At 72.1% G+C, this 229138-nt stretch carries 212 protein-coding genes and 3 pseudogenes (1 of these 215 only partly in view); 126 read left to right on the forward strand and 89 right to left on the reverse strand.

Features of this window, described 5'->3' with window-relative positions:
* The 8 genes from AY578_RS21050 to lxmK form a co-directional block, all read right to left on the reverse strand.
* Positions 1-452: hypothetical protein (locus AY578_RS21050; protein ID WP_258903958.1), on the reverse strand; the 452-nt coding region annotated here is incomplete at its 3' end.
* A complete protein-coding gene (locus AY578_RS21055; RefSeq protein WP_215048015.1) occupies positions 449-1063 on the reverse strand; it encodes a flavoprotein in 615 nt (204 codons plus the stop codon). The genes AY578_RS21050 and AY578_RS21055, both read right to left, overlap by 4 nt.
* Positions 1056-2039: an LLM class flavin-dependent oxidoreductase gene (locus AY578_RS21060; RefSeq protein WP_136238408.1), complete on the reverse strand. Its 984-nt coding sequence runs from the start codon at positions 2037-2039 to the stop codon at positions 1056-1058. Before AY578_RS21060 ends, AY578_RS21055 begins: the two co-directional genes overlap by 8 nt.
* The gene (locus AY578_RS21065; RefSeq protein ID WP_136238409.1) at positions 2036-2911 is read right to left on the reverse strand and encodes an ABC transporter permease; all 876 of its coding nucleotides are present in this window, start codon (positions 2909-2911) and stop codon (positions 2036-2038) included. The genes AY578_RS21060 and AY578_RS21065 overlap by 4 nt, the downstream gene beginning before the upstream one ends.
* A 2-nt stretch (positions 2912-2913) precedes the next feature.
* Positions 2914-3726 carry an ABC transporter ATP-binding protein gene (locus AY578_RS21070; protein WP_136238410.1) on the reverse strand — a complete coding sequence of 271 codons (813 nt, stop codon included), beginning with the start codon at positions 3724-3726 and terminating at the stop codon, positions 2914-2916.
* Positions 3727-3876: 150 nt separating this feature from the next.
* On the reverse strand, positions 3877-4215 hold the full coding sequence (locus AY578_RS21075; protein WP_136238411.1) for a helix-turn-helix domain-containing protein: 339 nt from the start codon (positions 4213-4215) through the stop codon (positions 3877-3879).
* A 2-nt stretch (positions 4216-4217) separates the two neighbouring features.
* Complete coding sequence (locus AY578_RS21080) at positions 4218-5237, reverse strand: T3SS effector HopA1 family protein (protein WP_136238412.1); 1020 nt, start codon at positions 5235-5237, stop codon at positions 4218-4220.
* A complete protein-coding gene (gene lxmK, locus AY578_RS21085; RefSeq protein ID WP_136238413.1) occupies positions 5234-6358 on the reverse strand; it encodes a class V lanthionine synthetase subunit LxmK in 1125 nt (374 codons plus the stop codon). The genes AY578_RS21080 and lxmK overlap by 4 nt, the downstream gene beginning before the upstream one ends.
* A gap of 358 nt (positions 6359-6716) precedes the next feature.
* Between lxmK and AY578_RS21090 the strand changes: the two genes are divergently transcribed.
* The gene (locus tag AY578_RS21090) at positions 6717-7376 is read left to right on the forward strand and encodes a response regulator transcription factor (RefSeq protein ID WP_136238414.1); all 660 of its coding nucleotides are present in this window, start codon (positions 6717-6719) and stop codon (positions 7374-7376) included.
* A 54-nt stretch (positions 7377-7430) separates the two neighbouring features.
* Here the strand turns inward: AY578_RS21090 and AY578_RS21095 are convergent, their stop codons facing one another.
* The 3 genes from AY578_RS21095 to trhA form a co-directional block, all read right to left on the reverse strand.
* Positions 7431-8162 (reverse strand): Mut7-C RNAse domain-containing protein, encoded by a 732-nt coding sequence (locus AY578_RS21095; RefSeq protein ID WP_136238415.1) that lies wholly within the window; start codon positions 8160-8162, stop codon positions 7431-7433.
* A gap of 47 nt (positions 8163-8209) precedes the next feature.
* Positions 8210-8842, reverse strand: coding sequence for a TetR/AcrR family transcriptional regulator (locus AY578_RS21100; protein ID WP_136238416.1), 633 nt, complete (start codon positions 8840-8842; stop codon positions 8210-8212).
* Positions 8843-8938: 96 nt separating this feature from the next.
* Positions 8939-9652 (reverse strand): PAQR family membrane homeostasis protein TrhA, encoded by a 714-nt coding sequence (gene trhA, locus AY578_RS21105; RefSeq protein ID WP_136238417.1) that lies wholly within the window; start codon positions 9650-9652, stop codon positions 8939-8941.
* A gap of 327 nt (positions 9653-9979) precedes the next feature.
* Here trhA and AY578_RS21110 point away from each other — a divergent pair, with 327 nt between their 5' ends.
* A complete protein-coding gene (locus AY578_RS21110; RefSeq protein WP_136238418.1) occupies positions 9980-11800 on the forward strand; it encodes a phosphoenolpyruvate carboxykinase (GTP) in 1821 nt (606 codons plus the stop codon).
* A 293-nt stretch (positions 11801-12093) separates the two neighbouring features.
* Here the strand turns inward: AY578_RS21110 and AY578_RS21115 are convergent, their stop codons facing one another.
* From AY578_RS21115 to AY578_RS21140, 6 genes are all read right to left on the reverse strand, one after another.
* On the reverse strand, positions 12094-12432 hold the full coding sequence (locus AY578_RS21115; RefSeq protein WP_033272245.1) for a type II toxin-antitoxin system RelB family anti-toxin: 339 nt from the start codon (positions 12430-12432) through the stop codon (positions 12094-12096).
* Complete coding sequence (locus AY578_RS21120) at positions 12429-12812, reverse strand: type II toxin-antitoxin system RelE/ParE family toxin (protein ID WP_215189438.1); 384 nt, start codon at positions 12810-12812, stop codon at positions 12429-12431. The genes AY578_RS21115 and AY578_RS21120 overlap by 4 nt, the downstream gene beginning before the upstream one ends.
* 60 nt (positions 12813-12872) lie before the next feature.
* Positions 12873-14495, reverse strand: a complete 1623-nt coding sequence (locus AY578_RS21125; RefSeq protein ID WP_258903993.1) for a VWA domain-containing protein — start codon at positions 14493-14495, stop codon at positions 12873-12875.
* Between the two features lie 7 nt (positions 14496-14502).
* A complete protein-coding gene (locus AY578_RS21130) occupies positions 14503-15702 on the reverse strand; it encodes an AAA family ATPase (protein ID WP_258904000.1) in 1200 nt (399 codons plus the stop codon).
* A 41-nt stretch (positions 15703-15743) separates the two neighbouring features.
* Complete coding sequence (locus AY578_RS21135; protein WP_028959642.1) at positions 15744-16367, reverse strand: DUF6058 family natural product biosynthesis protein; 624 nt, start codon at positions 16365-16367, stop codon at positions 15744-15746.
* 99 nt (positions 16368-16466) lie between these two features.
* Complete coding sequence (locus AY578_RS21140; protein WP_136238421.1) at positions 16467-17093, reverse strand: TetR/AcrR family transcriptional regulator; 627 nt, start codon at positions 17091-17093, stop codon at positions 16467-16469.
* 80 nt (positions 17094-17173) lie between these two features.
* Here AY578_RS21140 and AY578_RS21145 point away from each other — a divergent pair, with 80 nt between their 5' ends.
* A complete protein-coding gene (locus AY578_RS21145; protein WP_136238422.1) occupies positions 17174-18139 on the forward strand; it encodes a zinc-binding dehydrogenase in 966 nt (321 codons plus the stop codon).
* 91 nt (positions 18140-18230) lie between these two features.
* Here AY578_RS21145 and AY578_RS21150 read toward each other — a convergent pair whose 3' ends face one another.
* Positions 18231-18656 carry an SCO4983 family protein gene (locus AY578_RS21150; protein ID WP_028959644.1) on the reverse strand — a complete coding sequence of 142 codons (426 nt, stop codon included), beginning with the start codon at positions 18654-18656 and terminating at the stop codon, positions 18231-18233.
* Positions 18657-18760: 104 nt separating this feature from the next.
* Entirely contained in the window at positions 18761-19972 is a 1212-nt protein-coding gene (locus AY578_RS21155; protein WP_136238434.1) for a pyridoxal phosphate-dependent aminotransferase, read from the reverse strand.
* A 389-nt stretch (positions 19973-20361) separates the two neighbouring features.
* On the opposite strand from AY578_RS21155, the gene AY578_RS21160 reads away from it, so the two are divergent.
* Positions 20362-21297, forward strand: a complete 936-nt coding sequence (locus AY578_RS21160) for a S1 family peptidase (RefSeq protein ID WP_019522391.1) — start codon at positions 20362-20364, stop codon at positions 21295-21297.
* Between the two features lie 21 nt (positions 21298-21318).
* On the opposite strand, the gene AY578_RS21165 is transcribed toward AY578_RS21160, so the two are convergent.
* Positions 21319-22929 carry an N-acyl-D-amino-acid deacylase family protein gene (locus AY578_RS21165; RefSeq protein ID WP_258904025.1) on the reverse strand — a complete coding sequence of 537 codons (1611 nt, stop codon included), beginning with the start codon at positions 22927-22929 and terminating at the stop codon, positions 21319-21321.
* A gap of 11 nt (positions 22930-22940) precedes the next feature.
* Entirely contained in the window at positions 22941-24206 is a 1266-nt protein-coding gene (locus tag AY578_RS21170; RefSeq protein ID WP_258904027.1) for an amino acid deaminase, read from the reverse strand.
* A 133-nt stretch (positions 24207-24339) separates the two neighbouring features.
* Here AY578_RS21170 and AY578_RS21175 point away from each other — a divergent pair, with 133 nt between their 5' ends.
* The 6 genes from AY578_RS21175 to AY578_RS21200 all read left to right on the forward strand — a co-directional run bounded on the left by AY578_RS21175 (position 24340) and on the right by AY578_RS21200 (position 30400).
* Entirely contained in the window at positions 24340-25413 is a 1074-nt protein-coding gene (locus AY578_RS21175) for a sugar kinase (protein WP_258904029.1), read from the forward strand.
* Positions 25410-26168 (forward strand): IclR family transcriptional regulator, encoded by a 759-nt coding sequence (locus tag AY578_RS21180; protein ID WP_019522387.1) that lies wholly within the window; start codon positions 25410-25412, stop codon positions 26166-26168. The genes AY578_RS21175 and AY578_RS21180 overlap by 4 nt, the downstream gene beginning before the upstream one ends.
* Before the next feature lie 13 nt (positions 26169-26181).
* Positions 26182-26592: a RidA family protein gene (locus tag AY578_RS21185; protein ID WP_019522386.1), complete on the forward strand. Its 411-nt coding sequence runs from the start codon at positions 26182-26184 to the stop codon at positions 26590-26592.
* A gap of 141 nt (positions 26593-26733) precedes the next feature.
* Complete coding sequence (locus AY578_RS21190) at positions 26734-28221, forward strand: GntP family permease (protein WP_019522385.1); 1488 nt, start codon at positions 26734-26736, stop codon at positions 28219-28221.
* A gap of 101 nt (positions 28222-28322) precedes the next feature.
* On the forward strand, positions 28323-28934 hold the full coding sequence (locus AY578_RS21195; RefSeq protein ID WP_136238437.1) for a hypothetical protein: 612 nt from the start codon (positions 28323-28325) through the stop codon (positions 28932-28934).
* 143 nt (positions 28935-29077) lie between these two features.
* A complete protein-coding gene (locus AY578_RS21200; protein ID WP_019522383.1) occupies positions 29078-30400 on the forward strand; it encodes an Nramp family divalent metal transporter in 1323 nt (440 codons plus the stop codon).
* 18 nt (positions 30401-30418) lie between these two features.
* Here AY578_RS21200 and AY578_RS21205 read toward each other — a convergent pair whose 3' ends face one another.
* Both AY578_RS21205 and AY578_RS21210 read right to left on the reverse strand, forming a co-directional pair.
* Positions 30419-31684, reverse strand: a complete 1266-nt coding sequence (locus tag AY578_RS21205; RefSeq protein WP_258904043.1) for a hypothetical protein — start codon at positions 31682-31684, stop codon at positions 30419-30421.
* 74 nt (positions 31685-31758) lie between these two features.
* Positions 31759-32268 (reverse strand): SigE family RNA polymerase sigma factor, encoded by a 510-nt coding sequence (locus AY578_RS21210; protein ID WP_019522381.1) that lies wholly within the window; start codon positions 32266-32268, stop codon positions 31759-31761.
* A 45-nt stretch (positions 32269-32313) separates the two neighbouring features.
* On the opposite strand from AY578_RS21210, the gene AY578_RS21215 reads away from it, so the two are divergent.
* The gene (locus tag AY578_RS21215; RefSeq protein ID WP_161107498.1) at positions 32314-32733 is read left to right on the forward strand and encodes a DUF1877 family protein; all 420 of its coding nucleotides are present in this window, start codon (positions 32314-32316) and stop codon (positions 32731-32733) included.
* Positions 32734-32774: 41 nt separating this feature from the next.
* Here the strand turns inward: AY578_RS21215 and AY578_RS21220 are convergent, their stop codons facing one another.
* Positions 32775-34484, reverse strand: coding sequence for a chitinase (locus AY578_RS21220; protein ID WP_258904053.1), 1710 nt, complete (start codon positions 34482-34484; stop codon positions 32775-32777).
* Positions 34485-34936: 452 nt separating this feature from the next.
* On the opposite strand from AY578_RS21220, the gene AY578_RS21225 reads away from it, so the two are divergent.
* The 14 genes and pseudogenes from AY578_RS21225 (at position 34937) to AY578_RS21290 (ending at position 46271) form a co-directional block, all read left to right on the forward strand.
* A complete protein-coding gene (locus tag AY578_RS21225) occupies positions 34937-35755 on the forward strand; it encodes a hypothetical protein (RefSeq protein WP_202414896.1) in 819 nt (272 codons plus the stop codon).
* A gap of 70 nt (positions 35756-35825) precedes the next feature.
* On the forward strand, positions 35826-36530 hold the full coding sequence (gene cpaB / locus AY578_RS21230; protein ID WP_019522377.1) for a Flp pilus assembly protein CpaB: 705 nt from the start codon (positions 35826-35828) through the stop codon (positions 36528-36530).
* 9 nt (positions 36531-36539) lie between these two features.
* Positions 36540-37790, forward strand: a complete 1251-nt coding sequence (locus tag AY578_RS21235) for a CpaE/TadZ family protein (RefSeq protein WP_019522376.1) — start codon at positions 36540-36542, stop codon at positions 37788-37790.
* Positions 37787-38191, forward strand: coding sequence for a TadE/TadG family type IV pilus assembly protein (locus AY578_RS21240; RefSeq protein ID WP_019522375.1), 405 nt, complete (start codon positions 37787-37789; stop codon positions 38189-38191). Before AY578_RS21235 ends, AY578_RS21240 begins: the two co-directional genes overlap by 4 nt.
* 1 nt (position 38192) lies before the next feature.
* Positions 38193-38558 carry a TadE/TadG family type IV pilus assembly protein gene (locus AY578_RS21245; RefSeq protein ID WP_019522374.1) on the forward strand — a complete coding sequence of 122 codons (366 nt, stop codon included), beginning with the start codon at positions 38193-38195 and terminating at the stop codon, positions 38556-38558.
* Positions 38559-38603: 45 nt separating this feature from the next.
* A pseudogene (locus tag AY578_RS21250) lies at positions 38604-39940 on the forward strand (CpaF family protein).
* Positions 39941-39951: 11 nt separating this feature from the next.
* Complete coding sequence (locus AY578_RS21255) at positions 39952-40896, forward strand: type II secretion system F family protein (protein WP_019522372.1); 945 nt, start codon at positions 39952-39954, stop codon at positions 40894-40896.
* 21 nt (positions 40897-40917) lie between these two features.
* Positions 40918-41805, forward strand: a complete 888-nt coding sequence (locus AY578_RS21260) for a DUF5936 domain-containing protein (protein ID WP_019522371.1) — start codon at positions 40918-40920, stop codon at positions 41803-41805.
* Between the two features lie 16 nt (positions 41806-41821).
* Positions 41822-43270 (forward strand): sensor histidine kinase, encoded by a 1449-nt coding sequence (locus tag AY578_RS21265; protein ID WP_258904090.1) that lies wholly within the window; start codon positions 41822-41824, stop codon positions 43268-43270.
* Entirely contained in the window at positions 43260-44063 is an 804-nt protein-coding gene (locus AY578_RS21270) for a response regulator (RefSeq protein WP_258904092.1), read from the forward strand. Before AY578_RS21265 ends, AY578_RS21270 begins: the two co-directional genes overlap by 11 nt.
* A gap of 150 nt (positions 44064-44213) precedes the next feature.
* Complete coding sequence (locus AY578_RS21275) at positions 44214-44411, forward strand: Flp family type IVb pilin (protein WP_037641340.1); 198 nt, start codon at positions 44214-44216, stop codon at positions 44409-44411.
* Complete coding sequence (locus AY578_RS21280; RefSeq protein WP_215049170.1) at positions 44408-45034, forward strand: pilus assembly protein TadG-related protein; 627 nt, start codon at positions 44408-44410, stop codon at positions 45032-45034. Before AY578_RS21275 ends, AY578_RS21280 begins: the two co-directional genes overlap by 4 nt.
* Before the next feature lie 33 nt (positions 45035-45067).
* The gene (locus AY578_RS21285) at positions 45068-45649 is read left to right on the forward strand and encodes a hypothetical protein (protein ID WP_215049165.1); all 582 of its coding nucleotides are present in this window, start codon (positions 45068-45070) and stop codon (positions 45647-45649) included.
* Positions 45650-45656: 7 nt separating this feature from the next.
* A complete protein-coding gene (locus tag AY578_RS21290; RefSeq protein ID WP_019522365.1) occupies positions 45657-46271 on the forward strand; it encodes an OmpA family protein in 615 nt (204 codons plus the stop codon).
* Positions 46272-46277: 6 nt separating this feature from the next.
* Here AY578_RS21290 and AY578_RS21295 read toward each other — a convergent pair whose 3' ends face one another.
* Positions 46278-46667: a DUF192 domain-containing protein gene (locus tag AY578_RS21295; RefSeq protein ID WP_136238446.1), complete on the reverse strand. Its 390-nt coding sequence runs from the start codon at positions 46665-46667 to the stop codon at positions 46278-46280.
* A 73-nt stretch (positions 46668-46740) separates the two neighbouring features.
* Between AY578_RS21295 and AY578_RS21300 the strand changes: the two genes are divergently transcribed.
* The 11 genes from AY578_RS21300 (at position 46741) to AY578_RS21350 (ending at position 58372) form a co-directional block, all read left to right on the forward strand.
* Positions 46741-47382 carry a hypothetical protein gene (locus AY578_RS21300; RefSeq protein ID WP_136238447.1) on the forward strand — a complete coding sequence of 214 codons (642 nt, stop codon included), beginning with the start codon at positions 46741-46743 and terminating at the stop codon, positions 47380-47382.
* 34 nt (positions 47383-47416) lie between these two features.
* Positions 47417-48061 (forward strand): hypothetical protein, encoded by a 645-nt coding sequence (locus tag AY578_RS21305; RefSeq protein ID WP_028959415.1) that lies wholly within the window; start codon positions 47417-47419, stop codon positions 48059-48061.
* A 126-nt stretch (positions 48062-48187) separates the two neighbouring features.
* Complete coding sequence (locus AY578_RS21310) at positions 48188-48847, forward strand: hypothetical protein (protein ID WP_028959414.1); 660 nt, start codon at positions 48188-48190, stop codon at positions 48845-48847.
* Between the two features lie 68 nt (positions 48848-48915).
* Entirely contained in the window at positions 48916-49872 is a 957-nt protein-coding gene (locus tag AY578_RS21315; RefSeq protein WP_052183252.1) for a hypothetical protein, read from the forward strand.
* Between the two features lie 72 nt (positions 49873-49944).
* Positions 49945-50823, forward strand: coding sequence for an LLM class flavin-dependent oxidoreductase (locus AY578_RS21320; RefSeq protein WP_037953214.1), 879 nt, complete (start codon positions 49945-49947; stop codon positions 50821-50823).
* A 54-nt stretch (positions 50824-50877) separates the two neighbouring features.
* Positions 50878-51720, forward strand: coding sequence for a class I SAM-dependent methyltransferase (locus AY578_RS21325; protein ID WP_136238448.1), 843 nt, complete (start codon positions 50878-50880; stop codon positions 51718-51720).
* Between the two features lie 936 nt (positions 51721-52656).
* Positions 52657-53031 carry a hypothetical protein gene (locus tag AY578_RS21330; protein ID WP_136238449.1) on the forward strand — a complete coding sequence of 125 codons (375 nt, stop codon included), beginning with the start codon at positions 52657-52659 and terminating at the stop codon, positions 53029-53031.
* A 172-nt stretch (positions 53032-53203) separates the two neighbouring features.
* A complete protein-coding gene (locus AY578_RS21335; RefSeq protein ID WP_019522358.1) occupies positions 53204-53977 on the forward strand; it encodes an isoprenyl transferase in 774 nt (257 codons plus the stop codon).
* A gap of 418 nt (positions 53978-54395) precedes the next feature.
* Positions 54396-55721 (forward strand): RNA 5'-3' helicase PhoH2, encoded by a 1326-nt coding sequence (locus AY578_RS21340; RefSeq protein ID WP_019522356.1) that lies wholly within the window; start codon positions 54396-54398, stop codon positions 55719-55721.
* Positions 55722-56141: 420 nt separating this feature from the next.
* Positions 56142-56840, forward strand: coding sequence for an aggregation-promoting factor C-terminal-like domain-containing protein (locus AY578_RS21345; RefSeq protein WP_019522355.1), 699 nt, complete (start codon positions 56142-56144; stop codon positions 56838-56840).
* 146 nt (positions 56841-56986) lie between these two features.
* A complete protein-coding gene (locus AY578_RS21350) occupies positions 56987-58372 on the forward strand; it encodes an AI-2E family transporter (RefSeq protein ID WP_019522354.1) in 1386 nt (461 codons plus the stop codon).
* Between the two features lie 76 nt (positions 58373-58448).
* On the opposite strand, the gene AY578_RS21355 is transcribed toward AY578_RS21350, so the two are convergent.
* Both AY578_RS21355 and AY578_RS21360 read right to left on the reverse strand, forming a co-directional pair.
* On the reverse strand, positions 58449-58982 hold the full coding sequence (locus AY578_RS21355) for an alkyl hydroperoxide reductase (protein ID WP_019522353.1): 534 nt from the start codon (positions 58980-58982) through the stop codon (positions 58449-58451).
* Between the two features lie 6 nt (positions 58983-58988).
* On the reverse strand, positions 58989-59543 hold the full coding sequence (locus AY578_RS21360) for a peroxiredoxin (RefSeq protein WP_019522352.1): 555 nt from the start codon (positions 59541-59543) through the stop codon (positions 58989-58991).
* A 133-nt stretch (positions 59544-59676) separates the two neighbouring features.
* Between AY578_RS21360 and AY578_RS21365 the strand changes: the two genes are divergently transcribed.
* A complete protein-coding gene (locus AY578_RS21365; protein ID WP_168713425.1) occupies positions 59677-60687 on the forward strand; it encodes a LysR substrate-binding domain-containing protein in 1011 nt (336 codons plus the stop codon).
* Here AY578_RS21365 and AY578_RS21370 read toward each other — a convergent pair.
* From AY578_RS21370 to AY578_RS21390, 5 genes are all read right to left on the reverse strand, one after another.
* Positions 60632-62980, reverse strand: a complete 2349-nt coding sequence (locus AY578_RS21370; RefSeq protein ID WP_258904132.1) for an ABC transporter permease — start codon at positions 62978-62980, stop codon at positions 60632-60634. The two genes, AY578_RS21365 and AY578_RS21370, sit on opposite strands and share 56 nt — an antisense overlap.
* Positions 62977-63672, reverse strand: coding sequence for an ABC transporter ATP-binding protein (locus tag AY578_RS21375; RefSeq protein ID WP_019522349.1), 696 nt, complete (start codon positions 63670-63672; stop codon positions 62977-62979). The genes AY578_RS21370 and AY578_RS21375 overlap by 4 nt, the downstream gene beginning before the upstream one ends.
* Positions 63669-64193, reverse strand: coding sequence for a PadR family transcriptional regulator (locus AY578_RS21380; RefSeq protein ID WP_026243437.1), 525 nt, complete (start codon positions 64191-64193; stop codon positions 63669-63671). Before AY578_RS21380 ends, AY578_RS21375 begins: the two co-directional genes overlap by 4 nt.
* Positions 64194-64349: 156 nt before the next feature.
* Positions 64350-64613, reverse strand: a complete 264-nt coding sequence (locus AY578_RS21385) for a type II toxin-antitoxin system antitoxin (RefSeq protein WP_019522347.1) — start codon at positions 64611-64613, stop codon at positions 64350-64352.
* Positions 64610-65545, reverse strand: coding sequence for an SPFH domain-containing protein (locus tag AY578_RS21390; RefSeq protein ID WP_019522346.1), 936 nt, complete (start codon positions 65543-65545; stop codon positions 64610-64612). The genes AY578_RS21385 and AY578_RS21390 overlap by 4 nt, the downstream gene beginning before the upstream one ends.
* Before the next feature lie 275 nt (positions 65546-65820).
* Here AY578_RS21390 and AY578_RS21395 point away from each other — a divergent pair, with 275 nt between their 5' ends.
* Positions 65821-68103, forward strand: coding sequence for a transglycosylase domain-containing protein (locus tag AY578_RS21395; protein ID WP_215049122.1), 2283 nt, complete (start codon positions 65821-65823; stop codon positions 68101-68103).
* Positions 68104-68203: 100 nt separating this feature from the next.
* Here the strand turns inward: AY578_RS21395 and AY578_RS21400 are convergent, their stop codons facing one another.
* From AY578_RS21400 to AY578_RS21420, 5 genes are all read right to left on the reverse strand, one after another.
* Entirely contained in the window at positions 68204-70312 is a 2109-nt protein-coding gene (locus tag AY578_RS21400; protein WP_168713426.1) for a SpoIIE family protein phosphatase, read from the reverse strand.
* Between the two features lie 274 nt (positions 70313-70586).
* Positions 70587-71279, reverse strand: a complete 693-nt coding sequence (fomD, locus tag AY578_RS21405) for a cytidylyl-2-hydroxypropylphosphonate hydrolase (protein ID WP_136238453.1) — start codon at positions 71277-71279, stop codon at positions 70587-70589.
* A gap of 72 nt (positions 71280-71351) precedes the next feature.
* On the reverse strand, positions 71352-72755 hold the full coding sequence (locus tag AY578_RS21410; protein WP_019522342.1) for a class II fumarate hydratase: 1404 nt from the start codon (positions 72753-72755) through the stop codon (positions 71352-71354).
* Between the two features lie 109 nt (positions 72756-72864).
* Entirely contained in the window at positions 72865-74298 is a 1434-nt protein-coding gene (locus AY578_RS21415) for a M20/M25/M40 family metallo-hydrolase (RefSeq protein WP_019522341.1), read from the reverse strand.
* A gap of 297 nt (positions 74299-74595) precedes the next feature.
* Complete coding sequence (locus AY578_RS21420) at positions 74596-76272, reverse strand: FumA C-terminus/TtdB family hydratase beta subunit (RefSeq protein ID WP_019522340.1); 1677 nt, start codon at positions 76270-76272, stop codon at positions 74596-74598.
* A gap of 145 nt (positions 76273-76417) precedes the next feature.
* Between AY578_RS21420 and AY578_RS21425 the strand changes: the two genes are divergently transcribed.
* The gene (locus AY578_RS21425; RefSeq protein WP_019522339.1) at positions 76418-77113 is read left to right on the forward strand and encodes a DUF1707 SHOCT-like domain-containing protein; all 696 of its coding nucleotides are present in this window, start codon (positions 76418-76420) and stop codon (positions 77111-77113) included.
* 166 nt (positions 77114-77279) lie between these two features.
* Positions 77280-77654, forward strand: coding sequence for a WhiB family transcriptional regulator (locus AY578_RS21430; RefSeq protein ID WP_026243435.1), 375 nt, complete (start codon positions 77280-77282; stop codon positions 77652-77654).
* A gap of 314 nt (positions 77655-77968) precedes the next feature.
* Here AY578_RS21430 and glpX read toward each other — a convergent pair whose 3' ends face one another.
* Complete coding sequence (gene glpX, locus AY578_RS21435; protein WP_019522337.1) at positions 77969-79003, reverse strand: class II fructose-bisphosphatase; 1035 nt, start codon at positions 79001-79003, stop codon at positions 77969-77971.
* Positions 79004-79146: 143 nt separating this feature from the next.
* Here glpX and AY578_RS21440 point away from each other — a divergent pair, with 143 nt between their 5' ends.
* Positions 79147-79653 carry a DUF4245 domain-containing protein gene (locus AY578_RS21440; protein ID WP_019522336.1) on the forward strand — a complete coding sequence of 169 codons (507 nt, stop codon included), beginning with the start codon at positions 79147-79149 and terminating at the stop codon, positions 79651-79653.
* Positions 79654-79731: 78 nt separating this feature from the next.
* Here AY578_RS21440 and AY578_RS21445 read toward each other — a convergent pair whose 3' ends face one another.
* The 3 genes from AY578_RS21445 to xseA all read right to left on the reverse strand — a co-directional run bounded on the left by AY578_RS21445 (position 79732) and on the right by xseA (position 81941).
* On the reverse strand, positions 79732-80322 hold the full coding sequence (locus AY578_RS21445; protein ID WP_019522335.1) for a malonic semialdehyde reductase: 591 nt from the start codon (positions 80320-80322) through the stop codon (positions 79732-79734).
* A gap of 151 nt (positions 80323-80473) precedes the next feature.
* Entirely contained in the window at positions 80474-80722 is a 249-nt protein-coding gene (locus tag AY578_RS21450; protein ID WP_019522334.1) for an exodeoxyribonuclease VII small subunit, read from the reverse strand.
* Between the two features lie 10 nt (positions 80723-80732).
* Positions 80733-81941, reverse strand: a complete 1209-nt coding sequence (xseA, locus tag AY578_RS21455) for an exodeoxyribonuclease VII large subunit (RefSeq protein ID WP_136238456.1) — start codon at positions 81939-81941, stop codon at positions 80733-80735.
* A gap of 87 nt (positions 81942-82028) precedes the next feature.
* On the opposite strand from xseA, the gene AY578_RS21460 reads away from it, so the two are divergent.
* Both AY578_RS21460 and ppgK read left to right on the forward strand, forming a co-directional pair.
* Positions 82029-83042, forward strand: a complete 1014-nt coding sequence (locus AY578_RS21460) for a 4-hydroxy-3-methylbut-2-enyl diphosphate reductase (protein ID WP_019522332.1) — start codon at positions 82029-82031, stop codon at positions 83040-83042.
* 75 nt (positions 83043-83117) lie between these two features.
* Positions 83118-83864 carry a polyphosphate--glucose phosphotransferase gene (ppgK, locus tag AY578_RS21465; RefSeq protein WP_019522331.1) on the forward strand — a complete coding sequence of 249 codons (747 nt, stop codon included), beginning with the start codon at positions 83118-83120 and terminating at the stop codon, positions 83862-83864.
* A 30-nt stretch (positions 83865-83894) separates the two neighbouring features.
* Here the strand turns inward: ppgK and AY578_RS33880 are convergent, their stop codons facing one another.
* Complete coding sequence (locus tag AY578_RS33880) at positions 83895-84263, reverse strand: DUF6542 domain-containing protein (RefSeq protein WP_161232132.1); 369 nt, start codon at positions 84261-84263, stop codon at positions 83895-83897.
* Positions 84264-84768: 505 nt separating this feature from the next.
* Here AY578_RS33880 and ychF point away from each other — a divergent pair.
* Positions 84769-85857 carry a redox-regulated ATPase YchF gene (ychF, locus tag AY578_RS21475; protein ID WP_019522329.1) on the forward strand — a complete coding sequence of 363 codons (1089 nt, stop codon included), beginning with the start codon at positions 84769-84771 and terminating at the stop codon, positions 85855-85857.
* 148 nt (positions 85858-86005) lie between these two features.
* On the opposite strand, the gene AY578_RS21480 is transcribed toward ychF, so the two are convergent.
* On the reverse strand, positions 86006-86293 hold the full coding sequence (locus AY578_RS21480; protein ID WP_161232131.1) for a DUF6000 family protein: 288 nt from the start codon (positions 86291-86293) through the stop codon (positions 86006-86008).
* A gap of 55 nt (positions 86294-86348) precedes the next feature.
* Between AY578_RS21480 and AY578_RS21485 the strand changes: the two genes are divergently transcribed.
* Positions 86349-86639, forward strand: coding sequence for a hypothetical protein (locus AY578_RS21485; protein ID WP_136238458.1), 291 nt, complete (start codon positions 86349-86351; stop codon positions 86637-86639).
* 47 nt (positions 86640-86686) lie between these two features.
* Here AY578_RS21485 and AY578_RS21490 read toward each other — a convergent pair whose 3' ends face one another.
* Positions 86687-87976 carry a M14 family zinc carboxypeptidase gene (locus tag AY578_RS21490; protein WP_136238459.1) on the reverse strand — a complete coding sequence of 430 codons (1290 nt, stop codon included), beginning with the start codon at positions 87974-87976 and terminating at the stop codon, positions 86687-86689.
* Positions 87977-88195: 219 nt separating this feature from the next.
* Here AY578_RS21490 and AY578_RS21495 point away from each other — a divergent pair, with 219 nt between their 5' ends.
* Both AY578_RS21495 and AY578_RS21500 read left to right on the forward strand, forming a co-directional pair.
* Positions 88196-89431, forward strand: coding sequence for a HesA/MoeB/ThiF family protein (locus tag AY578_RS21495; protein ID WP_258904217.1), 1236 nt, complete (start codon positions 88196-88198; stop codon positions 89429-89431).
* Positions 89428-90678 carry a hypothetical protein gene (locus tag AY578_RS21500; RefSeq protein WP_258904219.1) on the forward strand — a complete coding sequence of 417 codons (1251 nt, stop codon included), beginning with the start codon at positions 89428-89430 and terminating at the stop codon, positions 90676-90678. Before AY578_RS21495 ends, AY578_RS21500 begins: the two co-directional genes overlap by 4 nt.
* Before the next feature lie 11 nt (positions 90679-90689).
* Here AY578_RS21500 and AY578_RS21505 read toward each other — a convergent pair whose 3' ends face one another.
* Positions 90690-92093 carry a DUF5933 domain-containing protein gene (locus tag AY578_RS21505; protein ID WP_019522323.1) on the reverse strand — a complete coding sequence of 468 codons (1404 nt, stop codon included), beginning with the start codon at positions 92091-92093 and terminating at the stop codon, positions 90690-90692.
* A 489-nt stretch (positions 92094-92582) separates the two neighbouring features.
* On the opposite strand from AY578_RS21505, the pseudogene AY578_RS21510 reads away from it, so the two are divergent.
* The 4 genes and pseudogenes from AY578_RS21510 to AY578_RS21525 form a co-directional block, all read left to right on the forward strand.
* A pseudogene (locus AY578_RS21510) lies at positions 92583-93791 on the forward strand (S8 family peptidase); the annotation flags it as partial.
* 83 nt (positions 93792-93874) lie between these two features.
* The gene (locus AY578_RS21515) at positions 93875-95029 is read left to right on the forward strand and encodes a DUF4190 domain-containing protein (protein WP_258904220.1); all 1155 of its coding nucleotides are present in this window, start codon (positions 93875-93877) and stop codon (positions 95027-95029) included.
* Positions 95030-95176: 147 nt separating this feature from the next.
* Complete coding sequence (locus tag AY578_RS21520) at positions 95177-95929, forward strand: GntR family transcriptional regulator (protein WP_019522320.1); 753 nt, start codon at positions 95177-95179, stop codon at positions 95927-95929.
* 766 nt (positions 95930-96695) lie between these two features.
* Positions 96696-96884 carry a hypothetical protein gene (locus tag AY578_RS21525; protein WP_019522319.1) on the forward strand — a complete coding sequence of 63 codons (189 nt, stop codon included), beginning with the start codon at positions 96696-96698 and terminating at the stop codon, positions 96882-96884.
* A gap of 28 nt (positions 96885-96912) precedes the next feature.
* Here the strand turns inward: AY578_RS21525 and AY578_RS21530 are convergent, their stop codons facing one another.
* The gene (locus AY578_RS21530; protein WP_258904228.1) at positions 96913-98265 is read right to left on the reverse strand and encodes an MATE family efflux transporter; all 1353 of its coding nucleotides are present in this window, start codon (positions 98263-98265) and stop codon (positions 96913-96915) included.
* Between the two features lie 119 nt (positions 98266-98384).
* On the opposite strand from AY578_RS21530, the gene AY578_RS21535 reads away from it, so the two are divergent.
* The 5 genes from AY578_RS21535 to AY578_RS21555 all read left to right on the forward strand — a co-directional run bounded on the left by AY578_RS21535 (position 98385) and on the right by AY578_RS21555 (position 104115).
* Positions 98385-98915 carry a PadR family transcriptional regulator gene (locus AY578_RS21535; protein ID WP_019522317.1) on the forward strand — a complete coding sequence of 177 codons (531 nt, stop codon included), beginning with the start codon at positions 98385-98387 and terminating at the stop codon, positions 98913-98915.
* A 61-nt stretch (positions 98916-98976) separates the two neighbouring features.
* Positions 98977-99381 carry an NUDIX hydrolase gene (locus AY578_RS21540; RefSeq protein ID WP_019522316.1) on the forward strand — a complete coding sequence of 135 codons (405 nt, stop codon included), beginning with the start codon at positions 98977-98979 and terminating at the stop codon, positions 99379-99381.
* Between the two features lie 138 nt (positions 99382-99519).
* Positions 99520-99972, forward strand: coding sequence for an ATP-binding protein (locus AY578_RS21545; protein ID WP_019522315.1), 453 nt, complete (start codon positions 99520-99522; stop codon positions 99970-99972).
* Between the two features lie 266 nt (positions 99973-100238).
* A complete protein-coding gene (locus tag AY578_RS21550) occupies positions 100239-102878 on the forward strand; it encodes a SpoIIE family protein phosphatase (protein WP_028959388.1) in 2640 nt (879 codons plus the stop codon).
* Positions 102879-102990: 112 nt separating this feature from the next.
* Positions 102991-104115, forward strand: a complete 1125-nt coding sequence (locus AY578_RS21555; protein ID WP_136238462.1) for a glycoside hydrolase family 18 protein — start codon at positions 102991-102993, stop codon at positions 104113-104115.
* Between the two features lie 4 nt (positions 104116-104119).
* On the opposite strand, the gene AY578_RS21560 is transcribed toward AY578_RS21555, so the two are convergent.
* From AY578_RS21560 to AY578_RS21575, 4 genes are all read right to left on the reverse strand, one after another.
* Entirely contained in the window at positions 104120-104887 is a 768-nt protein-coding gene (locus AY578_RS21560) for a succinate dehydrogenase/fumarate reductase iron-sulfur subunit (RefSeq protein ID WP_136238463.1), read from the reverse strand.
* On the reverse strand, positions 104884-106818 hold the full coding sequence (locus tag AY578_RS21565) for a fumarate reductase/succinate dehydrogenase flavoprotein subunit (RefSeq protein ID WP_028959386.1): 1935 nt from the start codon (positions 106816-106818) through the stop codon (positions 104884-104886). Before AY578_RS21565 ends, AY578_RS21560 begins: the two co-directional genes overlap by 4 nt.
* Before the next feature lie 16 nt (positions 106819-106834).
* Positions 106835-107668, reverse strand: coding sequence for a succinate dehydrogenase subunit SdhC (locus AY578_RS21570; protein ID WP_136238464.1), 834 nt, complete (start codon positions 107666-107668; stop codon positions 106835-106837).
* A gap of 61 nt (positions 107669-107729) precedes the next feature.
* On the reverse strand, positions 107730-108023 hold the full coding sequence (locus AY578_RS21575) for an Rv0250c family protein (RefSeq protein WP_019522309.1): 294 nt from the start codon (positions 108021-108023) through the stop codon (positions 107730-107732).
* Between the two features lie 311 nt (positions 108024-108334).
* On the opposite strand from AY578_RS21575, the gene AY578_RS21580 reads away from it, so the two are divergent.
* Positions 108335-110545 carry an ABC transporter family substrate-binding protein gene (locus AY578_RS21580; protein WP_161107480.1) on the forward strand — a complete coding sequence of 737 codons (2211 nt, stop codon included), beginning with the start codon at positions 108335-108337 and terminating at the stop codon, positions 110543-110545.
* 78 nt (positions 110546-110623) lie between these two features.
* Here AY578_RS21580 and typA read toward each other — a convergent pair whose 3' ends face one another.
* Positions 110624-112540 (reverse strand): translational GTPase TypA, encoded by a 1917-nt coding sequence (gene typA / locus AY578_RS21585; protein ID WP_019522307.1) that lies wholly within the window; start codon positions 112538-112540, stop codon positions 110624-110626.
* A 491-nt stretch (positions 112541-113031) separates the two neighbouring features.
* On the opposite strand from typA, the gene AY578_RS21590 reads away from it, so the two are divergent.
* The 10 genes from AY578_RS21590 (at position 113032) to AY578_RS21635 (ending at position 124996) form a co-directional block, all read left to right on the forward strand.
* Positions 113032-114072 (forward strand): ABC transporter permease, encoded by a 1041-nt coding sequence (locus AY578_RS21590; RefSeq protein WP_136238466.1) that lies wholly within the window; start codon positions 113032-113034, stop codon positions 114070-114072.
* A 101-nt stretch (positions 114073-114173) separates the two neighbouring features.
* On the forward strand, positions 114174-115973 hold the full coding sequence (locus tag AY578_RS21595) for an ABC transporter substrate-binding protein (protein WP_028959383.1): 1800 nt from the start codon (positions 114174-114176) through the stop codon (positions 115971-115973).
* A 104-nt stretch (positions 115974-116077) separates the two neighbouring features.
* Entirely contained in the window at positions 116078-117055 is a 978-nt protein-coding gene (locus AY578_RS21600; protein ID WP_019522304.1) for an ABC transporter permease, read from the forward strand.
* Between the two features lie 10 nt (positions 117056-117065).
* Positions 117066-118127 carry an ABC transporter ATP-binding protein gene (locus tag AY578_RS21605; protein ID WP_019522303.1) on the forward strand — a complete coding sequence of 354 codons (1062 nt, stop codon included), beginning with the start codon at positions 117066-117068 and terminating at the stop codon, positions 118125-118127.
* A gap of 13 nt (positions 118128-118140) precedes the next feature.
* Positions 118141-119265, forward strand: a complete 1125-nt coding sequence (locus AY578_RS21610; RefSeq protein ID WP_136238467.1) for an ABC transporter ATP-binding protein — start codon at positions 118141-118143, stop codon at positions 119263-119265.
* Between the two features lie 191 nt (positions 119266-119456).
* Positions 119457-121079 (forward strand): peptide ABC transporter substrate-binding protein, encoded by a 1623-nt coding sequence (locus AY578_RS21615; protein WP_028959381.1) that lies wholly within the window; start codon positions 119457-119459, stop codon positions 121077-121079.
* Positions 121080-121085: 6 nt separating this feature from the next.
* On the forward strand, positions 121086-122009 hold the full coding sequence (locus AY578_RS21620; RefSeq protein WP_028959380.1) for an ABC transporter permease: 924 nt from the start codon (positions 121086-121088) through the stop codon (positions 122007-122009).
* Complete coding sequence (locus AY578_RS21625; RefSeq protein WP_215188452.1) at positions 122002-122982, forward strand: ABC transporter permease; 981 nt, start codon at positions 122002-122004, stop codon at positions 122980-122982. Before AY578_RS21620 ends, AY578_RS21625 begins: the two co-directional genes overlap by 8 nt.
* Positions 122983-122988: 6 nt before the next feature.
* Entirely contained in the window at positions 122989-123963 is a 975-nt protein-coding gene (locus AY578_RS21630) for an ABC transporter ATP-binding protein (protein ID WP_019522298.1), read from the forward strand.
* Positions 123956-124996, forward strand: coding sequence for an ABC transporter ATP-binding protein (locus AY578_RS21635; RefSeq protein ID WP_028959379.1), 1041 nt, complete (start codon positions 123956-123958; stop codon positions 124994-124996). Before AY578_RS21630 ends, AY578_RS21635 begins: the two co-directional genes overlap by 8 nt.
* A 131-nt stretch (positions 124997-125127) precedes the next feature.
* Here the strand turns inward: AY578_RS21635 and AY578_RS21640 are convergent, their stop codons facing one another.
* Positions 125128-127266 (reverse strand): S9 family peptidase, encoded by a 2139-nt coding sequence (locus tag AY578_RS21640; RefSeq protein WP_161107478.1) that lies wholly within the window; start codon positions 127264-127266, stop codon positions 125128-125130.
* 177 nt (positions 127267-127443) lie between these two features.
* On the opposite strand from AY578_RS21640, the gene AY578_RS21645 reads away from it, so the two are divergent.
* Together AY578_RS21645 and AY578_RS21650 are read left to right on the forward strand one after the other, a co-directional pair.
* Entirely contained in the window at positions 127444-127638 is a 195-nt protein-coding gene (locus AY578_RS21645) for a hypothetical protein (protein ID WP_026243428.1), read from the forward strand.
* Positions 127639-127726: 88 nt separating this feature from the next.
* Positions 127727-129166 (forward strand): amidase, encoded by a 1440-nt coding sequence (locus AY578_RS21650; protein WP_019522294.1) that lies wholly within the window; start codon positions 127727-127729, stop codon positions 129164-129166.
* Between the two features lie 3 nt (positions 129167-129169).
* Here AY578_RS21650 and AY578_RS21655 read toward each other — a convergent pair whose 3' ends face one another.
* From AY578_RS21655 to AY578_RS21670, 4 genes are all read right to left on the reverse strand, one after another.
* Complete coding sequence (locus AY578_RS21655) at positions 129170-130939, reverse strand: hypothetical protein (RefSeq protein WP_258904268.1); 1770 nt, start codon at positions 130937-130939, stop codon at positions 129170-129172.
* Positions 130940-131074: 135 nt separating this feature from the next.
* A complete protein-coding gene (locus AY578_RS21660) occupies positions 131075-131671 on the reverse strand; it encodes a hypothetical protein (RefSeq protein ID WP_258904269.1) in 597 nt (198 codons plus the stop codon).
* A complete protein-coding gene (locus AY578_RS21665; RefSeq protein ID WP_019522291.1) occupies positions 131668-131874 on the reverse strand; it encodes a DUF397 domain-containing protein in 207 nt (68 codons plus the stop codon). Before AY578_RS21665 ends, AY578_RS21660 begins: the two co-directional genes overlap by 4 nt.
* On the reverse strand, positions 131871-132755 hold the full coding sequence (locus AY578_RS21670; RefSeq protein ID WP_019522290.1) for a helix-turn-helix domain-containing protein: 885 nt from the start codon (positions 132753-132755) through the stop codon (positions 131871-131873). The genes AY578_RS21665 and AY578_RS21670 overlap by 4 nt, the downstream gene beginning before the upstream one ends.
* Before the next feature lie 155 nt (positions 132756-132910).
* On the opposite strand from AY578_RS21670, the gene AY578_RS21675 reads away from it, so the two are divergent.
* From AY578_RS21675 to AY578_RS21720, 10 genes are all read left to right on the forward strand, one after another.
* Positions 132911-133384 (forward strand): ATP-binding protein, encoded by a 474-nt coding sequence (locus AY578_RS21675; protein ID WP_258904283.1) that lies wholly within the window; start codon positions 132911-132913, stop codon positions 133382-133384.
* A 238-nt stretch (positions 133385-133622) separates the two neighbouring features.
* On the forward strand, positions 133623-134501 hold the full coding sequence (locus AY578_RS21680; protein ID WP_258904285.1) for a helix-turn-helix domain-containing protein: 879 nt from the start codon (positions 133623-133625) through the stop codon (positions 134499-134501).
* Positions 134502-134553: 52 nt separating this feature from the next.
* Complete coding sequence (locus AY578_RS21685; protein ID WP_019522287.1) at positions 134554-135192, forward strand: Uma2 family endonuclease; 639 nt, start codon at positions 134554-134556, stop codon at positions 135190-135192.
* A gap of 10 nt (positions 135193-135202) precedes the next feature.
* On the forward strand, positions 135203-136072 hold the full coding sequence (gene mshB, locus AY578_RS21690; RefSeq protein ID WP_136238476.1) for an N-acetyl-1-D-myo-inositol-2-amino-2-deoxy-alpha-D-glucopyranoside deacetylase: 870 nt from the start codon (positions 135203-135205) through the stop codon (positions 136070-136072).
* Complete coding sequence (locus AY578_RS21695; RefSeq protein WP_019522285.1) at positions 136069-136482, forward strand: DUF6113 family protein; 414 nt, start codon at positions 136069-136071, stop codon at positions 136480-136482. The genes mshB and AY578_RS21695 overlap by 4 nt, the downstream gene beginning before the upstream one ends.
* Positions 136483-137609: 1127 nt before the next feature.
* Positions 137610-138902 carry a hypothetical protein gene (locus tag AY578_RS21700; RefSeq protein WP_258904294.1) on the forward strand — a complete coding sequence of 431 codons (1293 nt, stop codon included), beginning with the start codon at positions 137610-137612 and terminating at the stop codon, positions 138900-138902.
* 217 nt (positions 138903-139119) lie between these two features.
* Entirely contained in the window at positions 139120-140034 is a 915-nt protein-coding gene (locus AY578_RS21705) for an ABC transporter ATP-binding protein (RefSeq protein WP_161107474.1), read from the forward strand.
* A complete protein-coding gene (locus AY578_RS21710) occupies positions 140031-140771 on the forward strand; it encodes an ABC transporter permease (protein WP_019522282.1) in 741 nt (246 codons plus the stop codon). The genes AY578_RS21705 and AY578_RS21710 overlap by 4 nt, the downstream gene beginning before the upstream one ends.
* Positions 140768-141946: a sensor histidine kinase gene (locus tag AY578_RS21715; RefSeq protein ID WP_136238478.1), complete on the forward strand. Its 1179-nt coding sequence runs from the start codon at positions 140768-140770 to the stop codon at positions 141944-141946. The genes AY578_RS21710 and AY578_RS21715 overlap by 4 nt, the downstream gene beginning before the upstream one ends.
* Positions 141943-142548, forward strand: coding sequence for a response regulator transcription factor (locus AY578_RS21720; RefSeq protein ID WP_136238479.1), 606 nt, complete (start codon positions 141943-141945; stop codon positions 142546-142548). The genes AY578_RS21715 and AY578_RS21720 overlap by 4 nt, the downstream gene beginning before the upstream one ends.
* A 143-nt stretch (positions 142549-142691) precedes the next feature.
* Here AY578_RS21720 and AY578_RS21725 read toward each other — a convergent pair whose 3' ends face one another.
* Both AY578_RS21725 and AY578_RS21730 read right to left on the reverse strand, forming a co-directional pair.
* Positions 142692-143555 carry a transglutaminase-like domain-containing protein gene (locus AY578_RS21725; RefSeq protein WP_026243425.1) on the reverse strand — a complete coding sequence of 288 codons (864 nt, stop codon included), beginning with the start codon at positions 143553-143555 and terminating at the stop codon, positions 142692-142694.
* A 17-nt stretch (positions 143556-143572) separates the two neighbouring features.
* Positions 143573-144661, reverse strand: a complete 1089-nt coding sequence (locus tag AY578_RS21730; protein ID WP_026243424.1) for a GNAT family N-acetyltransferase — start codon at positions 144659-144661, stop codon at positions 143573-143575.
* 140 nt (positions 144662-144801) lie between these two features.
* Between AY578_RS21730 and fdxA the strand changes: the two genes are divergently transcribed.
* On the forward strand, positions 144802-145119 hold the full coding sequence (gene fdxA, locus AY578_RS21735; RefSeq protein ID WP_019522277.1) for a ferredoxin: 318 nt from the start codon (positions 144802-144804) through the stop codon (positions 145117-145119).
* Between the two features lie 105 nt (positions 145120-145224).
* Complete coding sequence (locus tag AY578_RS21740) at positions 145225-146322, forward strand: bifunctional succinyldiaminopimelate transaminase/glutamate-prephenate aminotransferase (protein ID WP_019522276.1); 1098 nt, start codon at positions 145225-145227, stop codon at positions 146320-146322.
* Between the two features lie 114 nt (positions 146323-146436).
* Here AY578_RS21740 and AY578_RS21745 read toward each other — a convergent pair whose 3' ends face one another.
* Both AY578_RS21745 and AY578_RS21750 read right to left on the reverse strand, forming a co-directional pair.
* Positions 146437-146775, reverse strand: a complete 339-nt coding sequence (locus AY578_RS21745) for a hypothetical protein (RefSeq protein ID WP_019522275.1) — start codon at positions 146773-146775, stop codon at positions 146437-146439.
* A gap of 197 nt (positions 146776-146972) precedes the next feature.
* Positions 146973-147962: a VldE C-terminal domain-containing protein gene (locus AY578_RS21750; protein ID WP_019522274.1), complete on the reverse strand. Its 990-nt coding sequence runs from the start codon at positions 147960-147962 to the stop codon at positions 146973-146975.
* A gap of 84 nt (positions 147963-148046) precedes the next feature.
* Between AY578_RS21750 and dapE the strand changes: the two genes are divergently transcribed.
* On the forward strand, positions 148047-149126 hold the full coding sequence (dapE, locus tag AY578_RS21755) for a succinyl-diaminopimelate desuccinylase (RefSeq protein WP_136238481.1): 1080 nt from the start codon (positions 148047-148049) through the stop codon (positions 149124-149126).
* Between the two features lie 120 nt (positions 149127-149246).
* A complete protein-coding gene (locus AY578_RS21760; protein ID WP_019522272.1) occupies positions 149247-150005 on the forward strand; it encodes an LOG family protein in 759 nt (252 codons plus the stop codon).
* A gap of 54 nt (positions 150006-150059) precedes the next feature.
* Here the strand turns inward: AY578_RS21760 and folP are convergent, their stop codons facing one another.
* Positions 150060-150920 (reverse strand): dihydropteroate synthase, encoded by an 861-nt coding sequence (gene folP, locus AY578_RS21765; protein WP_019522271.1) that lies wholly within the window; start codon positions 150918-150920, stop codon positions 150060-150062.
* 132 nt (positions 150921-151052) lie between these two features.
* On the opposite strand from folP, the gene AY578_RS21770 reads away from it, so the two are divergent.
* On the forward strand, positions 151053-151415 hold the full coding sequence (locus AY578_RS21770; protein WP_026243423.1) for a DivIVA domain-containing protein: 363 nt from the start codon (positions 151053-151055) through the stop codon (positions 151413-151415).
* The gene (locus tag AY578_RS21775) at positions 151412-152002 is read left to right on the forward strand and encodes a DNA-3-methyladenine glycosylase I (protein WP_019522269.1); all 591 of its coding nucleotides are present in this window, start codon (positions 151412-151414) and stop codon (positions 152000-152002) included. Before AY578_RS21770 ends, AY578_RS21775 begins: the two co-directional genes overlap by 4 nt.
* A gap of 172 nt (positions 152003-152174) precedes the next feature.
* Here the strand turns inward: AY578_RS21775 and chcB are convergent, their stop codons facing one another.
* A complete protein-coding gene (gene chcB / locus AY578_RS21780; protein WP_019522268.1) occupies positions 152175-152978 on the reverse strand; it encodes a 2-cyclohexenylcarbonyl CoA isomerase in 804 nt (267 codons plus the stop codon).
* A gap of 380 nt (positions 152979-153358) precedes the next feature.
* Between chcB and AY578_RS21785 the strand changes: the two genes are divergently transcribed.
* Positions 153359-153526, forward strand: coding sequence for a DUF3117 domain-containing protein (locus tag AY578_RS21785; protein WP_003966491.1), 168 nt, complete (start codon positions 153359-153361; stop codon positions 153524-153526).
* Between the two features lie 113 nt (positions 153527-153639).
* Here the strand turns inward: AY578_RS21785 and AY578_RS21790 are convergent, their stop codons facing one another.
* Positions 153640-154338: a class I SAM-dependent methyltransferase gene (locus AY578_RS21790; RefSeq protein ID WP_078504479.1), complete on the reverse strand. Its 699-nt coding sequence runs from the start codon at positions 154336-154338 to the stop codon at positions 153640-153642.
* 275 nt (positions 154339-154613) lie between these two features.
* On the opposite strand from AY578_RS21790, the gene sigE reads away from it, so the two are divergent.
* The 5 genes from sigE (at position 154614) to AY578_RS21815 (ending at position 160223) form a co-directional block, all read left to right on the forward strand.
* Complete coding sequence (gene sigE / locus AY578_RS21795; RefSeq protein ID WP_020699989.1) at positions 154614-155273, forward strand: RNA polymerase sigma factor SigE; 660 nt, start codon at positions 154614-154616, stop codon at positions 155271-155273.
* Positions 155270-156160 carry an anti-sigma factor family protein gene (locus AY578_RS21800; protein ID WP_019522265.1) on the forward strand — a complete coding sequence of 297 codons (891 nt, stop codon included), beginning with the start codon at positions 155270-155272 and terminating at the stop codon, positions 156158-156160. The genes sigE and AY578_RS21800 overlap by 4 nt, the downstream gene beginning before the upstream one ends.
* Positions 156161-157471: 1311 nt before the next feature.
* Positions 157472-158728, forward strand: coding sequence for a S1C family serine protease (locus tag AY578_RS21805; protein ID WP_420341315.1), 1257 nt, complete (start codon positions 157472-157474; stop codon positions 158726-158728).
* A gap of 162 nt (positions 158729-158890) precedes the next feature.
* Positions 158891-159325: a sec-independent translocase gene (locus AY578_RS21810; RefSeq protein ID WP_019522263.1), complete on the forward strand. Its 435-nt coding sequence runs from the start codon at positions 158891-158893 to the stop codon at positions 159323-159325.
* Between the two features lie 223 nt (positions 159326-159548).
* Positions 159549-160223 (forward strand): hypothetical protein, encoded by a 675-nt coding sequence (locus AY578_RS21815; protein ID WP_019522262.1) that lies wholly within the window; start codon positions 159549-159551, stop codon positions 160221-160223.
* A gap of 123 nt (positions 160224-160346) precedes the next feature.
* Here AY578_RS21815 and AY578_RS21820 read toward each other — a convergent pair whose 3' ends face one another.
* The 3 genes from AY578_RS21820 to AY578_RS21830 are packed head-to-tail and all read right to left on the reverse strand — an operon-like array spanning position 160347 to position 163404.
* Positions 160347-161480 (reverse strand): Mrp/NBP35 family ATP-binding protein, encoded by a 1134-nt coding sequence (locus AY578_RS21820; protein ID WP_026243422.1) that lies wholly within the window; start codon positions 161478-161480, stop codon positions 160347-160349.
* Between the two features lie 42 nt (positions 161481-161522).
* A complete protein-coding gene (locus AY578_RS21825; protein WP_137208014.1) occupies positions 161523-162131 on the reverse strand; it encodes a DUF1003 domain-containing protein in 609 nt (202 codons plus the stop codon).
* Entirely contained in the window at positions 162121-163404 is a 1284-nt protein-coding gene (locus tag AY578_RS21830; RefSeq protein WP_019522259.1) for a magnesium transporter MgtE N-terminal domain-containing protein, read from the reverse strand. The genes AY578_RS21825 and AY578_RS21830 overlap by 11 nt, the downstream gene beginning before the upstream one ends.
* 219 nt (positions 163405-163623) lie before the next feature.
* Between AY578_RS21830 and AY578_RS21835 the strand changes: the two genes are divergently transcribed.
* The gene (locus AY578_RS21835; protein WP_019522258.1) at positions 163624-164367 is read left to right on the forward strand and encodes a hypothetical protein; all 744 of its coding nucleotides are present in this window, start codon (positions 163624-163626) and stop codon (positions 164365-164367) included.
* 12 nt (positions 164368-164379) lie between these two features.
* On the opposite strand, the gene AY578_RS21840 is transcribed toward AY578_RS21835, so the two are convergent.
* Both AY578_RS21840 and AY578_RS21845 read right to left on the reverse strand, forming a co-directional pair.
* Positions 164380-164892: a hypothetical protein gene (locus tag AY578_RS21840; RefSeq protein WP_028959359.1), complete on the reverse strand. Its 513-nt coding sequence runs from the start codon at positions 164890-164892 to the stop codon at positions 164380-164382.
* 32 nt (positions 164893-164924) lie between these two features.
* Positions 164925-166046: a magnesium and cobalt transport protein CorA gene (locus tag AY578_RS21845; RefSeq protein WP_019522256.1), complete on the reverse strand. Its 1122-nt coding sequence runs from the start codon at positions 166044-166046 to the stop codon at positions 164925-164927.
* A 499-nt stretch (positions 166047-166545) separates the two neighbouring features.
* Between AY578_RS21845 and AY578_RS21850 the strand changes: the two genes are divergently transcribed.
* Positions 166546-167130: a suppressor of fused domain protein gene (locus tag AY578_RS21850; protein ID WP_019522255.1), complete on the forward strand. Its 585-nt coding sequence runs from the start codon at positions 166546-166548 to the stop codon at positions 167128-167130.
* Positions 167131-167172: 42 nt separating this feature from the next.
* Here the strand turns inward: AY578_RS21850 and AY578_RS21855 are convergent, their stop codons facing one another.
* Positions 167173-168396, reverse strand: coding sequence for an MFS transporter (locus AY578_RS21855; protein ID WP_028959358.1), 1224 nt, complete (start codon positions 168394-168396; stop codon positions 167173-167175).
* A gap of 204 nt (positions 168397-168600) precedes the next feature.
* On the opposite strand from AY578_RS21855, the gene AY578_RS21860 reads away from it, so the two are divergent.
* The 3 genes from AY578_RS21860 (at position 168601) to AY578_RS21870 (ending at position 170890) form a co-directional block, all read left to right on the forward strand.
* Entirely contained in the window at positions 168601-169242 is a 642-nt protein-coding gene (locus AY578_RS21860; protein WP_026243421.1) for a DUF6758 family protein, read from the forward strand.
* A 107-nt stretch (positions 169243-169349) separates the two neighbouring features.
* The gene (locus AY578_RS21865) at positions 169350-170210 is read left to right on the forward strand and encodes a PHP domain-containing protein (RefSeq protein ID WP_026243420.1); all 861 of its coding nucleotides are present in this window, start codon (positions 169350-169352) and stop codon (positions 170208-170210) included.
* A 74-nt stretch (positions 170211-170284) separates the two neighbouring features.
* The gene (locus tag AY578_RS21870; RefSeq protein WP_019522251.1) at positions 170285-170890 is read left to right on the forward strand and encodes a MarC family protein; all 606 of its coding nucleotides are present in this window, start codon (positions 170285-170287) and stop codon (positions 170888-170890) included.
* Between the two features lie 72 nt (positions 170891-170962).
* On the opposite strand, the gene AY578_RS21875 is transcribed toward AY578_RS21870, so the two are convergent.
* Positions 170963-171115, reverse strand: a complete 153-nt coding sequence (locus AY578_RS21875) for a DUF8834 family protein (protein ID WP_019522250.1) — start codon at positions 171113-171115, stop codon at positions 170963-170965.
* Between the two features lie 229 nt (positions 171116-171344).
* Here AY578_RS21875 and AY578_RS21880 point away from each other — a divergent pair, with 229 nt between their 5' ends.
* A complete protein-coding gene (locus tag AY578_RS21880; RefSeq protein ID WP_019522249.1) occupies positions 171345-172238 on the forward strand; it encodes an NYN domain-containing protein in 894 nt (297 codons plus the stop codon).
* On the opposite strand, the gene AY578_RS21885 is transcribed toward AY578_RS21880, so the two are convergent.
* Positions 172235-173281: an Lrp/AsnC family transcriptional regulator gene (locus AY578_RS21885; protein ID WP_136238486.1), complete on the reverse strand. Its 1047-nt coding sequence runs from the start codon at positions 173279-173281 to the stop codon at positions 172235-172237. The genes AY578_RS21880 and AY578_RS21885 overlap by 4 nt on opposite strands.
* Positions 173282-173286: 5 nt before the next feature.
* Positions 173287-174954: an amidohydrolase gene (locus tag AY578_RS21890; RefSeq protein ID WP_136238487.1), complete on the reverse strand. Its 1668-nt coding sequence runs from the start codon at positions 174952-174954 to the stop codon at positions 173287-173289.
* A gap of 271 nt (positions 174955-175225) precedes the next feature.
* Here AY578_RS21890 and AY578_RS21895 point away from each other — a divergent pair, with 271 nt between their 5' ends.
* Positions 175226-176383 carry an FAD-dependent oxidoreductase gene (locus tag AY578_RS21895; RefSeq protein WP_019522246.1) on the forward strand — a complete coding sequence of 386 codons (1158 nt, stop codon included), beginning with the start codon at positions 175226-175228 and terminating at the stop codon, positions 176381-176383.
* Between the two features lie 117 nt (positions 176384-176500).
* The gene (locus AY578_RS21900; RefSeq protein WP_051101579.1) at positions 176501-177916 is read left to right on the forward strand and encodes a purine-cytosine permease family protein; all 1416 of its coding nucleotides are present in this window, start codon (positions 176501-176503) and stop codon (positions 177914-177916) included.
* 52 nt (positions 177917-177968) lie between these two features.
* Here the strand turns inward: AY578_RS21900 and AY578_RS21905 are convergent, their stop codons facing one another.
* The 4 genes from AY578_RS21905 to AY578_RS21915 form a co-directional block, all read right to left on the reverse strand.
* A complete protein-coding gene (locus AY578_RS21905; RefSeq protein WP_136238488.1) occupies positions 177969-178472 on the reverse strand; it encodes an exonuclease V subunit gamma in 504 nt (167 codons plus the stop codon).
* Complete coding sequence (locus AY578_RS21910; protein ID WP_019522243.1) at positions 178469-179212, reverse strand: alpha/beta fold hydrolase; 744 nt, start codon at positions 179210-179212, stop codon at positions 178469-178471. The genes AY578_RS21905 and AY578_RS21910 overlap by 4 nt, the downstream gene beginning before the upstream one ends.
* 210 nt (positions 179213-179422) lie before the next feature.
* Positions 179423-179854: a hypothetical protein gene (locus tag AY578_RS34120; protein WP_420341316.1), complete on the reverse strand. Its 432-nt coding sequence runs from the start codon at positions 179852-179854 to the stop codon at positions 179423-179425.
* Positions 179855-180171: 317 nt separating this feature from the next.
* Positions 180172-181701 (reverse strand): DEAD/DEAH box helicase, encoded by a 1530-nt coding sequence (locus AY578_RS21915; RefSeq protein WP_420341317.1) that lies wholly within the window; start codon positions 181699-181701, stop codon positions 180172-180174.
* 488 nt (positions 181702-182189) lie between these two features.
* Here AY578_RS21915 and AY578_RS21920 point away from each other — a divergent pair, with 488 nt between their 5' ends.
* Entirely contained in the window at positions 182190-182945 is a 756-nt protein-coding gene (locus AY578_RS21920) for a ferritin-like domain-containing protein (protein WP_026243418.1), read from the forward strand.
* A gap of 536 nt (positions 182946-183481) precedes the next feature.
* Here AY578_RS21920 and AY578_RS21925 read toward each other — a convergent pair.
* The 4 genes from AY578_RS21925 to AY578_RS21940 all read right to left on the reverse strand — a co-directional run bounded on the left by AY578_RS21925 (position 183482) and on the right by AY578_RS21940 (position 185396).
* Positions 183482-183748 carry a hypothetical protein gene (locus AY578_RS21925; protein ID WP_019522836.1) on the reverse strand — a complete coding sequence of 89 codons (267 nt, stop codon included), beginning with the start codon at positions 183746-183748 and terminating at the stop codon, positions 183482-183484.
* Positions 183749-183954: 206 nt separating this feature from the next.
* Complete coding sequence (locus AY578_RS21930) at positions 183955-184182, reverse strand: DUF3107 domain-containing protein (RefSeq protein WP_019522837.1); 228 nt, start codon at positions 184180-184182, stop codon at positions 183955-183957.
* A gap of 146 nt (positions 184183-184328) precedes the next feature.
* Positions 184329-184970 carry a TetR/AcrR family transcriptional regulator gene (locus tag AY578_RS21935; protein WP_028959354.1) on the reverse strand — a complete coding sequence of 214 codons (642 nt, stop codon included), beginning with the start codon at positions 184968-184970 and terminating at the stop codon, positions 184329-184331.
* A 198-nt stretch (positions 184971-185168) separates the two neighbouring features.
* A complete protein-coding gene (locus AY578_RS21940) occupies positions 185169-185396 on the reverse strand; it encodes an Rv3202a family protein (protein WP_019522839.1) in 228 nt (75 codons plus the stop codon).
* Between the two features lie 155 nt (positions 185397-185551).
* Here AY578_RS21940 and AY578_RS21945 point away from each other — a divergent pair, with 155 nt between their 5' ends.
* The 7 genes from AY578_RS21945 to moeZ all read left to right on the forward strand — a co-directional run bounded on the left by AY578_RS21945 (position 185552) and on the right by moeZ (position 194672).
* Positions 185552-186610 carry an alpha/beta fold hydrolase gene (locus tag AY578_RS21945; RefSeq protein WP_258904548.1) on the forward strand — a complete coding sequence of 353 codons (1059 nt, stop codon included), beginning with the start codon at positions 185552-185554 and terminating at the stop codon, positions 186608-186610.
* Positions 186611-186618: 8 nt separating this feature from the next.
* Positions 186619-188391, forward strand: a complete 1773-nt coding sequence (locus AY578_RS21950; protein ID WP_258904549.1) for a DUF3152 domain-containing protein — start codon at positions 186619-186621, stop codon at positions 188389-188391.
* 240 nt (positions 188392-188631) lie between these two features.
* The gene (locus AY578_RS21955) at positions 188632-190410 is read left to right on the forward strand and encodes a DUF3492 domain-containing protein (protein WP_258904551.1); all 1779 of its coding nucleotides are present in this window, start codon (positions 188632-188634) and stop codon (positions 190408-190410) included.
* Entirely contained in the window at positions 190407-191552 is a 1146-nt protein-coding gene (locus AY578_RS21960) for a hypothetical protein (RefSeq protein WP_258904553.1), read from the forward strand. The genes AY578_RS21955 and AY578_RS21960 overlap by 4 nt, the downstream gene beginning before the upstream one ends.
* 118 nt (positions 191553-191670) lie before the next feature.
* A complete protein-coding gene (locus tag AY578_RS21965) occupies positions 191671-192681 on the forward strand; it encodes an NAD-dependent epimerase/dehydratase (protein ID WP_258904559.1) in 1011 nt (336 codons plus the stop codon).
* Positions 192669-193430, forward strand: coding sequence for a spherulation-specific family 4 protein (locus AY578_RS21970; protein ID WP_019522845.1), 762 nt, complete (start codon positions 192669-192671; stop codon positions 193428-193430). Before AY578_RS21965 ends, AY578_RS21970 begins: the two co-directional genes overlap by 13 nt.
* A gap of 63 nt (positions 193431-193493) precedes the next feature.
* On the forward strand, positions 193494-194672 hold the full coding sequence (gene moeZ / locus AY578_RS21975) for an adenylyltransferase/sulfurtransferase MoeZ (RefSeq protein ID WP_019522846.1): 1179 nt from the start codon (positions 193494-193496) through the stop codon (positions 194670-194672).
* Positions 194673-194788: 116 nt separating this feature from the next.
* Here the strand turns inward: moeZ and AY578_RS21980 are convergent, their stop codons facing one another.
* The 3 genes from AY578_RS21980 to AY578_RS21990 form a co-directional block, all read right to left on the reverse strand.
* A complete protein-coding gene (locus tag AY578_RS21980) occupies positions 194789-196300 on the reverse strand; it encodes an alpha/beta hydrolase (RefSeq protein WP_028959349.1) in 1512 nt (503 codons plus the stop codon).
* Positions 196301-196460: 160 nt separating this feature from the next.
* Entirely contained in the window at positions 196461-198011 is a 1551-nt protein-coding gene (locus AY578_RS21985; RefSeq protein WP_028959348.1) for an alpha/beta hydrolase, read from the reverse strand.
* Positions 198012-198097: 86 nt separating this feature from the next.
* A complete protein-coding gene (locus AY578_RS21990; RefSeq protein WP_019522849.1) occupies positions 198098-200797 on the reverse strand; it encodes a lysylphosphatidylglycerol synthase domain-containing protein in 2700 nt (899 codons plus the stop codon).
* Between the two features lie 188 nt (positions 200798-200985).
* Between AY578_RS21990 and AY578_RS21995 the strand changes: the two genes are divergently transcribed.
* The 5 genes from AY578_RS21995 to nudC all read left to right on the forward strand — a co-directional run bounded on the left by AY578_RS21995 (position 200986) and on the right by nudC (position 211275).
* The gene (locus tag AY578_RS21995; RefSeq protein WP_019522850.1) at positions 200986-201372 is read left to right on the forward strand and encodes an MGMT family protein; all 387 of its coding nucleotides are present in this window, start codon (positions 200986-200988) and stop codon (positions 201370-201372) included.
* A 257-nt stretch (positions 201373-201629) separates the two neighbouring features.
* Entirely contained in the window at positions 201630-204989 is a 3360-nt protein-coding gene (locus tag AY578_RS22000; RefSeq protein WP_258904582.1) for an ATP-dependent helicase, read from the forward strand.
* Between the two features lie 113 nt (positions 204990-205102).
* The gene (locus tag AY578_RS22005; protein WP_258904584.1) at positions 205103-208678 is read left to right on the forward strand and encodes an ATP-dependent helicase; all 3576 of its coding nucleotides are present in this window, start codon (positions 205103-205105) and stop codon (positions 208676-208678) included.
* Between the two features lie 91 nt (positions 208679-208769).
* Complete coding sequence (locus AY578_RS22010; protein WP_258904586.1) at positions 208770-210182, forward strand: dipeptidase; 1413 nt, start codon at positions 208770-208772, stop codon at positions 210180-210182.
* Between the two features lie 148 nt (positions 210183-210330).
* Positions 210331-211275, forward strand: a complete 945-nt coding sequence (gene nudC / locus AY578_RS22015; protein ID WP_019522854.1) for an NAD(+) diphosphatase — start codon at positions 210331-210333, stop codon at positions 211273-211275.
* A gap of 101 nt (positions 211276-211376) precedes the next feature.
* Here nudC and AY578_RS22020 read toward each other — a convergent pair whose 3' ends face one another.
* Positions 211377-211619, reverse strand: coding sequence for a mycoredoxin (locus AY578_RS22020; RefSeq protein ID WP_006134964.1), 243 nt, complete (start codon positions 211617-211619; stop codon positions 211377-211379).
* Positions 211620-211812: 193 nt separating this feature from the next.
* On the opposite strand from AY578_RS22020, the gene AY578_RS22025 reads away from it, so the two are divergent.
* The 5 genes from AY578_RS22025 (at position 211813) to AY578_RS22045 (ending at position 215727) form a co-directional block, all read left to right on the forward strand.
* A complete protein-coding gene (locus tag AY578_RS22025) occupies positions 211813-214023 on the forward strand; it encodes an ATP-dependent DNA helicase UvrD2 (protein ID WP_205526736.1) in 2211 nt (736 codons plus the stop codon).
* 163 nt (positions 214024-214186) lie between these two features.
* A complete protein-coding gene (locus AY578_RS22030; protein WP_078611376.1) occupies positions 214187-214504 on the forward strand; it encodes a hypothetical protein in 318 nt (105 codons plus the stop codon).
* 169 nt (positions 214505-214673) lie between these two features.
* Entirely contained in the window at positions 214674-215042 is a 369-nt protein-coding gene (locus AY578_RS22035; protein WP_006134966.1) for a WhiB family transcriptional regulator, read from the forward strand.
* Positions 215039-215362, forward strand: coding sequence for a putative WhiB-interacting protein (locus AY578_RS22040; protein ID WP_161107461.1), 324 nt, complete (start codon positions 215039-215041; stop codon positions 215360-215362). The genes AY578_RS22035 and AY578_RS22040 overlap by 4 nt, the downstream gene beginning before the upstream one ends.
* Before the next feature lie 134 nt (positions 215363-215496).
* The gene (locus AY578_RS22045; RefSeq protein WP_019522858.1) at positions 215497-215727 is read left to right on the forward strand and encodes a hypothetical protein; all 231 of its coding nucleotides are present in this window, start codon (positions 215497-215499) and stop codon (positions 215725-215727) included.
* A 50-nt stretch (positions 215728-215777) separates the two neighbouring features.
* On the opposite strand, the gene AY578_RS22050 is transcribed toward AY578_RS22045, so the two are convergent.
* Together AY578_RS22050 and AY578_RS22055 are read right to left on the reverse strand one after the other, a co-directional pair.
* The gene (locus AY578_RS22050) at positions 215778-217145 is read right to left on the reverse strand and encodes an ABC1 kinase family protein (protein WP_136238497.1); all 1368 of its coding nucleotides are present in this window, start codon (positions 217143-217145) and stop codon (positions 215778-215780) included.
* A complete protein-coding gene (locus AY578_RS22055) occupies positions 217138-218385 on the reverse strand; it encodes a ThiF family adenylyltransferase (RefSeq protein ID WP_258904605.1) in 1248 nt (415 codons plus the stop codon). The genes AY578_RS22050 and AY578_RS22055 overlap by 8 nt, the downstream gene beginning before the upstream one ends.
* A 271-nt stretch (positions 218386-218656) precedes the next feature.
* On the opposite strand from AY578_RS22055, the gene AY578_RS22060 reads away from it, so the two are divergent.
* The 4 genes and pseudogenes from AY578_RS22060 to AY578_RS22075 all read left to right on the forward strand — a co-directional run bounded on the left by AY578_RS22060 (position 218657) and on the right by AY578_RS22075 (position 222564).
* Positions 218657-219253 (forward strand): M48 metallopeptidase family protein, encoded by a 597-nt coding sequence (locus AY578_RS22060; RefSeq protein WP_037778263.1) that lies wholly within the window; start codon positions 218657-218659, stop codon positions 219251-219253.
* A 193-nt stretch (positions 219254-219446) separates the two neighbouring features.
* Positions 219447-221100: pseudogene (locus AY578_RS22065) on the forward strand (TerD family protein).
* A gap of 11 nt (positions 221101-221111) precedes the next feature.
* Complete coding sequence (locus AY578_RS22070) at positions 221112-221792, forward strand: AIM24 family protein (protein ID WP_019522864.1); 681 nt, start codon at positions 221112-221114, stop codon at positions 221790-221792.
* A gap of 16 nt (positions 221793-221808) precedes the next feature.
* Complete coding sequence (locus AY578_RS22075; protein ID WP_019522865.1) at positions 221809-222564, forward strand: AIM24 family protein; 756 nt, start codon at positions 221809-221811, stop codon at positions 222562-222564.
* 72 nt (positions 222565-222636) lie between these two features.
* On the opposite strand, the gene AY578_RS22080 is transcribed toward AY578_RS22075, so the two are convergent.
* On the reverse strand, positions 222637-223164 hold the full coding sequence (locus tag AY578_RS22080) for an NUDIX hydrolase (RefSeq protein WP_019522866.1): 528 nt from the start codon (positions 223162-223164) through the stop codon (positions 222637-222639).
* Positions 223161-224645 (reverse strand): zinc-dependent metalloprotease, encoded by a 1485-nt coding sequence (locus AY578_RS22085; protein ID WP_215047971.1) that lies wholly within the window; start codon positions 224643-224645, stop codon positions 223161-223163. The genes AY578_RS22080 and AY578_RS22085 overlap by 4 nt, the downstream gene beginning before the upstream one ends.
* Before the next feature lie 192 nt (positions 224646-224837).
* Here AY578_RS22085 and AY578_RS22090 point away from each other — a divergent pair, with 192 nt between their 5' ends.
* The 4 genes from AY578_RS22090 (at position 224838) to AY578_RS22105 (ending at position 228035) form a co-directional block, all read left to right on the forward strand.
* Positions 224838-225950: an SDR family oxidoreductase gene (locus tag AY578_RS22090; protein ID WP_026243516.1), complete on the forward strand. Its 1113-nt coding sequence runs from the start codon at positions 224838-224840 to the stop codon at positions 225948-225950.
* A 112-nt stretch (positions 225951-226062) separates the two neighbouring features.
* Complete coding sequence (locus AY578_RS22095) at positions 226063-226521, forward strand: molybdenum cofactor biosynthesis protein MoaE (protein WP_161107457.1); 459 nt, start codon at positions 226063-226065, stop codon at positions 226519-226521.
* 156 nt (positions 226522-226677) lie between these two features.
* The gene (locus AY578_RS22100) at positions 226678-226842 is read left to right on the forward strand and encodes a hypothetical protein (RefSeq protein ID WP_019522870.1); all 165 of its coding nucleotides are present in this window, start codon (positions 226678-226680) and stop codon (positions 226840-226842) included.
* 98 nt (positions 226843-226940) lie between these two features.
* Positions 226941-228035 carry a YlbL family protein gene (locus AY578_RS22105; RefSeq protein ID WP_136239493.1) on the forward strand — a complete coding sequence of 365 codons (1095 nt, stop codon included), beginning with the start codon at positions 226941-226943 and terminating at the stop codon, positions 228033-228035.
* A 9-nt stretch (positions 228036-228044) separates the two neighbouring features.
* Here the strand turns inward: AY578_RS22105 and AY578_RS22110 are convergent, their stop codons facing one another.
* A complete protein-coding gene (locus tag AY578_RS22110; RefSeq protein WP_028959334.1) occupies positions 228045-228587 on the reverse strand; it encodes a PPA1309 family protein in 543 nt (180 codons plus the stop codon).
* A 163-nt stretch (positions 228588-228750) separates the two neighbouring features.
* Between AY578_RS22110 and AY578_RS22115 the strand changes: the two genes are divergently transcribed.
* Positions 228751-229138 carry the beginning of a UPF0182 family protein gene (locus AY578_RS22115; RefSeq protein WP_202414856.1) on the forward strand. The gene runs 2549 nt beyond the window's last position, so 388 of the gene's 2937 nt are visible here — the first part of the coding sequence; the start codon lies at positions 228751-228753; its stop codon lies off the right edge, out of view.

A 229138-nucleotide genomic window follows, 5' to 3' on the forward strand; every position in this document is an offset into this window, starting at 1 on the left:
AGCCAGCCGGCCACCCGGGCGGCCCCGGGGGGCCCGCCGGGGGCGGGGGAGCCGGCGAACGCCGTGTGCACCCGCCGCAGGACCGTCCCCACCTGGTGCAGCAGCCGCGGGAGGGCCGCCCAGGCCAGCGGGGCCGCCGCGTGGTTGCCCAGCACATGCCCCAGCGAGTACGGGGCCGGAACCCGGTACTGGCGCCAGGTCCCCGCGCCGTCCGGCCGCCGGTTGTCGAGGTCCGTCGGCCCGGGTGCGCCCAGCACCACCCGGGAGCCGTGCGCGGTCCACGCGCGGGCCGCGTCGGCCACCGCGTCCGGCACGGGCGTGAACGGGCAGGGCCGTGCGTGCCCTGGCCTCCGGCACCAGAGGTAGCCGCGCTCCGCCGTCAGGACCCGGGTGGCCAGGTAGCCGGTGCCGAACTCGGCGACGACCCGGCCCGGCACGGCCGGCGCGGTCACGACGGTGTCTCCCGCCCGGCCCGCAGCCTCTCCGCCGCCGCGATGACCGAGGGCATCGGCGCGCTGAGCGCGGCGTCCCGGCGGCCCGTGGTGGTGCTCAGACCCGGGACCGGCGGAACCACGGTGACGTGCGGCATCTCCTCCAGCGCCGCGCACGCCCTGCGGTACGCCCAGGAGGTGAGACCCCCGGGAGGCAGCGAGGGCGCGACCGCCACCGGAGCCGTGGTGCACTGCAGGGCGAGCACGGCGGGACTGTCCGCGAGGCCTCCGGCCAGGCGGGAGCAGAAGTTGAGGGTCGCCGGGGCGACCACGAACGTGTCGGCCCACTCGGCCAGTTCGACGTGCGGGGCATGCGCGGCCGGTTCCTCCGGCCACTCGTCCGGCTCGGCCACGGTGCCGCTGATGGACGTCAGTGCCTGCCGGGTGACGAACCGTCCGGCCGACCGGGTGGTCAGCACGCGCAGGCTCGTCTCCGGGTACCCGGTGCGCAGCCAGTTCAGCCAGAACGGGGTGTGCGCCGCGCTGAGCGCACCGGTCACCACCAGGACGAGCCGGCGGCCCGTGAACACCGGGATCTCGCCCAGCTCGGGATGGGACCGCAGGTCAGTCATCGGCGGCGACCGCTTCCAGAATCTCGCCGAGGTCCTCCAGTGCCGCCCGGGACCCCTCGGTGAGGTAGACCCCGCAGACGTTCAGCACGATCTCGTCCACGCCGGCGTCACGGTGGGCGCGGACCACCTTGGCGACGTCCTGGGCGGTGCCGGTCGCGAACACCTGCTGCTCGATCAGCGCCTCGGCGCCCTTCACAGGCTCCCGGGCGTCCACCGGCACCCCGGCCCGCCGCAGCATGTCCGTGTAGTGCTCCGACGCCAGGTGGGGGCCGGTCGCCGTGAACACGGTGCGGCGCATGTTGCGGCCCGGCCGGTCCAGTGCGGCGTGCAGGATCGACACCACCCGCGGCAGCCGGGTGCGCCCGGCCTGCTCGGCCCCCTCCGTCATGGCGGGCACCAGGGTGTCCCCGATGTACCAGTGCGGGGTGAGCCAGGTGATGGCCGCGTCGCCGACCTCGCCCACGGTCCGCGCCATGCCGGCCCGCAGCACGCCCAGTCCGACCTCGACGGCCGGCGCGGGCACATGCATGAAAGGGGCGCCGGAGGTGAAGTACTCGCCCTCGTGCGCCACCTTCTCGCTGTCCAGGAGGCGCCGTACGACCGACACGTACTCCTTCATGGCGCGCAGCGGCTTCGGGTACCGCTCGCCGCGCAGCTGCTGCTGGAAACCGACCGGTCCGGGACCAAAACCCGCGACGTACGGGGCGCCCGAGAGGGCGCTGATCGAGCGGGCCTCGACCGCGGCCTGGTAGGGGTGGCGCAGAACGGTCAGCGCCACGCTGGTGCCGAGGGCCACCCCCGGCACCCGGGCGGCGAACGCCGCCAGCGCGAGGTGCGTCTCGACGCGCAGCGACTGGCCGAGCCACATCCGGCGGACTCCGGCGTCGCGGGCGAACGTGCCGATCTCCACCATCGGTTCCAGCGCGTCCGGCTGGATCGGGAAGATCGCGGAAATGTGCTTCAGGGTTCGGCTCATGCCGGGGCCTCGGTTCTCTGGGGTCGGGTACCGGTCGCGCGACGGGTCATCCGGCGCAGGACGCGCGGGGCGACGAGGAAGCCCATCAGGGCCCAGGCGCCGTTGATCGCGTAGACCTTGGACAGCTCCCACGTGGCGGACGTCTCCGCGCTGAGCGCCGAGTCCGGCAGGAGCGCGGCCCGCACGCCCTGCGCGGTCCACTTCAGGGGGAAGGCCTGGACGGCGTCCTGGACGGCTCCGGGCAGCGCGGAGACCGGGAAGTAGATGCCCGAGAACACCATCAGGGCCAGCATCGGGATCATCAGGAAGCCGAGCGCCTCGCGGGCGTTGGGCAGGACGGCGCCGAGCACCGCGCCGAAGGGCACGAGGGCGAGCAGCCCGACGGCGGGCACGGACAGCAGGATCAGCCAGTGGCGTGCGTCGGCCGGCGCCGACGAGCCGACCACCAGGACGCCCGCCGCCAGGGTGAGGGCGCCGCCGCCCACCGCGGTCACCGCCACCACCACGGTTTTCGCCACCAGGTAGACGGGGATGCCGTGCGGCACGGCCCGCATGCGCAGCAGCGTGCCGTCCTCGCGCTCCACCGCCAGGGTCTGGGTGAGTGACAGAAGCCCGGCCTGGACGACCATGGTGGTGACGCCGCCCGCCACGAGCAATTCCGCCATCGGCACGTCCGAGCCGGGGATGTCGCCGTCCAGGAGCATGCTCAGCACGACGAACAGCAGCGGCGTGCTCAGCAGGCTGAACGCCTCGCGCGGGGTGCGCAGCATCTGCCGCATCTCCAGCAGCCCGCGCCGCACCCCGACGGCCAGGACCCGCCGCAACGGGAAGGAGCCTGCTCCGGGCCGGTGGGTGGTCGGTGTCCCGGTCATGATCAGGCCTCCGCTTCCGCGACCATGCGCAGGTAGATGTCCTCCAGCGTGGGCCGGTGCACCTCGAGTCCCGGGACCGGCCCGTCGAACTTCTGGTGCAGCTCCCACACGAGCCGGGAAGGGTCCTCGGAGGTCACCTCACGCCGCTCGTCGTCCTCCAGCCACACCACCCGGGCCTGTGCCCGGGCGTCCTCCGCGAGCTGCGCGTTGGTGCCGAACGCGGCGATACGGCCGTCGATCAGGACCGCGGTGCGGTCGGACAGGCGCTCCGCCTCGTGCAGATCGTGGGTGGTCAGCACGATGGTCATGCCGCCCTCCTTCAGCCGTTCGATGAGCTCGTGGAACTCGCGCCGGACCACCGGGTCGAAACCGGCCGTCGGCTCGTCGAGGAAGAGCAGGAGGGGGTCGCCGATGATGCCCAGGGCGACGTCCAGCCGTCGCCGCTGCCCGCCGGACAGGCGCCCGCAGGTCTGGTCGGCCTGCTCCGTCAGACCCAGGGTGTCCAGCGTCTCCGCCACCGGGCGGGGCGCGGGATGGCACGAGGCCACGTGTTCCAGCAACTCGCCCACGCGCCAGCGGGCGTGGTCGCGCCACGACTGCAGCACCACGCCGATGCCGGCGCGCCACCCCTCGTCCGCGTGCGCGGGGTCCTCGCCCAGCACCTCCACGTGGCCGCCCGTCGGTGTCCGGAAGCCCTCGAGGATCTCCACGGTGGTGGTCTTGCCCGCCCCGTTGGGGCCGAGCAGGGCCAGCACCTCGCCGTGCCGGACCGTCAGGTCGATGCCGCGCAGGACCTCCCGCCGTCCGTACCGCATGGTCAGTCCTCGTACGGTGATCGCCGGTGCCCCGGCATCACTCGGACCGTGCATTGTTCTGCCCCTCCTGGGCTCTGTGCCTCTGCAAGTGCCGGGTGTAGGTCCGGCGCGGGATCCCGAAGATCACGCAGAACCTCGAAACCGGGATCCCTAGTTCCGTTCGTATTGCTTCGAGGACCTCGAAGGGACCTGCCGGTAGTCCCCGGTGCGGCGCCACGCCATGACCTCGACGTACGCCTCGCCGAGCGCCTGCTTCAGCTTGTGCACCTCGGCGACGAGGGCCGCCTCCCGCTGTTCCGTGGAGGACGGCGCGGACCGGCCGGCCAGCGCGGCGCTCCCCCCTTCGAGGAACTGGCGGCGCCAGTTGGCGATGGACTGCTCCGAGACCCGGGCGGCGCGGGCCGCCTCGGAGACCGTGCACTCCTTCGCGAGCACGGACAGCACCAGACGCGTCTTCTCCCTGGCGGGCAGGGCCGGCGGACGGGGCATCCCTACACCTCCTCGGGCGCGCCGGCGTACGGCTGCCTCAGGCTCCGCGCGGGGTGGGCGGGGTCCACGCCCGCGTCACGGAGCGCGGCGGCCACGGCCGCGGCGGCCGTCGGGTGCTCCGGGGCCAGGCGGTGGCCGATCAGACCTTCGGCCACGGCTGCCGAACGGTGCTCGCCGAAGCTCAGGTGGCGGCGGCCCGGCCGCTCGTCGTCCGGCTCCCACGCCACGGCGAACCCGGGGGCCAGCCGGTGGGTGAAGGGTGACGTCTCCTCGCCCAGGCCCGGCACGTCCACGACTGCCTCGCGCACCGTGTTCACGGCGTGCAGTGCCTGCGCGCCCAGGTACACCACCAGGGCGTCGCGCCGCGGGTACAGCAGCCGCGACGAACTGATCTTGGCGCGGTAGGGGACACCGGCCGCCTCCAGCGCGCCCAGGACCTTCCCCCACACGGCCGGGGCGTAGGAGCTGTGCGTGACGTGGGTGTACAGCCGCAGCACCGCCCCGCCGGCCGGACGGCCGCGCGACCCGTCGGCGAGGAAGAAGCCTGGCGACAGCGCGGGCCGTACCGCGGGGACGACGATGTCGGCCCACTCCTCGGCCCCGGCCGCGGCGCGCCCGGCGGCAGTCCGCAGTGCGCCGGACGGATCGCTCGCCGTGTCCGGCAGCCGGACCCGCACCCCGTCCAGTTCGACCACCGGCAGTCCGTCCTCCAGACCGCACAGACGGGCCCGGCACGGAGTCGTCGCGTGCGGTGTCGCGTCGTGCAGCAGCCGCTCGAACTCCGGGTCGCGCAGGGTCCGCGGCATCTTCTCGTCCCGCTCGGGACGGCCGGCGTGCAGGTTCTCGTAGATCAGCACTGCCAGCCGGTCCTTGAGCCCCCGCCGGCTGTCCACTGTGATCTCGTTGTCTCCGATGCGGGCGGACAGCCCGTCGTCGGCGACGTGCACCGTGGTGAGGGCGTCGGCCAGCCGCGGGTCGAGCCCGCCGGCCGACGGGCGGGGGTCCGTCCGAAGGGCCGTCATCTGTTCTCCTCCAGTCCCAGGGCGCCCACGAAGTTCTGCGGGGCGAGCAGCGCCGTGCGTCCGATGCCCATGGCCGCGCGAGTGACGGCCGGAAGCCTGCTGCCGCGGGCCGCCGTGGCCATCGCGCGGTCGATCATGTGCCAGCCGGCGAACGCGGTGGCGCGGGCGGCCAGCCCGGGATCGCCGGTGGTGCGTACGGAGCGGTAGGCGGACCAGAACGCACGGATGAGGGGGCGCACCCGGTCCATCTCGCGGACCCCTCGCGCCACGATCTCCTCGTGGGTCGGCTCGTGCACGGCCAGCACGTCGGGGTCGTCCGCGGAGCCGCGGCCCACGATGCCGGTGACGGCCCGGTACAGCCACTCGCCGGCGAGGGAGCCGATGTCCCGTGCCGCGTCGCACTTGCGGAACTCCTCCCCGTCGGTGAGGTGGAGAGCGCCGTCGGCCAGCAGGAACTGGTCGAACCGCAGGTCGCAGTGGGCGGGCACGCGGGGCGCGGCCTCCTCCGCGGCGCGCAGCCCGGCCAGGGCGGCGGCGAGTTCCGCGTCGCGGTGCAGGATGCCCCAGAGCGTCACCTCGGCGAAGGTCAGTCCCAGGAAGCCGGCCAGGGGCAGCGCGCGCAGCAGACCGAGGTTCGGGAACGGGAACGGCGTGTCGTCCAGCGGGGGGTGCGCCTTCCCGGCGTCGAGTTCGTGCAGCAGTCCGGTCGCGCGGCCGGCCCTGGCGGCCAGTCCGGCGTCCAGGTCGTCGTCGGCGGCCAGTTCCGCGAACGTGCGGGCGCCTTCCAGCAGGCGGAAGACGAGGACCCGTGACTCCTCGTCGTACCCGATGAGTTCAGGCGTCGCCAGATCGGGTGAGCCGAGGCCGGTCACGAGGGTGGCGAAGGACCGGGAGCGGGCCATGCGCAGCGCCGCGTCCTCGGGACCGCCGTCCAGGGAGACCCGCTTGACGAACACGCCCGCTCCGGTCGACGTGGTCCCCGCCCAGTTCTCGTTGCGCCCGAAGAGCGACTCGACCTCCTCGGTCTTCAGCCGGCCGACACCGAGCTGCCCGAGGAGTGCGTTCACTGCGGGCACCACCTCCAGGTCGGACGGTGTGAACGTCGTTCGCTGCGCCTGCACTTGATCCCCCTGAACATGGCCGTTCCGTGACGTCGCCGAGCGATCATGCACGGGGATGGCCTGAACTCACATCGGCCGGGCGGCGGTAGTGAGACCCGCCGACCGGCGGGGGTGCACCCGGGGCGCACCGGGCACGGACGTCAGGGGGGTGGCGGAAAATCAGGTTGATGCGGGTGCTGGGCATTTGTACGACGCATTTTGTGAACGGGACCTCAGATCCGCCTCAACTCTGCAGCACACGCGTGCAAATGCATGTAGTCGTCATTCAGTATGGAAGGGGCAGTTCCACGACCCAGCGGATCAGTTACGAGCGGGGGAGCGGTACGTGATCGGTGTAGTGGTGTCGCACGACGATCGCTTGGCCAGGGCAGGTTTGGCAGCGATCCTGGACGAGGCGTCGGACCTGAACGTCATGGACGTGTGCGGTGGTGACGAGGTCACCGCCGCGGTGCGCCGGTGGGCCCCGGAGGTCCTCGTCGCGGCTCTCCCCGCCTCGTCCGACCGTGTCACCTTGATGATGGGTGCCTTACAGAACCTGGGATGCCCGCCGAAGACGGTGCTGCTCATCCCCGACACCGAGGGGCACGTCGCGTGCGAGGCCCTGCGCGGCGGGGCCGCGGCCGTCCTGTGTCCCGACGGGGACCCCGAGACGCTGCGGAACACGATCAGCGCGGTCGCGGCGGGCAATCGCGTCTTCACCTCGACCGCCATCGCCTCGCTCGTGGGCGCGCTGGACCGCGCGGCGCTCCCGCCGGACGTCCACGCTCGGGCCAAGGCCCTGACCGCACGGGAGGCGGAGGTGTGCACCATGCTCGCTGCCGGCTTGTCCAACGCCGAGATCGGCCGCTCACTGCTCCTCAGCCCGGCCACGATCAAGGACCACCTCAGTGTCATCTACGGCAAACTCGGCACCCGCAACCGGGTGGAGACCGCGGTCCTCGCCGACCGTCTCGGCCTGAGCGGGTGTGGGCCCGCCGTGGGCACGGTCGAGCGGTACCGGCAGGCCGCCGCCTCCTGACCCGGCGGACGTAAGGCAGGCAATAGAGGGTCCCGAGCCCCGGGGAGCCGTGGGTCAGCGGCGGCCGGAGCGTGACGCCACCGCCCGCTCCACGATCGCCTCAAGCTGCTCGTGATGCGCGCCCTTCCAGTACGCGCGCCCGCAGTCAGCGCACTGGGCGAACACGTCGTACGTGCGGTGCGTGCCCTCCTTGAGCTGGTCGGCGACGTCCTCCTTGCCGGCCGCGCGCAGCAGCCCGTTGCACGCGGTGCAGCGGGTCCACGGCCGCAGCTCGGGGTCGAAGCGGTCCAGGACGTACGCCAGCTGCTCCTCGGGGCGCGTGCTGTAGACGAACGCGCCCGCCCACAGCTCGCGGCGGCGCAGCAGGCCGCGGTCGCGGCTGAGCATGACCCGCTTCTCGGCGGCCGAGCGCGCGGCCAGCGCAGGGTCGCCGATGTCCGTCGACTCGTACGCCGTGTCCACGCCCAGCAGCCGCAGCCGGCGGGCGAGGGTGCCGAGGTGGACGTCGAGCAGGAAACGCAGGGGAGCGCCGGGCACCCGCTGCGGATGCGTGTGGGGGCGGACGGTCACCGACTCGCCGGCGGCGGGCACGTGTGCGGTGGGCACCTCGCGGCCGTTCACCAGCAGGGTGCCGACCTCGGTCAGCGGGACGCCGAGCGACTCGACGACGTGCCCGAGGCTGGAGAAGCCGTCGGTGGCCGTCCTGAGGCTGCCCGTGGCGCGCGCCTGGGGGACGAAGACGAGCAGCTCGGGGGCGAACTCGACGTGGATCTCGGGACCGTTCACCCGGTCAGGATGGCACGACCGGGGCGCCGTGCCCCGGCTTTTTCGCCTCAGCCCTTTCCGGTGGGCAGGCCGTGCTCGATCACGTCGAGCGCCCGGTCGGCGAGGTCGGCGTAGTCCTCCCGGTGGCCGTGCTCGGCCCAGTACATCGTGGCCTCCAGCAGCCCGCCGACCAGGGCCGTCGCGTGCACCCGCACCTCCAGCCCCTCCGGGTCGAGCCCGGTGCGCGCGGCAATGGCCTCGGCGAGCGTCCGACCGACACCCGTGACGGTCTCCCGCATCCGCGCGCGGACCGCGGGGACCTCCCGCATCAGCCGGGCGCGCAGCGCGGTGACCTCCGGCTGCTCGGTCATGGCCAGGCGGACGGCCTTGCGGATCACGTACCGGACGGAGTCGGTCCAGGGCTCGTCGGCGGGGCGTGCGGCGAGTTCGGCGAGCAGCGGCTCGTCGTACTCGTCGGTGACGACGATGTCCTCCTTGGCGGGGAAGTAGCGGAAGACGGTCGACGGGGACACCTCGGCGCGCTCGGCGATCTGCTCGATCGTCGTCGCGCCGTACCCCTGCTGCTCGACCAGCGCGTAGGCGGCCGTGCGGATGGCCTCCCTCGTCCTGATCTTCTTCCGTTCGCGCAGTCCGGGGCGCGGCGGGGCGTCCGGAGTGAGGGGGGATCGTGCGGCCGTCATGACGTTCATTGTCGGGGACGGGCCGATGGGTGAGGGCACGGAAAAGGCCGCGGCGTCGAAGCCGCGGCCTGTACCGCGTGGGTCCCCGGGGGCCTCCTAGGCGTGCTGGTACGCCACCAGCGAGATCCCCACGTAGTGGGCGATGAAGGCGGCCAGCGTGAAGGAGTGGAACACCTCGTGGAAGCCGAACCAGCGGGGCGAGGGGTTGGGCTTCTTGATGCCGTAGACGATGCCGCCGGCGCTGTAGAGCAGGCCGCCGGCCACGACCAGGACGAGGACGGCGATGCCGCCGTTGCGCATGAAGTCGGGCAGGTAGAACACCGCGGCCCAGCCCATGGCGATGTAGCACGGCGTGTAGAGCCAGCGCGGGGCGCCGACCCAGAACACGCGGAAGATGATCCCGGCGGCAGCCGCGGCCCAGATGCCCCACAGCAGCCACCGGCCCTTGGAGTCGGGCAGCAGCAGGATCGTCAGCGGGGTGTAGGTGCCCGCGATGATCAGGAAGATGTTGGCGTGGTCGAGGCGGCGCAGCACCCCGTCCATGCGGGGGCTCCAGTTGCCCCGGTGGTACAGCGCGCTCACGCCGAACAGCAGGCAGGCGGTCAGGGCGTACACACCGCAGGCGAGGCGGGCCCGGGGGGAGTCGGCGAACGCGGTGAGGGCGAGTCCGGCGACCAGCGCTGCCGGGAACATGCCGAGGTGGAGCCAGCCGCGGAGCTTCGGCTTCACGGGGTGGGGCAGAGAGGTCGCCACCGGGCCCCGGCCTTCGGCCTGCGGGTCCTTGGGCGTATCGGGGGCGAACGCAGTCATGTTCGCATGGTACCTACGGGACCGTAAGTTACACCTCTGAGTGTCCTGTTGGGCCGCGCGAAGTGGCCATCGTCTCACGACGGCCCGCGCGGGCCGTCACGCAAAGAATCGGTTTCGTTCGCTCAACGTACGCGTAAAGCCGCACGACAACCGTGGTCAGTGTCACGTTGCTCACCTGTGCGGCCCTCTGGACAGATGGGCGCGCGCATCGGATGATCAAATGAGTGCGGTCGACACCGGATGAGCGCCAGAGTCACCACTTTTCGCATCCGGGTCGCAGCCCCCACGGGGCCTCCAACCACAAAAACCCCTCATTTAGGAGCACACGTGGCGCGCGACATCGAGGAACCCGGCGTCCCCACCACCCATCAGGGACTGATCTCCTGGGTCAACGAGATCGCAGAGCTGACGCAGCCGGACCGCGTGGTCTGGTGCGACGGTTCGGAAGCCGAGTACGAGCGCCTGTGCGAGGAGCTCGTCGCCAAGGGCACGTTCACGAGACTCGACCCCGTCAAGCGCCCCAACTCCTACTACGCCGCCTCCGACCCGACCGACGTCGCCCGCGTCGAGGACCGGACGTTCATCTGCTCCGAGAAGGAGGAGGACGCCGGCCCGACCAACCACTGGAAGGCCCCCGCCGAGATGCGGGAGATCTTCCAGGGCGAGAAGGGCGTCTTCCGCGGCTCCATGCGCGGCCGCACCATGTACGTCGTCCCGTTCTGCATGGGCCCGCTCGGCTCGCCGCTGTCCGCGCTCGGCGTGGAGATCACCGACTCCGCGTACGTCGCCGTGTCCATGCGCACCATGACCCGCATGGGGCAGCCCGTCCTCGACGAGCTCGGCTCCGACGGCTTCTTCGTCAAGGCCGTGCACTCCGTCGGCGCCCCGCTGGAGCCCGGTCAGGAGGACGTCCCCTGGCCCTGCAACCAGACCAAGTACATCTCGCACTTCCCCGAGGACCGCGAGATCTGGTCCTACGGCTCCGGCTACGGCGGCAACGCCCTGCTCGGCAAGAAGTGCTACGCCCTGCGCATCGCGTCCGTCATGGCCCGCGACGAGGGCTGGCTCGCCGAGCACATGCTCATCCTGAAGCTCACCCCGCCCACCGGTGAGTCGAAGTACGTCGCCGCCGCCTTCCCGTCGGCCTGCGGCAAGACCAACCTCGCCATGCTGGAGCCGACGATCTCCGGCTGGACCGTCGAGACCATCGGCGACGACATCGCCTGGATGCGCTTCGGCGAGGACGGCCGCCTCTACGCGATCAACCCCGAGGCCGGTTTCTTCGGCGTCGCGCCCGGTACCGGCGAGCACACCAACGCCAACGCCATGAAGACCCTGTGGGGCAACGCGGTCTTCACCAACGTCGCCCTCACCGACGACGGCGACGTCTGGTGGGAGGGCATGACGGAGGAGACCCCCGCGCACCTCACCGACTGGAAGGGCAACGACTGGACCCCCGAGTCGGGGACCCCGGCCGCCCACCCCAACGCCCGCTTCACGGTGCCCGCGTCGCAGTGCCCGATCATCGCGCCCGAGTGGGAGGACCCCAAGGGCGTGCCGATCTCCGCGATCCTCTTCGGCGGGCGCCGCGCCACGGCCGTACCGCTGGTGACGGAGTCCTTCGACTGGAACCACGGCGTCTTCCTCGGCGCCAACGTGGCCTCCGAGAAGACGGCCGCCGCCGAGGGCAAGGTCGGCGAGCTGCGCCGCGACCCCTTCGCCATGCTGCCGTTCTGCGGCTACAACATGGGCGACTACATGGCCCACTGGATCGACGTGGCGAAGGACAAGGACCAGTCCAAGCTGCCGAAGATCTACTACGTCAACTGGTTCCGCAAGAACGACGAGGGCACGTTCGTCTGGCCCGGCTTCGGCGAGAACTCCCGCGTCCTGAAGTGGATCGTGGAGCGCCTGGAGGGCAAGGCGGAGGGCGTCGAGACCCCGATCGGCGTGCTGCCGACGAAGGACGCCCTCGACACGGACGGCCTCGGCCTCTCCGACCGCGACCTGGACTTCCTGCTCACCGTGGACAAGGAGGTGTGGCGCGAGGAGGCCGCCCTGGTCCCCGAGCACCTCAACACCTTCGGCGACCACACCCCGAAGGAGCTGTGGGACCAGCACCGGGCGCTCGTGGAGCGCCTGGGCTGACCACGCCCGCACAGACCCCGCGGCCGGCCGGTATGAGGATGCCCTGACCAGCGATCGTCACGCCACGGCCGGCCGCGGAACACACCGGCGGGGCCCCGCACAACGGCGTGCGGGGTACCGGTCCCGGCGCCGCCCCTCCCGTCCGCCCCGACGGGAACCCGCGGCCCCGGGCCCGCCCCCGCCTGATTCGGCACGGCCCGCCCAGGGGCTCACGAACGTGCCGAGACCCGACGGACGCCCCGGTCTTCTCAGGCCGGGGCGTCCGGCTGTGCGTGCGCTTTCGCGACGGGCGCTCAGGCCGCGTGATCGTGCGCGGTGAAGGTCACGCGTGTGTCGTCGTCGTCCAGGGCGATGTTCAGCGTCGCGTCGAGTGCCGTCGCCAGCTTGGCGAGCAGCGGCAGCGTCGGGACGGTGTCGGACCCCTCGATCCGGGAGATCTTCGCCTGGGTGAGACCCGCACGGTCGGCCAGCTCGGTCTGGGTCAGCCCGAGTTCGGCCCGACGGTCGTAGACGGCCTTCGCGAGCGCCATGGACAGCCGGATCTCGCGGCGGGCCTCGGCCACGTCCTCCGGCTCGGTCAGACCCTCGGCCAGCTTCCGCTCCCGCAAGCTTTTCCAGCGGCTGTGGCTCATTGCCTCACCTCTCCCTCACCGACGGTTCGGATGGATTCATCGTGCGCCGGTTCGTGTTCCGCCTCGCACACCTTCTGAGCGAGTTTCGCGCGCCTGACTTCCGCGTCCTCCCGCATTCTCGTCTTGCGGAAGACGGTCAGGAGGACCGCGGTGCGCTGCGGTGTCAACCAGTAGGTGACTCGTATGGCAGCGCCGTCGAGCGTCGGACGCAGCTCTCGGACGCCGTCGCCGAGATAGCGGGCATAGGGCTCGCCCAGCTCGGCGCCTTGCTCGGCCAGCAGACCGACGTATTCGTCGATCTTGAGGAAGTGCTTGGCCGGCAGGGTGTCGAGCCAGTCGCGCACCTCGGGTTCCAGCTCGATGGTGAACAGTCCATCCACGCCGTCGCGCTATATGTCGTGAACGACATACGCAACGCGCGGCAGCGCACCGGCGCGTTCTCAGATCACGCGGAACAGATCCGCCGTCGTGTGGACGTCCGTCAGGTCGTCGACCGTGCGGAGGTTGTCGCAGAGGGACTCCAGGACCGAGCCGGAGGCGGTGGCCGTGTCCGGGGTGGCGATGGCGATGCCGAAGAGGCGGAAGTCCAGGCGGCGTTTGATCTCGTTCCACAGGCGGGTCCAGTTCTCCGAGACCTCGCAGGCGTCGTCGGTGATCAGGACGATGTCGCCGCGGGCGCGGGACGCCGTGTCGAACTCCTCCTCCAGAATCTTCGCGGCCGTGCCCAGCGGGCGCTGGAAGTCCGTGCCGCCGCCGAGGAACGTCTCCGCGAAGTCCAGGACGTCCGAGACCGGTGCGGGCCGGTCGCCCGGGAAGCGGAACACCTGGAGCTTGTCGGCGGCGGAGAAGAGGATGCCCACGAAGTCCCGGCCCGCGTGACGCGCCTGGTCAAGCAGCGCCAGCGCGCACGCCTTCGACCACGCCTCCCGGGTGACCCCGCCCGGCCCCTCCGCGTACATGGAGTGCGACGTGTCCACGCACGCGATCACCGCGCCCTTGCCGGTGCCCTGCTCGCCCCGGCTGTCGTACAGCATCAGCTCCCCGGCGGCGTACCGCGCGGCGAACACCGCGCGCAGTTCCGGGACGCCGAGGACCGCCAGCTCGGAGGGGATGACCCGGGAGAGGTCGTCGCCGAGGGTGACGCCGACCAGCTCACCGGTGGCGTGCTCCACCTTGCGGGCGCGTTCCCCGGCCGCCATCTGCCGGAAGCGGCCGATCAGTTCGGCCCACCGCGCGAGCCGCCCGGAGCGCAGCCGCTCGGCGAGGCGGGCCCGCTCCGCGAACGGCATCCGTTCCGTCTCGCCCGCGTCCACGCCCCACGCCCGCATCAGCGCCGCCTCCTGCCGGACCGCCTCGGCGGCGGCCGACGCCGCGTTCCGGGCGGCGGACCGGATGCCGGGGACCGCCGCCGCCATCGCCTGCGCGGCGGCGCCGTCCTCCCGCCGGGCGCTCTCCTCGGCCTCGCGAGCCGCCTCGGCCGCCCGGCGTACCGCGGTGGCGGCCGGCGCGGGCACCTCCCCCTGCTCGTCGGCCTCCTCGGCGGCCTGCCGCAGCGCCTCGCCCACGGCGGCCGCGGCGGCCTCCGCCTCCTGCCGGGCCCTGTCCGCCCGCCCGGTCCGCTCCCGCGCCTCCCGCGACCGCTCCAGCAGCCCCCGCAGCGTGGACGCCTGGGCGAGTACGGCCATGGCGGCGGCGTAGGCGTCGCCCGCCGTCTCCCGGCGCAGGGCGGCGAAGTCGGGAGACTGGGTCAGCGCGGTCACCACCTGATGGTGGACCAGGTGGGACGGCGCCATCACCGTGCGGTCCCTCATGCGCGGGGCGGCCTGGTACGCGCACAGGAACACGTCCGCCAGCAGGTCGGGCGCGTGCGCGTGCCGGGTGAGGAGCTGCGCGGACAGCTCACGGAGCGCCGCCGACTGCGCGTACACGTCGCGCCACGCGACCCGGTCGTACGGGCCCGCCACCACGGCCGTCGTGTGCCGTTGGGCGGGGGCGGCGGACAGGGCCAGCCACCGGCCGGCCTGCTGCGTGAGCGCGTCGAGCCGCTCGGTCTCCTCGTCCATGCGCGCCTCAGAGCTGCGTCGGCACCATGGACGCGTCCACGCCCAGCGCCTCGGTCAGCACCCGGGCGCGGACCGCGCGCTGGCGGCCGGTCACCCGGTCGATGGTCGCCGTGGACCGTCCCGCGCCCGCCGCCTCCTCCCGCAGCCGCTCCAGCCGCTTGCCCGCCATCGCCAGCTTGTGGTGCGCGTTCTTGATGACCCACTCGCTCAGCGCCTCCCGCGACTGCCCGGCCATCGCGTCGAGCTGCGCCTCCAGCTCCTCGATCACGTCGGCGAGGTCGAGCGCCTCCCGGGCGTCGGGGTTGACCAGGTTCAGCACCTCCCGCTCCACGACGGGGCGCTGGGCGGGGGAGTCCCACAGCACATGGGTCAGCACGGACAGGTCGGTCTCCGCGACCTCCGTCCGCCCGTCCAGGTACGCGGACGCCTGGAGCAGCCCGACCGCCTGCCGCCACCGCCGGTCGGAGGCGACGAGCTCCTTGCGGCGCAGGGCGGCCCGCAGCGTCACCACCGCGTCCACGATCGCGTCGGGCACCTCCACGGCCGGGACGCCCTCGGTCACCGCCTGCTGGAGCGCGGCCAGTTCGAGGGTGGTGCGCGGTGCGGGGTCGGCGGGGCGCCCGACGGCGGACCGTACGAGCGCGGCGAAGTTGGACGGGTCCTCCAGGTAGCCGACCTCGATCCGCACCAGCAGCCGGTCGTAGATCGCGGCCGAGTCCTCTCCGTCGGGCAGCTCGTTGCTCGCGGTGATCGCGCCGATCAGCGGGCAGCGGATGGGGGCGCCGCCGTTCTCGGGGTGGTAGATCCGCTCGTTGAGATAGCCGAGCGTCTCGTTGAGCGCGGCGGTCGAGCACTTGAAGATCTCGTCGATGAAGGCGACGTGCGCGGTGGTCGCGCGCCCGTCGTACACCTGCCGGTACTCGCCCCGCGCCAGCGCGGCCACGTCGATCGGCCCGAACATCCGCGTCGGCGCGGTGAACTTCGACAGCAGGATCTCCCAGTACGCGGCCCCGTCGATCCGCCCCGTCAGCTCCCGCGCCAGCTCCGACTTCGCCGTGCCGGGCGGCCCCAGCACCAGCGAGTGCTGCCCGGCCAGCAGCGTCACCACCAGCGTCCGTACGACGTCGTCCCGCTCGAAGAAGCGGTCCGACAGCTCCGCGCAGACCGCCCGCAGCCGCCGCGCCGTGTCCTGCGCGTCCCCCGCCATGCCGTGTCCCTCCCCGTCCCCGGCCCCCGGGGCGTCTTCGGTCACCCGTGCGGCCCAACGCTACCTACGCCCCGGCCGTCCGGGCGCGGGAATCGGGCGCGGACCGCGTCGATGCAGGTGTCGCGGGAGGTGGGTCCGCCGAAGCGGAGGCGGTCGTAGGCCGTGAACGCCGGTTCCAGGGCGTCGAGCTCGTCGACCAAGGCGTGCAGGTGCGCAGAATCGGTGTCGGGATCGTCGAGTGCGGCGCCGATCGCGGCCGTCAGCCGGTCCTTCCGCCGGATCGTGGCAGGGGTCACCGAGTGCAGACACACGTACTGTCCGCTGAGGTACGCGTTCCACTCTGCTTTCCCGGTGACCGGGTCGGCCCAGTGGGCGGTGAACCAGGTTTCCAGCAGGTCGACACCGCCGGCCTCGTCGGCGAGCGCGAACAGGTCGGCCGGCACCATCTCGGCGCCGTCGGACCGCAGATAGCCGGGGAGCGGGAGACACCCGTCCAGCATCAGCCGGCGCACGGCGTCGGGGTGGTGGCCCTGTGCCGCGCACAGCTCCTCCAGCACGACGAACTGCGCGGTGACGTACGCGTCGTCCGCGGCGGTCATCGGATGGTCCCCGTTGACCTCCCGGAACCGCTCGGCAAGCTGCTGCTTCAGGTCCGCCTCCGGCACGGGGCGCCTCCTGCGTCTGGGCGCGGGCGTCTCCCGCGCGGGACTCCGCACGCTACGGGCCGGACGGTTCGGCGCTCACCGAACGGTGGACGGAGTCCCTCACGTGGACAGACGGGGCGCCGGCGGCAGCGGAGTCGCCGCCTCCGGCGCCGGTGTCGCGCGGAACGCCTCGACGACGTAGGCCGCGTAACGGCGGGAGGCGGCGACCCGTGCCTCGCGGGGCGTGTCCTGGAGGCCCCGGTGGGCCATCAGGACCAGTACCAGGTCGTCGACCACGAAGTCCGGCCGCAGCCGGCCCGTCTCCCGCGCCCGCCGCGCGAGTTCCGCCACCGCGCGCAGCGTCCGCTCCCGGTCCGCCGTGAAGTCCATCGCCTCAGGGAACGCGGTCATGAACGCGTCCGCGAACCCCGCGCTGTGGGCGTGCAATTCACAGATCCGCTCGATCACGGTGCGGAACCCGTGCCACGGGTCCGGGTCCGCGAGGGCGTCCCTGACCGCCGTACGGCAGGCCCGCCGCTGTTCGGCGAAGGTCTCCGCGAGGAGGTCCCGCTTGGCCGGGAAGTGCCGGTACAGCGTGGCGGGGCCGACCCCCGCGCGCCGCGCGACCTCTCGCATCGGCGCGCCCAGCCCCTCCTCGCCGAACACCGCGCGTGCCGCCTCCAGGATGCGGGCGCGGTTGTCGCGGGCGTCGGAGCGGACGGGGTGGTGAGGCACTTCGGTGGTCATCGTCTCTCACTTCGGTCGAGCGGACGGGGGCGTCCGTTACGGTCCGACGGCGGTGCTGCCACCGACCTTAAGGAGCAGAGATGAAAGCCGTGGTGATCCGGACGTTCGGAGCGCCGGAGGGGCTGGAGGTCGTCGGCCTTCCCGCGCCGGTGCCTGGGCCGGGACAGGTGCTGGTCGCCACCGAGGCGATCGGGGTGGGCGGGGTGGACGCCGTGATCCGCCGGGGTGCGCTCGCCGAGCACGGGTTCCGTGAGGGGCACCTCCTCGGGAGCGAGATCGCGGGGACCGTGATCGCCGTGGGGGAGGGCGTGGACGCCTCGTGGACCGGACGGCGGGTGTGGGCGTTCACCGGGCTGTCCGGCGGATACGCCGAGCAGGCCGTCGCCCGCGTCGAGGACGTCCTCGCACTGCCCGACGGGCTGAGCGGAGCGGACGCGGTGACCCTGGGCGGCTCCGGAATCGTCGCGCACTTCGCCCTGCGCAAGGCTCACTTCGCACCCGGCGAGACCGTGCTCGTGCGTGGTGCCGCCGGAAGCATCGGGATCACGGCCGTCCAGCTCGCCGCACGGGGCGGCGCGGGCGCCGTGGCGGTCACCACCTCGTCCGAGGAGCGGGGCGCACGGCTGCGGGAGCTGGGGGCGACCCATGTCCTGGACCGGTCCCTCGGGAGCGAGCACCCGGACGCGCCCACCGGCTTCGACGTCGTGATCGACGTCGTCGGCGGCCCCGGCCTGCCGGACGCCCTGGACGCGCTGCACGCCAACGGGCGCTACGTGCTCGTCGGCGTCGTCGGCGGCCGGCCCCCGGAGGACTTCGGCACGCGGCTGATGCGCGACTTCCGCAAGTCCCTCTCGTTCGCCACCTTCAGCTCCGACACGGTGCCGGGCCCGGACCGCCAGGCCGTACGGGCACAACAGTTCGCCGAGGCGGCGCGCGGGGAACTACGCACGGTCGTGCACGACGTACTGCCACTCGACCGCGCGTCGGAGGCCCACCGCGCGATGGACGCGGGCGAGGTCTTCGGCCGGGTGGTGCTCACACCCTGAGCCCCGCGCCGACACGTGAGGGCGCCCGGTCCGCACGTCGCTGCGGGTGCGCGCGGACCGGGGCCGTATGCGGGGAGCCCCCGGAGGGGGCTCAGTGGGCGGAGGACGCCAGCGGGCGCTGCTTCAGCGCCGCGGTGTGCGCGTCCATCCGCTCGGCGGCCAGGATCGCCGCCGCCGTGTCCGCGCGGGACGCGGCGACGACCAGGGCGCGCCCGGCGAGCGCGTGCGCCTTCCGGTGCAGGGCCGTCGCGTCCGGCTCGCGGCCGCGCGTGGACGTCGTCGCACGGGCCGGCGTACGTCCTCCCCGCAGGCGGGTGATCTCCTGGGTGAGCCGCTCGGCCGCGGTGTCCAGATCGGCCGAGGGGGCCGCCGCCCGCAGCTCGTCGGTGACGGCGAGCAGCGCGGCGAGATGGCCCGCGAGCTGGATGTCCAGCTCCTCCTCGCGGGACCTGTGGGGGAAGTCGTCAGGGCCGGCCATCGTGCTGTGGACCGACTTGGAGCGGATCGGTTCGTACATGGATGGCCTCCTGGGTGCTGACAGGAAACCATCCTAGCTTAGATTCTGTCTAAAGTTGAGTTGAGGTCGAAAGTGATCAATCCTCAGTACTGAGTGCGAAAAGCTCAGTGCTGGCCGTAGCCGTCCAGGAAGCGTGCGATGCGCCCCACCGCGTCCCGCAGGTCCGTGACCGAGGGCAGCGTGACCACGCGGAAGTGGTCCGGTTCCGGCCAGTTGAAGCCCGTGCCCTGCACGACCATGATCTTCTCGCGGCGCAGCAGGTCCAGCACCATCCGCCGGTCGTCGTTGATCTTGAAGACCTCGGGGTCCAGGCGCGGGAACAGATACAGCGCGCCCTTCGGCTTCACGCAGCTCACGCCCGGGATCTGGGTCAGCAGCTCGTACGCCACGTCCCGCTGCTCGCGCAGCCGTCCGCCCGGCAGCACCAGGTCCTTGATCGTCTGGCGGCCGCTGAGCGCCGCGACCACCCCGTGCTGGCCCGGCATGTTCGCGCACAGGCGCATGTTCGCCAGGATCGTCAGGCCCTCGATGTAGGAGTCGGCGTGGGCGCGCGGGCCCGAGATCGACATCCAGCCCACCCGGTAGCCGGCCACCCGGTACGCCTTCGACATGCCGTTGAAGGTGAGGGTGAGCAGGTCGGGGGCGACCTTGGCCGTCGGGGTGTGCACGGCGTCGTCGTAGAGGATCTTGTCGTAGATCTCGTCGGAGCAGACCAGCAGGTTGTGGCGGCGGGCGATGTCGGTGAGGCCCTTGATGACCGCCTCGTCGTAGACCGCGCCGGTGGGGTTGTTCGGGTTGATGATGACGAGGGCCTTGGTGCGGTCGGTGACCTTGCGCTCCACGTCGGCCAGGTCCGGCATCCAGTCGGACTGCTCGTCGCAGCGGTAGTGCACCGCCGTGCCGCCGGACAGGGAGACGGCCGCCGTCCACAGCGGGTAGTCCGGGGCGGGGACCAGCACCTCGTCGCCGTCGTCCAGCAGGCCCTGCATCGCCATCACGATCAGCTCGGACACACCGTTGCCGATGAAGACGTGCTCGACGTCGGTCTCGATGCCGAGCGTCTGGTTGTGCATGACGACGGCCCGGCGCGCGGCCAGCAGGCCCTTCGCGTCGCCGTAGCCGTGCGCCGACGACACGTTGCGGAGGATGTCCTCGAGGATCTCGGGCGGGCATTCGAAGCCGAACGCCGCCGGGTTGCCCGTGTTCAGCTTGAGGATGCGGTGACCGGCAGCTTCCAGCCGCATCGCCTCCTCGAGCACCGGGCCCCGGATCTCGTAACAGACGTTGGCGAGCTTGGTCGACTGGATCACCTGCATGCTGGGAGCTTACGGCCCGGTATGGCCCTTCGGGCCGTGTTTTCCGCCACGTGAGACGCGTCGGTTCGGGTGGTTTTGTCCTGCGCGTGGTTCTCCGCGTGACGATCATGGGCGCGCGCCTCCATCACCTCCACACCCAGCCTCCCCACGCCCGGCCCCTCTTTTCGCAGGTCCGCGGGTGAACCTGTAGGCCGTCCCGCGTCCGGCCGCCGGGAGGGTGCGTCGTGCCCGTCGGCCGTGGGACGAGCGCTGCCCCGCCGTCACCGAAGGCCGTCACCGGGAAAAACGGGTCCTTGCCCGCCCGGCGTCCGCGTGATGACAATGCGCATGACAATTTTGTGGGCGGCCGGAGCGATCCGGCCGCCCGACGCCGCATTGAGGGGACCCCCATGAGAAAACCTCTCGTCGTCGCGCTCTGCGCCCTGGCACTCGCCGGCGCGGGCGCGACCCCCGCGGTCGCCGCCGCGCCATCCCCCACGGGCGCGGACACGACCACGGGCACGGCCCCGGCCACGTCGCTGACGGGCATCGTCAACGACACGGTCGGGGCCGTCGCGGAGACCCTGTCGGGGCTCACCGCGAAGAACTCGGGCGCGGTGAACTTCGCGGGCACCGTCTCACTGAGCAACTGCTCCGGCTCCGTCGTCCGCATGCCGAACTCGGCCGCCTCCGACCCGGCGCTGGTCCTCACCAACGGCCACTGCCTGGAGAGCGGCTTCCCCGCGCCCGGCCAGGTCATCACCGACCAGGCGTCGAGCCGCACCTTCGGCCTGCTGAACGCCTCCGGCACCAAGGTCGCCACCCTGCGCGCCGACCGGCTGGTCTACGCGACCATGACCGACACGGACGCGGCGATCTACCGCCTGAACACCACGTACGCGCAGATCAAGAGCTCGTACGGGATCGACCCGCTCACCCTCAGCAGCTCCCGCCCGGCCGCCGGCACCGCCATCAGCGTGGTCTCCGGCTACTGGAAGCGGATCTACAGCTGCTCCGTCGACGGCTTCGCCTACCGGCTGAAGGAGGGCGACTGGACCTGGAAGGACTCGGTCCGCTACACCTCCGCCTGCAACACCATCGGCGGCACCTCCGGCTCCCCGGTGGTCGACGACGCCACCGGAAAGGTGGTCGCCGTCAACAACACCGGCAACGAGGACGGCGCCCGCTGCACGGTCAACAACCCGTGCGAGGTCGACGAGAACGGCGGTGTCACGGTCCGCCAGGGCATCAACTACGCCCAGCAGACCTACCCGTTCACCTCCTGCTTCACCACCGGCAACCGCCTCGACCTGAGCGCGAGCGGCTGCACCGTGCCCAAGCCCTGACGGGCCCGGCGGGGCGGGCGGTCAGCGCGGAGTCCTGCGCACCGCCCGCCCCGCCAGCACGTCCGTGCGCCGCCCGTCCTCGATCACGAACCGCCCGTCGACCAGCACGTACGGAATGCCCGTGGGCAGCGTGCGCGGCTCGGCGAAGGTCGACCCGGCGTCCACCGTCCGCGGGTCGAACAGCACCAAGTCCGCCTTGTAGCCCTCGCGGACCAGCCCCCGGTCCCGCAGCCCGAGCCGCGCCGCCGGGCGCGAGGTCAGATGGGCCACGCACTCCTCAAGCGACAGCACCCCCAGCTCCCGCACGTAGTGGCCGAGATAGCGGGGGAACGTCCCGTACGCCCGCGGGTGCGGCTTCGCGCCCTGCAGGATGCCGTCCGAGCCGCCCGTGTGCACCCGGTGGCGCATGATCGCCCGTACGTTCTCCTCGTGGCCCACGTGCTGGAGGATCGTCGGGGCGAGCCGGTCCTTCAGCAGCAGCTCCCGCGCCACCGTCCACGGGCTCTCGCCGCGCGCCCGCGCCGACTCCAGCACCGTACGGCCCACGTACTCGTCCAGCGCAGGGTCGCCCACCCCGGAGATCTCGATCGTCTCCCACTCCACCGGCACGCCGTGGCAGCCGTCCGAGCCGGTGACCTCCAGGTCGTGCCGGATCCGCTCCGCCGTCGCCTCGTCCGCGAGCCGCCGCAGGATCTCCTCGGGGCCGCCCTCGCTCGCCCAGCTCGGCAGCAGCGCCACCAGGGTCGTGCAGCCCGGGGTGTACGGATAGGTGTCCAGGGTGATGTCGGCGCCCGCGTGCAGCGCCTCGTCCAGCAGCGCCAGCAGCTCGGGCGCCCGGCCCTTGTTCACCCCGAAGTTCATGGTGGCGTGCGCCAGATGCAGCGGGCAGCCCGCCTCCCGGGTGAGGGCCACCATCTCCGCGTACGCCTCCAGCGCGCCGGCGCCGTAGGAGCGGTGGTGCGGGCAGTAGTAGCCGCCGTACGACGCCACCACCCGGCACAGCTCGGTCAGTTCGGCGTCCGGGGCGTACATCCCGGGCGTGTACGTCAGCCCCGACGACATCCCGACCGCGCCCTGCTCCATGCCCTCCGCGACCAACTGCCGCATCCGGTCCAGCTCTTCGGGCGTGGCCTCGCGGTCCTCCCAGCCGACGGCGAGCGCGCGCACGGTGCCCTGCGGGATCAGGTACGCCGCGTTCACCGCGACGCCCCGGTCCAGCCGGTCCAGGTACTCGCCGACCGACCGCCAGTCGAAGTCCACGTCGTCACCCTGGCCGTTCCACCCGGCGATCGCCTGCCGCACCTCGCCCAGCGTCCGGTCGTCCACCGGCGCGTACGACAATCCGTCCTGGCCGAGCACTTCGAGGGTGACGCCCTGCGCGGCCTTCGCGCTGTGGTCGGGGTCGCGCAGCAGGGCGAGGTCGCTGTGCGCGTGCATGTCGATGAAGCCGGGGGCCAGCACCAGCCCCTCCGCGTCCAGTTCGCGCCGCGCCTTCGGACGCTGGCAGCCCGCGTCCGCCGCCTCCTTGACGATGGAGACGACGCGTCCGCCGTCCACCACCACGTCCGCGCGGTACGAGTGATCCCCGGAGCCGTCGACGACGTCCGCGTCCCGGATGACGAGCTCTTCCACGGTCCTGCCTCCTAGAAGAAGGTACGGATGTAGTCGACGACCGTGCCGTCCGCCTCCGCCACGGGGATCAGCGCCCACTTGTCGAAGGACGTGCAGGGGTGCGACAGACCGAACCCCACCCAGTCTCCCACCTCCACGTCCGCCTCCGAAGAGGTGCGCAGCCAAGCGTGCTGGTCGGACAGACCGGTCACCTCGATGCCCGTGGCCGGCCGCTCCGTCCCGTCCCGGCGCACCACCCGCGCCACCGGCAGATCCAGGTCGTACGCCGCGTCCCGCTTGCCCGCGTTGGTGAACGCCTGCTCCGCCGACGGCCGCGACACCACCTGCGTCCACAGCCGGAACGCCGGCTCCAGACCGCCCTCCTGCGGCACCCGGTTGAAGGGGGTCAGCCGCTCGTAGTGCCCGTCGTCGTGCGACACGTACGCACCCGAGCGCAGCAGCTTCAGCACCGGCGCCGACAGCTCCGGGACCTCCGCGAAGACGTCCGCGACCGCGTCGAACCAGGCGCTGCCGCCCGCGCTCACCACGATCTCGTCCAGCCCCGCGAACCGCCCCGCCTTGTCGAAGTCCACGGCCAGCGCCACCAGCCGCCGCAGCCACGCACGCACCCGCTCGGGGTCGGCCTGAGGCACCTCGCCCTCGTACCCGGCGACCCCGGCCAGCCGCAGCGTCCGCGCGGCCGACACCGCATCGGCGACGGCCGCGCACTGCGCCTCCGTCCGCACCCCGGTGCGCGCGCCCTCACCGGCGGCCAGCTCGACCACCACGTCCACCGGCCGGGACGCCCCGGCCAGCGCCGCGTCCATCAGCTCCACCCCGCGCACGGAGTCGACGTAGCAGACGAACCGGAACGCCGGGTCGGCGTCCTGCTCGGCCGCGATCCAGCGCAGCGCCGCCGCGTCCACCAGCTCGTTCGCCAGGAAGACCCGCTCGACCCCGAACTCCCGTGCCACGCGCACCTGGTGGGGAACGGCCAGGGTGATGCCCCACGCGCCCCGCTCGATCTGGCGGTGGAAGAGCTGCGGCGCCATGGAGGTCTTGCCGTGCGGCGCGAACGCGAGACCATGCCGCTCCGCGAACGTCTCCAGCGCCGCCAGGTTGTGCTCCAGACGCTCGGCGGACAGCGCGAGCACGGGGGTGGTGAAGCCGCCGGTGAAGAGATTCCGCCGCTGCGCGGCCAGCTCGCTGACCGTGAGGTCCGCGGCGTCCGGCGGGAGGCCCTTGAAGCGGTGACCGACCCGTTCCTCGGCGAGGCGGGCGAGAGCATCGTGGACCATGGAGCCTCCCTGATCAGGTGCGTTGCGCGTATTGCAACACTCATTGCGTATATCGCTCACCGCTGTCTAACATCTCCGCCACACGCGGTCAACGGACACCGCGTCCCCCGCCCCGACGAGGAGCCCCGCCATCGTGACCGTCACCGGAACCGGCAACGCCCCCGACGTCGTCGACGTCGTCGCGCTCGGCGAGTCCATGGTGACGTTCCTGCCGTCCCGCCCCGGCCGCCTCGCCGACGTCCCCGCCTTCCACCGGTCGATCGGCGGCGCGGAGTCCAACGTGGCCTGCACACTCGCGGCGGCCGGCCACACCACACGCTGGGTCAGCCGCGTCGGCGCGGACGGCTTCGGCGACCACCTCGTCGAGGCGATCGGCGCGTACGGCGTCGACGTGTCGCACGTCCGCCGCGACCCCGCCCGTCCCACGGGCGTCTACTTCCGCACGGCGGGCGACCGCGCGGGCAACACGCACGAGGTCGCGTATTACCGGGCGGGTTCGGCGGCGTCGGCGATGTCGCCGGCCGGCGTGGACCTGGAAGCGGTACGGGCGGGACGGGTGCTGCATCTGTCGGGCATCACGGCGGCGTTGTCGCAGGACTGCCTGGCCCTGATGCGCGAGCTGACCGGCCCCCGGCCTGGGCGCCCGTTGATCTCCTTCGACGTGAACCACCGCCCCGGCCTGTGGGGCGAGGGCCAGGATCCGGATGTGCTGCTGGAGCTGGCCCGCAGGGCGGACATCGTCTTCGTGGGAGACGACGAGGCGCGCCAGGCATGGGGGCTGCACGGCGCCCGTGCGGTGCGGGAGGCCCTTCCCGAACCTGAGATCGTGGTCGTCAAGCAGGGCAAGGGCGGGGCGGTCGCCTTCGACAAGGAGACCGACGGCCTGTGCGAGGACGCCGACGGCACCGCGACGTTCGTACGCGCCGTGCACGTCGACGTCGTCGCGGCAGTCGGCGCCGGCGACGCCTTCGCCGCCGGTTTCCTCTCGGCCACCCTCCGGGGTCTGCCCGTACGGGACCGCCTACGCCACGGCCACCTCGCCGCCGCCGCCACCCTCACCACCCCCGGTGACCTCGCCCCACCCCCGCCCCGGCCCCTCGCCGACCGCCTCGCCGCCCTGGACGCCCCCGCATGGGAGAAACTGCGACTCGGCCCCGGCTGGACGACCGCCGACACAGAGGCCGCAGAGGAGGCACGCACCCCATGAGCCAGACCGTAGACCGCGCCCTGAGCATCCTTCCGCTGCTCGCCGAGGGACCCGCCGACCTCGGCCAGGTCGCCGACCGCCTCGGCGTGCACAAGTCCACGGCCCTGCGCCTGCTCCGCACCCTGCACGAGCACGGCCTGGTCTACCGCCAGTCCGACCAGCGCTACCGCCTCGGCGCCCGCCTCTTCGCCCTCGCCCAGGAGGCGATGGAGAACCTCGACGTGCGCGAGATCGCCCACGCCCACCTCGTACGCCTCAACGAGCAGTGCGGACACACCGTCCACCTCGCCGTGTACGAGGAGAACGAGGTCCTCTACATCGACAAGGTGGAGAGCCGCTACCCGGTGCGGATGTACTCCCGTATCGGCAAGCCCGTCGCCATCACCGTGGCCGCCGTGGCCAAGCTGCTCCTCGCCGACCTGCCCGAGCACGAGCGCCGCGCCCTCGCGGAGAAGCTCGACTACCCCATGTACACGCCCCGTTCGACGCCCCACGCGGCCGCGTTCCTCCAGGAGCTGGCCAAGGTGCGCGAACAGGGCTGGGCCACCGACCTCGGCGGCCACGAGGAGTCCATCAACTGCGTCGCCGCGCCGATCCGCGGCGCCGACGGCCGGGTGGTCGCCGCGATGTCGGTGTCCGCGCCGAACGTCGTCGTCACCGCCGACGAACTCCTCACCCTGCTCCCGCTGGTGCGCCGTACCGCGGACGCCATCAGCGGCGAGTACTCCGGCCGTACCCCGGCAGAACCGAAGTAAGGACATCCCCCGCATGACCGAGAAAGTCGCGCTGACCCCGAAGACCCACACCACCCCGCCCGCGAAGTTCTCGCACGGCGTCCGCAAGGGCAACATCCTGCAGGTCGCCGGCCAGGTGGGCTTCCTGCCCGCCGAGGAGGGCAAGCCGCCCACGCCCGCCGGTCCCACCCTGCGCGAGCAGACCCTCCAGACCCTCGCCAACGTCAAGGCGATCCTCGAGGAGGGCGGCGCGAGCTGGGACGACGTGATGATGATCCGCGTCTACCTCACCGACGTGGACCACTTCGCCGAGATGAACGAGATCTACAACACCTACTTCGAGGAGCAGGGCCTCACCCAGCCCCCGGCCGCCCGCACGACCGTCTACGTCGGTCTCCCCGCCGGCCTCCTCATCGAGATCGACGCGCTCGCCGTCCTCGGCTGAGTCCCCCCACCCCCCGCACGTCGTCACGGCACGGCGCCCCGCACCCCGGGACGCCGTGCCGCGATCCCCCCTGCCCGGCTGTGCCGTCCGGGGGGGACCCCCAGACCCCCGAGACCATGCCCTTACCCAGAGGACCCCCCGATGTCCCATCCATCCCTCCCGCTCGCCGCGTCCGCGCCCGCCGAGACACCGCCGCACACCGGAGGACTGCTCCTCCTCATCGACGGCACCGCCGGCCTGCTCACGGTGGCTGCCATCGGCATCGCCCTGCTGCTCTTCCTGATCATCAAGGTCCGCCTCCAGCCGTTCGTCGCGCTGCTCGGCGTCTCCATAGCCGTCGGCCTGCTCGCGGGCCTGTCGGTCACCGAACTCTTCGGCACCGTGCAGAAGTCGGACGCGGTGTCCACCATCGAGTCCGGGATGGGCGGCATCCTCGGCCATGTCGCGATCATCATCGGCCTGGGCACCATGCTCGGCGCGATTCTCGAAGTCAGCGGCGGAGCCGAGGTGCTGGCGTCCCGGCTGCTCGGACTGTTCGGCGAGAAGCGGGCGCCCCTGGCGATGGGCCTGACCGGCCTCATCTTCGGCATCCCCGTCTTCTTCGACGTGGGCATCTTCGTCCTCGCGCCCATCGTCTACGCCGCCGCCAAGCGGTCCGGCAAGTCGATCCTGCTGTACTGCCTGCCCCTCCTCGCGGGTCTCTCCGTCACCCACGCCTTCCTGCCGCCGCACCCGGGCCCGGTGGCCGCCGCCGGACTGCTCCACGTCGACCTCGGCTGGGTCATCCTCATGGGCGTCGTCTGCGGCCTGCCGGCCGTCGCCGCCGCGTGGGTCTACTCGGCCTGGATCGGCAAGCGCATCTTCGTCGCCGTCCCGCAGGACATGGTGGAGGCCGCCCAGGAGGCCAAGGACGCCGTCGCCGCCGAACAGCGCGCCTCGGGCGTGCAGCCGCGCGAGACGCCGGTGCCGCTCGGCACGGTCCTCGGCATCATCGGCACGCCGCTCGTCCTGATCCTCGCGGCGACCTTCTCCTCCATCGCGCTGGACCCGTCCACCCTGCGCTCGGTGATCGAGTTCTTCGGCCACCCGTTCGTGGCGCTCACCCTCGCCCTGTTCCTCGCGTACTACCTGCTGGGCATCCGGCGCGGATGGTCCCGCAAGTCCCTGGAAACGGTGTCCACTTCTTCCCTGAAGCCGGTCGGCAACATCCTGCTGGTGGTCGGCGCGGGCGGCGTCTTCGGCGCGGTCCTCAAGGGCAGCGGGGTCGCGCAGGCCCTGTCCGACACCTTCAACGACGTCGGTCTGCCGGTCATCGTGCTGTCGTACCTGATCTCCGTGGTGCTGCGGGTCGCGCAGGGCTCGGCGACGGTGGCGATCGTGACGACGGCGGGCATCGTGGCCCCGCTGCTGTCCGAGGGCGACCACTCGCAGGCGTTCGTGGCGCTCGTCATCATGGCCATCTCGGCCGGCTCCATCTTCGCCTCGCACGTCAACGACGGCGGGTTCTGGATGGTCGCCAAGTACTTCGGCATCAGCGAGCGGGACACGCTGAAGACGTGGACCGTGCTGGAGAGCGTGCTGTCGGTGGCCGGGTTCGTGGTCGCGGCGGCGCTGAGCCTGGTGGTGTGACCCCGGTCGGCGCGGTGAGACGTGGTGCCCGTGTAGTCGTCCGATAACGAAGTCGGGGCTGGCTGTGACGCGCACAGGTTCGTCGACCATACTCCTGCGGTGTGGAGCAGCGCATAGGTTCGAGCAGCAGCAAGCCCCTGGAGGGCGCCGGGTTCGACCCGGCCTTCATCCCCGGGCTCACCGCGCCCGTGACCGGCCGCGAGGAGGACGCGAAGGACACGCAGGACGCGCCCGGCACGGACGAGGACGGGACCGTCGACGACACGGCGACGGAAGCCGCCTCGGAGGCCGAGGAGTCGGAGCACTCCGGTGACTCCCCGGCCGCCGGGGACGACGAGCCGGAACCCGCCCCCGACGGACCCGTCTTCGAGGCGTCCGACCGCCGGGCCGCCATCGTCGCGGACCACCGCGGCGTACGGCTGAAGCTGGACGACCAGGAGTGCGAGTTCCGCTGGGACGAGATCGGCGCGGTGGAGACGGAGACGGCCCGCTTCGGCAAGCGGTTCACCGTCACCGTCCATACCCCCGACCGGCGTTGGTACCCGATCGAGATCGAGGCCGACGCACGCCGCCGGTTCGCCGAGTGGGACGCGGCCCTGGACAAGGTCCTCGACGCGTACTTCGACGACGGCGCCGAGGAGCCCGTCCAGGAGGACGAGGTCGAGGACCGGGCGGAGTCCGAGGACAAGGCCGAGGCCGCCGACCGCGCCTGACCGGGGGCCGGCTCCCGGCGATCGCCGGTTCTGCGTGCGGCCGGCCGTCCCCGCCAGGGGAATCGGCCACCCTGCCACGCAGACCCGGTGAAGATCCCGCACGCCCTCTTGCCGGACCGGCACCCGTCCGCTTTCTTGACCCCATGGCGGACACCACGGGAAACACCCAGGACATCGGTGCGAAGGACGGCCCCGGCCCGCAGCCACGCCGGTCCAGTTGGCGCTACATCGGCCCCGGCATCGTCGTCGCCGCGACCGGCGTGGGCGCCGGGGACCTCGTGGCCACCCTCATCGCCGGCAGCAACTTCGGCTACACCTTGCTGTGGGCGGCCGTCGTCGGCTGCCTGGTGAAGATCTCCCTTGCGGAGGCGTGCGGCCGGTGGCACCTGTCCACCGGCCGCACCCTCTTCGACGGCTGGGCCAGCCTAGGCCCCTGGACCACCTGGTTCTTCGCCGTCTACGCCGTCATCTGGGGCTTCGTCTACGGCGCCGCCGCCATGTCGTCCAGCGCGCTGCCGCTCCAGGCGCTGTTCCCGAGCGTGATGGACCTCGAGTACTGGGGCATCGCCTGCGGCCTGGTCGGCCTGGTCTTCGTCTGGTTCAACAAGTACGCGGTGTTCGAGAAGGTCATGACCGTCCTGGTGGGCGTCATGTTCGTGGTCACCGTCTACCTGGCGTTCCGCGTCACCCCCAACCTGGGCGACGCCTTCGCCGGCCTCCTCCCCGTGCTGCCGGACGAGGAGGACTCCATCCTCAACACCCTCGGCCTGATCGGCGGCGTCGGCGGCACCATCACGCTGGCCGCCTACGGCTACTGGGTCAACGCCAAGGGGTGGACCAACAGCGGCTGGATGAAGGTCATGCGGCTGGACAACCGGGTCGCCTACATCACCACCGGCATCTTCGTCGTCGCGATGCTCTTCGTCGGCGCGGAGCTGCTGCACTCGGCGAACATCGCCATCTCCGGCGGCGACCAGGGCCTGATCCAGCTCGGTGACATCCTGGAGGACCGGTACGGGAAGACCACCGGCGTCCTGTTCCTGGTCGGCTTCTTCGCCGCCTCCTTCACCTCCCTCATCGGCGTCTGGCACGGCGTGAGCCTGATGTTCGCCGACTTCCTCGCCCGGCAGCGCGGCGAGCGGCAGGCGCGCGCGGACGAGCTGGCCTCCGGCCGCCGGGAACGCTCCTGGACCTTCCGCGCGTACCTGCTGTGGCTGACGTTCCCGCCGATGATCCTGCTGTTCCAGGACGAGCCGTTCCGCCTGATCATCATCTACGGCGTCCTCGGCGCGGCCTTCATGCCGTTCCTGGCCCTGACCCTGCTGTGGCTGCTCAACTCCTCCCGCACTCCGCGCGAGTGGCGCAACAGCTACCTCAGCAACGGCATGCTGACGGTGGCGGGCCTGCTGTTCCTGGTCCTCGCGGTCAAGCAGATCTGGGACCAGCCGTGGTCGGAGTTCTTCTGATCCGCTGCTGAATCCGTCTCACGCCCCCGCGTCCCACTCCGTGCTCAGCGCGATCTCCCGCAGCTGGGCCAGGGTGAGCGCGGGGGTGTCCCGTGTGGCGTCCTGGTCCTGGGCGGGGGTGTTGAAGGCGCTGATGACGACGCGCAGTCCGTCGGGGCGCAGGGTGTCCGCGGTCCACATGACCACGTCCTTGCCGGCCTTCTCCCCGGGCGACTCCTGGGTGGTGAGCAGGGTGCCGTCGGGCAGCTTCTCGGCGTCCTTGAACAGTTCGCCGGCCAGGTCCGACATGCCCGCCTGCACATTGATCTGGACGAGGCTCCCGCCCTTGCCGTCGTCGACGACGAGGTAGGCGTACTCGCCGCCCGGGCCGCTCCGGCCGGTCACCTTCAGGTTCTCGGGCAGCAGACCCATCAGCGTCTTGGCGATCGCACCGGACGGCCTGCCCTCCGGAGGCGCCTCGCCGGTCGCGGACGGCTTGGGGCTCTGCGGCATGGCGGCCGCGACCCGCTTCCACACGTCGGCGGTGACGATCTCCTTCAGCTGCCCCGCGGAGAGCGGGGGCTGCGGGCGGGACACCGGCGCGTCCTTCTGCGCGGGCGCGTTCCACTCGCTCAGGGTCACGTGCACCCCGTCGGGCGTGACCAGTTCGGCGTTCCACCACTTGGTGTCCACCCGCCGGTCCGGGTACTCGTAGCCGCGGAGCAGCATGAGCCGGGAGCCGTCCGGCTGGGTGGCGCTGGTGCAGTCGTCGTAGGCGACGATCTTCTTGTCGGGGCATGTCGTCCACTGGGCGGCCTGCTCGCCGCCGGGGTCCATCCGGTCGACACTCAGGCCGAGTGCCGCCGCGCCCTCGCCGTCGTCGAACACCAGCCGCGCGTACGGGGGCATCGTCGACCCGGTGCCCTGGGCTTCCTCCTCGCTGTACGTGCCCTGAGGCATCAGCTCCTTGAGCGAGCGCAGCATGTCGTCGCGGGAGAAGCTCTCGGCGGGCGAAGGGCTCGCCGCCGACGGGTCCGCGGTCGAGGCGGGGCCGGCCGCCGCGGAGGTCCGCCTGGGGTCGTGCACGTCGGACGGCAGGAGCAGCGTCCCGCCCACGCCGACCAGGGCGACACCGGTGATGCCGCCCAGGACGGCGGTCCGCCGCAGCAGCTGCTTGCGCCGCCCGCGCACCTGTCCTCCGGTGACGAGGGCGGCCGGGTCGCCGGCACGGAAGCCGTCGCCGGTGTCGCGCAGCGCTGTGGCGAACCGGTTCTCGAAGGGGTCCTCGTGCTGGTTCTCGGGCATGACGAACCCACCTTTCCGCGGGTGTGAAGCGTATGAGGTCGATGAAGTCGGTGAAGGGGGCCGGGCGGCCGGTGTCAGGGGCGGGAGAACTCGTGGAGGTCCTCGCCCAGCAGCTCCCGCAGCCGTCCGAGCGCGCGGACGCACCGCGTGCGCACGGCCGCCGAGCTGACGTTCAGCACGTCGGCGGTCTGTTCCACCGAACGGTCCTCCCAGTAGCGCAGGACGACGACCGCGCGGTCCTTGGCGGGCAGCCGGGCGAGCGCGGCCATCAGCGTCAGCCGCAGCGGCGCGTCACCGTCGCCGGCGCCCGGCAGGTCGGGGAACGTGTCGGTGGCCCGCTCCCGGCTGCTGCGCAGGCGCCGGTGGGCGAGGAAGGTCCGGGTCAGCACCGTCTGCGCGTACGCGGCAGGGTTCTCCGCCCGGGATACGCGCCCCCAGCGGACGTACAGCCGGCCGAAGGTCTCCTGCACGAGGTCCTCGGCGAGATGCGTGTCCCCGGCGGTGAGCAGGCACGCGGACCGGTACAGGTGTCCTGCCCGTGCGGAGGCGAACTCCGCGTAGTCCGCGCTGCGCTGCTGTCTCATTCCGCCGTCCCCCGTCGTGCTCCCCGAACCGCCTTCACCTCATTGATGCGGTGGACCCGGGGAAATGTTTCATGTGGCGGCGGACACAGTGCGTGCGGGCCGGCCGCGCGCGGCCGCGGGCGGCCCGTTGTCAGTGGCCGCTGTCAGGATGACCGGGTCATCGGCGGAGACGACCGCCGACCGTCCGGAGGGGGCCGCCGTGGGCATGACCGGGGAGTACGCGCGGCCCACTGCCTCACCCCGGACCGGGTCCGCGCCGCCGCCGACGCCCTCGCCGCCACGCCGTCCGCCCGGCTGACCGAGGGCGTCACCCCCGCCGACCTGGCCGCGGCCGAGATCTACCCCACCATCGTCTGGGAGCGCGGGGAGCCGCTGGACGAGGTGACCGCCCATTACGAGGCCCTCGTGACGTACTTCCGCGCGGCGGCCCGGGAAGGGGACGGCGTCCTGCTCTGGATCGGCTGATCAGGAGCAGGACGCCGCGGCCGGGTGGGGGGACGTGCCGGTTACGGCAGCGCGTGGACGTGCGGCCCCACCGCGTTGGACCAGGCGTTGCCCGCCGTCGCGTCCCAGTTGGTGGACCAGGTCATCGCGCCGCGCAGGCCCGGGTAGGTCTTCGACGGCTTGAACGAGCCGCAGTTGGTGCCGCGGGTCAGGCAGTCCAGGGCGGCGTTCACCACGGACGGCGCCACGTAGCCGCTGCCCGCGCCCCGCGTGGAGGCCGGCACGCCGAGGCCCACCTGGGACGCGTCGAGGCCGCCCTCCAGCTGGATGCAGGCCAGCGCGGTGAGGAAGTCCACCGAGCCCTGGCTGTAGACCTTGCCGTCGCAGCCCAGCATGGAACCGCTGTTGTAGTACTGCATGTTGACGACCGTGAGGATGTCCTTCACGTTCAGCGCGGTCCGGAAGTAGGAGTTGGACGTCGACTGCATGTCGATGGTCTGCGGCGCCATCGTCAGGATCATCGACGGGCCCGCCTTCGCGGACAGCGACCGCAGCGCCTGCGTCATGTACGTCGCGTCGAGGCCGTTCTCCAGGTCGATGTCGACGCCGTCGAAGCCGTACTCCTGCATCAGGGCGTACACCGAGTTCGCGAAGTTCGCCGCGGAGGCGGAGTCGTTCACCGCGACGGTGCCCCGCTCGCCGCCCACGGAGATGATGACCTTCTTGCCGGCCGCCTGCTTGGCGCGGACGTCCGCCTTGAACTGGTCGACGGTGTAGCCGTTCAGACCCGCCGAGTCCAGGTTGAAGGTGACGGCGCCCGGGGTGCCGGTGGCGTCGGCGAAGGCGACCGCGATGATGTCGTACTGGGCGGGGACGTCGGAGATCTTCTGCACGGCCGCGCCGTTGTTGAAGTTCTGCCAGTAGCCGGTCACCGCGTGCCGGGGCAGGTCACCGCCCCCGCCGCCGCCGTTCTCCCGCGTCCGCACGGACACCGCCGCCGACTTGGCGGACTCGCCTGCCGCGTTGGTCGCCGCGACCTGGAAGCTGTACGACGTGGAGGCGGCGAGGCCGGTCACGGTCGCCGAGGTGCCGGTCACGGCGGTCGCCCGGGTGCCGTCGCGGTAGACGGTGTAGCCGCTCGCGCCGGACACCGCGTTCCACGTCAGCGTCACCGAGCTCGCCGTCGTGCCGGAGACGGTCAGCCCGGCCGGGGTGGCCGGGACCGTCGGCTCCGGGTCGCCCCCGCCGCCCCCGTCGGGGCCGAGGACGGACACGTCGTCCACGTGGTAGGGCTGCTGGCCGTACCAGCCGTGGGTGTAGACCGTCACCGACGTGGTGTTCGAGCCGGTGGAGAAGCTGGTCGACAGCTGCTTCCAGGACGAGGAGTCCGGCGTCCAGGTGGACACGTCCGTGGTGCCGGTGCCGGTCACGCCCAGGTAGGCGTACCCGCCCTGCACCCACCCGGTGAGCTGGTACGTCGAGTTGGGCCGTACCGCGACGGTCTGGGAACAGCGGGCGTTGTCCTGCCCGGCGGGCGTGGCCTTCAGCGCCGCCGAGCCCCCGTGCACGGGGGAGGAGACGACGGCGCCGCTGTTCGCGGAGCACGTCCAGCCGCTCAGGCCCGACTCGAACCCGGCGTTCTTCGCGTTGTTGACGTCGGCCGCGGTCGCCTGGCCCGCTCCGGCGAGGGGAAGGGCGAGGGCCAGGGCGGAGACGAGGGCGGCCGCCCAGGGGCGTCTGCCGCGTCCGGGCGTACGGGATACGCGGTCCACTTGGGGCCTCCGGTGGGGGAGTTGGGGAGGGAAGCGACGGTGGCCACCGTTGATGCGTCACACCGTGGTCCAGACCAATCCGCTTGTCAATAGGTCCAGACCGGAAACGGCCGCGGCCGCGCGCGAGTAGGGCGACGGGCGGGTGGGAAGCGTGGCCCGGAGGGACGAGGCGGGTCCGGCGTCAAGCCGGGTGCACGAAACCCACACGGTCGGTGCCGTATCGAGACCGGCGAGATGATCGACCTGCCCCGATTTGACGCATTGTGAGTACCAGGAGTTGCTGTCCGGCTGCCCAAAGGCTGTTCTCCGGTCACAGACCCGCGGATACAGTGCAGAGGTAGTCACGCAGTGAAGTCACGAGGGTGCACCGGAGTAACACCCGGTGGGCCGACGGGCATGGGGAGAACGGGGAGCCGCGCGTGCCAACTGCCATTGCCGTGACCGGCGCCGACATGGCGCTGCCGGCGCACGACGAACGCACCCTGCCGGCCGTCGTGCTGCGCGACGTCGACACCCGCCCGCTCGACCACGTGCTGACCGAACTCCAGGCCGTCGTCGAGGCGCACGGCCATGTCGTCGTCGTGTGCTCCCCGGCCACCCCCGCCCCCGTCCTGCGGCGCCTCCACACCCTGCGCTCCCTGCTGGAGAGCGACCGGATAGCCCTGTTCCGCCCCGACCTGCCGCCGCTCGCCGTGGCCGTACTGGCCCGCCAGCTGCGGCAACTCGCCTCCTGCGACATCGGACCCGGCGTCCTCGCCTCGGCCGGACGCCTCCTCACCCACTACCTGCACGCCGGGGCGCTGCTGGGCTCCGTCGCCCGCCTCGACCGGATCCCCGTCGACCTCAAGCAGCACGCCAAGTCCTGGCTCCCCGGCAGCCAGTTCGCCGTCCTCGCCCACCCGCAGCCGCAGCTCGTCCGCCTCGGCCCCGACGCCATGCTGGACGGACCCGAGTTCGGCACCTGGATGCTCGTCGCCCGCGGCCAGCTCCCCTCCGACTGGGTCACCACCACCCTCGCGCCCGCCTGGCGGGTGCAGGGACTGCGCGAGGCCCAGCTGCCCGCGGAGTCCGGGCGCTGGTGGGGCACCGGCAAGGCCGTCGAGTTCTGCACCTTCCTGCCCGACCTGTCCGTGCTCTACCAACTGGTCACGTCCGTACGGCGCGGCACCTGCCACTGGTGCGGCATCGACGTCATCGGCGACCGCTGCGTGTTCTGTTCGGCCACCCCGCCCGCCCCCGAGGCCAGACCGGCCCTCACCCGACGCACCTGACCCGTCCGTCCACCGCACGAGCCCGCACCGTCCCGCTCGACCGCCACCCCCCAACGAGGTTGCACGGTTCATGAACTCCCGTCAGCGCCGCGGCGTGATACTCATCCTTCTGTCGGTCCTGTGCGCCCTCGGCGCGTTCGCCGGCGTGCTCTCCGTCATCAACGACGTGCGCTCCAAGGTCGGCCCCGAGGTCGCCGCCTACCGGCTGAAGACCGACATCGCGCCCTACACCACGCTCGGCGCCGACCAGTTCGAGCGGATCGAGATGCCCGAGCGCTGGCTGTCGGAGAACGCCGTCACCGACCTCGACGACCTCCGCGGCAAGATCGCCGTCACCACCCTGCGCAAGGGCTCGCTGCTCCAGACCGACATGATCGTGGACCGGCCCGCCCTCCAGCCGGGGCAGCAGGAGGTCGCCATCATGATCGACGCGGCCACCGGCGTCGCCGGAAAGATCACCCCCGGCTCCACGGTCAACGTGTACGCCACCTTCGAGGGGCAGCGCGAGGGCGACCCCGACCAGTCGAAGATCATCGTCACGGGCGCCAGGGTCCTCGACGTCGGCCGGCTCACGGCCCTCCAGCCCGACGAGGACGACCGCCGCGGGCCCACCGACGCCGTCCCCATCACCTTCGCGCTGTCCACCCTCGACGCCCAGCGCATCACCTACGCCGAGTCGTTCGCCCAGCGGGTGCGGCTCGCGCTGGTCGGCCCCGGGGGCGACGCGGGCGTCCCCGAGAAGGACCGGACGTACGAACTCGCGCAGGACAAGTGAGAGGCCCGCATGTCCACCAGGATCCTCCCGGCAGTCGGTGACGCGGACGCGGTCCGGTCCCTCACCACCCTGATCGGCCAGCTCCCCGTGGAGCCGCTGGCCCCGGTGACCGACTCCACGCAGCTCGTCGACACCCTCTCCCGGCTGGCCGCCGAGTCCCTCGACGAACTGCCCGAGGTGGTCGTCGTCCACGAGCGGATCGGCCCCGTCCCCGCGCTGGAACTCATCCGCGAGGTCGCCCTGCGCTTCCCCGCCGTCGGCGTCGTCCTCGTCACCTCCGACGCGAGCCCCGGCCTCTTCCAGGCCGCCATGGACCACGGCGCCCGCGGCCTGGTCGCCCTCCCGCTGAGCTACGAGGAACTCGCCAGCCGGGTCCAGGCGGTCGCCCAGTGGTCGGCGGGCGTACGGCGCCACCTGGGCGCCGGCGGCGACCCGGTCTCCGGCGCCGGCGGCACCGTCGTCACCGTCAGCGGCTCCAAGGGCGGGGTGGGCGCCACCCTCACCGCCGTGCAGCTCGCGCTCGCCGCCCAGACCTCCGGACGCTCCACCGCCCTGGTCGACATGGACCTCCAGACCGGGGACGTCGCCTCCTACCTGGACGTCCAGTTCCGCCGCTCCGTCGTCGACCTCGCCGCGATCACCGACATCTCCCCGCGCGTCCTCGCCGACGCCGTCTTCCGCCACGACAGCGGACTCGCCCTGCTCCTCGCCCCCGCCGAGGGCGAACGCGGCGAGGAGGTCACCGACCGGGCCGCCCGCCACATCGTCGGCGCCCTGCGCTCCCGCTACGAGGTCGTCGTCATCGACTGCGGCGCCCAGCTCGGCGGCGCCGGCGCGGCAGCCGTGGAGACGGCCGACCGGGCCCTGCTGGTCACCACCCCCGACGTCATCGCCGTACGAGGGGCCAAGCGGACCGTGCGGATGTGGGACCGGCTGCAGATCCGCAAGGCGGAGGAGACCACGGTCGTCGTCAACCGGCACACCCGGTCCACGGAGATCCAGCCGCCGCTCATCGCGCGGATCACCGGCACCGCGGTCGCCGCCACCACGATCCCCGCCCACTTCAAGGAGCTCCAGGGCGTGGTGGACGCCGGGCGCGTGCACGAACTGGAGGCGAAGAGCACCGTGAAACAGGCGATGTGGGCGCTGGCCGGCGAACTCGGCCTGGTGCAGGCCGCGCAGACGGGCCACAAGGGCGGCCGGCCGCGCGGCGACCGGGGCGCGGTCAGCTTCCGGCGGCGCAGGGACGGTACAGGATGAACGGCGGCAGGCGGTCGAGGGCTTCGGGGCCGTACCGCGACCGGGGGCAGGTCACCGTCGAGTTCCTCGGCATGACCCCGACGATCCTCGTCACGCTCGTCGTGCTGTGGCAGCTCGTGCTCGTCGGCTACACCTTCACCCTCGCCGGGAACGCCGCCGACGAGGCCGCCCGCGCCGGAACCGCCGCGTCCCCCGGCGCACGCCAGGGCGCCTGCCAGGCCGCCGGCACGGACAAGCTGTCGGGCGCCTGGGCCGGCGGCGCCACGGTGACCTGCGCGACGGGCGGCGGCATGGTCACCGCCGACGTGACGGTCAGGGTGCCGATCCTCTTCCCCGGCACCCTCTCCTTCCCGTTCGACGTGACCGGTCACGCGGGCGCGGTCGAGGAGGAGACGGACTGACATGGCATACGGACGTGGGGGTGACCGCCGCCGTGACCGCGGGCAGGTGGCGATCGAGTACCTGGGGTTCCTGCCGGTCCTGCTGATCGTGGCGATGGCCGCGGTGCAGCTCGGCCTGATCGCCTACACCGCCCAGCAGGCCGGCACCGCCGCCCGCGCGGGCGCCCGCAGCGCCTCCCTGGACCGGGGCGCCCAGGCCGCCTGCACGGCCGCCGTCAGCTCCTGGCTGGCCGGCGGCACCTCCTGCGGCACATCGGGGGGCGGCGACGAGGTCACCGTCACCGCCCGGGTCGACATCCCGTCGATCGTGCCCGGCTGGGACTTCGGCTCGGCGGGGAGGAGCGCCACGATGCCCGTCGACCACTGACCCCGCACGACAAGGACCACCAGCGCGACGAGGAGCGAGCCACCCATGAGCCTGCGGGCACGCATCAACTCCCCCGAGGAGAGGACCGGGCGGGGCGAGGACGGCCACCTCGTCGCGTCCTACCGCGCCAAGCTCCTGGAGGAGATCGACCTCGCGGAGATGAGCGCGCTGTCCCCGGCCGAGCGCCGGGCCCGGCTGGAACGCGTCCTCGGCCACATCATCAGCCGCGAGGGTCCCGTCCTGTCGACGGTCGAACGCGCCCAGCTGATCCGCCGCGTCGTCGACGAGGCCCTCGGCCTCGGCATCCTGGAACCGCTGCTCGAGGACGCCTCCGTCACCGAGATCATGGTCAACGGCCCCGACGCCATCTTCGTCGAGCGGGCCGGCCGGGTGGAGCAGCTGCCGCTGCGGTTCGCCTCCCACGACCAGCTGATGCAGACGATCGAACGCATCGTCTCCACCGTGAACCGCCGCGTCGACGAGTCCAACCCCATGGTCGACGCCCGCCTCCCCTCCGGGGAGCGCGTCAACGTGATCATCCCGCCGCTGTCCCTGACCGGCGCGGTCCTCACCATCCGCCGCTTCCCCCGCTCCTTCACGCTCCAGGAGCTGATCGGCCTCGGCTCGCTCGACGAGCCCATGCTGTACCTGCTGGCCGGACTGGTGCAGGCCCGCTTCAACATCATCGTGTCCGGCGCCACCGGCACCGGAAAGACGACCCTCCTCAACGCCCTGTCCGGGCTGATCCCCGAGGGCGAACGCATCATCACCATCGAGGACTCCGCCGAACTCCAGCTTCAGCAGCCGCACGTCATCCGCCTGGAGTCCCGCCCGCCCAACGTCGAGGGAAAGGGCCGCGTCACCATCCGCGACCTGGTCCGCAACTCCCTCCGTATGCGCCCCGACCGCATCGTCGTCGGCGAGGTCCGCGGCGGCGAGTCCCTCGACATGCTCCAGGCGATGTCCACCGGCCACGACGGCTCCCTCGCCACCGTCCACGCCAACAGCGCCGAGGACGCCCTCACCCGGCTCCAGACCCTCGCCTCCATGTCCGACGTGGAGATCCCCTTCGTCGCCCTGCACGACCAGATCAACAGCGCCGTAGACGTCCTCGTCCAGCTCACGCGGTTCGCCGACGGCGCCCGCCGCATCACCGAGATCGCCCTGCTGGAGAGCCACGGCGGGGAGCCGTACGGCTGGCCACGGTCGCCCGCTTCGACGCGCTCCCGATGACCCCCGACGGCCGCGTCCACGGCTCGTACTCCCACCACCCCGTGCCCCGGCGGACCGCCGACCGCCTCCACATGGCCGGTCAGACCGTCCCGCAGGCGTTCGGCATCGCCCACTCCGCCGATCAGCTCGCCACCCGAGAAGCCAGGTAGGTACCGCCCCCATGGAGCTGCAGAACCTGATCACGCTGACCACCGGCGTCACCCTGCTGGCCTGCGTCCTGGCGGTCGCCGGCGTGCACGTCCACGCGGCCGGACGGGCGCAGCGGCAGGCGCTGGTGGACCGGCTGACGGCCACCGGGGAGCTCCCGTCCGCCGGCCGCCGGCGCCGCTTCCCCACCCTGGACCGCCGGCTGCGCCGCACCCGCCTCGGCCGCAAGCTGGAGCTGCGTCTGCTCGCGACCGGCCTGGACATCACGCCCGGCGAGTTCTTCGTCGCCATGCTGGCCGTCGTCGCCGGACTGTGGATGGCCGGGCAGGCGACCCTCGCACCGTTCTTCGGCCCGATCGCGGGACTGCTCGGCGTGTGGGCGGCCCTCCAGTTCCTCGACTGGCAACGGCAAAAACGCATCGAACGGTTCATCAACCAGCTCCCCGAACTCTCCCGCATCCTCGCCAACGCCACCCAGGCGGGCCTCGCCCTGCGCACCGCCGTCGGCATCGCGGCGGAGGAGCTGGAGGCCCCGGCCGGCGAGGAACTCGCCAAGGTCGCCAACCAGCTGGCGATGGGCGCCTCCATGGAGGACGCCCTCGGCGAACTCTCCGACCGCCTCCCCTCCCGCGAACTCGTCGTCCTCGTCACCACGCTGGTGCTGGCCAACCGGGCGGGCGGCCAGGTGGTGAGCGCGCTGCGCAACCTCACCGAGACGCTGGAGGAACGCAAGGAGACCCGGCGCGAGGTCCGCACCCAGCTCTCCCAGGTCAGCATGACCTCGTACGCGGTGCCCGTCCTCGGCGTCGGCTCGCTGTTCCTGATGAACGGGGTGAAGGACGGCGCCCTGGAGCGCATGACCGGCTCGACGGCCGGACAGATAGCGGTCCTCGTCGCCTTCGGCCTCTACGCCGTCGGGTTCCTGCTCATCCGCCGCCTGTCCCGCATCGACGTCTGATCCGGGGAAGGGGACGACGACATGGCACTCCTGCTCGCCGCGCTCATGGCCCTCGCCGTGTGCGGCATCTTCGCCGGCATCCGCATGTACCGGGCGGAGGCGAAACTCCCCGGCGACCTGATGCTCGCCCTGGAGGTCGGCTCCACCCGCACCGGCGCGGTCGACTCCCTCATCGACCGCATGGGCATGCGCTACGCCCCCGCCGTGCTGCGCCTCATGGGACCGGCGCTGGTCGCCAAGTACCGCCGCAAGATCGACCTCGCGGGCAACCCCGGCGGCCTCACCATCCACCGCTACGCCGCCCGCCGCGCCGTCTACGGCGCCCTCGGCGGCTTCGGCTTCCTGGTGTTCCTGCTGCGCGGCCAGCTGTTCGTGGCGCTGCTGCTGCTCGCGTTCGGCGCGTTCTGGACGGAGGTCGGCATCTGGTCGGCGATCCGCGTCCGCAAGGACGTCATCGAGCGGACCCTGCCCGACTTCCTCGACGTCCTCGCCGTCGTGGTCAGCGCGGGCCTCGGCTTCCGGCAGGCCCTGGAACGCGTCTCCTCCCAGTACGAGGGCCCCTGGGCGGACGAACTGCGCATCACCCTGCGCCAGATGGACCTCGGCATGAGCCGCAGGCAGGCCTTCGCCGAACTGCGCCGCCGCAACGACTCCGAACAGGTCGCCATGTTCGTCACCGCCCTCCAGCAGGGCGAGGAGCTGGGCGCGCCCATCGTCGACACGCTGGTGGCACTGGCGAAGGACATGCGCCGCACCGACGCGCAGAACGCCCGCCGCAAGGCGGCACGCGCGGTCCCCAAGGCGACCTTGATGATCACCACGTTCATGGTCCCGGCCACGATGATCCTCCTCGGCGCCGGCCTGATCCTCGGCTCCGGCACCGACTTCGGCTCGCTCACGGGCGAGTGAGGGGAGGCGGAGCGCGATGACGACGACGCGGACACGGAGGGGACGGGCGTGGCGGAGGCGGCGCGGCCCGGCCGCCCGGTGGCGGGCGGGGGCGGGACCGGGCGTGCCGGCCGCGCCGACCGGGCCGGTCGCGGCGTGTGCGCGGACGCCGCAGGGGCTGACGGGCAGTGCGACGCGTGGGGCTCGGGCATCGGAGGAGCCGCCCGCTTCCCCGGTTTCGGACACCCGGCTCCAGGTGAACGCCCTCCAGGCGCTGTGCCGCCAGGCCTTCGGCTTCCGGCTCGCGATGATCGCCGTGGCCGCCCCGTCCGCCCTCCTCAACGCGGGCCCCGGCTGGGGCGTACGCCTGGTCGGCATCGCGGTCGTCGTCACCTTCATGGTGTCGTACGCCCTCTTCCGCGACTGGGAGCGCTTCGGCCCCCTCCTCCTGCGCCACCCCACGCTCCTCGCGGCGGACACCCTCTTCGGCGCCCTGCTGCTGGTCTCCGCCGGCCCCGACACCACCCTCGCCTACGTCAGCGTCTGCACACCGCTGCTCGCGGGCCTCATCTACGGCTGGCGGGGCGCGGCCGTCTTCGCCTCGCTCCAGGGCGTGATCCTGCTGCTCGTCCACGCCACGCTCGACAGCCCGCACACCGAACCCGCCGAGACGCTGATCCTGCCCGGTCTGTGCGTGATCGCGGGGGCGGTCGGCTCCAGCCTGCGCAAGCTGATGCTGCACCTCGGCGAGGCGACCCGCGCCCTGGCCGCGGTCCGGGCCCGCCTGGCGGTGACGGAGGCGGTCGACGCCGAACGGGCGCGCCTGGCACGGGAGATGCACGACTCGGTGGCCAAGACGCTGCACGGGGTCGCGCTGGCGGCGGACGGCCTGGCCTGCTCGGCGGGGGCCGCCCGCATGGACCCGGCCCTGGTGAAACGCCAGGCGGAACTGGTGGCACGCTCCGCGCGGAGGGCGGCCGCGGAGTCACGGGAACTGCTGGCGGACCTGCGGAGGGAGGGGGAGCCGGGGCGCGCGGTGGACGTGCTGGGCGAACTGACGTGCGCGGTCCGGGACTTCAGGGCGCGGAGCGGGGTGCCGGTGACGTACGCGAGGACGGGGGAGGGGCGGCCGCCATGGATCCCACGGGCGGTGGCGCGCCAGGTGCTGTCCATCACGGAGGAGGCGCTGGAGAACGCGCATCGTCATGCGGGGGCGAGGAGGGTGGAGGTGCGGGCGGGTGTCGAGGGCGACGTGCTGACGGTGGTCGTGCGCGACGACGGCACGGGCATGCCCGGCCTCCCCGCCGCGCCCGACCTTGAGGGCCTGCGCCGCGCGGGCCACTTCGGGCTGGTGGGCATGGCGGAGCGGGCGGCGTCGGTCGGGGCACGGCTCAGCTTCGGACGTGGTGAACGGGGGCGCGGCACGGAGGTGCGGGTGGAGTGGCCGCTCGTGTCGGGGAGGGCGGAGGCAGGCCATGACCGGTGAACCGAACCCGTTCGGGGAGGCGCCGCCTCCCGACCCTTTGCGGGTGGTGGTGGCCGACGACAACCCGGTGGTCCGGGCAGGGTTGACGGCCCTGCTCTCCGGCCGCGAGGACCTGGAGGTGGTGGCGGAGGCGGCGGACGGCAGGGAGGCGTACGAGGCGACGCTGGCGCACACTCCGGACGTGGTGCTGCTGGACGTCCGCATGCCGGGAGTGGACGGCCTCACGGCCCTCCCGCACCTGGTGCCGCTGACGGCGGTCCTGATGCTGACGTACAGCGGGGAGTCGGACATCGTCCACGAGGCACTGCGCCGGGGCGCGAACGGGTACCTGGTCCACGGTGAATTCACCCCGGACGAACTGGTGACGGCGGTACGGGACGCGAGGCGGGGGAGGCCGCACTTGACGCCGACGGCGGCAGGGAGGTTGCTGGCGCAATTGAGGGGCGAGGGTGCCGTAGATTCCGCTTTCGATGGGCTCGCTGGGGGGAGTTGGCCGGATGCCGGACCTACTTCTACGAAAAACCTTTCGCAACTGCAACCAGATGTGGCACAGTCGGTGTCTGACAAGTCGGCGTACGGGCTGAGCGCGAGGGAGGCGGAGATCATGGACCTCATCGCGTCCGGCATGAGCAACCAGCAGATCGCCGCCACCTGTTTCATCAGCGAGAAGACGGTCAAGAACCACATCAACCGCATCTTCGCGAAGCTGCACAGCACGAGCCGCGCCGAGGCGACCGCGAAGTGGCTCGGGACGTCACGGAGTTCTGCGCGGGACGGGGGTGGCCGGTGGTGAGGCGCACACCCTCGACGCGCTGGGCCCGCCTTTGGGTCCGGAAATGGGCCCCGGGACCCTTGAGAGGCCTGACCAACCCCTCGTACGGTGCCGAGGTCGACAGCGGCCCCGGGACCAAGGCCGCCAACGCGTCAGCCGGAGGGGAACACCATGGGCAACTGGATCAACACGACGGTCAGGTACCTCCAGTCCCGCGCATCCCGCCGCGACGACCGGGGGCAGACGGCGGTGGAGTACCTGGGGATCATCGCGGTGGTGGTGGCCATTGTGCTGGCGATCACGGGGACGGACATCGGGCAGACGATCTACCAGGCCATCGTGGACAAGGTCGACGAACTCGTCGGCTGACCCGCAAACGACATCACGCTGACGCAGGGCAGGCATTCCCCATCTACATCACGGTGGTGGGGGGCCTGCTCTTCCTGGCGTTCGCCTACTTGGCAGTCGGGCAAGCCGCAGCGAACAGGAACGGTGCCCAGACCGCCGCTGACGCTGCCGCACTCGCGGCTGCTCAGGAGCGTCGTGATCAGCTGTCCGGGGCGTGGCTGGAGAACCTCCTCGACACCGAGAAGTGGCAGGACATCTTCGACGGCGTCGCGGAAGGGCTGACACCGACCTGCTGGCGGGCCGAGCAATTGGCCGCCGACAACGACGCCACAGTCCTGAGCTGCAACGCGGACGGCCTCCTCAGCTACACGGTCGAGGTGCAGACGAACAAGACGGTCGGGGACTCGATCGTGCCCGGCACCGAGACGAAGAAGTCGCGGGCGACTGCCACCGCTGTGATCGAACCCCGTTGCGGTATTGATCTCCCCGCTCCCGGGCCGGAAGAGGACGCGGACGAGAAGGAGAAGGAAGAGCTCCCCACGCTCGACTGCAAGGGCGGCATCGACTGGGAATTGGATCCGGAAACCCCTGGTGATCTGTTGCCGAAGCCCGAGGATCTCTTCGACGTGCACCTGGCCAACTGACAAACGAACGACGAGTGACTGAGGATGCAGGTTATGAGTGTTCGGTTCACAACGAGGGCCCGGACGGGGGCCGTCGCGCTGGTTGTCGCGGCCGGACTGGCCCTCGGCGTCACCGGTTGCGGCGGAGGCGGCGACGGCGAGGACGGGAAGCCGAAGGACTCGGCCTCTGCCTCGAAGGGGGACGACCCGAACCCGAGTACTCAGGAGGGCGCCGACGAGACGCTGGCAGAACTGCGCGGCGAGGGCGGTCTGACTCTCAAGATCACCTCTGCGGCCAGGGACGTGGGCGGCTTCGTCACGGTGAACGGGGAGATCAAGAACGACAGCTCCGAACCTGCGCGCATCCCGGTGCAGGCGTCGGGCAATGAGACCGAGATCATCGCGCACGGGCGGTCACTCGGCGGTGCCACGCTCGTCGACAGCGCGAGTAAGAAGCGCTACTACGTGCTGCGAGACACCGAGGGGCGTCCGCTGACCACGACGAACATGCCGCGTCTCAAGCCCGGCGAGTCGATCCCGGTGTTCATGCAGTTCCCAGCCCCGCCGGTCGAGTCGTCGGAGGTCACCTTCCAGGTGCCGACATTCGCCAGCGGCACCATCCAGATCTCAGGGTGAGGCGGGTATGACACACACCCGCCTCCTACTCATCGGCACGGTCGCCACCCTGTTGGCCGCCGGCCCAACCGCGGCCCGCGCGGACGACGGACCGAGCGTCCCGCCGGGCACGGAAGCCAGCGCCTCCGCGCCCGTGGAACTGGACCCCAACGACCCCGACCTGAAACTCCCCGACGGGGCCACCCTCGCGGAGCCCAAGGTGCTGGACATCAAGTCCGTCGTCGAGGACCAGAGCGGGGACGAGCGCCGCGAGGACACGAACACGAGCGTGACGTTCGCCCTCCAGGCGGAGGTCCTCTTCGGCAAGGACAGCGCCAAGATCTCCGCACAGGCGAGGGCCCGCATCTCCGTCATCGCGAACGAGATCAAGACGCAGAACGCGACCCGCATCCGCGTCTTCGGCTTTACGGACAACCTGGGCTCGTCCGCGCACGGCGACGTGCTGTCCCGCAAACGGGCCAACGCGGTGCACGGCATCCTCGAGCAGGAGCTGAGCGACGCGAACATCACGTACGAGGTGCGCGGTTACGGCGAGGACTACCCGATTGCCGACAACTCGACGGAGGAGGGCCGGAAGAAGAACCGGCGGGTGGAGATCTCGTTCCCGCGAGGGCAGAACTGAACGGGCTCAGCGGAGCTCAAGCACCTCCACCACGGCGCCCTTGCCGAGCCCCCACCCCTCCATGGCCCCGGCTTCGGCCTCGATGACGTGCCGTGCCCGAACGCGAGGCCGCCCCAGCCGTCCGGGCGGCATGGTGCGCACGGCGAGGACGCGGAGCCGGCGGTCCAGGTAGGCGACGTCGATGGGCATCCGCATACGGAAGGTGTGGATGCTGTTCGCGGGCGAAAGCAGCAGGGCGCCGTCGAGGCTCTCCCGCCCGAGCAGTCCGCGCGTCCGCGCCCGATAGGACGCCGCGATCTGGAGCGGCACCCGCGCGCTGACACCTCCGTCCGGCAGCCCCCGCACGACCAACTCCCCACGCCCGTCCCGCCACCGCACGACCGCGCCTCCCCTCATCCCGGCGAAGGTACCCTGCGCCCCTCGATAACGTGACCCACCAAAGCGACGCCTCGCCCCACCTGGAGCCTCTTTGAACCGCCGCCCCGCCCTTCTCACGACGCTCGCCGTGACCACGGCCCTGACCTTGACCGCGTGCGGTAGCGAGGAGCCCGACACAGCGGCGAAGGACAGAGGCAAGGCCAAGGGAACCAAGGCATCAGCGTCATCGTCGTCGCCCTCGACATCGGCCGGTCGCCCGAAGATCGAGCTGCCGGCTGACCTCAAGCTGACCTTCGAGGGCGGCGAGACGGGGGACCCCGTCGAGGACGCGATTCTCGCGGACAACGCGGAACGCATGCGGGCCGTCGACGCCGCGATCACCGGGACCGACCTCGAGCGCAAGGCGCTCGCCTTCTACAACACGGGCAAGGCACTGAAAGCCGCCCAGGACTGGGTCGCACAGTTCGAGGAGGCCGGGGCCACCATCACCGGTGAGGCCCGCTATTACGAGCGCGAGGTGACGCTGAAGGGCGAGGACTCGGCGACCCTGACCTTCTGCGCGGACGAAAGCAAGGGTTTCAGCAAGGACAAGAAGACCAACGAGATCCACAAGACGCCGGTCACCAAGAACAGCTACGTGCTGTACAACACGAGGCTCGACAAGAACGCCGACGGCGTCTGGCAGACGTCTCAGATCATCTCGGCCAGGGGAGCGGCTCAGTGCCAGCCGTAGATCACGTGACCCGCGACAACAACCGGGAGCTTTCTTGAACCGCCGCCCCGTCCTGCTCACAGCACTGGCACTGACCGCGCCCCTCGTCCTTGCCGCATGCGGCAGCGAGGACACCGACGTCCCGACCAAGGGCAGCGACAAGGCGACAGGGTCCACGGTGCCGACGCCGACCGCGTCTGCCCCCGCAGCGGACCCGCGCCCGGCCATCGAGCTGCCTGGCGACCTCTCCTACACGTTCGACTGGCCGAAGACCGGCGACAGGGAGAAGGACGCGGTCCTGGCCGACAGCGAGCAGTCCATCAAGGCCGTCGACCAGGCGATCGTGAACCAGAACGCCCTCGACAAGGCGTACCTCCACTATTACGAGGGCGAAGCCGCCGCCGAGACCCAGAAGTTCGTGCAGAACTACGTGGATCACAAGGCCGGCATCACCGGCTCCTACCGCTTCTACGCACCTGAAGTGAGCGTCGAGAAGGACGGGACGGCGTCGCTCAGTTATTGCGAGGACCAGGGCAGGGCCTTTGTGAAGTACCTCGAGACGGGTGAGATCAAGAAGACCGAGGTGACGGCCAAGAGCTACGTGATCTACCACACCTCGCTCAAAAGGGACGAGGACAGGGGCGTGTGGGTGATCCAGAAGATCGTTTCGCAGTCCGGGAGCGAGAAGTGCCGGCCCTGACGGGGCCTGGCGTCCCAATTCGGTATTAGCTGTGTTGCAGTTGACCCATTCGCTCTGGTGTCGCACTGCGCCCGCTGGATAGCGTTGGCCCGCTGATGTGACGCCTCGCCCCACCGGGAGCCGACTGTGAACCGCCGTCCCACCCTGCTCGCAGCGCTTGCGCTGACCGCCACCGCGGCGTTGACGCTGTCCGCGTGCGGAAGCGACGACGACTCTCCCGCGAAGGACAAGGACGCGATCGCGGGAGCGGACACGGGAGGTAAGAAGTCGGCCTCGCCCGCCACGTCCGCCCCGGCGTCGGACGACCGCCCGAAGATCGAGTTGCCCAGCGACCTCTCCTACACCTTCGACTGGCCGAAGACCGGAGACAAGGAGAAGGACGCCGTCCTGGCCGACAGCGAGCAGTCCATCAAGGCGGTGGACATGGCCATCGTCAACCAGGACCCCTTGGACAAGGCCTACCTCTACTACTACGAGGGTGAAGCGGCTGCCGGCACCGAAGAGTTCATCAAGGCGTACGTCGACGCGAAGGCACGAGTGACGGGGGCGTACAGCTACTACGACGCCGACGTACAGGTGAGTGGTCAGGATGCTGCGTCCCTCGTGTACTGCGAGGACCAGAGCAAGGCCTTCGACATGTACCTCAAGGACAAGAAGGTCAACAAAACACCTGTCACCAAGAACAGCTACGTGCTGTACAGCACGAAACTGCGCAAGAACGAAAAGGGCGTCTGGGTCGTCACCAAGCTGCTGTCTCAGAGGGGGAGTGACAAGTGCCAGCGTTGAGCCCGACGACGCGAGTTCTGACGACAACGGCCGTGATCGGAGCAGTGCTGCTGAGCGGTACGCCCGCCATGGCCGACAACGTGATCGGTGGTGGCTCGCAGAACCCGCCTCCCAAGGTGTCGGGAGACGCCGGTCCCGACGGAACGCTGTCCGCCGGTGTCGTCGTCTTCGACCGGTCGAAGAACGGGTCGGGTCCGAAGGCCGGCCCCGTCACCTCCGCCACCACCTGGACTCCGCCCGCCTGCTACTACGCGCCGAAGTACACCCCCGAGCAGCTTCAGAAGTATCTGGAGCCGATCTGGGAGGCGGGAAGTACAGGCCACGAGTGGGACCTCTCGCAGCGCAAGCGGTATGTCGAGGGTGAGCCCTACAAGGACTTCAACAAGGAGAAGGCCGGCGAGGGCTACTGGTGGGACTCCTACGTCACGCCGGGCCGGATCGGGGATCCGGGGGCGCTCGACTGCGATGACCCCATCTTCTGGGTGGACAACAACGACGACCCGCCCGCCGACATCGAGCAGGCCATCACTCCGGAGATGCTGGCGCAGCTCGCCTACGCCGAGATTCGTGTCCCCACGACCGAGGTGGACCTCGCTCCGGACGGGGAGACCAAGGTGAACCTGCCGACCTGGATGTGGCTGGACGGAGCGGACTTCAAGCCGGTCTCGGTCACGGCGTCCGTGCCGCTGCTCGGCATCCAGGCGACCACCACGGCCGTACCGGTATATGCGCGGATCGAGCCGGGCACCTCCGACGCGGAGACGTATCCGCCCTCCGGCGTCTGCGAGATCAACAACGGCCGTATCGGTGAGCCGTACGCCGAGGGCAAGGCGAACCGTACGCCGCCGTGCGGTGTGAAGTACCTGCGTTCTTCGGGCGACGACGCCTACAAGCTCCAGGCCACGGTGACGTGGAAGATTCACTGGACCGGCACCGGAGTCGCCGGTCAGCGGCCGCTCCCGGACGGCACGTTCGGCGGAGAGCAGGACGTCACCGTCCAGGAGATCCAGGCCGTCAACCGCTGACCGCCCGCACACCACGGCCCCCGCCCCGGCGCCGGTTTGCCGGGGCGGGCGTCCGTGGGTAGGTACACCCGCATGACGACGACCCTCGGTGCCGTGTTCCGCCCCCAGCTCGCCCCCGAGCGCCTGCGCTCCGTCGTGCGTGCCGCCGACGCCGCCGGGCTCGACGAGCTGTGGCTCTGGGAGGACTGCTTCCGGGAGGGAGGCATCTCCACCGGCGCCGCCGCCCTCGCGTGGAGCGAGCGGCTGCGTGTCGGCATCGGGCTGCTGCCCGTCCCCCTGCGGAACGTCGCCGTCACCGCCATGGAGGCCGCCTCCCTGCACCGGATGTTCCCCGGCCGCCCCGTCCTCGGCGTCGGACACGGCGTGCAGGACTGGATGGGGCAGGTCGGCGCCCGCGTCGAGTCGCCCCTCACCCTCCTCCGCGAGCATCTCCTCGCCCTCCGCGCCCTGCTGGCAGGCGAGACGGTGACCACCAAGGGCCGCTACGTCTCCCTCGACGACGTCACGCTCGACTGGCCCCCGCCCGGCCGCATCGACGTCCTCGCCGGCGGCATGGGGCCCCGTACCGTACGGCTCAGCGGTGAGGCCGCCGACGGCACCATCCTCACCGCCGACACCTCCGCCGACGGCGTCCGGCGGGCCTGCCGGCTGGTCCGGGAGGGCCGTGTCGCGGCGGGACGTGACCCGGACGGGCACCGGGTCGTCGTCTACCTGCTGACCGCGACCGGCGACGGGGCGCGCGAGCGGCTGGAGGCCGAGCTGGTCGCCGAAGGGCACGCCCCGGACGCCGACCTCGGGGTCGCCGGGGACGCCCACGCCGTCGCCGACGCCGTACGGCGGCTGACCGAGGCGGGCGCCGGCACGGTCGTCCTCCAGCCCACCGGCGACGAACCCGACCCCGAGGGCTTCGTCCGCTTCGCCGCCAAGGACGTACGGCCACTCATCCAGTAGGCCCCCAGGAAAAACAAGCGACGAGTCGCCCCCGCCTCCGGCATCCTCACCCGCATGACCCAGCCCCAGCCCCAGCCCCGCACGCAACCCCGCATCCGGGCCCGCACGTTCGACGAACTCCTCGCCGAAGGCGCCTCCGTGCCCACCGAGGGGTGGGACTTCTCCTGGTTCGAGGGGCGCGCCACCGAGGCCCGGCCGTCCTGGGGGTACGCCACCACCGTCGCCGGCCGGCTGGGCGCGGTGGACGGGCCCGTGCTCGACGTCCAGACCGGCGGGGGAGAGGTCCTCGCGTTCGCCCTCGGCCGGGCGGCCCGGCGGCCCCCGCTGGTCGCCGCCACCGAGGGCTGGCCGCCCAACGTCCGCAAGGCGGCGCACACACTCCGGCCGTACGGCGCCACCGTCGTCGCGGCGGCCGAGGACGCCCCGCTGCCCTTCGCCGACGCGTCCTTCTCCCTCGTCACCAGCCGGCACCCCGTCCGGCCGCTCTGGCACGAGATCGCCCGGGTGCTCCGGCCCGGCGGCACCTACCTCGCCCAGCACGTCGGGCCCGCCAGCGCCTTCGAACTCGTCGAGTACTTCCTCGGCCCGCTCCCCGAGGAGAGCCGCACCGCACGCGACCCCGAGCGGGAGCGGCGGGACGCCGAGGCGGCCGGTCTCGAGGTCGTGGACCTGCGGGCCGAGCGGCTGCGCATGGAGTTCCACGACATCGCCGCAGTCGTGCACTTCCTGCGCAAGGTGATCTGGATGGTCCCCGGCTTCACCGTCGAGGCGTACCGGCCGCGGCTGCGGGAGCTGCACGAGGGGATCGAGGCCGAGGGGTGCTTCGTCGCACACAGCTCACGGCACCTCGTCGAAGCCCGCAGGTCAGAGGCTCGCGCCCACGATCCACGCGCGTAGTGTCCGCATCGTTACGGTCGAGGGCTGGTCTCCGCGGCGGCCCATCGCTTAGGTTCGGACCAATTGATTCGCGCGAGCAAAGCTGCGCGGAAGGGTCACCGCGCAGTGGAGGGGGCTGCGCGGTGCCCACACTTCCCTGGCCCAGTGCCCACACTTCCCCGGCCCGGATTCCACACCTCCCGGCCCGGATTCCACACCTCCCGGCCCAGTGATCACCCCGCGGCCCTCTTCTCCCCGCTTCCGCGTCAAGCCGCGGCCCCCTCCGGGGTCACCCGTCGGAGGGACGGCCGGAAGAGTGGCCGGAATGGTGCAGGGTTGGTGTCACACCGTGCACAGATTCCCCTCAGCGCTCTTTTTTCGCGCGATTTCGTCGGGTTCCGGCCACAAAGACCCCCTGAATCGGCCCCTCCGGGGGCATCCGGGCGTCGTCGGGCGGTTTCGGAGAGTAGTTATGTCGCGCCGATGCACGCAGCATCACTTACGAAGGGTTATGGTGGAAACCCCCCCTCGGGCCGGTCCGTCTCCCCCCCACGGACCGGCCCGTTTTTTCTTGCCCGCCGTCCCGCGCCGTGCGCCCGCGGTCCCGCGCCGTGCGCCCGCCGTGCCGCGCGGCCCGCTGGCTAGAGTCGCGGCATGTCGAACGAGCATCCGACACCGCCTTCCCCGCAGCCTCCCGGCACCCCAGCTCCCTACGGGCAGCCCGCCAGTCCTTCGCCCTACGGGCAGCCCGCCAGTCCCTACGGGCAGCCCGCCAGTCCTTCGCCCTACGGCCAGTCCCCGTACGGACACCCCGGCCCCCAGCCTGCGTACGGCCAGCCTCCCTACCCCCAGCCCCAGTACCCCCAGCCCCAGTACCCCCCGCCCCCGTACGGCCGGCAGCCCCACAGCCACACCCCCCACAGCCAGCCCCCGTATGCCCCGCCCGTCCCCGCCGCCATGCCCGGCCCCGTCCGCGCCGCGCAGATCGTGATGTTCGCGACGTTCGGGATCGGTGTCCTGCTGACCGTCCTCGTCGCGGCCGACTTCGGAGCCCGCGAGTCCGGTCGTTTCTTCAGCAGCTACCTGATGCCCACCGTGCTCTTCGTGCCGGCGCTCCGCTTCCGTACCGCGGGCAACGGTGTGCGCGTGGCCTCGATCGTGCTGGCGAGCCTGCAGATCGTCTTCGCGCTCGGCGGCGCCGCCCGCGGCATCCCGTTCGGCATCCTGCCGGTCGGCACCGGCATCGCCGTCCTGGTGCTGCTCTGCCAGACGTCCGCCAAACAGTGGTTCCGGCGGCAGCACACAAACGGCGTGCCGCAGCAGTACAGCTGACAAAAGTGCGCCAGACCGGACGTTGGGGACCCCCGCCCCGGCAGGGGTACGCTTCGCCTCTGGGGACCGCCATACGGGCAGGGACCGCCCGCGGCCGAGACCGGGCCGCTTGCCGCGCGACTGCGGCGGGGTGCCGCGCCTGTCCGATCCGTACGGAGGGGCTGACGATCACGTGAACCTGCGCGACAAGCTGCGGAGCCTGCTGGTCAGGCTGTACGCGCGCCGGGTGGAAGGCCGCCTGGACACCGCTCAGGTGCCGAAGCACATCGGCGTCATCATGGACGGCAACCGCCGCTGGGCGAAGGCCGCGGGTTCCAGCACGGTGCACGGCCACCGGGCCGGCGCCGAGAAGATCGAGGAGTTCCTCGGCTGGTGCTCCGAGACGGACGTCGAGGTGGTCACCCTGTGGCTGCTGTCGACGGACAACTTCGACCGGCCCAAGGAGGAGCTGGTCCCGCTCCTCGGCATCATCGAGGACGTGGTCCGCACCCTCGCCGCCGACGGACGCTGGCGGGTCCACCACGTGGGCACCCTCGACCTGCTGCCCTCCGGGATGCAGACGGTCCTGAAGGAAGCGGAAGCCGCCACGGCGCACGTCGACGGAATAGTCGTCAACGTCGCCATCGGCTACGGCGGACGCCAGGAGATCGCCGACGCCGTGCGCTCCATGCTCCACGAGGCCCACGACAAGGGCGTCCCGATGGACGAGCTCGCCGAGTCCGTGGACGTCGACATGATCGGACGTCACCTCTACACCAAGGCGCAGCCCGACCCGGACCTCGTCATCCGCACGAGCGGCGAGCAGCGGCTGTCCGGATTCATGCTGTGGCAGACGGCCCACTCGGAGTACTACTTCTGCGAGGTCTTCTGGCCGGCCTTCCGCAAGGTCGACTTCCTGCGCGCGCTGCGCGACTACGCGGCCCGCCACCGCCGCTTCGGCGGCTGAACGCGCCCCACCCCTTCTTCACGGCCACCGCGCCACCCCGTGACCGTGTGGCCGCGCCACCGTGTGACCGCGTGGCGCCCCCATATCACCTCACGCCATCCTGCGCCCCCCGTGTGTCCCCGTGTGTCACCGGGGGTCACGCGCCGTTCACCGGCGCGCCGTCGCGGGCCGTGGCATGGCAGCGCTTGTTCGAGGGCATAACTCAGTCAGGTCGACGCCCGAACCACGGGTGTCGGATCTCAGCGGACGGCACGGGAGCCGTCCGCCCGGGAGGCCCTTTGCACCAGCCCGACCGTGCGGTCACGGCACGGAAGAAGCGGCGGAGGGCCGGTTCTCGGCCCGTCGTGCATCAGGGCCGTCGACCGGTCCAGCTCCGCCTCGTCGCTCCCCGACCTCATCCGAGGGGGTTCGTCCTTCCGTGGTGACCAGCGCAAAGCGCCACAAGCCAGACCGGCGCACCTACGTTCTCGACACCAGCGTCCTGCTGGCCGACCCCCATGCCCCCAGCCGCTTCGACGAGCACGAGGTCGTGCTCCCCGTCGTCGTGGTGACGGAACTGGAGGCCAAGCGGAACCATCCCGAGCTCGGCTACTTCGCCCGTCAGGCCCTGCGCCTGCTGGACGACTACCGGGTGCGGTACGGCCGTCTCGACGCCCCCATTCCGACCGGGGACCTCGGCGGAACCCTGAGGGTCGAGCTCAACCACTCGGACCCCAGCGTGCTGCCCAGCGGCTACCGCCTGGGGGACAACGACTCCCGCATCCTCGCGGTCGCCCGCAATCTGCAGGCGGAGGGGTTCGACGTCACCGTCGTCTCGAAGGACCTCCCGCTCAGGATCAAGGCGTCCTCCGTGGGCCTCCTCGCCGAGGAGTACCGGGCGGAGCTCGCCATCACGGACTCCTCCGGCTGGACCGGAATGTCCGAACTGACCCTGCCCGGCGAGCAGGTGGACATCCTCTTCGAGGAGGGCCATGTGTATGTGCCCGAGGCGGCCGAGCTGCCCGTGCACACCGGTCTGACCATCCAGTCCGAGCGCGGCAAGGCGCTCGGCCGGGTCACCCCGGAGGGCAACGTCCGCCTGGTGCGCGGCGACCGGGAGGCGTTCGGCATCAAGGGCCGCAGCGCCGAGCAGCGGATCGCGCTCGACCTGCTGCTCGACCCGGACGTCGGGATCGTGTCCATGGGCGGCCGGGCCGGCACCGGCAAGTCCGCGCTCGCGCTGTGCGCGGGCCTGGAGGCCGTGCTGGAGCGGCGGCAGCACCAGAAGGTGATGGTCTTCCGTCCGCTGTACGCGGTGGGCGGGCAGGAGCTGGGCTATCTGCCCGGCACCGAGGCCGAGAAGATGAGCCCCTGGGCGCAGGCCGTGTTCGACACGCTGTCGGCGGTCACCAGCCGGGAGGTCATCGAGGAGGTCACCGCGCGCGGCATGCTGGAGGTCCTGCCGCTCACCCACATCCGGGGCCGCTCGCTCCACGACGCGTTCGTCATCGTGGACGAGGCCCAGTCGCTGGAGCGGAACGTCCTGTTGACCGTTCTGTCCCGGATCGGGGCCAATTCCCGGGTCGTCCTGACGCACGACGTGGCGCAGCGGGACAATCTGAGGGTCGGCCGGTACGACGGTGTGGTCGCCGTCGTGGAGAAGCTGAAGGGGCATCCGCTGTTCGCCCACGTGACCCTCAACAGGTCCGAGAGGTCCCAGATCGCGGCCCTTGTGACCGAAATGCTCGAAGACGGTCACATCTGACCCTCGCGTCCCAACGCGGGTCGGTTACGCGCGAGTTGGCGCCGTCCGGGAAAGGCGTAGAGCCTAGCCGGGCGGCGTCGGCGCGTGTGCGGCTTTCCGGTAATCCCCAGGGCCAAACGACATGTGAGCTTTCACACGCAACAGAGAATTGCCTTGCGCCGCCCGGTTACGGCAGAGTCTCACTCCTGTCAGGCCCCGCATACGACACAGCTGTACCCCCAGCGGTACAGAACAACAGCAGAACCCCCTTTCAACTCCATAACCCCGTCGTATGCCGCCCGAGCACCACGCGGCGCTCCTGTCGAAGGAGTTGCCCACCGGGCCCGTGCCTCCCGTGACCCGTAGTTGGGGAGGCCAGTGTCAGGGGCACGATTGCGTCCGCGAGGGTCACCGAAGCGGGCGATGCTGGAAGGAAACCGTGTGAGCCGGATCTCGGTCCGGGGATTCGCAGTGGCCTCGGCCACGGCGGTCACCGCTGTCGGAAGCGTCGTCGGCGTTGCCTCGGGCAGCACCGCAGCGCAGAACAACGACGCCGAAGCGACGGCAGCAGGCACCACGCTGCTCGCGGACATCCCCGCAGGGCAGCAGGCGCAGGTGCAGACCGCGTCGCTGACGCAGCAGGCGCAGACGATGGCCATCGCCGCGGACGCGACCGCCAAGAAGGACGCGGAGGAGGCAGCCCGCAAGGCCGCCGCCGAGACCGCGATCGCGAAGAAGAAGGAAGCCGAGAAGGCCGCCCAGGAGGCCAAGGAGCGCGAGGAGGCCGAGAAGGCCGCCAGCCGCTCCGCCGCGCGGGAGGCTTCCACCTTCGCCGTCCAGGCCTCCTACTCGGTCTCCGAGGTCCAGGCCATCGCGCGCCAGATGGTGCCCGCCGACCAGTTCCAGTGCTTCAGCAACATCGTGGACCACGAGTCCAGCTGGAACTACCAGGCCTCGAACCCCTCTTCCGGCGCCTACGGCCTCGTGCAGGCCCTGCCGGGCTCCAAGATGGCCTCCGCCGGCGCCGACTGGCAGACCAACCCGGCCACCCAGATCAAGTGGGGCCTCAACTACATGGACAGCCGCTACGGCAGCCCGTGCGGCGCCTGGGAGTTCTGGCAGGCCAACAACTGGTACTAGGTCCGCGGACCCTCCCGCCGCTCACGCGGCGCGCTCGTTTCCGGCACAGCCCCGCACCGTCCTACGGTGCGGGGCTGTCGCCCTGTACGGTCTGACCGACGGCGCCAGGGGGACTGGTGGGTGGAAACGGGGGAAGAGGACGGATCATGTCGCGACTGCCAGGGTGGCTCGACCGGGTCGGAGCCGGACTGACGAAGGTCGGCAAACGGCTGGAGGAGCGCCGCGCCGAAGTCACGCGCGACCGGGAGCCGGACGACGACCCCGAGCGCCACACCGCCGACCCCGACCGCATGCCCCCGCCCCCCGAGTACACCCAGGTCGTCCTCCCGCAGCGCCCCGACCCGGCGCAGGCCGTGCCCTGGGGCGTCAGGGTCGCCGCCGAGGCCGGCTGGCGGCTGCTGGTGCTCGCGGGCACCGTCTGGGTGCTGATGCGCATCATCAGCGCCGTCCAGTTGGTGGTGCTGGCGTTCGTCGCCTCGCTGCTCATCACCGCGCTGCTCCAGCCCACCGTCGCCCGGCTGCGGCGGATCGGGGTGCCGCGCGGACCGGCCACCGTGCTGACCGCCCTGTTCGGCTTCATCGTCATGGGGCTCATCGGCTGGTTCGTGACCTGGCAGGTGATGGAGAACGTCGACACCCTCGCCGACCAGATCCAGGACGGCATCGACGAACTGCGCAACTGGCTGCTCAACAGCCCGTTCCACGTCACCGACAAGCAGATCAACGAGATCGCCAAGAACCTGCGTGAGGCGGTCGGCGCCAACACCGAGCAGATCACCTCGGCCGGCCTGGAGGGCGTCACGGTCGTCGTCGAGGCGCTCACCGGCATCCTGCTGGCCGTCTTCTCGACGCTGTTCCTGCTCTACGACGGCAAGCGGATCTGGCAGTGGTCCCTCAAGCTGGTCCCGGCCGCGGCCCGTCCGGGCGTCGCCGGCGCCGGCCCGGTCGCCTGGCGCACCCTCACCGCGTACGTGCGGGGCACGGTGGTGGTGGCGCTGATCGACGCCATCTTCATCGGCCTCGGCATCTACTTCCTCGACGTGCCGCTCGCCGTGCCGCTGGCCGTCTTCATCTTCCTGTTCTCGTTCATCCCGCTCGTCGGCGCGGTGGTGTCCGGCGCGCTGGCCGTCGTCGTCGGGCTCGTCACCCAGGGCGTGTTCACCGGGGTGATGGTGCTCGTGGTGGTGCTGGCGGTCCAGCAGATCGAGGGCCACATCCTCCAGCCGTTCATCCTCGGCCGCGCGGTGCGGGTCCACCCGCTGGCGGTGGTGCTGGCCGTGGCCTCCGGCGGTCTCGTCGCGGGCATCGGCGGCGCGGTGGTCGCCGTGCCGCTGGTCGCCGTCTCCAACACCGTCGTCGGCTATCTGCGGGCGTTCTCCCACGAGGCGGCCCTCGTGCAGGCGCCCCGGCCGCGGGGCGCGACGGCCATGTCCGCGCCGGACGCCCCGGCCCCGGCGCACGCCGAACCACAGCCGCCGGCCGCGGAGTCCGAGCGGCCCGGGGAGCCCGACCGGCCCTCGGACGAGCGCTGAAGCGCACGCGGAACGCCGAAGGGCCCGCCCACCCCGAAGGGTGGACGGGCCCGTACGTGACAGGGCGGGCGCGGAGTTACTCCGCGAGCGCCGCCTCGGCGTCGAGGGTCGCGGCGACGGCCTGGACCACCGCGGCGATCTTGAACGCCTCCTGGATCACGTCACGTTCCACGCCGGCCTTGCGCAGCACCTGCTCGTGCGAGTCGAGGCACATGCCGCAGCCGTTGATCGCGGAGACCGCGAAGGACCAGTACTCGAAGTCGACCTTGTCGACGCCCGGGTTGCCGATGACGTTCATCCGCAGACCCGCGCGCAGGTTGCCGTACTCGTGGTCCGACAGCAGGTGGCGGGTGCGGTAGAAGACGTTGTTCATCGCCATCACCGCGGCGGCGGCCTTGGCGGCCGTGTACGCCTCGGGCGACAGGTTCGCCTTCGCCTCCGGCTCCAGCTCGCGCAGCACGATCGGGGAGCGCGAGGCGATCGCGGTCGCCAGCACCGTGCCCCAGAGCTGCTGGGCGGGCAGGTCGGAGTTGCCGATGACCGAGCCCAGGTTGAGCTTCAGGTCCTTGGCGTAGTCCGGTATGCGGGACTTCAGGGAGTCGAGGGACATGTCAGCTCACTCTCCCGACAGCAGCGCGACCGGGTCCAGGGTCTCGTCGCCCTTGGACCAGTTGCACGGGCAGAGCTCGTCGGTCTGCAGGGCGTCCAGGACCCGCAGGACCTCCTTCGGGTTACGGCCGACGGAGCCGGCGGTCACCATGGAGAACTGGATCTCGTTGTTCTGGTCCACGATGAACACGGCGCGCTTGGCGTAGCCGTCCTCGCCCTCGATGCCGAGGTCGCGCATCAGCTCGTGCTTCGGGTCCGCCATCATCGGGAACGGCAGGTCGCGCAGGTCGTCGTGGTCCTTGCGCCAGGCGTGGTGGACGAACTCCGAGTCACCGGAGAAGCCGAGGATCTGGGCGTCGCGGTCGGCGAACTCGTCGTTCAGCTTGCCGAACGCGGCGATCTCGGTCGGGCACACGAAGGTGAAGTCCTTGGGCCACGCGAAGACGACCTTCCACTTGCCCTCGTAGGTCTTGTGGTCGATCGTCTCGAACTCCTTGCCCTTCTCCAGCGAGACGCAGGCGGTCAGTTCGAACTCGGGGAACTTGTCACCGACAGTGAGCACACGCTCTCCTTGCAGCGAAGAAACACCCGGATTGCGGGTGTTTCCCATGGGTTGGACTCGGTTGATGTTGGCACAGAGTGCATTGATCAGTGAAATAGCTACACTCGGTCGGGTTGATCGGAGGGACCTATCAGTGACTGTCGGTGACCGGCGTAGACAACCGAGCCTTGCCCAGTTGCGGGCGTTCGCGGCGGTGGCCGAGCATCTTCACTTCCGCGACGCCGCGGGAGCCCTGGGGATGAGCCAGCCCGCGCTGTCCGGGGCGCTGTCCGCGCTGGAGGAGACACTCGGCGTGACGCTCGTGGAGCGTACGACACGCAGAGTGCTGCTCACCCCCGCCGGGGAGCAGCTCGCCGCCCGCGCCAAGTCCGTGCTCGCGGACGTCGGCGCGCTCATGGAGGAGGCGGACGCGCTGCGGGCGCCGTTCACCGGGGTGCTGCGGCTCGGCGTCATCCCGACCGTGGCGCCGTACCTGCTGCCGACGGTGCTGCGGCTGGTGCACGACCGCTATCCGCGTCTCGACCTCCAGGTGCACGAGGAGCACACCGCGAGCCTGCTCGACGGGCTGGCCGCCGGACGGCTCGACCTGCTGCTGCTCGCGGTGCCGCTCGGGGTCGCCGGGGTCACCGAACTGCCGCTGTTCGACGAGGACTTCGTGCTGGTCACCCCGCCGGGCCACCGGCTCGGCGGGCGCAGCGGCCTGCCGCGCACGGTGCTGCGCGAGCTGAACCTGCTGCTGCTCGACGAGGGGCACTGCCTGCGCGACCAGGCGCTCGACATCTGCCGTGAGGCCGGCAGCGCGGGGGTGGCGGCCACCACCACGGCGGCCGGACTGTCCACGCTGGTCCAGCTCGTCGCGGGCGGCCTCGGCGTCACGCTGCTGCCGCGCACCGCCGTCGAGGTGGAGACGAGCCGCGCCGACCGCCTCCTCACCGCGCACTTCGCCGACCCCGCCCCGAAACGCCGCATCGCCCTCGCCATGCGCACGGGCACGGCGAGGGCGACGGAGTACGGACAGCTGGCGGTGGCGCTCCGCGGGGCGATGCGCGACCTGCCGGTCCGCACGGTGGAGGACCGACGGCCCGGGACTACTCGGTGCGGAGACCGTCCGGGCGCATCATCCTCAGCAGGGGCGGCAGGCTGAGCAGGGTGACCAGGGCGACCACGCCCGCGCCGACCGCCGTCATCCCGGCCACGCTGCCCCAGTCCACCTGGACCGGCGTCGCGGTCATCCGCAGCAGCACCGCCCCGAGGACCGTGCCCACCAGGGCGGAGAGTGCGAGCCCCAGACCGATCGGGATCGCCGTCTGCCACAGCACCGACAGGCTCAGCGTGCGCCGCCGGGTGCCGAAGGCGACCAGGGCCGACAGCAGCTTGCGGCGCTCCCGCAGCTGTTCGAGCTGCGAGACCAGCAGGCTCGTCCCGATGAGGAAGAGCACGGCGGCGGCGCCGACGAACAGGCCCGTGCGAATGGAGTCGAACCGGGTGGTGCGCTCGGTGGCGACCCAGGTCGAGGCGTGGGCCAGCGGGTCGACGGAGGCGGCCGTGTTCCGCACCAGGTCCTGCGCGTCGGCCACCGACTCGTCCACGCCGAGCCACAGCCTTCCGGACATCCGCTCCTCGACACCGGGCGTCACGGCGCCCGGCGTCAGCAGGAAGCCGCTGCTCATCATCCCGGACGGGTCCTCGACGGCCGTCGCGCTCTTCACACCCTCGGGCACGGTCCAGACGACGTCCTGCCGAGGGGCGGCGGGATCGCCGGTCGGCTGCATGTGCAGGGTGCGGCCGGGCTTGTTGAGCAAGGGGGTGTCCGTGTCGTAGTCGGCGCCGGTGAGTGCGAAGACGTCACCGTCCCGGCAGTCGGCCAGCTTTGCGAGCGTGCGCAGGGTCTCGCAGTCGCCGACGGTCAGCTGCGCCCCCCGCACCGCTTCCTCGGGGTCGTCGGTGAGCTTCTCGTAGGCGTATCCGTGGGACAGCGCCTGGACGTCGCGCACGCTCTCGGTCTTCTCGAACGCCGCCGCGGCCGGGGCCACCGGGACGCCGTCGGGCAGCTCGACCTGCATCTGCGCGCGGGACACGTCCTGTCCCGTGTCGCGGGTGTACTGGCCTTCGATGCCCGTGAACAGCATCTGCAGGGCGATCGCACCGGCCACCGCCACGGCGATGCCGTTGACCATGCGGGCCGCGGTGCCGCTGCTCAGCTGGAGCCGGCGCACGGCGAGCTGCCAGGCCAGACCGCCCGCGCCCAGCCGGCCCACGACCGTCTCCACGATCCAGGGCAGCAGGGCGGTGACCCCGACGAGGAGGCACATCACACCGCCGACGACCAGGACCTGGTTGAAGTCGCCGTTGTCGCTGCCCTGGCCGATCATCGGCACGAGCATGGCGACGCCCGCCAGCGGCAGCAGCAGCCGCCACCACAGCCGGCGGCGGGCCGGCCGTGCGGTGCGGACCACACCCAGCGGCTCGATGACCACGCCGCGCAGCGCGATCAGGGTGACCAGCACCGCGGCGGCCGGCACCGCGACCCCGACCAGCAGCGCCAGCAGCGGCGACGGGTTGAGGTCGGCGGCGAAGACGCTGACGCGGAACAGCTCGACGGACGACGCGAATTCACGTCCGGCCAGGAAGAACAGGGTGCCGAAGACCAGCCCGAGCACCGCGCCGGCGAGAGCCTCGCCCGCGGCGATCCTCCGGGTCATCCGGCTGTCCGAGCCGACCAGCCGCAGCGCGGCGAGCCTGCGGTCGCGCCGCTCGCCGCCGAACCGTACGGCGGTGGCGATGAACACGCCGACCGGCACCAGCAGCACCACGAAGATGACCAGTGTCAGCATGACGAGGACGGGGTCCAGCGGCTCGGTGTACTGGCTGCGGTCCGCGCCGAAGGACTCGATCCGCATGACCGTCGGGCTGTCCAGCCGCTCGGCGAGGCCCGTGGTGCCCGCGTAGAAGGCGAGTTCCTGGGAGCCGATCAGGCCGGAGTCGCCGATGGTGCCCACGACGTCGTACGGCAGCCGGTCCCGCAGCAGTTCGCCCTCGTCGGACGCGAGGAGCTTCTTCAGGGCGGGGGAGACCACCATCGTCCCCGGCTCGGGGAGTTCGCTCACCCCGGGCGGCACCGGGGCGTCGGGACCCTCGGCCTCCACCAGGCGGCCGCGGACGTCGGTGTCCCTGAAGTCGCTGTTGGCGTGCGCGATGAGCAGGGTGTGGTCCGACGGGCGCAGGGTGTCCTCGACGTACACGTGGTCCTGGCGGGCGTCCTCCCGCCGGTCACGTGCGTCGAGCAGGTTCGGCACGGCGGCGGTGAGCAGCAGCAGCGCCACCCCCAGACCCACGCCCACCGCGGTGAGCAGCGCCCGGGTCCAGCCCTCACGGCCGCCGGTGACGGCGAACCGGGCGCCCAGCGTGAGGTCCCGCGCCCACTGACGGGCGCTCATACGACCCGCTCCATGTCACGTGCCTTGCCGTCGCGGACGACGATCTCGCGGTCGGAGTAGGCGGCGACCCGCGCCTCGTGGGTGACGAGGACGACGGCGGCGTTGGCGGAGCGGGCGGCCTCGGTGAGCAGCTCCATCACGCGCTCGCCGTTCAGCGAGTCCAGCGCGCCGGTCGGCTCGTCGGCGAACACCACGCGCGGTCCCGTAACGAGCGCGCGGGCGACCGCGACCCGCTGGCCCTGACCGCCGGACACCTCGCCGGGCCGCTTGCCGCGGACGTCGTCGACCTCCAGGCGCTGCATCCAGGTGAGGGCGGTGCGCTCGGCCTCCTTGCGGGGGGTGCCGTTCAGCCGGAGCGGCAGCGCGACGTTCTCCACGCAGGTCAGCTCCGGCACCAGCTGGCCGAACTGGAACACGAAGCCGAACTCGGAGCGGCGCAGGGCGCTGCGCTCGGAGTCGTTCATCGCGGTCAGCTCACGGCCGTTGTACGTGATGGACCCGGCGTCGGGGGTGACGATCCCGGCGAGGCAGTGCAGCAGGGTCGACTTGCCGGAGCCGGAGGGGCCCATCACGGCGACGACCTCGCCCGGGTGGATGGAGAACGCGGCGTTGTCGAGCGCCTTGGTCGGGCCGTAGGTCTTCTGCAGGTCCCGTGCGGCGAGCAGGGAACCGGCGGGTGCGGACGTGGTCATCGGGCCACCGCCTCACGGAGTTTGTCGAGGCGCGCGGCGGTCAGCTCCAGCCAGCGCAGGTCGGCCTCGAGGTGGAAGAGGGCGTGATCGCAGATCAGCTGGTCGGCGAGGTCGCCCTTGCGCTTGCGGTCGGTGAGGATGCGCATGCTGCGCAGATGCTCCGACCTCTGCGTGTCGAGGATGTCGGCGGCGTCGCGCTCGGTGAGGAGCGCGAGGACGACCTTGGTGTAGAGCGTCGACTGGAGGTACGGCTCGGGCTTCTCCGGCGTGGCGAGCCACTGGGCGACGTCGGTGACGCCGGCCTCGGTGATGGCGTACCGCTTGCGCTCGGGGCCGCCGCCGGCCTCGATGCCGTCGACCTCGACGAGGCCGTTCTTCAGCAGCCGCGACATCGTCGAGTAGACCTGGCCGTAGTGCAGCGGCCGGTCGTGACCGAACTTCTCGTCGAAGGCCCGCTTCAGGTCGTAACCATGACGCGGCCCGGACTCCAGGAGCCCCAGAAGGGTGTGACCGATGGACATGCGGAGCACTCTACACACCGTGTATACGCCGTATGTATACGCGGAGTGTGCAGATCGTGCGTGCTCCCCCGAAGCCCCAGGTGAGGCCCTGTTGTCACGGTTCTGTCACCGAGGTCCGTACATGCGTCCGGCCCCCGCCGTGCGGCGGGGGCCGGTTCAGTCGGAGGGTGGCGTTCCGCCCGACGGGGGGCGGGTGCCCGGGGGGCGGCCCCGGCGGGGGAGAGGGCCCGTCTCGCCGGGGAGGCGGCCCGCTTCCGCGAGGGCGCGGCGCAGCAGGAACTCGATCTGGGCGTTCGCCGAGCGCAGTTCGTCGCCCGCCCAGCGGGCCAGCGCCTCGTACACCGCCGGGTCCAGCCGCAGCAGCACCTGCTTGCGCTGCGGCCGGCGCTGCGGGGCCGGGTCCCCGGACGGGGCGGTCACTGGTAGAGCGTCCCGGTGTTGAGGACCGGCTGCGCCGAGCGGTCACCGCACAGCACGACCATCAGGTTGGACACCATCGCCGCCTTCCGCTCGGGGTCGAGGTCCACGATGTCCTGCTCCTGGATGCGGGCCAGGGCCGACTCGACCATACCCACGGCACCCTCCACGATCTGCTGCCGCGCCGCGACCACCGCGCCCGCCTGCTGCCGCTGGAGCATCGCCGAGGCGATCTCGGGGGCGTAGGCGAGGTGCGTGAAGCGGGACTCGATGATCTGCACGCCGGCCGCCTCGACGCGCGCGTGCAGCTCGACCGCCAGCTTCTCGGTGATCTCCTCGGCGTTGCCGCGCAGCGACAGGCCGTCCTCGTCGTGGGCGTCGTACGGGTACTCGATGGCGATGTGCCGCACGGCCGCCTCGGTCTGGGTGGAGACGAACTCGACGTAGTCGTCCACCTCGAAGGTGGCCTGCGCGGTGTCCTCGACCCGCCACACCACGACCGCGGCCAGTTCGATCGGGTTGCCGTAGGCGTCGTTGACCTTCAGCACCGCGGTCTCGTGGTTCCGTACCCGGGTGGAGATCTTGGTGCGGGAGGTGAACGGGTTCACCCAGCGCAGCCCGTCCTGCCGGATGGTGCCCCGGTAGCGGCCGAACAGCTGCACCACCCGAGCCTCGCCCGGCGCGACCATGTTCAGCCCGCACATCGCGATGAACGCGCCGAGCGCGACGACGATGCCGCCCACGATCAGGCCGGCCTTCGCGCCCGTGCTCCCGACCGCCGTGGCCACGACGATCATCGCCACGCCGGCCAGCAGTCCGAACAGTCCGAGGAGCAGGGCCAGCCCGCCGCCGATGCTGTGCGCCGGGGTCTCCCGCACGCGCGGGGCCGGCATCTCGGGCACGTCGGCCGTGACCTGCGGGTCGTGTGTGGTCATGGAGGATCCCCCGTCTCTCCGCGCGTTCCGGCGCGGTGTCCACTGTCTATGTCTATCGTCTGTCTAGCTAAGTGTTATCACATTACCTGTTCATGGCAACCTCATACCGCTTTCGAACGTCGGTTCCTTTGGAGTGGGTGCTGATTGTCACGTCCGTAAAGGCCGGATCGGCAGCCCTTTGTCATAGCTCCGGGTGTTAGCTTGCTGAGCTGACCTGAGCGGCGAACGTGTGTGCCGCATGAGCACACAGAAACGAAGCGGAGCGGAACAGGCGTATGGGACGAGCGGAAGAAAGACGCGCACGACAGCGCGGCGGGCGCCGTGCGGCACCCAGCGGCCGCGCTGCCGCCGCGGGCGGCCGCACCGGCATACGCCGCCTCTTCACCTGGAAGAAGATCGTCGGCACCTTCTTCACCCTCTGCCTGCTCGGCATGGGCGCCTTCATCGTGCTGTACATGCTGATCGACATCCCGGAGGGGAACGCCGACGCCGAGCTGCAGAGCAACGTCTACGAGTACAGCGACGGCAGCCTCATGGCCCGCGACGGCGACCGCAACCGCGAGATCGTCGACCTGGCCCGGGTCCCCAAGCCCGTGCAGCGCACGTTCGTCGCCGCCGAGAACAAGACCTTCTACAAGGACGCCGGCGTCGACCTGAAGGGCACCGCCCGCGGTGTCCTCAACACCCTGTCCGGCAAGGGCGCGCAGGGCGGCTCGACGATCACCCAGCAGTACGTCAAGAACTACTACCTGACGCAGGACCAGACCGTCTCCCGCAAGCTCAAGGAGCTGGTCATCTCCCTGAAGCTGGACCGGGAGAAGTCCAAGGACTACATCCTCGCCGGGTACATCAACACCAGCTACTACGGCCGCGGCGCCTACGGCATCCAGGCCGCCGCCCAGGCGTACTACCGCGTCGACGCCGAGGACCTCACCGTCGAGCAGGGCGCCTACCTCGCCGCGCTGCTCCAGGCGCCCAACCAGTACGACTGGGCGATCGCCAGCGACAAGGGCAAGAAGCTCGTCCAGGAGCGCTGGAACTACGTCCTGGACAACATGGTCGAGCAGAAGTGGCTGGACGCCGGCGAGCGCGCCGGCATGAAGTTCCCCGTCCCGAAGGAGCCCAAGGCGGCCCCCGGCATGGAGGGCCAGACCGGCTACCTGGTCGAGGCGGCCAACTCGGCCGTCAAGCAGCAGCTCGTCGAGCAGGGCGTCGCCGAGGACCTGGAACAGGCCAAGGCGCTGCTGGACCGCGGCGGCTACACCATCACGCTGAACATCGACAAGAAGAAGCAGAAGGCGCTGGAGAAGGCGGTCAAGGACCGGCTCACCAGCAAGCTCGACCCGAAGAAGCGGGACGTCGACGCCGACGTCCAGGCCGGCGCAGTCTCCGTCGACCCCAAGACCGGCAAGGTCGTGGCGATGTACGGCGGCGTGGACTACGTGAAGCACTACACCAACAACGCCACCCGCAAGGATTACCAGCCGGCGTCCACGTTCAAGCCGGTGATCCTCGCGTCCGCCCTCGACGAGGGCGCCGAGACCCAGGACGGCGTGCCCATCACGGCCGACACGCTCTACGACGGCGACAGCAAGCGCCCCGTGGTCGAGGACGGCAAGAAGGTCGGCTTCGCCCCGCCCAACGAGGACGACCGCGACTACGGCGACATCACCGTCCAGGAGGCGATGAACAAGTCCGTCAACTCCGTCTTCGCGCAGATGGGCGTCGACGTCGGCATGACGGACGTGATGAAGACGGCGTCCGCGCTCGGCATGAGCGACAACCTCGACCCGTTCCCGGCGCAGACCCTGGGCACCATGGGCGCCAGCCCCATGCAGATGGCCGGCGTCTACGCCACCCTCGCCAACCACGGCAAGCAGGTCACGCCGTCGATCGTGAAGTCGGTCGAGCACAAGGACCGCACGATCGAGATGCCCGACCCGGTCGGCCAGTCGGTCATCAGCCGGCGCGCCGCCGACACGGTCACCTCGGTGCTCACCGGCGTGGTCGACGACGGTACGGCGCAGGAGTCCGTGCGGGACAACCCGCTGCGCGACGGCCAGCAGGTCGCGGGCAAGACCGGTACCTCCGACGACAACAAGTCGGCCTGGTTCACCGGCTACACGCCCGACCTGGTGACCTCCGTCGGCCTGTTCGGCGAGGACGCCAAGACCGGCAGCCAGGTCCCGATGTACAAGGCGGGCGGCGTCGACTACCGCGTCAACGGCGGTGGCTTCCCGGCCGAGATCTGGGCCGCGTACACCTTCGGTGTGATGGACGAGGTGTCCAAGTTCGACCTGGAGACGGAGCAGGGCGCGGGCGTGGCCCCCACCCGGAGCCCGTCGCAGTCGGAGACACCGTCGCAGACACCGACGGACGAGCCGACGACGGAGGACCCGACGACGGCTCCGCCGACGACGACGTCCCCGCCGCCGTCGACGGAACCTCCGTCCCAGACGCCGACGTCACCCCCGCCGTCGCAGACGCCGACGACCGAGCCCCCCACCTTCGACCTACCGGGCGGGCCCCCCGACCCCGAGAACAACGACCGCGAATAAGGGGCACAACACGCGCAGTTCCCCGCCCCCCTTCAGGGGCGCGGGGAACTGCGCGAGCGACCCACGACCAGCCGCGCCCGACACACCCGCGAAACCCCCGCTAACCGTGGTTCAGCTCGAACCACACCACCTTCCCGGTGCTCAACCGGGTCGCCCCCCACCGCCGGGCCAGCCGGTTGACGAGATACAACCCCCGCCCGCCCTCATCCGTCGCCCGCGCCTGCCGCAACCGCGGCAACTGCGGCACGTCGTCCCCGACCTCGCACCGCAGCACATCCGTGCGCAACAACCGCAGCGTCACAGGCCGGGAGGCATACCGCACCGCGTTGGTGACGACCTCACTCACCAGCAGCTCCACCGAGTCGCTCAGCTCGTCCATGCCCCAGCGGGACAACTGCCGCCGGGCCAGCCGCCGCGCCCGCCCCGGCGCCGCGTCCTCCGGCTCCAGGAACCAGTACGCGACGTCGCTCGGCGCGATCCCGTCGAAGCGGGCGGCGAGCAGCGCGATGTCGTCGTCCCGGTCGCCCGGGCCGAGCATGTCCAGCACCTCGTCGCACAGCGCCTCCAGCGGCGGCGGATGGTCCGGCCCCGTCAGCTGCGCGGTCGCGGCCAGCTTCTCCCGTAGCTGCTCGATGCCGGTCCACACGTCCCGCAGCCGGGACTCCACCAGGCCGTCGGTGTAGAGCAGCAGGGTCGCCCCGGCGGGCGCCTCCAGCTCCACGGCCTCGAAGTCCACCCCGCCCACGCCGATCGGGGCGCCCGCGGGCACCCGCAGCACCTCCGCGCGCCCGCCCAGGTGCAGCAGCACGGGCGGCGGATGGCCGGCGTTGGCGATGGTGATGCGGTGCGCCACCGGGTCGTACACCGCGTAGAGGCAGGTCGCCATGCGGTCCACACCCAGCCGCTGGGCCTGCTCGTCGAGGTGGTGCAGCACCTCCTGCGGCGGCAGATCGAGCCCGGCGAGGGTCTGCGCGGTGGTGCGCAGCTGGCCCATGATCGCCGCCGACGTCATGGAGTGACCCATCACGTCACCGACCACCAGCGCGACCCGGCTGCCGGGCAGCGGGATCGCGTCGTACCAGTCGCCGCCGACCCGCGCGGTCTCCGCGGCCGGCAGGTACCGCGACGCCAGCCGTACGCCGGTGCAGCGCGGCAGGGTCTCCGGCAGCATCGTGCGCTGGAGCTCGTCCGCGATGTACGCCTCACGCCCGTACAGCACGGCCTTGTCGATGCCGAGGGCGCTGTGCGTGGCGAGCTGCGCCGCGACCAGCAGGTCGTCGGCCTCGAACGGGATGCGCTCGGGACGGCGCAGGAACAGCGCCGCGCCGATCACCCGACGGCGGCCACGCAGCGGCGCGAGGACCGCCCGCTGGCCGTCCGGGACGGCCGCCGCGCCCTCCTCGCCGAGGAGTTCGGGCAGCGCCGCACGCGCGGCCGGGGCGTCCGTGAACACCGGGCGGACCCCGCGCAGCACCTCGGCGAGCGCGCTGCCGGGCTCCACCGTGCACAGCTCCTCGCCGACCGAGTCCAGCTCGGACGGCTGCTCCGGCGGCGCGATCGGCATGAAGCCACCGCCCTCGGTGTCCCGGTCGGCGGGGATCCGGTCGGTGCGGCGCAGCCGCAGCACCAGCGGGCCCGTGGGCCGCTCGTCGCCGACCGGCAGCGGGTCGCGCAGATACACCAGGATCGCGTCGGAGAAGGTCGGCACGGTCGCCCGGCACAGCCCCATCACGATCTCGTCCAGGTCGATGCCGCGGGCGATCCGCCGGGTGGCCGCGCCGACGAAGCGCAGCCGGTCCCCGTCCCGCCGCATGGGCGTGGGACGGCCCGGCCGGGTCACCTGGCCCGTGCGGCGGTCCGTGCCGCCCGGGACCCGGTCCACCCGGCCCTGCCCGTCGGCGGGCTGCACCGGGATGCCGTCCGGCGCGGGCCGCGGACGGGGGGTGTCCGGCTCGGCGTCCGGGCCGGCACCCGGCTGGGAGTGCTCGGGCCCGGGCACGTCCCCCGCGTCGGGCGCGGACCCGCCGGGGGTGACGGCGCCGGGCGCGGGCGGCTCACCGCCGGAGCGGCCCTGTGCCGGTAAGGCGGCGCCCGTGCCGGCCGCGGGTGCCGGGGAACGCAGGAACGCCCCGCGGGGATCCGCGGGGTCCACGCCCGGCTGGGGGCGCTCGAAGGAGGTCGGCTGCTCCGTCACGCGTGTCGAGTCCATCCGTCCGGCGCACGCCGTGCGCGCGGTTCGCTCCGCCGAAACTCCGATACCCGGAACAGGCGCCCCCGGAACGGATTTCGCGTGTGGTCAGAGGTTGTTCCTGCGACGCCGGCCGGCCGTCGTCGGCCCGTGCCGGTGTTTCCGTACCCCTCGCTCACGTCCTGCCGCCCCTCGGTGACGTCCGGTCAAGCTTCGCGCGCGCTCCGGTGGTTGCTGCTCCGCGCCCTTGCGGACGACGATCCTACGTTTCCTGCCCGGGGGCGCAGCAAGGGTCTCACGGTGATGCGTGCGCCGCGGTGCGGTCCCAGTCCTGTGGAAGTGACGGTACAGCCCAGGACGGATCCGGACGCCAGTTCTCCCAGCCGTCCGAGAACGGAGACCCCCAGGCTTCGATCACCGCGACCGCCGCACGCCCGGCCTCGCGCACCCGCCGGGCCAGCGCGGGGTCCATCAGGCCGTCCCGCTGGGCCTGCGCGAACTCGTCCTCGTCCCGCCAGTGCCAGCCGCCGTCCGGCTGCACGGAGATGTCCAGGAAGTGGTCCTCGGAGTCGACTCCGCCCGCCCAGCGGACGAGCGGCTCCTCCAGGTTCACGTACCAGTTCTTGAAGCGCCAGCCCGGTTCCCAGAACAGCCACACCGACCAGGGCTCGCCGGGCCGGGCCAGCTTCAGCACGCCGGTGCCGAACCAGCGGTCCTTCTGCACCGTGCGCGGCTTGGTGTAGCGGGTGGTGAGGGGCTCCCGGTGGACCGGGGTGCCGTCGGCGAGGACGGGCTTCACGCACTCGGTGCCCGGCGCCATCCAGACGGCCAGCACCTCCGAGTCGTCGCGCACGACCGTGACAGGGCGCGCGATGTGGATGCGCGCGCCGCCGTTCTCCCGGTACCGCCACAGGATCTGCGTCCCGGGTTCCCAGTGGCGGGCCGCTCCGCCCGCGTGGCCGCGCATCGTGGTTCCACCCTCTGTCATGCGCAGATATTAGGTGGCCCGACCACACGACGCTGCGGCCCCCGTCACGGTGCACCCCCGGTGCGCCAGGCTTTACGGCCGTGTCATCCGCAGGACATCCAGCGCCTCGTCGAGCTGTTCCACGGTCAGGTCGCCGCGTTCGACGTAGCCGCCCTCGAGCACGACCTGACGGATCGTCTTGCGCTCCGCGAGCGACTTCTTGGCGACCTTGGCGGCCTCCTCGTAGCCGATGTACTTGTTCAGCGGGGTGACGACGGACGGCGAGGACTCGGCGTACTCGCGGGCCCGCTCCCGGTCGGCGGTGATGCCGTCGACCGTGCGGTCGGCGAGGAGACGGGAGACGTTGGCGAGCAGCCGCACCGACTCCAGCACGTTCTTGGCGATCACCGGCAGCATCACGTTGAGCTCGAAGTTGCCGGACGCGCCGGCCGCGGCGACGGTCGCGTCGTTGCCCGTGACCTGCGCGCACACCATCAGCACGGCCTCCGGGATCACCGGGTTGACCTTGCCGGGCATGATCGAGGAGCCGGGCTGGAGGTCGGGCAGGGCGATCTCGGCGAGACCGGTGCGCGGCCCGGACGCCATCCAGCGCAGATCGTTCGCGATCTTCGTCAGTCCGACGGCGATCGTGCGGAGCTGCCCGCTGGTCTCCACCACGCCGTCCCGGGCGCCCTGCGCCTCGAAGTGGTTCCGCGCCTCGGTCAGCGGCAGCCCCGTCGCCCGCGCCACCTCCTCGATGACGGCGGCGGAGAACCCGGGCGGGGTGTTGATGCCGGTGCCGACGGCGGTGCCGCCCAGCGGCAGCTCGGCCAGCCGGGGCAGCGAGGCGCGCAGCCGCTCCACGCCGTACCGCACCTGGGCCGCGTACCCGCCGAACTCCTGGCCCAGGGTGACGGGCGTGGCGTCCATCAGATGGGTGCGCCCGGACTTCACCACGTCCGCGAACTCCTCCGCCTTGCGTTCCAGTGCGGCGGCGAGGTGCTCCAGGGCCGGGACCAGGTCCCGGGTGACCGCGGCGGCGGCGGCGATGTGCAGCGACGAGGGGAAGACGTCGTTGGACGACTGCGAGGCGTTGACGTGGTCGTTGGGGTGGACGTCCCGGCCCAGCCGCTCGGTGGCGAGAGTCGCGATCACCTCGTTGGTGTTCATGTTGGACGAGGTCCCCGAACCGGTCTGGAACACGTCCACCGGGAAGTGGTCGTCCCACCGGCCCTCGGCGACCTCCGCGGCCGCCTCCTGGATCGCCTCGGCGATGTCCTTGTCCAGCACCCCGAGCCGGGCGTTCACCTTGGCGGCGGCGCCCTTGATGCGGGCCAGCGCCTCGATGTGGGCGCGCTCCAGGCGCTGCCCGGAGACGGGGAAGTTCTCCACCGCGCGCTGGGTCTGCGCCCGCCACTTGGCGTCGGCGGGGACTCGCACCTCTCCCATGGAGTCGTGCTCGATGCGGTAGTTCCGGTCGTCGTCCGTCGTCGTCATCGTGTACCTCCAAGGAGCACAGCAGCGGTGTCGGACGAGCGTATTCCCCGGAAAGCGGTCCGCCCCGCCGCGACGTCGCGCGGCGGGGCGGACGGACCCGTGGGGGGTGTCAGGCGCTCTGCAGGCTCACGTCGTCCAGCAGGAAGCCGGTCTGCAGGCTGTAGTCCTCGGTGGCGGTGAAGGTCACGGTGACCGTCTGCCCGGCGTACGCGGACAGGTCGGCCGACCGCTGGACCCAGCCGCCGCCCGCGTGCACGTTGGACCAGGTGGCCACCGTGGACCCGTTCACCCGGACGGTGAACGTGTCGTACGCCCGGCTGCCGGACTCGGCGGTCTCGATCTGCAGCCAGAAGACCAGCGACGCGCGCGTGCAGTCCGCCGGCACGGTCACCGTCTGGCTCAGCGACTCGGTGCTCGTGGAGCCGTTGCCGCCGAGCCAGGCGAAGCGGGTGCCGCCGTGCGCGGTCCGCCCGGTGTGGGCGGCGATGACCGCGGTGGTCCCGGTCCAGGGCGCGGTCCCGCTCTCGAACCCGCCGTTGCCGACGGCCCCGGCCGGGTCGCAGGTGCCCCCTCCGCCTCCGGTGCCGACGGCCTGCTGCCACAGGGTGTACGCGATGCCGTCGGCGGCGCGGTCGAGTCCGGTGGCGTTGATGTTGGCCAGCGTGTCGCACGCCCGGTGGTAGCAGGGGTCGTACGCCGAGCCGGACGTGCCGCCCCACTTGGCGGCCTGCGCGGAGGTCTTGCGGGCGCTCGCGCCCATCGCGTAGCCGGACGTGGGGATGCCGTACCGCTCGAAGGAGTAGTCGTCGCTGCGTCCCGCGCCCTCGGTGTTCTCCTCGGGCTGGAGGCCGAGGGAGTCCCAGTACGCCTTCATCGGCGCGGCGGCCGCGGAGGTGATGTGGTTGATGAAGTAGCCGCCGTTGAGCGAGGCGACCATGTCGAAGTTGTAGTACGCCTTGATCTTCGCGCGCTCCGTCGAGGACAGCGTGCGGGCGTAGAAGTAACTGCCGTTGAGGCCCTGCTCCTCGTCGGTCCACCAGGCGAAGCGGACCCGGTTGCGCATGTCCGGGTTCTCCCGGGCGAGCGTCAGGGCGTTCTCCAGGAGGGCGGCGGAGCCGGAGCCGTTGTCGTTCATGCCGGGCCCTGCGGAGACGCCGTCGAGGTGGGCGCCGAACATGTAGACGCTGTTCGCGTCGCCCCGGGGCCATTCGGCGATGAGGTTGGGCCCGGCGCCGCTGGTGCAGCCGGAGGTGCAGGGCTGCTCGGTGACGGTGTAGCCGGCGGCCTGCAGCCTGCCCTTCACGTAGGCGACCGAGTCGCGGTAACCCTGGGTCGTGGAACGGCGGTTGCCGCCGTTGCGGGAGGCGGCGGCGCTGAACTCGTCGAGGTGGGCCCGGACCGCGGTGACGCTGATGTCGGGGGCGGCGAGGGCGGTGGTGGTGGAGGCGGGGGACGTGCCGGACAGGGTGGCCGCGGCGGGGACTGTGCCGAAGCCGAGCACGAGGGCGAGCAGGGTGCTCGCCGTGGCGAATCTTCGTTTCACCTGGACTCCTCCGGACGGTGGCTGTGGGGTTGCCACGCGGTGGCCTTGGCATGGCATGTGCATGCCTGGCCTGTCAGGAAGGGTCACAGCAGGTTGTTGATCGGGTCAACGGCACGGGGTGGGCGGGGCGAGGTTTGTCCGAAAGCAGTACAGGGATTCCGGTATGTGGACACGGGTGGGGCGAGCCCGGGGAGTTCGCCCCCTCCGCCCCTTCCCGTCCCGTCCCCGGGGCGCTGCCCCGGACCCCGCTCCTCAAGCGCCGGAGGGGCTGCGAGCAGCCCCTCCGTTCTCACAGGCTCAGCCGAGCCCAGGCCCCCGCACCGGAATCGACGTGAACGTCGGCTGCGGCGCCGGGTCCTGGAAGAAGTCGTTCCCCTTGTCGTCGACGACGATGAACGCGGGGAAGTCCTCGACCTCGATCCTCCAGACCGCCTCCATCCCCAGCTCCTCGTACTCGACGACCTCCACCTTCTTGATGCAGTCCTGCGCGAGCCGCGCCGCCGGACCGCCGATGGAGCCGAGGTAGAAGCCGCCGTGCGCGGCGCACGCGTCGGTGACCTGCTTGCTGCGGTTGCCCTTCGCGAGCATCACCAGCGAGCCGCCCGCCGCCTGGAACTGCTCCACGTAGGAGTCCATCCGCCCGGCCGTGGTGGGGCCGAAGGAGCCGGACGCGTAGCCCTCGGGGGTCTTCGCGGGGCCGGCGTAGTACACCGGGTGGTCCTTGAGGTACTGCGGCATCTCCTGGCCCGCGTCCAGCCGCTCCTTGATCTTGGCGTGCGCGATGTCGCGCGCCACGACCAGCGGGCCGGACAGCGAGAGCCGGGTCTTCACCGGGTACTTGGACAGCTCGGCGAGGATCGCCTTCATCGGCTGGTTGAGGTCGATCTTCACCACGTCGCCGGACTCGTCGAGCTGCTCGTCCGTCGTCTCCGGCAGGAACCGCGCCGGGTCCGTCTCAAGCTGCTCCAGGAAGACGCCCTCAGCCGTGATCTTCGCGACGGCCTGGCGGTCGGCGGAGCAGGACACGGCGATGGCGACGGGGCACGAGGCGCCGTGCCGCGGCAGCCGCACCACGCGCACGTCGTGGCAGAAGTACTTGCCGCCGAACTGCGCGCCGATGCCGATCCTCTGGGTCAGCTCGAAGACCTTCTCCTCGAGCTCCTTGTCCCGAAAGCCGTGCCCGAGCGGGGAGCCCTCGGCGGGGATCTCGTCCAGGTAGTGCGCGGAGGCGTACTTCGCCGTCTTCAGCGCGTACTCGGCGCTCGTGCCGCCGACGACGATCGCCAGGTGGTACGGAGGGCAGGCGGCCGTGCCCAGCGAACGGATCTTCTCCTCCAGGAACTTCATCATGGAGGCCTCGTTCAGGACGGCCTTCGTCTCCTGGTAGAGGAAGGATTTGTTGGCGGAGCCGCCGCCCTTGGCCATGAAGAGGAACTTGTAGGCGTCGCCGTCCGTCGCGTACAGCTCGATCTGCGCGGGGAGGTTGGAGCCGGTGTTCTTCTCCTCCCACATGGTGAGCGGAGCCATCTGCGAGTAGCGCAGGTTGAGCTTCTGGTAGGCGTCGTAGATGCCCCGGGACAGGGCCTCCTCGTCGCGGCCCGCGGTGAGCACGTTCTGCCCGCGCTTGCCCATGACGATCGCCGTGCCGGTGTCCTGGCACATGGGCAGCACGCCCGCCGCCGCGATGTTCGCGTTCTTCAGCAGGTCCAGCGCGACGAACTTGTCGTTGCTCGACGCCTCGGGGTCGTCGATGATGCGGCGCAGCTGGGCGAGGTGCGCGGGGCGCAGGTAGTGCTGGATGTCGCGGATGGCCTCCTCGGCGAGCTTGCGCAGCGCCTCCGGCTCGACCTTGAGGAACGTCCGCCCGTCGGCCTCGAAGGTGGACACACCTTCGGAGGTCACCAGCCGGTAGGGGGTGGTGTCCTCTCCCATGGGGAGCAGATCGGCGTACTCGAACTCAGGCATCTCGCCCATTCCTCACTCGACGGAAGACCGCCCGCCTCCGTCGGCGGGCCTTCCCAGCCTAGGACCTGCCGCCGGCGCCGATCCTGTGAGGTTGTCCTCAGTTGTCCACGCCGCGGGGTAGTCGCGATCTATCGCGTTTGGGTACGCTGCTGTCGTGGACCTTCAGAAGCACGCCCAGCAGCCGGACACGACGCCGCGGAGCAGCGAGCTGCGCGCCTCCGACGCCGACCGGGACCGCATCGTCGAGTTGTTGCACGACGCGCACGCAGAGGGCCGGCTGACCGCCGACGAGCACGCCGAGCGCGTCGAAGGCGTGCTGACCGCCAAGACGCTGGGCGAGCTGGAAAGGTTCATCCAGGACCTGCCGGCCGCCCATGAGCGGCGCGCGGCCCCCTTCTCCGCGCCCGGCCGTCCCGCCGCGGGCGTCTTCCCGGTCGACCCCGACGACAACGTGGTCGCGGTGTTCAGCGCCGCCGCCCGCAAGGGCCGCTGGCGCACCGGCCGCCGTATCCACGCGTACGCGGTGTTCGGCAGCGTGGAGATCGACCTCAGCGAGGCGCTCTTCGACCACCAGCAGGTGATGATCAAGGCGTTCTCCGTCTTCGGCAGCGTCGAGATCCGCGTCCCGGAGAACGTGTCGCTGCGCGGCACCGGCGGCGGCGTGCTCGGCGCCTTCGAGGTGGACCCGCAGGACTCGCCCGACGACAACGCCCCCGTGGTCTACGTCGACGGGTGGGCGATCCTCGGCAGCGTGGAGGCCCGGCCCAAGCGCGGCAAGCTGGTGAAGGACATCCTGGACCGCGTGCAGCGCACGGTGGAGCGCAGCACCCGCAAGCACCTGGGGCACTGAACACGGCGCAGGCCCAGGCCCGTTGGGGACTCTGTGCATAGGCGCGCGCACATCGGGTAAGCCTTGACGCATCGTCTCCTTGGAGGGCGCCAGGGATTCACGCCGGGCCGACCCACGTGCATCCACGGCACTCGCCAGCTCGCGAAGCCGTCGTCAGGAGTAGACCGTGCTGCAACCGCCGCATTCGTCCCTGCAGGTAGCCGCCGTTCCGGCCCAGCGAGTGGCAGCGCGGGACAGGGACCAGGACGCCCCCTGGCACACCGAGGCGGTGTGCCGGCGTGACGAGGCGGGCCTGTTCTTCGCGCCGTCGAAGGAACCGACCGCCGCGCGGCTGTCCCGCGAGGAGGCGGCCAAGCGGGTCTGCGCCCGCTGTCCGGTCATGGTGGAGTGCCGCGAACACGCCCTGCTCCAGCCCGAGCCCTACGGCGTCTGGGGCGGCCTGACCGCGGCGGAGCGCCGCGTCGTCCTGGCCCGCCGCAGGCGCCGCGAAATGGAACTGAAGAAGACGGCCCGCCAGAACCGCATACCCGCGGCCGGCTGACAGCACCCCAAAAGGGGCGCCCCCTCCGCACAGGGGACGCCCCTTTCAGCACGAGCTGCCTCCAAGCGCCGGCCGGGCAACTCCCCCAGGGGCGCGGGGAACTGCGCGACGGCCGGGACAGACACCCCCACTTATCCAGCACCGGCCGGGCAACTCCCCTAGGGGCGCGGGGAACTGCGCGACGACCGGGACAGACACGCCCACCTGTCCAGCACGGGGGGCCGGCCCCCTCAGGGGCGCGGGGAACTGCGCGATCAACCCAAACGCACCCGCACCCGCCCAAGCCCCTCAGGCACCCCCACCAAACGGCGCCTTCACTTGGCCCGATCGAAATCGATCGCGCTGTACGCCCGCAGCTTGCTGAGCCGATGCTCGGAATCAATCCTCCGCACCGTCCCCGACTTCGACCGCATCACGATGGAATCGGTAGTCGCCGTCTCCGACCGATACCGCACCCCCCGCAGCAGCTCCCCATCGGTGATACCGGTAGCCACGAAGAACACGTTGTCCCCGGTGACCAGGTCCTCCGTGGTCAGCACCCGGTCCAGGTCGTGCCCCGCGTCCACCGCCCGCTGCCGCTCCTCCTCGTCCTTGGGCCACAGCTTCCCCTGGATGGTGCCGCCCAGGCACTTCACCGCACAGGCCGAGATGATGCCCTCCGGCGTCCCGCCGATCCCCAGCAGCAGATCGATACCCGTGCCCTCCCGCAACGCCAGGATCGACCCGGCCACATCGCCGTCGGAGATCAGCTTGATCCGCGCGCCGGTCTCCCGGATCTCCTTGATGATGCCCTCGTGCCGCGGCCGGTCCAGGATCACCACGGTGACGTCCTCGGGGGTGACCCGCTTCGCCTTGGCGACCCGCCGGATGTTCACGCTCACCGGGGCGTTGATGTCGACGAAGTCCGCCGCCTCCGGCCCGGTGACCAGCTTGTCCATGTAGAACACGGCCGACGGGTCGAACATCGAGCCCCGCTCGGCCGCCGCCAGCACCGCGATGGCGTTGGTCATGCCCTTGGCCGTCAGCGTCGTGCCGTCGATCGGGTCGACGGCGATGTCGCACTCCGGGCCGGTCCCGTCGCCCACGCGCTCCCCGTTGAAGAGCATCGGCGCCTCGTCCTTCTCGCCCTCGCCGATGACGACGACGCCGTTCATCGAGACGGTCGAGACCAGGGTGCGCATGGCGCGGACCGCCGCACCGTCGGCGCCGTTCTTGTCGCCGCGCCCTACCCAGCGGCCCGCGGCCATCGCGGCCGCCTCGGTGACCCGTACGAGTTCCAGGGCGAGGTTGCGGTCCGGGGCCTCGGAGGGGACATCGAGCTCGGACGGCAAATGGTGGTGTTCGGTCATCGGAGCGCACCTTTCTGTACGACGACGGCCGGATGAGGGTATGGCCACGACTCTATCGCCAGGCAGACAAAATGAGCAGGGGACCCCACGGATGAGCGCTCCGGGCACCTGCGACGATAGGGGGCGTGGCAGGAACGAACAGCATGCAGAAGACCGCCAGGGACATGGTCCTCTCCCTGGCCCTCATCGTGCTCGCGGCGGGAGTGGTGTGGCTGTTCATCCCGCACACGGACGGTGAGCCCGAGGTCAAGCGCGTCGACTACCGCGTCGACCTGCTGACCGCCCGTCGCGCCGCCTCCTACCCCGTGGCCGCGCCCGAGGGACTGCCCGAGAGCTGGAAGCCCACCTCCGTGCGCTACCGCGGCGCCGAGGACGAGGCCTGGCACCTGGGCTTCCGCACCCCCGAGGGCGAGTACGCGGCGGTCGAGCAGTCCGCGGGCAAGCGGAAGACGTTCATCGAGGACAGGACGCAGCGCGCGGAGGAGACCGGCGCCACGCAGCGGATCGACGGGAAGACCTGGACGCGCTACGAGGGCGACCAGTACGACGCCCTGGTGCTGGAGAACACCCCGGGCTCGACGACCGTGGTGACCGGCACGGCGTCGTTCGCGGAGATGACGAAGCTGGCGGAGGCGCTCCGCACGGAGTGACCGGCGCGCGAAAGGCAAGGGGCGGGACCCCGGACCGCACGGTCCGGGGCCCCGCCCCTTGTGGTGTCCCTGACGGGCTCAGACGGTGGTGACGACCTGCTCGAACTCCAGGCGCGGGCTGCGCGGGAACCAGGCGTCGGGGCCGGGGCGGCCGATGTTCACGACCATCAGCGGGGTGTGGTCGTCGTCCAGGAACTCCTTGCGGATGCCCTCCATGTCGCAGCCGGTCATCGGGCCGGCGGCCAGACCGGCGGCGCGCACGCCGATGATGAAGTACGCCGCCTGGAGGGCGGCGTTCAGCGCGGCGGAGGACTCGCGGACCGGGCGCTCGCCGAAGAAAGCGTCCTTGGCCTGCGGGAAGTGCGGGAAGAGCTGCGGCAGCTCCTCGTGGAACTCGTTGTCCGCGGACAGGATAGCGACGAGCGGCGCCGCGGCCGTCTTGGGCTGGTTGCCCTCGGCCATGAGGCCCACCAGACGCTCACGCGCCTCGGGGGACCGGACCAGCGTGACGCGCAGCGGGGACTGGTTCATGGACGTGGGGCCGTACTTGACCAAGTCGTAGATCGCCCGCACCTGCTCGTCGGTCACCGGCTCGTCGGTGAAGGTGTTGGCGGTGCGCGCCTCGCGGAACAGCAGGTCCTGTGCGGCGGCGTCGAGAACGAGAGACATGGGTGAACCTCATCGGGGAGTTGGGGCGGCCCGTCGGGGATTAGCGGACCGCGGTCCGGTTAACGCACCGAGAGTACCTCTATGAAGTTCAACCTTCAACCTATGTGGTTGAAGGTTCAAGCTGAAAGGTTTCCGTCGCCGGCACCCGCCCTCAGTCCTCCTCGTCCGCGTCCTCCTCCTGCTCCTCCTCCGCCAGCGCCGCGTCCAGCCGGGCCCGCGCCCCGTCGAGCCAGCGCCGGCACACCTTCGCCAGCTCCTCGCCCCGCTCCCAGAGTGCGAGCGACTCCTCCAGCGACGTGCCGCCCGCCTCCAGGCGGCGCACGACCTCGATCAGCTCGTCCCGCGCCTGCTCGTACCCGAGCGCCTCGGCCACCGCCGCCTGCTCCGTCTTTCCGGTCATTCCGCCCACCCTAGTGATCGACCCGTACCGTGAACTCGCCCGCGGACACCCGCGCCCGCAGCACCTCGCCCGCCTCCACCTCGTCCGGCGCGCGCACCGCGTGCCCGTCCTCCCGCTGGAGTACGGCGTACCCCCGCTTCAGCGTGGCGGCGGGGGAGAGGGCCACCACGCGCGCGTGCGTGTGCGTCAGCTCGGAGTCGGCCCGGTCCAGCTGGTGGCGCAGCGCCCGCCGGCCCCGGTCCAGCAGCATCGAGACCTCCTCGGCGCGCGCGTCGATCATCCGGTGCGGGTCCTGTATCGACGGCCGGGCCAGTGCGTGCGCCAGCCCCCGCTCCTCCCGCTCCAGCAGGGCGCCCACACAGCGGCGCGCGCGGTCCCGCAGCATCCGCACCCGCTCGTACTCCTCGCCCACGTCCGGCACCACCTTCTTGGCGGCGTCCGTCGGCGTGGAGGCGCGCAGATCCGCGACCAGGTCGAGCAGCGGGCTGTCCGGCTCGTGTCCGATCGCCGACACGACCGGCGTACGGCAGGCAGCCACCGCCCGCACCAACTGCTCGTCGGAGAACGGCAGCAGGTCCTCCACGCTGCCGCCGCCCCGCGCGACGACGATCACGTCCACCTCCTCCAGCGCGTCCAGCTCCTTCACGGCCTGGACCACCTGCGGCACCGCGTGCACCCCCTGCACCGCCACGTTCCGCACCTCGAAGCGGACCGCCGGCCAGCGGTGCCGCGCGTTCTCCAGCACGTCCCGCTCGGCCGCCGACGCGCGCCCGCACACCAGCCCGATCAGCTGCGGCAGGAACGGCAGCGGCTTCTTCCGCTCCGGCGCGAACAGCCCCTCGCGCGCCAGCGACTTCTTCAGCTGCTCCAGGCGCGCCAGCAGCTCCCCGACGCCCACCGGGCGGATCTCCGCGGCCCGCAGCGACAGCTGCCCCCGGGGCGCGTACCACTCCGGCTTGCAGTGCACCACCACCCGCGCGCCCTCGCTCACGACATCCGCGACGGGGTCGAACACCTGCCGGTAGCAGGTCACCCCCACCGAGATGTCGTACGAGGGGTCGCGCAGCGTCAGGAACACCACGCCCGCGCCCGGGCGCCGCGACAGCTGGGTGATCTGCCCCTCCACCCACACCGCGCCGAGCCGGTCGATCCACCCGCCGATGAGCCGCGACACCTCTCCCACCGGCAGGGGGGCTTCCGCGGACGTGTTCACAGCCATGCCCGCGAGCGTAGTGCGCCCCGCCGACACCGGTGCGCCGCCGCCGACGCGGCACCGTGCCAGGACCCCGGGGACACGGCCCGTACGATGGGACGCATGACCGCTTCGACTGGCCGCCGTGTCCTGCTCGCCGCCCCCCGGGGCTACTGCGCGGGGGTGGACCGCGCCGTGATCGCTGTCGAGAAGGCCCTCGAGCAGTACGGGGCTCCCGTCTACGTGCGGCACGAGATCGTGCACAACAAGTACGTCGTGCAGACCCTGGAGAAGAAGGGCGCGATCTTCGTCGAGCGGACGGAGGAGGTGCCCCCGGGCAACATCGTGATGTTCTCCGCGCACGGCGTCGCCCCCGTCGTCCACGAGGAGGCCGAGCGCGGCCGCCTCGCCACCATCGACGCCACCTGCCCGCTGGTCACCAAGGTCCACAAGGAGGCGGTCCGGTTCGCCAAGGAGGACTACGACATCCTCCTGATCGGGCACGAGGGCCACGAGGAGGTCATCGGCACCTCCGGCGAGGCCCCCGAGCACATCCAGCTCGTCGACGGCCCCGGTGACGTGGAGAAGGTCGAGGTCCGCGACCCGTCCAAGGTCGTCTGGCTCTCCCAGACCACGCTCAGCGTCGACGAGACCATGGAGACCGTCGACGCCCTCAAGGAGAAGTTCCCGCAGCTCATCTCCCCGCCGAGCGACGACATCTGCTACGCCACGCAGAACCGCCAGCTCGCGGTGAAGCAGATGGGCGCCGAGGCCGACCTGGTGATCGTCGTCGGCTCCCGCAACTCCTCCAACTCCAAGCGGCTCGTGGAGGTCGCCAAGCTGGCCGGCGCCCGCGAGGCGTACCTGGTGGACTTCGCCGACGAGATCGACGAGGCCTGGCTTCAGGGCGTCACCACGGTCGGCGTCACCTCGGGCGCCTCGGTGCCGGAGGTGCTGGTCGAGCAGGTCCTGGAGTGGCTGTCGCAGCGCGGCTTCGAGGACGTGGAGATCGTCAAGGCCGCCGAGGAGTCCATCACCTTCTCCCTGCCCAAGGAGCTGCGCCGCGACCTGCGCGAGGAGGCCGCCGCCCTGGCGGCCGAGCGGGGCGGCGCGGGCGGCGACGCCTAGCACATCGCCCGCCCTCAGGGGCGGTTGCCGCTACGACGACCGGTGGGCTTCCCCCGGTCGTCGTAACGTGGTGCCATGGAGATCTTCGGCGTGGACATCGGCGGATCCGGGATCAAGGGCGCCCCGGTCGACCTCGACAAGGGGGACCTGGCGCAGGAGCGCTGCAAGGTCCTCACCCCGCACCCGGCCACGCCCGACGCGGTGGCCGACGGGGTGAAGCAGGTCGTCGACCACTTCGGCTGGACCGGCCCGGTCGGCGTCACCTTCCCCGGCGTGGTCACCGACGGCACCACGATCCGTACGGCGGCCAACGTCGACAAGGGCTGGATCGACACCGACGCGCGCGTGCTGCTCGGCGACCGCCTGGGCGGCCTGCCCGTGACGGTCGTCAACGACGCGGACGCGGCCGGCATCGCCGAGATGCACTTCGGCGCCGGACGCCACCGCAAGGGCACGGTGATCGTGCTGACCTTCGGCACCGGCATCGGCAGCGCCCTCTTCTCGGACGGCGTCCTCGTCCCCAACACCGAGCTGGGCCATCTGGAGCTGAAGGGCCACGACGCGGAGAAGCGGGCGTCCAGCAAGGCCAAGGAGGACCACGACCTGTCGTGGGACGAGTGGGCGCGGCGCGTGCGGAAGTACCTCGCCCACGTCGAGATGCTGTTCTCGCCCGAGCTGTTCGTGATCGGCGGCGGCGTCAGCCGCAAGGCGCACAAGTTCCTGCCGAAGATCGAGGGCATCAGGGCGGAGATCGTCCCCGCCCACCTGCAGAACAACGCGGGCATCGTGGGGGCGGCGATGCGGGCGGCCACGGGGGTGTAGCGGCTGCTGAGCGGCTGGGCGGGGGGAGTCTCAGACGGTGGCCCTCCCCGCCCGCTCCCGGACGGGACGGCGGTTGACCGTCCGCATCCGCCGGATCCGCCGCACCCGGCGGACGAGCACCAGCACACCCGCCAGCAGCGTCCCGCCGTAGAGCCAGCCCGCCTGGGTGGCGAGGCCGGTCACCATGCCCATCAGCCGGTCCAGCACGCTGCCGCCGCCCTCGTCGGCGACCGGCACGAGTCCCACCGCGAAGGCGATCGGCACCACGACGGGCGCGATGAGCAGATCGCCCTCGCGCACCCACAGCGCGGTCAGCACGCACACCGGCAGGAACAGCACGCCGTAGACGGTGAGCGAGGAGCCGAACAGCGCCTCCGTGAGCAGCCCGAGCGCCAGCATCACGGCCCCGCAGAACAGCCCGCCGCCCAGCCCGGTCAGCCGGGGCCCTGGTACGCGCCGTGCGGGGGGCGGGGGAGCGGGTCGGCGCCCGGGAGCTCGTTGAGGCCTTTGTTGCTTCTGCTGCTTCTGTTGCTTCTGCTGCTTCTGCTGCTTCTGGGGCCGCTGGGCGCGCGGGGACCGGGCGACCCCGCCGCCCGCGGCCCGTCCCGCCTGCGGGGGCAGCGGAGGGCCGTGCGGCCGTGACGTACGGGGGGTCGCCGGCGAGTCGGGCACCGGCTCGCGTCGCGGTCCGTGCTGGGCGGGTCGCGTCCTGTGTTGCTCCACTGGACCAACTTAGGTCGTTTTATGTGTCCGGCCGCCCGTCAGACACGCCGGGATCCGGACCTCGGCCGTGCGTTCGACACAGCGGCCGGCCGGCAGCGGGCACGCCGTAGACTGGTGGATCGGTCCACGCCGGCCGCTCGGCCGGCCCTCGCCCCCCTCCTCACGTACGGGAAGTCGCAACGTGTCGCTCACGATCGGAATCGTCGGTCTGCCGAATGTCGGCAAGTCGACCCTGTTCAACGCCCTGACCAAGAACGACGTGCTGGCGGCCAACTACCCGTTCGCCACGATCGAGCCGAACGTGGGCGTCGTCGGCGTCCCCGACCCCCGGCTGAAGAAGCTGGCGGAGATTTTCGGCTCGCAGCGGATCCTTCCGGCCACGGTCGACTTCGTCGACATCGCCGGCATCGTGCGCGGCGCGTCCGAGGGCGAGGGCCTGGGCAACAAGTTCCTCGCCAACATCCGCGAGTCCGACGCGATCTGCCAGGTCATCCGCGCCTTCAAGGACGAGAACGTCGTGCACGTCGACGGCAAGGTCTCGCCGAAGGACGACATCGAGACGATCAACACCGAGCTGATCCTCGCCGACCTCCAGACCATCGAGAAGGTCCTGCCGCGCCTGCAGAAGGAGTCGCGGATCAAGAAGGACGTCGCGCCCAAGGTCAAGGCGGTCGAGGAGGCCAAGGAGATCCTGGAGAAGGGCGACACGCTGTTCTCGCAGGGCATCGTCCAGGGCACGGAGCGCGCGGAGCTGCTCCACGACCTGCACCTGCTCACCACGAAGCCGTTCCTCTACGTCTTCAACGTCGACGAGGACGAGCTGGTCGACGAGGACTTCAAGAACGAGCAGCGCGCGCTGGTCGCCCCTGCCGAGGCGATCTTCCTCAACGCCAAGCTGGAGGCGGACCTCGCCGAGCTGGACGAGGACGAGGCGCTGGAGCTGCTCCAGTCCGTCGGCCAGGAGGAGCCCGGCCTCGCCACCCTCGCGCACGTCGGCTTCCGCACGCTCGGCCTCCAGACCTACCTGACGGCCGGCCCCAAGGAGTCCCGCGCCTGGACCATCAAGAAGGGCGCCACCGCCCCCGAGGCCGCCGGAGTCATCCACACCGACTTCCAGAAGGGCTTCATCAAGGCGGAGGTCATCTCCTTCGAGGACCTGGTCGAGACGGGCTCGGTCGCCGAGGCCCGCGCGAAGGGCAAGGCCCGCATGGAGGGCAAGGACTACGTCATGCAGGACGGGGACGTGGTGGAGTTCCGCTTCAACGTTTAGTCGCTGCCGTAGCCAGGTCTAGGCCGAGCAGGCAAACCTGCAGGTCAGTGGGGTCGGTCCGTTGTCGGGTCGGCCCCGTTGACATCGACGACGTGGCCAAGCTGTGCGGCGAGCGGGTACGGCTCGTGGCGGTGTGAGGCGGAGCGGTCTACCGGGCGTCGCCCCAGCCGTTGGCGAAGTCGCACTGGCGGTCCGTCCGTGCGCGCAGTGCCGCCGAGGCCCAGCCGGGGTTGCCACGCAGGAGGGGGAGGGCATCGACCCACCGGCCCCACAGGCCGCCTGGGCGGGTGAAGCGGTCGGCGTGCCGGGTTCCGAGGCGGGCGTCGAGGCGGAGGAGGGCGCCGAGGGCCGCGGGCTGGTCGTAGCGGAGGCCGGTGCGCGGGAGCTGCCGCTGCCTGCGGACATCACGTCGATCGACGACCTTCCCGCCGATCACGAGCCGCCTCCCGTCGGAAGAGCCGGTCCAGGTCCACAAGGCCCTCAGATCAGCCGTGGGCGAGGTCGACCTGACCGATCCCACATGGGGCGAGTTGCTCGGTCCGACCTGGGTGATCGAACTCGGCATCGGCGAGCACAACCCCGTCGAGTCGGTCATGCTCCATGTCCGGGGCGGAGAGGACGACGTGCTGCCCGTGATCTTCCGCATCTCCAGAGCCCTCGGCTGCCGCCCCTTCGACTGCACGACCGGTGAGCTGCTCGTAGACGATGCCCAGGCCAGCTGGAACGCCTTCCAGTCCTTCCGGGACAGGACGATCGCGTCTGACTCGTCGGGCGAGCCCTAAGGCAACTGCATTGGCCCGTGGGGTCCCCCCCCGTACCCCGGCCGCCCTCAGCGCACCGCGCTCTCCGCCGCCGCCAGGGCCGTACGCGCCTGAAGGTCCGCCTGGTCGTGGACCGGGACCCGGCGCAGGCCGAGGGCGCGGGTGAAGTCCTCGCACCACGCGGTGAACAGGGCGTACAGCTCGTCGTGGAGCGCGGGCGCGGCGGGGTCGTCCGACTCCGACAGCAGACGCAGCAGCAGCCCGGCCGCGCGCAGCGGCTGGCGGCGGGCCACCACGTCCAGGGCGCAGACCTGGGCCGTGGTCAGACGCCCACCGCCTTCCGCGGCCTGCTGGGCCAACGGCTGCCAGGACTCGGCGACCAGGTCGTACAGGCCGCCCGCCATCCACTCCAGCACCCGCCGGGGTGCGCTCTCCTCCGGCGGCGGCAGGAAGCCGCGCGCCTTGTCCAGGACCGCGGTCACCTGCTCGCCCCCGTCCCGCACCAGCCGGGACAGCCCGCGCAGGGCGCGTACGGCGTCGGGGTGCGGGGCGGTGTCGTCGGCCAGGGCGCTGGCCCACATCGGCACCTCGACGATCGCGGTGACACCGCCGTGCCGCTGGGGCGCGCACCACGTGGACCGGCCGATGTGCTCGGAACCGGCCGCCAGCCGCCCCGTGCTCCCCGGCGGGGGCAGGACATGGATGCCGGGGGCGGGGTTCTCCCAGTACAGGGCGTCGAAGGTGCCGTGCTGGACCGGGACGGAGAGAGCGGCGGCCGCCGTGTGGAAGGGCAGGGCGAAACCCGGCAGGTCGTCGGTGAGCTGGGCGAAGGTGCCGCCCGCCTCGATGCCGTGCAGGGAGCACTGGAGGACCGGCCGCCGTTCGTCGATCAGGTCGAACAGAGCCCGGCTCTCGGGCAGGTCGGACGACTCGATCGGCGCCCACTCGGGCTGCTCCGCCGCGACCGGACGGAACGCGGTACGGAAGTAGCGCTCCAGGGCGGGTGCGGGACCGGCCGTCGCCTCCTCGATGCCCTCGCTCAGCGCGGCCCCGTCCGGGTCCAGGCACAACACGAAGTCCCAGGTGACCCGCGCCGGATCGGTCGCCTCGGAACGCGGGCCGTCGCCGGCCGCCAACCGCTCGGCCAGGGCGAGCGCGGTGACCGCGCCCACCGGTTCGTCGGGGTGCGGGCGGGCGACCGCCAGGACGTGCGCGGGGCCGTGTCCGACGGACAGCATCTCCAGCGGACGCCCCGCGCGGGACGTGCCGACACGGCGCAGACGGCCGGCCCCCGGGTACCGGGAGACCAGCCGCCGCGCCGCTGCGGAAACCTCCGCGACCGTGAGGTAGCGGTCCATTCCGTCCGTCCGTCAGGCGCCGCCGTTGCCACCGCTGTCGCCGGTGGTCTCCTTCTTGTCCAGCGGACGGATCTCGATCTTGTTCGCCATGCCGTTCCCTCCCGTTGTCCGGTGCGTACGAAGGACCAGATGTGCGCTTGCCAGCGTTCGCCGACCGGGCAATCGTTGTCAATGTGCGTTGAAGGAGCGGTAGTTGAGACCGACGAGATTGGCGCGAAAATGACGGTGCGGAGCACGGACCGGACGGCCACGGACGCGGCGGCCACACCCAGGGCGGCCACCGCCCGGACGATGCGGCGGCCCCGCATCAAGCCCGAGCACCGGGCCTACCGGACCGTCGACGGCAACGTGCGGATCGGCAGCGTCGTCCACGGCATCGGCGCCGAGGTCCTCGACCCCGACGGCTGGGTGTGGACGCTCGTCGAGGCCATGGACGGCACACGCGGCCCGTACGACGTCGTCGCCGAGGTCGTACGGTGCCATCCCGCCCTGGACGACGAGGACGTCACCGGCGCGATGGACGACCTGCTCCAGGCCGGGTACGTCGAGGACGCCGGCGCCCCGCCACCCGAAGAGCTGACCCCGCGTGAACGCGAGCGCTACGGGCGGGGGATGACGCTGATGCGCTGGATGGACCTGCGGCCCCGCGCCCATTCCTGGGAGCCGCAGCTACGGCTGCGCCACGCCCGCGTGCTGCTCGTCGGCGTCGGCGGCACCGGCGGGGCGGCCGCCCGTGACCTCGTGGCGTCCGGCGTGGGCCATCTGCACTGCGTCGAACCGGACGTCGTCGAACTGTCCAACCTCAACCGGCAGACCCTCTTCCGCGAGGACGACCTGGGCCGCCCCAAGCTCGACGCGGCACTGGCCGCGCTGCGCGCCCTGAACACGGACGCCACGCTCACCGGGGAGCGCCGCGAGGTGCGCGGCCCGGACGACCTGGAGGACCTGCTCACCGCAGCGGATTCCCGCCACCCGGACGGCGCCCCGTACGACCTGCTCCTCCTCGCCGCCGACCGGCCCCCGGAGATCCGCCGATGGGCGAACCGGGTCTGCCTCGCCACCGGCACCCCGTGGGCCGAGGCGGGCTACCGCGGGCCGCTGGTCGGCGTGGGCGTGTTCGCCCCCGGCCGCGGCGCCTGCTGGCAGTGTCTGCGCGACGCCGAGGTCGAGCGGCGCGACCTGCGCCTCGCGCCCGGCCAGGACGAGGACGTGGCGTCGCCGCGCATGCCGTGGAACCCGGTCAACGCCGTGACCGCGGGCCTGTCCGGCAGCCTCCTCGCGCACGCCGCGCTCAGCCTGCTGTGCGGCATACCGTCCGTGGAACCCGGCTGCCGCTTCGGCCTCAACCTCATGGTCCCTGGCGACCCGGTCCTGCAGCGCTCCGAACGGCGCGACGACTGCCCGGCCTGCGGTACGCGGCCGGCGGTGACCGCGCCGGACGGGGAGGCCCGGTGACGGACACCGCCGCCGAGGCGCCGCCCCGCGTCGGACCGGACGCCCGCGTCGCCTTGCACGAGCTCTCCGTGCGGCGCGACCGCGACGAGTGGATCGTCGGACGCATGGCGACCCGCACCTTCGTCGCCCTGCCGCCCGCCGGGGCGCGGGCCGTGCGCCTGCTGGGCGAGGGGCTGAGCGTGGCGCGTACGCAGGAGCGGCTGCGCGCGGACACGGGCGAGGAGTTCGACATCGCGGACTTCGTGACGGACCTGGCCGCCCTCGGGTTCGTCGCGCGGATCGACGGCCGCCCGCTGCCCGACCCGGCGCCGCCGCGCGCCTCCCTGCCGTGGCTGCGGCCCCGCCACGTCCGGTTCGCCCTGCACCCGGTGCTGCCCGTCGCCGTCGCCGTCCTGCTGACGGCCGCCCTGGTCACCATGCTGCTCCGCCCCGGCCTGCTGCCCGGCTACCGCGACCTGCTGTGGAGCCCGCACGGCAGCGTGGTCCTGCTGAGCGGGGCGGCGGCCGGATGGACGCTGCTGCTCGCCCACGAACTGGCCCATCTGGTCACCGCCCGCGCCGCCGGGGTGCCGGGCCGGATGCGGCTCGGCACCCGGCTGCAGTTCCTCGTCATGCAGACCGACATCAGCGGCATCGAACTCGCCCCGCGCCGCCACCGGTTGACGGCCTACCTGTCCGGCATCGCGCTCAACCTGTCCGTCGCCTCGGCGCTCGTACCGGTCCTCGCCGCGACCGACCCCGCGTCGACCGCCCACCGGCTGTCGGCGGCGGCCCTGCTGCTCGCGCTGATGCCGCTGCCGTTCCAGCTGATGGTGTTCACGCGGACGGACGTGTACTTCGTGCTGCAGGACCTCACCGGCTGCCGTGACCTGTACGGCGACGGGCTCGCCTACGCCCGGTACCGGTGCCGGCGGCTGCTGCGGTCCCGGGCCCACAAGGGGGAGGACGACCCGAGCGCCCGGCTGCCCCGGCACGAGCGCCGGGCGGTCCGCGTCTACAGCGTCGTCCTCGTCGTGGGCACGGCCGCGTGCCTCGCGTTCATGGCCGCCGTGACCCTGCCCCTCGACATCGCCCTGCTCGCCCGCGCCGTACGAGGACTCGCGCCCGGCAACACGCCCGCGGGGTACGCCGACTCGGCGGCGGTGCTGGTCACTCTCGGCGGGGTCAACGTCCTCTGGCTGGTCACCAAGTGGCGCGACCACCGCTCACGCAGGCGCGCGAAGGCGGTGGCGCGCGCCCGGACGTGACGCGGCGTCGCTCAGACCAGCTCGGGCTTGGTGTCGGTCGCGCCGGGGTCGCCGGACCCGTCGGTCCCGGTGGGCGCGGCTTCGGTCGTCCCGGCCGGATCAGCGGGATCCGTGGTCCCCGCCGGTTCCGCCGCCTTCTCCGTCTCCGGCGCCGTCCGCTGCCCCGGCACCTCCGCCGTCGCCCCGCGCTCACGCGCACCCCGTGCCGCCCGCACGTACGCGTACACCACGGCCCCCGTCACCAGCAGCAGGAGCGGGCCGAAGAGCCAGGGGCGTGCGGCCATCTCCGTGGGGAGCCAGCGGTACGAGGCCAGCAGCGCGGCGAAGACCGTCGCGCCGAGGGCGACCAGGCGGACGCCCGCGCGGTCCCAGCCGTGGGCGGAACAGCGCATCGCCGTCTCGATGGTCAGCGCGAAGACCACGCCGGCGAGCAGGTCGGCGCCGTAGTGGTAGCCGAAGCCGAGGGTCGCCGTGAGGGTGCCGGCCAGCCAGAAGGCGCCCGCCCAGCGCATCGCCCGGGAGCCGTCGCGGGTGTGGACGAACAGGGTGACGGCCCACGCGGTGTGCAGGCTCGGCATGCAGTTGCGCGGGGTGATGCCGTCGAACGGGATCGGCTGCGGGCCGGTGACCGGGGGCAGGACGTCCGGCCAGATGTCGGCCGTCGCCCAGGCGCCGCCGTCCGTGCCGTACGCGAAGACCGGGCCGACCACCGGGAAGATCATGTAGATCGCGGGGCCGAACAGGCCGATCATCAGGAACGTGCGCACCAGATGGTGGGCGGGGAAGCGGCGGTCCACCGCCACCCGGCGCAGCTGGTAGAGGCCGACGAGGGCGGCGGCGAGCGGGAGCTGGCCGTAGACCACGTGCAGGATGCCGGTGCTGACGGGCGCGGTCGCGTCGAGGAAGCGGCCCACCATCCATGACGGGTCGGCCAGGGCGTGGTCGGCGGCGGCCACGTACGCGTCGAGGACGGTCGCGCGGGTCTTCGAGGTGATGAGCAGCCAGGTGTCACCCGTCTTGTGACCGGCCACCAGCAGCAGGCCGAGCCCGGTGCCCTTGAGCAGCAGCAGCCGTTCCCGGCCGGTGCGGCGCGTGAGGCCGAGGACCGCGACGCCCAGCACCACCCACAGCGCGCCGTTGCCGAAGTTCATGTCGGCGCCGAGCGCCCACCGCACCAGGAAGAACGCGACGTCCACGCCCGCGGCGACGCCCAGCGCGATCAGCCGCTGCCGCCAGGTGAGCACCACCATCGTCAGCGCCAGGCCGCCGTAGAGCAGCGGACCCGACTCGGGGGCGAAGATAACCTCCCGCGACTGCTCGGTGATCGGCCCGGAGAAGCCGTAGCCGCGTGCCACGACCTCCAGCGCGACGAGGAAGCCCAGGGTCGCCACTCCCGCCGCGGTCCACAGGACCACGCGGGGCCGGCGCCACGGGGCGGGCTGCGTCCCGCGGTCGTCCCGCGGCGGTATTCGAGTGGGTTCGGTTCTCAACTGGTTCGCCTGGTGGTTCGGTTGCGGGCAGGTGGCTTTGCGGGCAAGTGGCGCATCGCGCGGGAGGGCAGGGTCTTCCGGTGGACAGCCGGTGAATGAGGACATCCGTCGTGAGTTCGAACATGTTAACGGGGGTGGACGGGGAGTCCATGGGTCGGCTGTGCCGTGTCTGTGCCGGACGCCGGGGAGTGGTGCGGTCGCGGCGTCCGGTGTCCGAATCGGAACGGCGAGGTCCGTAAGTCGCCGAGGCCCCCTTGTGGAAATCCTGTGGACCCCTCAATCTTTCGGCTGACGCGCCCGATAGCGGCAGCCGCTCTTGTCATGATCCCGACATCCCAGGGGCGGCCGCACGCCTCCGTGCGTCACCGCACCATCCCCCACGAACGCGCACCACCGATTGAGGAGGAACCCTCCATGGCAGTGATGCGTCACCCCCGGCGAAGACTGGCCGTCCTCGGCGCCGCGGCCTCCGCGGCGCTCGTCGCGAGCCTCGTCTCCGCACTCCCCGCGGGGGCCGCCCCGGCCGCACCCGAAGGCCGTGTCCAGTACGCGGGCGCCCCGAACGCCGTCGCCGGCAGCTACATCGTCACCTTGAAGGCCGACGCGGCCCGCTCGACCACCGCCAAGGGCCGTGCCCTGGCCGAGAAGTACGGCGCCGACGTCGAGCGCGTCTACTCCAAGGCGCTCAACGGCTACGAGATCGAGGCCTCCGAGGCCGAGGCGAAGCGCCTCGCCGCCGACCCGGCCGTTGCCTCGGTGGTGCAGAACCGCACCTTCACCATCTCCGCGACCCAGACCAACCCGCCGTCCTGGGGCCTGGACCGCATCGACCAGCGCAACCGCCCGGTGAACAACGCCTACACCTACCCGGACTCGGCCGGACAGGGCGTGACGGCGTACATCATCGACACGGGCGTCCGCATCAGCCACAACGACTTCGGCGGCCGCGCCTCCAACGGCTACGACGCGGTCGACGGCGACAACGTCGCCCAGGACGGCAACGGCCACGGCACCCACGTCGCCGGCACCGTCGCGGGCAGCGCGTACGGCGTCGCCAAGAAGGCGAAGATCGTCGCCGTCCGTGTGCTGAACAACTCCGGCTCCGGCACCACCGCCCAGGTCGTCGCCGGCATCGACTGGGTGGCGCGCAACGCCGTCAAGCCGGCCGTCGCCAACATGTCGCTCGGCGGCGGCGCCGACAGCACGCTCGACGCGGCCGTCCGCAACGCCATAGCCGCCGGCGTCACCTTCGTCGTCGCGGCCGGCAACGAGTCGACCAACGCCTCCACCAAGTCCCCGGCCCGGGTGACCGAGGCGATCACGGTCGGCGCCACCACGTCCTCCGACGCCCGCGCCTCCTACTCCAACTACGGCTCGGTGGTGGACCTGTTCGCGCCCGGCTCCTCCATCACCTCCGCCTGGCGCACCAGCGACACGGCCACCAACACCATCTCGGGCACCTCGATGGCCAGCCCGCACGTCGCCGGCGCCGCCGCGCTGTACCTGGCCGGCAACCCGTCGGCCACCCCCGCCCAGGTCTCGTCCGCGCTGACCTCGTCGGCCACCACCGGCGTCGTCACCAGCCCGGGCAGCGGTTCGCCGAACCGCCTGCTGTACGTGGGCTGAGCGCATCCACCCCGCGCACGACGAGCGCCCCGCCTCCGGGAGAGATACCCGGAGGCGGGGCCCGTCACCGTCCGCTTACGATGCGCCTCGTGTCCATACCTCCGCCCGTCGGGCCGCAGTTCGGAGGCGGCGCCCAGCCGCCCTACCACCCCCATCAGGCCGCGCCCGGTCCCGCGCCGTACTTCCCCTACGGGCCCCGGCCGCCCGCCGCCGTCAACGGTGTCGCCATCGCCGCCCTGGTCTTCGGGATTCTGTGCTTCCTGCCCGCCGTGGGGCTGGTGCTGGGGGTGGTCGCGCTGCTCCAGATCAAGCGGCGGGGCGAGCGCGGGAAGGGGATGGCGGTCGCCGGCGTCACGCTCTCCTCGCTCGGGCTGGCGCTGTGGACGGTGGCGCTGGTCACCGGCGGCGTGACGGCGTTCTGGGAGGGCTTCCGGGACGGGTCCCGCTCCGGCAGCGTCCTGGCCCTGCGCAAGGGTGAATGCTTCACCTCGCCCGGGGGACTGGAGGGCTGGACCTCCACGGCCCGCAAGGTGCCCTGCGCCGACGAGCACGACGGCGAGGTCTTCGCCCTCGTCACCGTCCCCGGCACCGACTTCCCCGGCGACGACAGTCTCACCGAACTGAGCGAGGACCGCTGCTACGAGCGGCAGAGCGCCTACGTCATGGACGGCTGGTCCCTGCCGGAGGAGATCGGCGTCTACTACTTCGCCCCCTCCGAGGGGAGCTGGAGCTTCGGCGACCGCTCCGTCACCTGTGTGCTCGGGCGGGAGGACGGGACCCGCTTCAGCGGGTCGCTGCGCAGTGACGCGACCACCCTCGACGCCCATCAGCTCGCCTACCTGGAGGCGGCCGAGGTGCTCAACGCCGCACTGGACGAGCTGCCCGAGTCCGGCTACTTCGACGACGACGTCAGCGACGACCGGGAGTGGGCCGGTCAGGTCGAGGAGGCGGTCGCCGAGCAGGTGCGGCTGCTGCGCGCGCACGCCTGGCCGGCCGGGGTGCGGGAGCCGGTGGACGAGCTCGTCGCCGGCCTGGGCGAGGCGCGGGTCGCGTGGGGGCGCGCGGCGGGCACCGCGGACCCGGACGCCTACTGGCTCCGTGAGGAGGAGGCATGGGAGGCGACCGACCCCTCCCTGTCGATCACCGTGCGCGAAGCTTTGGGGTTGGCCACCTCACCGCCCGCTTACGACGAAGAGGTCGAACGGGAGCCGGAAGCCGGTGAGATGGAGGTGTGAGCGCCTCCATAGTGGGGAGAAAGTGCCTGCGTAAAGCCCTCCCGCGGCAGAAGTCATCACATCGAGTGATTCTCTGGCCTTTGCTTGCTTCGGACAACCCAGGGTTGCCACTCTGTTGCTGTCTGTACAAGCTGATGGGAGCGGCCAGTGACATTCGGTGAGCAGCCGGCGTACCTGCGCGTCGCGGGTGATCTCCGCAAGAAGATCGTCGACGGTCAGCTGCCGCCCCACACCCGGCTCCCTTCCCAGGCCCGCATCCGCGAGGAGTACGGCGTCTCGGACACGGTCGCGCTGGAGGCGCGCAAGGTGCTGATGGCCGAGGGGCTCGTCGAGGGCCGCTCAGGATCCGGGACGTACGTGCGGGAGCGGCCCGTGCAGCGCCGGGTCGCGCGGTCCGGGTTCCGTCCGGAGCGGGGGGCGACACCGTTCCGTCAGGAGCAGGCCGACGTCGGTGTGCGCGGGACATGGGAGTCCAGCAGCGAGCAGGCCGAGGCGAGCGCGTCGATCGCCCAGCGGCTGGGCATCGACGCGGGTGACCGTGTCATGCGCACGAAGTACCTGTTCCGGGAGGCCGGCGAGCCGATGATGCTCTCCACGTCGTGGGAGCCGCTCGCCCTCACGGGGCGCACACCGGTGATGCTGCCCGAGGAGGGCCCGCTGGGCGGCATGGGCGTGGTCGAGCGCATGCGCGCGATCGACGTCGTCGTGGACAACGTGACGGAGGAGGTCGGGGCGAGGCCCGGCCTCGCCGAGGAGTTGATGCTGCTGGGCGGCGTCCCCGGGCACGTCGTCCTGGTCATCCAGCGCACGTACTTCGCGTCGGGCCGCCCGGTGGAAACGGCGGACGTGGTGATCCCGGCGGACCGGTACCGGGCGTCGTACCACCTGCCGGTGAAATAGGGGGCGCGTTCCGCGCGGGGGTCTTGCCGCGGGGGCGGGGCGGCCCCGCGGAGGTCGCGCCCGTCCGGCGGGCCGCCACATAGTGCGGGGGGCCGCGGCGGGGGCGGCGTCGCGCCGAGACAGGTACGTGCCCGCTGACACGCGTGCTCGGGCGAGCCCCTGCTCGCCAGGGCCCGGTGCCGGCGCCTTGGCTGGACACACGCCTGGCGGTGAGGGGCCCTTGTGTGCCCGCCCTCGTACGCACCCGGCACCTCTTCGCGGGCGTCGAAGCGCCTTGGCCTGGCCGGACACGCGCCTGGCGGTGAGGGGCCGTTGTATTCGTCGGCGTCGAAGGGCCTTGCCCTCGCTGGACAAGCGCCTCGCCCCGAAGGGGCCGCACCCTCCCCTCACCCGCCCGCGCACCCACCCCACCCCCTCCGCCGCCCGCCAAGGGCCCCGCGCTCCCCTTCGCGCCCCGCGTCATCAATCCGCCCCGGCGTGGGGCGCGCCCCGCGCCGAGCCCGCGGGCGAAGGGATTTGGCCGTTCTCGCAGGTCGTCCGAGGGGCCGGGCGGGGCCGGTCATACCGCGCTGACCGGACATGTCACCCCCGGTGCACGGCGCATCCGCCCTCGTGCGCCCCCTCCGTGCTGGCCGGTTGCGTGCCTGTTTGTGAAAAGGCGTATTCGCTCAGTGAAGGTAAGGCGTAGGCTCGGGCATATGCGGACTGCGGTTTCCTTACCGGGCGGGGCGCGGCACAGGTCGCGGAAGGCAAGTGGAGGGGAGCGATGAGCGACGGCACGGTGACTCTTCCCTGGCTCGTCGTGCGTCAGGACGACAACGGCAACCGCTACCGGGTGGGCCGTTACGCGACACGCGCCGAGGCCGAGAAGATCGCGACCAGCCTCGACGACCGCGGCCACAAGCAGCTCTACTGGGTCGAACGCATCGGCCAGAACGGCTCCACCGTCAGCTGAACCGGTCCCCGTGCGGGCGCAGGGGCCGTCAGGGCCGCACCCGTGACGCCTCCGCTCTGCCGCCCGCGCCGTCGGCCACCGCGCCGGGCCGTGCCGTGCGCAGGTGCATGCGGGACATCGCCGCGCACTGGACCGCCATCGACAGCGCCATCGCCAGGCACACCCCCGGCAGGCCCCACCCCGACAGGCCGGTGGCGAAGGCCAGTTGGAGGACCGTCCCGCAGAAGGTGACGCGTGCCGTGGCCCGCGCCCGCCCGCCGCCCTCGAAGACGCCGCCCAGCGCGATGAAGCAGGCGAGCAGCACCAGATACGGCCCCACGCAGCGCAGGAAGAGCGTCCCCGCGTCGGCCACCCCGCCCTCCGCGCCGAAGCCCCGCATGATCCACGGCGCGGCCGCCAGCAACGCCGTCGCCGCCGTCAGCCCCAGGCCCCCCGCCAGCAGCAGCGCCTGACGGCCCACGTCCCGCCGCTCGTCCCGCCCCGCGCCCAGCAGGTGCGCGGTGTGGATGGAGGCGGCCTGGCGTACCGCGTAGAAGGCCATGGTCGCCACGTACATCGCCTTGGTCGCGATCCCGTACGCCGCCACCTCGGTCACGCCGATCCGGGCGACCACCGCGACGAGCGCGAGGGCCCCGGTCATCCGGACGAGGAAGTCCGCCGACATCGGCAGGCCGGTCGTCGCCGTCCCGCGCAGGTCGGCGGCCAGACCCGTGAACCCGGCGCCCGGCCGGCGCAGGAGCCCCCGGCGGTGCAGCACCACCAGTCCGCAGGCCAGCGCCGCCGTCCGGCCCAGCACCGTCGAGACGGCCGCCCCGCGCACCCCGAGGCCCAGCCCGAACACGAACAGCGGGTCCAGCACGAGGATCAGGCCGTTCGCCAGCAGGGACAGCCGCATCGGGGTGCGGGTGTCGCCCGCGCCCTTGAGGACGCCGTCGGCCACGTTGGCCGCGAAGTACACCGCGATGCCCGGCAGGGCGATCGCGAAGAAGCCGCTCGCCAGTTCCACCGCGCGGCCGTCGTCGCCGCCCAGCACCAGCCGGGCCAGCGGCTCCCGCATCAGGAATCCGCCGGCCGCGACCACCGGCGTCACGAGCGCCCACATCGCCCAGCCGCCGCGCACGGCGGACCGCAGTGCCGCCGCGTCCTCGGCGCCCCGCGCCCGCGCGACCCGCACGGTCGTGCCCGAGCCCGCCACGAGGATCACCCCGAGCAGCAGGTTCTCCACGTTCGTCGCGACCGCCACCGCGGCCACCGCGTCCCCGCCCAGCCGGGCCACCCAGACCATGTTGATGATCCCGGCCGTCACCCCGGCCAGCAGCTCGACATAGACGGGGCACGCCAGCGAGACCAGCGTGCGCCGATGCCGTAGGGCTTCCACCATGAACCCCCCTCATTTCGCGGTACATCGAATCGAGGTACCGCGAAAAGAGATAGCATCGAGCCGCCGGGCGGACAAGCGCACGGAGGGAAGCGGCCACAACACGGGCAGGAGGAGCGGCCATGCTGGAGCTGTCGATCCTGGGGTTCCTCCACGAGGAGCCTCTGCACGGCTACGAGCTGAAGGCGCGCCTCCAGGCGCTGAACGGCCACATCCGCCCGGTCAGCGACGGCGCCCTCTATCCGGCCATCACCCGGCTGGTGAAGGCCGGCTCGGTCGAGCAGCACACCGAACCCGGCAGCGGTGCGGCGGCCCGCCGGGTGCTGTCCCTCACCGACGCGGGCCGCGCCGCGCTCATGGACCGGCTCAGGGAGCCGAAGGACGTGGAGATCAGCGACGGGCAGCGCTTCTTCACCCTGCTGGCGTTCCTGCGCTTCCTCCCCGACCCCGCCGGGCAGGCCGCGGTCCTGCGGCGCCGGAAGGCGTTCCTCGACACCCCGTCGAGCTTCTTCCACCGTGACGGCGAGCCGATGCGGGCCGAGGAGGCCCCGGACCCGTTCCGGCAGGGCATGCTGCGCATCGCCCGCGCCACCACCGCCGAGGAGCGCGCATGGCTGGACGAGACGATCGCCGCCCTGGAGGACCGGGCGTGAGAAGCACCGGCACCGGGCGGCTAGGGTCCTGCCCGAGGTGACGGACGACGAAGGCGGAGTGATGCCGACCCTGATCGACACGGTGGCGTGGGTGCGCATCGAGGACGGCAGGATCCTGTGCGCCCGGCCGCGAGGCAAGGACGTCTTCTACATCCCCGGCGGCAAACGCGAGGGGGCCGAGAGCGACGTCGAGACGCTGCTGCGCGAGATCGAGGAGGAGCTGACCGTGCTCCTCGACCCCGCCACGGCGCAGCACGTCGGCACCTACGAGGCCGAGGTGCCCGGCGCCCCCGACGGCACCGTGGTGCGCATGAGCTGCTGGACCGCCGACTTCGCCGGAACCCTCGCCGCGAGCAGCGAGATCGACGAGATCGCCTGGTTCTCCTACGCGGACCGGCCCCGCGTGCCCCCGGTCGACCAGCTGCTCTTCGACGACCTGCGGGCAGCGGGCAGCCTGCACTTCTGACGTGTGATTCAGGCGCACCGTCGTGAGGATGACGATGTGTGAGCGCGCCGTCGGCACACCACCGCGCGCACGGTCCGCGCCTCGCGCCGTTGTGCGCGGTACTCCGTCCGGGATATCGGATATGTGGCTATTGACCACATGAAACCGGACACGGTCGGACTGCCTGACTCGCTCGGCGGGGAGGTGATCCGCGTGACCGACACCGACGGCGACCGGGCCACGTGGACCTTCCCCGCGGACCTGAACGCGGTGCGGGCAGCCCGTCGCGCCGTGCGTGAACAACTCCGCCGGTGGGAGCTGGACGGCGTCACCGATCTCGCGGAACTGCTGGTCAGCGAACTCGTCACCAACGCCCTGCGGCACGCCACCGGACCCGTCGGCGTGTGCCTGAGCCGGCCCGCCGGCCCTGACGGGGTGCTGCTCCTCGAGGTGTCCGACCCGGTCCCCGAACCGCCGCGCACACGCGACGTCCGCCTCGACGACGAGAGCGGGCGCGGACTCCAGCTCCTGGCCCGCTCCTCCCGCCGCTGGGGGCACCGGACCGGGCCGCACGGGAAGACGGTGTGGTGCGAACTCGCGGTCCCCCGGTGAGGTCCCGCACGGCAGTTCGCAGGGGTTGCGGGCCCTCGTCGTACCCCGTGACCGGTAACCGTCCATGACGGTTGTCGAACGAGGGGATTCGACGGCGTGTCCGCTGGTTAGAAGACTGGAAGTGTTCTCACGGTGTGGACCGAAAAGCATCGGGACCGTGCTGTGATCGTGAACACCGTGTTGTGCGGCGCCGTAGTGCTGGATACTGCGGGCAGCCGCCCCCGGTGACCGGTGCCGGACGCGGTGAGCTGGAGGGGACGGTTCGCGTGAGCGAGATACCAGCGAAGGCCACGGAGTCCGAGGACTCGTCGGGCGGCTCGAGCAACGAGGCCGCCGACGGCCTCCTATCCGGCGATGCCCCGTCCGGTGACGCCATGTGGCAGACCGCCCCGCCCGGCTCCATGTACGACTACATCAAGGTCGCGTCCTTCTCGATCGGCCCCGACGGGCTGGTCGACCAGTGGAGCCTGCGCGCCGAGCAGATCTTCGGCATCCCCGCGGAGCGCGCCGTCGGCGCCGACCCCATCGAGGCGTTCCTCGAGCCCGTCCGCAGGGAGCGCGGCCAGCGCAAGATGGCGGAGATCCTCGACGGCCGCGAGTGGACCGGCGTGGTGCCGTTCCGGCTGCCCGCCCACATGGCGGACGACGACCGCGACCGCGAGGGCATCGCCGAGGTCTACGTCATGCCGACGCGGACCGAGGCGGGCGAGAAGGCCGCCGTCTGCATCGTCGTCGACGTCCGCACGCTGCGCCGTATCGAGACGGATCTGGCCGCCTCGCAGGCCATATTCGGCCAATCTCCCTTCGGCTTCGTGCTGATCGACCGTGACCTGCGGGTCCGCCGCGCCAACGAGCGGTTCGCGTCCCTCTTCGGCGGCGCCCCCGACGACCACCGCGGCAAGGACGTCCACGACTACCTGCCGCGCGGTGAGGCCGAGCGGGTCGCGGCGACCCTGCGCAGGGTGCTGGAGACCGGCGAGTCCATCACGGACATGCACGTCACCGGGTTCGTCCCCGGCTCCGACGAGCGCCGCCACTGGTCCGTCAACCTCTACCGGGTGCACAGCGGAAGCGGCCGCCCCATCGGCATCGCCTGGCTCGGCACCGACATCACCGCCCGCCGCGCCGCCGCCCGCGAGGCCGCCGCCGCGCGGCGCAATCTCGCCCTGCTGAACGAGGCCGGCGCGCGCATCGGCAACTCCCTCGACCTGGAGACCACCGCCCGCGAGCTGCTCGACGTGGTCGTGCCCGGCTTCTGCGACCTGGCCACCGTCGACCTCTACCAGGGGCTGCTGGCCGGCGACGAGACCCCGCCGGGACTCGCCGACGGCAGCGCCGAGGTGCGCCGCGTCGCCTTCGCCAGCGCCGTGTCCGACGGGCCCATCAGCGGCACCGGGGAGCCGGTGAAGCTGGGCGCCGTCCACCACTACCCGTTCAACTCACCCTGTGCGAGCGCCCTGCGCACCGCCCGCCCGCAGACCGTGCCCGGCGAGGACGGCGGCCTGGTGCAGTCCACGCTCGCCGTGCCGATGGTCGCCCACGACACCGTGGTGGGCCTCGCCCAGTTCGCCCGCACCAAGGGCAGCGAGCCGTTCGGCGACCGCGACCGCGACCTCGCCGTGGAACTGGCCGCCCGCGCCGCCGTCTGCATCGACAACGCCCGCCTCTACCGCCGCGAGCACGAACGCGCGCTGATACTGCAGCGCTCCCTGCTCCCGCCCGGCGACCCCGAGGCGTCCGGTCTGGACATCGCCTGCCGCTACCTGCCCGGCAACGCGGCGAGCGGCCGCACCGGCGAGGTCGGCGGCGACTGGTTCGACGTCATCGAACTGCCGGGCCACCGCACCGCGCTGGTCGTCGGCGACGTCATGGGCCGCGGCCTGCGCGCCGCCGTCGCCATGGGCGAACTGCGCACCGCCGTACGGACGCTGGCGCAGCTCGACCTCGAACCGGCCGAAGTCCTGGGCCAGCTGGATGAGATCGCCCGTGGTCTGGGCGCGCCCGGCGGGCCGTCCCAGGCGTTCACGGGAGGCGTCCAGCAGGCCACCCGGGCCGCCCGCCGCCCGCGCGAGGCAGACCTCTCCGAGGTGTACCTGGCCACCTGCGTCTACGCCGTCTACGACTCCGTCACCCGCCGCTGCACGTTCGCCAACGCCGGCCATCTGCCGCCCGTCCTGGTCGAGCCGGGGGAGAACGCGCTGATGCTCGACGTGCCGCCCGGCATGCCGCTCGGCGTCGGCGGGGAGCCCTTCGAGGAGGTGGAGGTCGAACTCCCCGAGGGCGCCCTCCTCGCGCTCTACACGGACGGCCTGGTCGAGAGCCGCGACCACCCCCTCGACGAGGGCCTCCAGGCGTTCGTGGGCGCGCTCACCGACCCGTCCGCCCCGCTGGAGGACGTCTGCGACCACATCCTCAACACGCTCGACACCCATCACGGCGAGGACGACATCGCGCTGTTGATGGCACGTGTACAGGGCCTGCCCGCCGACTCCGTGGGCGACTGGACCCTTCCGCGCGAGCCGCGCAGCGTGGGCCGGGCCCGCGAGTACGCCCGCGCCCAGCTCCTCGCCTGGGACATGGAGCCGCTGGTCGACACCACCGAGCTGCTGGTCAGCGAGCTGGTCACCAACGCCCTGCGGTACGGCGAGGGGGAGATCAGACTCCGGCTGCTCCTGGACCGCACCCTGGTGTGCGAGGTCTGGGACTCCGGCCTGGTCCAGCCTCGCCGGCGGCGCGCCCGCGACACCGACGAGGGCGGCCGCGGCCTCCAGCTCGTCGGCCTGCTGAGCGCCGCCTGGGGCTCACGCCGTACGCCCCGGGGCAAGACGGTCTGGTTCGAACTGCCTCTGCCCGGGGCCGACACCGGTCTCACCGACCCGGCGGAGGCGCTGCTCAGCCTTTTCTGACGCTCCGTCGTCCCGGCGCCCACCCTTCGTGATCATGAAGCCGTGGACGCAACCGCACCACCCGTTCCCCTCGTCCTCACCCCCAACATCCGACGACGAGGGGAACGGCGGCATGGACCACACGGAGTCGCGGGACGGCACGGCCGGTACGGACGAGCGCACGGACGACCCGCAGGCCACGCCCGAGCCGGAACCCACGCCCGAGCCCGAGTCCGCGAAGAAGCGCCCCAGACCCTGGGTGCGCCGCCTCAGACGCACCGCCCTGGTCCTCGCGCTGCTGCTGATCGTGCCGCTCGTCGCCATCGAGACGACGCTGCGGATCAACTACATGGGCGACCCGGCCGACGGCACCTACACCCGCAACCGTGACGCCATGTGGCTCGGCCATGCCTGGGTCGACGGACGCAAGAAGGACGCCGACGTCACCGCCCTCGCCGGCCGTCTGAAGGACACCGGCGTTCGGGACCTGTACGTCCACACCGGCCCGCTGGAGCACGACGGCACCCTGCCGAAGTCGGTGTATCCCCGCGCCCGCTGGTTCATCGACGCCGTGCACCGGGAACTGCCCGGGGTGCGCGTCCAGGCGTTCCTCGGGGACGTCCTCGCCAACGGCGGTCCCGAGGGCCTGGAGCTGAGCGACGCCGAAACCCGGGCCGAGGTGGTGCGCAGTGCCGGCCAGGTCCTCGACACCGGCTACGAGGGCGTCCACCTGGACCTGGAGCCCCTGCACTCCGGCGACGAGGACTACCTCGGCCTGCTGGACGACCTGCGGAAGGTCACCGGGAGCCGGGACGCGCAGCTGTCCGTGGCCGCCCACCAGATCGACCCGCTGCCGCACCTCCACTCCGTCGCGGGCTTCGTCGCCGACCACCCCAAGTGGTGGTCGCAGAAGTTCTTCGGCCAGGTCGCGCGGCGCGTCGACCAGATCGCCGTGATGTCGTACGACACCGCGCGCCTCTTCGAGAGCACCTACGGCGGCTACGTGGCCCAGCAGACCTCGCTCGCCCTGGAGGTCACCCCGCCCACCACGCACCTGCTGATGGGTCTGCCGTTCTACTACGAGAGCAACCCGAGCCACTGGGGGCACGCCGAGACCGTCGCCGCCGCCGTCCGGGGCGCCCGTCTCGGCCTGTCCCGCACGGACCCCGACCGCGAACTCTTCGGACTCGCCCCGTACATCGACTTCGCGGCGACGGAGACCAACTGGAAGGAGTTCGAGGAGGGCTGGGTCCGCTGACCTGTCAGGAGCGGCGGCGGATCTTGTTGCCCAGCCAGACCAGCGGGTCGTACGTGCGGTCCACCGCCCGCTCCTTCAGCGGGATCAGCGCGTTGTCCGTGATTTTGATGCCCTCGGGGCAGACCTCCGTGCAGCACTTGGTGATGTTGCAGTAGCCGAGGCCGTGTTCGTCCTGGGCCGTGCGCTTGCGGTCCAGGCCGGACTCCTCGGCCGCGTCCAGCGGATGCATGTCCAGCTCGGCGACCCGCATCAAAAACCGCGGCCCGGCGAACGCCTGCTTGTTCTCCTCGTGGTCGCGGACGACATGGCAGGTGTCCTGGCACAGGAAGCACTCGATGCACTTGCGGAACTCCTGCGAGCGGTCCACGTCCTCCTGCATCATCCGGTACTCGCCCGGACCCACCCCGGCCGGCGGCACGAACGCCGGGACCTGACGCGCCTTGGTGTAGTTGAAGCCGACGTCCGTCACCAGGTCGCGGATCACCGGGAACGCCCGCAGCGGTGTCACCGTGATCGTCTCCTCGCGGTCGAACACCGACATGCGGGTCATGCACATCAGCCGGGGGCGTCCGTTGATCTCCGCCGAGCAGGAACCGCACTTGCCGGCCTTGCAGTTCCAGCGCACCGCGAGATCAGGGACCTGGGTCGCCTGGAGTCGGTGGATGATGTCGAGGACCACCTCGCCGTCGTTCACCTCGACGCGGAAGTCCTCCAGGCCGCCTCCGTCGACGTCCCCCCGCCACACCTTGAAGCGGGCCTCGTAGCTGCTCACTCGTAGAGCTCCTCTTCGGCCAGGTACTTGACCAGCTCGTCCTTCTCGAAGAGGGCGAGCAGGTCGGGGCGGATGGGTTCGGTGGTCTCACGGGTCAGGGTGATCTGCCCGCGCACCGCGTCGGCGGCGGCGAAACCGCCCGCGGGGTCGGTCAGCGTGCACAGCAGATTGACGTTGCGCCAGGCGCGGTCCATGGCGGCGTGGTCCTCGCGGGTGTGGCCGCCCCGCGACTCGGTGCGCTCCAGCGCCGCACGGGCCACGCACTCGCTGACCAGCAGCATGTTCCGCAGATCCAGCGCGAGGTGCCAGCCGGGGTTGAACTGCCGGTGGCCCTCCACGCCCGCCCGCCGGGCCCGCGCCCGCAGCTCGGCGAGCTTCTGGAGCGCCTGCCGCATCTCATGCTCCCTGCGGATGATGCCGACCAGGTCGTTCATCGTCTGCTGGAGCTCCTGGTGCAGCGTGTACGGGTTCTCGGGCGGCCCGTCGGCGGGCTCTTCACCCTCCGCCGAGAACGGCCGCAGCGCCTCCGCCGCGGCCGCGTCGACCTGGGCGTCGTCCGCGTGGGGCCGCACGCCGGTCCTGGCGAGCGCGCGGTCCGCCGCGTGCCAACCCGCACGGCGCCCGAACACCAGCAGGTCGGACAGCGAGTTCCCGCCCAGCCGGTTGGAGCCGTGCATGCCGCCCGCGACCTCACCGGCCGCGAAAAGCCCCGGCACCCCGCGCGCCGCCGCCGAGTCCGAGTCGACGGCGATGCCGCCCATCACGTAGTGGCAGGTCGGGCCGACCTCCATCGGCTCGGCCGTGATGTCGACGTCCGCCAGCTCCTTGAACTGGTGGTACATCGACGGCAGCCGGCGCTTGACGACCTCCGCCGGCATCCGCGTGGACACGTCCAGGAACACCCCGCCGTGCGGGGAGCCGCGGCCCGCCTTCACCTCGGCGTTGATGGCCCGGGCCACCTCGTCGCGGGGGAGCAGCTCGGGCGGGCGGCGGTTGTGGTCAGGGTCGTCGTACCAGCGGTCCGCCTCCTCCTCGGACTGCGCGTACTTCTCCTTGAAGACGTCCGGGACGTAGTCGAACATGAAGCGCTTGCCCTCGGAGTTGCGCAGCACCCCGCCGTCGCCGCGCACCGACTCGGTGACGAGGATGCCCTTCACCGACGGCGGCCAGACCATCCCCGTGGGGTGGAACTGCACGAACTCCATGTTCAGCAGCGGCGCCCCCGCGAGCAGCGCCAGCGCGTGCCCGTCGCCCGTGTACTCCCACGAGTTCGACGTCACCTTGAAGGACTTGCCGATGCCGCCGGTGGCGATCACCACCGCCGGCGCCTCCAGGACGAAGAAGCGGCCGGACTCCCGCTCGTAGCCGAAGACCCCGCTGACCTCGTCGTCGTCCTTCAGCACCCGGGTGACCGTGCACTCCTGGAAGACCTTCAGCCGGGACTCGTAGTCGCCGGTCTCCGCGAAGTCCTCCTGCTGGAGCGCGACGATCTTCTGCTGGAGGGTGCGGATCAGCTCCAGGCCGGTGCGGTCGCCGACGTGCGCGAGGCGCGGGTACTCGTGGCCGCCGAAGTTCCGCTGCGAGATCCTGCCGTCCTCGGTCCGGTCGAACAGCGCCCCCCAGGTCTCCAGCTCCCACACCCGCTGGGGCGCCTCCTGGGCGTGCAGCTCGGCCATCCGCCACTGGTTGAGGAACTTCCCGCCGCGCATGGTGTCGCGGAAGTGCACCTGCCAGTCGTCGCCGGAGTTGACGTTGCCCATCGCCGCCGCGATGCCGCCCTCCGCCATCACGGTGTGCGCCTTGCCGAACAGCGACTTGCAGATCACGGCCGTACGGGCGCCCCGCTCGCGCGCCTCGATCGCGGCGCGCAGACCGGCGCCGCCGGCCCCGACCACGACGACGTCCCACTCCTGTCGGTCGACCACGGACATGGATGAAGGCCCCCAGTTAGAAGAAGCGCGGATCGTCGAAGACACCGGACGCGACGAGATAGACGTAGAAGTCGGCGGCCGCCACGCTGATCAGCGACGCCCAGGCGAGCTGCATGTGCCTGGCGTTCAGCCGGCCCACCCACTGCCACATCCGGTAGCGCACGGGATGCTTGGAGAAGTGCTTGAGCTTTCCGCCGACGATGTGCCGGCAGGAGTGGCAGGACAGGGTGTACGCCCAGATCAGGACGATGTTCGCCAGGAACACCAGGGTGCCGAGCCCCATGTGGCCCCACGCGTAGTTCTCGTCGCGGAAGGCGAGCACGGTGTCCCAGGTCAGCACGCAGGCGACCAGCAGCGCCGCGTAGAAGAAGTACCGGTGGACGTTCTGCAGGATCAGCGGGAAGCGGGTCTCGCCGGTGTACGTGGCGTGCGGTTCGGCGACCGCGCAGGCGGGCGGGGACGCCCAGAAGCTGCGGTAGTAGGCCTTGCGGTAGTAGTAGCAGGTCAGCCGGAAGCCGAGCGGGAAGATCAGGATGATGATCGCCGGCGAGATGCCCCACCAGCTGCCGAACAGCTCCCAGTTCGGGCCGCCGCGCATCGGCTCGCAGTTCTCCGCGAGGCAGGGCGAGTAGAACGGCGACACGTACGGCGCCGCGTAGTAGTCCGCGTTGGCGAACGCCCGCCAGGTCGAGTACACGACGAAGGCGAGCAGCCCGGCCGCGGTGACGGCCGGGGCCAGCCACCAGCGGTCGGTCCGCAGATGCGGGGCGGAGATCGCGGCGCGCGTGCCGGATCTCACGCCGCCACGGTGCTCGGGTTCGGTCGCAGGGGGTTCCGTACCAGTGGCCACGCTGTCCACTCCGGTAGGGGTCGGGGGTGCCGGGTCGGCGGGAGGCGGCGGTCGGGCGGGGTCAGGGGGCGCGGCGGTCGCGGGCGCCCAGACCCTCGTCGTCGCTGTCCACCCACAGCGACATGTCGTAGGGGGTGTCGGAGATCGTCACGAGGTCGGGCCGCTTGGCCGGGCCCGCCGCGGTGACGGCGGTCTCCCGGAGCAGCGCGAGGCTCTCGCGCAGGTGGTTGGTGTCGGAGCGGACGCGGCGCAGCTCCAGGCTGCCGCTGCCCAGCTGCTGCTCCAGGCGCCCCACCGACCTCACCAGGTCGTCGAGACAGCGCTGGACGGTCGCCAGTTCGTCGTGCACGGACATGACGTGACCTCACTTCCACGGGTCCTTCAGGCCCAAGGCGGTGCAACGGTCATGCGCCTGCGAGTGTTGCGCGTCACACCTTGCGCTGTGAAGGGATGTGCATCGATTGGCCGAGGCGCATGGGTGCATCGTCCGGTGCGAAGCCGCGTCGCGCCGGGTGCGTTGCGCCGCACGGGTGGGCTTGGCGCCCGGGGCCGCCGTGTCGCCGGGGAATGCGGAACCCGTTCCTCTTCAGTGGGCCGCATACATCGGATGAACGCCCAATACCAAGTGTGATCACCATGCCCGCGGTTTTCCGGAGGTATCCAGAGATGTCCCACGACGGCATCGGCCCGCGCGCTGTCCTGCGCTCGGTCGCCTTCCTCACCGCCGGCATGCTCACGCTGCCCGCCCTGGCCGGATGCGGCTCCGAGGACCCCGCGGGCGAGCCCCTCGCGGGCGCGGACGTCGCCAGCGCGGACCGGGCCGACATCGCCGACGGCGGGACGCTGCGCTGGGCCGTCGACACCGTCCCGGACACCCTGAACACCTTCCAGGCCGACGCCGACACCACCACCGCCCGGATCGCCGAGGCCGTCCTGCCGTCGATGTACCGCACGGACGGCCGGGGCCGGGCCGTGCGCAACCCCGACTACCTGGCCTCCGCCGAGGTCGTCGACACCGAGCCCAAGCAGGTCGTCGTCTACCGGCTCGCCCAGCAGGCCGTCTGGAGCGACGGCCGGGAGATCGGCGCCGCCGACTTCGCCGCCCAGTGGCGCGCCCTGTCCGGCAAGGACACCGCCTACTGGACCGCCCGCAACGCCGGCTACGACCGCATCGAGAAGGTCGAGCGCGGCAAGAACGACCTCGAGGTCAAGGTCACCTTCAGCCGCCCCTACGCCGACTGGAAGTCCCTGTTCAGCCCGCTGTACCCCAAAGAGGTCATGGGCACCCCGGACTCCTTCAACGACGGGGCGCGCAAGAAGCTCAAGGTCACCGCCGGGCCGTTCACGGTGGACAAGGTGGACACCGAAGGGGACGAGGTCGTCCTCGCCCGCAGTCCCCGCTGGTGGGGCAGCCCGGCCAAGCTGCAGAAGATCGTGCTGCGGGCCGTGCCGCACGACAAGAGGATCGCCGCGCTCAGCGACGGCACCCTCGACCTCGCCGAGATCGACCCCGAGGCCGCCCGTCGCGTCACGGCCGCCGCCCTGCCGCAGGACGGGAACACGCCCCTGATGGGCCCCGAGGCCGACCGCTCCGCCGCGGACGCGCTGCACTCCTGGGCGGTCGCCAACGGCTCCGACGAGGACGCCGCCGACGAGGAGATCTCCGCCCGGAAGAAGCTGCGCAAGAAGGCGGAGAAGTACGCACGGCAGCAGAAGGCGCTCGGCGGCTTCGAGGTGCGCAAGTCGCTGGAGCCCGCCTACACCCAGCTCGCCCTGAACGGCGCCGAGGGCCCCCTGTCCGACGAGCGGGTCCGCCGCGCCGTGGCCCGCGCCCTGGACCGCAAGGACATCGCCGGGGCCGTGCTGAAGCCGATCGGTCTGCCCGCCGAGCCCGTCGGCAGCCACCTCGCGCTGTCCGGCCAGGCCGCCTACGCCGACAGCAGCGGCGCCCTCGGCAAGCCGGACGCCAAGGAGGCCCGGGCGCTCCTCTCGGACGCCGGGTGGGTGCCGGGCGGACCGGTGAAGGAGGAGAAGAAGGACACGAAGAAGGACGAGGGCGAGGAGGCGGCCGGCTCCGAGGCCGACAAGGAGGGCTCGGGCGGCTCCGAGGGCGACGGCGACGACGGCACGTACATCGTCGGCGAGGACGACGGCAAGGACGGGAAGAGCGACGGCAAGGCCCCGCACGACTCCGGCACCGGCACCGGTCAGCTGAAGCAGGGCGGAGCCCCCGCCGGCGCCTACGCCCCCAAGGGCACCGCGGCCCCGGCCCGCGCCGACACCGCCCCGGTCGCCAAGGACGGCAAGGCGCTGGTGCTGCGGTTCGTGCTGCCGTCGGGGCCGGGCTCGAAGACACTGGAGACCGTGGCCGGCCGGATCGCGAAGATGCTGGAGAAGATTGGCATCCGCACCGACATCTCCACGGTCGACAACGACAGCTACTTCAAGGACCACATCGCGTCCGGCGACTTCGACCTGGCCCTGTACTCCTGGCCCGCGACGGCCTTCCCCGCCACCGACGCCCGCCCCGTCTACTCCAAGCCGGTCCCGGCCGCCGACGGCTCGCTGAACGTGGAGCAGAACTGGACGCGGGTCGGCACCGACCAGGTCGACCAGCTCTTCGACCAGGCCATCGCCACCCTCGACGACTCCGAGCGCCGCGACCTGATCCGCAAGGCCGACTCCCGGATCTGGGCGGCGGCCGGATCCATCCCCCTCTACCAGCGCCCGCAGCTCGTCGCGGCCCGTAAGACCCTCGCCAACGCCGGCGCCTTCGGCCTCGCCACCCCGGTCTACGAGGACATGGGCTTCCTGAAGAAGTCGGCGCAGGGGCCGAAGGGGTCGCCGGGCGCGAAGAACAGCGCGTCCGGGAGCTGACCGGACCGGCCGGAAACGCGACGCGGCCCGGCGCCCCCACCAGGGGCGCCGGGCCGCGTCGTACGCGCGGTGCGGTGATCAGCCGTGCTTGGCGCGGCTCGCGGCGCGGGCGCGCTCGCGGGCGTCCAGGTTCACCTTGCGGATGCGGATGGCCTCCGGGGTGACCTCGACGCACTCGTCGTCGCGGCAGAACTCCAGGGACTGCTCCAGCGACAGCTTGCGCGGCGGGACGATCGACTCGGTCACGTCGGCCGTGGACGACCGCATGTTGGTGAGCTTCTTCTCCTTGGTGATGTTGACGTCCATGTCGTCGGAGCGGGAGTTCTCACCGACGATCATGCCCTCGTACACCTCGGTGCCGGGCTCCACGAAGAGCACGCCGCGCTCCTGCAGGTTGGTCATCGCGAAGGCGGTGACCGCGCCGGCGCGGTCGGCGACCAGCGAGCCGTTGTTGCGGGTGGTCAGCGTGCCGAACCAGGGCTCGTGGCCCTCGTGGATCGAGTGCGCGATGCCGGTGCCGCGGGTCTGGGTGAGGAACTCCGTCCGGAATCCGATCAGACCGCGGGAGGGCACCACGAACTCCATGCGCACCCAGCCGGAGCCGTGGTTCGACATGTTGTCCATGCGGCCCTTGCGGACGCCCATGAGCTGCGTGACCGCGCCCATGTGCTCCTCGGGCACGTCGATGGTCATGCGCTCGACGGGCTCGTAGACCTTGCCGTCGACCTCCTTGGTGACCACCTGGGGCTTGCCGACGGTGAGCTCGTAGCCCTCGCGGCGCATCTGCTCGACCAGGATGGCCAGCGCCAGTTCGCCTCGGCCCTGCACCTCCCAGGCGTCGGGGCGCTCGGTGTCCAGGACGCGGAGCGAGACGTTGCCGATCAACTCGCGGTCCAGCCGGTCCTTGACCTGGCGGGCGGTGACCTTGCGGTCCTTGACGGCCGCCTTGGCGTCGGCGCCCTTGCCGGTGCCGCCGCGGCCGACCAGCGGGGAGGTGTTGGTGCCGATGGTCATCGAGATCGCCGGCTCGTCCACCGTGATCAGCGGAAGCGCGACCGGGTTCTCCTGGTCGGCCAGGGTCTCGCCGATCATGATGTCCGGGATGCCCGCGACCGCGCAGATGTCACCCGGGCCGGCCTTCTCGGCGGGCTTGCGGGTGAGCGCCTCGGTCATCATCAGCTCGGAGATGCGGACGTTGGCGACCGAGCCGTCGCGCTTCATCCACGCGACGGTCTGCCCCTTCTTGAGCTCGCCCTGGTGGACGCGCAGCAGCGCGATACGGCCGAGGAAGTTGTCGGCGTCCAGGTTGGTGACGTGCGCCTGGAGCGGGGCGCCCTCCTCGTAGGTGGGGGCGGGGATGTGCTCGAGGATCGTCGAGAAGAACGGCTCGAGGGAGTCGGAGTCGCCGGGGACCGTGCCGTCTTCGGGCTTGGTCAGCGAGGCGACGCCGTCACGGCCGCAGGCGTAGACGATCGGGAACTCGATCTGCTCCTCGTCCGCGTCCAGGTCGAGGAAGAGGTCGTAGGTCTCGTTGACGACCTCGTCGATCCGGGCGTCGGGACGGTCCGTCTTGTTGATGCACAGGATGATCGGCAGCCGCTGCTGGAGCGCCTTGCGCAGCACGAAGCGGGTCTGCGGCAGAGGGCCCTCGGAGGCGTCCACCAGCAGCACGACGCCGTCGACCATCGACAGACCGCGCTCGACCTCGCCGCCGAAGTCGGCGTGGCCGGGGGTGTCGATGATGTTGATCGTGATGGGCTCCCCGCCGTCCTTGGGGTGGTACTTCACCGCCGTGTTCTTGGCGAGGATCGTGATGCCCTTCTCACGCTCCAGGTCGTTCGAATCCATCATGCGGTCGTCGACCTGGTCGAGCTGGTGGGCGGCGAAGGCGCCGGCCTGCTTGAGCATGCCGTCGACGATGGTGGTCTTGCCGTGGTCGACGTGGGCGACGATGGCGACGTTGCGGATGTCGTGACGCGTTACAGACGGTGCCATGAAAGGCGTACTCCCGGAGGTGGTGAAGGTTGCCCGCCGCAGACGTCTGTGGTGCGAGGGCCCTGCCGGGCTGGACACGCCTCGGCCTGCCTCCATGGTACGGGGCCGCCACCCCGTATGCCCGCGCCCGCCTGAGGGCCGGGGCCGGGGGCGGCCGGCGGCCGGGTGCGGGGGACGTCTCGGGGCGGTCGCACGTGCTTCCGGCAAACGCAACATCTCGTTCGCATATCGGTGATCACGCATGCGGGTTTCGGACATGTAAACCGAAAATGCGCACCTAATGTCCGGATTGTCGAATTCGGTTCAGACGTGTCAAGCGCGCGCAGGTGTCGATCTCTGCAATATTTCCTCAAAAAAACGACGGTAGGGAGATCCCTATGTCGTTCGCCCTTGACGCGCGTTGACTCTCTTGGCGAAAGTTCCCCCAAACCGCAGAACCTGCCGGTATCTGCGCTGCGCTCAACTCTCCAACCCCCCGGGGGACGAACACGATGACCAGTCCAACTAAGGCTGAGGACTCCGGGTCCGCGGCTGTCTTGGACCCTGAGCTCACGGCGACCACCGACGTCGTCAAGGGCGAGAAGCAGCCCGAGGGCCGTTCCCCCGGCCAGTTGATGTGGCAGCGCTTCAAGCGCGACCGTACCGGAGTCGTCTCCGCGTGTGTGGTCATTTTCTTCTTCGTGGTGGCCGCGCTCGCGCCGGTGATCTCCAAGCTGTACGGCAAGGACCCCTACACGCTGTACGCCCAGGAGCCCGACTACCCGTTCCTGCTCGACGACTTCGCGATGCCGAGCGGGGACTTCGGCGGCATCTCGGGCGACTTCTGGTTCGGCGTGGAGCCCAAGCTCGGCCGCGACGTGTTCACCATGCTGCTGTACGGCATGCGGACGTCGCTGTACATGGCCGTGCTCGTCACGCTGCTCAGCGTGGTCACGGGCGTGATCATCGGCCTGATCGGCGGTTACTTCGGCGGCCGCGTCGACTACTGGATCGGCCGGGTGACGGACTTCTTCCTGGGCTTCCCCCAGCAGCTGTTCTTCATCGCCTTCATGCCGGTCGTCACCGCGATGTTCGTCGACCCGCAGGACGAGACCCCCACCTACCTGCGGGCCGTCGCGATCATCATGGTGATGTGGTTCCTCGGCTGGATGGGCCTGGCCCGTCTGGTGCGCAGCTCCGTGCTGTCGCTGAGGGACCGTGAGTTCGTCGAGGCGGCCAAGGTGTCCGGCGCCCCTCCCGGTCGCATCGTGCGCAAGGAGATCCTGCCGAACATCGTCACCCCGATCCTGGTGCAGGCCACGTACATCCTGCCCAGCACGATCCTCACCATCGCCTTCCTCTCCTTCATCGGTGTCGGCTTCGTCGAGCCGACCCCCGACTGGGGCCGCATGTTCAAGGTCGGCACCGACGTGTACGAGCAGGACCCGATGTTCCTGCTCTTCCCCGGAGCGGCGCTGGTGATCTTCGTACTCGCCTTCAACCTTCTCGGAGACTCCGTCCGGGACGCATTCGACCCCAAGACCGGACGCTGATCGTCCATTGGTGGGTGGGGGAGCTGCCGCCCCCGGCCGGGCTACCGGACTGTCAGGCAGCAACTCGTGGACAACTATCGACAGGTAGGTGCATCGGCATCATGAAGCCCATCAGAACGCGTACCGCGCGCGCCATAGCCGTGGCCATCGTGGCGGGGTCCCTGACCCTGACCGCTTGCTCCGGCAACGACAAGGGCGACGGCAAGGGGACCGACGCGAAGTCGCAGAAGGACGCTGCCGAGCAGCAGGACCCTGTCGTCTACGGTGACGCCGCCGCGTCGACCGGTCCGGCGAAGGACGTCGCGGGCGCCAAGCAGGGCGGCTTCATCAACGTCTACATGCAGTCGGACCTGACCCACATGGACCCGGGTCAGATCTACGTCAGCGACGCCGGCCAGTTCTCGAACCTCATTCACCGAGGTCTGACGAACTACCAGGAGGACGCCGAGGGCAACCTCACGGTCGTCGGTGACATCGCCACCGACGCCGGCCAGTCCTCCGAGGGCGGCAAGGTCTGGACGTACAAGCTCAAGGACGGCATCAAGGACGAGGACGGGAACCCGATCACCTCGGCCGACGTCCGCCACACCATCGAGCGTCTGTACTCGAAGGTCATCTTCGACGGCCCGACGTTCGTCCAGTCCTGGCTCTCCGGCAACGACTACCGCAAGGCGCTGCCCGACGGCCCGTACAAGGGCAAGCACCTGCCGGACACCGTCCTCGAGACGCCGGACGACAAGACCGTCGTCTTCAAGTTCAACCAGCCGCGTCCGGACCTGCCGCAGGCCCTGGCCATGGCCGGCTACTCCATCGTGCCCGCCAAGCAGGACACGAAGGCGAAGTACGACAAGGCCCCCGCAGCCCTCGGTCCGTACAAGATCGCCGAGTACAAGCCGGGCAAGTCGATGAAGCTGGTCAAGAACGACCAGTGGGACCCGAAGACCGACGCCGTGCGCCACCAGTACGTGGACGGCTTCAACTTCACCAACACCGTCTCCCAGGCCAGCCAGACCAAGCGTCTGATCTCGGACCAGGGCGAGGCCAAGAACGCCATCCAGTTCACCGACCCGGTGGACCCGGCGCAGATGGCCGACGTGGTCACCAACCCGGAGACGAAGAAGCGCACCATCGCGGGCTACCAGCCGTACGTGTGGCAGCTCACCTTCAACCTGGACCGCGTGAAGGACAAGAAGGTCCGCGACGCGATCACCTACGCGATCCCGAGCCAGTCCATGGTCCAGGCGGACGGCGGCCGCTACGGCGGTGAGGTCGCCGGCGGTCTGCTCGCCCCGACCCTGCCGGGCTTCGACCCGACGTACGACCCGTTCGGCAAGCTGAAGAAGCCCAACGGCGACATCGAGAAGGCCAAGGAGCTGCTGAAGGAGGCGGGTGTCAAGGAGGGCACGAAGCTCACCTACGCCTACTCCAACACGCCGCGCGGCCAGGCCCAGCAGGTCATCCTGAAGGACGCCCTCGAGAAGCTCGGCTTCGACGTCCAGTCGAAGGAGATCGACCGCGCGAGCTTCTACGAGCAGATCGGCAAGGTCAAGAACCCGTACGACCTCTACATGACCGGCTGGGGCCAGGACTGGCCGTCCCCGTCCACGGTCATCACCCCGGTCTACGACGGTGAGCTGGTCGCCGACGGCGCGTCGAACTACTCGCACATCAACGACAAGCAGGTCAACGAGCTCATCCAGAAGGCCCTGAAGCAGGAGCCCGAGGAGGCGGCCAAGACCTGGGAGCAGGCGCACCACCGCATCGTGGAGGAGATCAACCCGGCTGCCCCGGTCTACTACTCGAAGCAGCTCCAGCTCTACGGTTCGAACATCGGTGGCGCTCGGTACAGCACCGAGTCGAGCTACATCAACATCACCGACCTGTACCTGAAGCAGCCGTAAGCCGTCAGTTCGGCTGACCGCGGGGGTGTGCGCCAGGCGGAGCACACCCCCGCGGACGGTACCCCTCACCTGCCGCCGCGTTTCGAAGAGAGCATCCACCCGCCATGCTTCAGTTCCTCATCCGCAGGCTGACCGGCGCCGTCGTCATCATGTTCCTGATCGGCGCCTTCACGTTCTTCCTGTTCTACACAGTTCCACAGGACTTCGCTGCGCTGTCCTGCGGCAAGAACTGCTCGCCCGAGAACCTCGCGGTGATCCGCGAGAACCTGGGTCTGGACAAGCCCATCACCACCCAGTTCTGGGAGTTCATGTCGGGCATCGTGGCCGGCCGCGACTTCCCGCAGGGGCACTGCTCCGCGCCGTGCCTGGGTGTCTCCTTCGAAAGCGGCGAGTTCGTCTGGGACTCCATCATCGACCGCTTCCCGCTGACGCTGTCGCTGACCGTCGGCGGTCTCGTGATCTTCCTCATCCTGGGCCTCGGCTCGGGTCTGCTGGCCGCCTGGAAGCGCGGCACCGTGGTCGACAAGGTCGTCAGCGGCGCCTCCATCGTGCTCAGCTCCTTCCAGATCTACCTGCTCGGCCCGATCGTCCTCGGCCTGCTGGTCTACAGCACGGGCATCATGGAGTTCCCGAAGTACCACAACTTCACCGAGGAGCCCGGAGCCTGGTTCCTGGGGATGCTCATCCCCTGGGTGGTCATGGCCACCATCTTCACCGCGCAGTACACCCGTATGTCCCGCTCGACGATGATCGAGCAGCTCCAGGAGGAGCACGTCCGCACCGCGCGCGCCAAGGGCATGCGCCAGAGCTACGTGTTCTTCCGGTACGCCTGGCGCGGCTCCCTGATCCCGATCGTCACCATCCTCGGCATGGACCTCAGCGCCCTGCTGTCCGGCGCGGTGGTCACCGAGTTCACCTTCGACCTGGCCGGCATCGGCCGTCTCGCGGTGGACTCCTCGCTGACCAAGGACCTGCCGGTGACCATGGGTGTCATGCTGTTCGGAGCCTTCTTCATCCTGCTCCTGAACATCCTCGTCGACCTCGCCTACGCGTACATCGACCCGCGCGTACGGCTCAGCTAGGAGAAACACCGTGACCACACTGACCAAGACCGAAGGCGAGAAGGCCCCGACCGGGCCCGACTCCTTCCTCTCGGTCCGCGACCTGCGGGTGCGGTTCTCCACCGAGGACGGCATCGTCAAGGCGGTCGACGGGCTGTCCTTCGACGTCGAGCGCGGCAAGACCCTGGGCATCGTGGGCGAGTCGGGTTCCGGCAAGTCCGTGACCAACCTGACCGTGCTCGGGCTGCACAACCCCAAGACCACCACCGTGGAGGGCGAGATCCTCCTCGAGGGCCAGGACCTGGTGACCACTCCTGAGAAGGAGATGGAGAAGCTCCGCGGCAACAAGGTCGCGATGATCTTCCAGGACCCGCTGACGGCGCTCTCGCCGTACTACACGGTGGGCCGGCAGATCGCCGAGCCGTTCATGAAGCACACCGGCGCCTCCAAGAAGGAGGCCCGGGACCGGGCCATCGAGATGCTCACCAAGGTCGGCATCCCGCAGCCCAGGACCCGCGTCGACGACTACCCGCACCAGTTCTCCGGCGGTATGCGCCAGCGCGCCATGATCGCCATGGCCCTGGTCTGCGACCCGGACCTGCTGATCGCGGACGAGCCGACCACCGCCCTCGACGTGACCGTCCAGGCCCAGATCCTCGACCTGCTCAAGGACCTCCAGCAGGAGTTCGGGTCGGCGATCATCTTCATCACCCACGACCTCGGCGTCATCTCCGACATGGCCGACGACCTGCTGGTGATGTACTCCGGCCGGGCCGTGGAGCGCGGCGCCGTCCGCGAGGTGCTGCGCGAGCCGCGCCACCCCTACACCTGGGGCCTGCTCAGCTCGATGCCGCGCCTCGGCGGGAGCACCTCGCAGCCCCTGATGCCGATCCCCGGCTCGCCGCCCAGCCTGCTCAACCCGCCGTCCGGCTGCCCGTTCCACCCCCGCTGCACGTTCACGGACCAGGTGTCGGGCGACCGCTGCAGCACCGAGCGGCCCCCGCTGGGCGAGGGACGCGCCGCTGCCTGCCACCTGACGGCAGAGCAGAAGCAGACCATCTTCATCGACAAGATCCAGCCCCGGCTGCGCTAGGGAGATCCGAGACATGAGCGACAACCTCACCCTCCCCGCACAGCAGGGCTCCACCGGCGCGTCGACCGAGGCGCTGCTGAAGGTCGAGGGCCTCACCAAGCACTTCCCGATCTACGGCGGCTTCCCGATCAAGCGAAAGGTCGGTGCCGTGCAGGCCGTCGACAACGTCGACCTGACCGTCGGCGTCGGCGAGAGCGTCGGCCTGGTGGGTGAGTCGGGCTGCGGCAAGTCCACCACGGGCCGGCTCATCACCCGGCTCCTGGAGCCCACCGGCGGGAAGATCGAGTACGCGGGCCAGGACATCACGCACGCCAACCGGAAGAAGCTGGCGCCCGTGCGGTCCGAGATCCAGATGATCTTCCAGGACCCGTACTCCTCGCTGAACCCGCGCCAGACCGTCGGCACGATCATCAAGTCGCCGATGGAGGTCAACGGGATCAACCCCGCGGGCGGCCGGGAGAAGCGGGTCCGCGAGCTGCTCGAGCTCGTCGGCCTGAACCCGGAGCACTACAACCGCTTCCCGCACGAGTTCTCCGGCGGCCAGCGCCAGCGCATCGGCGTGGCCCGCGCGCTCGCGCTCAACCCGAAGCTGATCGTGGCGGACGAGCCGGTCTCCGCGCTCGACGTGTCGATCCAGGCGCAGGTCGTCAACCTGCTGCAGAAGGTCCAGGAAGAGATGGGCATCGCCTTCCTCTTCATCGCCCACGACCTCGCCGTCGTGCGGCACTTCTCGCAGCGCGTCGCCGTCATGTACCTGGGCAAGGTGGTCGAGGTCGGCGACCGCGACTCCATCTACAACCGCCCGCGCCACCCCTACACGCACGCCCTGCTCTCGGCCGTGCCCGAGGTGGCGGTGGACGACGAGACGGAGAACCGCGAGCGCATCCGCCTCGCCGGTGACGTCCCCTCGCCGATCTCGCCGCCGTCCGGCTGCCGCTTCCGCACCCGCTGCTGGAAGGCGCAGGACAAGTGCGCCACGGAGGAGCCGCCGCTGCTGCAGATCGGCGGCAACACCGAGGGCCACCTGACGGCGTGCCACTTCCCGGAGGAGCCCAGCGTCGAGGCGCGCTCCGAGGACGTCGTGATGGACCCGGCGCTGAAGGCGCTGGAGAAGGACGGGGACGTCTCCAAGGACTGACGACCCTTCTTCTCGAAGGACGCGAGCCCTGAGGACCGGGGGCGGGAGGACACGCACCTCCCGCCCCCGGTCCTTTCGCATGCGCCCGTCCGGTGGATCTTGCACCCCGTACGGCCCAGGCGGGCGTGCGCCGCGGGGGGGCCCGCTCCCAGGCTGGCCCGGTAAGGGACCCGGGTACGAGGAGGCACCCCATGCGCACCACCACGCACGCCAGATGGGCCGTCTGCGCGATGGCGCTCGCCCTCGCCACGGCGGGGTGCGGCGGCGGGGGAGACAGCGGTGACTCCGAGGCCGTGCTGAGCGCCTCCTGGGGCGACCCGCAGAACCCGCTGGAGCCGTCGAACACCAACGAGGTGCAGGGCGGCAAGGTCCTCGACATGATCTTCCGGGGCCTGAAGCGGTACGACCCGGAGACCGGCGAGGCGCAGGACATGCTCGCCGAGAAGATCGAGACGTCGGACTCGCAGAACTTCACCATCACCGTCAAGGACGGCTGGACCTTCAGCAACGGCGAGAAGGTCACCGCCCAGTCCTTCGTGGACGCCTGGAACTACGGCGCCAGCCTGCGCAACAACCAGCGCAACGCGTACTTCTTCGGCTACATCGAGGGCTACGACAAGGTGCACCCGGAGGAGGGCGAGCAGACTGCGGACACCCTGTCCGGGCTGAAGGTCACCGGCGAGCGCACCTTCACCGTGAAGCTCACCCAGAAGTTCTCGACGTTCCCCGACACCCTCGGCTACGCGGCCTTCGCGCCCCTGCCCCGGGCGTTCTTCGACGACCACGACGCCTGGGTGAAGAAGCCCATTGGCAACGGGCCCTACCTGGTCGAGTCGTACACGCGCGGGTCGCAGATGGCGCTGCGCAAGTGGGACGACTACCCGGGCGACGACAAGGCGGAGAACGGCGGCGTCGACCTGAAGGTCTACACCGACAACAACACCGCCTACACCGATCTGCTGGCCGGCAACCTCGACCTGGTCGACGACGTGCCCGCCGCGCAGCTGAAGAACGTGAAGAACGACCTGGGCGACCGGTACCTGAACACCCCCGCCGGCATCATCCAGACCCTCGCCTTCCCGTTCTACGACCCGGCGTGGAACACCGAGGGCGCCAAGAAGGTCCGCCAGGGCCTGTCCATGGCGATCGACCGGAAGCAGATCACCGACACGATCTTCCAGAAGACCCGCACCCCGGCCACCGACTGGACCTCCCCGGTGCTCGGCGAGGACGGCGGCTTCCAGGACGGACTGTGCGGGGACTTCTGCGAGTTCAAGCCCGACGAGGCGAAGAAGCTGATCGAGGAGGGCGGCGGACTGCCCGGCGGCAAGGTGACCATCACCTTCAACGCCGACACCGGCTCCCACCGCGAGTGGGTCAACGCCGTCTGCAACTCCATCAACAACGCCCTGGACAACGAGCGCGCCTGCACCGCCAACCCGGTCGGCACCTTCGCGGACTTCCGCAACCAGATCACCGACCGGAAGATGACCGGTCCGTTCCGGGCCGGCTGGCAGATGGACTACCCGCTCATCCAGAACTTCCTCCAGCCGCTGTACTACACCAACGCCTCGTCCAACGACGGCAAGTGGTCCAACAAGCAGTTCGACGACCTGGTGAACCGCGCCAACCAGGAGACCGACACCGCCAAGGCCGTCGACCTGTTCCAGCAGGCCGAGGGGGTCGTCCGGGACAACATGGCGGCGATCCCGCTCTGGTACCAGAACGGCAGCGCCGGCTGGTCCGACCGGCTCTCCAACGTCAAGCTCAACCCCTTCAGCGTCCCCGTCTACAACGAGATCAAGGTCAGCTGATCCGCCATGGGGCGCTACGTCGTCCGGCGGCTGCTCCAGATGATCCCGGTCTTCATCGGGGCCACGCTGCTGATCTTCCTGATGGTCAACGTGATGGGCGACCCCATCGCGGGACTGTGCGGCGAGCGGCAGTGCGACCCGGCGACGGCCGCCCGTCTCGAGCAGGAGTTCGGCCTCGACAAGCCGGTCTGGCAGCAATACCTGACGTACATGGGGAACCTCTTCACCGGTGACTTCGGCACGGCCTTCAACGGCCAGGAGGTCACCGAGCTGATGGCGACGGCGTTCCCCGTCACGATCCGGCTCACCCTGATCGCGATCCTCTTCGAGATCGTCATCGGCGTCACCCTCGGCGTGGTCACCGGACTGCGCCGGGGCCGCCCGGTGGACACCGGGGTGCTGCTGCTGACCCTCGTGGTGATCTCCGTGCCCACCTTCGTCACCGGTCTGCTGCTCCAGCTGCTGCTCGGGGTGAAGTGGGGCTGGATCCGGCCCTCGGTGTCCTCCGAGGCGCCCTTCGACGAGCTGATCCTGCCCGGCCTGGTGCTGGCGTCGGTGTCCCTCGCCTACGTCACCCGGCTGACCCGCACCTCCATCGCGGAGAACCGCCGCTCCGACTACGTCCGCACCGCCGTCGCCAAGGGCCTGCCCCGGCGCCGGGTCGTCGTCCGGCACCTGCTGCGCAACTCGCTGATCCCCGTGGTGACGTTCATCGGCGCCGACATCGGCTTCCTGATGGGCGGGGCGATCGTCACCGAGCGGATCTTCAACATCCACGGCGTCGGCTACCAGCTCTACCAGGGCATCCTGCGGCAGAACACGCAGACGGTGGTCGGCTTCGTCACCGTGCTGGTGCTGGTCTTCCTCGTCGCCAACCTCGTCGTCGACCTCCTGTACGCCGTACTCGACCCGAGGATCCGCTATGTCTGACCGTCCTGACGAACCCGAGGCCGCCATCGCGGGCACCAGCATGGGCGGCGCCATGGACCTGGGCGTCGACGAGGCCGAGACCCTGGAAAAGGCAACGGCCGGCCCGGACGGCGCCGGACCGGAGGACCGGCCGCGCTCGCTGTGGTCGGACGCCTGGCGGGACCTGCGCCGCAACCCCGTGTTCATCATCTCCGCGCTGGTCATCCTGTTCCTGGTCTTCATCTCCCTGTGGCCGTCGGCGATCACCTCCGGCTCCCCCCTGAAGTGCGACCTGTCCAAGGCGCAGGAGGGCTCACAGCCCGGCCACCCCTTCGGCTTCGACGGGCAGGGCTGCGACGTCTACACCCGCACCGTGTACGGGGCCCGCACCTCCGTCACGGTCGGCGTGCTCGCCACGCTCGGGGTCGCCGTCCTCGGCAGTGTGCTGGGCGCGCTCGCCGGGTTCTTCGGCGGGCTCTCCGACTCGGTCCTGTCCCGGATCACCGACGTCTTCTTCGCCATCCCGGTCGTCCTCGGCGGCCTGGTGCTGCTGTCCGTCATCACCAGCAACACCGTCTGGCCCGTCATCGGCTTCATCGTGCTGCTCGGCTGGCCGCAGATCTCCCGCATCGCCCGCGGCGCCGTCATCACCGCCAAGCAGAACGACTACGTGCAGGCGGCGCGGGCGCTCGGCGCCTCCAACTCCCGGCTGCTGCTGCGGCACATCGCGCCCAACGCGGTCGCCCCGGTCATCGTCGTCGCGACCATCGCGCTGGGCACGTACATCGCCCTGGAGGCGACCCTGTCGTACCTCGGGGTGGGGCTGAAGCCGCCCAGCGTCTCCTGGGGCATCGACATCTCCTCGGCCTCGCCCTACATCCGCAACGCCCCGCACGCGCTGCTGTGGCCCTCCGGGGCGCTGGCCATCACGGTCCTGGCGTTCATCATGCTCGGCGACGCGGTGCGCGACGCCCTCGACCCGAAGCTGAGGTGAGCCGCGGTGCTGCTCGAAGTGCGCGACCTGCACGTGGAGTTCCGGACCCGGGACGGGGTGGCGAAGGCGGTCAACGGGGTCACCTACGGTGTGGACGAGGGGGAGACCCTGGCCGTGCTCGGCGAGTCCGGCTCCGGCAAGTCGGTGACCGCGCAGGCCGTGATGGGCATCCTCGACACCCCGCCGGGGCGGATCACCGGCGGGGAGGTGATGTTCCAGGGCCGGGACCTGCTGAAGCTCAAGGAAGAGGAGCGCCGGAGGATCCGGGGCGCCGAGATGGCGATGATCTTCCAGGACGCGCTGTCCGCCCTGAACCCGGTGATCACCGTGGGCGACCAGCTCGCCGAGATGTTCACCGTGCACCGGGGCCTGTCCCGCAAGGACGCGCGGGCCAAGGCGGTCGAGCTGATGGACCGGGTGCGCATCCCGGCCGCGCGGGAGCGGGTGCGGCAGTACCCGCACCAGTTCTCCGGCGGCATGCGCCAGCGCATCATGATCGCGATGGCGATCGCCCTGGAGCCGGCGCTGATCATCGCCGACGAGCCGACCACCGCCCTCGACGTCACCGTGCAGGCGCAGGTGATGGAGCTGCTCGCGGAGCTCCAGCGGGAGTACCGGATGGGGCTCATCCTCATCACCCACGACCTGGGCGTGGTCGCCGACGTCGCCGACCGCATCGCGGTGATGTACGCGGGGCGGATCGTGGAGTCGGCGCCGGTGCACGACATCTACAAGGCCCCGGCGCACCCGTACACGCGGGGCCTGCTGGACTCCATCCCGCGCCTGGACCACAAGGGCCGGGAGCTGTACGCCATCAAGGGCCTGCCGCCCAACCTCACCCGCATCCCCCCGGGCTGCCCCTTCCATCCGCGCTGCCCGCTGGCCCGGGACGTGTGCACCACCGACGACCCGCCGCTGTACGAGGTCTCCGGCACGCGCGGGAGCGCCTGCCACTTCTGGAGGGAGTGCCTGGATGGCTGAGCCGATCCTGGAGGTCAGCGGCCTGGTCAAGCACTATCCGCTGACCCGGGGCATCGTCTTCCGCAAGCACGTCGGGGCCGTGAAGGCCGTCGACGGCGTGGACTTCCGGCTGGACGCGGGCGAGACGCTGGGCATCGTGGGGGAATCCGGCTGCGGCAAGTCGACGGTCGCCAAGATGCTGGTCAACCTGGAGCGGCCGACGGCCGGTTCGATCCGCTACAAGGGCGAGGACATCACCCGGCTGTCCGGCAAGGCGCTCAAAGCGGTGCGCCGCAACATCCAGATGGTCTTCCAGGACCCGTACACCTCGCTCAACCCGCGGATGACGGTGGGCGACATCATCGGGGAGCCGTACGACATCCACCCCGAGGTCGCGCCGAAGGGGGACCGGCGGCGCCGGGTGCAGGAACTGCTGGACGTGGTGGGCCTGAACCCGGAGTACATCAACCGCTATCCGCACCAGTTCTCCGGCGGCCAGCGGCAGCGCATCGGCATCGCGCGGGGGCTGGCGCTGCGCCCCGAGGTGATCGTCGCCGACGAGCCGGTGTCCGCGCTGGACGTGTCGGTGCAGGCGCAGGTCATCAATCTGATGGACCGGCTGCAGAGCGAGTTCGACCTGTCCTACGTCTTCATCGCGCACGACCTGTCGATCGTCCGGCACATCTCCGACCGGGTCGGGGTGATGTACCTCGGCCGGATCGTGGAGACCGGCACGGACACCGAGATCTACGACCATCCCACCCACCCCTACACCCAGGCGCTGCTCTCCGCCGTGCCCGTGCCCGACCCGAGGGCGCGGGAGCACCGGGAGCGGATCGTGCTCACCGGGGACGTGCCGTCGCCGACGAACATCCCCTCCGGCTGCCGCTTCCGCACCCGCTGCTGGAAGGCGCGGGAGCGGTGCGCGGTGGAGGTGCCCGCGCTGGCGGTGCCGCCCTGGTTCGCGGAGGCCGGGGGCCCGGCGGCGCACGACTCGGCGTGCCACTTCGCGGAGGAGAAGCACGTGGTGCCGGTGGAGGACGGGCCGAAGTGACGCGGCCCGGAACGGGTACGGGCCGGGGTGACATGGCGCACCCCGGCCCGTTCACGGCACCCGCACGGCCGTACGCTGACCAGCCTTCCCTGTCCGTATATCGGTACCGCTTCCGGTGAGTTGCCCCGGTGTTAACGCGTGGCGGAGGCGTCCGGGAGGGACAGGGAGCGCTTGAGGAAGCCGAGCTGGAGGCGGAGCAGGTTCTCGGCGACCTCCTCCTGCGGGGTCATGTGCGTGACGCCGGACAGCGGCAGCACCTCGTGCGGGCGGCCGGCCGCGAGCAGGGCGGAGGACAGCCGCAGGGAGTGGGCGACCACCACGTTGTCGTCCGCCAGGCCGTGGATGATCATCATCGGCCGGTGCTGCTCGGCCGCGTCGACCAGACCGGCGTCGTCGATCAGGGAGTTGCGGCGGTAGACCTCCGGCTGTTCGTCCGGGTGCCCGAGGTAGCGCTCCTGGTAGTGGGTGTCGTACAGGCGCAGGTCGGTGACCGGGGCGCCGACCACGGCCGCGTGGAAGACGTCGGGGCGGCGCAGGACGGCGAGGGCGGCCAGGTAGCCGCCGAAGGACCAGCCGCGGATCGCGACCCGGTCCAGGTCCAGCGGGAAGTCCCCGGCGAGCGCCTGGAGCGCGTCGACCTGGTCCTGGAGGACGACGGCCGCGAGGTCGTCCTTGACGGACTTCTCCCAGGCGGGGGAGTGTCCCGGGGTGCCGCGCCCGTCGGCCACGACCACCGCGAACCCCTGGTCGGCGAACCACTGCGAGGTCAGGTGCGGATTGTGGGCGGCCACCACCCGCTGGCCGTGCGGACCGCCGTAGGGGTCCATGAGCACCGGCAGAGGGGTGTCACCGGCGTAGTCCCGAGGCATAAGCACGGCGCACGGGATGCGGCGTGCGCCCCCCTGTGTCAGCGTCACGCGGGGGGACAAACCGGGGTCTTCGGCGTACGAGGGGACAGTCGCCGTCTGTTTCCCGTCACGCAGTACCCGCACCCGCGAACCTGGCCGATCCAGGGTCGCCGAGACCAGCACCGTGACCCCTCCGGAGCGCACCGCCGTGTGCACGCCGGGCTCCTCCGAGACGCGCTCCACGCCCAGTTCGTTCACCCGGTAGACATGGACCTCGCCAATTTCCGCAGCGGCCGCCTCCGCCCCCGCCGACGCCGAGACCAGCACGTCGTCGTCCGAGACGTCGAGCACCGCACGAATGTGCAACTGCGGTCCGGTGAGCGGTCGTTCACCCACGGCGAGGCGCCGGGCGCCCCCCTCGTCGGCGATCCGGACCAGCTGTCCTGAGGGGCTCCAGCAGGGCACACCGGGGAAAAGTTCCAGCCATTCCGGATCTTCGTCGGCGTGCACCATCCGGGTCGCGCCGGTGTCCGGGTCGACGGCCAGGATCAGCTGCGCCCGCTGGTCGCGCGCCTGTACGAGCAGCAGCGGGGCACCCGCCCCTGACCAGTGCACTCGCGCGAGATACGGGTAGCGCTTGCGGTCCCAGGAGACCTCCGTGCGCGCGCCTTCGAGGTCCACGACGAACAGCCGTACGTCCGCGTTCGGGGTGCCGGCCGCCGGGTAGCGGACGCGGTGCGGCGCACGGTCCGGGTGGGCCGGGTCGGAGATCCACCACTCCCGCACCGGCGTGTCGTCCACCCGCGCCACCAGCAGCCGGTCCGACTCCGGGGACCACCAGAAGCCGCGCGAACGGCTCATCTCCTCGGCCGCGACGAACTCGGCCAGCCCGTAGGCGACCTCCTCCGACTCGGGGGTGGTGAGCGCGCGGTCGTCCGCCCCCTCCGCCGAGACCACCCGCAGCGCGCCCCGCGCGACGTACGCGACATGCCGTCCGTCGGGTGAAGGACGGGGGTCGATCACCGGTCCCGGCACGGGCAGTTCCCGTGCCGTGCCGGCCCGCAGCTCGGCCGTGAAAAGCCGCCCTGACAAGGCGAAAGCCGCCAACTCCACGGCCGCGTCGGTGGCGTAGCCGATGATGCCGGCGCCTCCCTCACGGCTGCGTTCGCGCCGCGCGCGCTCCTCGGCGGAGAGCTGCTCCGAAGCGCCGCCCAGGAGGGCGCGCGGGTCGGCGGCCACGCGCTCCCCGCCCCCGTCCGTGTCGAGCACCCAGAGGGCGTTGGCCCGGTCCGTGCCGGAGCCTGAGCGGAGGAACACGACACGTGAGCCGTCGGGCGCCACGCTGAAGGAACGCGGCGCGCCGAGGGTGAAGCGGAGGGTGCGGGCGTGCCGCCGGGGGAAGGAGTCCGTCTCGGTCGTCATGCCCTGACCATATTGGCCATGCGCCCCCTTGTGCGGCCGTGCGCCGATCGATGCGCACGTACGGATAGTTATGATCGTTAGCGCATAGTGGGTATGAACCTGCTGCCTGCTGTGTGGACGTACTGCCCCCATATTCCTGTCCCCCCGCGCCCCTGGGATCCTTGGAGGTGAGCCGCCGTGGCACTCTCGATTTCGGCGGTGGTGCTGCTGGCGATCATCGTCTTCCTGCTGATCAAGAAGTCGGGACTGAAAGCAGGACACGCGATCGTGTGCATGCTGCTCGGCTTCTACCTGGCCTCGTCGACGATCGCCCCCACGATCAGTGAAGTGACCTCCAACATCGCGGGGATGATCGGCAGCCTCAACTTCTGAGTGCGGCCGTCGCCGGCCTCTCGCGTGTTACCCGCCGGTAAGCCATGATGGCCGGGCCAGCATTCACGCGCGCAGGGCGGAGCCGACGGTGACGACATCCGAGGAACAGAGCCAGGGACGCAAGCCGACGCGGACCAGGGTCCACGTCTTCCGTGACGACGCCCTGGGCGACCTGGACGCGGTGGGTCTCGCCGCGGCGATCCGGCGGGGCGAGGTGAGCGCCGCCGAGGTCGCCCGCGACGCGGCGGCCCGGGTCCGGGACGCCGACGCCCAGCTGGACGCCGTCCAGGTGCGTCTCGACGTCCCCGCCCGTCATGACGCCGACGGCGGCGCGTTCGCCGGGGTGCCGACCTTCGTGAAGGACAACACCGACTTCGCGGGTCTGCCCACGGGCCACGGCAGCGCCGCCTTCGTGCCGCGCCCGGCCCGGCGGCACGCCGGCTTCACCCGCCAGCTGCTGAGCACGGGCGTCACGGTGCTGGGCAAGACGCGGCTGCCCGAGTTCGGCTTCAGCCCCAGCACGGAGTTCGAGGAGGGCCCGCCGGTCCGCAACCCGTGGAACACCGGCCATTCGGCGGGCGGTTCGTCCGGCGGCAGCGCGGCCCTGGTCGCCGCGGGCGCCGTGCCGGTCGCGCACGCCAACGACGGCGGCGGCTCCATCCGCATCCCGGCCGCCTGCTGCGGTCTCGTCGGCCTCAAGCCGACCCGCGGCCGGACCGTGCCGAACGCGCAGGGCCGCCAACTCCCCATAGACATCGTGGTGGACGGCGTCGTGAGCCGTACGGTGCGGGACAGCGCGGCGTTCCTCGCGGCGGCGGAGCTGCACCACCGCAACCCGAAGCTGCCCTCCCTCGGACTGGTCGAGGGCCCCTCGGACCGCCGGCTGCGGATCGGACTCCTCGTCGACTCCCCGAACGGCGCCCGCACCGACGACGCCACCCGCGCGGCCGTCACCGACACGGCCCGGCGGCTGGAAGGTCTCGGCCACACGGTGACCCCGGTGGAGCTGGCCATCGACCCGCGCTTCACCGAGGACTTCCTCACCTACTGGGGCCTGCTGTCGTTCCTCATCGGCGCCACGGGACGCACCATGGGCGCGGAGTTCGACCGCCATCGCATGGACGGCCTGAGCCGCGGCCTGCGCGCCACCTACGTCGCCAACTGGCGCCGTACGCCGGGTGTGTTGCGGCGGCTGCGGCGGACGCGGGAGGCGTACGCGGCGGCGTTCCGGGGACTGGACGTCATCCTGTCCCCGGTCCTGGCCCACACCAGCCCGCCGCTGGGCCACCTCAACCCGTCCGTTCCGTACGCCACGCTGATCGAACGCATCCTGGCCTACGTGGCGTTCACCCCGGTCAACAACGTCGTGGGCACCCCTTCGATCTCCCTCCCGGCCGCGTCCCTGACACCGGAAGGTCTGCCGATCGGCGTGATGTTCTCGGGCCGGCCGGGCGCCGAACGGACGCTGCTGGAGCTGGCGTTCGAGCTTGAGGCGGAGCAGGGGTTCCCCGGCATCCGGGACGTCTAGAGGTCAGAGCAGAAGCAGGACCGCCGCGCCCCAGAGGACCGTCAGGGCGACCAGTGGGGGCCCCACGGGCATGCCCTGGCGGTCGGTGAGGGCCTCGCCCGCCGGGCGGAGGTCCGGGCGCAGCAGGAGGGCGCGGAGCTCGTCGGCGACGCGCTGCGCGCCCGGTTCGCGTCCCAGGCGGCGCTCCAGCCAGGCCCAGCCGGTGGGGGAGACGCGCACGGCGTCGTCCTCGGCGCGGCCGATGTCGATGCCGTCGTCCCGGTGCGTCACGGAGAGGACGGCCTCCCACGGGACGCGCCGGACGCGCCAGGCCGTCAGCACCCACAGCCCGTCGCGGTCGGCGGTGATGCGCCAGGTGGTCGCGGTCGCCACGGACGGCACGAGCCACGGCAGGGTGACGGCGAGCATCAGCCAGTGCCAGGACGGGCCGTCCTCCAGCGCGGCCCACACGCCGCCGCCCTGCACGACCAGCAGCCCCGCGCCGAGCCCCCGCGAGAAGCCGTGCGCCCGCCACACCCGCGGCTCCGCCGAGGGCGTCAGACCGGCGGCGATCTCCTCGACCGGCCGCCGGGGGTGCTTCCGCCCGCGCGCCTGCGCACCGCCCGTGTTCCACTGTGGGACGGCCGGCTTCACCGAGGTGACGCTGCACTCGACCGCGACCTCCGGGTCGTTCTCGTCGTCCCGCGCGACGAAGGCGACCTCCGCGCCGGTGTAGGGGGCGCCGTACAGGACGGCCTCCCGCAGGGGAGGGGCGGGCCCGTCAGCGCGCAGGGTCGCCGCGAGCCGCTCCAGGCCGGGGTTGTCGTCCTCCGTCTCGAAGTCGTCGTCGTCCTCCTCACCGCCGTCGTCGTCGGCGTACAGCGAGTGGAACCACAGCACGGGCCGGCGGCCCCCGGTGTCGTCGGCCGCGTACACCCACGTACGGCCGTCCTCCTCGCCCTCGCGCACCAGCACATGCAGCACGGGCAGCGGCCCGCTCCGCAGCCGCCGCGCGCCGAGCCGCCCGGCGACGCCGTTCACCAGGAACGCGAGCCCGGTCACGGAGCAGGCCAGCACCAGGAGTTCCCATCCGAAGGCGTCGTACGGCTCGGCGACCAGCACGGCCTGGTCGCCGTCCACGACGAGATCGACGCGGGTGTCGACGGGGAAGTCCTCGGGGAAGGCCGTCTCGATGCGGTGGGCACGCCCCTCGGCGGTGACGGTGAGGAGGCCGTCGTCCTCGTCCACGGCGGTGACCTCACCGGAGAGGTGGGAGGCGGTGGCGGCGCGCTTCTCGTAGGCGTCGGCGACCCCGAGGGCTTGGTGGACGCCGAAGCCGGCGACGGCCAGGAAGAGGACGGCCAGTACGAAGGACATCCGACCCCGGCGGAAGTTCCGGGCGGCGTCGGGGAGCGGCTGGGTGGCCGACCCGGCGGCCTCCAACGCCAGCGCGCGCTGGCGTCCGGCGACGGCCAGCCGGTGCACGAGCCCGGTCACGGCGAACCCGGTGGCGAGCAGATACGCGAGCGCGGAGGGCCGGGCGAACGCGGTGACGCCGTCCTCCACAGCGAGGGCGAGCACGGTGAACGCGAGCCCGCCGATGGCGAGCCGCGGCTGCCGCCACACCCAGTACAGGGACAACACGAGAACGACGGCCACCGCGAGCCCTGTCCAGTCGCTCCCGCACGGCTCGGCGGACGTACAGGCGGGCACGGGCCCGGCCGCCACCTCCCACGCGACGGAGACGGCCAACGCGAGGACGGCGAACAGCGGATGCGCCCAACGCGCGGGCACGGCATCGAGCCAACGACGGACGTCGGCGGTCCGCCACTGGGGAGTCCCGGGAGGTATGTGCTCCGCGGGCAACGGCACGGGTTGTCTGGACACCCGCGCATTATGACCGGACCTGGGCGTCTGTCCGCGTTCGCCTCAGACGACCGTGAAGTACGGCTGCCCGCGCAGGGCCCATACGCACAGGGCGCCGTTCTCCTGCCGGAGTTGACCGAGGGACTTCTCGCCGTGACGCCGGGTGAGCCGAGCCCACAGGGCGTCGTGCGCGCCCTCGACGGCGACCTTCCGCTCGTCGGTGTCCCAGTGCAGCGACTCGCTGATCCCACCGGGAGAGAGTCCGTCCGGAGGCGGGAACGTGCGGCGGATCTCCGCCACGGCGTCCTCGGGATCCCGCTCCGGGGAGAAGACGATGAACGCGGACATCCGGCATGTCATCGACTCTCGCGTCGAAGTGCTCGCCTCGAAGAGGCTGATGTGATGTCCGCGGACGTCGACACACTCGTCACGGATGACGACGTCGAGCGCCCGCAGCCAGGGCACACCCGCTTCGATCTCCCGCACGCGGGCGAGCAGCTTCTCCGCAGCCGACTCCCGCTCGGCCCGCACCTCCGCGGAGGCGGCGATCCGCCTCAGCATCCATTTCGGCGGCCAGAAACGGGAGGGCCGCAGGACCGCGAACCCGAACACGAACAGCAGCCCGACCGCCTCACCGGTCCTGCGCCGCAGCGACCTCACGCGGGACCGTCGTGGCCCACGGAGGTGAGAAAGCCGGCCCAGGCGGCCGGGGCGAAGGTGAGGCGGGGGCCGTCGGTGGTCTTGGAGTCGCGGACGTGGATGGTGGTGGGGTCCGTGGCGATCTCGACGCAGGAGTCGCCCTCGCTGCCGCTGCTGTAGCTGCTCTTGAACCACACGAGGTCGGAGTCAGTGCTTCGGATCATGTCTCCCCCAGCAGATCTTCGACGAAGGTGATGGACTCGCGCGGTGTCAGTGCCTGAGCGCGGATGATGCCGCAACGCAGCTCCAGAATACGGAGTTGGCGTAGGTCCGACACCGGTCGGCCGCCGGCCACGGCCGGTGATCGTCCGACCGCCGTACCGTCCGCGAACTTCAGGACCTCGATGCCACCGTCCACTCCGGCGTGCTCCTGTCGGTCCGTCGGCATCACCTGCAGCTCGACGGTGGGCAACGCCGCGACGGTCAGCAGGTGTTCCAACTGCGTGCGCAGCACCTCCCTGCCGCCCAGGGGGCGGCGGAGCGTCCACTCCTCCAGGATGAAGCCGAGTTCCGGCGCGGGATCGCGGTCGAAGATCGCACGGCGGGCCACGCGCGCCGAGGCGAACCGCTCCACCTCCTCGGCCGAGTAGGCCGGACGGCGCATGGACAGCAGGGCGCGTGCGTACTCGGGCGTCTGCAACAGGCCGTGGATGTGGAGCGGATCGTAGAGCTGAAGCTCCACCGCCCGCGCCTCCATCTGCGCGAGATCCCGCACCTTCTTCGGGTACCGGACCTTCCTCACGTCCTCCTTCATCGCCGCGACGAGACCGCCCGCCCTCAACACCTCGTCCGCCGTGTCCAGGTACTCGGGGCGAGGAATCCGCTTGCCGCTCTCGATCTTGTAGACGAGGTCCTCGCCGTACCCGACGGCCACCGCGAACTCGGGCACGCGCAGGCCCACGGCCTCCCGCCGCAGCTTCAACTGCCGTCCCACGGTGGCCACGACCGCCAGCGCCCAGTCGTCGTCCGGGTCCACCTCCCAGCCCGGTTCGTCCGCCTGGTCCGTCCCGGGCCCGACCCGTACCGCCTCACCGTTCACCGCCATGTGCGTGCCCCTCCGTGGTGCCGTTCCGTGTTCGCGGCTCCGCGCGCGGCATACCGGCCGACAGTCCGGACACGACCGGACAAGCAGTGGACGGTCACTCTACGCAGCGCTGCGATCACTCATCACGGTACGGCCGTTCGGCCACGCTGAGTCACGTGAATCAGGAAATCGCCCTCACAAGGACCACCCGCCCCGATGCCCAAGTGCGGCACATCAGCGTGCTGTTGTCGTCGACCGCGCGGGGCGCCCGCCTCGCCCGCCTGCTCGCCGTGGACGCGCTGCGGAGCTGGGGTGTTCCGTACGAGACGGCCGGGCAGGTCGTCGCCGAGCTGGCCGCCAACGCCGCCACGCACGGACGCGTGCCCGGCCGCAGCTTCCGGCTGACGCTGTACGTCGTCGGCGCCACGCTCCGCGTCGAGGTCACCGACACGCGCGGTGACCGCCGGCCCGTGCTGCGCGAGCCCGACGGCATCGCGGAGTCGGGCCGCGGGCTCTTCCTCGTGGACGCGCTCGCCGACCGCTGGGGAGTCGCCGAGGGCCGCCACCCCCGTAAGACGGTCTGGGCGGAGATCGACCTCACTCCGGCACCGGAACGCGGAACGTCGCGCTTCGGTGACGTCGGCGGCTAGAAGACCAAAGAACTCGGGGGAAAAGCACCCCACCAAGCCCCACCCCTCCCGCCCGCGATCTCGCTCACTCGGGCGGGTGAACCCTCTCGAACCGGCTGGATTTCCTCGCCGTCCAGGCCCCACGCTCAGCGCAGGGCAACGCACAACGCCCCACCACAACCGCAGACATGAGACGGCCCCCGCCGGGACGGCAATCCCAGGGCGAGGGCCTGACCACCGAGGAAGACAGGACCTTCCCGTGGGTATCCAGAACCCTAGCGTGCCCCCGCGCACGCCGACCCGCGTTGCGGGCAACAAGCACCCGAACCGGGTCCACCGCACCGCCGGCGGGCTCGAGCACGAGAACACCCGCCACGACACCCGCTTCGTGGTGATCGGCAACCACCTGGCCCAGCACCCGAAGCTCTCGCTCCTCGCCATCGGCCTCGGCACCCACCTCCAGTCCCTGCCGAAGGGCGCCCCCGCCGACATCAAGACCCTCGCCGCGCGCTTCCCCGAGGGGGCGACCCGTATCGCAGCCGCGCTGCGGGAGCTGGAGGCCCACGGCTATCTGCGGCGGGAGCGCGTCCGCACGCCCTCCGGCCGCATCGTCACCCGCACGATCTCCTGCAACCAGCCGGCCGCCGCCCGGCAGCGGGCGGAGCAGCCGTGCCGGGAAAGTGCGCCGCCCGCGCCGCGCGAGAAGCGGGTGCGCAAGGCGCTCCCCGCCGTGCCGCGGCCCGCGTACTCCGGACCCGGGCTCCTCCAGGCCGCCGTCGACCTCCTCGCCGACCTGCGCCGCCACGACTCCCGCCTGCTCCTCTCGGCCGAGGACACCGCCCACCTGGCGCCCGGTGTCGCGGCCTGGCTCGAACGCGACGTGACCCCCGCGGCCGTACGCCGTGCCCTGACGGCCGACCTGCCGCCCGAGGGCCTACGGCGTCCGGCAGCCCTCCTGGCCCACCGCCTCGCCTCCCAGCTCCCGCCCCCCGCCCCGTTCCGGGCCCAGGCCGCCGCCCCGCCGCCGCCCGTCCGCCACCCGCTCCGCACCTGCGACGGCTGCGACCGCGCCTTCCGCGCCCCCGCCCCCACGACCCACTGCCGCGACTGCCGAACCGACCTCCAGGAGGCCGCCTAGCATGAACGTGACGACCCTTGCCCCTGGGCACAGACCACGAGGAGCGAGCGCCATGGCCATCGCACCCGACGACGCTCGGCAGAACGCCTCCCACCTGTACCGGGCCATGCGCGACTTCGTGCAGTCGATGGACGACACGCTGCCCGGGAAGTTCGAGATCACCAGGGAAGGGATCGTCCACGACATGATGGCGCCCGTGAAGCAGCACGAGTTGACCGTGCTGCGTCTCCGGAAGCGGCTGGAGAAGGTCATGCCGGAGGAGATCGTCGCGCACACGGGCGAACCCGATGTGGAGGGCGAACCCGAGGGGATCATGCGCCGCCCCGACGTCATGGTGATCGCCGAGGAGGACATGGAAGGGGACGGCACCTTCGATGCCCGCACCCTGGTGGCCGCGGTTGAGATCGTCTCCCGGTCCAACCCCGACAACGACTGGGTCGGCAAGACGCGTGACTATCCCCTGCTCGGCGTCCCCGTCTACGCGGTCTTCGACCCCCGTACCGGCACCGGCGCCGTCTTCACGGACATCCACCCGACCCCGGACGGTCCCCGCTACGCCACCCGCAAGGACTTCGTCTACGGCGAGGACGTCACCATCGGCGAATGGACCATCCCCACGGACGGCCTGCCGCGCTACCGCGACGAGGAGAGCGGCCGGACGGGTCCGTCGGACGCGCCCCGCGCCACATAGGCTTGAGCCCATGACGGAACTGCCCGAGCGGCGTCTGATGCTGGTGCACGCGCACCCGGACGACGAGTCGATCAACAACGGCGCGACCATGGCGCGCTACGCGGCCGAGGGCGCCCACGTGACGCTGGTCACCTGCACCCTCGGTGAGCGGGGCGAGGTCATCCCGCCCGAGCTGCGGCACCTCAGCGGCGCCGCCCTCGGCGGACACCGGCTCGGCGAGCTGCGCGCGGCCATGGCGGCGCTCGGCGTCACGGACTTCCGGCTGCTCGGCGGGGCCGGGCGGTACAGCGACTCCGGGATGATGGGCCTGCCCGACAACGACGACCCCGGCTGCTTCTGGCAGGCCGACGTCGACCAGGCCGCCGGACTGCTCGCCGACGTCATCCTCGAGGTACGGCCGCAGGTGCTGGTGACGTACGACGAGAACGGCGGCTACGGACACCCCGACCACATCCAGGCCCACCGCGTCGCCATGCGCGCCGTCGAACTGGCCGCCGGACGTGGGTGGGACGTGCCCAAGGTCTACTGGAACCGCGTCCCCCGCTCCGTGGCCGAGGAAGCCTTCGCCCGGCTGGAACGCGACCTGCCCGACCTGCCCTTCGACAAGGCGGCCACGGTGCGGGACGTCCCCGGCGTGGTCGACGACGACCGGATCACCACCGCCGTCGACGGCACCGCGTACGCCGGCGCGAAGGCCGCCGCGATGCGCGCCCACGCCACCCAGATCACCGTCGCCGACGACCAGCCGTACTTCGTACTGTCCAACGAGCTCGCACAGCCGCTGTTCACCACCGAGTACTACGAACTGGTGCGCGGCGAACGCCCCGCGGGCCGTGAGGACGACCTCTTCGCGGGCGTCACCGGCGGAGCGGCGTCATGAGCGGCGACCGCGCGCCCCTGATGGCGCAGCCCCTGCGCCCCCCGTCCCCGGGACGCGCCGCCGCCCTGCTCGGACTGGTGGTGCTCGGCGCCCTGATCGGCGTCGCCGGGGCGCTGGTCCAGCCCGCGTGGTTCCCGGGCGGGCTGCTGCTGGCCCTCGCCGGCGAGGCCGGGACGGTGCTCGGGGCGGCACGGCTGACCCGGAGCAAGTCCGGGGGCATCGCCGTCGCCGCCGGCTGGATGATCACTGTCGTGCTGCTCACGGTCAGCCGTCCGGAAGGCGACTTCCTGTTCGCCGCGGGCAGTGGCTCCTACCTCTTCCTGCTCGGCGGCATCGCCGTGGCTGTGATCTGCGCCACCTTTGGACCCGGGAAGCAACCGCACACGGGCCCCGCCCGACTTCGCAAGTGACGTACCACTTCGCCGTGCCAGGGGCGTGATGGTCCGGTGTGGGTTTCCCCGGCGGTACTGGGATACAGGCCGGATATGGCCAGTAAGGTGGTGCGCGCCGCCGAGCCTCCCTCGAACCCTCGGCCTCGCCCGAGCTGGGAGGACCCCCACCGTGAGGTCGTGACGGGCGGCGGAGCCAACCGGGAGAACCTGCCTTGAGTCGTGAAACTGACACTCCGTCCTCCGGGCCTGACGGGCGCGGCGGAGCCGCCTACCCGTCGGGCACCCCGCCCTACGGGATCCCGGCGATTCCGGAGGGCACGGACGCGGGCCGTCCGGCCGCGCGGCCGGAGGAACGCAAGACCGAGACCACGCTGACGACCCGGATCCGGATCAACATCCCCGGGTCGCGCCCGATTCCGCCGGTCGTCGTGCGCAAGCCCGTCACGGACGCGGACAGCAAGAAGGCGGCCGCCGACACCGAGGCAGCCGCCGGACCCGCTCCCGCCGCACCCGCCGCCGACCCGTCGAGCCGCCCGCGCGGCCCGCGCGGCCCGCGCGGCCGAGAGTGCGGACAGGCCCGCCGCCGAGGAGAAGCCCGCGAGCGACTGGTTCGCGCCACGCAAGTCCCCGGGAGGCAAGCCCGGTCAGGCCGGCGGCCCGGCCAACGGCGCGCCGGCGCCCGGCACTTCCGGCGCGCCCTCCGGCGCCGCTCCCGGGACGCCCTCCGGTGCGCCGACGGCGCCGCGCCCAAGGCCCCGGCGGCGCTCCCAAGGCACCGGGTGCCGGACCCAAGGCGCCGGGTGGCCCGTCCGCCCCGAACGGCGCCCGTCCCGGCGCCGGACGTCCCGGCGGCGTGGTCGGCTCCATGGGCGCTCCGGCGCACCCCGTCCGGGTGGCGCGAAGGCGCCCTCAGGACCCACCGGTGCGACCGGCGGACCCGTGGCTCCCGGGCACGGCGGCGGCACCGGCTCCTTCGACGTGACCGAGGCGCTGGCCGGCGCTCCCGGCGGCAACCGCGCCGACCGCGCCGGCGAAACCCGCTCGACGACCTGCCGTACTTCGCGGACCAGGCCAAGGGCGGCCCCGGCGCCCGCCCGGGCGCGGGCGTGCCCGGACCCGGGCGCCCCGGCGGCCCGAAGGCTCCCGTGGGACCCACCGGCGGCCCGGTCACCGGCGACGGTCCGATGACCCCGCCCGGCGGGGGCGCGCCCTTCACGGAGGAGCGCACCGGCTCGCACGCGATGCCCGGCGGCGGACTGAGCGACGACACCGCGATCCTCACCCCGCAGAAGCCCGCGGTGCCCGGCGACGCCGGCTACCCGCGCCACGACAACGTCTCCGGGCACACCGTGACCAGCGGCATCCCGGTGATCCCGCCGAGCGCCTCCTTCGACGCGCCCGGCATGGGCCCGAACGCCCCCGGCCCGCACACCCCGCCCAAGCTGCCCGACCCGGTCGGCACGCCCCCGGCCGGCTCCGCCAAGGCGCCGAAGAAGAAGGGCCGCAACAAGCTGGTCCTCCTCGCCACCGGCGTCGTCCTCGTCGCCGGCGTCGCCTACGGAGCGGGCCTGCTGATGAACCGTTCCGACGTGCCCAAGGGCACCACGGTGCTCGGCATCGAGATCGGCGGCGGCACCCGCGACGAAGCCGTCAAGAAGCTCGACGGCGCGCTCGACGGGCGGCTGAACAAGCCGCTGAAGCTGTCCGTCGACGGCAAGACCTTCGAACTCCAGCCGGACAACGCCGGTCTCCAGGTCGACGTCGACGCTACCGTCGGCAAGGCCGCCACCAGCGACTACAACCCGGTCAACGTGATCGGCTCGCTGTTCGGCCAGTCGCGCGTCGTCGAGCCGGAGATCCCCGTCGACCACGAGAAGCTGCAGGCCGCCCTGGAGAACGCCGCCGGAGGCGTCGGCACGGTCAAGGAGGGCTCGATCACCTTCGAGTCCGGCAAGGCCGTCCCGGTGTACCCGCAGGCGGGCAAGGGCGTCGACGTCGCCAAGGCGGCCGACGTGGTCGCCGCCGCGTACCGCACGCAGGTGGAGACCGGCACCGCCGCCGCGGTGAACGTCCCGACGACGACCCGGCAGCCGAAGGTCACCAAGGCCGAGGTCGACCGGATGATGAAGGAGTTCGCCGAGCCGGCGATGTCCGACCGGGTCACCGTGCAGACCGACGCGGCGCACTCGGTGCCGATGAGCCCCGAGAAGTCGCTGTGGAAGTTCCTGCGCGTCGAGGCGGTCAACGGCAAGCTTGTCGAGAAGCCCGACCTGAAGGCCCTGAAGGACCTGTACGGCCAGGCCTTCGACGGCGTGCTCATCACCCGCGGCAACGGGGAGAAGACCCCCGTCACCCCGCAGGACGTCTACGGCGCCCTGCGCCAGGCGCTCGTCAGCAAGGGCGACCGCACGGCCGTCATCGAGACGAACGCGAGCTGACGGACGACAGCAACCCGGCGCACCCCAGCGCACGCGAGCGGCGCCGCACGGACACACCCGTGCGGCGCCGCTCTCGTACAGGCGCGTGTGTGCGGTGCGCGGTGACCGGTACTGGGGCCTCCCGGGCAATCGGGGCCGGCGGGCATGACATCTGTCATGGCGGGCTCACGACCGCCGACACTGCCGGGCGCCCGCCCCTGACCGCCACGATGGGCGCATGACGACGACGGACACGGTCGTGTTCGACCGGGTGACCAAGAAGTACGGCGACGTGAGGGCCGTGGACGGCGTGACCCTCACCCTGCGGCCCGGGGAGACCGTGGCGCTCCTCGGCCCGAACGGCGCCGGGAAGTCCACCACGCTCGACCTGCTGCTCGGCCTGAAGCGCCCCGACAGCGGCAGCGTCACCGTACTCGGCACCGGCCCCCGCGAGGCGATCGTCGCCGGCCGGGTCGGGGCGATGCTGCAGAGCGGCGGACTGATGGGCGAGGTGACCGTCGCCGAACTGGTGCGGCTCGCCTGCGGACTGCACCCGCGGCCGTATCCCGTCCCCGAGGTGCTCGCCCGTGCCGGCCTCACCGCGATCGCGGACCGCCGGGCCGACAAACTCTCCGGCGGCCAGGCCCAGCGGGTCCGCTTCGCCCTGGCCACCGCGGGGGACAGCGACCTGATCGTCCTGGACGAGCCCACCACCGGCATGGACGTCACCGCCCGCCGCGCCTTCTGGGCCACCATGCGCGACCAGGCCGACCGGGGCCGCACCGTCCTGTTCGCCACCCACTACCTGGAGGAGGCCGACGCGATCGCCGACCGCGTGCTGGTCCTGCACCGGGGCCGGCTGCTGGCCGACGGCACCGCCGCCGAGATCAAGGCGAGCACCGGGATGCGGCGCATCGCCTTCGACCTGCCCGAGGGCACGCTCGACGAGGCCGCGCTGCGCCGGCTGCCCGCGGTCACGGCCGTCACCCTGTCGCCCGGCGGCACGGTGCGGATGCGGTCCTCGGACGCCGACGCCACCGTCCACGCCCTGTACGGGCTGGGCGTCTACCCCCGCAACATCGAGGTCGCCGGGCTCGGGCTCGAGCAGGCCTTCGTCGCCCTCACCGAGACAGAGGAGGCCGTAGCCGCATGAGCGGTCTGATCCGGCTGGAAGTCCTGCGCGTCCTGCGCAACCGCAAGTCCGTGTTCTTCTCCGTGATCTACCCCGGTGTGCTGTTCCTGCTGATCGCGGGCAGCGCCGACTCCGGGACCACCCTCGGCGACACCGGACTGACCCTGCCCGCCTACATGATGGTCTCGATGGCGTCCTTCGGCGCTCTGACGGCCGTCCTGATGGGCAACAGCGAACGCATCGCCAAGGAGCGCGAGAACGGCTGGGTGCGCCAGCTCCGGCTCACCCCCCTGCCCGGCCGGGGCTACGTGCTCGCCAAGACCGCCGGCGCCGCCGTGGCCGCCCTGCCCGCGATCGTGCTGGTCTTCGTCGTCGCCGCCGTGGTGAAGGACGTCCGGCTCGACGCCTGGCAGTGGCTCGCCCTCACCGGGGCGATCTGGGCGGGCAGCTTCGTCTTCGCCGCCCTGGGGGTGGCCATCGGGTACGCGGCCACCGGCGACGCCGTGCGCCCGATCACGATGATCGTCTACTTCGGACTGTCCCTGCTGGGCGGCCTGTGGATGCCCACCACCACCTTCCCGGGGTGGCTCCAGGACCTGGCCGTCTGGCTGCCCACCCACGCCTACGCCGCGCTGGGACGGGCGATCGAACAACACCACGCGCCGGGCGTACGGGACGTCACCGTCCTGCTGGTCTTCTTCGTGCTCTTCACCGGCGGCGCGGCCTGGCTGTACCGGAAGGACACCCTGAAGGCGTGAGCGGCATCGGCGTCAACATCGGACAGCGTCCCGGGAACCTCAGGCAGCGGGCCGTCAAGGTGCTGTGGACGGCCATCTGGCTGGTGTACCTCAGCGCCCCCGTCAGCGACCTGCTGCACGGCGGACACCCCGCGGGGGTACGCGCCCTCGGCTGGCTCGGGCTCGCCGTGTTCGTCACCTGGTACATGCTGCTGGTCTTCCGCGCCGGGCGGGTCGACCGCCCGGCGCCCGTCCTCGGCTCCCTCGCGGTGCTCGCCGCCCAGTCCTCCGTCCTCGCGCTCACGCTGGGCCGCGAGTGGCTGGTGCTGTTCGTGTACGTCTCCATCGCGTCCGGCGCGGCCCTGCCCCCGCGGCTGTCCCGCTGGACGATCCCCGGCGCGTGCGCGCTGATGACGGGGCTCGCGTTCGCCGTGCCGGACGGCAAGGACCTGCTGTGGGGTCTGCTCGTCCCCGCCCTGCTCGGCGGCTTCGCCATGACCGGCGTACGCGAACTCATCCGTACGACGGTCGCGTTGCGCGAGGCCCGCGCCACCGTCGCCCACCTCGCCGCCAACGAGGAGAGGCTGCGGCTCGCCCGCGACCTGCACGACCTCCTCGGCCACTCCCTGTCCCTCATCACGCTGAAGAGCGAGCTGGCCGGGCGGATGCTCCCGGACCACCCGGACCGTGCGGCGCAGCAGGTCGCCGACATCGAGCAGGTCAGCCGGCAGGCGCTGGTCGACGTCCGGGAGGCCGTCACCGGCTACCGGCGCCCCCGGCTCGCGGGCGAACTGAGCGGGGCGCGCGTGGCGTTGCGGGCGGCGGGGGTCGCCCCCGGCCTGCCCGACCCCGACGACGTCCCCGGGGACGTGCCCGAAGACGCCGAGTCCACCCTCGCCTGGGCGCTGCGCGAGGCCGTCACCAACGTCGTCCGGCACAGCGGCGCCCGGCGCTGCACGGTGGACGTGGTGCGCCGCGAGACCCTCGACGGCCCGGTGCTGGAACTCACGGTGGAGGACGACGGCCAGGGCGGCTCCTCGTACGTCCCCGGCAACGGTCTGCGGGGGCTGGTGGAGCGGCTCGACGCCGTGGGCGGAACACTGGAGGCAGGACCGGTCCGGCACGGATTCCGGCTGGTCGCGCGTGTGCCTGTGGAGACCGCCGCCGACGGGGGGCGGGGAGGGGGAACCGAGTGATCCGCGTCCTGCTGGCCGAGGACCAGGCCATGGTCCGGGAGGCGCTCGCCGCGCTGCTGGGGCTGGAGCCCGACATCGAGGTGGTCGCACAGGTCGCGCGCGGCGACGAGGTCCTGGCGGCCGCCCGCGCCCACGCCGTGGACGTGGCGCTCCTCGACATCGAGATGCCGGGCGCGACGGGCATCGAGGCGGCGGCCGAGCTGCACCGGGCGCTCCCGGACCTGAAGCTGGTCGTGCTGACCACCTTCGGGCGGCCCGGCTATCTGCGCGGCGCGATGGAGTCCGGCGCCGACGCGTTCCTCGTCAAGGACGCCCCGGCGGCCCAGCTCGCCGACGCCCTCCGCAGGGTGCTGGCCGGCGAGCGGGTCATCGACCCGGCCCTGGCCGCGGCGGCCCTCGCCGAGGGCGCCAACCCCCTCACCGACCGCGAACGCGAGGTCCTCCGCGCCGCCGCCGACGGCTCCACCAACGCCGACCTCGCCACCGCCCTCCACCTCTCCCCGGGCACCGTCCGCAACTACCTCTCGACAGCGATCCAGAAACTGGCGGCCCGCAACAGGACGGAAGCGGTCCGCATAGCCCGGGACAAGGGCTGGCTGTAACCGACCCGTCCCGACAGGCAGGACCACCCGCCGGCCGCGCCACCGGAACGGCGCACGCGGTCCACCCCGGATGTCCCTCGCGGGTCCCGGGCAGGCCGACGGCGCCGGCGGGGCGGACGTGGGGTGCCGGCGGCAGGGGCGCGTCAGTTCAGCAACGCCCGTGCCGCCAGGGCCTCGCCGCGGATGCGGGTGGCCGCCGCCGGGTCGACCGGCTCGACGATCTCCGCGTACGCCTCCAGTTCCGCCGCGCCCACCGTGAACTCGCCGCGCTGCACGAGAAGCTGGGCGCGTTCGTAACGCAGGCGGGCCGGGCGGGAGGGGAGGAGCAGGGCGAGGTCCAGGGCCCACAGGCCGACGTCGGTGCGTTCGGGGCGGGCCGCCGCCCAGGCGCGGACGTTGTTCAGGATGCGCGCGACCACCTCCAGCGTCCCCGCCGGGGCCAGCATGGACGGCTCCAGCGGACCTCCGGTGGCCCCGGCGACCAGCAGCTCCGCGTCCGAACCGGTCAGCACCCGGCCCCCGTCGAAGGGGTCGGCCAGCACCTGCCCGGCGCCCGGCCCCTCCGAGGCGCCGAAGCCCACGACGAAGTGCCCGGGCAGGGCCACCCCGTACACCGGTGCGCCCGCCCGCCGGGCCACCTCGATCCACACCACCGACAGCAGGATCGGCAGCCCGCGCCGCCGCCGCAGCACCTCGTGCAGCAGCGAGGACTCCAGCCGCCGGTAGTCGTCCGGCAGGCCGTGGAAGCCGTACCGCTCGCCCAGCAGGTCGCGCAGCGCCACCGCCCACGCGTGCGGCGAGCCCGGCCGGTGCGGCAGCTCGCCCGCCAGCCGGTCCAGTTCGATCTCCACCGCGTCCATGCCCGCCTCGTCGAGCCGGCCGTCGCCCTCCGCGGCCACCAGCAGGCACAAGGCGGACAACCCGGGCCGCTCACAGCGCACCTCCTCGGCGAACCGCTTACGCAGTTCGGCGGAGCGCCCGGGCGGCGGGGGACAGGGAGAGCGCATACCCGGTTCGTGCCCGCTCACGACGTCCCGTCACCCGCCGGGGCCGATGAATCCGGAGCGGATTCTTCCGATGCGGGTTCCTCCGGTGCGCGGTAGTGGTGGTACGCGTGGTGCGGGGCGAAGCCCAGACGGTCGTACAGCGCCCGCGCGCCCTCGTTGTCCGTCTCGACCTGCAGCCAGGCCGCCGATGCGCCCTCCTCCAGCGCACGGGCGGCCAGCGCCCCCATCACGGCCGTCGCCAGGCCCTCCCGCCGCCACGCCGGATCCACCTCGACCGCCGCGAACCCGGCCCACCGGCCGTCCACGACACACCGCCCGATCGCGGCCGGCGCCGACGCGCCCGGCTCCCCCGGCACGGTCGCGAACCACACCGACGGCTCACCCGGGCCCGGGGCGCCCGCAGACCCTCCGCCGAGCACCTGAAGGGCCACCTCGCTGACCCCCTTGCGCTGGTACCGCGCCAGCCACGCCTCGTCCGCGTCCCGCGACAGCACCACCCCGGAGGTGTCCTCGCCCAGATCGGCGACCGGGGCAAGACCGCCCGTCCACAGCTCGGCGGTCACCTCACGGACCCACCCGCGCTGCTCCAGCTCCGCGCACAGCAGCTCCTGCGTGCCCTCCGCGCCGGTCGCGGTCTGCACGTACGCCGGCAGCCCGCGGGCCGCGTACCAGCGGCGTACGGCCGTCAGCGCGTCGTCGAGCGGCAGGCCCGGGTCGCCCAGCGGCAGCACGGAGTTGGCGCGCCGCGTGAACCCCGCGGCCGCCCGCAGCTCCCACTCGCCGAGCCGCTCGCTCTCCACCGGACGCCAGCCGCGCGCGGCCACCCGCGCCAGCTCCTCGTAGGAGGCGGCGGGGCCACGGCGACGCGCCGGGGCGGCCGGCACCACCTTCCCCGCGACCAGCGCCGACTCGGCGACGCGGACACTTTCACCGCTCTTCCTTGTGATCCGCAACACACCGTTGTCCCATGATGTGAGAACGCCGACCGTGTCGCTGAACTTCTCACCCGAAGGACCATGTTCGATCAAGCTCCTCACGGAGACCCGTTTTCCCACGTCAGCAGCGGTGATACGGACCTCGAGGCGCCCGGCGGCCGATATTTCCACAGGTCAGTTCACCCCTCCTGTTCGGATCATGCTCCGGAACGGAGATACTAGGGGCGGGCATCGACGACGCCGCGCTCCCGCGCGCCAGGCGGCGGAGCCTGAGGAGGCCCGCCAGCGCCCTATCGAGGAGGAACGACAGCGTGACCTACGTCATCGCGCAGCCTTGTGTCGACGTCAAGGACAAGGCGTGCATCGAGGAGTGCCCGGTCGACTGCATCTACGAGGGCAAGCGGTCCTTGTACATCCACCCGGACGAATGCGTCGACTGCGGCGCCTGTGAACCGGTCTGCCCGGTCGAGGCCATCTTCTACGAGGACGACACCCCGGAGGAGTGGAAGGACTACTACAAGGCCAACGTCGAGTTCTTCGACGAGCTCGGCTCCCCGGGCGGCGCCAGCAAGCTCGGTCTGATCGAGCGGGACCACCCGTTCATCGCCGCGCTGCCGCCGCAGGCGTAGCCGTCCCGCAGCGGCCCCGCACCGACGCGTCGCCCTCGGTCCCGTACGGCCCGCCCGCCGTACGGGGCCGAGGCGTTCGCCGAACCAGAAAGTGAGCCCCCGCCCGTGTCCGCAGTCTCCGACCGGCTGCCCGCCTTCCCCTGGGACAAGCTGGAGCCGTACAAGAAGACGGCCGCCGCGCACCCCGACGGCATCGTCGACCTCTCGGTCGGCACGCCCGTCGACCCGGTGCCCGAGCACATCCAGAAGGCGCTGATCGCCGCCGCGGACTCGCCGGGCTATCCCACGGTGTGGGGCACCCCGGAACTGCGGGACGCGCTCACCCGCTGGGTGGAACACCGGCTCGGCGCCCGCGACGTGACCCACCGGCACGTCCTGCCGGTCGTCGGCTCCAAGGAACTCGTCGCCTGGCTCCCCACCCAGCTGGGCCTCGGCCCCGGCGACCAGGTCGCCTTCCCGCGGCTCGCCTACCCGACGTACGAGGTCGGCGCCCGCCTCGCTCGCGCCGAGCACGTGGCGTACGACGACCCGACCGAGCTGGACCCCTCGCGGCTGAAGCTGCTGTGGCTCAACTCGCCGTCCAACCCGACGGGCCGGGTGCTCCCCAAGGAGGAGCTGACCCGGATCGTCGCCTGGGCCCGCGAGCACGGCGTCCTCGTCCTGTCCGACGAGTGCTACATCGAACTCGGCTGGGAGGCCGACCCCGTCTCGGTGCTCCACCCGGACGTCAACGGCGGCTCCTACGACGGCATCGTCGCCGTGCACTCCCTGTCCAAGCGGTCCAACCTGGCCGGCTACCGCGCCGCGTTCCTGGCCGGCGACCCTGCCGTGCTCGGCCCGCTGCTGGAGATCCGCAAGCACGGCGGCATGATGACCCCGGCGCCCACCCAGGCGGCCGTGGTGGCGGCCCTCGGCGACGACGAGCACGTCCGCGTCCAGCGCGAGCGGTACGCGGCCCGCCGCACCGCCCTGCGCGACGCGCTGCTCGCCCACGGCTTCCGCATCGAGCACAGCGAGGCCAGCCTCTACCTGTGGGCCACGCGCGACGAGTCCTGCTGGGACACCGTCGCCCACCTCGCCGACCGCGGCATCCTGGTCGCCCCCGGCGACTTCTACGGCCCGGCCGGCGACCGCTTCGTCCGCGTGGCCCTGACGGCGACCGACGAACGCGTCCGCGCCGCGGTCACCCGCCTCACCGCCTGACCGCACCCCGGCACCCCTCCGGACCCGGACACCGCTCCGGACATGCCGAAGGGGCCCGGGGGGAGAGGTCCCGGGCCCCTTCGGTCTCGCCGGGGGCGCCTTCGGCGTACGGGGTCAGCCGAGGGGCAGGCCCTTGACCGGCAGCTTCTTCGCCGGGCCGCCCTTGCCGAGGGAGTCGGTCGGCAGCTCCTTCACCACCGGCACGGCCTTCTTCACGGTCTTGCCCGCGGCCGGGGCCACCTCGGTGGCGTCCGGGGTGGTCTTGTCGACGCCCCGCGTCACGTTGTCCACGGTCTTGACGGGCGCACCGTCCAGGGCGCTCAGTCCGAGGTTCGGGGCGGACGGCAGCGCCGGCGCCGCGCTCGCGGAACCGGCCGCGCCGACCCCGGCGGCCGCTCCCGCAGCGACGAGCAGCGCGGCACGGGCGATCCGACGGGTCAGGGGGAGGGACATGGTGCTCCTTCGACGGCAGACGACAGTGGTGTCCGGGCGGAGGGTCAGGACCGGCCCCGCCCGGGCGCACTGATTACCGCCCGAGTGCCAAGAAGGTTGCGCGCGTGTCCGGCAAAGAGTCGGCAATACGGCACAATGTCGGACCCGTTCAACGCCTGCGGGTGATCACCCGCACGCCTGCACGGGAACGCCCGGGGCTACTGTCCGGTGGAGATCCGGACCGCTTCCGGTTCCCCGTCCGAGCCCGACGACCCCTTGCCGTCCAGCGGCCGCCACCGGCTGTCGGTGTGCCCGGCGACCCACTCCCGGCCGGCGTAGGACACGCTCCGTATGTGCAGATCGGAGGCGTGGGCCACGGCCCAGTGGGCCAGCTGCCAGCCCCGCGCCCTGGCGTCCCGCCGGTCGCCGGAGACGGTGGTGACCGGCAGCGTCACGGTGCCGTCGCCGGATTCCGCTTCCGTGCCGGACGGCTCCGGGGAGGCGGACGCCCGCCCCTTGCCGTCGTCCACCACGGCGCCCGCGGGCTCCAGCACGTCCCGCCCGAAGTCCCGCGCCAGCGCGGCCCGCACCGCGTCCGCGCCCTTCGCCCGGGTCGCCGCCGGGCGGCCGTCGCACGTGAGCGTCGCCCCCGAGCGCCCCGTGAGGGCGGCGGCGAGCAGCGTCGCGTCCGGCTCGTGCTTGGCGTACGCCTGCGGGAAGCCGCTGCGCTGCACCTTCTGCGCGGCCACGGTGAGCGGCAGCCGCGTGTAGCCCGGCACCTTCTCCAGGTGCTCGTAGAACTTCTCCGACGCGTACGCCGGGTCCATGATCTGCCGCGGCGTCCCCCAGCCCTGCGAGGGACGCTGCTGGAACAGGCCCAGCGAGTCACGGTCGCCGTACTCGATGTTGCGCAGCGCCGACTCCTGCAGGGCGGTCGCCAGCGCGATCGTCACCGCCCGCTCGGGCAGCTCGCGCGCGGTGCCCACGGCGGCGATCGTCGCCGCGTTCACCGCCTGCTCGGGGGAGAACTCGTAGACCGCGCCGTCGCCCTTGCCGGACACGACCTTGCAGCCGGGGCCGCCCGTGCCCCCGGTGACGTACTGCACCACGAGGTAACCGGCGACCGCGGACAGCACCGCGAAGGCCGCGCCGCAGCGGAGCAGACGGCCACGGCGCTTGCGCTGGGGAGTGGGGGACGGCTCTGGCACGCGTACAAGGTACTGGAGAGTACGTTCACGCGTGAGCCGGGTGTGGACAGTGGGCCCGGACCCGTCCGCGCTAGGGTCGACGGCATGGCCGACACCCCGCTTGACCTCACGCTGGACGCCGCGCGCCTGACCGCGCAGCTCGTCGACTTCCCGTCCGAGAGCGGCACCGAGAAGCCGCTGGCGGACGCCATCGAGACGGCGCTGCGCACGCTGCCGCACCTGACGGTCGACCGGCACGGCAACAACGTCGTGGCCCGCACGCGCCTCGGCCGCCCGGAGCGGGTGATCCTCGCCGGCCACATCGACACGGTCCCGATCGCCGGCAACGTGCCCTCGCGCCTCGACGAGGACGGCGTCCTGTGGGGCTGCGGCACCTGCGACATGAAGGCGGGCGTCGCCGTCCAGCTGCGCATCGCGGCCACCGTCCCCGAACCCAACCGCGACGTCACGTTCGTCTTCTACGACAACGAGGAGGTCGCCGCCGACCTCAACGGCCTGAAGCACGTCGCGGAGGCGCACCCCGAGTGGCTGGAGGGCGACTTCGCGGTCCTCCTGGAGCCCTCCGACGGCCAGGTCGAGGGCGGCTGCCAGGGCACCCTGCGCGTGCTGCTGAAGACCTCCGGCGAGCGCGCCCACTCCGCGCGCGCCTGGATGGGCTCCAACGCCATCCACGCCGCCGCCCCCATCCTCCAGCGCCTCGCCGCGTACGAACCCCGGTGGCCGGTGATCGACGGCCTGGAGTACCGCGAGGGCCTCAACGCGGTCGGCATCTCCGGGGGCGTCGCCGGCAACGTCATCCCCGACGAGTGCGTCGTCACCGTGAACTTCCGTTACGCCCCGGACCGCAGCGAGGAGGAGGCCCTGGCGCACGTGCGGGAGGTCTTCGCCGACTGCGGCGTCACCGAGTTCGTCGTCGACGACCACAGCGGCGCGGCCCTGCCCGGGTTGTCCCACCCGGCCGCGGCGGCCTTCATCGAGGCGGTCGGCGGCACCCCGCAGCCCAAGTACGGCTGGACCGACGTCTCCCGCTTCTCCGCGCTGGGCGTCCCCGCGGTGAACTACGGCCCCGGCAACCCCCACCTCGCCCACAAGCGGGACGAGCGAGTCGACACGGCCAAGATCCTCGCGGGGGAGGAGCGGCTGCGGTCCTGGCTGACCGCCTGAGGCCCCCGCGCGCGGGAGCGCGTTTGGAACTCTCTCCCGTGGACATGCTGACGTCCCCCGCACGTAACCCGCGGAGATCTACGCTGAGGCGGTACGACCTGGCAATCGGAGGGAGCGCACATGGCTACGGGCAACCCTGAGGGGAAGCGGCAGCCGCCGGAGGAGAAGCGCCTGGGGCCGGTCCTCCGCCGGCGCGGTCAGGTGCAGTCCAGCACCACCGACCAGCGGCTGCTCGACGAGCGCGCGCCGACCGACTGGGTGCACACCGACCCCTGGCGGGTGCTGCGCATCCAGTCGGAGTTCATCGAGGGCTTCGGCACCCTGGCCGAACTCCCGCCCGCGATCAGCGTGTTCGGCTCCGCGCGCACCCCCGCCGACTCGGCCGAGTACGAGGCCGGGGTACGGCTCGGCCGGGGCCTGGTCGAGGCGGGCTTCGCCGTCATCACCGGCGGCGGCCCGGGTGCCATGGAGGCGGCCAACAAGGGCGCCCTGGAGGCCGAGGGCGTCTCCGTGGGCCTCGGCATCGAGCTGCCCTTCGAACAGGGCCTCAACCCGTACGTCGACATCGGTCTGAACTTCCGGTACTTCTTCGTCCGGAAGATGATGTTCGTCAAGTACGCGCAGGGCTTCGTCGTCCTGCCCGGCGGCCTCGGCACGCTCGACGAGCTCTTCGAGGCGCTCACCCTGGTGCAGACGCAGAAGGTCACCCAGTTCCCCATCGTGCTGTTCGGCACGGAGTACTGGGGCGGCCTCGTCGAATGGCTGCGCTCCACCGTCATCGGCACGGGCAAGGCGGCCGAGAAGGACCTGCTGCTGTTCCACATCACGGACGACGTGGACGAGGCCGTGGCCCTGGTCTCCAAGGAAGCGGGGCGTTAGGCCCCTGTGGGCGGAAGGGGCGGCCGGGTTACGACCCCGCCGCCCCGGTTCGCGTCACGCCAGCCCGCGCCGCGCCACCGCCGGCTCCCGGTCCCCGGCGATCGACGACACCATGTCCAGCACCTGACGCGTCTCGGCGACCTCGTGCACCCGGTACACCTGGGCGCCCAGCCACGCCGACACGGCCGTCGTCGCGAGCGTCCCCACCACCCGCTCCTTCACGGGGCGGTCCAGCGTCTCGCCGACGAAGTCCTTGTTGGACAGCGACACCAGCACCGGCCAGCCGGTGGCCACCATCTCGCCGAGCCGCCGGGTCGCCTCCAGGCTGTGGCGGGTGTTCTTCCCGAAGTCGTGTCCCGGGTCGATCATCACCGACTCCCGCGGCACCCCCAGCTCCACCGCCCGCTCGGCCAGCCCCACGGTCACGTCGAGGATGTCCGCCATCACGTCGTCGTACGTCACCCGGTGCGGCCGGGTCCGCGGCTCGGCCCCGCCCGCGTGCGTGCACACCAGCCCCGCGCCGTACCGCGCGGCCACCTCCGCAAGACGCGGGTCCACCCCGCCCCACGCGTCGTTCAGCACGTCCGCGCCCGCCTCGCACACGGCCTCCCCGACCTCGTGCCGCCAGGTGTCCACGCTGATCACCACGTCCGGGAAGCGGCGGCGCACCTCGGCCACGAAACCGACCGTCCGCCGCACCTCCTCCTCGGCGGAGACCTCCTCGCCGGGTCCCGCCTTCACCCCGCCGATGTCGATGATCGCGGCGCCCTCGGCCACCGCCTGCTCCACGCGCGCGAGCGCCGGCTCGTCGCGGAAGGTGGCGCCCTGGTCGTAGAAGGAGTCCGGGGTCCGGTTCACGATCGCCATGATCACCCGCTCGTGCGGTGCGAATTCCCGCCTGCCCAGCCTGAGCATCCCCTGGAACCTCTCCTCGTCCGGCCGTCCGGGCCGCCTCCGTCCGCCCGGCGGTCCCGACTGTCAGACTCGCATGGCACGATCGGAGCCACACATCCGACTCCGACTCATCCGACCGTGGGGGCCCCGGCGATGGTTATGTTCCTGTTCCTGGTCGTCGCGCTGGCCGTCGTGGTGGGCGCGGTGACCCTCGCCGTGGTGGGCGGCGGCGACAACGCCCCGCTGCCCGAGGCGGCGCCGGAGCGGCTCCAGGACTCCCTGCCGCCCGACCGCCCCGTCAGCGGCGCGGACGTCGACCGCCTGCGCTTCCCGCTCGCCGCCCGCGGCTACCGCATGGCGGACGTGGACGACGCCCTCGGCCGCCTCGCCGCCGAACTCGCCGAGCGGGACGCGCGGATCGCCGACCTGGAGTCCGCGCTGGCCGGCGCGCGTGCCGCCGCCGCGCACCTGTCCATGGACAAGCCCGCCTCGCACCCGGAGGACGATCAGCGGTGAGCGACCCCGCCGTCGAGGCGCCGCTCGGTCCTGACGGCCTGCCGCGCTGCCCCTGGGCGCTGTCCGCCCCGGACTACCTCGCCTACCACGACGAGGAGTGGGGCCGTCCGGTCCACGGCGACGACGCCCTCTTCGAGCGGCTCAGCCTGGAGGCGTTCCAGTCCGGTCTGTCGTGGATCACGATCCTGCGCCGCCGCCCCGGCTTCCGCGCGGCCTTCGCGGACTTCCGCATCGCCGACGTCGCCGCCTTCACCGACGCCGACCGCGAACGCCTGCTGGCCGACACGGGCATCATCCGCAACCGCGCGAAGATCGATGCGACACTTGCCAACGCGCGCGTGCTGGCCACCTGGAAACCCGGCGACCTGGACACCCTGATCTGGTCCCACGCCCCCGAAGACCCGGGCCCGGCCCCTCACACCGTGGCGGACGTCCCCGCGGTGACAAGAGAATCCACGGCCCTGGCGAAGACCCTCAAAAAAGAGGGCCTCCGCTTCGTAGGTCCCACCACGGCCTACGCCCTGATGCAGGCCTGCGGCCTGGTCAACGACCACCTGGAAACCTGCGCGGCGAGAACAACGCCCTGAGCTTTGCGGGAAACGGCACGACAAACCCCCTCAGGGGCGCGGGGAACTGCGCGAGACACCACAACGAACCCGCGCCCTGCGACGCCGCCGCACCCCCACGGCGCTCAGGGGCGCGGACTGCGCGACAAGCCACGACGGAGCCGCACACACGCGACCCCGTCGCACCCCCGCCTCACCGCCCCAAGTACTTGGGCTTCTCCTTGTTCACGAACGCCTGCACCGCAATGGCGTGATCCTCCGACGACCCCGCCCGAGTCTGCAGCTCATCCTCCTTCTCCAGCGCCTCCTCCAAGGAGGAGGACATCCCGAACGCCACAGACTCCTTCAGCGCCGCATAAGCCACCGTCGGCCCCTGGGCCAGCCCCCGCGCCACCTTCTCGGCCTCCGCCCGCAGCTCACTCCCCGGCACCACCCGGTTCACGATCCCCAGCTCGTACGCCTCCTGCGCGGAGATGTTCCGGGGGAACAGCAGCAGATCCATGGCACGGCCGGCCCCGATCACCCGCGGCAGCGTCCACGAGATCCCCGAGTCCGCCGTCAGCGCGACCCCCGCGAACGACGTGTTGAACGCGGCCGTGTCCGCGACGATCCGGTAGTCCGCGGCCAGCGCGAACCCGAACCCGGCCCCCGCCGCCACGCCGTTCACGGCGGCCACCACCGGCTTGGCCGCACCCGCGATCGCCTTCACGATCGGGTTGTAGTGCTCGCGCACCGTCGACATGGTCTGCCCCGACCCGTTCTCCCGGTCGGCGGCGAGCAGCCCGATGTGCTCCTTGAGGTCCTGCCCGACGCAGAACGCCCGCTCGCCGGCCGCGGTCAGCAGCACGGCCCGTACGGCGTCGTCGTCCGCGGCGGCCCTGACCGCGTCCCGGAGGGCGACCTTCGCCGCGACGTTCAGCGCGTTCATCGCCTCGGGGCGGTTCAGCGTGATCGTCGCGAGTCCGTCGCTCACCTCGTAGAGCACGGTGTCGGCCATGGTCGTATCCCTCCGTGTGCGGCTCGGGGCGTACTGGTGAGTACGTCCTCTTCCGGAGGACAGCATGACCCAGTTCAGGGGTGTCGGCGGGCGGCCTGGGTGTGACCTGCGTCAAACATTCGTGTCGGGATTCCGGCGCCCGAATGTCCATGCGAGGGCGCAGTATGGCAGCCACATCGCCGAATTGAGTGGTTTTGCTCGCGTGCGTTGCCCAAGCGATGCCTGCTGATGTTGGTCATCGGGGTCCGCCATGCGGGATAATGGCCTGGAAGCAATGTGTTCGATGCCGGTGGCGTGTGTCCTGCTTCAAGGACCGCAGGTGCCCTTCAGTGGGCCGTCGGCTTAGACGGTTGAGCTGGGTTTCAGGAAGGGGAACGAGCATGGCGGCCATGAAGCCGCGGACGGGTGATGGCCCGCTCGAGGTGACCAAGGAGGGGCGGGGCATCGTCATGCGCGTTCCGCTCGAAGGCGGCGGTCGGCTCGTCGTCGAGCTGACCCCGGACGAGGCCGACGCGCTCGGCGACGCCCTCAAGAAGGTCGTCGGCTGACGCGCAAGCGACCATACCCTTTCAGCCGCCCTGGTGCCGCACGCGGTGCCGGGGCGGCTGTTTGCGCACACGTCCGGGGGAACCGACCTCGAAAAAAACCGTGAAACGGCAGGTCACCGCTTCACGGCGCACAGCAGCCCGTCTCCCACGGGCAGGAGCGACGACACCAGCTCCTGGCTCTCGCGAACGGTCCGCACCAGCTCCCGCAGCCGCAGCACCTCCGTCGGCTGGGGGCCGGAGTCCACGGTGCGCCCGTTCGCGAACACGCCTTCGAAGGCGACCAGGCCTCCGGGGCGCAGAAGGCGCAGCGATTCAGCGAGATAGTCCTGGTACTCCTGCCGGTCGCCGTCACAGAACACCAGGTCGTAGCCCGAGTCCGCGAGACGAGGCAGCACGTCGAGGGCAGGTCCGGGGATGAAGCGGGCCCGGTTGCCGGCGAAACCGGCCTCACGGAAGGCCTGCCGGGCAGACTGCTGGTGCTCCGGCTCCTGGTCGACCGTCGTCAGCACCCCGTCCGGGCGCATGCCGTGCAGCAGATGGATCCCCGACACGCCGCAGCCCGTGCCGATCTCCGCGACCGCCTTGGCGTCCACGCTGGCGGCGAGCAACCGCAGGGCCGCGCCCGTGCCGGGCGACACCGAGCGCAGGCCTGCCTCGCGGGCCCGGTCGCGGGCCCAGTGCAGCGCCTCGTCCTCGGCGACATAGGCGTCGGCGAACGCCCAGCTCGTCTGCCGGTTGGCGGTAATGACCCTCTCCTGTCCCCGTGGTTGCCTGGGCGTGACTGTATCCGTTGGCGTCGGGAACCCGCAGATGGGACCAGTCGTTCAAAGGAGAAGAGAGAGACGCGTGCCGGGAAGGGGGGCGAGGAGTGGACGCGGACGCCGAGCAAGTGCGGGCGCAGTCGTACGAGCCGTGCCCGCCCGCATCAAATTCTCGTAAAACCGCTTATCCGGAGCTAACGGGCGAGGTGGCTATGGTAGGGGCTCCACTGGACACCACCAGAGCCGACAGGGGAGGTGCGGCCGCGCCTGTGGATCGCGCAGGAGTGCTGCGGCGCTTCCTCGGATCGGCGGGCAGGCCGAAATCCGTGAACAACACCGCTGCTGACCACGACCGCGCCGGCGACCCGGCCCAGACCGCGACCTTCTCCGGCGACGCGGACGGGCCGGCGTGGACTCCACCCACCTGGGAGGAGATCGTCAGCATGCACAGCGGCCGGGTCTACCGGCTCGCCTACCGTCTCACGGGCAACCAGCACGACGCCGAGGACCTCACGCAGGAGGTCTTCGTCCGAGTCTTCCGCTCCTTGTCGACGTACACGCCGGGCACCTTCGAGGGCTGGCTGCACCGCATCACGACCAACCTCTTCCTGGACATGGTCCGCCGAAAGCAGCGCATCCGGTTCGACGCGCTCGGCGACGACGCGGCCGAGCGGCTTCCCAGCAAGGAGCCCTCGCCGCAGCAGGTCTTCAACGACGCGCACTTCGACGCCGACGTCCAGCAGGCCCTCGACACCCTCGCCCCGGAGTTCCGCGCCGCCGTCGTCCTGTGCGACATCGAAGGACTGTCGTACGAGGAGATCGCGGCCACTCTGGGCGTGAAGCTCGGCACCGTCCGGTCCCGTATCCACCGGGGCCGTTCCCAGCTGCGCAAGGCCCTCGCGCACCGTTCGCCCAAGGCGCGCGCGGACCGCCCCTCCTTCGTGCCGCGTGTCCCCGCACTGGGGGGAGGGGGCGCGAGCGCGTGAGCAGTTCACTGCCGAAGTCCCCCGAGGGTCACCTCGCGGAGCATCATCTGGGAGACCGGCTCGCCGCCCTCGTGGACGGGGAGCTCGGTCATGACGCGCGTGAGCGCGTACTGGCGCACGTCGCCACCTGCGCCAAGTGCAAGGCGGAGGTGGACGAGCAGCGCCGGCTGAAGAACGTGTTCGCGGCCGCCGCACCGCCGCCGCCCTCCGAGAGCCTCCTGGCGCGCCTGCAAGGGCTGCCCGCCGGAGGCGGATTCGGCGACGGCGGCTCACCGCTGGGCGGCTCCCCGCTGCCGGGCGGCTCCACCGCCGGAGTCTTCGGGACGCGGCGCGGCGAGCGCTTCGAGTTCGCCTACGCGCCCGTGCGGCGTCACCATTCCGCGGCCGCCGCCGCGGAGGGGCTCGCCGCCGCCCGGCCCTCCTCGCGCGGGCTGCGGCTCGCGTTCGTCGCCGCGGGCGCGGTGTCGCTGGCCGCGATCGCCCTCGGCGGCGTCTCCACGGTCACCCCGGTCGACGCGGAGACGCGCGCCCAGGGCAAGGGGAGCAACGTGACCCCTGCGCGCACGCAGGGCGCGGGCGCGGGTGCGGCCACCACACCGGACTCCCGGCGCCGGGTCGGCCCGCTGCTCGGTCAGGTGTCCGGCGGTCAGAGCGCCCTCGGCTCGGGTCCCGTCGTGCCCACGGGCATCGCGGCCCCGCTGCTGCCCGGCGTGCCGTCACCGCATCAGGGCGGCGCCACAGCGGTGTCCCCGCACATACGCCCGCTGAATCCGGCCCCGCCGTTCGGACTGAGCGCATGGGCGTCGGCGGCCGGGCTGAAGAGCCCCGGCCTGGCCACGGCCTCGCCTTCCCCCTCGCCCACGCTCAGCGCGCGGACCGCCCGCTGACCGGGCCCCTGCGCGGGGGCGCGCGAACCTGATTAGATTCCGGGTGGCGCGCCCAGGCCCACCGCGGCCGGGCGCCATGCCGGGCTCCACCGCACGGGCGGACCGGAGCCGGTGCCGACGATCCGTGCCGGTCCAGCCGTGGGGAGAGCATGAACGAGGGGAAGCCGGTCACGCCGGGGGCATCCGAAGGACCCGACGGCGACTTCGAACTCGCCCGCCCGCAGCGGCCGGACGGCGACTACGAACTACGGCACCCTCTCGACACGGCGGCTGCTCCGTCATCGGCGGACGGATCGTCCGACGCCGGCGCGACAGCCGACCCGGGGCGCCGGGGCGGCACCGCGGGTGCTGCCGGGGCAGCGCCGGTCGCGGAACCCACGCCCGCCGTCCGGGACGCCGGAACCGCGACGGGCGCGGCGCAGGCCCCACGGTGCTGAGCACGCTCTGGACGCCGCCGCCGGTGGCGGCGCGAGCGTCTTCGGCAGGCCCGTCGACGCGGGTCCGGCCGACGCCGCGTCGGGCGCCGGGGCCCGCTCCGGTGCCGTGTCCGGCGCGGGCCCGGCGCCGGTTCGGGCACCTTGACCGGTACGGGCGTCGAGTACGTGGCCGACGGCGACTCCCGTGCGGCCGATGCGCGCAGTACGACGGCCGTCGCCGCGCAGGCTCCCGAGCTCGCCGACACCGTGCCCGCCCCGCCGCGGAGCCCACCCCGGCGGCCTCCGAGACCGCCCCGTCCCGCCCAGAGCGCCCGCACGGCCCCCAGGACACCGTGCACGCCCCCGGCGCCGAGGCGCCGGCTCCGCCTCACCGGTGGCGCGCCTACGCCCGCCTCCGGCACCGGCGCCACGGCCGTCGCGCCGGCCGCCGAGGCTCCGCCTCGCCTCCGGCCTCACCGGTGCGCGCGCCGACGCCCGGCCCCAGGGCACCGTGCCAGCGCCGGCACCGAGGCGCCGCTCCGGCCCCACAGGCGGCGCGCCTGCGCCCGCTTCCGGCACCGGCGCCACCGCCGTCGCGCCGACCGCCGAGGCCTCCGCTCCGGCCTCACCGGCGGCGCGCCGACGCCCGGGGCAGATGCCCCGCGCCCACCATTGCGCCCAGGAGCCGCGCCCCGCGCAGGCCCACTCCCCGCCCGGGTGTCGATGCGACCGCCTCCGGCCAACACGGCGCCACGCCGCGGCCGCCGACACCCACGCCACACCCAGCCCCTCCACGACCCCAACCCTACAGCACCCGCCCTACGGCGAGCCCGGGCCGTGGGCGCCCGCGCCGCCTGTGCAGCATCCGGCGGCCACCCCGGCGCACGGTGTGGCCGTGGGCGCGCCCCTGGCGGCTCCCGAGGCGGGTCTCGCCGCCCCTGCCGCCGACCCGTGGGCGCGCTACGACCCCTGGGCCGTCCCGGCGGCGGTCGCCCCGTTGCAGCAGGCCGACCCCGTCGAGGAGGACGTGAAGCGGCGGCGTGGCCGCCGCAGGCGGGCGCTGATCGGCGGCGCCCTCGTCATCGCACTCGTGTCCGGCGTCGCCGGCGGTGTCGTCGGCGTGCAGCTGGAGCGCAACGGCGGCATCGGCGCCGTGGAGCTGCCGCAGGCCGGTGTCGAGGCGCCCGACAGGGACCCCGGCTCCGTCGCCGGGATCGCCGCGCAGGCGCTGCCCAGCGTCGTCACCCTGCACGTCAGCGGCAGCGGCACCGCCGGCACCGGCACCGGCTTCGTGCTGGACGACCGGGGCCACATCCTCACCAACGACCACGTCGTCGAGCCCGCCGGGAAGAACGGCGAGATCACCGTCACCTTCCACAGCGGCGACACCGCCGAGGCGACCGTGGTCGGCCGGGACAGCGGCTACGACCTCGCCGTCGTACGGGTCAAGGGAGTCCGCGGACTCACCCCCCTGCCGCTCGGCAACTCCGACAACGTGCAGGTCGGCGACCCCGTCGTCGCCATCGGCGCCCCCTTCGACCTGGCCGGCACCGTCACCTCCGGCATCATCAGCGCCCGCGAACGGCCCATCACCGCCGGCGGCGAGAAGGGCGACGGCAGCGACGTGTCGTACGTCGACGCCCTGCAGACCGACGCGCCCATCAACCCCGGCAACTCCGGCGGCCCGCTGCTCGACGGCAAGGGCCGGGTGGTCGGCATCAACTCCGCCATCCGCTCCGCCGACGGCGGCCTGGACCCGGAGGGCGGCCAGTCCGGCTCCATAGGGCTCGGCTTCGCCATCCCGATCAACCAGGGCAAGCGGGTCGCCGAGGAGCTGATCGGCACCGGCAAGGCCACGCACCCGGTGATCGGCATCACCCTCGACATGGAGTACGACGGCGACGGCGCCCGCGTGGCGGCCGAGGGCAGCGACGGCGGCCCCCCGGTCACCACCGGCGGCCCCGGCGCCAAGGCGGGCATCCGCGCCGGCGACGTCATCACGAAGGTCGACGGCCGCCCCGTGCACTCCGGCGAGGAACTCATCGTCAAGACCCGCGCCCACCGCCCCGGCGACCGGCTGGAGCTGACCCTGGAGCGGAACGGCGTGGAACGCACGGTGTCCCTGGTGCTCGGCTCCTCCGACGGAGACTGACCCTCCGCCCGCGGCCGGCACGCCATCCGTCCGACGCCTCCGGGACGCCGGGACGGTACCGGTGGTGCGGGAGGTCCGGGTACCGTGGACCCGGCCCGGACCACGGAGGGCGAACGACCGGCACCGAGGGCCGAGGACCGAAGGCATCGCGAGGAGCTTCAGGTGTTCAATGACATAGGACCGCTCGAGCTGGTGACGCTCATCGTCCTCGCCGTGCTCATCTTCGGTCCGGAGAAGCTCCCCAAGGTCATCCAGGACGTGGCCCGCACGATCCGGAAGATCAGGGACTTCTCGGAGAGCGCCAAACAGGACATCCGGCAGGAGCTGGGCCCGGAGTTCAAGGACTTCGAGTTCGAGGACCTCAACCCCAAGACGTTCATCCGCAAGCAGCTGGACAACGACGACCTGGGGCTGAAGGAGATCCGCAACGGCTTCGACGTGAAGAAGGAGATGGCCGAGGTCACGGACGCCGTCCACGGGCGCGACACCGACCCGTCCCCCTCGCCCGCCGCACCCGGCGGCCGGGTGGACATGGTGAAGAAGCCCGAGACGCCGGCCGCCGGAGACCGCCCGCCCTTCGACATGGACGCCACCTGACCGGTCCCCGGGGCGTGCGCCGGCGCGTACGTGACGCGTTTCATACTCCACCCGAGCTGCGGACGGCCTGATCCGGGCGCCCGAACGCCTCACCCAGCGGGCGGTTTCCCTGCCCGTGGCCGCAGGATGGTTATGCTGCCGAGTTGTTGTGCGGAACGGACGAGTACGCCCGAAAGGGGGGCGGGCCGTCCGGTCCGACGAGAGCGAGGAGGCGTCCGGGCACATGGAGACGACGAGTTCGGCAGTCGCGCAGGCGCCGGCCGCGGAGGACGGACAACCGGTCCCCTCCGCCCGGCGTACGGTCGACGGCTACCTGCGTGCGCCCTTCCCGTGGTACGGCCTCGACGAGGCCTTCACGGGGCCGCGCCGGCTGATGCAGGTCGGCCTCTCGGCCGACGGGGCCGTGGAGCACGGATCGCTCGGACACGGCGACGAGCCGTCCGTCCGCAGCGAGTTCGGGGCCGGGGGAGACCAGGACGCCAAGGAGAAGTTCGCGGTCGTGGTGACCGTGGCGGCCAACCCGGTCCGCCGCAGCGCCGACGGCACGGGTCTGCTGGAGGCCACCTCGGTGTCCTCCGCCGCCTGGCTCGCCGGGGTGGGGCTGCTGTCCTTCACCTGGCCCGGCCAGATGGACCACACCCTGCGCGACGACTGGCTGGAGCAGCAGACGGAGACCGCCTGGGTGCTCGCCGACGACCTGGAGGGCGAGGACTGGTCGACGCTGTCCCTGCCCGTGGACGGCGTGCCCACGCCGTTCCACTACCGGGAGTCCGCGTACGGCTGGGTGCTCGCGGGTTCCACCCAGGCGGGCGTCCACGTGGGCGCGTACGGCCGGGGGATGAGCGCGTACGGGCTGGGCTTCGCCGTGGTGAAGGACATCGCCGCCTACCAGGACTGAATGAGCCCCCACAGGGATGAGCGAGCCCCCCCCACAGGGCCGAGCGAGCCTCCCACAGGAGCCGAGCGAATGCCGGAGGGCGCCGTCCGCAGCGGACGGCGCCCTCCGGCGTATGTACGGGCCTCAGAACTTGTTGCGCGGGGTGATCCCCAGGGACATGCCCGACAGGCCGCGCTGACGGCCGCCCAGCTTGCCCGCGATGGACCGCAGCGCCGAGCCCGCAGGGGACTGAGGGTCGGACAGCACGACGGGCTTGCCCTCGTCGCCGCCCTCGCGCAGCCGCACGTCGATCGGGATGGCGCCCAGCACCGGCACGTTGGCGCCGGTGGTGCGGGTCAGGCCCTCGGCGACGGTCTGGCCGCCGCCGGTGCCGAACACGTCGACCATCTCGCCGCAGTGCGGGCAGGGCAGCCCCGACATGTTCTCGACCACGCCGACGATCTTCTGGTGGGTCTGCACGGCGATGGAACCGGCGCGCTCGGCCACCTCGGCCGCGGCCTGCTGCGGGGTCGTGACGACCAGGATCTCCGCGTTCGGCACGAGCTGCGCGACCGAGATCGCGATGTCGCCGGTGCCGGGCGGCAGGTCGAGCAGCAGCACGTCCAGGTCGCCCCAGTACACGTCCGCGAGGAACTGCTGGAGCGCACGGTGCAGCATCGGGCCGCGCCACACCACGGGCGCGTTGCCCGGGGTGAACATGCCGATGGAGATGACCTTCACGCCGTGCGCCGACGGCGGCATGATCATGTTCTCCACCTGGGTGGGACGGCCGTCCGCGCCCAGCATGCGCGGCACGCTGTGGCCGTAGATGTCGGCGTCCACGACACCGACCTTCAGCCCGTCGGCCGCCATCGCCGCCGCCAGGTTCACCGTCACCGAGGACTTGCCGACACCGCCCTTGCCGGACGCCACCGCGTACACCCGGGTGAGGCTGCCCGGCTTGGCGAAGGGCACCTCGCGCTCGGTCTGCCCGCCGCGCAGGGCGTTCGCCAGCTCCTTGCGCTGCTCGTCGCTCATCACGTCCAGCGTCACGTCGACCCGGGTCACGCCCTCGACGCGGGAGACCGCGTCCGTCACGCGCTGCGTGATGGTGTCACGCATGGGACAGCCGGAGACCGTCAGGTACACGGTGACCGCGACCGCACCGTCCGCACCGACATCCACCGATTTGACCATCCCGAGCTCGGTGATGGGCCGGTTGATCTCGGGGTCGTTCACCGTCGCCAGTGCTTCGCGCACCGCGTCTTCCGTAGCCATAGGACGATGGTACGGCTCCTGGTACACCCGCCGGTAAGGACGTCAGCGGTCGTCTGCGTCACGTCCCGGCGGGTGTTCCGCCCGCATCGCCGGATACGCACCGTGGTGCTCCTTGTGGCCGTTCTGCCGGATCTCCAGCTCCTTGACCAGACCTTCCAGCTCCGAGCGGATCCAGTCCCGGGTCGCCACCTCGCCCAGCCCCATCCGCAGCGCGGCGACCTCACGGGTCAGATACTCGGTGTCCGCGATCGACCGCTCGTTCTGCTTCCGGTCCTGCTCCAGGTTGACCCGGTCGCGGTCGTCCTGCCGGTTCTGCGCGAGCAGGATCAGCGGGGCCGCGTAGGAGGCCTGGAGGGACAGCGCCAGCGTCAGGAAGATGAACGGGTACTCGTCGAACCGCAGGTGCTTCGGCGCGGACACGTTCCACAGCACCCACAGGATGATGACGACCGTCATCCAGACGATGAACCGCCCGGTGCCCAGGAACCGCGCGATGCGCTCCGAGAGCCGCCCGAAGGCGTCCGGGTCCCACTCGGGCAGGATCCGCCGCCGGGGAGGGCGCGGCTGGTCCAGCCGCGGCGCACGCGGCCGACCCGCCGCCGTGGCCCCGACCAGCGTCCGCTCACGCAGGGCGTCGCGCTCACCCGCCATCGGGCACCTCCCCCTCCTCCAGATGGAACTCGGTCTCCCGCCAGTCGCCCGGCAGCATGTGGTCGAGCACGTCGTCCACGGTCACCGCGCCCAGCAGCGACCCGGCCTCGTCGACCACCGGCGCCGCCACCATGTCGTACGTGGCGAAGAACCCGGCGACCACGGGCAGCGTCGCCTCCGGGTCCAGCGGCCGCAGGTCGTCGTCCAGCATCGAGCCGACCAGCGTGTACGGGGGGTCGCGCAGCAGCCGCTGGAAGTGCACGGTGCCCAGGTACTTGCCGGTCGGGGTCTCCTCCGGTGGCCGGCACACGTACACCTGCGCCGCGTGCGCGGGCGACAGGTCCGGCTCGCGGATCCGGGCGAGGGCGTCCGCGACGGTCGCGTCGGGGCGCAGGATGATCGGCTCGGTGGTCATCAGACCGCCCGCGGTGTGCTCCTCGTACGACATCAGACGGCGCATGTCGGCCGCGTCCGCGGGGCGCATCAGGCTCAGCAGGCGCTCCTTGTCCGCCTCCGGCAGCTCGCCCAGCAGGTCGGCCGCGTCGTCGGGGTCCATCGCCTCCAGGACGTCCGCGGCCCGCTCCTCCGCCAGTACGCCCAGGACCTCGATCTGGTCGTCCTCGGGCAGCTCCTCCAGGACGTCCGCGAGCCGGTCGTCGTCCAGGGCCGCGGCGACCTCCGCCCGCCGCTTGGGGGACAGATGGTGCAGCACGTTGGCCAGGTCGGCGGGGCGCAGCTGCTCGAAGGTGGCGAGCAGGTTCTCCGCGCCCTGCCCGGCCTCCTCCAGCGAGAAGCCGGTGACGGCGGACCACTCCACGGTCAGCGTCTCGCCCTTGCCGCGCCGGAACGCGCCCCCCTTCTTCCCCTTGCGCACGAAGACCCGGTCGATCTCCCACTCGCGGCGCGCCTGGAGCTGATGCACCGACAGGTCCAGGACGGTGACCTCCTCGCCGGTCTCCACGAGGGTGACCCGCCGGTCGAGCAGCTCGCCGAACACCAGCCGCTCGGTGGGGCGCTGCTCGAAGCGGCGGACGTTGAGCACGCCGGTGGTGATGACCTGGCCGGCCTGCACGGACGTCACCCGGGTCATGGGGAGGAAGATGCGGCGCCGGGTGGAGAGTTCGACCACCAGGCCGAGCAGCCGGGGCGGACGGCGGCCCGGACGCAGGATGACGACGAGATCGCGCACGCGGCCCACCTGGTCGCCCGCCGGGTCGAAGACGGCGACGCCGGCGATGTGCGAGACGAAGAACCGGGGTGCGCCCGATGCCATTCCGGCGGCTCCTTTGCGTGCGTGCGGTGTGCTTCCGTGCCGTGTGCTGCCTGCTGCGTCTGTTTTCCGGATTGCCCGCTCGGACGGGCTTCAGGCTAGCCCGTCCCGATCGGTGCCGCGCTGGTGGCCGGTCCGGACGGACTGACTCCGTCCGGCCCCACCGGCCCCGGTACTCTGCGGTATTCCGTTCAGGTCCCCCGTCAGAGAGGCAGCCCACCTGTGATTCCGATCTCCCCGGGCCGTTCCCGCAGGGCCACGCTGGCCGGCGCCGTGTGCGCGCTGCTCGTGGCGGGGACGGGGCTCACGGGATGCTCCGAGGATCCGAACGAGGGAACGAACGGCGTCGGCAGACTCCCCGCCGACCAGATCCAGACCAAGGCGCAGAAGGCGGCCGCGTCCGTGGGCACGGTGCGGCTGCACGGCTCGGTGCAGGCCGGCGGCCGCAGCTACGACCTGGACATGCGGCTGAAGCCGCAGGGCGGCATCGGCTCGGTCAGCACCGAGGGGGAGACGTTCCGGCTGCTGCGGGTCGGCCAGGAGCTCTACCTGAAGGCCGACGCCGCCTTCTGGGGGAAGGGCGGCGACGGGAAGGGCGACTCCAAGGCGGCGGACAAGCTCGCCTCCAAGTACGTCAAGGTGCCCAAGGGCGACCCGTCGTACACCAAGTTCATCGGCTTCACCGACAAGAACGTGCTGCTCGGCGGGTTGCTGACGCTGCACGGCAAGCTCAGCACGGACGGCCACCACGAGCAGGACGGGACCCGCACCGTCCGGGTCACCGGCGACGACGGCGCCGGCGGCACCCTGGACGTCTCCCTCGAGGGCAAGCCGTACCCGCTGCGCCTGGTGCGCGCCGGGGAGGCCGGCACGCTCACCTTCTCCTCCTGGGGCGCCGACTTCCCGCTGGAGAAGCCCGCCAAGGGCGACACCCTCGACTACGGCAAGCAGCTCCCGACGTCCTGAGCGCCCCGGAGGTCAGCCGCGCCGCTTGCGCTTCGCCAGCAGGCGCGGCAGCCCGGCCGGTATCGGCGTCCGGGTCGTCGCCGGGGTGGGCAGCGGGGCGGCGGAGAGGTCGCCGTCGGGCAGCGTGCCCGTCGCGCCGGTCGGCTCCAGACGCAGCACGCGGCACTCGCGGGCCCAGCGCTCCGGCATCGCCTCGCCGTCGGGGGCGTTGAGCCGCTTGCCCTTGAGGCCGTCGACGGCCGCCGTCCACTCCTCGGAGCCGGACGCCAGTTCGCGGACGGTCGCGGTCCAGGTGACCAGCCGGCCGCCCTTGTCCTTGCTGCGCACGGTCACCTCGGCGCGCGCCCCGTCGGCGAGTCCCGTCAGGGGCTGTTCGCCGGGGCCGTCGCCGACCACGCACGCGGCGCCCTCGTGCCACACGTGCCACAGTGGCCGGGCCGGGACGCCGGGTGCTTCGACCCAGATGAGGCCGGACTTCTTCGAGGCCTCCTCGATGAGGGCCCGGTCGAGCAGCTCGCCAGTCATGCGCCCAGCCTATCCAGGCCGGGCCGGCCGTCTCAGAGCCAGCCGTTGCGCTTGAGCGTGCGGTGGATGCCGAGGCAGATGGCGACCGTGACGCCGAGGACCACCGGGTAGCCGAACTTCCAGTGGGTCTCCGGCATGTAGTCGAAGTTCATGCCGTACACCCCGCAGACCATCGTCGGGACGGCGATGATCGCGGCCCATGAGGTGATCTTGCGCATGTCCTCGTTCTGCGCGACGGACGCCTGCGCGAGGTTGGCCTGGAGGATGGAGTTCAGCAGCTCGTCGAAGCCGACGACCTGCTCCTGCACCCGGGCCACGTGGTCGGCGACGTCCCGGAAGTACTTCTGGATCTCCGGGTCGATCAGCCGCATCGGCCGCTCGGAGAGCAGCTGCATCGGCCGCAGCAGCGGCGCCACGGCCCGCTTGAACTCCAGCACCTCACGCTTGAGCTGGTAGATCTCACCGGCGTCGGTGCCGCGCGGGGTGCCCTTGCGGCCGGGGGAGAAGACCTTGGTCTCGACCTCGTCGATGTCGTCCTGCATGGCGTCGGCGACCGCGATGTAGCCGTCCACGACGTGGTCGGCGATGGCGTGCAGCACCGCCGAGGGGCCCTTGGCCAGCAGCTCGGGGTCGTCCTGGAGGCGGTGGCGCAGGGCGCGCAGCGAGCCCTGGCCGCCGTGCCGGACGGTGATGAAGAAGTCCCGTCCGGTGAAGCACATGACCTCGCCGGTCTCCACGATCTCGCTGCTGGAGGAGACGCGGTCGTGCTCGAGGTAGTGGACGGTCTTGAAGACCGTGAACAGGGAGTCGTCGTAGCGCTCCAGCTTGGGCCGCTGGTGGGCCTGGACGGCGTCCTCCACGGCCAGCGGGTGCAGCCCGAACTCGGCGGCGATGCCCGCGAATTCGGCCTCCGTGGGCTCGTGCAGGCCGATCCAGACGAAGCCCCCGTCGCGGCGCACCCGGCGCATCGCGTCCTGGGGGCTGAGCGGGCCGCCCTCGGTGTCCTGGCGGCGGCCGTCCCGGTAGACGGCGCAGTCGACGACGGCGGTGGCCGCCGCGCGCTCCCGCGAGGTCTCGTACGGGCCGCTCTCCTTGCGGAGCGAGATGCGGGAGGCGGGACGGACCACGGCGCGCAGGTCGCGGATCATCGACATGGCGGGCTCCTTCGCGAACGGGCAACGAAAGGCGCCGGGGCGACGGGTGGAACAACCCGGAATGAGGACGTCCTGGACTGCGCATGTTTGGCACGTCCACAAAGCGGGGAGCACCGCACCGTCGCGGTGGCGAGCTTCGTCGCTGATACAGCTACTGGGGCAGATCAGTCAGAACGAAACGAATGCTCTTCCGATGAAGACGCGCGAAGCGAAAGGCGGGAGCCGAAAGGAGAACAGCTGCCTCAGCGGGCGGAAGAGCGGGTGATACTGCACGGTCGACTTCGATCCATGTCAGCCCCACCTCCTCCGGCCGGTCCCTCGTGAGGGACGATCGCGATCCCCTGGGGGATTCCCCCTGTGAGCGGGGAGTGTCGTACAGGCGTTCAGGCAGTGTCGGAACGCTTGATGCGTGCTGCCCGAACCACCGGCCAAGCGTATCAGCCGACTGCTGTGTCAAGGCTCTGCTTTGCCCGGTACTGACGAGTTCTATGCTCGCCGCATGGCTGATGTTCTTCCTCTGGTCGAGGCCCGGCTGCGCAGCGCGCTGGGCGAACCGGACGCGCGCGCGGCGGTCACCTTTCTGGGCACGGACCGCATCGAGGTGCTGCGGTTCCACGAGGGGGACATCGTGCGCTACGCGACCCTCGGCATGTCCGCGCAGCCCATGACGGACCCCACCGCGGTGATCGCGGACCCGGTCGCGGGGCCGCGCGCCGAGCTGGTGCTGTCCGTGCGCGGCGGTGTCGCCGACACCGACAAGGTGCTCCGTCCGCTCGCCGTGCTCGCTGCGTCCCCGCAGGTCGAGGGGCTCGTCGTGGCGCCCGGCGCCTCGCTGGACGTGGCGGAGCCGCTGTGGCCGGGCGCCCCGTTCACCTCGGTGCTGGTCGCCGAGCCGGGCGGGCTGGTGGAGGACCTCGAACTCGACGCCCCGCTCGAGCCGGTGCGCTTCCTGCCGCTGCTGCCGATGACGCCGAACGAGGCCGCCTGGAAGCGCGTGCACGGCGCGCAGGCGCTCCAGGAGCGGTGGCTGAACCACGGCACGGACCTCAGGGACCCGTCCCGGAAGTCCGTGCCGCTGGACTGAGCGCCGGAGTGAGGAAACTCACCAACGCCCGCCCGGAAGGGCTCAGTTGGCGAAGACGCCCACGCCGTCCTCGGTCGCGTGCGCGGGCCGGAGCTCCTCGGCCTCGGCGGTGAGCGCCCGGCGCCGCACCAGCACCACCAGCGCGCCCAGTACCGCCGTCACCGCGGCGACCGTGAACGGCATGTGGACGTCGCTCCACTCCTCGATCTTCGGCGCGAAGAACGGCGCCGCGGCGGCCGCGAACCAGCGCACGAAGTTGTACCCGGCGCTCGCCACCGGACGCGGCGCGTCCGACACCCCGAGCGCCAGCTCCGTGTACACGGTGTTGTTCACGCCGATCAGCGCGCCGGACACCACGGTGCACACGACCGCCGTGGTGTGGCCGCCGTAGCCGAGGACGAGCACGTCCACCGCGAGCAGCACCAGCGAGCCGCCCAGCACCTGGAGCGAGCCGAACCGCTTCTGCAGCCGCGGGGCCACGATCACCGAGAACACGGCGAGCAGCACGCCCCAGGCGAAGAACACCGCGCCGGAGCGGTAGGGGGACATGTTCAGCACGAACGGCGTGAAGGCCAGCACGGTGAAGAACGTGTAGTTGTAGAAGAACGCCGAGACCGCCGTGGAGGCCAGCCCCCCGTGCCCGAGCGCCTTGACGGGGTCCAGCAGCGAGGTCTTGCGGGCCGGCCGGGGCTGCTCCTTCAGGAACGCGGTGATGCACACGAAGCCGATCGCCATCAGCGCGGCCGTGCCGAAGAAGGGGTAGCGCCAGCTCGCGTCGCCGAGCAGCGCGCCCACCAGCGGGCCGCAGGCCATGCCGAGGCCCAGGGCGGACTCGTACAGCAGGATGGCGGCCGCGCTGCCTCCGGCCGCGGCGCCGACGATGACGGCGAGGGCGGTCGAGACGAACAGCGCGTTGCCCAGTCCCCAGCCGGCGCGGAAGCCGACCAGTTCGCCGACCGACCCCGAGGTGCCCGAGAGCCCGGCGAAGACCACGACGAGCGCGAGCCCGAGCAGCAGGGTCTTGCGTCCGCCGATGCGGCTGGAGACGAAGCCGGTCACCAGCATGGCCAGCGCGGTGATCAGGAAATAGGAGGTGAAGAGCAGGGAGACCTGCCCGGCGGTCGCGTCGAGGCCCTCGGCGATGGACGGCAGGATCGGGTCGACGAGGCCGATGCCCATGAAGGCGACGACGGACGCGCCTGCGGTCGCCCACACGGCTTTCGGCTGCCTGAGGATGCTGCCGGATCCCGTGTCGATGGGGTCCATGGGTGCTCCAATCCCGGGACGTGGGGGGATGCCGGCCGCCGGAGGGGAGCGCCGGACGGACGGCGGGATGGTTGGGATATACAACAGTAGGTTAGCCAACCTAATTAATGCAAGCTACATCTATCTCGGTCCGTGAGCCGCCGTTCCGCCCGGTCGGGTGATCGTCCTTGACGTGGCGCTGCGGACCTAGGACCGTGGGGCCCTATGAGGGGCGAACCCAGTTGCCCGAAGTGCGGTGGCCGGGTCAGGGCTCCCGGCCTCTTCTCGGATGCCTGGCAGTGCGATGTGCACGGCACCGTGCACCCGCTGCAGCCCGTGATACCGCCGAGTGTCGAGGCCCTCGAAGTCGTCGTGCACCGCACCAAGGTGCCCGTGTGGATGCCGTGGCCGCTGCCGGTGGGGTGGCTCTTCACCGGTGTCGCGTCCGCGGGCGACGACCGCAGCGGGGGCCGGGCGACGGCCGTCGCGTGCACCGGCCCCGGGCCGCTCGGCGGGATGGGTGAGCTCATCCTGGTCGCCGAGGAGCTCGGCGTCGGACTCGGCGCGCGCTACGCGGGCATCGACGGCCCCGACCCCGGGCCGTACATGAACGTCGAGAAACCGCCCCAGGCCAAGGTGCTGGCCGCGGGCCGCCCGACCCCGCTCTGGCACGTCGCCCGTACGCCCGACGACCGTGCCGTGTTCGCGGGCGAGGCGCTCGGCCTGTGGCTGTGGGCCGTGGTGTGGCCCGAGCAGTCGGGCCTGCTGATGTACGACGAGCTGGTGCTCGCCGATCTGCGGGACGCCGGCGCCGAGGTGGAGCTGGTGCCGTGCGGCGCGCTGTCTCCGCGTCTGCTGGAGAAGTAGGTGCTGATGTAGGGGGCGCTCGACGGTTTCGGCTGTGACGGTGGCGGCCGAAAATCCGGTTATCCTGGAGCGTCCCTGTCCATCCGTCACGCTTGGAGTACCGCGTCGTGCGTATCGACCTGCACACCCACTCCACCGCGTCCGACGGCACGGACACCCCCGCCGACCTGGTCCGCAAGGCCGCCGCGGCCGGACTCGACGTCGTGGCCCTCACCGACCACGACACCACCCGCGGCCACGCCGAGGCGCTCGCGGCGCTGCCCCAGGGGCTGACCCTGGTCACCGGCGCCGAGCTGTCCTGCCGCCTGGACGGCGTCAGCATGCATCTGCTGGCCTACCTCTTCGACCCCGAGGAGCCCGCCCTGCTCGCCGAGCGCGAGCTGGTCCGGGACGACCGGGTGCCGCGCGCCAAGGGCATGATCGCCAAGCTGAACGAGCTGGGCGTGCCCGTCACCTGGGAACAGGTCGCGCGGATCGCCGGCAACGGCTCGGTGGGCCGCCCGCACGTGGCCAGCGCCCTGGTCGAGCTCGGCGTGGTGGACAGCGTGAGCGACGCCTTCACGCCCGAGTGGCTGGCCGACGGCGGCCGGGCGTACGTGCCGAAGCACGAGACCGACCCCTTCGAGGCCGTACGGCTGGTGAAGAACGCGGGCGGCGTCGCCGTCTTCGCGCACCCCGCCGCGGTCAAGCGCGGCAGGACCGTGCCGGACTCCGCGATCGCGGAGCTGGCCCGGGCCGGGCTCGACGGCATCGAGGTCGACCACATGGACCACGACCCCGGCACCCGGGCGCGGCTGCGCGGCCTGGCGGGCGAGCTGGGGCTGCTGGTCACCGGGTCGAGCGACTACCACGGCAGCCGGAAGACCTGCGTCCTCGGCGAGTTCTCCACGGACCCCGAGGTCTACGGCGAGATCACGCGGCGCGCGACCGGGGCGTTCCCGGTGCCGGGGACCGGCGGAGCGGTCTGACACCCGCGGGGCCACCGGCCCCGGTGTCCAGCTCCCACCCTTTTCTCTCACTTCCGTTCTCGCGCTAGGCAGTCATGTTCGACGTCGCCGTCTTCGGCTCTCTCTTCCTGACCCTTTTTGTCATCATGGATCCCCCTGGGATCACCCCGATCTTCCTCGCGCTGACCGCGGGCCGTCCGGCCAAGGCGCAGCGGCAGATGGCCTTCCAGGCGGTGTGCGTGGCGGGCGGTGTGATCGTCGTCTTCGGTCTGCTCGGCCACCAGATCCTGGACTACCTGCACGTCTCCATACCGGCGCTGATGATCGCCGGCGGTCTGCTGCTCCTGCTGATCGCGCTGGACCTGCTCACCGGCAAGACCGACGAGCCGCAGCAGACCAAGGACGTCAATGTCGCGCTGGTCCCGCTGGGCATGCCGCTGCTGGCCGGTCCGGGCGCGATCGTGTCGGTCATCCTCGCCGTGGAGAAGGCCGACAGCGTGGCGTCGCAGGTCTCGGTCTGGTCGGCGATCCTCGCCATCCATGTCGTGCTGTGGCTGGTGATGCGCTACTCGCTGCTGACCATCCGGGTCATCAAGGAGGGCGGCGTGGTCCTGGTGACGCGGCTCGCGGGCATGATGCTGTCCGCCATCGCCGTGCAGCAGATCATCAACGGGGTCACGCAGGTGATCCAGGGCGCCTGACGCCCGGCCGCGGACACACCGGAGCCCCCGTACCCGAGTGGTACAGGGGCTCCCCAAGCATGCGCACAGATGTTACGAGGCCGGAGTGTCGGCCGGGCGGATCCACAGGCGCTGCCCGATGGCGGCGGCCTGCTGAACGATGCGGTTGACGGAGGCGGCGTCCACAACGGTCGAGTCCACGGTCGTGCCGTCGACGTCGTCGAGTCGCATGATTTCGAAGCGCAAGGGCTTCTCCCTTCGTCTGGTCATCCTCCTGAAGGAGAACTACTGGGTGAAGGCCCACAGGCCGGACGGGCTTGTGTGCCGCACTCTGTCCAACGAGCTGCGTGGTGCAAACATTCCCTACGCTAAGGAAAATTTTCGATCGGCTAAATACTGACGGGTAAGGGTTTTCGAACGGGACCGACCGGGACCGGTTGTGTTCGTAGCGTGACGAGCGGAACAATGAGAGGTGATGAACGACGACCTCGCGGCCCTGCAGGCCCGTATCGACCGCACGAACGAGCTGCTCCAGCGCATGCTCGCCGAGGTGGCCAAGACGCCCTCGACGCACGCGATCTTCGTGGACGCCGGCTACCTCTACGCGGCCGCGGGGCGGCTCGTCGCGGGGACGGAGGACCGCCGCGCCTTCGACCTCGACGCCGAAGGGCTGATCGACGCGCTCATCGACCGCGCCCGCACCATCTTCGCCGACAGCAGGCTGCTGCGCGTCTACTGGTACGACGGTGCCCGGCGCCGCATCCACACCGCCGAGCAGCAGTCCATCGCCGAACTGCCCGACGTCAAGGTCCGCCTCGGCAACCTCAACGCCAACAACCAGCAGAAGGGCGTCGACTCCCTGATCCGCTCCGACCTGGAGTCACTGGCCCGGCACCGCGCCATCAGCGACGCGGCCCTGCTCGGCGGCGACGAGGACCTGGTCTCCGCCGTCGAGGCCGCCCAGGGGTACGGCGCCCGCGTCCACCTGTGGGGCATCGAGGCGCCGGAGGGCCGCAACCAGGCCGAGCCGCTGCTCTGGGAGGTCGACAGCCAGCGCACGCTCGACCTCGACTTCTTCAAGCCGTACGTCTCCCGGCGCACGGCACCCGCCTACGAACCGGCGGGCGGCCGGCCCAGCCGCGAGAACGTGCGCTTCGTCGGCGCGCAGATCGCCGCGAAGTGGCTGGTCTCGCGCGGCCGCGACACCATGATGGAGCTGCTCCCCGGCCACCCCTACCTGCCCGGCTCCGTCGACCAGGACCTCCTGGTCGAGGCCGAGGGCCTCCTCCAGTACTCCCTGCGCGGCCAGGCCGACCTGCGCCGTGCCCTGCGCGACGGGTTCTGGGACCACCTGCAGGCGCAGTACTAGGCGCCGTCCCCCGTCCGCCGTTCCGCGGGACGCACGGCCCGGTAGTACAGGTCCAGGCACATGAGCAGTTCGGTGCGTTCCACGCCCGGCAGGGTTCTGATCTCGGAGTCGATCAGGCGCATGACGTCCTGCGCGTCACGGCAGACGGCCTCGGCGAAGATGTCGAAGCGGCCGGCGCACGCCACGACATAGGTGATGGACGGGATCTTGGTGAGGAGCCGGGCGAGGGCTTCGATGCCCTGGCCCGGGCGGCAGCGTATGGCCACCCAGACCTGCATCCCGAAGCCCAGGCTGCGCGGGTTGGCGATGGCGGTGATGCGCAGGACGCGGTCGCCGATCATGCGGGTGACGCGCTTGCGGACCTGGGACTCGGAGATGCCCACCGTCTCCGCGACGGCCTGGAAGGGGAGCCGGCCGTCCAGGCTGAGTTCCCCGATGATCTGCCGGTCGGTGGCGTCGAGCGAGGCGGCCTGCGCGCCCTCGCCCTCCTCCGTCCGCTCCGGCGCCGCCTTGTCCTGGGCGACGTCCCAGGCCGGTTCCTGGTAGTGGAGCTGGAGGTAGGGGAAGACCTCCGCCGATCCGACGCCCGGTGTCCTGGCCAGGGTGTCGTGGACGACGGTCAGCAGTTCCGCCGTGTCACGGCACAGCACCTCCACCAGCGCGTCGTAACGGCCCGTGGTGACGACGGCGTAGTCGACGGCGGGCAGCTCCGCGAGGGAGTTCATCAGCGGTTTGACGGCCTGTCCGCCGTCGAAGGCGAGGCCGACGAGGGCCATCACCGGGAAGCCGAGGAGGGCGGGGTCGGCGACCGCCGTGATCTGGATGACGTTGTCGTCGAGGAGCTGGTTGACCTTGCGGCGGACCGTCTTCTCCGGCACGCCCAGGTCGCGGGCCATGCCGGCGAAAGACCGGCGTCCGTCGGCCTGGAGGAGGCGGACGAGTTGGCGGTCGAGTTCGGTGAGCCGCGCGTCCACCTCGTCCTGGCCGGGCAGCGGCAGCGAGCCGTCGAGAAAGCCGGAGACGAGGTGGGAGGGGCCGCGCATGGCAGTCATCGTATCGGCGCGGCTTCGTGGACGAGGCGCCCGGCGAGATACACCTCGTCGACGCGGACGTCGAGCAGTTCGTCCACCGAGCAGGCGAAGGGGTCGCGGTCCAGGACGATGACGTCGGCGTACTTGCCGGCCTCCAGGGACCCGTAGCGGTCGCCCTCGCCGAGGGTCCGGGCGGCGTTGACGGTGTGCATGCGCAGGGCCTCGGCGAGGGTGATCTCCTGCTCCGCGTCGAGGATCTCGCCCAGGAACGACCGGCGGCGCAGGGTGCACCAGATGCTGAAGAACGGGTTCGTCGCGCGCTCCTCGGAGCCGATCCAGACGTCCGAGCTGCCGGTGATCGGCCAGCCCTCGTCCAGCAGGCGCCGGAACGGGAAGCGGCCGAGCCGGCCGTAGTCGCCGAGGTAGGCGGGGAAGAAGTCGCCGAAGGTGTAGAGGAAGACCGGCTGCGGGACGGGGATGATGCCCGCCTTGCGCCACAGCGCGGTCGCCGCCGGGTCCGGAAGGAAGTTGCCGGCATGCTCGACGCGGGGAGCGGGCACCCCGGCGGGGGCGCCGCCCGCGGCGGCGACGGCCTCACAGACCTCTTCCTGTGCGCGGTCGCCGTTGGCGTGGACGGCGAGCTGCAGGCCGGCCTCCGCGGTACGCCGCAACGCCTCACCGATCTGACCGGGGCTCAGGGCCACCTCGCCGCAGTGGTGGTGGCCGGCGTGGTCGTCGTTGACGTAGGGCTGTTTGACGGCGGCGCTGGCGGCGGAGTAGCCGCCGTCGGCGAACATCTTGACGCCGTGGACGCGCAGCAGCTCCTCGGGGGTCTTGAAATCCAGCCACTCGCGGTGGGCGCACGCCTCCTCGAGGGAGACCGTGCCGGGTGCCCAGAGGTAGACACGCAGCCGGGCGCCCAGCTCGCCGTCCAGGTGGAGGCGGTCCATGGCCCGCAGTCCGTCCACCGATTCGGAGATCTCACCGATGGTGGTCACTCCGTGGGCCGTGAACAGCTCGCGCACGCCTCGCCTGAGGGCGTGGTGCAGCGCGTCTCCGGAGAGCCGGGGGAGCGGCAGGAGGTTGTCCATCTCCTTGACGACGCCGGTGGGTTCCCCGGTCTCGTCCCGCAGGACCGTGGGCAGTCCGGTGATGCTGTAGTCCGCCTCGCGGTAGTCGCGGTCGATGCCGGCCAGCTCCAGGCCGCGGCTGTTGAGAACGGTGATGTGGCCGCCGGCGCGTACGGCGATGGCCACCTCCGTGCTGACCGAGTCGAGTTCGGCGCGGGTCGGCAGACGCTTGTCGGCGAGCTTCTGGTCGAAGAAGAGGTTGGCCTGGCCGACCAGCCAGCCGTCGACCGCCTCGTCGAGGTGGGCGCGGAGCGTGGCGAGGACATCGGCGACGGAGCCGCAGCGCGGCGCCCGGCAGTCGACGGTCTGGTAGTGCGTACGGGCGGCGACCTCCATGTGGGCGTGGACGTCGACGAAGCCCGGCATGACGGGACGGCCCCCGACGTCGTGCACCCGCGTGCCGGGGCCGATGTGGGCGCCGGCGTCCTCCTTGGGGCCGGTGGCGACGACGACCCCGTCCCGTACGGCGACGAAGCCGGGGCCCATCGGCTCGCCCTCGGTCATCCGGATCACCTGGTCCGAGATCAGGACGAGTTCCGCGGTGCCCTCGCTCATGTACGCCTCCTCGCTGGTCCGCCCGACGGGGCTGTCGTTGAAGCTGGAACGTAATCGCGCGCTCCGCCGCATGTCAATGACTAATTCGACCCGCTGAGCCGTCACAGGTAACGAATTCGACCCTTGACAGCGCACTCGATGACTGATTCCGTTCGGGCACCGCGAAGTGTGCGGCCTTTCCGCCACCGCTCGCCCGGTGATCTCCCACGGCATCGCCGTACCGGACACCGCGTCCGGACATCCGCACCCGTCACTTCTGCATGGAGGCCCCATGTCATCGCCCACCCGTCACGCCGAGATCGCCGGAGGCGGCCTCGCCGGCCTGACCACGGCGACCGCCCTGGCCCAGCGCGGCTGGAGCGTGCGCCTGCACGAGCGCGGCCGTGAGCTGCGCGAGATCGGCGCCGGCATCTTCATGTGGGAGAACGCCCTGCGCGTCCTCGAGGAGATCGGCGCCTTCGACGAGGCCGTCCACCGCGCCGAACGCATCGACAGCTGGCGGCTCTACGACGAGCGGCAACGCCGGCTCCAGGACGACTGGATGAAGGGCGGCGACACCCGCCTGTACACCGTGCTGCGGCCCGACCTGCACCGGGCGCTCGCCAACGCGGCCACCAAGGCCGGGGTCGAGATCGTCACCGGCTCGCTGGTCGCGGGCGCCAACCCCGAGGGCGAGCTGATCCTGGAGAGCGGCAAGGTGCTCAAGGCCGACCTCGTCGTCGGCGCGGACGGCGTCGGCTCACCGGTGCGCAACTCGGTCGGCCTCAACCTCGTCGTCCGCGACCTGGAGGACGGCTGCATGCGCAGCCTCATCCCCCGGTTGCCGCACGACCCCGTCGACAACGCCCTGGAGTACTGGAACGGCGGCCGGCGCGTGGGCGTCGTCCCCGTCACCCCCGATCAGGTCTACATCTACACCTGCTGCCCCTCCAGCGACCTCACCGGACGCGCGCGGCCGTTCAACAAGGAGTCCTGGACCGAGTCGTTCCCGCACCTGCGGAGCATCTTCGACCGCATTCCGGACGTCTCCCGCTGGGCCTCGTTCTCCGACGTCCGCTGCCACCGCTGGGTCAACGGGCACGTCGCCCTCGTCGGCGACGCCGCCAGCGCCATGTCGCCCAACCTCGGACAGGCCGCCTGCCTGGCCATGACCAACGGCTACGGCCTCGCCCTGATGCTGGAGGGCCAGACCGACGTGCCCGGCGGGCTGCTCGCCTGGGAGGCACGCCAGCGTCCCGTCACGGACGCGACCCAGCGCTACTCCCGGCTGTACGGCCGCGTCGGCACCCGCTGGCCGCGCCCCGTCGCCGACGTCCGCTCCGCCCTGGTCTGGGCGGCCGGACGGTCCAAGCGCTGGCAGGAGCGGGTCAACGTCGCCGCACACCAGGGCGCCGAGTCGGTCCGCCCGAGCCTGCGCAGGGCCGGCTGACCCACCCGTACGGACAGGGCGCCGCACGGCTCGCGGCGCCCCTCCCGCCGAGCACCACCCACCCCCACGGAACCAAGGACCCCTTGAGCATCATGCAGACAGCAGGAGGAAACCGGTATGGCACACAACCCCTCGGGTGCCTTGATGGACGGTGTGGAGAGGCGGTCGATCGACCACGTCCCCTCCACTGAGCGCCACGGCAAGGCGTGGCACCAGGGACCGTTCTGGCTGACCGGCGGCTTCATGCTGCCGTCCATGCTGATCGGTTTCCTCGGCCCCTCCATGGGGCTGGGCATGGGCTGGTCGCTGATCGCCGTCATCTCCGGCATGGCGTTCGGCACCCTGTTCATGGCGCTGCACGCCAACCAGGGCCCCCGCCTCGGCCTTCCCCAGATGATCCAGTCGCGCGCCCAGTTCGGTTCGCGCGGGGTGATCTTCCCGCTGGCCATGGCCGTCTTCATCTACATCGGCTACAACGTCTTCCAGATGGTGCTGGCCGGCGACGCGCTGTCGATGTTCCTGCCGGGCCAGAAGATCTGGTACGTCGTCCTCGCGGTGGTGGCGGTCGTGATCGCCGTCGTCGGGCACGACCTTCTGCACACCGTGCAGCGGTACTTCAGCTACCTCACCATGACGATCTTCGCGGTCGTCACCGTCGCGGCCGTCCTGCACTACCCGATGGGCGACGCCACTCCCGTCGCCACCGGGTTCTCCGGCGCCGCCTTCCTCGCCCAGTTCGCCGCGGCCGGCGGCTACCAGATCAGCTACGGCATCTACGTCTCCGACTACTCCCGCTACCTCCCCGAGAACATCCCCGACGGCAAGCTGATCGGCTGGACGTTCCTCGGCGGATTCACCGGCGCCGCCTGGCTCGGCAGCCTCGGCGCGATCTTCGCCTCCTACGTCCCCGCGCCGGACGCGCTGCGCCAGCTGCACCTGGTCGGCGACACCGTCTTCCCCGGCTTCGGCGCGGTGGCGGTCCTCGCCACCCTGCCCGCGCTGATCGGCACCTCCGGCGTCAACGCCTACGGAGCGATGCTCAGCGCCACCACGGTCCTGGACGGCATCAGGCGCGTGAACCCCACCCTGCGGCTCCGCGTCGTCGGCGTGTGCGTGGTGGGCGCGGTGGGACTGGGCATCACCCTGAGCATGCCCGCCTCCTACATGGACAGCTTCCACACCTTCATCGCCGTCATGTGCTATCTGCTGGTGCCGTGGACCGCCGTCAACCTCGTGGACTTCTACGTGGTCCGGCGCGGCCGCTACGCCATCGCCGACATCGTCGATCCGCACGGCGCCTACGGCCACTGGGCCTGGCGCGGACTGACCGCCTACTTCGGCGGCTTCGTGTCCATGATCCCCTTCGTCACCCTCAGCTTCTACACGGGCCCGGTGACGAAGGCCCTCGGCGGCGCCGACCTCGCGTTCGCCGTCGGACTCCTCGTCTCCGGGGTGCTCCACTACGTCCTCGCCCGGGGCGTCGACCAGCACGACGCCTCCCTCCCGGCCGAGGAGGTGCGTGTCCCCGCGTAGGGACGCGCCCCGCGCCCGGCCCGTGCGGGGGCCGGGCGCGGCCGTGCGGTGCCTAGGACCCTTCGCCCGGCCCGCGCTGCCAGACGGAGGGCTCCTTCTCGGGTTCGGCCCGGGCGACGGCGCCGGCCCAGGTCACCCCGGACGGCGCGGTCACCTGCACGGTTCCGGCCAGGTGGGAGGTCGAGACGGCGAAGTCGCCCCCCTTCGCGACGGGTTCACCCCGGTCGCACTCGACGGGGAAGGCCGCGCGCAGCACGGGTATGCGCACCTGGAGGGTTCCGGTGCCCTGGCACTCGAAGGAGACGCTCACCGGAAGGTCCCGGCCGCCGGCCGCGTAGCCGAAGACCGCGCTGCCGCGGGCGGGACCGTACGTGCCGGCCGGGTCGTCGAGATCCGGCACGGCCACCGTGGCGGTCGGCAGCGGATCGGGGCTGGTGCGGGAAACGGCGGCCGGTGGTGAGGAGGCCGCACGTTCAGGCGTGGCGGCCTCCTCCGACGTGCAGCCGACGGCCGCCGAGAGCAGGAGGAGTACGGCCGCGCCGCGGGCGTGGTTCATCTGACCGCCAAGGTGTCGTAGAAGTCGGCGAGGGACTGTGCCGTGGGGGCGGGGTGGTCGGCCATGGGGGTGTGGCCCGCGCCTTCGACCACCGTGCGGCGGGCCTTCAGGCGGCGGGCCATGGCGTCGAGGCCGGGGACCGGCCAGGTGTCGTCGTGCGAACCGGAGAGTACGTGGAACGGCAGCGGGACGGCGGCCAGTTCCGCGACCCGGTCCGGTTCCGCGCACAACTGCCTTCCCGTGACCAGCAGTTGCGCGGGCTGGGTGGACAGCCAGCGTGTCCGGAGCTGCTCCGGGCCGCCGATTCCCCGTGCGGGGCCGCCCACTTCCTCCGGCGGGCCCAGCGCCAGGATCGCCTCCCAGCACTCCTCCATCGACATCACCGTGAGGGCGTCGCGCAGCAGCGTCACCCGCTGTTCCTGCGAGACGGAGATGCGCGCGGCTCCCGAGGAGACGAGGGTCAGCGAGCGGAACGGGGTGTGGTCCAGCAGCACGGCCGCGCGGGCGATCTGACCGCCCATCGAATGCCCCACCAGATGCACGGGCGCGTCGAAGGCGCGCGCCTGCGCCAGCACGTCCTTCGCCAACTCGTCCTGCGCATACGCGGATTCGTCGTCGGCGGGACCGTCCGAGCCGTGCTGACCGCGCCCGTCCACGGCGACGGCACGGTAGCCGCGCGCGGCGAGCGGTTCGAGGACCAGCGTGAAGTCCTCCTTGCTGCCGGTGTAGCCGGGCAGCATCAACACGGTTCCCCGCACCGGGACACCGGCGGGCGGCGGCACGTCCAGGACGGCGAACTCGCCCCGCGCGGTGGAGAGTCGGCGAGGGCTCAGCTCGGGGAGGCGAGCGGGGGAGAAGGCGGTGATCACCCGGGTGAGAGTAGCGGGTGCACACACGCCGACGGCCCGGCCCCCACGAGCGGGGACCGGGCCGTCGGCGTCGGTGCGGTGTCAGCTCTCCGCGGAGTCCGCGGGAGCCGCGGCCTTACGGGTGCGGCGCGCCTTCGGCTCCGCCGTCTCCGTGGCCTCCGGCGCGGACGCGGCGGCCTTGCGGGTCCGGCGACGCGGCGCGGCGGCCTCGGCGGCCTCCCCTTCCGGGGCGGCCTGCGCGGGCACCGTCTTGCGGGTGCGACGCGGCTTGGCCTCGGCGCCCTCGGCGGTGTCCACGGCGGCCTCGGCCTTCTTGGCGGCGGTCTTCCGCACGCGCTTCGGCTTCTCCTCGGCCTCCGACGCGGACTGCGCCGGGATCTCCACCGCCTCGCCCTCGGCGGCCTTACGGGTCCGGCGGCGCGGCTTGGCCTCGGCGCCCTCGGCCGTGTCGACGGCGGCCTCGGCCTTCTTGGCGGCGGTCTTCCGCACGCGCTTCGGCTTCTCCTCGGCCACGGGGCCTCGGTCGCGACGTCCGCCTCGGCCGCGACCGCCTTCTTGCGGGTGCGACGCGGCTTGGTCTCGGCCTCGGCAGGCGCCTCGGCGGTGTCGACGGCGGTCTCCGTCTTCGCGGCGGCCTTGCGCGTGCGCTTCGGGGCGGCCTCGGCCGTCGCCGTCGTGCCCTCGGCGGTGGCGACCGCCGCCTCGGCGGCCTCGGCCGCCTTGCGGGTGCGGCGACCGACGGCTGCTCCGTCACGGCCGAGGCCTGCTCGGCCGACCGGCGCGTGCGGCGACGGCGCGGCTTCTCGACGGCCTCGGACGTCTCGGCGGTCTCACCGACGGGCCCTCGGCCGTGTCGACGACGCTCTCGCGGCGTCTGCTCGACCGTGCCCACGGAGGAGGGTGCCCCGCCACGGGTGCGGCGACGGCGGCGCGGGTGGCGGCGCCTCGCCGGCCTCCGCCTCTCCGGCGCCCACGGCGGCCTGCGCGGCAGGCTGCTGACCCGCCGCGTCGAGCGGCGCCCCGCCACGGGTACGGCGACGGCGGCGCGGCGTACGCGAGGACGCCTCACGCTCGTCGGAACGCTCGGACCGTCCGGACCGGTCGTCACGGGAACCGCGGCGCCCGTCACGGCCGTCCCGGCCTCCGCGTCCGCGCGGACCGCGGCCGCCGACCTCGCCGAGGTCCTCGAGTTCCTCCGCGTCCAGACCGGCCCGGGTGCGCTCGGAGCGGGGCAGGGTGCCCTTGGTGCCCTCGGGAATGCTCAGGTCCGTGTACAGGTGCGGGGAGGTGGAGTACGTCTCCGCCGGGTCGCCCAGACCCAGGTCCAGCGCCTTGTTGATCAGCTGCCAGCGCGGGATGTCGTCCCAGTCGACCAGCGTGATCGCCGTACCCTTCGCGCCCGCGCGGCCGGTGCGGCCGATGCGGTGCAGGTACGTCTTCTCGTCCTCGGGCGTCTGGTAGTTGATGACGTGCGTGACGCCCTCGACGTCGATGCCGCGCGCGGCGACGTCGGTGCAGACGAGCACGTCCACCTTGCCGTTGCGGAAGGCGCGCAGCGCCTGCTCGCGGGCGCCCTGGCCGAGGTCGCCGTGGACCGCGCCGGAGGCGAAGCCGCGCTGCCCCAGCTGGTCGGCCAGGTCGGCGGCGGTGCGCTTGGTGCGGCAGAAGATCATGGCCAGGCCACGGCCGTCGGCCTGCAGGATCCGCGCGACCATCTCGGGCTTGTCCATGTTGTGCGCGCGGTAGACGAACTGCTTGGTGTTCGCGACCGTCGCGCCCTCGTCGTCCGGCGCGGTGGCGCGGATGTGCGTGGGCTGCGACATGTAGCGGCGGGCCAGACCGATGACCGCGCCCGGCATGGTGGCCGAGAACAGCATGGTCTGCCGCTTCACCGGAAGCAGGTTGATGATCTTCTCGACGTCGGGCAGGAAGCCCAGGTCGAGCATCTCGTCGGCCTCGTCGAGAACGAGGGCCTTGACGTGGGACAGGTTGAGCTTCTTCTGCCCGGCGAGGTCGAGCAGCCGGCCCGGGGTGCCGACGATCACGTCGACGCCCTTCTTCAGCGCCTCGACCTGGGGCTCGTAGGCCCGGCCGCCGTAGATGGCGGTGACGCGCACGTTGCGCACCTTGCCGGCGGTCAGCAGGTCGTTGGTGACCTGCGTGCACAGTTCGCGGGTGGGGACGACGACCAGCGCCTGCGGCGTGTCGGTGAGGTCCTCGGGCTTCGCGCGGCCCGCCTCGACGTCGGCGGGGACGGTGACCCTCTCGAGGAGCGGAAGGCCGAAGCCGAGCGTCTTGCCGGTGCCGGTCTTGGCCTGGCCGATGACGTCCGTGCCCGTGAGGGCCACGGGGAGCGTCATCTCCTGGATGGGGAAGGGGGTGGTGATGCCGACGGCTTCAAGGGCTTCGGCTGTCTCGGGAAGGATCCCGAGCTCTCGGAACGTCGTAGTCAGGGTGCTGCCTCTTCTGTGTGCGCGGTGCGAGGCGAGCGCGGGGGTCGTGTAGGGACCGTGCCGGGGACGACGGCTGCCATACGGTCGAGGCCGTAGGACACGGGACCACTGCCGACGCTCGAGCGCTCGTACCGCTGAGGTGTCCCTCCGGGTTCCGTACGCGATGTGCCGTACGAACAGAGGGCTGTCGGGTCGGAGCCGATCGGGCCACCGACCGGGCATCCTCATACATGCGGCCCGTCGAACACATCCGAGAACGTCAGAGTGTTCAGCAGGCGCATTACCACCATACCCCGGATTCGCGCACACGCCATGGCCGATTTGGTCACGTAGTCGTCGTCACACTGATCGACCGGGACCTTCCGGGGCAGGCCGAGCGGGCTATTGTGCGCTGCATGACGAGCTCTGACAGCCCTGAGAACGCCGCGGAAAACCCCGAGACTCCTGCCGCGCCGACCGGCGTCGCCGCCATGGACTGGGCGGCCGCCTCCGCCGATCCCCAGTACCGTGCCGCTGTCGTGGATCTGCTCGGCGCGCTCGCGTACGGGGAGCTGGCGGCGTTCGAGCGGCTCGCGGAGGACGCCAAGCTGGCCCCCACGATGGCGGACAAGGCGGAGTTGGCGAAGATGGCCTCGGCCGAGTTTCACCACTTCGAGCGGCTGCGGGACCGGCTCGCCGAGATCGGCGAGGAGCCGACGCAGGCCATGGAGCCGTTCGTCGCCGCCTACGACGGCTTCCACAAGCAGACGGCGCCGTCCGACTGGCTGGAGGGCCTGGTCAAGGCGTACGTGGGCGACTCCATCGCCAGCGACTTCTACCGCGAGGTCGCGGCGCGCCTGGACTCCGACACCCGCGCGCTGGTCCTGGCCGTGCTGGACGACACGGGGCACGGCGGCTTCGCCGTGGAGAAGGTGCGCGCGGCCATCGAGGCCGACCCGCGCGTCGGCGGCCGGCTCGCCCTGTGGGCCCGCCGCCTGATGGGCGAGGCCCTCTCCCAGTCCCAGCGCGTGGTCGCCGACCGCGACGCCCTGTCGACGATGCTCGTGGGCGGCGTGGCGGACGGCTTCGACCTGGCGGAGGTCGGCCGCATGTTCTCCCGCATCACGGAGGCCCACACGAAGCGGATGGCGGCACTGGGGCTGGCTGCCTGACGGCCGCCGCCCCCCTGTACGGCCGATTCGGCCGGACGGCCCCTGAGGCTGCGCCTCGGGCGGCAGCACGACCGACGATGCTGTCCGAGGACGGCGGGAGGCAGCGCCGGCGAATTCGGCGGCAGCTGCCGAAGTTCCCCTCGGGCGGATCACGCCCGGGCCGGAGAGGTAGGCGACCGCCGGCAGAGCGGTCGCCGTGGCCCGGCGCTCGGCCGGACACGTGAGGGCGCCCGGGGGTGGCGGGACGCCGCTGGTGTCGGCGGCGGTTGCTGGGGTGACGGTCGTACCCGGGCTGACGGTGCCCGGAACGGAGGCGGGCGACCGGGTCGCTGGGCGGTCGCAGTGGCCCGGCGCTCGGCCGGACATGTGAGGGCGTCGGGGGTGGCGGGACGCCGCTGATGTTGGCGGCGGTTGCTGGGGTGACGGTCGCAGTCGGGCGGACGGTGTCCGGGACGGAGGCGGGCGGCCGGGTCGCGGGGCGGTCGCAGTGGCCCGACGCTCGGCCGGAGACGTGGACGACCGCCCTCGCAGGGCGGTCAGGCCGTTGCCGAGTGGCGCAGTCTGCCCGCGGGGCGCAGCAGCAGGGAGAGGGAGGCGGTCGACACGATCGCCGCTCCCAGCAGCATCGTCAGCAAGTTGCCCGCGTCCAGCGCGGTGTTCATGACGAAGGCGCCGAACAGCGCCCCGGCCACACCGGTCGCCAGCACGAGGGCGCGCCGGGGGAGCCGGTGGGACAAGCGGTGGTACGCCCCCCAGGCCAGGGCCAGGCCGAGAATCGCGGAGCTGAGCGCTTCCAGAAGCATGTCGGGGTCCCTCCCACACGGCCGGCCTGCTCGTCCATGTCTTGGTCCTGTCCCGGTTTACCCCTGACCTGCGGAATCCAATCCTCCTCACACGGTCCCGCCTGTAGGCCGTCCGGGGGTTTCCGACCTTCCGAGGGGCGCATGCCCTCAGGCACGCGAAAGGGCCCGGCGGTGATCACCGCCGGGCCCTCCTCACGCATACAGCCCTACAGCGCGCCGAAGCCCACCTTGCGCGGGGCCGGCTCGCCGATCTCGACGTAGGCGAGACGGTCGGCCGGGACCAGGATCTTGCGGCCGTGCTCGTCCACGAGGCTCAGCAGCTGCGACTTCCCGGCCAGCGCCTCGGCCACCACGCGCTCGACCTCCTCGGCGCTCTGACCGCTCTCCAGAACGATCTCGCGGGGCGCGTGCTGCACGCCGATCTTGACCTCCACGGCTATGTCCCTCCGACGGTCAGTGAAGTGCGCGACCTTCCGCGCCGTACCTGCACACATTAGCCCGGTGAGGGGATCCGCATGCTTCGCCCGGCAACGCCAACAGCGAACAGCCGACGGGAACAAACGACCGCCGGCCGCGCCGCTCAGTGCTGATCGCTCCCGTGCAGCGGGAACCCGGCGATGCCCCGCCAGGCCAGCGAGGTCAGCAGCGCGACCGCCTGGTCGCGCGGCACGCTCCGGTCGCTGTGCAGCCACGACCGCGCCACCACCTGGGCCAGCCCGCCGAGCCCCGACGCCAGCAGCATCGACTCCGCGCGCGACAGACCCGTGTCCTCGGCGATGACGTCGCAGATGGCCTCCGCGCACTCGTTCGTGACCTTGTCGACCCGCTCGCGCACGGCGGGCTCGTTCGTCAGGTCCGACTCGAAGACCAGGCGGAACGCGCCGCCGTCGTCCTCGACGTACGCGAAGTAGGCGTCCATGGTGGCCCGCACGCGCTGCTTGTTGTCCGACGTCGACGCCAGCGCGTGCCGTACCGACTGGATCAGCGCCTCGCAGTGCTGGTCCAGCAGCGCCAGGTACAGGTCGAGCTTGCCGGGGAAGTGCTGGTACAGCACCGGCTTGCTGACACCCGCGCGCTCGGCGATGTCGTCCATCGCCGCCGCGTGGTAGCCCTGCGCGACGAAGACCTCCTGGGCGGCGCCCAGCAACTGGTTCCGCCGGGCACGGCGCGGAAGGCGTGTACCCCTCGGGCGTACCGCGTCCGTCTGCTCGATGGCTGTCACGCCGCCTCCCATTGTCGTCCACATGCGGGATCAGCCGCGCCGCCATCGTACTTTTCGGTAATCCTGATGTGCGCGGTGCACGTGCAGAATTTCACGGACCGGACGGCGGGAGAACCCGTACGGACGGTTTCAGAAGCTGTCAGAGCGGGCAAAACGAGTCCCCTTCCGGACGGCTGACGCCCCCGGTCGGCGCACCTCTCACCGGTAGTCGTCCTCGTCGAGCTGGACGACACGTGCCTGTTCCACCAGGTCCGCCTCGTTCGCGCGGTCGGGGTCGACCTCCTCCAGCGGGTCGTCCTCCTGAGGCCGCACCTCCGCCTGCTGCTCGGCCGCGTCGACCTCCGGCGCCTCGACGTCGTACTCCACACCCTCCTGCACGTCCTCGTCCTCCTCGAACGTTTCGGGGTCGGTCGGATCCACGGCCATCACCGGGCTCCCTTCCTGGTCACGCCCCTGGGACACGCAGGGGCCACGTACGGGTGCCCTCTGTACGAGCCTAGGAGACACCCGATTTCGATGCCATGCCATCCTGTGACGCCGAACACATGAGCCAGGGCGTGATCGTCTCGTAACATTGCCGCATGTCTTCGACCGAGCTGCCGTCCGTGCCGCCGACCAGCGTGCTGCCCGAACCGGCGGCGGTCAGGGTGGCCGAGGGTGAGCGGCTGCGGTCGGTGCGGGCGCCCGGCGCCACGCTCACGGTCAGATCCCGGCCGCCGGTCCGCGCGGGACTCCCGCCCGCCTTCTACGTCCACGGACTCGGCGGCTCGTCACTCAACTGGTCGCCCCTGATGGCCCTGCTGGAGGGCGTCGTCGACAGCGAGGCCGTGGACCTCCCCGGCTTCGGCGACTCCCCGCCGCCGGACGACGGCGACTACTCGATCACCGCGCACGCACGCGCGGTGATCCGCTGTCTGGAGGCGTCCGGCCGCGGCCCGGTGCACCTCTTCGGCAACTCCCTCGGCGGCGCGGTCGCCACCCGGGTCGCCGCCGTGCGCCCCGACCTGGTCCGCACCCTCACGCTCGTCTCCCCGGCCCTGCCGGAGCTGCGCGTGCAGCGCTCCGCCGTCCCCACCGGACTGCTGGCCGTGCCCGGCGTCGCACTCCTGTTCACCCGCTTCACCCGTGGGTGGACCGCCGAGCAGCGCGTCCGGGGCGTTCTGAACCTCTGTTACGGCGACCCGTCACGCGTGACGCCGGAAGGTTTCCGGCACGCCGTGCACGAGATGGAGCGGCGGCAGCGGCTGCCGTACTTCTGGGACGCGATGGCGCGCTCGGCGCGGGGCCTCGTCAGCGCCTACATGCTTGGTGGCCAGCAAGGACTGTGGCGTCAGGCCGAGCGGGTGCTCGCCCCGACCCTGCTCGTCTACGGCGGCCGCGACCAGCTCGTCGGCTTCCGTATGGCGCAGCGCGCCGCCCGTCACTTCCGGGGCTCCCGGCTCGTGACACTCCCGGATGCGGGACACGTGGCGATGATGGAGTATCCCGAGACCGTGGCGTCGGCGTTCCGTGAACTCCTGAGGGATGCGGCGGATCCCGCGGGCGGGGGCGATACTGTGCAGCCGGACGCACAGGGCGATCCGGGTCCGTCCGCCGACACCGGTGGCCCGACCGCCACGACCGAGACGACAAGGGGCTGAGGCGCGACGTGGGACGCCACAGCCGGCGCGGGCCCGCCCCCAAGGGCGACACCGCGGACACCACCGCAGCCACTGCCGCAGCGCGCGGCGTGCGTGACACGCCCGAGGTGCGGTACGACGACCGCCGGGACACCGGCCAGGGCGCGGTACGGCCGCAGCAGCAGACGCAGGGCGCCCCGCCGCCGTACGGCACACCGCCGCAGGGCACCCCGGTGCACGGGTACGGGGCGCCGGGGCGCGGCAGGCCGGCCCAGGGCGTACCGCCGGTGCCGGACGGATGGCAGCAGGGCGGAACCCCGGCGCGGGGCGGACCGCGCTACGGCGATCAGACGCAGGGCGGGTCCCGGTACGGCGGCCAGGCGCAGGGTGAGCCTCGGTACGACAGCCAGGCGCAGGGCGCGTCCCACTACGGCGACGCAACCCCGCCGCGCGGTGTGCCGCAGTACGGCGAGGGGACTCCCGCCCACGGCTTCCCGCGCTACGGGAACGGAGCTCCCGCACAGGGCGCACCCCGCCCCGGCACCCCTCCGCAGGGCGGGCCGCGCGGCGGCGACACAACCCCCGCTCACGGCGTCCCCCGGTACGGGGACGGAACCCCTCCGCACGGTGTCCCGCGCTACGCGGACGGCACCCCCCGGGTTCGCGGCGGCCACCCCGAGCAGCAGGAGGCCGGGGGCGGCTGGGGGGACCCGCGGGGCCGCACCGCCGCCGGATACGGCGCGCCGGCCGCCGGGCAGAGTCAGGACGTTCCCCTGCCGAGGCAGCGCCAGGCGCCCGTCGAAGGACCGCGCCGGGACTACGTCGAGGCGTTCGACGAGCGCGACGACCTCTTCACCCCCCGCAAGCCCGTCACCCGCGGCCCCGCGGATCCGTACACCGCCGTCACCGACTGGGACGGCGCCCCCGCCGGCGTCCCCTCGGACACCGACACCCGCACCACCGACGACGAGCCGCCGACGGGCGTCCCCGCGCAGACCAGGGGCGGCAAGGGGCGCGCGTTCACCGGCATAGCGGCCGCCGCCGTCACCACCGTGCTGGCCGTCGTCGTCGCCGGGCAGGTCGCCGACGAGCACGGCAGCCCGGGCGTCCAGTCGCAGTCCGCCGGCGAGCAGGCACGCGACGCGCGCGACGCCGCCTCCCGCGGCGACGACCGGGCCACGCCCGGCGCGCCCACGGCGAAGCCGCTCACGTACGAGCAGCAGATGGACCGGAAGTTCCCGTTGGCCGCCAGCCGCGGCGGCACGGGGAAGTTCTACGCCGTCAAGGGGATCGACAAGGCGCCCGGCAAGGGGCGGAAGATCACCTACCGCGTGGACGTGGAGCGCGGGCTCGACCTGGACGGCGCGCTGTTCGCCGAGGCTGTGCACCGGACGCTCAACGACAGCCGGAGCTGGGCGCACGACGGCATGACCTTCGAGCGGATCGAGTCCGGCGACGCCGACTTCGTGATCACCCTGGCCAGTCCCGAGACGACCGCCGACTGGTGCGCCAAGTCGGGCCTCGACACCACCGAGGACAACGTCTCCTGCGACTCCGCGGCCACCGAGCGGGTGCTGATCAACGCCTACCGCTGGGCGCAGGGCGCCGAGACGTACGGCGACAAGATGTTCGCCTACCGCCAGATGCTGATCAACCACGAGATCGGCCACCGCCTCGGGCACAACCACGTCACCTGTGACAAGGACGGCGACCTGGCCCCGGTGATGCAGCAGCAGACCAAGTTCCTCGAGTACGACGGGATCAGCTGCCGGCCCAACCCCTGGCCCTACCCCAAGGGCTGACGCTTCGGCACTCAGGTTGCGCGGCGCGCGCCGGGGGGTGGCCCCGGACCGGCGCGCGCCTGTTGTGCGCCGGTCTCAGCACGGCGAACGCGATTCGCGCGGGAAAGTTACGCCCGTTCACCCCTTTTGATGGCGTGATGGACAACCGTCCATCGCGCCACCGTCCTGTCCGCATACGTTCGTCCCGCTGCGAGCCGCCTGACCAACGGCGGCTCCCGACGGGAGAACGGGGGTGCACACGTGCGCATCGGACTGCTTACGGAGGGTGGCTATCCGTATGTGGGCGGTGAGGGCGGGGTGTGGTGCGACCGCCTGGTGCGCGGGCTCGACCGACACGAGTTCGACGTCTACGCGTTCAGCACCGGCCAGGTCCAGGAGGACACGGGCTGGGTCGACCTGCCGCCCCAGGTCCAGCGGGTGCGTACGGCGCCGCTGTGGACCGCCGAGGAGGACGGGGTGGTCCACGGCCGCCGCGCCCGCCGGCGGTTCACCGAGCACTACGGCGAACTGGCCGCCGCCCTCTGTACCGCCGCCGAGCCCGGCACCGCGCAGAAGCCCCGCGCCGCTGAGGCGGACCGTTTCGCCAACGCGCTCCACGGGCTCGCCGAACTCGCCCGCGACGAGGGCGGACTGGTCGCCGCGCTGCGCTCCGAGCACGCCGTACGCGCCCTGGAACGCGCCTGTCGTGCGCCGGGAGCCCTCCGCACCGCGCGCGAGGCCCGCGTCCCGGATCTGCTGACCGTCGCCGGCCACCTGGAGCGGGCCCTGCGCCCCCTCTCCCTCGACTGGTACGAGGAGGACGGCCTCGGCGCCGTCGACCTCTGCCACGCCGCGTCCGGCGGCCTCGCCGCGCTCCCGGGGCTGCTCGCCCGCCACTTCTTCGGCGTCCCGCTCCTGGTCACCGAGTACGGCGTGCGTCTGCGCACCCACTACCTCACGCGCCCCGACGCCTCACCCGCCGTACGGTCCCTGCTCGCCGCCTTCCACGGCCTGCTGACCGCCGAGACCTACCGCGCCGCCTCCTACCTCGTCCCCGGCAACGCACACGCCCGCCGCTGGCAGGAGCGCTGCGGCGCCGACCGGGCCAAGCTGCGCACCATCTACCCGGGTCTGGACGCCACGCCCTTCGCGGGCGTCGGCGGGGAGGACCGGCCGGAGGACCGCAAGGACCGCAAGGACAGGAAGAACAGGAAGGACCTCGCGGATCGGGAGCAGGGCGAGAACCGGGAGAAGGGGGAGCGGCGCGGGAAGCGGGAGCACGCCGAGCCGCACACCCTCGTCTGGATCGGCCGGGTGGAGCCCGCCAAGGACCTGGTCTCCCTGCTGCACGCCCTTGCCGAGGTCCGCGCGGCCGAGCCCGGCACCCGGCTGCGCATCGTCGGCCGCCCCTCGGGACCGGAGGGCGAGGCCTACCTCGGCCACTGCCGGGCGCTGGCCGCCCAGCTCTTCCCGGACGAGGCCGACGGCCCTCACGCCGTCGGACAGAACCCGGTCTCCTTCGAGGAACTCGGCGGCCCCGGCGCCGAGACCACCGCCGACGTCCACGCCGGCGGCACCGTCACCGTGCTGTCCAGCGTCGTCGAGGGGTTCCCGGTCGGGCTGATCGAGGCGATGTTCTGCGGACGCGCGACGGTCTCCACGGATGTCGGCGCGGTCGTCGAGGTGATCGGCGGCACCGGCCTCGTCGTACCGCCGCGCAATCCGCGGGCGCTCGCCGAGGCGTGCGTCTCGCTGCTGCGCGACCCCGAGCGCCGTGCGCGCCTCGGAGAGGCAGCGCGCGCCCGGGCGCTGGAGCTGTTCGGCGTCGAGCAGAACGTCGCGGCGTACCACGGCCTCTACCTCGAGACCGTCGCGCGGACCCCCGTACGCCGGCCCGTCCTCGACGGCGCCGGAGACCCGCAGCCCTTCGCCGCGCCCGCCGAGGCCCACGTCCCCGGCCGCTGGACCGAACCCACCCCCCGCGCCGTCCCCACCTGGGCCGTGGAGACGCCGGAGCCCGTCACGGAGACCGTCCGATGACCGACCTGAGCGAACTCGACCGCGCCGCCGCCCCCGGCGCGGCCGACCCCGTCAAGGTGCTGCTGCACCGCCACCGCGAGCTGTGCGAACGCGCCGTGGACCCGCTGGAGATCGCGGCGGGCCTGGAGGCGCACGGCATCACCGACCGCACCGCCGCCCGCTTCCGCCATCGCGACGTCTTCTCCCTCGCGGAGGAGCTCTACGCCCGCGTCCCGCGCGACACCGACACCGCGACCGGCTCACCCGCCGCGCCGACCGCCCCGGCCGGTGAGGGAGGCGGCCGCCGGTCCCTCACCGTGCTCCTGCTCCCGCTGCTGCCCGGCGCGCTCTGCGCGGCCGCGCTGGTCGCCCTGGCCCGCACCCACGGCCAGACCCGCCTGTACGCGGCCGCCGCGGGCGTGCTCACCGTCGCCCTCGCCCTGCGCGCCGCGGTGCGCCGCGGACCACTGGCCCGTCCCGGCGGCCTCCCTCCCCGGTCGGCGACCGGCTCCTGGACCTGCTGGCTCCTCGCGTACGCCGTGCTGGGCGACGGCCTGCTGCGCACCGCGATCGCCGGCGGTCCCGACGGACTGCCCGACGGCACCGCGGGCGGCGACTGGCCCCTGGCCCTCGCCCCGCTCCTGGCCCTCACCCTCGCCGTCGCGCCCGCCACCTGGACGGCCGGTCTCTTCCTGACTCACGCGCGCCGCAAGCTCGCCACCAGCCGCGGCCTGGAGGACTTCGCCGCCTCGGTCCGGCCCGTGCTGCTGGGGGCCGTCGCCCTGTTCCTGGTGGCGCTGGCCGCGCTCGTCGCCCTGCGCGCGCCGCTCCTCGACGCGGAGCCCGTCTCCCCGGGGGTCCTCGCCCTGGGCGCCCTCCTCTTCGTCGCCCGCCTGCTCAGCGTGCACGGCTTCACCCGCGCGCCGCGCGTGATCCTCATGCTCACCGCTGCCGCCCAGGTGCTCGCGCCCGCCACCGTCTTCGCGGCCAGGCTGCCCGGCTGCGGCGCACTGGGCGCACCGGTGGAGGCCCTCACCGCCGCCTGGGGCCCCGCCGCCGTACCCGTCCTGACCTGCGGCGCGGGCGCCCTGACCCTCCTCGTGCACGCCTCCCGCACCCTCGCCCGCGCCTCGGCGCACCTGCGGCCGGAGCAGGCGCGATGACCAGCCGCGACCGCCGTGCCGCCCGGACGGCCGCGGCCCCGGACCCCTCGACCCCCCTTGAAGGAGAACCTCGCATGACCTCCCGTCCCGTCACCGAACGCCGCGAAGGAGCCGACCGATGAGGGTCCTGCTGATCGGAGCCAACGGCTACATCGGCCGCTTCGTCACCGACCGCCTGCTCGCCGACCCCGCCGTCCAGCTCACCGCCCTCGGCCGGGGTGACGACGCCGACGTCCGCTTCGACCTCGCCACCGGCAGCCCCGGCGCCCTCACCCGCTTCCTCGACGCCGTCCACCCCGGTGTCGTCATCAACTGCGCGGGCGCCACCCGCGGCGGCGCCCGCGAACTCACCCGGCACAACACCGTCGCCGTCGCCACCATCTGCGAGGCCCTGCGCCGCAGCGGCTGCGGGGCGCGGCTCGTCCAGATCGGCTGCGGCTCCGAGTACGGGCCCAGCCAGCCGGGCTCCTCCACCGCCGAGGACGCCGTCCCCCGTCCCGGCGGCCCGTACGGCGTCAGCAAGCTCGCCGCCACCGAACTGGTCCTCGGCTCCGGCCTGGACGCCGTGGTGCTGCGGGTCTTCTCGCCCGTCGGACCCGGCACCCCCGCCGGCTCCCCGCTCGGCCGGCTCGCCGAGGCGATGCGCCGTGCCATGCAGTCCGGCGACGGCGAACTGAAGCTCGGCGGGCTCGGCGCCCAGCGTGACTTCGTCGACGTCCGCGACGTGGCCCGCGCCGTGCACGCCGCCTCGCTCTCCGCCGCCCAGGGCGTCATCAACATCGGCTCCGGCCGCGCCGTCCGCCTCCGCGACGCCGCCGGGATCCTCGCCCGGGTGGCCGGCTACGGCGGCGCCCTCAACGAGCTCGACGGCCTGCCCCACCCCGGGCCCCTCCACGCCACGCACACCGCCCACGCGACCCACCTGCGGGCCACCATCGGACACCCGCGCGCCGAGACGGACCACCACCCCACCGCCGCCTCACCCGCCGTGTTCCCGTACCCCGACGGGTGCGGCGCCTGGCAGCAGGCCGACGTGCGGACCGCCCGCGACCGCCTCGGGTGGCGCCCCCGCATCAACCTCGAGGAGTCGCTCGCGGACATCTGGATGGAGGCGGCATGCCGTATCTGACCCGGACCAGACAGGGCCCCACCGCCACCGGGCTCGGCACCGGCCTCGGCGTCCCGGGCGTCGCCCACCCGCTCCTCGCCCCCGACGAGTGGAACCGGCTGAGCCGCCCCGGCACACCCCTGCACTGGGTGGTGCTCAACGTCGCCGACGGCCCCGGCGTCCAGCCCGACCCGCACTGCCTGGAGGCGGCCGGCCGGCTGCGCAACGCGGGCGTACGCGTCCTCGGGCACATCGACACCGCCTACGGGCTGCGCGGCTTCGGCGAGATCATCTCCGACGCGCACCGCCACCTCGACTGGTACCAGGTCGACGGCTTCTTCCTGGACCGCTGCCCCTCCGGCCGCGAGGACCTGCCCGAGGTGCGGCGCACCGTCGCCACCCTCCGGGTGATCCACGAGGACGCCCACGTCGTCCTCGGGCACGGCACCCACCCCTACCCCGGCTACGCCGAGCACGCCGACCAGCTCGTCACCTACTCCGGCCCGTGGAGCGACTACCGCTGGTCGCAGGCGGCCGAGTGGACCGCCGACCATCCGCCCGAGCGGTTCTGCCATTTCGTGCACGGCGTGCCCCGGCCGCACCTGGAGGAGGCGCTGCGCATCGCCCGCTGGCACGGCGCCGACACCATCTGGTTCACCGACCACTCCGACCGCGTCTCCGGCCGCGCCGGACCGGCGGATCCGTGGGGGCCGCTGCCCGGCTACTGGGACGACATCGTCTCGCGTGTCGGAACGGGTGTCTCGGAATGAAAAAGGGCATGGCAGTGTTAAGCGGAGAACAACCGTACTGATTGACCGACCAACGGAGTCCCCGTGTCGCTGCCACCCCTGGTCGAGCCGGCCCCCGAGCTCACCGTAGACGAGGTCCGCAGGTACTCCCGCCACCTGATCATCCCCGATGTGGGCATGGACGGGCAGAAGCGGCTGAAGAACGCCAAGGTGCTCTGTGTGGGCGCCGGCGGCCTGGGCTCGCCGGCGCTGATGTACATGGCCGCCGCGGGCGTGGGCACGCTCGGCATCGTGGAGTTCGACGAGGTCGACGAGTCGAACCTGCAGCGCCAGATCATCCACAGCCAGGCCGACATCGGCCGCCCCAAGGCCGAGTCCGCGCGTGACTCGGTCAAGGGAATCAACCCGTACGTGAACGTCGTCCTGCACGAAGAGCGGCTCGAGGCCGACAACGTGATGGACATCTTCAGCCAGTACGACCTCATCGTCGACGGCACGGACAACTTCGCGACCCGCTACCTGGTCAACGACGCCTGTGTGCTGCTCGGCAAGCCCTACGTCTGGGGCTCCATCTACCGCTTCGACGGCCAGGCCTCGGTGTTCTGGGCGGAGCACGGTCCCTGCTACCGCTGCCTGTACCCGGAGCCCCCGCCCCCCGGCATGGTCCCCTCCTGCGCCGAGGGCGGCGTCCTCGGCGTGCTGTGCGCGTCCGTCGGCTCCATCCAGGTCAACGAGGCGATCAAGCTGCTGGCCGGCATCGGTGAGCCGCTGGTCGGCCGCCTGATGATCTACGACGCCCTGGAGATGCAGTACCGCCAGGTCAAGGTCCGCAAGGACCCCGACTGCGCGGTCTGCGGCGAGAACCCGACCGTCACCGAGCTCATCGACTACGAGGCCTTCTGCGGCGTCGTGTCCGAGGAGGCCCAGGCGGCGGCCGCCGACTCCACCATCACTCCCAAGCAGCTCAAGGAGTGGATCGACGACGGCGAGAACCTCGAGCTCATCGACGTCCGCGAGCCGAACGAGTTCGAGATCGTCTCCATCCCGGGCGCCCGGCTGATCCCCAAGAACGAGTTCCTCATGGGCAACGCCCTCGAGGGTCTGCCGCAGGACAAGAAGATCGTCTTGAACTGCAAGACGGGTGTCCGCAGTGCGGAAGTCCTCGCGGTCCTGAAGTCCGCGGGCTTCTCCGACGCCGTCCACGTCGGCGGCGGCGTGATCGGCTGGGTCAACCAGATCGAGCCGCACAAGCCGGTCTACTAGGCCGCACCGGCCGGAGAGGTCCACGTGACCGCTCCGGCCGTCACCGGGTCCTCGTCGGGGGTTCCGGGCACCGCCTCGGGTGCCCGGGGCCCCCGACGCCGTTACGCGTGGCGTCGCTACGAGCAGACCTTGCCGTCCTGCGGCACCGTGCCGTCCAGCAGGTAGGCGTTCACCGTCGAGTCGACGCAGTCGCTGCCGCTGCCGTAGGCGCCGTGGCCCTCGCCCTTCCAGGTGAGCACCACCCCGACGCCCTGACCCAGCTCGTCCGCCATCCGACGCGCCCCCTCGTAGGGGGTAGCCGGGTCGCCCGTGTTGCCCACGACCAGGATCGGCTTCGCGCCCGGCGCGCTCACCTCCGGCGTCTCGAACTGGCCCGGCACCGGCCAGTCGTGGCACCAGCCCGCCGTGTCCCAGCCCAGGAACGGGCCGAAGACGGGGGAGAGCTTCGCGAACTCGGGCAGCAGCTTCCTGGTCTCCTCGACCGTCGGCCGCTGCTTGTCGTCCAGGCACGATATGACCCGCTGGGCGTGGGTCGTGGTGTCGTAGCTGCCCGAGGCGTCCCGCTCGTTGTACCCGTCGGCGAGAGCCAGCAGCTCTGTGCCGTCCCCCTCCTCGGCCGCCTCCAGTGCGCTCGTGAGCGCCGGCCAGCTGGACTCGCTGTAGAGGGGCAGCACGATGCCGATGATCGCCAGCGACTGCGTCAGCTCACGGCCGGAGGAGGACGTGGGCAGCGGTTCGGCGTCCATCCGGTCGAGCAGGTCCGCGATCTCCCGCGAGCCCTCCTCCGGGTCGCGTCCGGTGGACCGCAGGTAGTTGTCGAGGGCGGTCTGGAAGCCACGGGCCTGGTTCTTGGCGTGGCCGACCGTGTCCGCCGTCGGGTCGACCACCGCGTCCAGGATCATCCTCCCCACCTTGCCGGGGAAGAGGTGGGCGTAGACCCCGCCGAGCTCGGTGCCGTAGGAGATGCCGAAGTAGTGCATGCGGTCGTCGCCGAGGGCCTGCCGGATGCGGTCCATGTCACGGGCGGTGTCGGTGGTCGACACGTGCGCCATCAGCTTTCCGGCGGCCTTCTGGCAGCCCTTGCCGAAGTCGGCCGCGTCCTCGAGGAAGACCCGCTCCTCCGCCGGGGTGTCCGGCGTCCAGTCCACGGTGGACTCGGCGGCCTCGATGGCCTTGTCGTCACGGCAGCGCACACCGCCGCTCCCGCCCGTGCCACGCGGGTCCCAGCTCACCAGGTCGTACCGCTCGCGCAGGTCGGCGGCCGTGCCGGCGTAGGCGGGCAGGGTGGAGACGCCCGAGCCGCCCGGACCGCCGAAGTTGAACAGCAGGGAGCCGATGCGGTCGTCGCCCGTCGCCTCGGCGCGGATGAGGGCGAGATCGATCGTCTCGCCGTCCGGCTTCGACCAGTCCAGCGGCACCTGGAGCGTGGCGCACTGCCACTCGTCGCCGGGCGCCGGGCCCTCCTCGGTCGCCTTACAGCGACCCCAGTCGAGCGCGGCGCTGCCGCCGCTCCCCTTGCCGTCCTTGCCGGAGTCGTCCTTCGACGGCCCGCCCCCACCCCCGCTGCAGCCGGCCGTAAGCAGTGCGGCGGCGGCGGTCAGGGCCGCCCACCTCGTGAACCGGGTCATCTGGCACATCCCCCCTCGTGGACCGTCCGCGTCGTGCGGCGACGGCTGTGCCGACATCGTAGGCAGGTCCGACGTCGGCCGGGGAGGCCTGTGGAAAACCCTCTGAGCTGGGCATTCGCCGACGGTCCTGCCACCCCCGGCCGTCGCACCGCCGGGCGGGTCAGGGGCAGACCGCGTCGGCCTCCGGCACCTTGCCGTCCAGCAGATAGCCGTGGACCGCGTTCCGCACGCAGCGGTCCTCGCTGTTGTAGGCGCCGTGCCCCTGCCCGTTGTACGTGAGTTCCACGCCGACCCCCTCACCGAGCGCCCGCGCCATGCTGCGCGCGCCCTCGTACGGGGTGGCCGGGTCTCCGGTGTTGCCGATCACCAGGATCGGGGCCGCGCCCGGAGCGCTGACGTCCGGATGATCGGCGGCGCCCGGCACCGCCCAGTCGGTGCAGGTGATCATGCCCCAGGCCATGAAGTCCCCGAAGAGGGGCGATGCCTTCCGGAACTCGGGCAGCAGCCGCTCCACGTCCGCCGGGGTGTACCGGGGCTTGGCGTCGGCGCAGTTGATGGCGACGTTCGCGGGGACGAGGTTGCTGTACTCGCCGTTCTGGCTGCGGCCGTTCATCGAGTCGGCCAGCACCATCAGGATCGTGCCGTCGCCGTCGTACGCCTGCTCCAGGCCGTCGGTGAGGAACGGCCAGAAGTTTTTCGAGTACAGGGCCTGCGCGATCCCGCTCGTCGCCATCGTCTCGGTGAGCTGACGAGGGAAGACCCCCGGGATGGGTGTGCGGTCCAGGTCCCGCAGCAGCGTGGCGATGCGGTTCTTCACGTCCTGCACGCTGTCGCCGACCGGGCACTCCTCGACCTGGGACACGCAGTCCTCGGCGTAGTTGTCGAGGGCGCGCTGGAAGCCCCGGGCCTGACCGAGTGAGGCCTGCTCGGAGTTCAGCGCCGGGTCGACGACCGCGTCGAACACCGCGCGGCCCACCTTGTCGGGGAAGAGGTGGGCGTAGACGCCGCCGAGTTCGGTGCCGTAGGAGATGCCGAAGTAGTGCAGCTTGTCGTCGCCGAGGACCTGCCGCATCAGATCGAGGTCCCGGGCCGCCTCGGTGGTGCGCACGTGCGGCAGGATCCGGCGGGAGTTGTCCTCGCAGGCCGCGTTGAAATCCTTGGTGCTGTCCAGCAGTTCCGTGCGCTCGGCGCTGTCGTCGGGGGTTCCGTCCTGCTGGAAGTACTCGTCGAGCTGCTGGTCGTCCTCGCAGGTCACGGGCGCGCTGCGGCCGACCCCGCGCGGGTCGAAGCTCACCAGGTCGTACCGGGTGCGCAGGGTGGTGTAGTCCCGGCCGAACGCGGGGAGCGTGGTCACGCCCGAGCCGCCGGGGCCGCCGAAGTTGAAGATCAGCGAGCCGATCCGCTTGTTCTCCGGGCCGCTCGTCCGGACGCGGATCAGGGCGAGGCCGATGGTGTCGCCGTCCGGGTCGTCCCAGTCCAGCGGCGCCTTGAGCGTCGCGCACTCCCACTGGCCCCGGGCGCCCGGCAGCGGGGACGGCGATGCGCCGCCGCCCTGGGCCTCGTCCGGGGAGGGACAGGGCTTCCAGTCCAGCTTCTGCCGCGTCAGGTCCTGGGCCTGGTCGTCCCCCGCGGTACAGCCCGCCAGCAGCGCGGGCAGCAGGAGGGCACAGGCGGACAGCGCGGCGGCGCGGAGCCGGAAGGGGCGGGGCATGTCCCCATCCTGCGGTCGCCCGCGGAGGCGCGCGCGGGGCACGGGCCGTCCGAGGGAGGGCCGCGCCCGGCCGGCGTCTCAGCCGGTCACAACGCCGCTTTGCGGGTGAGGTGGTTGAAGGCGAGCCAGCCCGGCAGCACGGGCAGCCACAGGGTCAGCAGCCGGTAGAGCAGCACGGCGGGCGCCGCGACCTCCTTGGGGAGGCCGACCGCGATCAGACCGACCGTCAGGGTGGCCTCCACGGCGCCCACACCGCCCGGTGTCGGCGCGGCGGACCCGAGGGCGTTGCCCGCGAGGAAGACGACGGCGACGCTGGCGATGCTCACCGAGGTCGACTCGTCGCCGAACGCCCGGATCGAGGCGTCCAGGCACATCACGAAGCAGGCGGTCAGCAGCAGCATGCCGCCGATGCCGGTGACCAGCTTCTGCGGCCGCTGCAGCACGTCGAGCATGCGCGGCACGACGCCGGCGAACAGCGACCGCACGCGCGTGACGACGAACTTCCGCAGGAACGGCACCGAGGTCACCACGAGCACCAGCACCGCGACCGTCAGCAGACCGCCGATGACCGTCCGGGACGGCGACAGTGAAGGCGTCTTCTCGGTTCCGGTCAGATAACCGAACGCCAGCAGCATCAGGATGTGGCAGCCGAGCCCGAACAGCTGGGACGCGCCGACGCTCGCCACCGCGAGCCCCGGGCGCACCCCCGCGCGCTGGAGGAACCGGGTGTTCAGCGCGACGCCGCCGACCGCGGCCGGGGCGACGATCTTCACGAAGGAGCCGGCGACCTGGGCCGCCACGGTGCGCAGGAACGGCACCCGCTCCGGCACGAACCCGAGCAGCGCCATCGCGGCCGCCACGTAGCTCAGCGCCGAGAACAGCACCGCCGCGGCCACCCAGCCCCACTCCGCGTTGGAGATCAGCGGGCCGAACTCGATGTGGGTGAGCTGCGTCAGCAGGAAGTACGCGCCGATCGCGCCCGCGATGACGCTGATCAGCGTGCGCGGACGCACGCGCTCCAGCCGGGCCGGCTCGACCGGGGCCTGCGGCCTGATCCGCAGCACCTCCTGGCGGATCTGGCTGAGCAGATCCTCCTCGCGCGCCTCCTCCAGAGCCTCGTCGATGGCCCGCTTCTCGGCCCGCTGCTCCGCCCGTACGGCCTTCTTGTCCGCCTTGTCGAGCACGACGGGGCGGGAGCCGCCGGCGTCGTCGGCGGGGGCGGGACGGGACTGGCGGGAGGCCTCCAGGACCGCCTCGCGTTCCCGCTCGGCGCGCTCCCGGGCGAGCCTGCGCAGCGTCGCGCGCGTGGAGCGGCTGAGCGCGATCGGCTGGAGCATCGGCAGGCAGTCCGCGACGGCGTCGGGGCCGAGGACGCTCAGCGCGGAGGCCACCGTGCGTTCGGCGCCCACCCGCAGCCCCAGCGTCACCAGCAGCTGGGCGACGTCCATGCGCAGCAGCAGGTCGCCGGCCGCGATCTCCCCGCCGCGCAGGTCGGTGAGGATCACCGTCCCGGAATGATCCACCAGGATGGCGTCGCCCACCAGCCTGCGGTGCGCGATACGGCGGGACTGCAGCGCCTTCACCTGGTGCCAGGTGTCGCGCAGCAGTTCGTCGGTGATCTGCTCGTCGTCCAGCGAGTCCAACGTGCGGCCGCCGGTGTGCTCGTAGACCAGCATCACCGCGTCGGGGCCCAGCTCCGACGTGGCGATCAGCTTGGGCGCGTTGGCGCCGGCGGCGATGGCGGCGTAGGCCAGGAGGGCCTCCTGCTCCAGCGCCTGGCGCAGCGACTGCAGGCTCCGGCGGGTGGCGAAGCCGCGCAGCGCCAGGTTGCGCCACGCGCGGTAGAAGAAGCCCTGCGCCTGCTGCTCGCGGTCCACCACGGTGACGTCGAGGGGCGGGCCGTCCTCCAGGGTGACGAAGTAGCGCCGCCCCCGGTCGCCGCCCTCGGCCGCGTCGGCGGCCTCCTCGCGGGACGCGGTCACGGGGCGGAAGCCGACCGTCCGGAGGCCTGCCATCAGGGTGCGGCCGGTGGGCCGGACGTTGGGCGAGCCGACCGCGTAGAGCGTGCCGTAGGCGACGGTCCAGCCGATCAGCACGGTGAGGATGATCGAGAACGGGGTGGTGTACCCGGTGACCAGCATCGAGAAGGCGTCGAGCAGCAGCACCACCCACAGCACCGCGCGCCACCGGGGTCTGCGGGACATGCCGACGGCGGTCATGTACGCGATGACGGGGGCGAGATAGCCGTGCACCGGGTCGGTGAGGGCGTGGACGTCGCCGGGGGAGGGCTGGGTGAGCGCGTCCTGGATCGAGTCGGGGGCGGCCCGCGCGACCCACAGGTCCGTGGCGAGCGTCACCCCGTGCGCGAGTACGGCGGCGAGCACACCGTCGGCGATCCGCAGCCCGTCCCGTTTGATGAGACGTTCGATCGCGAAGGCGACCGGGACCAGCAGGATCGCGATGCTGGACGCCAGGCCCGCGATCTTGATGAGGAGGTCGGGCGCCTGTCCGGTGCCCTTGTTGATGTCCTGTTCGAGACCCGAGGTGGTGCCGTGCGCGAACGCGGCGACCGCCAGCAGTACCACGACCGCGAGCACGCCGCCCACCAGCCGCATGAGGTCGGACGGGCGGTGCACGCGCGCGGGGAGCAGCGGTTCGTCGCCCTCCACCTCGTCGATGTGCGCGACGTCCCGGTGCGCGCCGCCGGGCTCCTTCGCGGTGTCCGGGCGCGACGAGGCGTCAGGGGTGCCCTCCGTGTCCTCGGGGTGCGCACCCTGCTGCTTCATCGTCTCTTCTCGATCTCGTATCACCGGTCACCGCCCGCACGATGGTGGCATGCCGTACCGCCACAAGGGGGCATCAGGGTCCACAAGCGGGGCGGCACAGTCTGCCCGAAGCGCTGCTCCGGGGCGAGTCGCCCGCCCGTGCCCGCGGCCGCGCAGCGTTGTCGGTGGGGTGGGGCAGGATGGTCCGGATGAGCCAGGAGAGTCTTCCGTCCGACGGGGGTCCGGAGCACCCGGACGCCCTGCCCGCGTACGCCGAGCGGGTCCTGGAGGTCGCCGAGCTGATCCCGCCGGGGCGCGTGATGACGTACGGGGACGTGGCCGAGTGGCTGGGGGAGGGCGGGCCCCGGCAGGTGGGGCGCGTGATGGCGCTCTACGGCGGGGCCGTGCCCTGGTGGCGCGTGGTCCGCGCGGACGGCGTGCTGCTGCCCGGGCACGAGCTGCGTGCTCTCGGTCACTACCGCGCGGAGGGCACACCGCTGCGGGAGGCGGGCCGGGCCTCGGAGGGCCATGTGCCACGCCTGGACATGAGAAGCGCGCGGTGGGACGGCGGCGCGGACACCGGGGGTCACACCTGACAGCTTCCGCCATCCCCGCCGCCGCCGTGTGACGTGTGATCCTTCAGGGGGACATGAGGCACATCCGTGGCATGACGTACGTTCGTGGGTCGAGGGGCGTGGGTGCCCGGAGTGACGGGAGGGAAGAAGCGGAAACCCTGCTTCCGCTCCGGTCCCCGGCGTAGCGTCGGCTGCGCGTGGCCCCCTCACCCCCCGACCACCGCCCCGCACACGCGGCGCAGCGCCCCACAGCACACCCACCAGGACCGGCGAACCACGTGAGCTCCTCTTCCTCCACCAGCGGCCTGTCGCACCCCCCGGTGCGGCGGGGGAGCCGTGGCGCCTATCGACTGGTGCGTACCCCGCCGGCCCGCGTGGATCCCCCTCCCCTGGACGCCGCCCAGCGCTCCGTGGTTGAGCACGGCTCCGGGCCGCTGCTCGTCCTGGCCGGTCCGGGCACCGGCAAGACCACCACGCTCGTCGAGTCCGTGGCCGCCCGCATCGCGCGCGGCGGCGACCCCGAGCGCATCCTGGTGCTCACCTTCAGCCGCAAGGCCGCCGTCGAGCTGCGCGACCGCATGGCGCTGCGCATCGGCGCCGCCCGCGCCCCGCAGGCGACCACCTTCCACAGCTTCTGCTACGCCCTGGTCCGCGCCCACCAGGACAGCGACCTGTTCACGGAGCCGCTGCGGCTGCTCTCCGGACCCGAGCAGGACGTCACCGTGCGCGAGCTGCTCGCCGGCCAGGTGGACCTGGAACGGCTCGGGCTGTCCCACGTGCGCTGGCCCGACGACCTGCGCGCCTGCCTGACCACCCGCGGCTTCGCCGACGAGGTCCGCGCCGTGCTCGCCCGCAGCCGCGAGCTCGGGCTCGACCCCGGCGCCCTGGACGCCTTCGCCCGCCGCATCGGCCGCCCCGACTGGCGCGCCGCCTCCGCCTTCCTCGCCGAGTACCTCGACGTCCTCGACCTCCAGGGCGTCATCGACTACGCCGAACTCGTCCACCGCGCGGTGCTCCTCGCCCGGCGGCCCGAGACGGCCGGGCAGCTCGCCGACCGCTACGACGCCGTCTACGTCGACGAGTACCAGGACACCGACCCCGCCCAGGTACGGCTGCTGCACGCCCTGGCGTCCGGCGGCCGCACCCTCGTCGCCTTCGGCGACCCCGACCAGTCGATCTACGCGTTCCGTGGCGCCGACGTCGGCGGCATCCTGGAGTTCCCGCACGCCTTCCCACGCGCCGACGGCCGCCCCGCCCCGGTCCGGGTGCTGCGCACCTCCCGGCGCTCCGGCGCAGCGCTCCTCGAGGCCACCCGGCGGATCACCCGCCGCATGCCGCTGCCCCGGCTGCCCGCCGAGAAGGTCCGCCTGCACCGTGAGCCGGCGCCCGTGCGCGAGGGCGGCCGGGTCGAGGTGTACACCTACCCGACGGCCGGCACCGAGCTGGACAACATCGCCGACATCCTGCGCCGCGCCCACCTGGAGGACGGCGTCCCCTGGAACGACATGGCCGTCCTGGTCCGCGCGGGCGCCCGCACCCTGCCGGTGGTCCGCCGCGCCCTCACGTCCGCGGGCGTCCCCGTCGACGTCGACGGCGACGACCTGCCCCTGCGGCACGAACCGGCGGTCGCCCCGCTGCTGACCGCGCTCCGCGCGGTGGCGAAGGCGGAGGAGGAGCGGCGGCCGGGGGGTGAGAGCGACGTGGATGCTGGTTCTGGTCCCGGCGAGGCGGATGCGGGCGCCGCTCCCGGCGGCGACGCCCCCTGCTGGCTCGACACCGAGACCGCCCTCACCCTCCTCGCCTCCCCCCTCGCCGGCATGGACGCGGCCGACCTGCGGCGGCTCGGGCGCGCGCTGCGCGAGGAGGAGCGGGCGGCCGGGAACCCCCTGCCCCCGCCCTCGGACGAGCTGCTCGCCCGCGCGCTGGCCGAGCCCGAGCGGCTCGCCGTGCACGACCCCGTCTACGCGCGCGGTGCGCAACGCCTCGGCGCCCTGCTGCGCCGCGCCCGCGAGTGCCTGGCCGGCGGCGGCACGGCCGAGGAGGCCCTCTGGGAGCTGTGGGACGGCACGCCCTGGCCACAGCGCCTGGAACGCGCCGCCCGCCGCGGCGGCGCCGCTGGCCGCAACGCCGACCGCGACCTCGACGCCGTGTGCGCCCTGTTCGCCACCGCCGCGCGCGCGGAGGAGCGCACGGGCGGGCGCGGCGCCCTCAACTTCCTCGAGGAGATCGAGGCCGAGGACATCGCCGCCGACACCCTCACCCGCCGCGCCGCGCGCCCCGACGTCGTACGCCTGATGACCGCGCACCGCTCGAAAGGCCTGGAGTGGGGCCTCGTCGTCGTGGCCGGAGTCCAGGAGGGACTGTGGCCCGACCTGCGCCGCCGCGGCTCCCTGCTGGAGGCCGACCGCATCGGACGCGACGGACTCGCCGAGCCGCTCACCCCCGGCGCGCTGCTCGCAGAGGAACGCCGCCTGTTCTACGTCGCCGCCACGCGCGCGCGTGACCGCCTGGTCGTGACGGCCGTGAAGGCACCGTCCGACGACGGCGACCAGCCCTCCCGCTTCCTCACCGAGCTCGGCGTCGAGCCCAAGGACGTCACGGGACGCCCGCGCCGCCCGCTGTCCGTCGCCGCGCTCGTCGCCGAACTGCGCGCCACCACGGTCGACCCTCGCGTCTCCGACGCCCTGCGCGAGGCCGCCGCCCGCCGGCTGGCCCGGCTCGCCGCGCTCGCCGACGAGGACGGCCGCCCCCTGGTGCCGTCCGCGCACCCCTACCGCTGGTGGGGCATGTACGAACCCACCCACAGCAAGGTGCCCCTGCGCGACCGCGACCAGCCCGTGGTGCTCTCCGGCAGCGCCCTCGACCAGCTGGCCAACACCTGCGCCCTCCAGTGGTTCCTGGGCCGCGAGGTGAAGGCCGACGCGCCTGCCACGGCCGCCCAGGGCTTCGGCAACGTCGTCCACGTCCTCGCCGACGAGGTCGCCTCCGGGCGCACCCCCGCAGACCTCGACGTCCTCATGGAACGCCTCGACTCCGTGTGGAACGCCCTCGCCTTCGACGCGCCCTGGAAGTCGGCGCAGGAGAAGGAGAACGCGCGCGTGGCGCTCGAACGCTTCCTGAAGTGGCACGTCATGGACCGCACCGGTCGCACCCCGGTCGCCAGCGAGCACGACTTCGACGTCACTCTGGAGTCCGGCGACTACCAGGTCCGCATCCGCGGCCAGATGGACCGCGTCGAGGCCGACGGCGAGGGCCGCGCCTACGTGGTCGACTTCAAGACCGGCAAGCAGGCGCCCAGCTCCAAGGAGGTGGAGCGCCACCCCCAGCTCGCCGTGTACCAGCTCGCCGTCCGCGAGGGCGCCGTCGACGAGGTCTTCGACGGGGTGCGCCCCGAGCCGGGCGGCGCCGAGCTCGTCCAGCTGCGGCAGGGCGCCGCCAAACGGGACGGCGGCGAGACCCTGCCCAAGGTGCAGGCGCAGGAGCCGCTGGAGGGGGCGTGGGTCGGCGACCTGCTGGCCACCGCCGCCGGCAAGGTCCTCGACGAGCGCTTCACCCCGACCGCGGGCCAGCACTGCGCGCACTGCGCGTTCCGGGCGTCGTGCAGCGCCCGCCCCGAGGGCCGCCACGTCGTCGAGTGAACGATGCGAACGGCGTGCGTGACGTATTGCACCACCCCCGCCGACCTGCGCTTCTTCCCGCCCGGCGGGCTCGGTGGGCCCGAGCTGTCAGTGGCCGCCGCTAGATTCTCGGTGTGCCCGCCCGTATCACCCGTCCCGACCAGCTCAAGGAGCTGCTCGGGATCCCGTTCACCCCGGAGCAGACGGCCTGCATCACCGCGCCGCCCGCCCCGCAGGTGATCGTGGCCGGAGCGGGCTCCGGCAAGACGACGGTGATGGCCGCCCGCGTGGTCTGGCTGGTCGGCACCGGACAGGTCGCCCCCGAGCAGGTCCTCGGCCTCACCTTCACCAACAAGGCCGCCGGTGAACTCGCCGAGCGCGTCCGCACGGCCCTGATCAAGGCCGGCGTCACCGATCCGGACCCCCTCCCGTCACCCGACCACCACCCCTCGACGACGGCGCCTGGCGCCGGCCCCTCCCCGTCGGCCCCGGACAACCCCCCGGGCGAGCCGGTGATCTCCACCTACCACGCCTTCGCCGGCCGGCTGCTCACCGACCACGGGCTGCGCATCGGCCTCGAACCGACGTCCCGGCTGCTCGCCGACGCCACCCGCTACCAGCTCGCCGCGCGCGTGCTGCGCGAGGCGCCCGGCCTCTACCCGGCCCTCACCCGCTCCTTCCCCGACCTGGTGGGCGACCTCCTCACCCTCGACTCCGAGCTCTCCGAGCACCTGGTGCGCCCCGAGGACCTGCGCGCCCACGACACCGAGCTCCTGCGCACCCTGGAGAACGCCAAGCTCACCAACGCCGACCTGCGCAAGGTCCCCGAGGCGGCCGCCGCCCGCCGCGAGCTCGCGGAGCTGGTGCAGCGCTACCGGGCCGCGAAACGCGAACGCGATCTGCTCGACTTCGGCGACCAGATCGCCCTGTCCGCCCGGCTCGCCGGCCTGCCCGAGGTGGGCCGCGTGCTGCGCGACGAGTTCCGGGTGGTCCTCCTCGACGAGTACCAGGACACGTCGGTCGCCCAGCGCGTCCTCCTCGCGGGCCTCTTCGGCGGCGGCACCGGCCACCCGGTGACCGCGGTGGGCGACCCCTGCCAGGCCATCTACGGCTGGCGCGGCGCCTCCGTCGCCAACCTCGACGACTTCCCCGAGCACTTCCCGCACGCCGACGGCCGCCCCGCCACCCGCCAGTCGCTCAGCGAGAACCGCCGCAGCGGCGGCCGGCTGCTCGACCTCGCCAACGGTCTCGCCGAGCCGCTGCGCGCCATGCACGCGGGCGTGGAGGCCCTCCGCCCGGCGCCGGGCGCCGAGCGCGACGGCATCGTCCGCTGCGCCCTGCTGCGCACCCACGCCGAGGAGATCGACTGGCTCGCCGACTCGATCGCGCACCTGGTGAACACCGGCAAGGCGCCCGGCGAGATCGCCGTCCTGTGCCGCACGGCCACGGACTTCGCCGAGATCCAGGCCGCCCTGGTCGCCCGGGACGTGCCCGTCGAGGTCGTCGGCCTGTCCGGGCTGCTGCACCTGCCGGAGATCGCCGACCTCGTCGCCGTCTGCGAGGTCCTCCAGGACCCCGGCGCCAACGCCTCCCTCGTCCGGCTGCTGACCGGCCCGCGCTGGCGGATCGGCCCCCGCGACCTCGCCCTGCTCGGCCGCCGCGCGCGCCGGCTGGTGTCCCACGCGCGTGTGGACGGCGACGACGACCCCGACCGGCGGCTCGCCGAGGCCCTCGAGGGCGTCGACCCCGCCGAGGTGATCTCGCTCGCCGACGCCCTCGACACCTTCCTGGAGACCCCGCTGGAGGGCGGCGGGGACGACGACGGGCTGCCCTTCTCGCCCGACGCGCGCGTCCGCTTCGCCCGCCTCGCCGCCGAGCTGCGCGACCTGCGCCGCTCCCTCTCCGACCCGCTGATGGACGTACTGCACCGGGTGCTCGCCGTCACCGGTCTCGAGGTCGAGCTGTCCGCGTCCCCGCACGCGCTGGCCGCCCGCCGCCGGGAGACCCTGTCCAACTTCCTCGACGTCGCCGCGTCCTTCGCCGCAGGCGACAACGAGGCCACCCTGCTCGCCTTCCTCGGCTTCCTGCGCACCGCCGCCCAGTACGAGAAGGGCCTCGACAACGCGCTGCCGGGCGGCGAGAACACCGTCAAGGTGCTCACCGCCCACAAGTCCAAGGGCCTGGAGTGGGACGTCGTCGCCGTCCCCGGCCTGGTCACCGGCGCCTTCCCCAGCGACCGGGGCCGCGAGAAGTGGACGGCGCAGGGCAAGGTGCTGCCGCACGCGCTGCGCGGCGACGCCGACACCCTCCCCGACGTGCCGTCCTGGGACTCCCGGGGTCTGAAGGCCTTCCACGAGGCCATGAAGGAGCACCAGCACACCGAGGAGCTGCGCCTCGGCTACGTCACCTTCACCCGCCCCCGTTCCCTGCTGCTCGGCTCGGGCCACTGGTGGGGCCCCAGCCAGAAGAAATCGCGCGGCCCCTCCGAGTTCCTGCTCGCCCTGCACGACCACTGCGCCGCCGGGTACGGCGAGATCGAGGCGTGGGCGGAGAAGCCGGAGGAGGACGAGGAGAATCCGGCCCTGCGGCAGGCCGGCGACGTCCAGGCATGGCCCCTGCCCCTGGACGACGCGGCCCTCGCCCGCCGCCGCGCCGCCGCCGCGACCGTCCTCGCCCACCTCGACCGCATCGCCGCCGACCCGCACGACACGGCAGCCCTCCACGACCCGGGCGCCCACGACGACCCGGAGTGGCCGCCCCCGCCGGACGACGAGGAGCCGTACCCGGAGGACTTCGACGACGACCCGTACGCCGACGACTGGGACGCCCTGCCCACCGAGCGCCCCGTCGTCCCCCACCAGGCCACCGCCCCCGACGAGTCCGCACGCCCCCTCCCGGACCTCCCCGCGCCCGCCGAACCGCGCCCCGCAGAACCGCGGCTGACCCCCGAGGAGGCCCGCACCGTCGCCTCCTGGGACCGCGACCTCGACGCCCTCACCGGGGAACTGCTGCGCGCCCGCGAGACGGTCACCGAGGTGCGGCTGCCCGCCTCCCTCACCGCGTCCCAGCTGCTGCGGCTCGCCGACGACCCCGACGCCTTCGCCCGGGAGCTGGCCCGCCCCATGCCGCGCCCGCCCCAGCCCGCCGCGCGCCGGGGCACCCGCTTCCACGCGTGGGTGGAGGCGCGCTTCGAGGAGCTGACCCTGCCCATGCTCGACCCGGACGAGCTGCCGGGCGCCGACGCGGAGATCGCCGACGAGCGTGACCTGGAGGAGCTGAAGGAGGCCTTCGAGCGCACCGAGTACGCCCACCGCACGCCCTACCGCGTGGAGGCGCCGTTCCAGCTGTCGATCGCCGGCCGGGTCGTCCGGGGCCGCATCGACGCCGTGTACCGGCACGAGAGGGCCGAGGACCCGGAGGATCCCGGGGACGGCGACGCTGTCACGTACGAGATCGTCGACTGGAAGACCGGCCGGAGCCGCACCGCCGACCCGCTCCAGCTGGCGGTCTACCGGCTCGCCTGGGCCGAGCAGCAGGGCGTCCCCCTGAAGTCCGTCACCGCCGCGTTCCTGTACGTCCGCACCGGCGAGGTGGTCCGCCCCGAGCGGCTCCCCGGCCGCGCCGAACTGGAGCGGCTGCTGCTCGACGACCCGGAGGACGGGACACCGAACGGTCCGGAAGACGAGACACCGAACGGATCCGGAGGATGAGACACCGCACACCGGAGAGTGACATGACGAACGCCGCACGGTGAGATACCGCACTCCGAGGACACCCCCGCGGGCCGATAGGCTCGTAGACATGAGCCAGCACGTTGACAATGCCGTCGACGCCGTCCGTACGTACATCGCAGACCACCGCACGGCGTTTCTCGACGACCTCTCCGCGTGGCTCCGCATCCCGTCCGTCTCGGCCCAGCCCGATCACGCCCCTGACGTGCGCCGCAGCGCCGACTGGCTCGTCGCCGCGCTGAAGGACACCGGCTTCCCGGCCGCCGAGGTCTGGGACACCCCCGGCGCCCCGGCGGTCTACGCCGAGTGGCCCAGCGACGACCCCGAGGCGCCGACCGTCCTGGTCTACGGCCACCACGACGTGCAGCCCGCCGCCCGCGAGGACGGCTGGAAGACCGACCCCTTCGAGCCCGAGATCCGCGGCAACCGCCTCTACGCGCGCGGTGCCGCCGACGACAAGGGCCAGGTCTTCTTCCACACCCTGGGCGTGCGCGCCCACCTCGCCGCCACCGGGCGTACCAGCCCCGCCGTCCGCCTCAAGCTGCTGATCGAGGGCGAGGAGGAGTCCGGCTCCCCGCACTTCCGGGAGCTCGTCGAGCGGCACGCGGACCGGCTCGCCGCCGACGCCGTGATCGTCTCCGACACCGGTATGTGGTCCGAGGACACCCCGACCGTGTGCACCGGCATGCGCGGCCTCGCCGAGTGCGAGATCCGCCTGTACGGCCCCGACCAGGACATCCACTCCGGCTCCTTCGGCGGCGCGGTCCCCAACCCCGCCACCGCCGTGGCCCGCCTGGTCGCCGCCCTGCACGACGAGCACGGCCGGGTCGCGATCCCCGGCTTCTACGACGGCGTCGTCGAGCTCACCGACCGCGAACGCGACCTCTTCGCGCGGCTGCCCTTCGACGAGGAGCGGTGGCTGCGCACCGCCAAGTCGCACGGCACCGGCGGCGAAGCCGGATACAGCACCTTGGAGCGCATCTGGGCGCGCCCCACCGCCGAGGTCAACGGCATCGGCGGCGGCTACCAAGGCCCCGGCAGCAAGACGATCATCCCGTCCTCCGCGATGGTGAAGCTGTCCTTCCGGCTGGTCGCCGGCCAGGACCCCGCGCACATCCGGGACGCGGTCGCCGCCTGGGTGCCCGGCCGGCTGCCCGAGGGCGTCCGGCACGAGATCACCTTCAGCCCGGCCACCCGCCCCTGCCTCACCCCGCTCGACCACCCCGCCCTCCAGTCGGTCGTCCGCGCGATGGGCCGCGCCTTCGGCAAACCGGTGCTGTTCACCCGCGAGGGCGGATCGGGACCGGCCGCCGACCTCCAGGACGTCCTCGGCGCACCGGTGCTCTTCCTCGGCATCTCCGTCCCGTCCGACGGCTGGCACGCCCCCGACGAGAAGGTCGAGCTGGACCTGCTGCTCAAGGGCGCCGAGACCAGCGCCCACCTCTGGGGCGACCTCGCCGAGCACTGGCGGCACGCCCCCTGACCACCCACGCCGTCCGAAACGGGCGCCCGCACGCGTCACACTGGAAGAGCCCGTGCCACTGCCGCGCCCGCAGGACCCGGTCCCTCCCGCCCACGTCCGCCAGACCACCCGCGACCCGATCCGTCCCCCGGGGGAGTTGGAAGCACCCGTGACCACCAGGACCGACCACACCGCCGACCGGCCCATCTCGCTCACCGCCCCCAGCGGCATCGACCGCGCCGCCCACCACCGGCTCGACGAGGCCTGGCTCGCGGCGGCGTGGAGCCACCCCTCGACCCGCTGCTTCGTGGTCTCCGGCGGCCAGGTCCTCATCGACGAGACGCCCGACGGGCGCACCGAACTCGTCATGACCCCGTCCTTCGAGGCGCCGCTGACCGAGGACCACCGCTACTTCCTCGGCATCGACGAGGACGGCGTCAGCTACTTCGCCCTGCAGAAGGACTCGCTGCCCGGCCGCATGGACGACTCCGCCCGCCCTGCGGGCCTGCGCGAGGCCGGACTGCTGCTGTCCCCGCGCGAGGCGGGCCTGATGGTGCACGCCGTGGCGCTGGAGAACTGGCAGCGGCTGCACCGCTTCTGCTCCCGCTGCGGCGAGCGCACCGTGATCGCAGCGGCCGGCCATATCCGCCGCTGCCCGGCCTGCGGCGCCGAGCACTACCCGCGCACGGACCCTGCGGTGATCATGGCGGTGATCGACGACAAGGACCGCATCCTGCTCGGCCGCCAGGTCCACTGGCCCGAGGGCCGCTTCTCCACGCTCGCCGGGTTCGTGGAGCCGGGCGAGGCCATCGAGCAGTCGGTGCGCCGCGAGGTGCACGAGGAGGTCGGCATCGCCGTCGGCGAGGTCGAGTACGTCGCCAGCCAGCCCTGGCCGTTCCCCTCCAGCCTGATGCTCGGCTTCGTCGCCCACGCCACCTCCTCCGAGATCACCGTGGACGGCGACGAGATCCACGAGGCCCGCTGGTTCTCCCGCGACGAACTGCGTGCCGCCTTCGAGTCCGGCGAGGTGCTCCCGCCCTACGGCATCTCCATCGCGGCCCGGCTGATCGAGCGCTGGTACGGCGAGGAACTGCCCACGCGCAGCGCCTTCTGAGCCGGGGAAGCCCGCACACTCCACGCATGACGAAGCGGGTGGCCGTCCCATGAGGGACGGCCACCCGCTTCGTCATGTACGGAAGGTCCGTGCGAGGTCGCTCAGACGCCGATCTTCTGCTTCACCTGCGCCAGCGAGGGGTTGGTGAGCGTCGAACCGTCGGGGAACAGAACGGTGGGCACCGTCTGGTTGCCGCCGTTCGCCTTCTCCACGAAGGCCGCCGACTCGGGGTCCTGCTCGATGTTGATCTCGGTGTACGCGATGCCCTCACGGTCCAGCTGGCTCTTCAGCCGGCGGCAGTAGCCGCACCACGTGGTGCTGTACATCGTCACAGTGCCCTGCATGCCTCTCGCGCTCCTTCGGCGGCTCGGGGAAGTCCTCGGTCTCCGGGGGAACGTACTTGAAAGCGAAGGCATTCCCGCCGTCCCCCCGGGCCCGGGAGCCGGCGACGTGACGCTTGTCGCATTTGTACGACTGCGAGCCCTTCCCTGTGGACAACCGGCTCACCCGTCCCGGGCGACCTGGCAGCATGGCGGTGTGACAGCAGCAACGCACTCCACCCTCTTCCCGCGGGTACCGGACTCGGCCGACGCGGTGCTCGAAGGTCTCGACCCCGAGCAGCGCGCCGTCGCCACCGCGCTGCACGGGCCGGTGTGCGTGCTGGCGGGCGCCGGCACCGGCAAGACCAGGGCGATCACCCACCGCATCGCCTACGGGGTGCGCGCCGGCATCCTCCAGCCGTCCAGCGTCCTCGCCGTCACGTTCACCAACCGCGCGGCGGGGGAGATGCGCGGCCGGCTGCGCCAGCTCGGCGCGGTGGGCGTACAGGCGCGGACGTTCCACTCCGCGGCCCTGCGCCAGCTCCAGTACTTCTGGCCCAAGGCGGTCGGCGGGACGCTGCCCCGGCTCGTCGACCGCAAGATCCAGCTGGTCGCCGACGCGGCCGCCGCCTGCCGCATCCGCCTCGACCGGGGCGAGCTGCGCGACGTCACCGCCGAGATCGAGTGGTCCAAGGTCACCCAGACCGTCCCCGCCGACTACACGGCCGCGGCCGACAAGGCCGGCCGGGAGGCGCCCCGCGACCCCGCCGAGATCGCCCAGCTCTACGCCGCCTACGAGGACCTCAAGCGCGAGCGCTCCGTCATCGACTTCGAGGACGTCCTGCTCCTCACCGTCGCCGTCCTCCAGGACCGGCACGACATCGCCGAGCAGGTGCGGGCGCAGTACCAGCACTTCGTCGTCGACGAGTACCAGGACGTCAGTCCCCTCCAGCAGCGCCTGCTGGAGCTGTGGCTCGGCGACCGGGAGAACCTGTGCGTGGTCGGCGACGCCAGCCAGACCATCTACTCCTTCACCGGCGCGACCCCGGACCATCTCCTCGACTTCCGCGTCCGCCACCCGGGAGCCACCGTCGTCAAGCTCGTCCGCGACTACCGCTCCACCCCCCAGGTGGTCCGCCTGGCCAACGGCCTGCTCGCCCAGGCGAAGGGCCGCGCCGCCGACCACCGACTCGAGCTGGTCTCCCAGCGCCCCGCGGGACCCGAGCCGGTCTTCACCGAGTACACCGACGAGCCCGCCGAGGCCGAGGGCGCCGCCCGGCGCATCCGCGAGCTGATCGACTCGGGCGTCCCGGCGAGCGAGATCGCCGTTCTGTTCCGCACGAACTCCCAGTCCGAGACCTACGAGCAGGCCCTCGCCGACGCCGGCGTGCCCTACCAGCTGCGCGGGGCCGAGCGGTTCTTCGACCGTCCCGAGGTGCGCAACGCGATCAACGCCCTGCGCGCAGCGGCCCGCTTCGGCGGCAACGACGCCCTCCTCGACGACGCCCCCGACCTGCCCTCCCAGGTGCGTGCGGTGCTCTCCGGCAAGGGCTGGACACCCCAGCCGCCCGCCGGATCGGGCGCGGTCCGGGAGAGCTGGGAGTCCCTCGCCGCCCTGGTGCACCTCGCCCAGGACGTCACCGCCGCCAGGAGCGGCGCCACGCTCGCCGACCTCGTCGTCGAGCTGGACGAGCGGGCCGGCGCCCAGCACGCCCCCACGGTCCAGGGCGTCACGCTCGCCTCGCTGCACGCGGCCAAGGGCCTGGAGTGGGACGTCGTCTTCCTGGTCGGCGTCGCCGAGGGCATGATGCCGATCACCTACGCCAAGACGGACGAGCAGATCGAGGAGGAGCGCCGTCTCCTCTATGTCGGCGTCACCCGCGCCCGCGAGCACCTCCATCTCTCCTGGGCGCTCGCCCGCTCCCCGGGCGGCCGCCCGAACCGGCGCCCGAGCCGCTTCCTCACCGGACTGCGCCCCGGCTCGCAGGCCGTCGCGGGCCGCGCGGGCGCCGCGGGAGCGGGCGGGGTGGAGCGCGGCTCGTGGACGGCGGCGGCCACCGCGGTCCCCGGGCAGGCCCCGCGCCGCCGGCAGCGCACCCCCGCCCGGTGCCGCGTCTGCGGGCGCACGCTCACCGACGGCGGCGAGATGAAACTGATGCGCTGCGAGGACTGCCCGTCCGACATGGACGAGGGGCTGTACGAGCGGCTGCGCGAGTGGCGCGGCGAGCAGGCGCGGCGCAGCGGCCAGCCGGACTTCTGCGTCTTCACCGAGAAGACGCTGATCGCGATCGCCGAAGCGGTCCCCGACGACGAGCACGAACTGGCCCGGATTCCCGGGGTGGGCATGCGCAAGCTGCGCCGTTACGGCGCCGACGTGCTGGCCCTCTGCGCGGGCCGGGACCCCGCCCAGGGACAAGATCAGGGCTGACGCGAACTCGTCGAAAAAATAGTTTGCGCATGCCCCGGGAATCCCCATAGGTTCTAAGCCACGGGGACAGCGGCCTTCTCGGAGGCCCTGATTCCGTGTTGTACTTGCATATCCGCGGACCGGTTCGCCCGGTCCCCCGAGACGCCGAGAGGAGGCGAGTCAAGTGATCAGCATCAACACCAGCACCAGCGTCAAACTGACCGATCGCTCGGCCGTCTCCCTGTGCATTCTCGGCGCCTCCAACCGGGGCACCGGTCTGTCCGGCATTCGTGCCGTCCGTCCGGCGTCCTCCCTCGCTCCCGCGGGCCTTGTCGTCCGTGAGCGCGATGAGCGACCGACCAAGGCACTGGAAGCGGCAGTAGTGGCACAGGCGCAGGCCTATGCCTTTGCGGCGGCCGGTGCCGGATTCCGGAAGCAGACGACGCAGCACCACCTGATGTGGGCCTTCCGTGGGCCAGAACCCTGGAGTGATCCAGCCTGATTCGATCAGGCCGGCGCCTTCAGGGCCGCGGAACCCCATCCGGGATCCGCGGCCCTTCTGTTTGCCCGAACGGGGAGACAGGACCAGGCGCCTCGGGACAAGAAAAAACTCGGTACCAGCCGCACACCCGGCCGACCGGCCGGAAACGACCAGACGAGGAAGACCAACCGTGCAACTCGAAGCGCACGCCCCGTCCGTACCGCCTTCCGACACGATCCCCAAGCCCGGCTCCACGGAGGACCCGACCTTGACTCCGCTCACCGCGCTCACCGCGCTCGACGACGCCATCGAGAACCTCGGCGTGCCCGTCCCGTGCCGCTCCTACGACCCGGAGGTCTTCTTCGCCGAGTCGCCCGCGGACGTCGAGTACGCCAAGTCCCTCTGCCGTACCTGCCCGCTGGTCGAGGCCTGCCTCGCCGGCGCCAAGGAGCGGCGTGAGCCCTGGGGCGTCTGGGGTGGCGAGCTGTTCGTCCAGGGTGTCGTCGTCGCCCGGAAGCGGCCGCGTGGCCGCCCGCGCAAGAACCCGGTCTCGGCATGAACACCCCCGGAACGATCGACCGCCCCCTCACGTACGACCCCCAGAAGCAGGCCCCGATGACGCCGTCCACCCACGAGCCCGCAGGCTCCGCGACCGAAGACTTCACCACCAGCGGTGCGAACGACTCGCGCCAGAACAGGACCCGAGAGATGCAACTCATCCCAGAAGCCCTGGCTCGTGCGCATATGCACGACCGACTGCAGGAGGCGCAACGGGAGAGGCAGGCCAGCGGCCTGCTGACCGCGCGCCGGATGCAGCGCCGGGCCGAGCGCGCCTCGCGGCGCGCCCGCCGGGCGCTGGCCATGGCGGTCATGCAGTAGGGCATGCCGCCTGAGGCGACGGCCTCCCCAGCAGGAGGCCCCGATCTCCCCGCGGGGGCCGGTCCGTGTGAACGGACCGGCCCCCGCGGTGCGTTGACGGGGCGGCACCCTCGGCGCGGAGTTATCGTCGCCGCGTGACCAGTCCTCACGATGGCGCCGGACAAGGCAACCGCGAAGGCGTCGGCGAGGGTGCCGCCGCGGAGCCCGAGCCGTTTGCCTGCGCCCGCTGCGGGGTCCGGGCCGACGGCCCGCCGCCGACCTGGACCCTCTCCGTGGAGAACGGCGTCCGTCTGCACTACTGCGAGCGCTGCTCCCGGGAGAACCTGCGCGCGATCGAGGGGCGCCTCGACTCGCAGTGGTGGTGAACCCCCTGTCCCGGCGGTGCCTCAGGTGCGCCCGGCCGCCCGGCGTGCCGTCACGCCTGCGCCGCTTCCTCCTTCTCGCCCGGCTCCCCGGGGACGAACTCCGGCAGCCAGTCCTCCAGTTCGTCCCGCAGCCGCACAGTCGCCCCCAGCTGGCACAGCACACCGATGGTGCTCAGCGTGACCCGGTGGATCAGCAGATACGCCGGCGGCAGGTTGAGCTGCTTGGCCAACTGGTAGGCGGGAGACCGGACATCCGCTATCCGGGCCGCCTGGCTGCGCATCCAGCCACGGGTGAAGGTGAACGCCTCGACCCGGGCCGGCTCGATGATCGGCCGCAGGTACTCGAGGACCGCGTCGGGGTCCAGCTCGATGGACTCCTTGACGAAGCCCTCCGCGCAGAGCATCTCGTAGACGGCCTCGGCCTCGCCTTCCAGCGTCAACCGCAGCGCCTCGCCGATGGGCGAGGGCAGCCCGCCCGGCAGCCGGTCGACCGTGCCGAAGTCGAGGACGCCCAGGCGCCAGTCGTCCTCGCCGTCGGGACCTCCGGGCAGCAGACGGAAGTTCCCCGGGTGCGGGTCGGCGTGCAGCAGACCCGTGCGGGCGGGGCCGGAGAACAGGAAGCGCGCCAGGAGCTGACCGGCCCGGTCGCGCTGCTCCTCGCTGCCGTCCGCGATCACCTCCGACAGCGGGACGCCGTCCATCCACTCGGTGACCAGCACCTGGTCGCACTGGTGCACCACGTCCGGCACGACCACGTCCGGGTCGCCGGCGAACTCCTCCGCGTGCGCCCGCTGCGCCTGCGCCTCCAGGCCGTAGTCCAGCTCCTCGGAGACCCGGTCCTTGAGCTCCGTGATGAGCGGCTTGACGTCCATGCCCGGGACCAGCGGGCCCAGCAGCCGCGCGAAACGGCTCAGCTGGTTGAGGTCGGACAGCAGGGCCTCACCGGCGCCCGGGTACTGCACCTTGACCGCGACCTCACGGCCGTCGTGCCACACCGCCCGGTGCACCTGGCCGATGGAGGCCGCCGCGGCCGGCTTGTCGTCGAACGACTGGAACAGCTCCTGCCAGTCCTCGCCCAGCCGCTCCGCCAGCACCCCGTGCACCGTGCGGACCGGCATCGGCGGGGCGGCCTCCTGAAGTTTGGTCAGAGCGGCGCGGTAGGGCCCGGCGACCTCCTCGGGCAGGGCCGACTCGAACACCGACAGGGCCTGGCCGAACTTCATGGCGCCGCCCTTGAGCTCGCCCAGCACCTTGAACAGCTGGTCGGCGGTGCGCTGCTGGAGCTCCCGGCCGACCAGCTCGGCGGACTCGCCCACGATCCGCTTGCCCAGTCCCCAGGTGGCCCGCCCGGCGAAGCCGAGCGGGAGCGCGGCCAGCTTGGCGGTGCGGGTGACCGCCTTGCGGGGAAGATCAGACATGCGCCCTCCAGGTCCCTGCCGGCCGCTCCGCGTCCGCCTGACGGCGCGACTCCTTCGACGGCCCGTGCCCGGCCATTGTCTCGTGCGACCCCTCGTCGGCGGAGGTGTGTTCTCCCTTACCTTTCACCGGGCCTGAGCCATTCCCGTCCGGGCCGGCGCCCGCGGCCCCGCACGGGCAGCGGCGGTGCGGCGCGACCGGCCGGGGCTGCCAGTGCAGCTGCGGCAGGGACACCTCCCAGCGGGCGCCCGCGCTGGACGGGATCCGTCCGTCGAGGAAGGCCAGCGCATGGGCGGCGGCCAGTCCCGCGACGGTCGAGGCCAGCGTCAGGTCGCAGGCGCCCGCCCTGCGCTGCCGGCCCGAGCGCCACTGGGCCACGAGCCGCGGCCAGGCCGGGTCCCGGTCGATCCGCTCCTCCTGGAGACAGCCCGCGCACGCCGTGTCGCCGGGCAGGACCAGCGGCCCGACCACACCGGTGCCCTCCACCACCCCGGTGTGGAGATGCGGGGTGCCCGACGCCAGGAGCGTTTCGGAGGACACCGGATCCGGCGCGTGCACGGCGACGTCGTCCCGCGGGGCGAGCACCACCAGGGAGTGCCCGGTGACGTCCTCGGCCAGGGGCGAGCGGGCCGCGTCGCGCGGCGGGCGGTCCGGCGCGCACCGGCGTACGACACGGCGGGCCGCCTCCTCCCTGCGCTCCCCGATCGCCTCGGCCGGAAGCCCGCCCGGCGCCACGTCCCACGGCTCCACCCGGCCGACGTCCCGCACCTCGACCTCGCCGACCCCTGCCCCCGACAGCAGCGCCGCCACCACCGCGCCCACCCGGCCCGCACCTCTGACCTGCACCCGCATGCTCCGCCGCGCCGCCAGCACCCGCAGCGGGTCGCCCGGACCGACGGTGGTCAGGCCGAGCGAGGCCCAGTCCGGGCGGAGCCGGTCCAGCACCTCGGGTCTGCCGCGCAGGGCGTCGGCGGCCGGCCCGCCGCCCCGGGAGTCGTCCAGCAGCCCCGCCCGCGACAGCCGCCGCACCAGCCGGTCGACGTGACCGTCGGGCAGCTCCATGCGCCGGCTCTCCTCACGCAGCAGCTGCAGTCCCCGCGTGCCGTCGAGCAGCTCCAGCAGGCTGCCCGTGGCCGTGTCCACCGGGCCCAGGGTCAGCGCCTGGGCCGGTGTCATCCCGAACTGCACGGTGTTGCGGTCCCGCCAGCCTCGCCTGAGGGCGGGCTTGAGCATCGGATGCATGACTGACCCCCGTCTGTCCTGACACGTACGACTCGTGTGACGCGTACCTGATCCACGCCTGCGAGCAGGCATGACACATCTCGCCGACCGGTCCCGGGTCCGCCGGGGACTCCGGCCGGCGCTGCCAGCATGCCCGGGCCGGTCGAGGGGCCGTCGAGAGTTGTCCACAGGTGCCCGAATTCGTTGTACAAATCCGGCGCCCGGTGACGGGATCGTCGGAGAAGCGCCCCGGAGCCGGGACTTCCCCCGGTCCAGCGGGTACGGTCGGGACGTGCCCGCCGACCCACTGCACCGCGCCGGAACGTCTCAGCGCAGCGCGAAGAGCCAGCCGACGGACGGCTCACGGGCGAGCGCGATCGAGGTCCGCAGGAGTGCCCGCCGACGCCGGACGGTCTCCGCGTACCGCGAGGGCGATCGCACCGTCGTGCTCATCCCCGCCCGGATGTCCGAGGCGGAGGAGCAGCGCTGGGTGCGCGTCATGCTCGACAAGCTCGCCGCGCAGGAGAGCAGACGGACCCTCGGGGACGCCGAGCTGGCCGAGCGCGCGCGACGGCTGTCGGAGCAGTACTTCGAGGGGCGGGCCCGCCCCCACTCGGTGCGCTGGGTGACCAACCAGAACACCCGCTGGGGTTCCTGCACCCCGTCCGACGGCAGCATCCGGCTGTCCCACCGGCTTCAGGGCATGCCGGAGTACGTCGTCGACTACGTGCTCTGCCATGAGCTGGCGCACCTTCTGGTGCCCGGTCACGGACCCCGGTTCTGGCGGCTCCTCGAGGCGTACCCGAAGACCGAACGGGCCCGCGGCTATCTCGAGGGCGTGGTCGCGGCCGACCGCCTGCCGCACGTCCCCGGCGCACGGGACGAGTGACACCTCCCCGCACCCGAGTCCGGGACGACAGTCCCGTCCCCGCCCCGGCGCCCCGGAAAGCCTCCCGATGTGAACGCGGAGCGAGGGCGCCTGCGCGTTGTGTACCGGGTCTGTACCGACTTCCTCCGGTGTCCGTGATTGCCGTTAGCCTGACGCGACGCACTCACATACGGGATGGGGGACGGTCGTACGTATGGCCAGGGAATTCCAACGCGGCCACAAGGCCAGGATCAGTGACCTCACCGCGGGCACGGACCTGTACGTAGGGGTACAGATCGCAGGCCCGGGGCTCAGCTTCGACATCAGCTGCTTCGGACTCGACGCCGACGAACGGCTCTCCGACGACCGGTACTTCATCTTCTACAACCAGCCGAAGTCCCCCGAGGAGTCCATTCAGCTGCTGGGCGCCCAGGCGGGCGACACGGAGTCCTTCCGCGTGACGCTGGACCGGATCCCGCAGCAGATCAAGAAGCTCTCCTTCACGGCGACCATCGACGGCGCCGGGCAGATGTCGCAGATCGGTCCCGGGTACATCCGTATCGTCGCCGGCGGCGAGGAAGTGGCGCGGTACCCGTTCAGCGGCTCGGAGTTCACCACCGAGCGGGCCGTGATGCTCGGCGACTTCTACTTCAAGGACGTGTGGCGGTTCGCCGCCGTCGGACAGGGCTTCGACGGCGGACTCGAGGCGCTCCTGCGCAACTTCGGCGGCGAGGTCGCCGAGGACGAGCCCGCCGCGCCCGTGCCGCAGCAGCCCGCGCAGCCCCAGGCCCCGCAGGCCACGCCCCGCGCCGCAGCCGCCCAGGATTCACGCCCCGCCGCCCGCACCCGCGCCGCCCCGTCGCGGTGCACTCCGCGCCGACCATCGTGGCGCCATGCAGACGCCCCGGGCGGTCCCGGTGCCGCCCCGGCCCGGCGCCGCCCCTACGCGGCAGACGCCCCGCCCCTCGGCTACGGACAGCCGCCCGCCCGCCGCAGGCCCCTGCCGGCTGGTTACGGCCAGCCCGGCGGCGCCGCAGGCCCCCGCGCCTCCGCCCGGTTACGGCCAGCCGCCCGCGCCCCAGGCCCCCGCCCCGCCGCCCGGCTACGGACAGCAGCCCCCGCCCGGGCAGATGCCGCCGGGTCAGATGCCGCACCAGCACGCCCCGTACGGCGCACCCCAGGGCATGCCGCAGGGCGCCCCACAGACGCCCGGCGTGCTCGGCGCGCTGCAGCAGTTCAAGGAGACGCCCACCGGACAGCGCTGGACCCAGCAGAACAAGAAGCTGGTCCGCGCCGACCTGAGCATCGGCGGCACACCCGTCCTCGCCCGCCAGGGCAGCATGGTGCTCTACCAGGGCAAGGTCGACTTCAGCTACAAGGGCGCCGGCTTCACCGGCCGTATCGTCGGCAACGCCACCGGCCAGGAGATGCAGCTGATGCGCTGCACCGGCCAGGGGCAGGTGTTCTTCGCCGAGAACTCCACGATGCTGCACCCGATAGAGCTCCAGGGCGACGCCGTGTGCGTCTCCGCGGAGAACGTCCTCGCCTTCGACGAGGGACTCCAGTACGAGGTCCGACGCATCGAGGGACACGGCATCCCCGGCGGCGCGCTGTTCACGATGCAGTTCCAGGGCACCGGCACGATCGTCGTCAAGACGCACGGCATCCCCGTGGTGCTGCCGGTCACACCCACCACGTTCGCCGACGCCAACGCCGTCGTCGCCTGGTCGGCCGCCGCTCAGGTGGTCGTCTCCAGCCAGGTGCGGATGCGCCGCAACTCCTACCCCGGCGCCACCGGCGAGAGCGTGAACCTGCAGTTCCGGGGAGCGCCCGGCAACTTCATCGTCGTCCAGCCGTACGAGATCTGAGGGAGCCCGTCATGAACCAGCCACTCGCGGGCTTCGCCCCCGCACCCGTCACCGCCCGCATGGAGAACCACGGCAACCACATGCTGAAGGTCGCCATGCAGACCGGGCACGACCTCTTCGCGCGCGTCGGCTCGATGGTCGCCTACGAGGGCTTCATCCAGTACGAGCCCAGCCCCTCCGCCGTCCGCCAGATCGCCAGGGACTGGGTCACGGGTGAGGGCGCGCCCCTGATGAAGTGCTCCGGCGACGGCCTGCTCTACCTGGCCGACTACGGCGCCAACGTCGTCGTGATCAACCTCAACGGCGAGGGCATCTCCGTCAACGCCACCAACCTGCTCGCCTTCGACGCGCACCTCACGTGGGGTGTGGAGCGGGTCAAGGGCCTGGCGAAGTTCGCCGGGCAGGGCCTGTGGAACACCAAGATCTCCGGGCAGGGCTGGGTCGCGCTGACCTCGCGCGGCAAGCCCATCGTCGTCGACTGCGGAGGCGGCGAGGACGAGACGTACGTCGACCCGGACGCGCTGGTCGCCTGGTCCCCGAACCTCAAGGTGAAGGGCAAGCGCAGCTTCCGCGCCCAGTCGCTGATCGGCCGCGGCAGCGGCGAGGCCTTCCAGATGGCCTTCTCCGGTCAGGGCATCGTCGTCGTCCAGCCCAGTGAGGACAGCACCGACCGTCTCCGGGTCCGGGGCTGAGGGGGAGCAGCACACCATGCAGAGTCCGCTTTTCGCGCACAACGAGCAGCAGACCCAGGACCGCTGGAGCCTGCAGAACGGGCAGATGCTCCGGGTCGCCCTCGACGGGCACGAGGACATCCTCGCCCGCAAGGGCGCGATGGTCGCCTACCAGGGTCTCGTCGAGTTCGACGCCGAGTACCAGAGCAACCAGCAGTCCCGTGCGCGGGCGCACACCGGTGAGGGCCTGGACCTGATGCGCTGCCACGGGCAGGGCACCGTCTACCTCGCCAACCTCGCCCAGCGCATCCACATCATGGACGTCGAGCAGGACGGCCTGACGGTCGACAGCAGCTACGTCCTCGCCATGGACTCCTCGCTGCACCACGAGGTCATCGCCGTCGACAGCCTCTACGGCATCTCCGGCTCGGGGAAGTACCAGCTGAACATCACCGGCCGGGGCAAAGTCGCGCTGATGACCTCGGGCATGCCGCTGCTGCTCCAGGTGACGCCGGACAAGTACGTCAACTGCGACGCCGACGCGATCGTCGCCTGGTCCACGTCCCTGCGGGTGCAGATGCAGGCCCAGACGCACTCCTCCGGGGTGTGGCGGCGCCGCGGCAGCACCGGCGAGGGCTGGGAGCTCAGTTTCATGGGCAACGGGTTCGCGTTGGTCCAGCCGAGTGAACTGCTGCCGCCGCAAGGTGCCCAGATCGGCTCCGGCCTCGCCGCGCAGTACGGCATGGGCCAGCACGGCGCCCGGGGGCAGAACCAGGGCAACGTCTGGAGCTGACGCTCACGAGCACGAAAACCCGATACGCGAAGAGGGCCGCGCCTTCCAAGGCGCGGCCCCTTTTCGCACATCTCAGGCGCCGAGCCTCGCGCGCGTGGCGTCGAGCAGCCGTACGACCGAGTCGTCCGCCACCTCCGGCACCTCGTCGTACGCGAACCAGCGCACGTCCAGGGACTCGTCACTCACCGTGTGCACGGCGTCCGGCGTGGCCAGGGCCGCGTACTGCACGTCGAAGTGCCAGTGGCAGGGCGGCGGGATGGGGTGCCGGTCAAGCCGCACGGGACCGCCCGGGAGCAGCGTCAGACCCGTGACGCCGGACTCCTCGGTCGCCTCCCGCAGCGCGGCCGCGGCCAGCGTGGCGTCGCCGGGCTCGCAGTGGCCGCCCATCTGAAGCCACATCCGCAGCTTCCGGTGCAGGGTCAGCAGCACCCGGCCGCGGTCCGGGTCGACCACCAGCGCGCTCGCCGTGAGATGGCCGGCCCCGCACGCCTTCCACAGGCCGTCCGGACGGGCGGCCAGATGCTCCAGGTAGGCGTCCCTCAGCTCGGTCTGGTCCTCGTACGCCTTGAGGACCAGCACCGCGTCGTCGTGCAGGCTCACTCGGTGCCGTCGCCCTTGCTCTCGTCGCCCTTGCCGTCCTCGCCGCCCTCGTCCGCGGCATCGGCGTCCTTGGCCTCCCCGGCGTCCTTCTTGCGCAGGTCGGGCTTGCCGGCGGCCTCGCCGAGCATCTTGTCCAGCTCGGAGAAGTCGATCTGCTCCCGGTGCACGAAGCCGTCCGGGTCGTCCAGGTCGGTGGCCGTCGGCAGCATGTCCGGGTGCGCCCACAGGGCGTCCCGGCCGTCGACCCCGCGCGCGTCGGTGAGCGAGGCCCACAGCCGCGAGGCGTCACGCAGCCGGCGCGGACGCAGCTCCAGGCCGATCAGCGTGGCGAACGTCTGCTCGGCAGGACCACCCGAGGCGCGGCGGCGCCGCAGCGTCTCCCGCAGGGCGTCCGCCGACGACAGCCGCGGCTTGGCCGCCGCGTGCACGACCGCGTCCACCCAGCCCTCGACGAGCGCGAGCGCCGTCTCCAGACGGGCCAGGGCCGCCTTCTGCTCCGGCGTGTCCTCCGGCTGGAACATGCCCTGCTGGAGCGCCTCCTGCAGCTGCTCCGGGTTCTGCGGGTCGAACTGGCCGACCACGTCCTCCAGCTTGCCGGTGTCGACCTTGATGCCGCGGGCGTAGCCGTCGACCGTGCCGAACAGATGCGACCGCAGCCACGGGACGTGCGCGAAGAGGCGCTGGTGGGCGGCCTCGCGCAGGGCCAGGTAGAGCCGCACCTCCTCCTGCGGGACGCCCAGGTCCTTGCCGAAGGTCTCGATGTTCAGCGGGAGCAGCGCGGCCTTGCCGGCCGGGCCCAGCGGCAGGCCGATGTCGGACGAGCCGACGACCTCGCCGGCGAGCACGCCGACGGCCTGGCCGATCTGCGTGCCGAACATCGCGCCGCCCATGGAGCGCATCATGCCGATCAGCGGGCCGGCCATGGCCTGCATCTCTTCCGGCAGGACGTCGCCCATCGCGTTCCCGACGCGCTCGGCGACCGGATCGACCAGCTCCCGCCACGCGGGCAGGGTCGCCTCGACCCACTCCGCGCGGCTCCAGGCCAGGGCGGAGTTCGCACCGGACGGCAGGGAGGTGGCGTCGTCCAGCCACAGGTCGGCCAGCCGGACCGCGTCCTCCACGGCCCTGCGCTCGGCGGGGCCGACGCTGGCGTCCTTGGAGCCCTGCGCGGTGCCCTGGGCGACCGTCTGGCGGGCGATCTGCTTGGCCATGTCCCAGTTCACCGGGCCGCCCTCGTAGGAGAGCATCTGGCCGAGCTGCTGGAACGCGGCGCCCAGATCGCCCGGGTTCATCGACCCGAACATCGCGGCGAACGGATTGTCCGCGCCGGAGCCGCCAAAGCCGCCCGCCCCGGGCGTGCCGAAGCCGAACGGGTTGGCCGGGCCCTGACCACCGCCGCCCTGCGGGTCCTTCTTCTTGCCTTCGTCGCCGTCGTCCGGCTCCTCCGGCGGAAGGCCGAATCCGAATGGGGTGTCACTCACGGGTTTCCTCGGCTTGTAGGGCCACCGGTTCTTTCCGGCGGCACGGCTGCCCGACAACACCACCCAGCGTAGACACCTGAGACGGTTCGGGCCTCGGTGCTTCGCCGACAGGAGGCCTGCGGCAGGATGGATGCCACCTGGTACGTACGCGTCGCTTGCGCTCGTACTGAAGACAACCGCTGGAGACGCCCGGTGAGTTCCCCAGATCCGCAGGTTCGCGCAGCGCGAAACAAGTCAACCAGTCCTCCGCCCCGCGGGCCCGTCGTGGCGGTCACCGGTGCCGCCTCCGGCGTCGGGGCCCTCCTCACCGAGCGGCTCGCCGCGTCGGAGGAGGTCAAGCAGGTCGTCGCCATCGACGAGCGGCGCGGCGAGTGCGCCGAGGCCGAGTGGCACATCCTGGACGTCCGCGACCCCGCGATCGCGGACCGGCTGCGCGGGGCCGACGTGGTCGTCCACCTGGCCCTCGACCTGGACCTGGAGACCGACGCGGCCGCCCGGACGGCGTACAACGTGCGCGGCACGCAGACCGTGCTGACCGCGGCCGCGGCGGCCGGCGTGCACCGGGTGGTGCTGTGCACCTCGACGATGGTCTACGGGGCGCTGCCCGACAACGAGCTGCCGCTGTCCGAGGACGCGGAGCTGCGCGCCACCGCCGAGGCCACGGGCGTCGGCGACCTCCTGGAGATCGAGCGGCTGGGCCGCCGCGCGCCCCGCGCGCACCCCGGGCTCAACGTCACCGTGGTGCGCCCCGCCGTGCTGGTCGGTGGCACCGACACCGCGCTGACCAGGTACTTCGAGTCGCCCCGGCTGCTGGTGGTGGCCGGCTCCCGGCCCGCCTGGCAGTTCTGCCACGTCGACGACCTGTGCAGCGCCCTGGAGTACGCCGTGCTGGAGAAGGTCGACGGCGAGCTGGCCGTGGGCTGCGACGGGTGGCTGGAGCAGGAGGAGGTCGAGGAGCTCAGCGGCATCCGGCGGATGGAACTGCCGTCGGCCGTGGCGCTCGGCGCGGCGGCGCGGCTGCACCGCATCGGGCTCACCCCGTCCCCGGCCGGGGACCTGGCGTACACGATGTACCCCTGGGTGGTCAGCGGCAGCAGGCTGCACGACGCCGGGTGGCGTCCCGCGTACACCAACGAGGAGGTGCTCGCGCAGCTGCTCGACGAGGTGTCCGGCCGGCACACGGTCGCGGGCCGCCGGCTGGGCCGCAAGGACGCGACGGCCGCGGGCGCGGCGGGCGCGACGGTGGCGCTGCTGGGTGCGGCGGCGGTGGTGCGCCGGGCCCGTAAGGCCCGCCGCCGGATCTGACCCGGACCGGCCCGCCGGAGGCGTCCCTTTGGAGGACCCTCCGAGCACCACGCGCGCGTACCGGTCGATGCGGCTGTTCCGCACCGTCGGCCTGGTGGGGCACGATGGGGGCATGGCACCCGTGACGGACCACCCCGGTGAGCAGCCCGCCCAGGACCCGGTCAAGCTGATCGCGATCCGCGACACCGCCCTGTCGGTGGACGAGATCCTGCGCGCGGTCGGCGACGACGCGGCAGGCGGCACGGCGCTCTTCGTGGGGACCGTGCGCAACCACGACGGCGGCGCCGACGTGGACGAGCTGGGCTACTCCTGCCATCCCAGCGCCGAGGAGGAGATGCGGCGGATCGCGGAGAAGGTCGCCGCCGACTTCCCCGTGCGTGCCCTGGCCGCGGCCCACCGGGTGGGCGACCTGAGGATCGGGGACCTCGCCGTGGTCGCCGCCGTGTCCTGCGCGCACCGGGGCGAGGCGTTCGAGGCCTGCCGCCGGCTCGTCGACGAGATCAAGCACGGGGTGCCCATCTGGAAGCACCAGCGCTTCTCCGACGGCACCGAGGAGTGGGTCGGCGTCTAGCCACGCCGTTTCCGCGCCGCACGCCTCTCCCGCGGGTGCGGCACGCCTTTCCCGTGCGGTTGCGTAACCGCACCCCTGAGGTGAGCGTTGTCACTGCGGATGGTTAATCTGCTGATCAGTCAGTGTTGCGGACGCTCATGGGGTTGGGAGGTCGGCATGGCGGCGCTTGCCTGGTTGCTGATTCCGCTGGTGGCCGCGATCGGTGCGGGGCTGTGGGGCAGTTGGGCCAACCGGACCCGCAAGGTGCGCAGCGACGGTCCCGAACTCGACGGGTATGCCCGTTTCCGTGAGGCGATGGAGCGTGAACGGACGGGCAGCTGAGCCCGGAAACCGCAGGCCGGAACGGGCAGCGGGGCCGGGGCCGCTCGACCGGGCGGCCCTGACGGTGCGCTGACAGGTCCGTCCCGTACTGTCGAGGCATGCCACGCCGTACGGCGACGATGCTCGCCTCCACCCTGATGCTGATCGCGCTCCTGTGCGCGGGAGTCTTCATCCCCGTGCCCTACGCGGAGATGTCGCCGGGGCCGACGGTGAACACACTGGGTGAGCACGGCGGCGAGCCGGTGCTCCAGATCGCCGGACACAAGACCTACGCGACGGACGGTCACCTCAACATGACCACCGTGCGCGTCACGAGCGCCGAGTACCGCATGAACCTCGTCGAGGCCGTGTACGGCTGGCTCGCGCACGACACCAAGGTCGTCCCGCACGACACCCTCTACCCGGACGGCAAGACGGAGGAGGAGTCGACCCAGGAGAACGCCGAGGAGTTCAGCCAGTCCCAGGAGAGCGCCAAGGTGGCGGCCCTGAAGGAGCTGGACATCCCGGTGACGTCCTGGGTGATCGTCTCCACGGTCGTCAAGGACGCGCCCGCACAGGGCAAGCTGCACGCGGGCGACGTCATCAAGGCCGTCGACGGCAAGCCGGTGAAGGAGCCGTCCGACGTCGCCGACCTGGTGACCGAGCACGAGCCGGGCGAGGACGTCGTCTTCACCATCGTGCCCGCCAAGGAGCAGGCCGCCGCCGAGAAGGAGAAGCGGACGGCGGAGAAGACGCGGAAGGTCACCATCACCACCCGCGCCTCCGACGACGCCGGCGAGAAGCGCGCCGTCGTCGGCATCTCCGCCGGGACCGACCACACCTTCCCGTTCGACATCGACATCAAGCTCGCCGACGTGGGCGGCCCCAGCGCCGGACTGATGTTCGCGCTCGGCATCTACGACAAGCTCACCCCGGGCAGCCTCACCGGCGGCCGGTTCGTCGCGGGCACCGGCACCATCGACGACGAGGGCACGGTCGGGCCGATCGGCGGCATCGAGATGAAGACGGTCGGCGCGCGCGACAAGGGCGCCGAGTACTTCCTCACGCCCGCCGACAACTGCGCCGCCGCCGCCAAGGACACCCCCGACGGCCTCACCCTGGTGAAGGTCGGCACGATCGACGACGCCCTGGACGCCCTGAAGGACATCCGCGCGGGCGACACCGCCGACCTGCCGACGTGCACCGCGTCCTGACCTGAGCGGCTACTCCTCGAACGTCGCCGTCAGGGCCTGGGCCAGACCCGGAACCAGGTCCGAGCCCGTGAGCACCTCGGTCGGGGAGTCCTTCTCCCGCAGCCGCAGCGCCGACTCACGGGAGCCGTCGCGCAGCACCGCGACCGTCATCCGGACCTCCTGACGCTCCGGGTGCTCCGCCACCCACTTGGTGAGGGCGGCCTCGTCGAGGTCCTTCGGGACCTCCGCCTCCGCGGACGGCGGCAGCATCAGCCGCTCCACGGTGAGCGCGCAGCCGGTGACCGCGTCGGGCCAGGCGATGGTGCCGAGGAACTCGTCGAGCGGTTTGCCGGAGGGAATCTCCTCCTGCTCGATCGGGGTGAGGGCGGCGGCCTCCTCACCGCCGTCGAGGCCGAGGCGGTCCGCGAGGGAGGGCTGTTCCGCCCGGAGCCGGGCAGTGTCTACGAGGGCGAACAGGCGGGCGGGCTGGTCCCAGCCCAGTCCGGAGACGTACTCGTCGATCTCGAGCACGGCCCGGGTGAGGGGGTTCGCGGCCATGGGTGTGTTGGACATGGTCACAATCCTCTCTCGTTCCTGGCCGGAATCGGGAACCGAGTAAAGCGTGAGTAAGTTGCATAGGTGTGGGCCCGCGATCACGGGGGACCACGACGGTCCGTGAAGACGCGGGCTCGACGAATCAACAGCGAACTTCGAGGTGCCTACCTTGGCTTTCCAGATGCCGGACCGCGGCGGAGGCCCGACGGGGCCACGGATCAGAGTGGGCCGGCCGTCCCGACGGGTCCGGACCCTGCTCATGACACTGGGCGTCCTTGCCGTCCTCGGCATGGTGTTCACCATGTTCGCGGGGTTCTGGACCGACTGGCTGTGGTACCGGTCGGTCGACTACTCGTCGGTGTTCACGACGACCTTGTCGACCAAGATCGGGCTGTTCTTCGTCTTCGGTCTGCTCATGGCCGTATCCGTCGGCTTCAACGTCTGGCTGGCGCACCGCCTGCGGCCCCCGCTGAGCGCCATGTCGATGGAGCAGCAGAACCTCGACCGGTACCGGATGGGGATCGCGCCCTACAAGAAGTGGCTGCTGCTCGGCATCACCGCGCTGGTCG

The organism is Streptomyces thermocarboxydus (genome assembly GCF_024760485.1).
Lineage (GTDB): Bacteria > Actinomycetota > Actinomycetes > Streptomycetales > Streptomycetaceae > Streptomyces > Streptomyces cellulosae.

Coding starts and splice junctions, on each gene's coding strand:
- AY578_RS21350 (WP_019522354.1), top strand. CDS start 56,987: ATGTCGCGACTGCCAGGGTGGCTCGACCGGGTCGGAGCCGGACTGACG.
- AY578_RS21990 (WP_019522849.1), bottom strand. CDS start 200,797: ATGAAGCAGCAGGGTGCGCACCCCGAGGACACGGAGGGCACCCCTGAC.
- AY578_RS21845 (WP_019522256.1), bottom strand. CDS start 166,046: ATGTCGATGATCCGCGACCTGCGCGCCGTGGTCCGTCCCGCCTCCCGC.
- AY578_RS21825 (WP_137208014.1), bottom strand. CDS start 162,131: ATGGCGGGTGAGCGCGACGCCCTGCGTGAGCGGACGCTGGTCGGGGCC.
- AY578_RS21940 (WP_019522839.1), bottom strand. CDS start 185,396: ATGGCCGTGGATCCGACCGACCCCGAAACGTTCGAGGAGGACGAGGAC.
- AY578_RS21295 (WP_136238446.1), bottom strand. CDS start 46,667: ATGAGGGGAGGCGCGGTCGTGCGGTGGCGGGACGGGCGTGGGGAGTTG.
- AY578_RS21525 (WP_019522319.1), top strand. CDS start 96,696: ATGAGCGACGGCACGGTGACTCTTCCCTGGCTCGTCGTGCGTCAGGAC.
- AY578_RS21770 (WP_026243423.1), top strand. CDS start 151,053: ATGGTTATGTTCCTGTTCCTGGTCGTCGCGCTGGCCGTCGTGGTGGGC.
- AY578_RS21640 (WP_161107478.1), bottom strand. CDS start 127,266: ATGACGACCGAGACGGACTCCTTCCCCCGGCGGCACGCCCGCACCCTC.
- glpX (WP_019522337.1), bottom strand. CDS start 79,003: ATGACCGAACACCACCATTTGCCGTCCGAGCTCGATGTCCCCTCCGAG.
- AY578_RS21260 (WP_019522371.1), top strand. CDS start 40,918: ATGGCACTCCTGCTCGCCGCGCTCATGGCCCTCGCCGTGTGCGGCATC.
- AY578_RS21285 (WP_215049165.1), top strand. CDS start 45,068: ATGAGTGTTCGGTTCACAACGAGGGCCCGGACGGGGGCCGTCGCGCTG.
- AY578_RS21855 (WP_028959358.1), bottom strand. CDS start 168,396: ATGGACCCCATCGACACGGGATCCGGCAGCATCCTCAGGCAGCCGAAA.
- AY578_RS21125 (WP_258903993.1), bottom strand. CDS start 14,495: ATGGACGAGGAGACCGAGCGGCTCGACGCGCTCACGCAGCAGGCCGGC.
- AY578_RS21185 (WP_019522386.1), top strand. CDS start 26,182: ATGACCGAGAAAGTCGCGCTGACCCCGAAGACCCACACCACCCCGCCC.
- trhA (WP_136238417.1), bottom strand. CDS start 9,652: ATGACTGCGTTCGCCCCCGATACGCCCAAGGACCCGCAGGCCGAAGGC.
- AY578_RS22010 (WP_258904586.1), top strand. CDS start 208,770: ATGAGCCAGCACGTTGACAATGCCGTCGACGCCGTCCGTACGTACATC.
- chcB (WP_019522268.1), bottom strand. CDS start 152,978: ATGGCCGACACCGTGCTCTACGAGGTGAGCGACGGACTCGCGACGATC.
- AY578_RS21985 (WP_028959348.1), bottom strand. CDS start 198,011: ATGCCCCGCCCCTTCCGGCTCCGCGCCGCCGCGCTGTCCGCCTGTGCC.
- dapE (WP_136238481.1), top strand. CDS start 148,047: ATGGCCGACACCCCGCTTGACCTCACGCTGGACGCCGCGCGCCTGACC.
- AY578_RS21370 (WP_258904132.1), bottom strand. CDS start 62,980: ATGAGCGCCCGTCAGTGGGCGCGGGACCTCACGCTGGGCGCCCGGTTC.
- AY578_RS21215 (WP_161107498.1), top strand. CDS start 32,314: ATGCGGTGGACCCGGGGAAATGTTTCATGTGGCGGCGGACACAGTGCG.
- AY578_RS22100 (WP_019522870.1), top strand. CDS start 226,678: ATGGCGGCGCTTGCCTGGTTGCTGATTCCGCTGGTGGCCGCGATCGGT.
- AY578_RS22105 (WP_136239493.1), top strand. CDS start 226,941: ATGCCACGCCGTACGGCGACGATGCTCGCCTCCACCCTGATGCTGATC.
- AY578_RS21080 (WP_136238412.1), bottom strand. CDS start 5,237: ATGACGGCCCTTCGGACGGACCCCCGCCCGTCGGCCGGCGGGCTCGAC.
- AY578_RS21600 (WP_019522304.1), top strand. CDS start 116,078: ATGCTTCAGTTCCTCATCCGCAGGCTGACCGGCGCCGTCGTCATCATG.
- AY578_RS21270 (WP_258904092.1), top strand. CDS start 43,260: ATGACCGGTGAACCGAACCCGTTCGGGGAGGCGCCGCCTCCCGACCCT.
- AY578_RS21235 (WP_019522376.1), top strand. CDS start 36,540: ATGTCCACCAGGATCCTCCCGGCAGTCGGTGACGCGGACGCGGTCCGG.
- typA (WP_019522307.1), bottom strand. CDS start 112,540: ATGGCACCGTCTGTAACGCGTCACGACATCCGCAACGTCGCCATCGTC.
- AY578_RS22055 (WP_258904605.1), bottom strand. CDS start 218,385: ATGCATCCGATGCTCAAGCCCGCCCTCAGGCGAGGCTGGCGGGACCGC.
- AY578_RS21155 (WP_136238434.1), bottom strand. CDS start 19,972: ATGCAGGTGATCCAGTCGACCAAGCTCGCCAACGTCTGTTACGAGATC.
- mshB (WP_136238476.1), top strand. CDS start 135,203: ATGACGGAACTGCCCGAGCGGCGTCTGATGCTGGTGCACGCGCACCCG.
- AY578_RS21890 (WP_136238487.1), bottom strand. CDS start 174,954: ATGAGCGAGGGCACCGCGGAACTCGTCCTGATCTCGGACCAGGTGATC.
- AY578_RS21450 (WP_019522334.1), bottom strand. CDS start 80,722: ATGACCGGAAAGACGGAGCAGGCGGCGGTGGCCGAGGCGCTCGGGTAC.
- AY578_RS21170 (WP_258904027.1), bottom strand. CDS start 24,206: ATGGTCCACGATGCTCTCGCCCGCCTCGCCGAGGAACGGGTCGGTCAC.
- AY578_RS22110 (WP_028959334.1), bottom strand. CDS start 228,587: ATGTCCAACACACCCATGGCCGCGAACCCCCTCACCCGGGCCGTGCTC.
- AY578_RS21970 (WP_019522845.1), top strand. CDS start 192,669: ATGCCGTATCTGACCCGGACCAGACAGGGCCCCACCGCCACCGGGCTC.
- AY578_RS21545 (WP_019522315.1), top strand. CDS start 99,520: ATGAAACCGGACACGGTCGGACTGCCTGACTCGCTCGGCGGGGAGGTG.
- AY578_RS21180 (WP_019522387.1), top strand. CDS start 25,410: ATGAGCCAGACCGTAGACCGCGCCCTGAGCATCCTTCCGCTGCTCGCC.
- AY578_RS21860 (WP_026243421.1), top strand. CDS start 168,601: ATGAGGGGCGAACCCAGTTGCCCGAAGTGCGGTGGCCGGGTCAGGGCT.
- AY578_RS21515 (WP_258904220.1), top strand. CDS start 93,875: ATGCGCCTCGTGTCCATACCTCCGCCCGTCGGGCCGCAGTTCGGAGGC.
- AY578_RS21840 (WP_028959359.1), bottom strand. CDS start 164,892: ATGACTGGCGAGCTGCTCGACCGGGCCCTCATCGAGGAGGCCTCGAAG.
- AY578_RS21960 (WP_258904553.1), top strand. CDS start 190,407: ATGACCGACCTGAGCGAACTCGACCGCGCCGCCGCCCCCGGCGCGGCC.
- AY578_RS21590 (WP_136238466.1), top strand. CDS start 113,032: ATGACCAGTCCAACTAAGGCTGAGGACTCCGGGTCCGCGGCTGTCTTG.
- AY578_RS21460 (WP_019522332.1), top strand. CDS start 82,029: ATGGGACGCATGACCGCTTCGACTGGCCGCCGTGTCCTGCTCGCCGCC.
- AY578_RS21065 (WP_136238409.1), bottom strand. CDS start 2,911: ATGACCGGGACACCGACCACCCACCGGCCCGGAGCAGGCTCCTTCCCG.
- AY578_RS21575 (WP_019522309.1), bottom strand. CDS start 108,023: ATGTCCGTGCACGACGAACTGGCGACCGTCCAGCGCTGTCTCGACGAC.
- AY578_RS22075 (WP_019522865.1), top strand. CDS start 221,809: ATGCAGAGTCCGCTTTTCGCGCACAACGAGCAGCAGACCCAGGACCGC.
- AY578_RS21760 (WP_019522272.1), top strand. CDS start 149,247: ATGGCTACGGGCAACCCTGAGGGGAAGCGGCAGCCGCCGGAGGAGAAG.
- AY578_RS21375 (WP_019522349.1), bottom strand. CDS start 63,672: ATGACCACGTCCGCACCCGCCGGTTCCCTGCTCGCCGCACGGGACCTG.
- AY578_RS21245 (WP_019522374.1), top strand. CDS start 38,193: ATGGCATACGGACGTGGGGGTGACCGCCGCCGTGACCGCGGGCAGGTG.
- AY578_RS21275 (WP_037641340.1), top strand. CDS start 44,214: ATGGGCAACTGGATCAACACGACGGTCAGGTACCTCCAGTCCCGCGCA.
- AY578_RS21695 (WP_019522285.1), top strand. CDS start 136,069: ATGAGCGGCGACCGCGCGCCCCTGATGGCGCAGCCCCTGCGCCCCCCG.
- AY578_RS21915 (WP_420341317.1), bottom strand. CDS start 181,701: ATGACGCTCCCCGTGGCCCTCACGGGCACGGACGTCATCGGCCAGGCC.
- fomD (WP_136238453.1), bottom strand. CDS start 71,279: ATGACAGAGGGTGGAACCACGATGCGCGGCCACGCGGGCGGAGCGGCC.
- AY578_RS21290 (WP_019522365.1), top strand. CDS start 45,657: ATGACACACACCCGCCTCCTACTCATCGGCACGGTCGCCACCCTGTTG.
- AY578_RS21920 (WP_026243418.1), top strand. CDS start 182,190: ATGACGAGCTCTGACAGCCCTGAGAACGCCGCGGAAAACCCCGAGACT.
- AY578_RS21060 (WP_136238408.1), bottom strand. CDS start 2,039: ATGAGCCGAACCCTGAAGCACATTTCCGCGATCTTCCCGATCCAGCCG.
- AY578_RS21565 (WP_028959386.1), bottom strand. CDS start 106,818: ATGTCCGTGGTCGACCGACAGGAGTGGGACGTCGTCGTGGTCGGGGCC.
- AY578_RS21200 (WP_019522383.1), top strand. CDS start 29,078: ATGGCGGACACCACGGGAAACACCCAGGACATCGGTGCGAAGGACGGC.
- AY578_RS21330 (WP_136238449.1), top strand. CDS start 52,657: ATGCCCGGCCCCGTCCGCGCCGCGCAGATCGTGATGTTCGCGACGTTC.
- AY578_RS21160 (WP_019522391.1), top strand. CDS start 20,362: ATGAGAAAACCTCTCGTCGTCGCGCTCTGCGCCCTGGCACTCGCCGGC.
- AY578_RS21495 (WP_258904217.1), top strand. CDS start 88,196: ATGACGGTGCGGAGCACGGACCGGACGGCCACGGACGCGGCGGCCACA.
- AY578_RS22020 (WP_006134964.1), bottom strand. CDS start 211,619: ATGCAGGGCACTGTGACGATGTACAGCACCACGTGGTGCGGCTACTGC.
- AY578_RS21320 (WP_037953214.1), top strand. CDS start 49,945: ATGACGACGACCCTCGGTGCCGTGTTCCGCCCCCAGCTCGCCCCCGAG.
- AY578_RS21265 (WP_258904090.1), top strand. CDS start 41,822: ATGACGACGACGCGGACACGGAGGGGACGGGCGTGGCGGAGGCGGCGC.
- AY578_RS21225 (WP_202414896.1), top strand. CDS start 34,937: ATGGCGCTGCCGGCGCACGACGAACGCACCCTGCCGGCCGTCGTGCTG.
- AY578_RS21965 (WP_258904559.1), top strand. CDS start 191,671: ATGAGGGTCCTGCTGATCGGAGCCAACGGCTACATCGGCCGCTTCGTC.
- AY578_RS21880 (WP_019522249.1), top strand. CDS start 171,345: ATGAACGACGACCTCGCGGCCCTGCAGGCCCGTATCGACCGCACGAAC.
- AY578_RS21995 (WP_019522850.1), top strand. CDS start 200,986: ATGAGCCAGGAGAGTCTTCCGTCCGACGGGGGTCCGGAGCACCCGGAC.
- AY578_RS21380 (WP_026243437.1), bottom strand. CDS start 64,193: ATGTCCATCGGTCACACCCTTCTGGGGCTCCTGGAGTCCGGGCCGCGT.
- AY578_RS21885 (WP_136238486.1), bottom strand. CDS start 173,281: ATGCGCGGCCCCTCCCACCTCGTCTCCGGCTTTCTCGACGGCTCGCTG.
- AY578_RS21315 (WP_052183252.1), top strand. CDS start 48,916: ATGGCCGACAACGTGATCGGTGGTGGCTCGCAGAACCCGCCTCCCAAG.
- AY578_RS21830 (WP_019522259.1), bottom strand. CDS start 163,404: ATGGCATCGGGCGCACCCCGGTTCTTCGTCTCGCACATCGCCGGCGTC.
- AY578_RS21785 (WP_003966491.1), top strand. CDS start 153,359: ATGGCGGCCATGAAGCCGCGGACGGGTGATGGCCCGCTCGAGGTGACC.
- AY578_RS21710 (WP_019522282.1), top strand. CDS start 140,031: ATGAGCGGTCTGATCCGGCTGGAAGTCCTGCGCGTCCTGCGCAACCGC.
- AY578_RS21620 (WP_028959380.1), top strand. CDS start 121,086: ATGGGGCGCTACGTCGTCCGGCGGCTGCTCCAGATGATCCCGGTCTTC.
- AY578_RS21115 (WP_033272245.1), bottom strand. CDS start 12,432: ATGAGCCACAGCCGCTGGAAAAGCTTGCGGGAGCGGAAGCTGGCCGAG.
- AY578_RS21980 (WP_028959349.1), bottom strand. CDS start 196,300: ATGACCCGGTTCACGAGGTGGGCGGCCCTGACCGCCGCCGCCGCACTG.
- AY578_RS21610 (WP_136238467.1), top strand. CDS start 118,141: ATGAGCGACAACCTCACCCTCCCCGCACAGCAGGGCTCCACCGGCGCG.
- AY578_RS21540 (WP_019522316.1), top strand. CDS start 98,977: ATGCCGACCCTGATCGACACGGTGGCGTGGGTGCGCATCGAGGACGGC.
- AY578_RS21895 (WP_019522246.1), top strand. CDS start 175,226: ATGTCATCGCCCACCCGTCACGCCGAGATCGCCGGAGGCGGCCTCGCC.
- AY578_RS21815 (WP_019522262.1), top strand. CDS start 159,549: ATGGAGACGACGAGTTCGGCAGTCGCGCAGGCGCCGGCCGCGGAGGAC.
- AY578_RS21595 (WP_028959383.1), top strand. CDS start 114,174: ATGAAGCCCATCAGAACGCGTACCGCGCGCGCCATAGCCGTGGCCATC.
- AY578_RS21530 (WP_258904228.1), bottom strand. CDS start 98,265: ATGGTGGAAGCCCTACGGCATCGGCGCACGCTGGTCTCGCTGGCGTGC.
- AY578_RS21400 (WP_168713426.1), bottom strand. CDS start 70,312: ATGGACTCGACACGCGTGACGGAGCAGCCGACCTCCTTCGAGCGCCCC.
- AY578_RS22070 (WP_019522864.1), top strand. CDS start 221,112: ATGAACCAGCCACTCGCGGGCTTCGCCCCCGCACCCGTCACCGCCCGC.
- AY578_RS21670 (WP_019522290.1), bottom strand. CDS start 132,755: ATGGCGGTGAACGGTGAGGCGGTACGGGTCGGGCCCGGGACGGACCAG.
- AY578_RS21850 (WP_019522255.1), top strand. CDS start 166,546: ATGGCTGATGTTCTTCCTCTGGTCGAGGCCCGGCTGCGCAGCGCGCTG.
- AY578_RS21555 (WP_136238462.1), top strand. CDS start 102,991: ATGGACCACACGGAGTCGCGGGACGGCACGGCCGGTACGGACGAGCGC.
- AY578_RS21255 (WP_019522372.1), top strand. CDS start 39,952: ATGGAGCTGCAGAACCTGATCACGCTGACCACCGGCGTCACCCTGCTG.
- AY578_RS21535 (WP_019522317.1), top strand. CDS start 98,385: ATGCTGGAGCTGTCGATCCTGGGGTTCCTCCACGAGGAGCCTCTGCAC.
- AY578_RS21190 (WP_019522385.1), top strand. CDS start 26,734: ATGTCCCATCCATCCCTCCCGCTCGCCGCGTCCGCGCCCGCCGAGACA.
- AY578_RS21055 (WP_215048015.1), bottom strand. CDS start 1,063: ATGACTGACCTGCGGTCCCATCCCGAGCTGGGCGAGATCCCGGTGTTC.
- AY578_RS21945 (WP_258904548.1), top strand. CDS start 185,552: ATGTCTTCGACCGAGCTGCCGTCCGTGCCGCCGACCAGCGTGCTGCCC.
- AY578_RS21130 (WP_258904000.1), bottom strand. CDS start 15,702: ATGGCGGGGGACGCGCAGGACACGGCGCGGCGGCTGCGGGCGGTCTGC.
- AY578_RS21440 (WP_019522336.1), top strand. CDS start 79,147: ATGCAGAAGACCGCCAGGGACATGGTCCTCTCCCTGGCCCTCATCGTG.
- AY578_RS21390 (WP_019522346.1), bottom strand. CDS start 65,545: ATGACCACACACGACCCGCAGGTCACGGCCGACGTGCCCGAGATGCCG.
- AY578_RS21210 (WP_019522381.1), bottom strand. CDS start 32,268: ATGAGACAGCAGCGCAGCGCGGACTACGCGGAGTTCGCCTCCGCACGG.
- AY578_RS21705 (WP_161107474.1), top strand. CDS start 139,120: ATGACGACGACGGACACGGTCGTGTTCGACCGGGTGACCAAGAAGTAC.
- AY578_RS21870 (WP_019522251.1), top strand. CDS start 170,285: ATGTTCGACGTCGCCGTCTTCGGCTCTCTCTTCCTGACCCTTTTTGTC.
- AY578_RS22040 (WP_161107461.1), top strand. CDS start 215,039: ATGAACACCCCCGGAACGATCGACCGCCCCCTCACGTACGACCCCCAG.
- AY578_RS21685 (WP_019522287.1), top strand. CDS start 134,554: ATGGCCATCGCACCCGACGACGCTCGGCAGAACGCCTCCCACCTGTAC.
- AY578_RS21745 (WP_019522275.1), bottom strand. CDS start 146,775: ATGTCCCTCCCCCTGACCCGTCGGATCGCCCGTGCCGCGCTGCTCGTC.
- AY578_RS21725 (WP_026243425.1), bottom strand. CDS start 143,555: ATGCGCTCTCCCTGTCCCCCGCCGCCCGGGCGCTCCGCCGAACTGCGT.
- AY578_RS33880 (WP_161232132.1), bottom strand. CDS start 84,263: ATGCTGGCGCTCGGGCTGCTCACGGAGGCGCTGTTCGGCTCCTCGCTC.
- AY578_RS21395 (WP_215049122.1), top strand. CDS start 65,821: ATGGGACGAGCGGAAGAAAGACGCGCACGACAGCGCGGCGGGCGCCGT.
- AY578_RS21445 (WP_019522335.1), bottom strand. CDS start 80,322: ATGTCTCTCGTTCTCGACGCCGCCGCACAGGACCTGCTGTTCCGCGAG.
- AY578_RS21580 (WP_161107480.1), top strand. CDS start 108,335: ATGTCCCACGACGGCATCGGCCCGCGCGCTGTCCTGCGCTCGGTCGCC.
- AY578_RS21905 (WP_136238488.1), bottom strand. CDS start 178,472: ATGAACCACGCCCGCGGCGCGGCCGTACTCCTCCTGCTCTCGGCGGCC.
- AY578_RS21420 (WP_019522340.1), bottom strand. CDS start 76,272: ATGGGCGAGATGCCTGAGTTCGAGTACGCCGATCTGCTCCCCATGGGA.
- AY578_RS21325 (WP_136238448.1), top strand. CDS start 50,878: ATGACCCAGCCCCAGCCCCAGCCCCGCACGCAACCCCGCATCCGGGCC.
- cpaB (WP_019522377.1), top strand. CDS start 35,826: ATGAACTCCCGTCAGCGCCGCGGCGTGATACTCATCCTTCTGTCGGTC.
- AY578_RS21150 (WP_028959644.1), bottom strand. CDS start 18,656: ATGTACGAACCGATCCGCTCCAAGTCGGTCCACAGCACGATGGCCGGC.
- AY578_RS21910 (WP_019522243.1), bottom strand. CDS start 179,212: ATGCTGCCCGGCTACACCGGCAGCAAGGAGGACTTCACGCTGGTCCTC.
- AY578_RS21820 (WP_026243422.1), bottom strand. CDS start 161,480: ATGGCTACGGAAGACGCGGTGCGCGAAGCACTGGCGACGGTGAACGAC.
- AY578_RS21635 (WP_028959379.1), top strand. CDS start 123,956: ATGGCTGAGCCGATCCTGGAGGTCAGCGGCCTGGTCAAGCACTATCCG.
- AY578_RS21100 (WP_136238416.1), bottom strand. CDS start 8,842: ATGACGGCCGCACGATCCCCCCTCACTCCGGACGCCCCGCCGCGCCCC.
- AY578_RS21240 (WP_019522375.1), top strand. CDS start 37,787: ATGAACGGCGGCAGGCGGTCGAGGGCTTCGGGGCCGTACCGCGACCGG.
- AY578_RS21140 (WP_136238421.1), bottom strand. CDS start 17,093: ATGACCACCGAAGTGCCTCACCACCCCGTCCGCTCCGACGCCCGCGAC.
- AY578_RS21665 (WP_019522291.1), bottom strand. CDS start 131,874: ATGATCCGAAGCACTGACTCCGACCTCGTGTGGTTCAAGAGCAGCTAC.
- AY578_RS21625 (WP_215188452.1), top strand. CDS start 122,002: ATGTCTGACCGTCCTGACGAACCCGAGGCCGCCATCGCGGGCACCAGC.
- xseA (WP_136238456.1), bottom strand. CDS start 81,941: ATGGCTGTGAACACGTCCGCGGAAGCCCCCCTGCCGGTGGGAGAGGTG.
- AY578_RS21205 (WP_258904043.1), bottom strand. CDS start 31,684: ATGCCCGAGAACCAGCACGAGGACCCCTTCGAGAACCGGTTCGCCACA.
- AY578_RS21070 (WP_136238410.1), bottom strand. CDS start 3,726: ATGCGGTACGGACGGCGGGAGGTCCTGCGCGGCATCGACCTGACGGTC.
- folP (WP_019522271.1), bottom strand. CDS start 150,920: ATGCTCAGGCTGGGCAGGCGGGAATTCGCACCGCACGAGCGGGTGATC.
- AY578_RS21490 (WP_136238459.1), bottom strand. CDS start 87,976: ATGGACCGCTACCTCACGGTCGCGGAGGTTTCCGCAGCGGCGCGGCGG.
- AY578_RS21145 (WP_136238422.1), top strand. CDS start 17,174: ATGAAAGCCGTGGTGATCCGGACGTTCGGAGCGCCGGAGGGGCTGGAG.
- AY578_RS21925 (WP_019522836.1), bottom strand. CDS start 183,748: ATGCTTCTGGAAGCGCTCAGCTCCGCGATTCTCGGCCTGGCCCTGGCC.
- AY578_RS21075 (WP_136238411.1), bottom strand. CDS start 4,215: ATGCCCCGTCCGCCGGCCCTGCCCGCCAGGGAGAAGACGCGTCTGGTG.
- AY578_RS22050 (WP_136238497.1), bottom strand. CDS start 217,145: ATGTCTGATCTTCCCCGCAAGGCGGTCACCCGCACCGCCAAGCTGGCC.
- AY578_RS22095 (WP_161107457.1), top strand. CDS start 226,063: ATGGCACCCGTGACGGACCACCCCGGTGAGCAGCCCGCCCAGGACCCG.
- ppgK (WP_019522331.1), top strand. CDS start 83,118: ATGGAGATCTTCGGCGTGGACATCGGCGGATCCGGGATCAAGGGCGCC.
- AY578_RS21615 (WP_028959381.1), top strand. CDS start 119,457: ATGCGCACCACCACGCACGCCAGATGGGCCGTCTGCGCGATGGCGCTC.
- AY578_RS21410 (WP_019522342.1), bottom strand. CDS start 72,755: ATGACGACGACGGACGACGACCGGAACTACCGCATCGAGCACGACTCC.
- AY578_RS21900 (WP_051101579.1), top strand. CDS start 176,501: ATGGCACACAACCCCTCGGGTGCCTTGATGGACGGTGTGGAGAGGCGG.
- AY578_RS21355 (WP_019522353.1), bottom strand. CDS start 58,982: ATGTCCCTCGACTCCCTGAAGTCCCGCATACCGGACTACGCCAAGGAC.